Genomic DNA, 230,686 nt, shown 5'->3' with positions numbered 1-230,686 from the left:
CACGCGATAGCACGGGACATACGCCGCGCCGCCGGGCAGTTTCATGCGGTGCTGGGCGACGAAGGCCTGGAGCAGGCGGTCGAGGGGTTCCATGATGGCGGGGTCGCCGTGGATCTCATACGGCCCGTGTTCCTCGATCAGGCGAATGCCCTTGTCCTTGACGTTGCCTGCCACGATGCCCGAGAACGCCCGGCGCAGGTTGGCGGCCAGTTCGTGGGGCGGCAAGTCGCGGCTCAGGCCCAGGCTGGCCATGTTGGCGTGGGTCGGGTCGAACGGGCGCTGGAAGCCTTCGTCGATCTTCAGCAACCAATTGAAGTGGAACGCGTCGTTGCGCTCGCGGCGGAACTGCTTGACCTCCTTGAGGCCCTGGGTCATCTGCCGCGCCACTTCGGCCGGGTCATCGATGATGATCTGGTAATGCTTCTGCGCCGCTTCGCCCAGGGTCGCGCCGACAAAGGCGTGCAACTGGTCGAGGTACGGCGCCGCGCTTTTCGGCCCGGTGAGGATCACCGGGAAGGGCAGGTCCTGGTTGGACGGGTGCATCAGGATGCCCAGCAGGTAGAGGAACTCTTCCGCGGTGCCGGCACCGCCCGGGAAAATGATGATGCCGTGGCCGACGCGCACGAAGGCCTCCAGGCGCTTCTCGATGTCCGGCAGGATCACCAGCTCATTGACGATCGGGTTCGGCGCCTCGGCGGCGATGATGCCCGGTTCGGTCAGGCCCAGGTAGCGACCACCGTGGATGCGCTGCTTGGCGTGGGCAATGGTGGCGCCTTTCATCGGGCCCTTCATCACGCCCGGACCGCAGCCGGTGCAGATGTCCAGGCTGCGCAGGCCCAGCTCGTGGCCGACTTTCTTGGTGTACTTGTATTCTTCGGTGTTGATCGAGTGCCCGCCCCAGCACACGACAATCTTCGGCTCCACGCCAGGGCGCAAGGTGCGGGCGTTGCGCAGCAGGTGGAAGACGTAGTCGCTGATGCCCTGGGACGAGCTGAGGTCGATGCGCTGGCTGTCCAGTTCGTTTTCGGTGTAGACGATGTCGCGCAGGGCGCTGAACAGCATTTCCCGGGTGCTGGCGATCATTTCACCGTCGACGAAGGCATCGGCCGGTGCGTTCAGCAGCTCCAGGCGCACGCCACGGTCCTGCTGGTGAATACGGATCTCGAAGTCCTTGTAGGCTTCGAGGATGGTCTTGGCGTTGTCGACATGGGCGCCGGTATTGAGGATAGCCAGGGCGCACTGGCGGAAGAGGGTGTAGATACTGCCGGAACCGGCTTCACTCAGTTGCTGGACTTCGCGCTGGGACAAGGTCTCCAGGCTGCCCTTTGGGCTTACCGAGGCATTGATTACATGTCTTTGAGTCATTCAGCGTTCCTTGAAAACGATGCCGTGCACACAGAGGCGGCATCTTGAAAAATACGTCCACGGGCAAAGATCGCACGATCCTTGCGGTATCGCCATGGGCTTTGATCCGGATCCTTCGGATCGGTTGCCGCACACAATGCGCCCCAGCATAGCTAAATCGACCGGGCAGGCGATAATGCGCGACTCTTTTCATGCCATACAAGGAAATTGCCCCGCGATGTTCGAGATCAAACCGTGGGACGCCGGGATCTACCGGCAGCAGACCCGACGCAGCACCTTCATCCTGGCCGTGACGTTCCTGGCGCTGGCGATGTTGCTCTCCAGCCTGGCCGTGATGTTCTTCGGTACGCCCGGAGGCGACAACCTGCGCTTCAATCTGGGGGGCGTGATTGTCGCGGTGCTGGCGATGGTCGCATTGCTGCGCGGGTACTTCTGGTCGCAGCCGTGGATGGCTGCGGCGGTGTACGGCTGGCAGCTCAAGCGCAGCCTGATGAGTGTTACCAATGTCATGCACCAGGTGAAGGCCGGCGTGCAGGCCGAGGACCCGGCGGCGATGAAACTGCTGCGGTTCTATCACCTGGGTCTGGCCCAGATGCATCAGCTGGACGCCAACTCCAGCGACCAGGGCTCGTTGGCCCGCGAAGCCGATGACCACCTGGCGAAGATGCAGGCGCTGGGCCTGGAGGGCGAACAACCTCGCCTGGATCCGGCCTGGATCGAAGCGGTTAAACGCGTGCCGGGCGGGCGTTGATCGGCCCGGAGGCAGGCACTGGGTCGAGGGGATCCGCCCGTCGGTTGGTCGCCAGGAAAATCAAACCGGCGTGACCGAGCGTCATTCTCATGTCCTGTCATGGACAGGAGAAACGACATGCCAGGTAAAAGCGTTTATTCAACGTGGGCAGTGCTGTGCGCAGCAGCGGTCGGCTTGACCGGCTGCGCGGGCGGTAACACCGACTCGCCAGTGAGCGCGCCGGGAGTGGCGAAAACGCCGACCACCGCGGCGCTGGAAGTGGGGGCGGGGCTGATGCAGGACAAACCTGCGCTGCGGGCGCTCGACACCTACCTCGACGGCTTCCACTTCTACAACGGCCGGATGTCCGGGCAAATGGAGGCGCATCACTACTGCTCGGCGCTGAACGAGGAAGTGTTCCAGTGTGCGATCTTCGATGGCAATACGTCCGGTGCCAAGTTGATGGGGGTGGAATACATCATCAGCAAGCGTTTGTTCGAAGGGTTGCCGGCCGCTGAAAAGCAGCTCTGGCATGGCCACGTGCATGAGGTGAAGTCCGGGCAGTTGATCGCGCCCGGGATTCCCCAGGTGGCCGAAACCCGCCTGATGGAAAACCTGATCGGCACCTACGGAAAGACCTGGCATACCTGGCACACCGAGTCGGGTCAGGCCCTGCCTTATGGCGTGCCGCAATTGATGATGGGGTTCACCGCCGATGGCCAGATCGACCCGCAACTTGTGCGTGAGCGGGACAGTCGGATGAACGTGGACAGCGACGCCAGGAAAGCGGCACGCGCCGGTATAAAGACCCCGGCGATAGATAAGGGCGCGGATGCCTGGCAAAGAGGGCAGGTATTTCAAATCAAGGGGCCGGCGGGTGTACCCGCGCATGAATAACAGGGGCGCTATGACGGTTTGTCATAAGGATAGTTGTTTGGCATTGTTAAACGCGGTGGCGGTGTTGTTCTGTTTGAAGTTGACGATAAAACCGCGCAGAGCGCTCAAGTGTTTGATTCCCCGGCACCAGGGCGCAGCCAGGCTGCGCCCCAGCGGATCTTCAGGGGTTACGACTTCCTGCCACCGCCGCCTTGGCCGCGTTCGTTGCCTTTGCTGCCGGCGCCAGAGCCTTTCTGACGGTCGTTGGTGTTGTTGCCGCCCGACGCCTGTCCGCCTTTCTTACCGGCTTCAGATGCTTTATCACGATCATTTGCGAAGTTGCCTGGGTTTTTGTTTCCGCTGTTAGCCATTTCGAGAATCCTCAGTGTGGTTTAAAGCGAGCAACGTGCCTCGCATTAAATGTGAAAGGCCAGCGGCGGAGTAAGTTTAAAAAAAGCGTTGTGCTGGCGACGAGTGGTCGTACTTTTTTAATTAAGGTGTTATTTTTCCGCTTCGTTTCGTTGTTGTTGGAGATTGAGGGTTTTTATCAGTAACGACGGCACTATCATGTTGAATGATGCCGCGCGCTTAATCTTCGCCGCCGCTGACTTTCCAATGCCTGGCGTCCGCCGGGAACACCACCTGCTCGACCCGATGGGCGATGCCGAAAGCCAGGGAGTTCTCTGCCGGGATGACCCGCTCCTCGTTGCACAGGCACTTGAAGATATCCAGCTGAGTGGCGGCCCCGGCGGTTTCCTTGACGTAGATTTCCACGTACCGCGCCACGTCGTTGTCCAGGCTGGACAGGTATTCGCGCAAGCGCGAGTGATCCACCGATTTCTGCCCGAAATACCAGTTCATGGGATGGATCAGAAAGCGTGAATGGGGCGTGGTGGTGCGGTCGCTGGCGGCCAGGTACATGACGATGCCCATCGACTCGATATTGCCGGCGTTCACCGCACGCACCGGCACCGGCAAGGACTTGATGAAGGTGTACAAGGTAAACCCGAAGTTGGTGCTGCCGCCCACCGTGGACAGATTGAGCATCAGCGAGTCCGCGCCTTTCTCGATGGCTTCCAGGCAATTGTCGCGGAAGCGCTCGGTGGTCCCCTGATCGATCTGGCAATGAAAATGGACAATGTGTTCGGACATCGGAGACTCCTGTCGATTTCACGCGTGTGGTGTTGCGCGAGCGCACAGTGTTGGGAGTTCAGCCTCGGCCGGATGTTCCTGATGGACGAGCCGTCGTTCGTGACCGTCAGTACCCGAACTTCGCCTCGCAGGCTTGCGTGGCTTGCGCCACCCGCTTCAGAAACATCGTCAGCCCGGCTTCTTCTATGCTCAGGCCCTTACGCACCCGAGGCTTGGGCAGTTCCTTCAGTGTGCCGAGCAGGAAACCTTCCAGCACCGCAGGGTGAATGTAGCATTTGCGACAGACGCTGGGCGTGTTGCCCAGTTGCCGGGCGACCTGCTTGACCATTTCGGCAACGTGTTTTTTCGCTTCGGTCTCGGTTTCCCAATGCAAGGCCCGCAGCCCGGCCAGGGCCGCCGCGCTGCCGGCCCAGGTGCGGTAGTCCTTGGCGGTGAAATCGGCACCAGTGAGCGATTTGAGGTAAGCATTGATATCCGATGAGCTGACGGTGTGGCGCTCGCCGTCTTCATCGAGGTACTGGAAAAGGTTTTGCCCGGGGATTTCCTGGCAGCGCTTGATGATCCGCGCCAGGCGCCGGTCTTTCACGGTGATCTGATGCTCGACGCCGCTCTTGCCTCGGAACTGGAAAGCGATGGCGCTGCCGTTGACCTCGACATGCTTGTTGCGCAGGGTGGTCAGGCCGTAGGAGCGGTTTTCGCGGGCGTACTGGGGATTACCGACCCGGATCAAGGTCACGTCCAGCAAGGTGATCACCGTCGCCAGGACTTTGTCGCGGCTGAAGCCGGGCTGGGCCAGGATTTCCTCCAGGCGCTTGCGCAGGCGGGGCAGGGCACGCCCGAACTCCAGCATCCGCGAATATTTGTCTGCGTCGCGCACTTCACGCCAGCGCGGATGGTAGCGGTACTGCTTGCGACCACGGGCATCGAGGCCGGTGGCCTGGAGGTGTCCGCGCGGGTCGGTGCAGATCCACACATCGGTGTAGGCCGGCGGCACCACGAGGGCATTGATGCGCTGGATCTCGGCCGCGTCGGTAATGCGTTGGCCCGCGGGGTCGAAATAACAGAATTTGCCCCGCAACTTTTTGCGGGTGATGCCGGGCGCCGTGTCGTCGACGTAATGCAGGTCGGGCGGCAGGGCATCCGGGGACAGGGTGTCGGGCATGAAAAAATCCTTGGCAGCAAATCCGGTGGCCTATGGAGGATGGACCGCGGGCCCGAGCGGTCGTGCCAAGTTTCTGAAGCTGCCGGTCACCCTGGTGGGAGCGAGCTTGCTCGCGAAAGCGGAGGGGCGGCTGGAATCGAGGTTGAATGTGCCGCCGTCTTCGCCAGCAGGCGGGCTCCCATGGTAGATCGGCGACCTAAGCCAGCACCGCCACGGCCTTGATCTGCGCCCAGAGCGCCTGCCCCGGATGCAACTTCAACTGATCACGGGAATAACGCGTGATACGCGCCAGCAGCGGCGTCCCACCCGCCTCCACGCGAATCAGCACATGAGCGGCATTATCAGCGGCCAACTCACTGACCACCGTGACCGGCAGACGATTGAGGATGCTGGTCTGGGCATCGTTCGCCAAACTGAGGCTGACGTCCCGCGCCTGAACCTTGAACCGCAACGGTTGCCCCAGCCCCAGCGGTGTGTGGGTTACGCGGATGTTCAACTGGCTGTCGGGCAGGTTCAGCGTCAGCAATTGATAAGCCGGGTCATAGCCGCTGACCCTGCCCTGGATCATCACGCCGGCGTCATCGCCCAGGGCCAGCGGCAGGTCGAGGCGGGCCAGGGTTTCGCCGATCGGTCCGCTGGCCAGGGCGCGACCGGCCTCGAGCAGGACGATATGGTCGGCCAGGCGCGCCACTTCGTCCTGGGAGTGGCTGACGTAGAGCACCGGAATGTCCAGTTCATCGTGCAGCCGTTGCAGGTACGGCAGGATCTCGTTCTTGCGGCGGGTGTCGAGGGACGCCAGCGGCTCATCCATCAGCAACAGTTGCGGGCTGGTCAGCAGCGCGCGGGCAATGCCGACCCGCTGGCGTTCACCGCCGGACAGGTTGTGTGGCTGGCGATCGAGCAAGTGACCGATGCCCAGCAGCTCGGTTGCCTGTTCCATCACCACGCGGCGCTGGCCGGGGGCGATGCGCTTGAGGCCGAACGCCAGGTTGTGCCGCACCGACAGGTGGGGGAACAGGCTGGCTTCCTGGAACACGTAGCCCAGGGCTCGTCGATGAGGCGGCACGAACACCCGGCGTGTGGCGTCTTGCCAGACTTCGCCGTTGACCTCGATGAACCCCTGCGTCGGTCGCTCCAAACCGGCGATGCAGCGCAGGCAAGTGGTCTTGCCGGAGCCGGATTGGCCATACAGCGCAGTCACGCCACGGCCTGGCAGTTGCACATCCAGGTCGAGGGAAAAGTCCCCGCGATCGAGCTGAAAACGCGCGTGGATCATCGATCAGCTCCAACCGGCACGGCTGCGGCGGCTGGAGTACAGCGCCAGCAGCACCACGAATGAAAACACCAGCATGGCCGCGGCCAGCCAGTGGGCCTGGGCATATTCCAGGGCCTCGACATGGTCGTAGATCTGCACCGAGACCACTCGGGTCTTCTCGGGAATGTTGCCGCCGATCATCAGCACCACGCCGAACTCGCCGACGGTGTGGGCGAAGCCGAGGATCGCGGCGGTCACGAACCCGGGTCGGGCCAGCGGCAGGATGACGCTGAAAAACGTGTCCCAGGGCCCGGCCCGCAGCGTGGCGGCGACTTCCAGGGGGCGACTGCCGATGGCGGCAAAGGCGTTTTGCAACGGCTGCACCACAAACGGCATGGAATAGATCACCGAGCCGATGACCAGCCCGGTGAAACTGAAGGTGAGGGTGCCCAGCCCGAGGGCCTGGGTGAACTGGCCGATCCAGCCGTTGGGCCCCAGCGCCAGCAGCAGGTAGAAGCCGATTACCGTGGGCGGCAGCACCAACGGCAGTGCCACCACCGCACCCACCGGCCCGCGCAGCCAGGACTGTGTCCGTGACAACCACAGGGCAATGGGTGTACCGACGAGCAACAGGATCACCGTGGTCAACGACGCCAGTTTCAGGGTCAACCAGATGGCGGCGAAGTCGGCGGTGGTCAGTGGCATTTAGCGTTGGTAACCGTAGGCTTGGATGATGGCGGCGGCTTTCGGACCCTTGAGGTAATCCACCAGCGCGGCGGCGGCGGGGTTATCCCGGCCCTTGCTGAGGATTACGGCGTCCTGTTTGATCGGGTCGTGCAACTCGGCTGGGACGATCCACGCCGAACCGCCGGTCACCTTGCCATCCTTGTAGATCTGCGACAAGGCCACGAAGCCGAGTTCGGCGTTGCCGGTGGAGACGAACTGATAGGCCTGGGTAATGTTCTGGCCTTCGACGATCTTGCCCTTGACCTGGGCGGTCAGCCCCAGCTTGTCCAGCACCTGGGTGGCAGCCAGCCCGTAGGGCGCGGCTTTCGGGTTGGCGATCGACAGGTGTTGGAACGCGTTGTCCTTGAGCACCTGGCCCTTGGCGTCGACGTAGCCGTCCTTGGCCGACCACAGCGCCAGGGTGCCAATGGCGTAGGTGAAGCGCGAGCCCTTGACGGTATCGCCTTCGCTTTCGAGTTTGGCCGGGGTGGTGTCGTCGGCGGCAAGAAAGACTTCGAACGGCGCACCGTTCTTGATCTGCGTGTAGAACTGGCCGGTTGCGCCATAGGCCGCCACCAGTTTGTGGCCGGTGTCTTTTTCGAAGTCGGCGGCCATGGCCTGGATCGGCGCGGTGAAGTTGGCGGCGACCGCCACTTGTACTTCATCGGCCTGGACGGTGCCGACGGCCAGGAAGGTGCTCAGCAACAACGGCAGTAAAGGGGTGGGACGCATTGAAGACTCCAAGGGGTGGGGTGAGTTCGCTGTATACGGAAATATATAGCGAATGCCCGACAAACGGAATGCGACTTTTTGCGACAGGTTCGTAAGCAGCGGCGCAGCTTTCGCGAGCAAGCTCGCTCCCACAGGGAGGGTGTTGGATTCAACCGGTCCCTTGTGGGAGCGAGCTCGCTCGCGAAGCAGCTCTACCCGGCGACGCTCAACCCAAGACGCGACCCGGGCCGTGGAGCCGCGCCAGCGTCTCGTCGGCCAGTCGCCGGGTCAGTTCGCCCGCCGGTAACTCGCGGCCCAGGGGAAACGCCTGGCCGGCCCAGAGGTTGCTGAAATCGGCCTCATCCTTGGCGCGCAGCGGCATCAGTGCGCCACCGGCGAGGGGGAAGGCCGGGGCCAGCGGGCTCATCGGGCCCACTTCGCGCATCACCCGATTGACGATGCCCCGAGCCGGGCGGCCGGTGAACAGGTTGGTCACGGCGGTCTGGCTTTCCTTGGCGGTACGCAACGCGCGGTGATGGGACGGGCTGACCTTGGCCTCCGGCGTGAACAGGTAGGCGCTGCCCAGTTGCACCGCCGAGGCGCCCAGGGCAAACGCCGCGACGATCCCGCGCGCATCGCCAATGCCACCGGTGGCGATCACCGGCACCTTGACCGCGTCCACCACCTGCGGCAGCAAGGCGAACAGGCCAACCTGGGTGTTGAGGTCATCGCTGAGGAACATGCCGCGATGGCCGCCGGCCTCGTAGCCCATGGCGATGATCGCGTCGCAACCTTGCTGTTCCAGCCAGACCGCCTCTTCGACGGTGGTGGCCGAAGAGAGGATTTTCGCGCCGGTGGCTTTGACCCGCGCCAACAGGGATTTTTCCGGCAGGCCGAAGTGAAAGCTGACCACCTTGGGCCGCATCTGCTCCAGCACGCGGCAGGCCGCGTCGTCGAATGGCGTGCGGTTGGACACCGGCGTCGGCGCGTCGAAATCGGCGCCCAGTTCCTGGTAGTAGGGCTTGAGCCGCTGCTTCCAGGCCTCGGCGCGTTGTGCGTCGAACGCCGGCGGCTGGTGGCAGAAGAAGTTCACGTTGAACGGTTTGTCGGTCTGTTCGCCGATGCTCGTCAGCGCCTGGCGCAGTTGCTCGACGTCGAGCATCGCCGCCGGCATCGAGCCCAGGCCGCCGGCATTGCAAGTGGCGACCACCATGGCCGGCCCGGTAACCCCGGCCAGTGGCCCTTGGATGATCGGCAGCTCGATACCGAGCAGGTCAAGGATGCGAGTGTCTGGCCACTGGCTCATGGTGCGGGTCTCCGACGGCAGAAGGAAACAGCGGTTTTAACAGGTGTGAGCGGGCCAGGGCCAGTCGAGTTTTTCAATCCGGCCCTGGCGCTTGATCCCGATGGCGAGCGGGTTACCATGCAGGTTCACTTTCAAGGAGCCCGAGGCATGGACGTAAAACTCAAGACTGTCGAACCCTTCAGCGTCGCCGGCCTGCAGGTGCGCACCCGCAACGCCGACGAGCAGCAGCCCGACACCGCCAGGATCGGCCCGATGTGGCAGCGGTTCTTCACCGAAGGCTTGTTCGACGCGATCCCGGCCAGGCAGTCGGAGTCGTTCGTCTACGGCGTGTATTCCAACTATGAGTCCGACGCCACTGGCCACTTCGATGTGACGGCGGGCGTGCAGGTCGATGCGACGAGCGCCGGCTACCCCGCCGTGGACATCGAGGGCGGGGATTACCTGGTGTTCTCGGCCAAGGGGCCGATGCCCGATTGCGTGATCCAGACCTGGGGCCTGATCTGGGCGTATTTCGCCGACAACCCGCAAGCGGTACGCCGTTTCACCACCGATTTCGAGGTCTACAGCGGTCCTGAATCGGTGGCGATCTACATCGGTGTTCAATCCCCCGACGAGCGTTCGCGCGCCAGCAACTGACGCTTGCGCTCCACGCCCCAGCGATAGCCCGACAGGTTGCCGTCGCTGCGCACCACCCGGTGGCAAGGGATCGCCACCGCCAGGCTGTTGGCACCGCAGGCCTGGGCCACCGCCCGCACGGCCTTGGGCAGGCCGATGCGCTGGGCGATCTCGGCGTAGCTGGCGGTGCTGCCGGGTGGAATGTCCCGCAGGGCTTGCCAGACACGCTCCTGGAACGCCGTGCCGCGCAGGTCCAGGGGCAGGTCCAGGCCCAGCGCCGGCGCTTCGACGAAGCCCACGACCTGGGCGATCAACTGCTCGAACGCCCGGTCGGCGCCGATGAGGTTGGCGCGGCGGAATTTGTCTTGCAGGTCCCGCACCAGGGCATCCGGGTCATCGCCCAGGAGGATCGCGCACACGCCACGCTCGCTCTGTGCCACCAGGATCGCGCCAAGGGAGCATTGGCCGACGGCAAAGCGAATGTCGGTGTTCTGGCCGGCGGCGCGGTAGTCGGTGGGTTTCATGCCGAGGAGTTTGTCGGCCGCCTCATAGAAGCGGCTGTTGGAATTGAACCCGGCGTCGTACAGCGCGTCGGTGACGCTGCTGCCGTCGGCCAGGCGTTCACGCAGCTTGCGTGAGCGGTGAGCGGCGGCATACGCCTTGGGCGTCAGGCCGGTGACCGCCTTGAAGACTCGATGAAAATGAAATGGGCTCAGGCCCGCGTGCTGCGCCAGTTCGCTCAGGCTCGGCAGCGTCTCGGCCGTCTCGATCTGCCGGCACGCGCCGGCGATGCGCGCGGCGTGCTGGGCGGCGACCTGGGTCTGGTCCCGAGCGGTGCGCTTGCTCGGACGGTAGCCCGCGGCCTCGGCCTGTTGCGCGGTGTCGAAGAACTCGACGTTGCGCGGGTTGGGCCGGCGCGACAGGCTGCTGGGGTGGCAATAGATCCCGGTGGTCTTCACGCCATAGACGAATTGCCCATCGGCGCGAGGGTCGCGGGCGAGCACGGCGGCCCAGCGTGGATCCTGTTCGGCGGCGAGGTGTTTCGAAGTGCTGTTCATGGTCGTTCTGTCCATTGGCCCGTTTTGCCTACAGTAGCGAGCCTGCGAGGCGACGACACTCCGGGTCTTGCGGTCGAATTCTGCACCCTCAACCGGCGGTGCGGAAGGTCAGGTTGATCCGCTGGGCGCCCAGGGCCGGGTGCAGGCCTTCCTTGAGCGCCAGCACGCCGTGATAGCGCAACCGGTCGACGCCGCCCCAGACCACGATGTCGCCATGGAGCAGGGCGATGCGCTGGCACTTGTCGCCACGCTCGAACCCGCCGAACTGAAACACCGCCGGCAAGCCCAGGGAGACCGAGACGATGGGTGCATCGAGGGCTCGTTCGTCCTTGTCCTGGTGCAAGGACATCCGCGCGCCGGGTACGTAGCGGTTGATCAGGCAGGCGTCCGGCTCGAAGCCTTCGAACCGGGCGTGGCGGGCGGCCGCTTGGGCCAGCTCGCGGAACACCCCCGGCATCTCGGGCCAGGGCTGGCCGCTCTGCGGGTCGTGGGCGGTGTAGCGATAGCCCCTGCGGTCGGTGGTCCAACCCAAGGCACCGCAACTGGTCAAGGCCACCGACATGGTAAAGCCACCGGGAGTGACCATCTGCCGGAAGGGCGCAGCCTGCAATACCTTTTCCAGTGCGGGCAGCAGACGCTCCAGCCATGGCAGGGCGAACCCGCGCAACACGAACGATTGCTGGCCGATCGGCTCGATCCGCCCGGACGTGGTGGGAGCCTGGTCCGCGAACAGGTCCAGGGTGACCGGCGTGTCGTTACTGCGCATCATGAAAGATGATTCCCAAGGTGTGGCGGCGGCCGCTGTGCACGCGGCTGACGCCATGGCGCATGTTCACCCGATAATACCCGCGAACGCCCTGGACCGGTCGCTGGTGCACGGCAAACACCAGTGCATCGCCCTGTTTCAGATCGACGACCTGGGGCCGTGACTGCTGGCGCGGGCGCTGTTCGGTCAGGACGAACTCGCCGCCGGTGAAGTCGCGACCCGGCTCCGACAGCAGGATCGCCACTTGCAACGGGAACACGTGCTCGCCGTACAGATCCTGGTGCAGGCAGTTGTAGTCCTGGGGGTCGTATTGCAATAACAGCGGTGTAGGGCGCTGCTGCCCGGCGGCATGGCAGCGCTGGATGAAGTCGCCGTGGGTGGTGGGGTAGCGCACTGTCAGGCCCATGTGTTCATTCCAGCGGTTCGCCAGCGGCACCAGCAGCGGGTACAACGATTCGCGCAGTGGCTGGACGATGTCGGGCAGCGGGTAACGGAAATACTGGTATTCGCCGCGGCCGAACCCGTGACGGGCCATGATCACCCGGGAGCGGAACAGCGCGGGCTGCGCGTACAAGTCGCTGAGTTGTCGGCATTGCGTTACGGATAACAGATTGCGCACGACAGCGCTGCCGTCCTGATCGAGGCTGTCTGTCAGGGCTGGCCAGTCGATTGCGGCGAGGGAGTGGGCGAGCGAAGGGGGGAGAGGGTGCATGATGACCAACCTGAACGCGTAGGATGGGCCAGTTTGCCGAGCGTTCCATCGCCTGCCACCCCGGATCTTGCGTTGACAATCCTCGCCACACCTCTCTCCCGGACCACTAACTGCACAGGTGCCTACAACGCCTTGCTGACCTTGACGTCGGTGATCACATCGTCGGTCTTGCCGTGCAGCGCCTGCAGAGCGGCCAGGGCTTCTTCTTGGGTGCCGGTTTCCAGTTGCGCGAATTCGAAACGACGTTCGTCGTTGAGCTTGTACTTGATGACGTATTTGGTCGTCTGGGCCACGGTTTTGCCTGTCATGAAGGTGGGGGATGCTTCAGCTCAGCTTGGAGCTGGAGCGCCGGATGATCTTGATCTTGTGGGTCAGGGTCGGCTTGCGCGTGACGCTGATGGCCCGGCGGCTGACGGTGTCGATGGTAATGTTCCAGAAACCGGTGCTCGGGGCGGTAATCCGCGCCGGGAAGGTATCGAACGCACCGCCGTGGTAGGTGTGCCGGCCGCCGTTCTTGAAGCTGCGGAAGTTGGCGTCGTTCATCAGCCGGATGTTGCACATTTGGGAGCATTCGATGACGACGATGTCGTCTTCGTTCAGGTGCTCGCGCTGGTGGATGAATTTCATGGGCGCCTCCAGAAGGGCTTTTTCTACAAAATCAAACGATAGCAAGGACAATGGTGTGCAGTTTATCAGCCTCAAGGGGTAATATCCGGCCCGCGTCCCAGGCTTTGGTCATTTATTGCAGGAAGCGCAAAAAAAGACGGTGGGCGCTGGAGAAAAACAGCGTTTGCACTGTCCGACGATCTTTATCGGAGGAAACATATGAAGCGCAGCGTGTGGGTGTTGGCATTGGCCTTGGGTGGATGTGCGTCCGTATCGGACATCAACCAGACGCCGCCCACCATGAGCGTCATCTCCGGCAAGAAACCCCATGAATACGCCAAGTGCGTTGCCGACCACCTGGCCAACAGCCGTGGCCCGTTGCAGATGGAACCGCACAAGAACGGCATGCGCCTGATCGTTCCTGGCAAGCTGTCGTCCCTGCCGGCCGCGGTGTTCGACATCGACGAGCGTTCCAGCGGCAGCAGCATCAAGTTGCACGAAAGCATGTCCAACGTGCCGGTGCGTCCTGGTGATGTGCAGGACGCGGCCAACGCCTGTATTTCCGGCTGAGTTACTTACACACCACCACGACACTGCGGCTGGTGTAGTTACCGACGTCGACCCCCAGGGTCTTTTCGCTTTCCTTTGCCTGTGGTGTGCCATCGGTGCCGACGATGCGGTAACCGGTGCCCGCGCACGACGCATCGGCTTTTTCATAGCATGTGGCCCAGGAATTGGCTTCGCCCGAGCAGTCGATGCTAAGGCCTTGCTCGCCGTTGGCCAGGTAGGTTTTTTCCGCCGAGGCACAGCCCGCCAGGGCCAGGACTGTAAACAGCGCCAGAAGTGTTTTCATCGGGATCGTCATCGAGAGGGAAAGGGCAGTCGCGAGGTTATAGCGAATGGCCATTTCGGTACAGCTAAACCAGCCTCGTTCGATGCCCGGTAGGCATCTACTTGAGGCTGGGCTGCTTATTTCTTGCGGCGAGGGCGGGCCGGGGCGCTCTCACGCTCTTTGGCCGCAGGAGCAGGGCGCTCGTCCTGGAACACTGCGGCCACTTCCACGGCCATCGTCTTGGTCGGCAAGGGGCCGGCGACCTGTTCACCGTGGTAGTTGATAATCCACCACTGGCCGTCCTTGCCCTGGCTGACCGAATAACCGTTTGCGTTTCTTGTTGCCGACATCTAGCTGCCTCATTGGCGGGATCAAGGTCGCCATGATACGTCAAATGCTCGCAAACAGGGCTCATGAGCGTAGAGTGGAGCCCCGCAGCCATCGAAATGAAAGACGATTGAACTATCCGCCGTTTTTTATTTCTCTATGATGGCATCGGTTGGCCAGCGTGGGCATTGTAAGGTTCCCGCCGCCTGATTAGACTGCGCCGAAACTCGTACACACCGCCTTTTCAAGGACTTATATGATCAAGAAATGCTTGTTCCCAGCAGCCGGTTACGGTACTCGCTTCCTGCCAGCGACTAAAGCCATGCCTAAAGAAATGCTGCCGGTGGTGAACAAGCCACTGATCCAGTACGGCGTCGAAGAGGCCCTCGATGCGGGCCTGACGGAAATCTCCATCGTGACTGGCCGTGGCAAGCGCGCGCTGGAAGACCATTTCGACATCAGCTACGAGCTGGAAAACCAGATCAAGGGCACCGACAAGGAAAAGTACCTGGTCGGTATCCGCAAACTGCTGGACGAGTGCTCGTTCTCCTACACCCGCCAGACCGAAATGAAAGGCCTGGGCCACGCGATCCTGACCGGTCGCCCGCTGATCGGTGACGAACCGTTCGCCGTGGTCCTGGCGGACGACTTGTGCGTCAACCTCGAAGGCGACGGCGTGCTGACCCAGATGGTCAAGCTGTACAAGCAGTTCCGCTGCTCCATCGTTGCAATCCAGGAAGTCGACCCGCAGGAAACCAACAAGTACGGCGTCATCGCCGGCGAAATGATCCGCGACGACATCTACCGCGTACACAGCATGGTTGAAAAACCAAAGCCAGAAGACGCCCCGTCGAACCTGGCGATCATCGGCCGCTACATCCTGACCCCGGACATCTTCGACCTGATCGAACAGACCGAGCCAGGCAAGGGCGGCGAAATCCAGATCACCGACGCCCTGATGAAGCAGGCCCAGAACGGCTGCGTCATGGCCTACAAGTTCAAGGGCAAGCGTTTCGACTGCGGCGGCGCCGAAGGCTACATCGACGCGACCAACTTCTGCTTCGAGAACTTCTACAAGACGGGCAAGGCTTACTGATCGCCTGCGCCACGCCTTGAAAAAACGCCCCGACTGGTTCGGGGCGTTTTTTTTTTGCCTGGTGAAAGGCGCTCCCCATACAAAATGTGGCGAGGGGATTTATCCCCGTTGGGCTGCGAAGCAGCCCCAGGCTGTCAACGCAATCTACCGGTTCATCTGGTTCAGGGCCGCTTCGCGCCCCAACGGGGATAAATCCCCTCGCCACAATTGATTCGGGATTGCTACCTGAGCGGTGGGCCTCGTCTGCTCGGGCTGGCATTTTTTATTTTCCATCCCCATAACTATCGAAACGCAACGCTGGCCAGTAACAGCAGGTATGCTGATGGCCTGCCGAAGGAGATAGAAAATGGCCTACGATTTTGACTTGTACGTGATTGGCGCCGGTTCCGGTGGGGTGCGGGCCGCGCGGTTCGCCGCCGGTTTTGGCGCCAAGGTGGCCGTGGCGGAAAGCCGTTACCTGGGCGGGACCTGTGTGAACGTCGGCTGTGTGCCGAAGAAGCTGCTGGTCTACGGCGCACACTTTGCCGAGGACTTCGAACAGGCTTCGGCCTATGGCTGGACCGCCGGCGAGGCAAGCTTCGATTGGGCCACGTTGATCGCCAACAAGAACCGCGAAATCAGCCGTCTGAACGGCATCTACCGCAATTTGCTGGTCAACAGCGGCGTGGTGCTGCACGAAGGCCATGCACGGCTGACCGGGCCCAATGAAGTCGAGATCAATGGCCAGCGCTACACCGCCAGGCACATCCTGATTGCCACGGGCGGCTGGCCGATGATCCCGGACATTCCGGGGCGCGAGCATGCCATCAGTTCCAACGAGGCCTTCTTCCTCAAGGAACTGCCCAAGCGGGTCATCGTGGTCGGCGGTGGCTACATTGCGGTGGAGTTCGCCGGGATTTTCCATGGCATGGGCGCGCAAGCGTCGCTGCTCTATCGCGGCGAGCTGTTCTTGCGCGGCTTTGACGGCGCGGTGCGCAAGCACCTGGCCGAAGAGCTGACGCGCCGCGGCCTGGACCTGCAGTTCAACGCCGACATCGAGCGCATCGACAAGCTGGATGACGGCAGCCTCAAGGTCACGCTCAAGGACGGTCGTACCTTGCTCACCGATTGCGTGTTCTACGCCACCGGTCGACGTCCGATGCTCGACAACCTCGGCCTGGAAAACACCGGCGTGACCCTGGACGACAAAGGCTTTGTGCAGGTGAACGAACAGTACGAAACCGCCGAGCCTTCGATTCTGGCCATTGGCGATGTGATCGGTCGCGTCCAGCTCACGCCGGTCGCCCTGGCCGAGGGCATGGCCGTGGCGCGGCGGCTGTTCAAGCCTGAGCAGTATCGCCGGGTGGACTACCGGATGATCCCCACGGCCGTGTTCAGCCTGCCGAACATCGGCACGGTGGGCCTGACCGAGGAACAGGCCCGAGAGGCAGGCCACCCGGTGCAGATTTTCGAAAGCCGTTTCCGGCCGATGAAGCTGACCCTGACCGACTGCCAGGAACGCACCCTGATGAAACTGGTGGTCGATGCCCACACTGACAAGGTGCTGGGTTGCCACATGGTCGGCCCGGATGCCGGTGAGATCGTCCAAGGCCTGGCCATCGCGCTCAAGGCCGGCGCCACCAAGCGTGATTTTGACGAGACCATTGGCGTGCACCCCACGGCCGCCGAAGAGTTCGTCACCCTGCGTACGCCCACCGCCTGATGCGCCAACAAGGCTGCGATCCTTCGTGCAAGCACGTCGGATCGCAGCCTTCGTCTTCGCCCACAGATTTCTTCTATCTATAGCGTTTCCTGATAGCCAAAACCAATCATTCGCATGAGCTTTGCCAATGAGCCAGGCCGGGAATGAGTGGGTAAGATTCTCTCCATCAACTTTTCAACCCTGACGGAGAAACATCGATGCCTATCATCAACAGCCAAGTTAAACCGTTCAAAGCTACCGCCTTCAAAAACGGCGCATTCGTTGAAGTCTCGGACGCTGACCTGAAAGGCAAGTGGTCTGTCGTATTTTTCTACCCAGCCGACTTCACCTTCGTTTGCCCAACCGAACTGGAAGACCTGGCCGACAACTACGCCGAGTTCCAGAAACTGGGCGTCGAGATCTACAGCGTGTCCACCGACACTCACTTTGCCCACGCAGCCTGGCACAACACCTCGCCAGCCATCGGCAAGATCCAGTACACCATGATCGGCGACCCGACCCTGGCCATCTCCCGCAACTTCGACGTGCTGATCGAAGAAGCTGGCCTGGCTGACCGCGGTACCTTCGTGATCAACCCTGAAGGCCAGATCAAGATCGTTGAAATCAACGACGGCGGCGTAGGCCGTGACGCTTCCGAGCTGCTGCGCAAGATCAAGGCTGCCCAGTACGTTGCCGCTCACCCAGGCGAAGTCTGCCCAGCCAAGTGGAAAGAAGGCGAGGCCACCCTGGCTCCGTCCCTGGACCTGGTCGGCAAGATCTAAGTCCATGCATCATCCGAGGGCGAATCAGCTCTTGATCTAAGTAAGCCGCTTCGCCCCCAAAAACGCCCGGGCGAGATTCGCTCGGGCGTTGTTTTTTCTGAATTCAAAACATGGAAATCGCCCGTATGTTGGACGCCAATCTTAAAGCTCAGTTGAAGTCATACCTGGAACGGGTCACCCAGCCGATCGAGATCGTCGCATCCCTCGACGACGGTGCGAAATCCCAGGAAATGCTCGCCTTACTCAAAGACGTTACCAGTCTTTCCGACAAGATTACCTTGCTCGACAACGGCACCGATGCGCGCAAGCCATCGTTCTCGTTGAATCGCCCGGGAGCCGAGATCAGCCTGCGCTTTGCCGGCATCCCCATGGGCCATGAATTCACTTCACTGGTACTGGCCTTGCTGCAAGTCGGCGGCCACCCGTCGAAGGCCAGTGCTGAAGTCATCGAACAGATTCGCGCACTCAAGGGCGAATTCAACTTCGAGACGTATTTCTCGCTGTCGTGCCAGAACTGCCCGGACGTGGTCCAGGCGCTGAACCTGATGGCGGTGCTGAACCCGAATATCCGCCACGTGGCCATCGACGGTGCGCTGTTCCAGGCTGAGGTTGATGAGCGTCAGATCATGGCCGTGCCGAGCGTGTACCTCAACGGCGTGAACTTCGGCCAGGGCCGCATGGGCCTGGAAGAAATCCTGGCCAAGATCGACACCAGCGGCATCGAACGCCAGGCTGAGAAAATCAGCGCCAAGGACGCTTTCGATGTATTGGTGGTCGGCGGTGGGCCGGCTGGCGCTTCGGCGGCGATCTACGCGGCTCGCAAAGGCATCCGCACGGGTGTGGCGGCCGAGCGCTTCGGCGGCCAGGTGCTCGACACCATGGCGATCGAGAATTTCATCTCGGTCCAGGAAACCGAAGGGCCGAAACTGGCGGTCGCCCTGGAGGAGCACGTCAAGCAATACGACGTGGACATCATGAACCTGCAACGCGCCGAGGCGCTGGTGCCGGGGCAGGACGGCGCGCTGCACGAAGTCAGGTTCGCCAGTGGCGCGAGCCTCAAGGCCAAGACGGTGATCCTGGCGACCGGTGCCCGCTGGCGCGAAATGAACGTGCCGGGCGAGCAGCAGTACCGCAACAAGGGCGTGGCGTACTGCCCGCATTGCGACGGTCCGCTGTTCAAGGGCAAGCGCGTGGCGGTGATCGGCGGCGGTAACTCCGGTGTCGAAGCGGCCATCGACCTGGCCGGTATCGTCGCCCACGTCACCTTGCTGGAGTTCGATGTGCAATTGCGGGCCGACGCGGTGTTGCAGCGTAAACTGCACAGCCTGCCGAACGTGACCGTGATCACCAACGCCCAGACCACTGAAGTGACGGGCGACGGCCAGAAGGTCAACGGCCTGCGCTACAAAGATCGTCCAAGTGGTGACGTGTGGGACGTGGCGCTGGAAGGGATCTTCGTGCAGATCGGCCTGTTGCCTAACACCGACTGGCTCAAAGGCACTGTGGAGCTGTCCCCGCGTGGCGAGATCATCGTCGATGCCCGAGGGGAAACCTCGATCCCGGGCGTGTTCGCCGCCGGTGATGTGACCACCGTGCCGTACAAGCAGATCGTGATCGCGGTGGGCGAGGGCGCCAAGGCTTCGCTGAGTGCCTTCGACCACCTGATCCGTACCTCTGCGCCGGCGTAGGTTGTCGCTGGAAAAAACAAAACCCCATGGGCCTGGCCCATGGGGTTTTGTTTTGGATCATGCATCACCCAGTGGGAGCGGTGGTGAGGTTCACAGCGGCGCCGGCTGGATGATTTCGACCCAGTAGCCATCCGGGTCCTTGATGAACGCGAGGCTTTTCATGCGACCATCGCTCAGGCGCTTCTGGAAGTCGCAGCCCAGTGCTTCAAAACGCTCGCAAGCCGCGACGACGTCCGGCACCGAGATGCAGATATGGCCGAACCCGCGAGGGTCGGTGTTGCCATTGTGGTAGGCGAACGCCGGGTCGTTTTCGGTGCCATGGTTGTGGGTCAGTTCGAGGATGCCAGGGATCGACTTCATCCATTCGGTGCGCGCCGCGGCATCTGCCGGGATCTGTTTCTTGTCCACCAGGGCCAGGAAGTACAGGCTGAATTCGGCCTCCGGGAAGTCGCGTTTCTCCACCAGGGAAAAACCCAGCACACGGGTGTAGAAGTCCAGGGACCTGGTGATGTCCTTGACTCGCAGCATGGTGTGGTTGAAGACGAATTGGGCCGTGGCGGCGTCCGGTTGGGCGGTGACGCCAGGGAAAGTATCGAGTTCGTGCAGGCTCATGGGCCCTCCGGAAAATAAGTGGGGCAAACGCCGTCGCAGCAGGCCGCGACGGTTCCTGGGCTTGCGTAAAACGGCTTCCTTGCAGGCGTGCCCATGATACGCAAGGGGCGCGGCATCGCCAAACCGCGCGTGGCTATTGCCTGGTCCGGCGGCGGGCTTCAGACTTTACGCTTCGTCCTTGAGTGCCAACGCAATGATTCGACCGTTCCTTTCGCTGTTTGTCCTGCTCATTGCCACCGTTGCGGGCACCGGCGTCCAGGCGGACGAGCCGCAGGTGGCGTGGCCCCAGGGCTGGGTCGTCGAACCGCTGCCCGCCGCCACCGATGCTCCGGCAGCAGTGGGCACCCTGCGCCAGCGAGCCACTAAAAACGATTCGGCCGGCAATGCAGTGATGGTTATGGAACTGACCACGACCCCCGTCGAGCCTGATCATCAGGTCAACTTGCAAGGCGTGTTGCTGGAAATGCGCAAGTCCATCCAGAAGGATTTTTTCCAGGGCGGTTACCAAAGTGTCTGCAATAAGATCCATGCCGCCATGTTGGGTGGAGTAACAGCATTGGAAACCACTTGCACCATCACCCAGAACGGACGACACGTATTGTCCCAGGCTCTCGTTGCGGCACTAAATGGGGGCAAGGCTTATGTGCTGTCCTATGCGGGACAGGCACAGGTATTTGTTGAAAGCCAGGATGAAGTGCAGTCGGTACGAAACAGCCTGAAACTATAAGGCGTTCAGCGCAATGTGCCGGTGTTAAACAAAAGTGTGCTCCATAAAAAAGCCCTGAATGATTCAGGGCTTTTTTGCAGGCTGTTTGCTGTCAGCCACGCAACCAGGAATCGACAGTGGCCGCGCCATACTGTTCTTTCCAGGCTTTCAGGCCGCGGTGGTTGCCGCCCTTGGTCTCGATCAGTTCGCCCGTGTGCGGGTTCTGGTAGACCTTCACCACTCGCGCACGGCGGGTCTTGGTGGGTTTGTTCGATTGCAGGCTGGCCTTGGACGGGTTCGGGTCGAGGATCGCGACGATGTCGCGCAGGCTCTTGCCGTAGGTTTTCATCAGTCCCTGGAGCTTTTCTTCGAATTCGATTTCTTTCTTGAGCCCGGCGTCGTTCTTCAGTGATTCCAGCTGCTTGAGCTGTTCTTGAAGGGCCTTTTCGGCTGCACGAAATTCAGCGAGTCTGGACAAAATCGTTACTCCAATCAGAATGTTTGGCTGATATCAACCGCAAACAAAGCCACAAGCCAAGCGCTTGAAGCGACTCGGTGATAAATGACTCTCCTGCTATCTAGCACAGGTAAAAAAATTGTAGTAGTTAATCCCGAAAGTGTAAATCGTAACTTTTTCTCCATGTAACAATAGCGCCGGTATTTATGAATGAAACGCTGGCGTCAATGTCTCGACGGTGGGCAGTTAGCCTTATGCCGGGTGCTTCAAGTAGTCTTGATGGCTAATCAATTGCAAGTAGTTAAGGTTGTGGAAGTTGCCCGCGCGGACCGCGCAATGATTGCCTCGCCAGTTCGATGAACGCCAGGGTGGCCGGTGACGCCTGGCGACTGTCCAGGACCGCCAGGCCAATCTGGCGGGGGATCGGCGGTGCCAGGGGGCGAGCGACAAAACCCGGGTTTCCGCTCGCCGGCAGCGAGCCTTCGGACACCACGCTCAGCGCTTCGCCCCGTCGTACCACGTCCAGGGTGCTGAGCAATTGCGAGCAGCGAAAGCGCACGTTCGGCGTGAGCCGGGCGGCATTGAACAGCCGCATGACCAGTTCCGACGAGCCAGCCTCGGTGAGCACGAACGGGTCGTTGCACAAATCCTTGAGGCTCAGGCTGGCATGGGCGGCCAAGGGATGCTGCGTGGGCAGCAGCGCGACCATCTGGTCTTCCAGCAATTGAACGGTGTCGAAGCGGTCTTCGGGAAGCACCACGAAGCCGACGTCGATCCGCCGCTCGTCCAGCCATTGAATGACCTGGCGGTCCGGCCCTTCGTCGATGTGTACTTCGATCCCCGGATGCAAGGCACGGTAGCGCTGCAGGAGGGCGGGCAGCAGTTTCATGGACGACGTCGGCCCGAACGAGCCGATGCGCAACGTGCCACGGCGCATGCCCCGGGCATCGGCGGCTTCCTGGCGCAATGTGTTGGCCAACCCGAGCATGGCCCGTGCCCGCGCCAGTAACTGCTGGCCGATGTCGCTGAGCTCCACCTGGGCCTGGTGACGTCGGAGCAGTTCCACCCCCAACTCCTGCTCCAGCGCCTTGATGGCGTGGGATACCGCCGACTGGCTGATGCCCAGGCGGGTAGCCGCAGCGGTAAACCCCCTCAGCTCGGCGACCACGGAGAAGATTTCCAGTTGGGTGAGGGTCATGAGTGAATGCTCATTTTACGATGATCAGGCATGAGGCAAACAATACGGCATCCCAGCCCCGTCCGATACCGTGGTGAGGAAGCAAGCGCCCCTCGACACGGTTCGATTGACCTCCAGGTGAACCATGAACGCGTTGGAACAAACCGTCTCAACCCCCTCCGACCTGCCGGTCTACTTCAAGCTCGCCATGGTCACCATGATCTGGGGCGGCACGTTCGTGGCTGGCCGGATCCTCTCTGATGCATTGGCGCCGCTGTTCGCGGCCAGCTTGCGTTTCCTGCTCGCCAGCCTCGCGCTGCTGTCGTTTCTCGCCTTGGCGCGGATTCCCCTGGCCAGGCCCAGCTTCAAGCAAGGGCTGCAATTGGCCGCGCTGGGCTTTTTTGGCATCTTCTTCTACAACCTGTGTTTCTTCTACGGCTTGCAGTCCATCAGCGCATCGCGGGCCTCGTTGATCGTCGCCCTGAACCCGGCGGTGATCGGGTTGGCGTCCTGGGGCCTGTTCAAGGAACGCCTTGGGGCGCTGAAAGTCGCGGGCATCGTGCTGTGCATCGGTGGGGCGGGGCTGGTGATTGTGAGCCGTGACCCTGCCCTGTTACAGGGGGCGACGCAAAGCTGGCTGGGCGACGGGCTGATTTTTGGCTGTGTGCTGGGGTGGGGCATCTATTCGCTGTTTTCCAGGGACCTGAATGAGCGCCTGGGGCCGCTGCAAACCGTGACCTGGTCGATTCTGCTGGGCACGTTGATGCTGTGGCTGGCCTGCGCCATCGGCGGGGAGGTTCGCCTCGACACCCTGCGCGCGCTGGACCTGAAGCAGTGGTTGAGCCTGTTGTACCTGGGCGTGTTGGGCTCGGCCCTGGCCTACATTGCCTGGTACGACGGCATCCGGCGGATTGGTGCGACCCGTTCCGGGGTGTTCATCGCCCTCAATCCGCTGACGGCGGTGCTGCTCGGAGCACTGCTGCTGGACGAACGGTTCACCGCCATGATGAGCCTGGGCGGCGGGTTGATCCTGGGCGGCATTTTCCTGTGCAACAAACCTCTTGCGCGGTCGAGGAAAAAGGCGATTTGATACGGAAGGCGGACAAATCTGGTTACGCTGTGTAGAATCGATTTACGCATATAAGAATAACGTCTTCTGGCAGCAGAAGCCTCGCCCGCAAAAGCCTTGGGTCGACAATGAAGATACTTGGGTTTCAACTGATCTACGGCGATTTCCTCGCCCGCAGCGTTCGCGGCATTTCCTGCGCGCCACCGCGTGCCCTCGCATGACTGGCAACTAACGTTTGTTAATTGATAAGCATGATGAGGCGCCGACATGGCAGATCTATACGAAAACCCAATGGGCCTGATGGGCTTTGAGTTCATCGAGTTCGCATCACCGACCCCCAACACCCTGGAGCCGATCTTCGAGATCATGGGCTTCACCAAGGTGGCGACCCACCGGTCCAAGGACGTGCACCTGTATCGCCAGGGCGCGATCAACCTGATCCTCAACAATGAACCCCACAGCGTGGCGTCGTACTTCGCGGCCGAGCATGGCCCGTCGGTGTGCGGCATGGCGTTCCGGGTCAAGGATTCGCAGCAGGCGTACAAGCGGGCCCTGTCGCTCGGCGCCCAGCCGATCCACATCGAGACCGGCCCGATGGAGTTGAACCTGCCGGCGATCAAGGGCATTGGCGGTGCGCCGCTGTACCTGATCGACCGTTTCGGCGAAGGCAGCTCGATCTATGACATCGACTTCGTGTTCCTCGAAGGCGTCGACCGCAATCCGGTGGGCGCCGGCCTGAAGATCATCGACCACCTGACCCACAACGTGTATCGCGGGCGCATGGCTTATTGGGCCGGCTTCTACGAGAAGCTGTTCAACTTCCGCGAGATCCGCTACTTCGACATCAAGGGCGAGTACACCGGCCTGACCTCCAAGGCCATGACGGCCCCGGACGGCATGATCCGCATCCCGCTGAACGAAGAGTCGTCCAAGGGCGCTGGGCAGATCGAAGAGTTCCTGATGCAGTTCAACGGCGAAGGCATCCAGCACGTGGCATTCCTGACCGATGACCTGGTCAAGACCTGGGACCGGCTCAAGGCCATCGGCATGCGCTTCATGACTGCGCCGCCAGACACCTACTACGAGATGCTCGAAGGCCGCCTGCCCAACCACGGTGAGCCGGTCGAGGCGCTGCAATCGCGGGGCATCCTGCTGGACGGCGCGTCCGAGCAGGGCGACAAGCGCCTGTTGCTGCAGATCTTTTCGGAAACTCTGATGGGGCCGGTGTTCTTCGAATTCATCCAGCGCAAGGGCGATGATGGCTTCGGCGAGGGCAACTTCAAGGCGCTGTTCGAGTCCATCGAGCGTGACCAGGTGCGGCGTGGGGTGTTGGCCACGGAGTAATCGGCAAGCCACACGGTTGTGGGCGCGAGCTTGCTCGCGATGGCGGCCCGTCATTCAATGCCTGTTGACTGACACACCGCTATCGCGAGCAAGCTCGCTCCCATGAGGTCCTGCTTATACTTCAAGCTTTACGCCGATGATGTCGCGTCAGGTGCTTGAAGCCTTCGAACACCAGCACTGCCACGGCCATCCAGATCGAGAGGTAGGTCAGCCATTCGCCGGCCTTGATGCTCTCGCCCAGCAACAGCGCGACGCCCAGCAACAGTACCGGCTCTACGTAGCTCAACAGCCCGAACAGGCTGAACGGCAGCAGCCGGCTGGCAATGATGTAGGACACCAGCGCCGAGGCGCTGATCACCCCAAGCACCGGGATCAGCAGCGACAACCAGGGGTGTTGGTCGAACACGTTGAAGCCTTGCTCGCCGCTCTGCACGAACCAGAGCGCCACCGGCAGCATCAGCGTCATGTCCAGCCAGAGCCCACCCAGGTTGTCGGTCTTGATGCGTTTTCGCAGGATGAAGTAGATCGGATAGCCGATCACCACCAGCAAGGTCGCCCAGGAAAAACCACCGGCCTGGTACAGCTCGTTGAACACCCCGAGCGTGGCGAAGAACACGGCGATTTTCTGCAGGTACGACAGGCGTTCGCCATAGACGATGCGCCCGGTCAGGACCATCGACAGCGGCAGCAGGAAGTACCCCAGCGACACATCCAGGCTGTAGCCGTTGAGCGGCGCCCACATGAACAGCCACAACTGCGCCCCCATCAGGGCCGACGACGCGATCGCCCCGATCAACAGCCGTGGGGTGTCGACCAGGCGCCGCAGCAGCGCCGTGACCAGTTTCCATTCCCGTGCCACCAGCATGAACACGGTCATGCAGGGCATGGTCAGCAACATGCGCCAACCAAAAATCTCCACGCCGGTCAGTGGCGTGAGCAGCGAGGTGTAGTAGTACATGACGGCGAACAGCGCGGACGCCGAGACCGATAGAGCGATACCTTTGGACACGGAGGCCTCTTGTTAGCGGGGTGGCGGCGTGTGTGACGGACCCTTGTTGTGGCGAGGGAGCAAGCTCCCGCCCGGCCGCGCAGCGGTGGGGTCCGTTGCGCGGCCGAGCGGGAGCACGCTCCGCGCCGCAAGGGCTTGTTGCGTAGCAGGCCTATGACGTCAGCGGTACGCGCCCCGACACGAAATGCCCGACGTCGTTGAACCCCGGCGTCGAGGCATGCCCCGGCGTCACCAGCGAATCGATGAAGGCTTCGTCATCCGCCGTGATCCTGACCGCCTGCGCCTTGGCATAGGCGTCCCATTGCGCTTCGGTGCGAGGCCCGACGATGGCCGAGGTGACCGCGCGGTTGTTCAGCACCCAGGCGATGGCGAACTCGACGATGCCCACGCCTCGCCCCTGGGTGTACTGCTGGATCTGCTGGGCGATGCGCAGGGACTCGACCCGCCACTCGGTTTCCAGGATGCGTTTGTCCTGGCGACCGGCGCGGCTGTTGGCATCTGGCGCGGCGTCCGGCGCGTACTTGCCGCTGAGCACGCCACGGGCGAGGGGGCTGAAGGGCACCACGCCGAGGCCGTAGTTCTGGGCGGCGGTGATCTGCTCGGTTTCCGCCTGGCGGTTGACGATGTTGTACAGCGGTTGGCTGATCACCGGTCGGTCGATGCCCAGGCTGTCGGCAATCCGGATCACCTCGGCGATGCGCCAGCCGCGGTAGTTCGACAGGCCCCAATAGCGGATCTTGCCCTGGCGAATCAGGTCGCCGATGGCCGAGACGGTGACGTGCAGCGGGGTGTTGTGGTCTTCACGGTGCAGGTAGTAGATGTCCAGGTAGTCGGTGCCCAGGCGGTTCAGGCTGGCCTCGATGCCGTTGAACAGATGCTTGCGGCTCAGGCCGCTGCGATTGGGCACGCCGTCTGCCGGGCCGAAGCCGACCTTGGTGGCGAGCACCCACTCGTGGCGGTGGCGGGCGATCGCCTCGCCGACGATCTCTTCGGAGCGGCCGTTGGTGTAGACGTCCGCCGTGTCGATGAAGTTGATGCCCTGGTCCCAGGCCTTGTCGATGATCCGCAGCGAGTCTTCGGTGCTGGTCTGTTCGCCGAACATCATGGTGCCCAGGGTCAGCGTGGACACCTGCAACCCGGAATGGCCTAGCGTGCGGTAGCTCATGACAAAATCCTTCATCCATGGGAAAGGCCCAATCAAACCCCAGAACAGGCGCATGGATCAAACAGATTTATCGAACACCCCCCATCCACTGCGGGAGCGGGCTTACTCGCGAAGAGGGCGTGCCAGTTGACATAGCTGCCATTGATCCACCGCTTTCGCGATCAAGCCGGCTCCCACAGAGGCAATGCTCAGGCCCTGAGCGTACGCGTCATACGCAACGCCAGCAGGCTGCCGGCCACGATCACCCCGGCCAACACGTACAGCGCGGCATCGGTCGAGCCGGTGGCATCCTTGACCCAACCCACCAGGTAAGGGCTTAGGAAACCGGCCATCTGGCCCATGGAGTTGATCAGCGCCAGGCCGCCCGCCGCCGCGCCGGCGCTGAGCAGGGCGGTAGGCACCGGCCAGAACATCGGCAGGCCGGTAAGGGCGCCCATGGTGGCGATGGACAGGCCGAGGATGGCGATGGCCGGCGTGGTAGCGAAGTTGACGGCGATCAGCAGCCCGGCCGCGCCCATCAGCATCGGCACCACCAGGTGCCAGCGACGTTCCTTGCGCAGGTCCGCCGAGCGGCCCACCAGCAGCATGAACACCGCCGCCAGCAGATAGGGGATCGCGCTCAACCAGCCGATCACCAGGTTATCGCTGAAACCCAGGCTTTTGATGATCGACGGCAGCCAGAAGTTGATCGCATACACACCGCTCTGGATGCAGAAGTACACCAGGCCAAAGGCCCAGATCGCCGGGTTCTTGAACACGGCCAGCAAGGAGTCGCTGCTGGTGTTCGGTTTGTTCGCCAGGTCCTGGGCATGGTCGGCGGTGAGCACGGCGCGCTCCTGGTCGGTCAGCCACTTGGCGTTGGCGAAGGTGTCGCTGAGCAAAAAGAACGCCAGCGCACCGAGGATCACGGTCGGGATGCCTTGCAGCAGGAACATCCACTGCCAGCCGGCCAGGCCACCTTGGCCGGCGGCGAAGTGGTTGAGGATCCAGCCGGAAAACGGGCTGCCCAACAGGCCCGACACCGGAATGGCGGACATGAACAACGCCATGATCCGGCCGCGTCGGAAGGTCGGGAACCACTGCGAGAGGTACAGCACCACACCCGGAAAAAACCCGGCTTCGGCCGCGCCGGTGAACAGCCGCAAGGTGTAGAAGCCGGTGGGCGTGGTGACGAACAGCAGGCAGGTCGACAACGTGCCCCAGGTGGTCATCATCAGCGCGATCCAGCGCCGAGGGCCGAACTTACTCAGGGCCAGGTTGCTGGGTACGCCGCACAGGACGTAGCCGATGAAGAAGATCCCGGCACCGAGGCCGTAGACGGTTTCGCTGAACTTCAGCGCATCGAGCATCTGCAACTTGGCGAAGCCAACGTTGACCCGGTCGAGGTAGTTGAACAGGTAGCAGATGAAAATGAAGGGGATCAAGCGCAGGGTGATGCGCTTGTAGACGCTGTTTTTCTCGTCGTGGGTAGCCAGGAGGGCCGTTGCGCTCTGGGACATGGCGGGTCTCTCTTTATTATGATTTGTACGAGCCAAGGGGTAACGTTGACTGCCCTTGAGTCTCGGCCAGCCCGGGGGGCCGTGTCTTTGTGCCTGAGCACAGGGTTTGGAGCAGGACCCTGTGCGCCTGACCAATCGCCCTGGCGCCCTGCGCTGCAAACCTTCACCCACGCCGCTTGCGAGGAACACCGTCCCATGTTCGAACTGGATCATGACCTGGCGCAGGACATCGTCGACCGGGCGATGGCGATCCTGCCATACAACGTCAATGTCATGGACAACCAGGGCCTGATCCTCGGCAGCGGTGAGCCCGAGCGCGTCAATACTCGCCACGAGGGCGCGCAATGGGTCCTGGCCAATGGCCGGGTGGTGGAAATCGACGCGCACACGGCGAGGCACCTCAAGGGCGTGCAGCCAGGCATCAACCTGCCGCTGATGCTCGATCAGCGCCTGATCGGCGTGCTGGGGATCACCGGCGAGCCCGAGCAGTTGCGCACCTACGCCGAACTGGTACGCATGACCGCCGAGATGCTGGTGGGCCAGCGCAACCAGCAGGCCGAGCAGCAATGGCGCCGGCAACGGTGTGACGACTTGCTGGCTTTGCTGCTGGGGGACGCCGGGGATTCGCTGCGGTTGTTGGACGAAGCCCGCCAGATGGGCCTCAAGCCGCAACTGTCACGGGTGCCGTATCTGTTCGAGCTGGGCCCGGAGCATGGGCCAGGGCAGAGCGTCGAGACGTTGAGCGCCTGGTTGATGTCACGCTACCCGGACAGTTGGTGCCTGACCTCGTCCAAGTCCTCGTTGCTCTGGTGCCGGCCGGTCACCGCGTCGGTGGAAAACGAGCGGCTGCTGGGCAAGCTCGACGGGCTGGGCTGGTGCATCTTGCGGGTGGCGGTGGGTGGCCAGGCCGAAGGGCTGGCGGGGCTGCGTCGGTGCTACCGGCGGGTCGCGGACCTGCTGGCCTACGGTCGCGATGTGTTGCCGCAATCGCGGCTGCTGAGCCTTGCCCGTTATCGCCTGCCGGTGATGCTCTGGCGTCATCGCAGCGACGATGCCCTCGACGAATTGCTGGCACCGCTGCGCAAGGTGATCGCCAAGGACAACAACGGCCAGTTGCTCACGACCTTGCGCAGCTGGTGCGAACACGACGGCCAGAGCCAGGCTTGCGCCGAGGCCCTGGGGATCCACCGCAACAGCTTGCGCTACCGCATGGAACGCATCGCCGAGCTCAGTGGGGTCGATCCGTTGCGGCTGGATGGCATGTTGGCGTTGTACCTGGGGGTGCAGTTGTTGCCGCAGACCGAAAGCCCACCGCTGTAACCCTGTGCTCGCGAGGGTGGTTGTACTGGGGAAATTATGTCGCCTGTGCCGCCGTCTTCGCGGGCAAGCCCGCTCCCACAATTGATTTGTGGTGTACATGGATTCGGTATTCACGCTGATTAACTGTGGGAGCGGGCTTGCCCGCGAAGAGGCCCTCCCATCCAACAACCATCCCCCTACCAACCCCACCCTTTGTAAAATTGAACAATAATCCCCCCTGTCTTTTGTGCGGCAGACCGGCGTCACGGTTGCGGTCAGCTGGCAGCATGCTGGGCATCGGAACCGGAGAATAATATGAAAATAGTCATCGCCCCCGACTCGTTCAAGGACAGCCTCAGTGCCCAGGGCGTCGCCGACGCCATCGCCGCCGGGCTGGCTCAGGTCTGGCCGGCTGCACAGTTGATCAAGTGCCCGATGGCCGACGGCGGGGAAGGGACGGTGGCGTCGGTGCTGGCGGCCTGCAACGGACAATGGCGCCGCAGCCGGGTCCGGGGGCCGTTGGGCAGCGCGGTCGAGGCAAGCTGGGGCTGGTTGCCCGAGAGCCGCACCGCGATCATCGAAATGGCCGAGGCCAGCGGCCTGCAATTGGTCGCGCCGGGGCAGCGCGATGCCTGCTCCAGCAGCACCTATGGCACTGGCGAACTGATTCGCGCCGCCCTGGATGAAGGGGCCGGGCGGGTGATCCTGGCCATCGGCGGCAGTGCCACCAATGACGGCGGTGCCGGTGCGCTGCAAGCCCTGGGCGTGGCGTTGCTGGATGAACACGGCCAGGCGCTTGCGCCGGGCGGCCTGGCCCTGGCGAACCTGTCGCGCATCGACCTCAGCGGACTGGACCCGCGCCTGGCCCAAGTCGATTTCGAGATTGCCGCCGACGTCGACAACCCACTGTGCGGCCCCCAGGGGGCTTCCGCCATTTTCGGCCCGCAAAAAGGTGCGTCCGCCCAGCAAGTGCAGTGGCTAGACGCAGCCCTGGGACACTTCGCCGAACACTGTGCCCAGGCTCTGCACAAGGATGTGCGCGACGAACCGGGCAGCGGTGCCGCCGGCGGCCTCGGGTTCGCCGCCAAGGCGTTCCTCGGCGCGCGGTTTCGCACGGGCGTGGAGGTGGTCGCCCAACTGGTGGGGCTGGCCGCTGCGGTACAGGGCGCTGACTTGGTGATCACTGGCGAAGGCCGTTTCGACGCGCAGACCCTGCGCGGCAAGACGCCCTTCGGCGTGGCCCGCATCGCCCGCCAGCACGGCGTGCCGGTGCTGGTTATCGCCGGTACGTTGGGGGAGGGCTACCCGGCGCTGTATGAGCACGGTGTCGATGCCGCCTTCGCCCTGGCCAGCGGCCCGATGACGCTGCAAGAGGCCTGTGCCGATGCGGCGCGCTTGCTGGGCGAGCGGGCCCGGGATATTGCCCGGCTGTGGCAGGTCGCCAGCCGATAAGTGCTCCTGAAATATTTTTTTACATCCCCCTGTAAAAAGCCTACAGCCCAGCCGATAAAGGGGTTAAGCGTACCCATCAGCACCCCACCCTACACTGACTGGCATGGATGCTCGACCCCATTGCCCCGAGGTCTTTACATGTCCCTTCGTAGCCTGAACATCGCGCCCCGAGCCTTCCTTGGCTTCGCTTTCATTGCTCTGCTTGTCATTGGCCTGGGCTTATTCGCCGCCAATCGCATGTCGGTGATCCGCCAGGCCTCGGTGGACATGGAGCAAAACCAGGTGCCCAGCGTCGCGTACCTGGCCAACGTGCTGGAGAACGTGCTGCGCATGCGCATCCTGTCGTTCCGTATCCTGGTCAATCGCGAGCCGGCCAGCCTGGCAGAGGCCGAAACCCGCATCGGTGTGCTGGTGGAGAAACTGCACAAGGCCGACACCAGTTACGCGGCGTTGCCAGCCGAAGCCGAGGAAAAAGAGCTATACAAGACTTTTTCCGTGACCCTTGGCAACTACCTGCAAGCCCAGAAAGAGATGCTCGACCTGTCGCGACAGAACAAGGTCGATGAGCTGCGCGCCCTGATCAATAGCCGAATCAAGGAAGGCACCGACCTGATGGGCGAGCAGCTCAACAAGCTTATCGCGATCAACGTGTCCGGCTCTGTAGAGGCGTCGGCCGAGGCGGGCGCGCACTTTGACAACGCGCTGGCGGGCATCATCATCGTGTCGCTCGTCGCTGCGTTGGCCACCGTGCTGCTCGCGCTGGCGTTGACTCGCAGCATTGTGTTGCCGCTCAACCGAGCGCTGGAGGCGGCGCGAGTCATTGCCGGCGGGAACCTGGTGCAGGTGATCACGGACGACGGCAAGGACGAACCCGCTCGGTTGCTCAAGGCCCTGGCCGACATGCAAGCCAGCCTGCGCAAGACCATCGAGCAGATCGCCGGCTCCGCCACCCAGTTGGGCGCCGCCGCCGAAGAGTTGAGCGCGGTGACCCAGGAATCTTCCCGTGGCCTGCAACAGCAACACAATGAAATCGAACAGGCCGCCACGGCGGTCAACGAAATGACCACCGCAGTGGAAGAGGTCGCGCGTAATGCGGTGTCCACGTCCGAGGCGTCGAACCAATCGACCCAGGCGGCCCGGGAAGGTCGCTCGCGGGTGGTGGAAACCGTCGAGGCGATCCAGACCATGACCCACGACGTGCAAAGCACCGCGGCGATGATCGAAGGCCTGGCGGTGCAGGGGCGCGATATCGGCAAGGTCCTGGACGTGATCCGCGCCATCGCCGAACAGACCAACCTGCTGGCCCTCAACGCCGCCATCGAAGCCGCCCGCGCCGGGGAGGCTGGACGCGGTTTCGCGGTGGTGGCCGACGAGGTCCGGGCCTTGGCCCACCGCACTGCGCAATCAACCCAGGAAATCGAGAAAATGGTCGCCGGTATCCAGAACGGCACCGGTGAGGCCGTGCAGTCGATGCAGCAAAGCAACCAGCGCACCCAGAGCACCCTGGAAATGGCCCGCGCCGCCGGCGTGGCCCTGGAACAGATCACCCAATCGATCCACCAGATCAACGAGCGCAACCTGGTCATCGCCAGCGCTTCGGAGGAACAGGCCCAGGTGTCCCGCGAAGTGGACCGCAACCTGGTCAACATTCGCGACCTCGCCACCCAGTCGGCCAGCGGTGCGAAACAGACCAGCGACGCGTCCCACGAACTGTCGCGCCTGGCGGTGACGTTGAACGCGATGGTGGCGCGGTTTGTGATTTGAGATAGGGTTGAGGCTGGACACCGCGCAATCAGGAGATATGCATGCGCTTTTCAGCCTTGACCCAACGCATCACCGGCGATGGCGCCGCCGCCTGGCACATTCACGATCGGGCGCTGGCCATGCGCGAACAGGGCATGGACGTGCTGCTGTTGTCGGTGGGCGATCCGGATTTCGACACACCGCGCGCCATCGTCGATGCCGCGGTGGGCAGCCTGCGGGCCGGGGATACGCATTACTCGGACATCCGTGGCCTGTACACCTTGCGCAGCCGAATAGCCCGGCGTCATCAGCGGCGCTGCGGCCAGCCGGTCGACGCCGGGCATGTCACCGTGTTGCCCGGCGCGCAGTGCGCGGTGTATGCAGTCGCGCAGTGCCTGCTCGACCCGGGCGACGAGGTGATCGTCGCCGAGCCGATGTATGTCACCTACGAGGCGGTGTTCGGTGCCTGCGGGGCGACAGTGGTGCCGGTGCCGGTGCGCCCGGAGAACGGGTTCAGGGTCGAGCCGGCCGATGTGGCCGGCCTGATCACCGGGCGGACCCGGGCGATGCTGCTCAACAGCCCCAACAACCCATCAGGCGCCAGCCTGCCGCTCGCGACCTGGCGAGGACTGGCGCAGTTGTGCATTGAGCATGACCTGTGGCTGATCAGCGACGAGGTCTACAGCGACCTGTTGTACGAAGGTGAGCACATCAGCCCGGCCAGCCTGCCAGGCATGGCCGAACGCACGGCGACCATCAACAGCCTGTCCAAATCCCATGCCATGACCGGTTGGCGCATTGGCTGGGTCCTTGGGCCCGAGCCCCTGGCCGAACACTTGGCGAACCTGTCGTTGTGCATGCTCTTCGGCCTGCCGGATTTCGTGCAGCGGGCGGCCCAGGTGGCCCTCGAAGAAGATTTGCCTGAAGTGGCGCACATGCGCGAAGAGTATCGCCAGCGCCGCGACCTGGTGTGCGCCATGCTTGGCGACTGTCCGGGCCTCAAGCCGGTGCGACCCGATGGCGGCATGTTCGTCATGGTCGACATCCGCCAGACCGGTCTCGACGCCCAAGGCTTTGCCGAACACCTGCTGGACGGCTATGGCGTCTCGGTGCTCGCCGGCGAGGCTTTCGGCCCCAGCGCGGCGGGGCATATCCGCATCGGGCTGGTGGTCGACCAGCTGAAACTGGCCCAGGCCTGCGAGCGCATCGCGGCCTGTGCGGCGGGGCTGCTGCTAGCACGGCGGGCCTGAGACTCGCCGTGCGTCGCGACCGTTTTCGCGAGCAAGCTTGCTCCCACAGGTTTCCCAAGTGTCCGAGGGGCCCTTTGTGGGAGCGAGCTTGCTCGCGAAGGCGGCCGTCCATCCAGCCTCGCCATCCCAGGCAAGCCGCCCCCCGGCCGATCAGTGGCTGTCAGGACGCTTGCGCACCAGATTCATCACCCCGACAAAGAACACCGGGACAAACACCACCGCCAGGGTCGCGGTGATCATCCCGCCGATCACCCCGGTCCCGATGGCTTGTTGGCTCGCCGAGCTGGCGCCGGTGGCGATGGCCAGGGGCACGACGCCGAGGATGAAGGCCAGGGAGGTCATGATGATCGGTCGCAGGCGCAGGCGCGCCGCCTGGAGCGTGGCGTCGATCAGATCATGGCCCTGGTCGTACAGGCTCTTGGCGAACTCGATGATCAGGATCGCATTCTTCGCCGACAACCCGATGATGGTCACCAGCCCGACCTTGAAGAACACATCGTTGGGCAGGCCGCGCATCGACACCGCGAGCACCGCGCCGAGCACCCCCAGTGGCACCACCAGCAGCACCGACGTCGGGATCGACCAACTCTCGTACAGCGCCGCCAGGCACAGGAACACCACCAGCAACGACAGCCCGAGCAACAGCGGCGCCTGGCTGCCGGACAAGCGTTCCTGCAGGGACAGCCCGGTCCATTCCTGCCCCAGGCCGGCCGGCCCCTGGGCCACCAGCCGCTCGATCTCGGCCATGGCTTCGCCGGTGCTGTGGCCGGGCGCCGGTTCGCCGGAAATGCTGATGGCCGGGTAGCCGTTGTAGCGGGTCAATTGTGTCGGGCCCTGGGTCCATCTGGCCTGGACGAACGCTGACAGCGGCACCATCTTCCCGGCGTTGTTGCGCACATGGATCTTCAGCAGGTCGGCCACCTGGCCGCGCTGGTCGCCTTGTGCCTGGACCACCACCCGCTGCATCCGCCCCTGGTTGGGGAAGTCATTGACGTAGGCCGAGCCCACCGCCGTGGACAGCACGTTACCCACGTCGGCGAAGGAAACGCCCAGGGCATTGGCCTGCTTGCGGTCGACCTCCAGTTGGACCTGCGGCGCTTCGGCCAGGGCGCTTTCACGCACGTTCATCAACACCGGGCTTTTCTCGGCCGCGGCGAGCAATTCGTCGCGGGCCTGCATCAGCGTGGCGTGGCCGAGGCCGCCGCGATCCTGCAGGCGGAACTCGAAGCCACTGGAGGTGCCCAGGCCATCCACCGGTGGCGGCAGCACCGCAAAGGCCATGGCGTCCTTGATAGCGCCGAACGCCTGGTTGGCTCGGTCGGCAATCGAGCTGGCCGAATCGTCGCGTGCCCGCTGCGACCAGTCCTTCAGGGTGGTGAACGCCAGGGCCGCATTCTGCCCGCTGCCGGAAAAACTGAAACCGAGGATCACCGTGCTGTCGCTCACGCCCGGCTCGCCGGCGTTGTGAGCTTCGATCTGCTCCACCACCTGCACCGTGCGGTTCTTGCTCGCGCCGGGCGGCAACTGGATGTCGGTGATGGTGTAGCCCTGGTCCTCCACCGGCAGGAACGAGGAGGGCAGACGCGTGAACAGCAGGCCCATGCCCACCAGCAGCACCCCGTAGATCAGCAGGTAGCGGCCGGTGCGCTTGAGTGCGTAGGCGACCCAGCCCTGGTAGCGATCGCCCAATTGGTCGAAGCGGCGATTGAACCAGCCGAAGAAACCACCCTTGGCGTGATGCTCGCCCTGGTCGATGGGCTTGAGCAAGGTCGCGCACAGCGCCGGCGTGAGGCTCAGGGCCAGGAACGCCGAGAACAGGATCGAGGTCGCCATGGACAGCGAGAATTGCCGGTAGATCACGCCCACCGATCCGGGCATGAACGCCATGGGAATGAACACCGCCACCAGCACCAGGGTGATGCCGATGATCGCGCCGGTGATCTGCCGCATCGCCTTGCGCGTCGCTTCCTTGGGCGACAGCCCTTCGCTGGCCATGATCCGCTCGACGTTCTCCACCACGACGATGGCGTCGTCCACCAGAATGCCGATCGCCAGGACCATGCCGAACATGGTCAACACGTTGATGGAAAAACCCAGGGCGAGCATGGTCGCGAACGTGCCCATCAGCGCCACGGGCACCACCAGTGTCGGGATCAGGGTGTAGCGAATGTTCTGCAGGAACAGGAACATCACGGCGAACACCAGCAGCATGGCCTCGCCCAGGGTGTACACCACCTTGGTGATCGAGACCTTGACGAACGGCGAGGTGTCGTAGGGGATCTTGTACTCGACGCCCGCGGGGAAGTAACGCGACAGCTCATCCATCTTCGTGCGCACCAGCGTCGCGGTGTTGAGGGCATTGGCCCCCGGCGACAGTTGTACGCCAACGGCGGTGGAAGGCTTGCCATTGAGCCGCGTGGAAAACTGGTATTCCTGGCTGCCGACTTCCACCCGCGCCACGTCGCCAATGCGCACGGTGGAGCCGTCGGGGTTGGCCTTGAGTACGATGTCGGCGAACTCTTCGGGCGTCGACAACTGCCCCTTGACCAGTACCGTCGCGGTCATCTCCTGGGTGGTGCGTGCCGGCAGGTCGCCGATGCTGCCCGCCGACACTTGGGCGTTCTGCGCCACGATGGCGGCATTGACGTCGGCCGGCGTCAGGTTGAAGGCGAGCAGTTTCTGCGGGTCGATCCAGATCCGCATCGCCCGCTCGGCGCCGTACAGTTGCGCCTTGCCGACGCCGTCCAGGCGCTTGATCTCGTTCATCACGTTGCGCGCCAGGTAGTCGCTGAGCGCCACATCGTCGAGCTTGCCGTCGTTGGAGGTGAGCGTGATCAGCAGCAGGAAACCGGCCGACACCTTGTCCACCTGCAAGCCCTGCTGGGTGACGGCCTGGGGCAGGCGCGATTCCACGGTCTTGAGCCGGTTCTGCACATCGACCTGGGCCAGCTCCGGGTTGGTGCCCGGCTGGAACGTCGCGGTGATGGTGGCGCTGCCCAGGCTGCTCTGGGAACCGAAGTACAGCAGGTGATCGGCGCCGTTGAGCTCTTCCTCGATCAGGCTGACCACGCTCTGGTCCACGGTTTGCGCCGACGCACCGGGGTACACCGCGTAGATTTCGATTTGCGGCGGCGCGACGTCGGGGTACTGCGCCACCGGCAACTGCGGGATTGCCAGCACACCGGCCAGCAGAATGAACAACGCCACCACCCAGGCGAACACCGGGCGGTCGATAAAGAACTGCGGCATGGCAAACGTCCTGCTTACTGGCCAGGGACCTGGGCAAGTGGAAGAGGGGAGTCATCGACCCGGACTTTTTCACCGGGGCGCGCGTGTTGCAGGCCTTCGACGACAATGCGGTCGCCCGGCTTCAAGCCATGGGTGACGATCCAGCGGTCATCCTGCACGGCGCCCAGCGTCACCGGTTGCAGGCTGACGGTCTGCTGGGCATCGACCAGCAATACCTGGGCGATGCCGGCGCTGTCGCGCAGGATGGCCCGCTGCGGCACGCTGATGCCCTGGCGATCGACCGCCTGCTCCAGGCGCACGCGCACGAAGCTGCCCGGCAACAGGTCCAGGTCGGGGTTGGGGAATTCGCTGCGCAGGGTGATCTGGCCGGTGCCCGGGTCGACGCTGATGTCGGCGAACAACAGTTTGCCCGGCAGCGGGTACAGGCTGCCGTCGTCCTGGACCAGCGTAGCCTTGGCCTGGCCCGGCTCGACCTGCTGCAACTGGCCGGCGCGCAGGGCGCGGCGCAGTTCGTTGAGCTCGCGGGTCGATTGGGTGAGGTCGGCGTGGATCGGGTCCAACTGCTGGATGAGGGCCAGCGGCGTGGTTTCGTTCTGGCCGACCAGCGCACCCTCGGTTACCAGCGCCCGGCCGATGCGTCCGGCGATGGGCGCGGTGACCGTGGCATAACCGAGGTTCAACCGGGCCCGCTCCAGGGCGGCCTTACTGGCGGCGACATCGGCGGCGCTCTGGCGATCCGCGGCCCGGGCGTTGTCGTAGTCCTGGCCGCTGATGGCGTTGTCCTCGATCAGGCGCGCGTAGCGTTGCGCTTGCAGGCGTGCCTGGAAGGCGTTGGCCTCGGCCTTGCGCAACGCCGCTTCGGCGCTGTCCAGGTCGGCCTTGAACGGCGCCGGGTCGATGCGAAACAGCACATCGCCTTTTTTCACATCGCTGCCTTCGCGATACACCCGCTGCAACACCACGCCGGGCACCCGTGCGCGCACTTCGGCGGTGCGTGGCGCGGCAATGCGTCCGCTCAATTCGCTGCTGATGGACAGTGGCCGGGCTTCGATGGTTTCGACGGCCACGGTGGGCAGCGGCGCTTCGTCCGTGGGCGGCGCGGCGCTGTCGCAGGCGCTCAACGACAGCGCACCGAGCAGCAGACTCAGCGTGGCGAAAGAATTCTTTGGCATGGTGCATCCCCAATAATGAGCGGTGCCATGCTACGGCGGGCGAGCCTGGGCGTTGGTAAAGCTTTGTTGGGGGTGTGTGAAATTGTGTAAGGGTTTTGCGTCGGGTTGGGCGAGGGCGTATATCCTTGGCAACTTGAGATCATCGGTGTCTTGCCGGGCCTCATCGCGAGCAAGCTCGCTCCCACAATGATTATGCGAACCCCTGTGGGAGCTTGCTCGCGGTAGATAAAGGCCTGCCAGGCACCCCAGCACTTTCTGGAACACCCCATGCCCAACATCCTCCTGGTCGAAGACGACTGCGCGTTGTCCGAGCTGATCGCCAGTTACCTGGAACGCAACGGCTATCAAGTCAACGTGCTGGCCCGCGGCGACCACGTGCGGGAGCGGGCGCGGGTCAATCCGCCGGACCTGGTGATCCTCGACCTGATGCTGCCGGGCCTGGACGGCTTGCAGGTGTGTCGCCTGCTGCGGGCCGATTCGGCGACCTTGCCGATCCTGATGCTCACCGCCCGGGACGACAGTCACGACCAGGTCCTGGGCCTGGAAATGGGCGCCGACGACTACGTCACCAAACCGTGCGAGCCGCGGGTCTTGCTGGCGCGGGTGCGGACCTTGCTGCGGCGCAGCAGCCTCGCCGAACCGCAGACGGCCAACGACCGCATTCTGATGGGCAACCTGTGCATCGACCTGTCCGAACGCACCGTGACCTGGCGCGGCCAGCCGGTGGAGCTGTCCAGCGGCGAGTACAACCTGCTGGTGGTGCTGGCCCGGCATTCCGGCGAAGTGCTGAGCCGCGACCAGATCCTGCAACGCCTGCGCGGCATCGAGTTCAACGGCACCGACCGCTCGGTGGACGTGGCGATTTCCAAGCTGCGGCGTAAATTCGACGACAACGCCGGCGAAGCTCGCAAGATCAAGACCGTCTGGGGCAAAGGCTACCTGTTCAGCCGTTCCGAGTGGGAATGCTGAGCCGATGTGGAAACTGCTGATTCGCCTGTACCTGGTCACCATCGTCTCCTACAGCGCGGCCATCTACCTGATGCCGGAACTGGTGGTCCGCCTGTTCCATGAGCGCTTCGTGAGCTACAACCTCGACCATTCCCGAGGCTTGCAGACCCTGATGGTCAAACAGTTCCACGCCGTGCCCCGCGAGCAGTGGCCGGCGCTGGCGGCGCAGATGGACAAGGACTTCGAGCCGCTGCGCATCGAACTGGCGAGCCTCGATGACCCGGGCTTCAGCGACGCCGAGCGGGCGCAGCTCAGCCGTGGCGAAAACATCGTGCGCCTCGGTGACTGGGCCTGGCGCACCCTGGCGGTGGCACCGCTGGGTGAGCGCATGGCGGTCAAGATGATCGTTCCGCCGGATCCGACCGACGTCAACTGGCTGTACTGGAGCATCAACGTGCTGATCGGCGCGACCATGCTCGCGTGCCTGTTGCTCTGGCTGCGGCCGCACTGGCGTGACCTGGAGCGCCTCAGGCGCACCGCCGAGCGTTTCGGCAAGGGCCACTTGGGTGAGCGTACGCAGATTGCCTCCAGTTCGAACATCGGCAGCCTGGCCCATGTGTTCGACACTATGGCCGGTGACATCGAGAAGCTGCTCAACCAGCAGCGCGACCTGCTCAACGCGGTGTCCCACGAATTGCGCACGCCACTGACCCGGCTCGACTTCGGCCTGGCCCTGGCGCTGTCCGAGGATTTGCCGCCCGCCAGTCGCGAGCGCCTGCAAGGGTTGGTGGCGCACATTCGCGAGCTGGATGAACTGGTGCTCGAACTGCTGTCCTACAGCCGTCTGCAGAACCCCGAACGCTTGCCCGAGCGGGTCGAAGTGCCGCTGGACGAATTCATCGACAGCATCCTGGGCAGTGTCGACGAAGACCTGGCGGCCCCGGACGTGGTGATCGACGTGTTGCTGCACGGAGCGCTGGAGCGCTTCGAACTCGACCCGCGCCTTACCGCCAGGGCCTTGCAGAACCTGCTGCGCAATGCGATGCGTTACTGCGAGAAGCACATCCAGGTCGGTGTGTTGGTGGGCGACCAGGGTTGTGAGATCTGGGTCGACGATGACGGCATCGGCATCCCGGATGACGAGCGTGAGCGTGTGTTCGAGCCGTTCTACCGCCTGGACCGCAGCCGCGACCGCGCCACCGGCGGGTTCGGCCTAGGCCTGGCCATCAGCCGCCGTGCCTTGCAAGCCCAGGGCGGCACCTTGACCGTCGAGACTTCACCGCTGGGCGGGGCTCGGTTCAGGTTGTGGTTGCCCGCCCCATCGTCCTGATCCAGGTGGTTCCCTGGGCGAGGGAGCGTGCTCCTGTTGGGGTGCGCAGCGGCCCTTCAGCCTCAGCCGAACAACCCCGCCGCGATATTGATCGAAAACCCCAAGATTGCCGTGTTGAATACGAACCCGATCAGTGATTGCGCCAGTACGATCTTGCGCAACTGGCGGGTGGCGACACCCACGTCCGACGTCTGCACCGCGACCCCGATGGTGAAGGAGAAATACAGGAAATCCCAATAATTGGGCGTGGTCAGGCCTTCGGCAAAGCGCAGCGCCGGCTCGGTGCCCTCCCAGGTGTAATAGAGCCGCGCATAGTGGACGCTGAAGATCACGCCGATCAGCAACCATGAGCCGATCACCGTCATGGCCGTGAAGCCGTAGTGCAGCAGCTTGCCGGCGGCGTGCAGGTCGCGGCTGCCGGCCAGTTCGACGGTGATGGTGGCCAGGCTGGCCAAGGCGGCGATGCAGACCATCAGCAAGACCAGCCCGGCGTTTTCGTCTTCGATCTCGGCAATGCGCCTGACGTCGGGGGCCTTGGCGCGTACGGTCAGCCACAACATCAGCACCAGGTAGGTCCAGACCCCGGCATTCCAGCCGATCAGGACCTTGCTGATGAGGCTGTCCGCAGGCGCCAGGACGCCCACTGCCAAGCCGACGGCCATGGCGCTGGACAGACGCGGGTGGGTACGGGCGAGGAAGGGCATGGGGGCTCACTGTCCGGAAAAGAGACGCCTAGTATGCTCAGGCGACCCCAGGTAGCCAACCTGTAGGAGCGAGCCCCCATTTCTTTTTTGGCGGGGCAAGATTTAGATTGACCGCCGCTTGTCTGGCAGCAGAATGTCTTTCGTCGCAAATCTCCAAGAGTGATGGCTTTTTGATACCTGCTTGCGTCGCGATTGAGTACAATCGCGGCGTACAATCGGGCATGGAGGCAGTCCGGCTCTTTCGTTACGAGAACACTCCATGTTGATCGGTACGTATTCCCCCGCGCTCGTTTCCATTTCCCTGTTCGTTGCTGTCCTGGCTTCCTACACCGCACTCGACCTGACCGGGCGTATCGCCACCGCCCAGGGCCGCGCCGCGCAGCTGTGGATGGCCGGCGGCGCACTGGCCATGGGCGTGGGCGTCTGGTCCATGCACTTCATCGGCATGCTGGCGTTCTCCTTGCCGGTGCGGCTTGGCTACGACACTTCCATCACCGCGCTGTCGTTGCTGATCGCCATTTTGTCCTGCGGCTTTGCCTTGTGGCTGGTCAGCCAGCCGCGCCTGCCGGCGTGTCAACTGGCGTTCGGTGCGCTGGTCATGGGGGCCGGCATCAGTGCCATGCATTACACCGGCATGGCGGCGTTGCGGATGCAGCCGGGCATCGACTACGAGCCCACGCTGTTCGGCGCCTCGCTGGTGATTGCCGTCGGTGCTTCTGCGGCGGCCCTGTGGATCGCCTTCCGCCTGCGCCAGAACACCCCTCACGTGCGCCTGGCCCGGGCCGGCGCCGCGGTGATCATGGGCGTCGCCATTGTCGGCATGCACTACACCGGCATGGCCGGGGCGCAGTTTCGCGACGGCAGCTTTTGCGGCGCCCTGGACGGCCTGAGCGGCAAGGGCCTGGACAACGTGGTGCTGATCACCACCCTGGCGGTGCTGGCCATCGCCTTGCTGACCTCGATTCTCGATGCGCGCCTGGAGGCCCGCACCGCCGAACTGGCCCAATCCTTGACCGTGGCCAATCGCGAACTGACGCAACTGGCCCTGCACGACCCGCTCACCGGGTTGCCCAACCGGGTGTTGCTGGCCGACCGTATCGGCCAGGCCATGCACCGGGTGCAAGAGCAGGGCGGCTGCTTTGCCCTGATGTTCATCGACCTCGATGGCTTCAAGCCGGTCAACGATGCCTTCGGGCACCACATGGGCGATCTGTTGCTGCGCGACGTGGCCCTGCGCCTGCGCGAGGATCTGCGCAGCCAGGACACCCTGGCGCGGATCGGCGGCGATGAGTTCGTGCTGCTGGTGCAACTGGCCGAGCCGGACGACGCCTTGCGCCTGGCTGCCCGCCAGGTCGGGTTGGTGGGCCAGACGTTTCGGGTGGCCGAGCACGATTTGCAGATCTCCGCCAGCGTCGGCATTTCCGTGTACCCCGGCAACGGCAGCAGCGCCGAAGAACTGTTGATGAATGCCGACGCGGCGATGTACCACGCCAAGGGGGCGGGGAAGAACGGCTACAGCTTTTTCGACGCGTCGATGAACAGCAACGCCCGCAAGCAGTTGCAGTTGCTGCAGGATTTGCGCATTGCCGTCGAGCAGCGCCAGTTCAGCCTGCATTACCAACCCAAGTTCGACGCCGCCAACGGCCGTCCGGTGGGGGCCGAGGCGTTGTTGCGCTGGACCCATCCGACCCAGGGCCTGCTGATGCCCGCCACGTTCATCGACCTGGCGGAAAAGACCGGGCTGATCATCCCCATCGGCGAATGGGTGCTCAACGAAGCCTGCCGCCAGATGCGCGAATGGTACGTGCTCGGCTACACCGACTGGCGCATCGCGGTGAACCTCTCGGCCTTGCAGTTCTGCCACACCGGGTTGGTACAGAGCGTCGCCAAGGCCTTGGAAACCCATTGCCTGGCGGCCAACAGCCTGACCCTGGAAATCACTGAAACCACTGCCATGAGCGATGCGGATGCGAGCATGACGGTGCTGCAGCAGCTGTCCGACATGGGCGTGGACTTGTCCATCGATGACTTCGGCACCGGCTATTCGAGCCTGATGTACCTCAAGCGCCTGCCGGCCAATGAACTGAAGATCGACCGCGGCTTCGTGCGCGACCTGGAGCACGACAGCGATGACGCTGCCATCGTCTCCGCCATCGTCGCCCTTGGCCAGGCCCTGGGGCTGCGGATCGTTGCCGAAGGGGTCGAGACCGACCTGCAGCAAGACTTCCTGACCCGGTTGGGTTGCGATTCCCTGCAAGGTTACCTGCTGGGCCATCCACTCCCGGCCGAGCGCTTTTTGCACGACCTGCGCCAGGTCAAACGCGCCGCCATGGCCTGACACACGGTCGTCATCCTGTGGGAGCGGCTTGCTCGCGAAGGCGGCGTGTCAAACGACAATCATGTTGGCTGGCCCACCGCTTTCGCGGGCAAGCCCGTTCCCACAGTTGCCCGCTTGTACAATGGGCGCGCGGCAGGCACCTGTCTTCACAGTAAAAGGAATGATTCGCCGCCGTTGAAGTCCCAGTTCCAGTACCCCGAATAACTGGAGCTTTTCTATGCGCAAATCCCCCCTGATCGCCAGCCTGGTCCTGATCGCCGGTCTCGGAGCCCTCGGGCCCGTGGCGCAAGCGGCGCAAACCACCGGAGATGCGGTGGAGCACTCGCCCAACAATGGGCGCCGACTGGTGGAGGCCGACCGCACGCCCGCGGAATATCAGCGCGCGGATAAAGCTATCAAGAACTGGAAAGAGAAGGGCCTCGAAGCCCCTGACGAGGGTTCGCAATGGGTGCAGATCAATGACAAGTACGTGATGGTGGTGATCGCGTCTGGCCGGATCCTCAAGATCACCCCCGCCACGCGCTAGGCCATCAGAGCAATTCGCCTTTGTCCCACAGATGAACCAGCTCGCCGGGTGCCTGATCCTCGGGCACCTTGAGCACCATTTCATCGTCCTGGTCGTTGGTGCGGTAACGCACCTCGATCTGGAAGAAGCGCTGGTCGCCGCGCCCGGGTGCGGGCGAGGCCAGCGGCAGGCAGCCCTCCAGTACCGAACAGATGCGGCTGCGCTGGTCGATGTCGCATTGGGCGAATTCGATTTCCCGTGGCCGGGTCAGGGCATGGATGGCCGCCACGCCACCCTGGCGTGACAGCCGTACCACGGCGTTGTCGTCGAGCTCTGGAAGGGTTTTCATCAACGCTCCTGTGTCAGGTCGACGCCGACCTGGCGCCAGCCGTCTTGCACCGCTTGCACTTCCCGCGCACCGAAGCGCTGGCGGGCATGCTCGACGGTCAGGCGGGCGAAGTCGCTGAAGGACGCGTCGTTGGCCAGTTTTCTGTCGCACAAGGTGTCATACCAGATCCGGCCGGCTTTTTCCCAGGCAAATCCGCCCAGCGTGGTCGCCACCAGATAAAAGGCGCGGTTGGGGATGCCGGAGTTGATGTGCACGCCGCCGTTGTCCTCGCGGGTAATGACGAATTCACGCATGTGCGACGGTTGTGGGTCCTTGCCCAGCAGCGGGTCGTTGTAGGCGGTGCCGGGGTTGGACATGCTGCGCAGGCCATCGCCGTTGATCTTGTCGGTGAGCAGGTCGGCACCGATCAACCAGTCGGCCTGGTCGGCGGTCTGTTCCAGCACGTACTGCTTGACCAGCACGCCGAACACATCGGAGATGGACTCGTTCAGTGCACCGGACTGGTTGGCGTAGACCAGCCCGGCTTCGCTTTCGGTGACGCCGTGGGCCAGCTCGTGGGCGACCACGTCGAGGGAGCGGGTGAAGCGCTGGAAAATTTCCCCGTCACCGTCGCCGAACACCATTTGCGCGCCGTTCCAGAAGGCGTTTTCGTAGCCTTGTCCATAATGCACGCTGCCCACCAGGGCGAAGCCCTTGTTGTCGATGGAGTCGCGGCCGAGGATTTTCCAGAAAAAATCGTAGGTGGCGCCGAGGGCATCGTAGGCTTCGTCCACGGCCGGGTCGCCGCTGGCCGGCTGGCCTTCCAGGCGTACCGGCTGGCCGGGCAGTTCCATGGTGTTCTGTGCGTCGTGCACGCTGCGCTGCGGGTGGCCGGCCTTGCCCGGCCTGGGCAGTTTCGCCGCGGCGGGCGGCTGGTCCGGCGGGCCGGGGTTGTGCCGCAGGCTGCGCACGTGGGTCAGGGTGCCAAGGGCGCTGGAACGTTGCTGTTCGGAGCCGTGGGCAATGATGCGATTGAGGATGTACGGAGGAATAAAACCGTAGAGCGGGCGAGAGTCGAACATCAGAAAATCCTTATCTGAAATGCAGGGCGATACCCATGTGAACCGAAGTGGCTTGAGCGGTTCCCTACTGCTGACCCGCTCGATGCGCCACAGTTGCATATGGATACGGACACGGACCTGTGGCCAGGGGATAATCCCTGCGCCACAAAAACACAACACGGACAGACTCCATGAACGAAGAACTGCACATCACCGACCTGCAACAGGGCGACGGCAAAAGCGTAGTCAAAGGCGCGCTGATCACCACCCAATACCGCGGTACGCTCGAAGACGGCACTGAATTCGATTCGTCCTACAGCCGTGGCAAGCCGTTCCAGTGCGTGATCGGCACCGGTCGCGTCATCAAGGGCTGGGACGTGGGGCTGATGGGCATGAAGGTGGGCGGCAAGCGCAAGCTGTGGGTACCGGCCCACCTGGCCTACGGTGAGCGCTCCATGGGCGCGCACATCAAGCCCAACGCCAACCTCGTTTTCGAGATCGAGCTGCTGGAAGTGCTGACCCGGGACGATTGAGCGGCGCCGACTGCGGGCCGGCAACCTCCAGTTGAAAGTGTTGCTACTCTTTGCAGATGATGCATGGCTTTATTCGTCAGGGAGCGAAATATGGAAGCGGAACTGCATGACCTGGGAGTCTCCCAGGTGGCTGCGGCCATTGCCGAGCCGGCCCGGACCCGCATGTTGTGCGCGTTGATGGACGGCCACGCCCGGACCAGTACCGAGCTGGCCAGCATTGCCGACGTCAGTGCTTCCACCGCCAGTGCCCACTTGGCGAAGCTCAAGGACCTGGCCTTGGTGCGCGTGCATGTGCAGGGGCGTCATCGCTACTACAGCCTGGCAGACAAGCGCGTCGCCCAGGCCCTTGAAGCGTTGATGGTGATCGGCCAGAGCGCCGCGCCGACCTTTACCCCGCGCACCCCGGATCGCCTGCAGTTTGCCCGCACCTGCTACGACCACATGGCTGGCACCCTGGCGGTGCGGCTGCATGATCGCTTGCTTGAGGCCGGGTGGCTGGTGGCGGCAGGGCAGGGCTATGGGCTGAGCGAGTCGGGCGAGCAAATATTCGCGGAGCTGGGCATTGATGTCCAGGTGCTCGCCGCGCAACGACGTCGGTTCGCCTGCCCCTGCCTGGACTGGAGCATGCGCCGTCCGCACCTGGGCGGCGCCTTGGGGGCGGCGTTGTTGCAAGTGGCGATCAAGCGCAAATGGGTGCTCCAGGACCTGGACAGCCGGGCACTGGGGCTGACCGCCAGCGGGCGCAAGGAAATGGCCGCGCGGTTTGGCGTGGATGTCGAGCAAGCGGTTGCACCGGCCGATGCCGTCGCGAGCAGGCTCGCGCCCACCGTGGAACTGCGCTGAAGCAAGGCTTGGGCAAGTGGCGAGGGAGCTTGCTCCCTCGCCACAAGTGGATCAGACCTTGACGATCCAACCCGCTGGCGCTTCGACGTCACCGGTCTGCACGCCGGTCAGTTCTTTGTAGAGCTTCTGGGTGATCGGGCCGACTTCGGTTTCGCTGTGGAACACGTGCAGCTTGTCCTTGTAGTGGATGCCGCCGATCGGCGTGATCACCGCCGCGGTACCGCAAGCACCGGCTTCCTTGAAGTCCGACAGCTTGTCGATCAGCACGTCGCCTTCGATCACTTCCAGCCCCAGGCGCGATTTGGCCAGTTCGATCAGCGACAGGCGAGTGATGCCTGGCAGGACCGATGGGGAGTTGGGGGTGACGAATTTGCCGTCGTGGGTGATGCCGAAGAAGTTGGCCGAACCGACTTCCTCGATCTTGGTGTGGGTCAGCGGATCGAGGTAGATGCAGTCGGCGAAGCTGGCCTTCTTGGCCTGGGAACCCGGCATCAGGCTGGCGGCGTAGTTGCCACCGACCTTGGCCGCGCCGGTGCCTTGTGGGGCGGCGCGGTCGAAGGTGGAGATCAGGAAGTTGTGCGGGGTCAGGCCGCCCTTGAAGTAGGCGCCGACCGGGATGCAGAAGATCGAGAAGATGAACTCGGGCGCGGTGCGCACGCCGATGTTGTCACCCACGCCGATCACGAACGGGCGCAGGTACAGCGCGCCGCCGGTGCCGTAGGGCGGGATGAAGCGTTCGTTGGCGCGGACCACTTGCTTGCAGGCTTCGACGAACTGTTCGGTGTCGACGTGCGGCATCAGCAGGCGGGCGCAACTGCGCTGCATGCGGGCGGCGTTCTGGTCCGGGCGGAACAGGTTGATCGAGCCGTCCTTGCAGCGATAGGCCTTCAGGCCCTCGAAGCATTGCTGGCCGTAGTGCAGGGCGGTGGAGCCTTCGCTGATGTGCAGCACATTGTCGTCGGTCAGGGTGCCGGCGTCCCAGGCGCCATCGCGCCAGTGCGACAGGTAGCGCTTGTCGGTCTTGATGTAGTCAAAGCCCAGTTTGTCCCAATTGATGCTCTCGTTACCCATGACACCCTCTATTGCTTAACAACCGTCGAAACGGTTCAAGGCTTCTGACGTTTTTTGGATGGGGACAACAATACTTCATTCCGGTGTTGTTTCGCAGCCTGCTCGATGGGTGACAGGCAGATTTTCTGCCGACTCCCCGTGGCGAGGGAGCTTGCTCCCGCTCGGCTGCGAAGCAGTCGTCACCTGGCCAACGCGGTGTGACTGAACGACCCCGGTGCTCGGATTGGGGCTGCTTCGCAGCCCAGCGGGAGCAAGCTCCCTCGCCACGGGTGAACCGCATGTCTACACATGCAACGCATGCCCCAACGCCCGCAGCGCCGCTTCCTGAACCGCCTCACCCAGCGTCGGGTGTGCGTGGATGGTGCCGGCGATATCTTCCAGGCGCGCGCCCATTTCCAGCGACTGGCCGAACGCGGTGGCCAGTTCCGAGACGCCCACGCCGACGGCTTGCCAGCCGACGATCAGGTGATTGTCCCGTCGCGCCACGACCCGCACGAAACCGCTTTTCGATTCCAGCGTCATCGCCCGGCCGTTGGCGGCGAACGGGAAGCTGGACACGATGCAGTCCAGCCCGACCGCCTTGGCCTCGTCCGGTGTCTTGCCCACCACCACCAGCTCCGGGTCGGTGAAGCACACCGCGGCGATGGCCGCCGGATTGAATTCCCGCTGCCGACCGGCGATCAGTTCGGCGACCATTTCGCCCTGAGCCATGGCCCGGTGGGCGAGCATCGGTTCGCCGCTCAGGTCCCCGATGGCCCAGACATTGCGCATGCTGGTCTGGCAACGCTGGTCGATTTTTACCGCCGCGCCGTTCATCGCCAGATCCAGCGCTTCGAGGTTCCAGCCCTGGGTGTTGGGCCGGCGCCCCACGGCCACCAGGACCCGGTCGGTCTCAAGGTTCAGGCTGTCGCCAGCCGGGTCACGGACTTGCAATGTGCTGGCCTGTGCATCGAACCCTTCGACACTGTGCTTGAGGTACAGCTTCACACCCAGTTGCTTGAGCGCCTCGTGCACCGGCTGGGTCAGTTCGCCGTCGTAGGCCGGCAGGATCCGTTCCTGGGCTTCGACCACACTGACCTCGGCGCCGAGCTTGCGGTAGGCGATGCCCAGCTCCAGGCCGATGTAGCCGCCCCCGACCACCACCAGGTGCCTGGGCACCGAGGTCGGCGCGAGGGCTTCAGTGGAGGACACGATCGGCCCGCCCAGCGGCAACATCGGCAGGTTGACGCTGGTCGAACCGGTGGCCAGCAGCAGGTGTTCGCACTGGATGCGGGTGTCGCCGACTTCGACGGTCTTGCCGTCGACAACCTTGGCCCAGCCCTGGATGACCTGGACCTTGTGCTTCTTGAGCAGCGCTGCGACGCCGGTGGTCAGGCGATCGACGATGCCGTCTTTCCATTCGACGCTCTTGCCGATGTCCAGGCTCGGCGTCGACACCGTGATGCCCAAGGCCGAACCCTGGCTGTGGTGCCGCGTCTGGTGAAACTGCTCGGCCACATGGATGAGCGCCTTGGACGGGATGCAGCCGATGTTCAGGCAGGTTCCGCCCAGCGCCTGGCCTTCCACCAGGATGGTCGGGATGCCCAGTTGCCCGGCACGGATCGCCGCCACATAACCGCCAGGGCCGCCGCCGATGATCAGCAAGGTGGTGTTCAAAGTCTGTTGCATGCCAGCTCCCATGATTAATCGACGAACAAGGTGGCGGGTTGTTCGAGCAAGCCGCGCAGGGCCTGAATGAATTGCGCCGCGTCCATGCCATCGACCACTCGGTGATCGAAGGAACTGGAGAGGTTCATCATTTTGCGGACGACGATCTGGCCCTTGATGACCATGGGTCGCTCGACGATCTTGTTCACGCCGACGATGGCCACTTCCGGCAGGTTCAGCACCGGCGTGCTGACGATGCCGCCGAGGGCGCCCAGGCTGGTCAGGGTGATGGTCGAGCCGGACAGTTCATCGCGGCTGGCCTTGCCGTTGCGGGCGGCCGTGGCGAGGCGGCTGATCTCGGCCGCGCTGTCCCACAGGCTGCGGGCCTCGGCATGGCGCACCACCGGCACCATCAGGCCGACGTCGCTCTGGGTGGCCACGCCAACGTGCACCGCGCCAGAACGATGGATGACTTGGGCTTCGTCGTCGTAGCGCGCGTTCATCTGCGGGAAGTCCCGCAGGGCCATCACCAGAGCCCGTAACAGGAATGGCAGCAGGGTCAGCTTGCCGCGACTGGCACCGTGTTTTTCATTCAAGTGCACCCGCAGCTCTTCCAGGGCGGTGACGTCGACTTCCTCGACGTAGCTGAAATGGGCGGCGCGCTGGGTCGCTTCCTGCATGCGCTGGGCGATCTTGCGACGCATGCCGATCACCGGGATCTGCTGCTCGTCGTGGCGTTCGGCGTAGCCGGAACCGCCCTTGGCCGGGGTCGAAGGCCCTTGGGCCAGGTACGCTTCCAGGTCTTCGTGCAGCACCCGCCCGGCGGGGCCGCTGCCTTGGACCAGGCGTAACTGGATGCCCAAATCCAAGGCGTGCTTGCGCACCGCAGGGGATGCCAATGGACGCTCATTGGGTTCACGGGCCACCGGTGCCTGGGCGGCCGGACGCGGGGCGGCGGGCTTTTGTGTCGCCGGTTGCGCGGCTGCCACCGGCTCGGGGGGCGGCGCCGGCGCCGGTTTCGCGGCCTGCACCTCGGCGGCCGGCTGTGCCGATTCCTTGAGGTTGCCGGCGCCTTCCACTTCAATGCGGATCAGTTCGCTGCCCACCGCCATGACCTCGCCCGGCTCGCCGCCCAGGGCAATGACCCGGCCGTGTACCGGCGAGGGGATGTCCACCATGGCCTTGTCGGTCATGACATCGGCCAGCACCTGGTCCTCGACCACCAGGTCGCCGACCTTGACGTGCCACACCGACAGTTCCACTTCGGCGATGCCTTCGCCAATGTCCGGCATCTTGATAACGTGCGTGCCCATTCAGACCTCCATGACCCGTTTCAACGCCGCACCCACACGGGACGGCCCTGGGAAATACGCCCACTCCTGCGCATGCGGGTAGGGCGTATCCCAACCGGTGACGCGCTCGATGGGCGCTTCCAGGTAGTGGAAGCAATGTTCCTGGACCAGCGACACCAGCTCGGCGCCGAAGCCGCAGGTGCGGGTGGCTTCGTGGACGATCACGCAGCGGCCGGTCTTTTTCACCGACTTGACGATGGTTTCCAGGTCCAGCGGCCACAGGCTGCGCAGGTCGATGACCTCGGCGTCGACGCCGCTTTCCTCGGCGGCCACCTGGGACACGTACACGGTGGTGCCGTAGGTGAGGATGGTCACCTCATTGCCGGGGCGGGTGATGGCGGCCACGTCCAGCGGCACGGTGTAGTAACCGTCCGGGACTTGCGCGCTGGGGTGTTTCGACCACGGCGTTACCGGGCGGTCGTGGTGCCCGTCGAACGGGCCGTTATACAGGCGCTTGGGTTCGAGGAAGATCACCGGGTCATCGTTTTCAATGGAGGCGATCAGCAGGCCCTTGGCGTCGTAGGGGTTCGATGGCATCACCGTGCGCAACCCGCAGACCTGGGTGAACATCGCCTCGATGCTCTGGCTGTGGGTCTGTCCGCCGTAGATGCCACCGCCGCAAGGCATGCGCAGGGTCATCGGCGCGGTGAACTCGCCGGCCGAGCGATAGCGCAGGCGCGCCGCTTCGGAAATGATCTGGTCCGAGGCCGGGTAGACGTAGTCGGCGAACTGGATTTCAGCCACGGGCCGCAAGCCGTAGGCGCCCATGCCCACCGCCACGCCGACGATGCCGCTTTCGGAAATCGGCGCGTCGAACACCCGCGAGGTGCCGTACTTGTTCTGCAGGCCTTCGGTGCAGCGGAACACGCCGCCGAAGTAGCCCACGTCCTGGCCGAACACCACGACGTTGTCGTCGCGTTCGAGCATCACGTCCATGGCCGAGCGCAAAGCCTGGATCATGGTCATGGTGGTAGTGGTCATGGCGGTATCCAGCGCAATAGTGTTGTTGTGATCGTTCATGTCAGATCCCCAACTGCTGACGCTGGCGCTTCAAGTGCTCCGGCATCTCTTTGTAGACGTCTTCGAACATCGTCGCGGCGCTCGGCACCTGGCCGCCGGCGAGCGTGCCGTACTGCTCGGCTTCTTTCTGGGCGGCGATGATCTGCGCTTCCAGCTCGGCGCTGACGGCGGCGTGTTCCTCTTCCGACCAGACGCCCTCGCGGATCATGTGTTGCTTGAGGCGGGCAATCGGGTCGCCCAGCGGGAAGTGGCTCCAGTCGTCGGCGGGGCGGTACTTGGAAGGATCGTCGGAGGTGGAGTGCGGGCCGGCGCGGTAGGTGACCCATTCGATCAGCGCCGGGCCGAGGTTGCGACGGGCGCGTTCGGCGGCCCAGCGCGAGGCGGCGTAGACGGCCATGAAGTCGTTGCCATCGACCCGCAGCGAAGCGATGCCGCAACCGACGCCGCGTCCGGCGAAGGTCGTGGCTTCACCGCCGGCGATGGCCTGGAAGGTGGAGATCGCCCACTGGTTGTTGACCACGTTGAGGATCACCGGTGCGCGGTAGACGTGGGCGAAGGTGAGGGCGGTGTGGAAGTCCGATTCGGCGGTGGCGCCGTCACCGATCCAGGCCGAGGCGATCTTGGTGTCGCCCTTGATCGCCGAGGCCATGCCCCAGCCCACGCCTTGGATGAATTGCGTGGCCAGGTTACCGGAAATGGTGAAGAAACCAGCGTCCTTGACCGAGTACATGATCGGCAACTGCCGGCCCTTGAGCGGATCGCGCTCATTGGACAGCAGTTGGCAGATCAGGTCGACCAGCGGCACGTCGCGGGCCATCAGGATGCTTTGCTGACGATAGGTGGGGAAGCACATGTCGTCGATGTTCAACGCCAGGGCCTGGGCGCTGCCGATGGCTTCCTCGCCAAGGCTCTGCATGTAGAACGACATCTTTTTCTGACGCTGGGCGACCACCATGCGGTTGTCGTAGATCCGCGTCTTGAGCATGGCACGCATGCCTTTGCGCAGGATGTCGACGGGGATGTCCTTGGCCCATTCACCCAAGGCGTTGCCCTGGTCGTCGAGCACGCGGATCAGGCTGCGGGCCAGGTCGATGGTGTCGGCCGGCTCCACGTCGATGGGCGGTTTGCGCACCGTGCCGGCGTCGCTCAGATGCAGGTAGGAGAAGTCGGTCTTGCAGCCGGGACGGCCCGAGGGTTCGGGAACGTGCAGGCGTAGCGGTTCGTACGCTGGGTTCATGGCTTTCTACGCTCGATCTTGTGAATTTCTTGTAGTGGGCGCGCTAGCTGACGAATTCCCCGTGGTGCGGGGAAATTGTCCTACAACAATCATAGGCTCGACGAGGAAGAATATTTTTCTCTGTTGGCTTGCTGTTCAGATCATTTGCAGATAAAAAATCTGCACAACGATAAAAAACAGGATTATTTGTCTCATGCGTAAATTGGATCGCACCGACATCGGCATTCTGAACAGCCTTCAGGAGAACGCCCGCATCACCAACGCCGACCTCGCCCGCTCGGTGAACCTTTCGCCCACGCCGTGCTTCAACCGGGTGCGGGCCATGGAAGAGCTGGGGGTAATCCGCGAGCAGGTCACGTTGCTGGACGCCGACCTGCTGGGGCTGCACGTGAACGTGTTCATCCACGTCAGCCTGGAGAAACAGGTGGAAGAGGCGCTGCAGCACTTCGAGGAGGCGATCTCCGACCGGCCTGAGGTGATGGAGTGCTACCTGATGGCGGGCGACCCGGACTACCTGATACGCGTGCTGGTGCCGACGATCCAGTCGCTGGAGCGTTTCATGATGGACTTTTTGACCAAGGTCCCGGGCGTGGCGAACATCCGCTCCAGCTTCGCCCTCAAGCAGGTGCGCTACAAGACGGCGTTGCCGTTGCCGGCCAATGGGTTGACGTTGGGTAGCTGAAGATTGGGGCCGCTTCGCGCCCCAGCGGGAGCAAGCTCCCTCGCCACGGGGAAGGTAACTGGCGGGCCGGTACCGGATCGAACATCGTCCTGTGGCGAGGGAGCTTGCTCCCGCTGGGCTGCGCAGCAGCCCCATACTTCTACAACTGATTGATCGGAATCTTCAGGTACGTCACGCCATTGTCTTCGGCCGGCGGCAGATGCCCGGCCCGCACGTTCACCTGCACCGCAGGCAACAACAGCGTCGGCATGCCCAGCGTGCCGTCGCGCTGGGTACGCATGGCCACGAACGTGGCTTCGTCGATGCCGTCGTGAATGTGGATGTTGTGTTGGCGTTGTTCGCCCACGGTGCTCATGCACTGGGGTTCGCGGTGCTCTGGCGGGTAGTCGTGGCACACGTAGAGCCGCACGCCGGTGGGGAATGCCAGCAGCTTGCGGATCGACGCGTAGAGCTGGTGGGCGTCGCCGCCAGGAAAGTCGCAGCGAGCGGTGCCGACGTCGGGCATGAACAGCGTGTCCCCAACCAGGATCACGTCCCCATCGATCAGGTAGGCCATGTCCGCCGGGGTATGGCCGGGCACATGCAGGGCGGTGGCCTTGAGGTTGCCGATGGCGAAGGATTCGTCGGCGGCGAACAGGTGGTCGAACTGCGAGCCGTCCACGGCAAATTGCGGTTCAAGGTTGAACAGCGTCTTGAACACCCGCTGGACCCGGTCGATGGCGTGGCCGATGGCGATCCGGCCACCCAATACGCGGCGCAGATAGGGCGCGGCGGACAGGTGATCGGCATGGGCGTGGGTTTCCAGCAGCCATTGCACGGTCAAGCGGTGTTCGGCCACGAACGCGACGATACGGTCGGCCTGTGTCGTCGCGCTGCGCCCCGAAGCCGGATCGTAGTCGAGTACCGGATCGACCACTGCGCATTGCCCGCCGTCGTGCTCATACACGACATAGGTGTAGGTCTTGGATGCGGGGTCGAGAAAGCCTTGGATCTGCGCGGGCATGACAGCGAACCTGTAGGGGAAGAAGCGGTTGCAACCCGTAAGGTTTACAACATATGGTCCGCAGCTTAGTGAGGGCCACGGCGTCCTGCAAATGCGATCGCACCTGCCAACAGGTGCGCGCGGCGTGAGAGAGACTTATGTTACTGGCGAGTTTTTTCGGCGTGGCCATGGGCCTGGTCCTGGGTTTGACGGGGGCGGGCGGTGGGATCCTCGCGGTTCCGGCGTTGGTGCTGGGGCTGGGCTTGACCATGACCCAAGCCGCGCCCGTGGCGTTGTTCGCCGTGGGCAGTGCGGCGGCGGTGGGCGCCATCGATGGCCTGCGCCATGGCCTGGTGCGTTATCGCGCGGCGTTGCTGATCGCGCTGCTGGGGGCGGTGTTTTCGCCGCTGGGCATCTTCCTGGCCCATCAGCTCTCGGAAAAGATTCTGATGATCCTGTTCAGCCTGCTGATGGTGCTGGTAGCGGCGCGCATGTTGCGCCGGGAAACCCCGCAGTCCGGGCCAAGCGACCACGGCGCGGCCAGTTGGGGCCAGAAGAATTGCATGCTCGACCGCCAGACCGGGCGCCTGGCCTGGACCCCGCGCTGCACCGCCACGCTGGCAACGCTCGGCGCGGTGACCGGCGTGGTGTCCGGCCTGCTGGGCGTGGGCGGCGGTTTCCTCATCGTGCCGGCGTTCAAGCAACTGACCGACGTGCAGATGCGCGGGATCGTCGCCACCTCGCTGATGGTCATCAGCCTGATTTCGCTGATCGGCGTGGTAGGGGCCTTTCATGCCGGGGTGCGTATCGACCAGGTCGGCGCGGTGTTCATCGTGGCCAGCATCGTTGGCATGGTGCTGGGCCGGCGCCTGGCGGCTCGCGTCCCGGCCCGGGTGCTGCAAGTGGGGTTTGCCGCGATCTGCCTGGGGGTGGCGGTGTACATGTGGGTTCGGGCGTAGCTGCATGTGCTTTTTTTGTGAGAACCCAGTCCAGGCGAGGAGGGGTTATAGCGGCCTGCACTGCATCGAAAACCCCAGCGCCACCGACTGCCCTTGCTCCAGCAAGCGCAACCCCGGCCGTCCTGGCAGGTGGTGGGCGTTGACCGGGTGGCTGACCGGTTCGATGCAAAAGAACCCCAGGTCCACCGGGCAGTAGAGCAGGAAGTAGTCGCTGCCGCTGGCCCGGCACTCCAGTTCATAGCCCAAGTCCGGTTGCTGGATCAGGCAGTGCCCGTTCCAACCTCCGAAGCCATTGTCGACCAGGGTGTCCGGCAGCGGGCGGGGTTGCTGGAAGTTCCAGTCGGCCGGCACGTCCGTGCGTTCGGTCGGCATTTTCGTGCTGTCGCACAACCACACTTCGCTGGCGCGGGTTTGCAGGCGTGTACCGGCCGTGCGCGGAAAGTACGGGTGCAGGCCCAACCCATGCCACGCCGCCTGTTCGGCCAGGTGAGTGACGTGCAAAGCGATTTGCAACTGGCCGCCGTCCAAGCGAATCCGCAGGCTGGCGCAGTAGGCGAACGGGGTGCGGCTGTCCAGTTGCAGCAACGCTTCCTGTTCGCTGTGTTCGGTCACTTGCCAGGGTTGCTGCCAGGCACTGCCATGGATCGGAAACGGGTCGTTGGCACTGTTGGCGTCCAGGGCCAGCCAGCCGGACGGGCAGTCGAAACCGCCTTGGGCGATACGGTTCGACCACGGGATCAGCGGGAAGCCGCCGAGCTTGCCGGGCAGGCCGTTGTCCACGGCATCGGGGGCACTCGGGCGTAGCAGCGGGGCGCCGTTGCCGAGCAAGGTCCAGTCCACGAGGCTGGCGCCCAAGTGCGGGGCCAGGGTGAGGTGGGTGAGTTGGTCTTTGAGGTGCAATAGGGGGGGCGTCATGATGATCTTGCCTACTGAGCAAAAATTCTGATGCGAACGCTGTTGTGGCGAGGGGATTTATCCCCGTAGGGCTGCGCAGCAGCCCCAAGACCTGCCGACTCGCTGTGTCAGGCAGATTGAGTCTGCTGTGATGGGGCTGCTGCGCAGCCCTACGGGGATGAATCCCCTCGCCACAAGGGGATTTTTTGTTGACTGTGATTACAACACCAAATGCGGCAACCAGAGTGAAATGGCGGGGACATAAGTCACCAGCATCAGCACCAGGAACAGCATGGCGTAGAACGGCAGCAGGGCCTTGACCGTGCTTTCGATGCTGACCTTGCCGATGGCGGAACCCACGAACAACACCGCACCCACCGGTGGCGTGATCAGGCCGATACCCAGGTTCACCAGCATGATCATGCCGAACTGCACCGGATCCACGCCGATACCCATGATCACCGGCATCAGGATCGGTGTCAGGATCAGGATCAGCGGCGCCATGTCCATCACGGTGCCCAGCAGCAGCAACATCACGTTGATGCACATCAGGATCACGTAGCGGTTGTCCGATAGCGTCAGGAATGCGGTGGTGATCTTCGCCGGAATTTCCATCAGCGTCATGATGTAGCCGAAACTGGCGGCGAAGCCGATCAGGATCATCACGATGGAGATGGTGCGTACCGTACGGTGCATCAGTTTCGGCAACTCACTCCACTTGTAGTCGCGATAGATGCACATGGTCACGAAGAAAGCCCACACCACGGCAATGGCGGCCGATTCGGTGGCCGTGAAAACACCCGAGAGGATGCCGCCAAGGATGATGAACAACGTCATCATGCCCCACATGGCTTCCTTGCAGATCTTCAACGCTTGTTTGAGCGGAATGACCTCGCCCTTGGGGTAGTTGCGCTTTCTCGCAAAGACCAGGCACAGCGCCATCAGGCAGAGGTTCATCATGATGCCGGGGACGATGCCGGCCATGAACAGCGAGCCGATGGAAACGGTGCCGCCAGCGGCGAGGGAGTACAGCACCGCGTTGTGGCTGGGAGGTGTCAGCAACGCTTGCACCGAACCACTGACGGTGACGGCGGTGGCGAACTCACGCGGATAGCCGCGGCGTTCCATTTCCGGAATCAGCACCGAACCGACCGAGGCGGTATCGGCTACGGAGGAGCCGGAGATCGCGCCAAAAAAACTTGAAGCCACCAGGTTGACCAATGACAGGCCACCGCGCACGAAGCCTACCAACACGCTGGCAAATGCCACCAGTCGGCGGGACATGCCGCCCTCGGCCATGATCGCGCCCGCCAGGACGAAGAAGGGAATAGCCAACAACGAGAACTTGTTCACGCCGCCGGTTATCTGAATCATCATGGCCTGGAACGGAATATCGATCCACCACGCCCCGATCAGGGCGGCGGCGCCCAGCGCATAGGCGACCGGCATGCCGATCATGATCAACAACAAAAAACTGCCCAGCAGAATCAGAGCGTCCATTAAGCGGCACCTTCGTTTTCTTCGACCAGGTCGAACTGCACGACCCGACGCTTGCTTTGATCACCCAGCAAGAGTTTTTCCAGGACAAAAATCAGTGTCAGGAAACCCCCGATCGGGATCGGCATGTAGGTGATGCCGACGCGCAAGGTGGGGATTGCGCTCATGAATTGATTCCAGGTGGTCATGCACAGCTTGGTGCCCCAGATAGTCATGAAAATGCACACCGCCGCCATCAGGAGCTGGGTGAAAACCGAAGCCAGGGTTTGCCAGTGCGGGGGCAGGCGGCTGGTGACCATGTCCACGGCCATGTGCGAGCCGGAGCGGTAGCTGGCGGCTGCACCGATGAACGTAAATACGATCATCAGCAAGATGGCGGTGGGCTCCGGCCAGCTTGAGCCGGTACCGAGTACGTAGCGGGCAAACACCCCCCACGGAATCATCAGCGCAACGGCGAGGACAGAAAGGCCGGCCACCCAGATGCACGTCATGTAAATCGTGTCGTTGATACGCAGCAGTAAATTCTTCATCGGGTTCCACCGTAACCGGGCGCGCCTTTTAACCACGGCACGCCCAGCCTTGTCATGAGTTCAGATCCAGAGGGGGTTACTGGACCGCTTCGATACGCTTGATCAGATCGGCATACGGCGCGCCGTATTTGGCCCGGATCGGTGCGGTGGCGTCGTAGAAAGGTTTCTTGTCGACGGTGATGAACTCGACGCCGGCGGCCTTGAGTTTTTCTTCACTGGCGGCGGACTTCTTGTCCCACAGCACGCGCTCTTCTGCCTGGGCTGCCTTGGCCGCCTTTTTCACCATGTCCTGCTGCTCTGGGGTGAGCTTGTTCCAGGTGATCTTCGACATCACGATCGGCTCGGGCAGGATCAGGTGGCCGGTGAGGCTGTAGAACTTGGCGTTCTGGTAGTGGTTGTGTTCAAGCATGGTCGGTGGGTTGTTTTCCGCGCCGTCGATCACGCCGGTCTGCAAGGCGCTGAAGATTTCGCCGGTGTCCATGGCGATGCCGTTGCCGCCCATGGCGTTGATGGTCTCGATGAACATCGGGTTGCCTTGCACGCGAATCTTCATGCCTTTGAGGTCTTCGAGCTTGCGTACTGGCTTCTTGGTGTAGAGGTTGCGCGTGCCGCCATCCATCCAGGCCAGGGCCACCAGGCCGAACTCGGAGTTGGTGATCCGGTCGAGGATCGCATCGCCCACTTCACCGTCGATGACAGCGCGCATGTGCGCCTGGTCACGGAAGATGAATGGCATGTTGAAGACGTTCACGTCCGGGACCACAGGGCCGACGATCCCCAGGCTGACGCGAGACATCTGGATCGCGCCGGCTTGCATCTGCTCGATGACTTCTTTCTCAGAGCCCAGGACGCCACCTGGGAAATACTTGAACTTCAGCTCGCCGTTGCTCTCTTTCTCCAGAGTTTTACCCATGGATTCCTCGGCGACCACGGTCGGGTAGCCCTTGGGGTGGATGTCGGCGATCTTGATATCGAGGGCGTGAGCCGCCTGCGCCAGAAAGGCCAGGGGCAATGCTGCGATCAGAAGCGTGCGTTTGAAATTCATGGTCAATCTCCAGTCTTGTTTTTTTTATGGGGCTCATCCAGTGAAGCGGCACTGCAGGTCAGCTCGCGGAGTGGTTCAACCCTCCGAAAGCCGGTTCAGCCAGGCCCTTGACGCCGGGGTTGAGGGCGAACACGCCCCCGGCCAGGGACTGTGGGTCGGTGTCGTCACCGGGGCGGATCGAGGTGACGAACAAGGTGTCCAGGCGACTGCCGCCAAAGGCGCACATCGTCGGTTTCTTCACCGGCACGGACAGCGAGCGGTCGAGCCGGCCGTCCGGAGTGAAGCGATGGATCAGGCCGGCATCGTTGGCGCAGATCCAGTAGCAACCGTCTGCATCCACTGCCGCGCCATCCGGGCGGCCGGGCAACGGTTGCATGTCGACGAACAGCCGTCGGTTCGAGGGGGTGCCGCTGTCGATGTCATAGTCGAAGGCCCAGATGCGCTGGACCAGGGGGTGTGAATCCGAGAGGTACATCGTGCGGCCGTCCGGGCTGAACCCCAGGCCGTTGGGCACGATGAAACCGCTCAACTGCGCCTCCACCGGGCTGCGCTGCCCACGCTCATAGCGGTACAGCCGGCCCTGTTCGGCGTTGGCGCCCATGTTCAGCACCATGCTGCCGGCCCAGAAGCGTCCCTGGCGATCGCAGCGACCGTCGTTCAGGCGCATGTCGGGGCGGCTGTGCTCGACGCTGGCGCACAGTTCGCTGTCCAGGCTGCCGTCGTCATGGGGATGCAGGCGGAAGAATCCGCTTTCCATGCCCGCGACCCAACCACCGTCCTGGTGCCGGGCGAGGCAGGCGAGCATTTCCGGGGCCTGCCAGCCCTTGAACTGGCCGGTCCCGGCGTTCCAGCACTGCAGGCCGCCGCTGGGAATATCGACCCAGTACAGGGCGTTTTCCTCGGCCACCCACACCGGGCTTTCCCCGACGGCGTTGCGTGCATCGACAATCAATTCGGCTTGCATGGTGCTTCCCTTGTGCATTCGTATCCCATGAAAACAGTCGGATCAGTCGTCGAACGGGCCGGCCGCGACGAAGGCCCCGCCCTGGTAGACCATGGCCGGGTCATCGGCGGCCGGCATGGGCTGTGCCTCGATCTTGGCGCGGAAGATTTCCGAACTGTCCTTGGGCTGGTAGCCCAGGTGCGCGGCGTGGCTGTTGTCCCACCACACGTCGCGGTTGGCCGACACGCCATAGACCACGGTGTGGCCGACGTCGGGGGTGTAGAGCGAGCATTCGATCAGTTGGGTCAGGTCGTCGAAGCTCAGCCAGGTGCTCATCATCCGGCGGTTCTGCGGTTCGCTGAACGATGAGCCGATGCGGATGCTCACGGTCTCGATGCCGTAGCGATCGAAGTAGAAACTGGCCATGTCCTCGCCGTAGGATTTGGACAGACCGTAGTAGCCGTCCGGGCGACGCGGGGAGAGGGCGTCGAGGGCTTCGTCCTGCTTGTAGAAGCCGATCACGTGGTTGGAGCTGGCGAAAATCACCCGCTTGACCCCGTGCTTGCGGGCCGCTTCATAAAGATGGAACACACCGCTGATGTTGGCCCCGAGGATTTCTTCGAATGGCCGTTCAACCGACACGCCGCCAAAGTGCAGGATCGCATCGACGCCTTCCACCAACTGGTGCACGGCCTGTTTGTCGGACAGGTCGCACAGCATCACCTCTTCACTTTCATCGATGGCCGGGGCCATGTTGGCAATGTCGGACAGGCGGATGTGGCGGGCGAATGGCTTGAGGCGTTCGCGCAGAACCTTGCCCAGGCCGCCGGCGGCCCCGGTCAACAGCAGGCGATTGAAAGGATGACGAATGTGTGTGGTAGTCATGGAGTTACCTGAGCGAACAGTGAGAGGTATCAGTTATAGGTTGCCGTTTTGACCGCTGGAAAAAGTCCTTGCCGTGGTAACGACCGAACCCATCTACGCCGCCATTTCCCTGTGGGAGCGAACTTGCCCGCGAAAGCGTTGGGTCAGCTTGCATCGATGTTGAATTTGACGATGCCTTCGCGAGCAAGCCCGCTCCCACATTGATCTTCAGCGGCCACAGGAATTTACGTACAGCACAAATCCCCTGTGGGAGCGGGCTTGCCCGCGAAAGCGTTGGGTCAGCTTGCATCGATGTTGAATTTGACGATGCCTTCGCGAGCAAGCTCGCTCCCACACTGATCTTCAGCGGCCACAGGAATTTACGTACAGCACAAATCCCCTGTGGGAGCGGGCTTGCCCGCGAAAGCGTTGGGTCAGCCCGCATCGATGTTGAATGTGACGATGCCTTCGCGAGCAAGCCCGCTCCCACACTGATCTTCAGCGGCCACAGGGATTTGCGTACAGCACAAATCCCCTGTGGGAGCGGGCTTGCCCGCGAAGACGGTGGCACCGTCACCACCTGAATCAGCAGACCCACCGCAACCGCCTTACAACAAGCTGATCGGGTAGCTGATGAAAATGCGGTTCTCATCGAACTCATTGGTGCTGAAATCCCGCCGCATCGTCGAGTTGCGCCATTTCACGTTGAGGCTTTTCAGCGCGCCGCTCTGCACGGTGTAGGCCAGTTCGGTTTCGCGGCCCCATTCCTTGCCATCGTCGACGGTGGCGGTGTGTACGTTGTCGCCGCTGATGTAGCGGTTCATCAGGGTCAGGCCCGGCACGCCGACGGCGGCGAAGTTGAAGTCGTGGCGCAGTTGCCAGGATTTTTCCTTGGCATTGTCATAACTGGAGTTGTAGCTGTCGTTGGCCAGGGTGCCGCCGCTGGTGCCGTTGACGCGCATCCACGCGTCATCGCCGCCGACTTTCTGCAGGCCGACGTAAAAGGTGTTGCCGCCGTACTTGGCCGAGAGCATGGCGAACGCGGTTTTGTTGTCCAGGTCACYGGCCTTGCGCAAGACCTCGTGGATAGGGAACTGCCCGGCTTGCTGCCATTCGTCGACATAGGGGTTGATGGCGCGCTCGACGAAGTAGCAAACGCTACGCCGCGGTGCTTCATGTTCCTGGCTGAAGGTCATTTTTTTGTACTCCGTGGTCGAAAATCCATCACCGGGTCAGAAACAGGCCACGCCAAAGCTGTTGGCTTGCAGCGACCGCCGCTCGGCGAGTTGCGCCATTTCACGTCGAGGCTTTTCAGCGTGCCGCCCTGCACGGTGTAGGCCAGTTCGGTTTCGCGGCCCCATTCCTTGCGATCGTCGACGGTGGCGGTGTGCATATTCTCGTCGCTGATGTAGCGGTTCATCAGGGTCAGGCCCGGCACGCCGACGGCGGCGAAGTTGACGTCGTGGCGCAGTCGCCAGGACTTCTCCTCGGCATTGTCATAACTGGAGTTGTAGCTGTCGTTGGCCAGGGTGCCGCCGCTGGTGCCGTTGACGCGCATCCACGCGTCATCGCCGCCGACTTTCTGCAGGCCGACGTAAAAGGTGTTGCCGCCGTACTTGGCCGAGAGCATGGCGAACGCGGTTTTGTTGTCCAGGTCACCGGCCAGTGCGCTGCCGTCTTCCTTGCCGATGAAGTAACCGAGGTTGGCGCCCAGGGTCCAGTCGCCGATGGGCTGGCTGTGGGTCAGGTTGAAATACTGCTGCTGGTAGATGTCGGACAGCTCGGCGTACCAAACCCCGACCTGGGTGCGCTTTTCATTGAAGGCGTATTCGCCGCCGCCGAAGTTGAAACGGTCGGAGGTGAAGGCGCCGCGGCCGTTCATCGACATGTCTTCCATGCTCGCGTCGTTGCGCGGGCTGTTGCCGCGGAACTGACCGCCGTAGAGGCTCAGGCCGTTGATCTCGGTGGAGGTCACCTGGCCGCCACGGAAGGTCTGCGGCAGGGAGCGGCCGTCGTCGGAACGCAGGATCGGCAGCACCGGCATCCATTCGCCGACCTTCAATTCGGTCTTCGACACCTTGGCTTTCAGTGCCACACCCAGGCGCCCGAAATCATTGGCCGGACGACCGTCGTCATGCACCGGTAGCAACTGCGTACCCGCCGTGCCGCGACCGCCGTCGAGCTTGACCGAGTACAGGCCCAGCACGTCCACGCCGAAACCGACCACGCCCTGGGTGAAACCGGACTTGGCGTCGAGGATGAAGTTCTGGGTCCATTCCTCGGCTTTGCCCTGGGCGTTGTTCGGGTTGGTGAAGTTGCGGTTGAAATAGGCGTTGCGCAGGGTCAGCGTGGCCTTGGCGTCGTCGACGAAACCTTCGGCATTGGCCATGGTGGGAAGGAATGCGGCCAGGCTGCTGCAACCGAGCAGAATCAGGGTGGGACGGGTAGTGCGGAGGGTACGGCGGGTCGAACGGTGGTCGGGGGAAAAACGGACACGTGTGCTCACTATGACGGCTCCCTACTTTTTTGTTGTTTTTATTTGTCATACGTCGTCGTACAACATGTGGAAGATTATTGGTCGGCGCTAAGCGTTGTCAACTGGCCATGATCGGAATTATCCAATGGCTGGTTTCTTCAAAATAGGCTGGGTCAATGGTTTCAGCACAGGGGTGTGCAGAGATGGGCCCTGGCGACGGCTCTATCGCGGAGCTTCGAAGATGGCGTGGTCATGCGATGACTGGTCTAAGACATTAGTCGAATAAACCCTTCAAGGGGCTCTGGCAGCCCCTTGTGGCGAGAGAGCTTGCTCCCGCTGGGCGGCGCAGTCGCCCCAACATGAGTTGACGCGGTGTACCTGAAACGCTGTGCCAGTCCGTTTTACGACTGCTGCGCAGCCGAGCGGGAGCAAGCTCTCTCGCCACAAAAGAGCGTCTGCGTTCGCTGGACTAGTCACTCACTGTAGGGCTGTCTTGAACTCAATTCTGAGTGCCTATAGAGAAACGTGCAGGTTCATGTTCGCTGACGAATTTTCCTGTTTGTCCTGTTGGTCCGCTCAGACTTTCTAAGCAGTTCTTGTTTGGCTGTTCGAAAAGCATCACTCTTAACTGCAAGTTTAGCTTTCGCAACTGCTGATGTGAGGTTTGAGTCCGTCATTTCTTGGCCTCTTGAACCTAGTACAATTCCACCGTTTCGGAAAACTTCCAGGTTTCTCTTAGTGGATTCAAGTCGCCTTAGATATTCGGGTTTAGCGTCTATGGCTGTGTCTGGATTGTTTCTTACAAATTGGTCCCACATTCGCGCACCTTGTACGCGTTCATCGTAAAAACGCTGTTGTCGTCGCTGAGCTGGAGTTGGATTTGGATTTCGGTAAAGAGGTTGTCTACCCAGCTTTTCGGGCTCTAGATTTGCCGCCACACTACGTGTCCTTGGGGCAACTGAAGGATTGAGAATATCAGTCGAGGCGGATAATGGCGCGATATTATGTCGAGAAACAGTTAAATCAAGTGCCGCGCTAGGCATAGATAGGTCCAAGGGGACTTGTTGTGCTGGTAGAAGTGCGGATCTAAGTCGTTGTATTACATGAAACGGGATGTTTCCTGAAGGATCATACCGATTAACCGGATCCCCACCACAATAAGCATACGCATTGATCCCCCCCTCCCCAAAGGGGCTCAACTCATCCGGACTGTTAAACCGCATCAACACCGGATTAAAAGCCCGATTCCCCTGTCCCAATAAATAATGCCCTGTGACCGAATCACTCCGCTCACCATTGAATCCCAACAAACAACTCAGCCCACTTTCCCCCGCACGATGTCCATAGGCGGTGTAAGCCATCCGCTGCAAATCCGCGTCTGTCAAAGCCACCAACGGCGAACGCTGTTGGTCCGTCGCCAACAGCGCCGTCTCGCTAACACCCATGACACTCAACCGCTGCGCCAGCGGCTGTGCCCCATGGCGCACAATCGTCAGCTGGGCCTCGCTGTCGATTTCGTTGACCAGTTCGTCGTTCTGATAGAAGCGTTTCACGCCTGGGCTTTGCAGCGGTGTCAGGCCGCTGAGGCGGTCCAGAGGGTCATAGTGGTAGCGGCACAGGACCTTCATTGATGACGGGGGCATGGCGCGATCTTCCTGGGGCAGGCGATGCTCTCAGGCTCGGAGATTTGCGGGGTGGCGTCTACTAGCAGAACTGTTAGGTTTTGCGGGATTTGGGTGGGGTTGGTGGCTTCTTCGCGAGCAGGCCAGGCACTGCCGGTCGCGACCCCGCGCAGGCAATGGGCGTGGATTTCAGCCATGCCGATAGGGAACGTGCCAGCGCGACGAGTGGTCGTATTTTTCATGCGAGCTGATCACACGGAGACCCGATGAACCAAGACGTCCCGAACACCGATACCAATCGTCGCCAATTGCTGCAGATCATCGCCGGCCTGTCGGACGGGGTGATGCTGGTCGAAGTCGACCAGACCATTGCCTGGGCCAATGACGCGGCACTGGCCATGCACGGGGTGAAGACCATCAGTGAGTTGGGCACTAATGCCGACGAGTACGCCCGGCGTTTCAATTTGCGCTACCGCAACAATCATCCGCTGACCGAGGACAATTACCCCATCGCCCGAGTGGCCCGTGGCGATGAGTTCAGCGACGTGTTGGTGGAAGTCACGCCCGAGGCTGACCCAGACCGTACCTGGGTGCACCGGATCCGCAGCATGGTGCTGACCGATCGCAGCGGTGAGCCGGAGTATCTGGTGCTGATCCTCAGCGATGCCACCGACTGGGCCAGCGCCGAGCAGCGTTTTGAAAGAACCTTCGGGGCCAATCCGGCACCGGCGGTGATCTGCCGTCTCAGCGACCTGCGCTACATCAAGGTCAACCAGGGCTTCCTGGAAATGACCGGCTACAGCCGCGAGCAGGTGATCGGGCGCTCGGTGTATGAGCTGGACGTGCTTGAAGCCGCCGAGCGGCGTGAGCTGGCCGTCGAGCGACTGGGGCAGGGCGCGACCATTCCGCAAATGGCGGCAGAGTTGAAATTGCCCGATGGCACCAGCAAGCAAGTGATCGTCGCCGGCCAGCCCCTGGACCTGCACGACGAAGATTGCATGTTGTTTTCGTTCATGGACATGGAGCCCCGGCGCAAGGCCGAAACCGCCCTGCGCCAGAGCGAGGAGCGCTTTGCCAAGTCGTTCCGCCTGTCGCCGGTGCCCACCTTGGTGTGCACGGCCGAGCAGTTGTTGCTGGAGGTCAACGAGGCTTTCGTCAACACCACCGGTTATGCCAGCGAAGAGTTGATGGGCAAGACCGTTGAAGAGATCGGCTTTCTCGACAAGGACGCCAGTGCGTCGTTGTTCGCCGTGCTGGAAAAAAGCGCGAGTGTCTCCGGTGTCGACGTCAAGGTGCACAAGAAGGGGGGAGAGCGCATCGACTGTGAAGTGGCGGCCGACACCGTGGTCATCCAGGACAAGCCGTGCTACTTGCTGGTGCTGATGAATATCACCGAACGCAAGCGCTCGGAGCTGGAACTGGTGGCGGCGATCGAGGAAGTGATGAAAGACGCTTCGTGGTTCAGCCGCACCCTGATCGAAAAACTGGCCAACGTGAAGAGCATCAACGCGCCATTGTCCTCGGCGTCGTTCACCGAGCTAACGGCCCGCGAGCGTGATGTGCTGGGGCTGATCTGCCAGGGGCTGGCGGACAAGGAAATCGCCGCACGCCTGAAACTGGCCCCCAATACCGTGCGCAATCACGTGGCGACGTTGTACTCCAAACTGGATGTCCATAGCCGCAGCGAGGCGATCGTCTGGGCGCGAGAGCGGGGTTTGTTCGCCAACGAATGGCGCAACAAGGCACATTGATGGCCAGTGCATATGCACTGGCTGCGTTGGTGCAAATTCGGGTTCTGCTGCGGATGCCGGCTCCCTAGGCTGGGAGAGTGCGGCAATGTTTGTGAAGCCGCGTCCCCTACGTAACAATCAAGGAATACCGCCTAAATGCGCAGTAAACGATACAGCCGTACCATCGACAGGATGTCTGCAAAAGTCCTCCACCCGAACTTTCCCACCGCGCTCTTGCGACCTTGATGCCGAGGTGCAACCCATGACCCAATTGGCCCCTTTGCGCGCCCGCCTCGAACAAAGCTTCTCGCCGCTCGCTTGCGAATGCAGCCTCAATGGCGACGGCACCCTCACGGTACGCCTCTATCACCGCGACAGTGGCGAGGTAGACCTCGTGGTCAGCGGCATGAGCCTGGACAGTGTTCGTTCCGAAGAAAGCCTGGCTAAGCTGATCGACGAGCTGCGCTATGAGCTGCAGAACACGCCGTTGCATCGAGACGACAAACTCTGACTGCACCCACCGTGGCGAGGGAGCAAGCGCCCTCGCCACGGTTTGCAGGTAATAGGCGGCTACAGCTACAACAACGTCGCCCGACAATCGAGCAGCAACCGCGCCCCGCCATATTCGCTCCTGCCCACGTCCAGCGTGAACCCGTGCAGGTTGACAATCGCCGCGACAATCGACAAACCCAGGCCAAAACCGCCGTGCTGGCTGCTGCCTTCGGCGCGGTAGAAGCGCCGGAACACCGCCTTGCGCTCGGCTTCAGGGATGCCGGGGCCGGAGTCGAGCACTTCGATGCGGGTACTGTCGCCCTGATCGACCCCACGCAGGATCACCGTGCCGCCCGCCGGGGTGAACTTGATCGAATTGCTCAGCAGGTTCGACACCGCCTCGAACAACAAGGCCCGGTCGCCGGTGAGCAGGGGCAGGGTGTCGGGGACCTCCAAGGTGAACGTCAACTCGCCTTCCTCGGCCAGTGGCAGGTAGAAGTCGTGCAACTCCTGCAACAATTGCAACGGATCGAGGCGCACGAAGCCTGAACGACGCTGTTGGTCTTCCAGTTCGGAAATCCGCAACAAGCCGCGAAACCGCGCCATCAGGGTGTCGGTCTCGGCGATCACCTGGTCCATCTGCAACGCTTCGGGCGAGCCGTCCGCGGCTTGCTGCTGGATGCGATACAACTGCGCCCGCAGGCGGGTCAGCGGTGTGCGCAGGTCGTGGGCGATGTTGTCGCACACGCCCTTGACCTCGTTCATCAAGCGTTCGATGCGATCGAGCATGGCGTTGACGATCGCCGCCAGCATGTCCAGTTCATCGCGCCGGCTCGACAGCGGCAGGCGATGCTTCAGGTCCCCGGCGACGATGGCCTCGGCGCTGGCTTGCAGCTTGCGGATGCGTTGCAGCGGCCGGCGCCGCAGCAGGTGCCAGCCGGCAATGCCCGGCAGGATGGTCAGCGAGACGCCCCAGAACAATGCATGCAGGATGATCCGCGTCACGGCGAACAGCGAACCGTTGTCCCGCGCCAGGATCAGCCAGCGCCCGTCCTGCACACGGGTCGCCACCGCATCGCAACTGTCGGAAGGAAGGCTGGGATCGTCGGAGTCGACGCAGCCGCCGAGCATGTGGATTTTGCCGTCCAGCGGCAGGTCGGCGGGGACGCGCATGATCGGCCCGCTCAAATGCCGCAGTTGCGGGTCGAACAGACCGTAGGCGTCGACGCCACGCTCGTCCAGCGTCAGGCTGGCCATCAGCGCGTCTTCCAGTTGATCGCCGTGGATCCGGGCGAACAGGTGCTGGCGCTGCATCAAGGAATGCTTGGCCAGGTTGTCGAGGTAGCCAAACACTTCGTAATACATCACGCCCATCAGGATCGCGCTCCACAGCACGAACAGCGCACTGTACAGCGCCAGCAGGCGACTGCTGGAGGAACGCCAGCCCTTAGCGGGGTTCAGCAATGACATAGCCGGAACCCCGCACCGTGCGAATCAGCGGTTCCAGGCCCGGCGGGTCGATTTTCTTGCGCAGGCGCCCGATGTGGACGTCGATCAGATTGGTGCCAGGGTCGAAGTGGTAGCCCCACACTTCCTCGAAAATCATCATGCGGGACAGGATCTGACCGCAGTTGCGCATCAGGAACTCCAGCAACTTGTATTCGGTGGGCAGCAGGCTGAGCAATTGCCCGTTGCGGCTGGCTTCGCGGCTGATCAGGTTCAGCTCCAGGTCCGCCACCCGCAGCACGGTTTCCGGTTCCCGGGCACCATTGTTGCGTCGCAGCAGCACCTCGACCCGGGCGGCCATCTCATCGGTGGCGAAGGGCTTGGTCAGGTAGTCGTCGCCACCGGCCCGCAGGCCGCGCACGCGTTCATCGACGTCGGAGAGGGCGCTGATCATCAGGATCGGCGTGGCCACGCCCATGGTGCGCAGGGTGGTGACGATCACCAGGCCGTCGAGCTCGGGCAACATGCGATCGAGGGTGATCAGGTCATAGTCGCCGCTCACCGCGCGTTCCAGGCCTTCGCGGCCATTGTCGACCCAGTCGACGTCCAGGCCGTTGCGGGTCAGTTCGGCAACGATTTCACGGGCGGTCACGGCGTCGTCTTCAATGGTCAGGATGCGATTCATGGGCGGTACCGTGTTGAGAAATTCGCGCTATTGCGCAGCATTCTGCCAAAGAAAACCTGTCGGCTTTCTGAAAAAAAGTTCATGAGCCCGGCGGCCGGATTCCCTGGCCTGGATCAACACTTGGTCACAAATAATCCCTAACATAAATTTCGCGCGCATTATCCTGATGCGTCCGTTGCCCTGTTTTGGCGCGTTGTCGCGAGCAGGGGACGGACATGAATCGTTGGATGATGTACCGCAAGGAGCCTAGTCCTCACTGAACCTTCAAGGAAGAGCTGCATGATGCAACCTCAAGACTTTCTACGCCGAAAATTTGATATCCAGCCATTGGCCCGGGCCGACATGACGGTGCGCCTGGACGGTCGGGCCGTCAACGCTGCCGAGGGCGAAACCGTCCTCAACGTCATCCAGTCCCTGGGCCAGCGTCAGGTGGCCCGCAACGACCACGACCAACTCAGCGGCGCCTATTGTGGCATGGGCGTGTGCCAGTGCTGCCTGGTCAAGATCGACGGGCGCCACAAGCGGCGCGCCTGCCAGACCCTGGTGCGCCCGGGCATGCAGATCGAAACCCGGGCCAACCGCATCACCGAATCGGAGGCGCCATGAGCCTGGGGCCAGTGATTGTCGGCGGTGGGCCGGCGGGTATGGCGGCGGCCATCGAGCTCGCCCGCCACGGGGTGCGCTGCACCTTGCTCGAAGAGGCGCCGCGCCTCGGTGGCGTGGTCTATCGTGGGCCGCTGCGCGAGGGTGTGCAGCTGGATTACCTGGGGGCACGCTACAGTGAAGCCCTGGAAAAACTCCATGGGGAATTCCAACGTTACGCGCAGCTGATCGAGGTGCACGTAAACAGCCGGGTCATCGGCGCCGAAGGCTTTCGAGCGCTGATGGTCCTCGATGCCGAGGAACGCCTGCGGGAAGTGGCCTATTCGCATCTGGTTCTGGCGGCCGGTTGCCATGAGCGCAGCGTGCCGTTCCCGGGCTGGACCCTGCCGGGGGTGATGCTGTTGGGTGGCCTGCAATTGCAGATCAAGAGCGGGGTGGTCAAGCCGCCGAGCCCGGTGGTCATCGCCGGGACGGGGCCGTTGCTGCCACTGGTGGCCTGCCAGTTGCACGCGGCGGGGGTGGCGGTGGCCGGGGTCTATGAGGCCTGTGCATTCGGCCGGATTGCCAAAGAAAGCCTGGCCTTGTTGAACAAGCCGCAACTGTTCCTCGATGGCCTGGGCATGCTGGCCTACCTCAAGCTCAAGCGCATTCCCATGCACTATGGCTGGGGCGTGGTGGAGGCCCATGGCGAAGGTGAGCTGGGCAGCGTGACCGTCGCGCCATATGCCGACAACTGGGCACCGGACCTGACGCGCGCCGAACAGGTGCCGGCCCAGACGCTGGCGGTCGGCTACGGGTTCATCCCGCGCACCCAACTGAGCCAGCAGATGGGCCTGGAGCACGGCTTCAGCGAAGACGGTTACCTGCGGGCGGTGGCCGACGCCTGGCAACAAAGCAGCGAGGCGCACATCCACCTGGCCGGCGACATGGGCGGGATTCGCGGCGGTGAAGCGGCCATGCTCAGCGCTCGCATCGCCGCGCTGTCGATCCTGTTGCAACGCAACGTGCTGGATTCGGCCACGGCCCTCAAGCACCGCGAACGCTACCAGGCGCAGCTCGATCGCATCATTCGCTTCCGCGCCGCCGTGGATCGCTACACCCAGCGGGGTGCCGGGCAGATTACCTTGCCGGCGGCCGACACGGTGATCTGCCGCTGTGAACACGCTACCCGCGCCGACATCGATCGCGCCCTGGAGCAGGGTGTGCAGGACATGGCCGGACTGAAGATGCGTACCCGCGTCAGCATGGGCGATTGCCAGGGGCGCATGTGCGTGGGCTATTGCAGCGACCGTCTGCGTCAAGCCACCGGGCGGGCCGATGTGGGTTGGCTGCGACCGCGATTCCCGATCGACCCGATTCCCTTTTCTGCGTTCAAGGACGTTGGCACGGAGAGCCACCATGACTAAGCAACCAGACCTCAAGGACTATGACGTGGTCATCGCCGGCGGCGGTGTGATCGGGGCCTCCTGTGCCTATCAACTGTCCAAGCGCAAGCACCTGAAGATCGCCCTGATCGACGCCAAGCGTCCCGGCAATGCCACCCGTGCCTCGGCGGGCGGCCTGTGGGCCATCGGCGAGTCGGTGGGCCTGGGCTGCGGGGTGATTTTCTTTCGGATGATGTCGGCCAACCGCAAGCGCCAGACCCAGGGCGCCGCGGTGGCGGTGGACGCCAGCACGCCGCACATCCTGCCGCAGTCGTTCTTCGATTTCGCCTTGCAATCCAACGCGCTGTACCCCCAGTTGCACCGCGAGCTGATGGAGAACCATGGCATGGACTTCAAGTTCGAGGAGACCGGGCTCAAGTTCGTGATCTATGACGACGAAGACCGCTCGTACGCCGAGCACATCGTCGCCTGTATCCCGCACCTGGCGGACCAGGTGCGCTGGCTCGACCAGGCGGCCCTGCGAGAGGCCGAACCGAGTGTCAGCCATGAAGCCCAGGGCGCTCTGGAGTTCCTGTGCGATCACCAGGTCAGCCCGTTCCGCCTGGCTGACGCCTACACCGAAGGCGCGCGGCAGAACGGTGTCGACCTGTTCTTCAATACCAATGTGATCGAGGTGCTGCGCAGCGGCACGCGGGTCATCGGGGTGAACACCGCCGAGGCGGGTACTTTCCACTGCCGAACCCTGATCAACGCGGCCGGTGCCTGGGCGGCGGACCTGAGCGAGCAGGCCACGGGCGTGCGCATTCCGGTCAAGCCGGTCAAGGGGCAGATCCTGCTGACCGAGCGCATGCCGAAGATCCTCAACGGCTGCCTGACCACCAGCGACTGTTATGTGGCGCAGAAGGACAACGGCGAAATCCTCATCGGCAGCACCACCGAAGACAAAGGCTTCGACGTGACCACCACTTACCCGGAAATCGAAGGGCTGGTGCAAGGCGCGATGCGCTGCATTCCGCAACTGGCCGACATCAACCTGAAGCGAACCTGGGCCGGCCTGCGCCCAGGCTCGCCCGATGAGCTGCCGATCCTGGGGCCGATGCGCGGGGTAGAGGGCTACCTCAACGCCTGCGGCCACTTCCGCACCGGCATTCTCACCTCGGCCATCACCGGCGTGCTGCTGGATAAACTGGTGAACCACGAACCGTTGCCGCTGGACATCACGCCGTTCCTGGCAGACCGCTTCGAGGTCGCCCCGGTCAAACAGGCGAAGGCAATGGAACCAGCGTGAAGCCCCCTGTGAGAGCGGGCTTGCCCGCGAAAGCGGTGTACCAGTGGGTGATGCTGCCGGCTGTGCCACCGTCTTCGCGACTAAGCTCGCTCCCACAAAAGCGTTGGGGGATGTCCAGCATTTGCGTGAAATCCACTATCTCCTGTGGGAGCGGGCTTGCCCGCGAAAGCGGTGTACCAGTGGGTGATGCTGCCGGCTGTGTCGCCGTCTTCGCGAGCAAGCTCGCTCCCACACAAGCGTTGGGGGATGTCCAGCATTTGCGTGAAATCCACTATCTCCTGTGAGAGCGGGCTTGCCCGCGAAAGCGGTGTACCAGTGGGCGATGCTGCTCGCTGTGCCACCGTCTTCGCGAGCAAGCTCGCTCCCACAAAAGCGTCGGGGGATGTCCAGCATTTGCGTGAAATCCACTATCTCCTGTGGGAGCGGGCTTGCCCGCGAAAGCGGTGTACCGGTGGGTGATGCTGCCGGCTGTGCCACCGTCTTCGCGACCAAGCTCGCTCCCACACAGGAGACGGCGGTGAACGCTTAATGTGCGACATACCAAGCATTCCCTGGGGGAGCGAGCTTGCTCGCGATGACCGCGGGTATGCTGGCGCCGATGCCTACTGCATCGGGGTGTCGATGAACACTTCCAGCCCTTCGGCATAGGCGGTATAGGCGCTGATCAATGGAAATGACCGGCCTTCCACCTGGTCCGGCACCACCAGGTTGGTGAAGCTCCAGGCCACTGCCAGCGTGATACCGGCCTGATCCAGCGTGCCATCAGTGGGCAGCGGCGCTCGCTGCAGTTCCTGTTCCAGCATCCCATAGGCAGCCGCGAGCTGGCCTTCCACTCGCTCTACCCAGGGCGCGTGCTGGATGTCTGTGGGCCGCAGGTTGCGTTCGTAGTAGATCTGCACCGATTTCTCACACGCCGCCAGCGCCAATCCGATCAGGCGCAGTGACCGCAACCGCTGCCCGGCATCGTCTGGCATCAGGCGCTTTCCTGGTGCTGCCAGGGTTTGCAGGTAATCGATGATCAACGTCGAATCCATCAGTACGCTGCCATCGTCCAGCACCAGGGTCGGCGCCTTGACCACCGGGTTGATGCGCTGGAACTGCTCGAAATGCCGGAACACCGAAACCGACTCATGCTCCAGGGCGATGCCCAGGCATTTGGCGGACAGGGCGGTGCGGCGTACATAGGGCGAGTCCAGCATGCCGATCAGTTTCATGGCTTCTCCTTCAGCGATTCATCGGTAGGTGATACGTCAATCCTCGAACCCGACCTGTTCATGGATCTCATCGACCTTGAGCTCCAGCCGGTAGGCCACGGCAATGAACAACGCCTGGCACAGGCACAGCGTGGCGCTCAACGAGCGGAAGGCGAACGAGCTGCCTTCGTTCACCAACAACACCGCGTTGGCCCGCTTGGCCAGGGGCGACAGGTTGCTGTCGGTGATGATCAGCGTCTTGGCCTGGTGGTGCTGGGCGATGCGCAGGCAGTGCTGGGTTTCCTTGCCGTAGGGCGTGAAGCTGATGGCGATGACCAGGTCGTTGGCCCGCACGCTGCGCATCTGCTCGCGGTAGCTGCCGCCCAGGCCGGACACCAGGTGAATACGCTTGTTGGTGTGTTGCAGGTTGTAGACCAGGTAGTCGGCCACCGCAAACGAACGGCGTACGCCCACCACATAGATGTTGTCGGCGTTGACCACCAGGTCCACGGCTTTTTCGAAGGCTTGGTCGTCGAGCTCCAGCCCCAGGCGTTCGATGCCCGACAGGGTCGCGTTGACGCATTCGCGGGCCAGGTCGCCGCCACTGGCTTTCTGCGACTTGTTGGCGATCATGCTGCGGATGCGTTGCTGGTAGTTCTGCACCGGCGTGGTCTTGTGGGTGTACGCCTCGCGAAACAGCGCCTGCATTTCGCTGAACCCACTGAAGCCAAAGCGCTGGGAGAAACGCACGATGGCCGAGGGGTGCACTTCGCATTCGCGGGCGATGTCGCTGATCCGGTCGACCATGATCCGGTCGCTCTGCTGGCTCATGTAGCTGGCAATGCGCTTGAGCTGGCGAGGCAGGCTTTCGTACTCCTCGGTAATCAGTTGCAGCAGACGCTCGGCATTGATCGGAGGGCTCGGGAGCGTGGCGTCGGACGCGCGCTCGGACGGTGCCGGCAGATCATCGGGGCGGGTCATAGAAAATCCTTCTGGCTTTGTTCTTATAGGGCGGCTGTCACACACGGCCCTCGACAATAGGTTGGCTGATCGCAGTCTACAGCGTAGGCGCTGGGAAAATCATGGGTAGGGCAACGTTGGCGCCGCTGCTGAAACGATGCACTGCGTCTGGTCCGCTTCGGCTATAGCGTATTGGAAAAAATATTCCACGTAAAAAATATATAGAATAATTATTGATTATTGCCCGCGGCTCGTTTTAGTCTGCACCCACCAAGAGCGTTGGCGCCGGTTTCGGCGGCATGCGCAGGCTGATAAAAATAACAGGAGCCAGCATGGGCCAGACTCGTTTTGCCAGTGGGCGTCAATTGGATGTGATCTGCCTGGGACGCCTGGGCGTGGACCTTTATGCGCAGCAAGTCGGCGCACGCCTGGAAGATGTCAGCAGTTTCGCCAAGTACCTGGGAGGCTCGTCGGCCAACATCGCGTTCGGCACGGCGCGCCTGGGGCTCAAGTCGGCGATGCTGAGCCGAGTGGGCGACGACCACATGGGTCGTTTCCTGGTGCAATCGCTGGCGCGCGAAGGCTGCGATGTCAGCGGCATCAAGGCCGATCCGCAACGCCTGACGGCAATGGTCCTGCTGGGGATCAAGGACCGTGAGACCTTCCCCCTGGTGTTCTACCGCGAAAACTGCGCCGACATGGCGCTGCGGGCCGAAGACATCGACGAGTCTTACATTGCCTCCAGCAAGGCCCTGCTGATCACCGGCACGCATTTCTCCACCGACGGCGTCTATAAGGCCAGCATCCAGGCCCTGGACTATGCGCAAAAGCACCAGGTCAAGCGCATCCTCGATATCGACTATCGGCCGGTGCTCTGGGGCCTGACAGGCAAGGCCGACGGGCAGACCCGTTTTGTCGCCGACCAGAACGTCAGCCGGCACGTGCAAGGCATCCTGCCGCGTTTCGACCTGATCGTCGGCACCGAGGAAGAGTTTCTGATCGCTGGCGGCAGCGAAGACTTGCTCACGGCCCTGCGCACCGTGCGTTCGCTGACGGCGGCGACCCTGGTGGTCAAGCTCGGCCCGCAGGGCTGCACGGTGATCCATGGGGCGATCCCGGCGCGGCTCGAAGACGGCGCGATTTACCCGGGCGTTCGAGTCGAAGTCCTGAATGTGCTGGGCGCCGGCGACGCCTTCATGTCGGGGTTTCTCGCCGGTTGGCTGGAGGACGCCAGTGACGAGCGTTGCTGCCAGTTGGCCAATGCCTGCGGCGGCCTGGTGGTGTCGCGCCATGCCTGCGCCCCGGCCATGCCGACCCGGGCGGAGCTCGACTACCTGTTCAGCAGCCCGGTGCCGATCACCCGGCCGGACCAGGACGCCGTGCTGCAACGCCTGCATCAGGTCAGCGTGCCGCGCAAAGCCTGGAAGCAACTGTTCATTTTCGCGTTCGACCACCGTGGACAGTTAGTGGAACTGGCGCAAAAGGGCGGCCGCGACCTGAGTAGCATCGGCCAGCTCAAGCAGTTGTTCATCCAGGCGGTGGAGCGGGTCGAAGCCGATTTGCAACGCCAGGGCGTCGAGGCCGATGTCGGCCTGCTGGCTGACCAGCGGTTTGGCCAGGATTCGCTCAATGCGGCCACCGGGCGCGGTTGGTGGGTCGCGCGGCCGGTGGAAGTCCAGGGTTCGCGCCCGCTGGCGTTCGAACATGGGCGTTCCATCGGCAGCAACCTGATCGCCTGGCCGCAGGAACAGATCATCAAGTGCCTGGTGCAATTCCACCCCGATGACGAGCCGCTGTTGCGCCTCGAACAGGAAGCGCAGTTGATGGGGTTGTACAAGGCCTCCCAGGTCAGCGGCCATGAATTGCTGCTGGAAGTCATTCCGCCCAAGGATCATCCGTCGCCGCACCCGGACGTGCTGTATCGCGCCCTCAAGCGCCTCTACAACCTGGGCATCTACCCGGCGTGGTGGAAGATCGAGGCCCAGAGCGAGCAGGAATGGGAACAGCTCGACGAGTTGATCCAGCAGCGCGACCCGTATTGCCGCGGCGTGGTTTTGCTGGGCCTCAACGCCCCGGCCACGGCGCTGGCCGATGGTTTTCGCCAGGCCAGCCAGAGCACCACCTGCCGAGGGTTCGCCGTAGGCCGCACGATCTTCCAGGAACCGAGCCGAGCGTGGATGGCTGGGGAAATCGACGATGACACGCTGATCCGGCAGGTGCAGGACCGGTTCGTGGAATTGATCGAGGCGTGGCGGGCGGCGCGGGCGTGACAGCGGCGCAAGAGCTTTTTTGTGGCGAGGGGATTTATCCCCGCTGGGCTGCGAAGCAGCCCCAAAACCCTACAACTCGGTGTGTCAGGCAGCCCACATTCAGCCGTTCGAGGGGCCGCTTCGCAGCCCAGCGGGGATAAATCCCCTCGCCACAGTTATGTATTCACAAATGGCTTTCGACATTCAGTTTGAAAACAATAAAAAGGTGCAGCCATGCCCGCTATTCGAATTGGCATCAACCCGATTTCCTGGAGCAACGACGACCTGCCTTCCCTGGGCGGTGAGACGCCGTTGAGCACCGCGCTGAGCGAAGGCAAATCCATCGGCTACGAAGGCTTCGAGCTCAACGGCAAGTTTCCCAAGGACGCCAAGGGCGTTGGCGATGTATTGCGGCCCTATGACCTGGCCCTGGTTTCCGGCTGGTATTCCGGTCGCCTGGCCCAGCGTTCGGCAGCCGAGGAAATCGACGCCATTGCCAGCCATGTCGAGTTGCTGGCGCACAACGGCGCCACGGTGCTGGTGTACGGCGAAGTGGCCGATTCGATCCAGGGCCAGCGGATTCCCCTGGTCGAACGGCCGCGTTTTCACACCGACGACGCCTGGCAACGCTACGCCGACAAACTCACCGAGCTGGCGCGCTTCACCCTGTCCAGGGGCGTGCGCCTGGGCTATCACCACCACATGGGCGCCTACGTCGAGTCGCCCTCGGACATCGACAAGCTGATGGCCCTGACCGGCAGCGAGGTGGGCCTGTTGTTCGATTCCGGCCACTGCTACATGGGCGGCGGCGAACCCTTGCAGGTGCTGCGCAAACACATCGAGCGTATTTGCCACGTGCATTTCAAGGACGTGCGCAAGCCGGTGGTGCAGTTGGCGCGCAACCATCTCTGGAGCTTTCCCGACTGCATCATCAACGGCACCTTCACCGTGCCGGGCGATGGCGACATCGATTTTGCCGCGTTGCTGGACGTGTTGCTGGCTGCCCGTTACGAGGGTTGGCTGGTGGTGGAAGCCGAGCAGGATCCCGCCGTCGCGCCGAGTTACGCCTACGCCAAAAAAGGCTACGAGACCCTGCGCGCCTTGTTGCAGGAAAGGAGTGTGTCATGAGCCTGTTGATCAAGAGCCACGCCAGCGGCCGGACCATGGTCGAGCTGCCCGCCGGCGAGCTGGAATACGTCGGCTTCGCCGCCTATCGCCTGAGCCTGGGCGAAACCCTCGCGGTGGCGGCCGATGACAAGGAACTGTGCCTGGTGCTGCTCAGCGGTCGCATCAGCCTCAAGGGCGAGGCGCCAGGGCAGGGCGCGTTCGACTGGGACAACCTGGGCGACCGCCAATCGGTGTTCGAGGACAAGTCACCCTACGCCGCGTACCTGCCGCCCGGCAGCCAGGCTCAGGTCACCGCCCTGAGTGACGTGCAACTCGCCGTGTGTGCGGCGCCGGGGGCAGCCGGGGATCGCTACGCTCCACGGCTGATCCGCCCCGACAGCATGAAGCGCAGCGTGCGCGGCAAGGGTGCCAACACCCGCTACGTCTGCGACATCCTGCCGGACAGCGAGCCGGCCCATTCGCTGCTGGTGGTGGAAGTGCGCACGCCATCGGGACACTCGTCGAGCTACCCGCCCCACAAGCACGACACCGACGACCTGCCGCACCAGAGCTTCCTGGAGGAAACCTATTACCACCAGGTCAATCCGGCCCAGGGTTTCGTGTTCCAGCGGGTCTACACCGACGACCGCAGCATCGACCAGGCCATGGCCGTGGAGAACAGCGACCTGGTGGTGGTGCCCAAGGGCTATCACCCGGTCAGCGTGCCCTACGGGTATGAGTCGTACTACCTGAACGTCATGGCCGGGCCCAAGCGCGTCTGGCAGTTTCACAACGACCCGCAGCACAGTTGGCTGCTGGACCTCTGAATTGCACCATCCCCACGGAGAACAGGAACAATGAGCGACGCCCCGGTAGTAGGCCATTACCTCAACGGACAGGTGCAGGAACGCGACGCCACGCGGTTCAGCCCGGTCTTCAACCCGGCCACCGGTGCGGTCCAGGCACGGGTCGCGCTGGCCGAACCCGCCACTGTCGAGGCTGCGGTCGCCTCGGCACTGGCGGCGTTCCCGGCCTGGTCCGAACAGTCATCGCTGCGCCGTTCGCGGGTGATGTTCAAGTTCAAGGAACTGCTCGACCGCCACCATGACGAGTTGGCCGCGATCATCAGCCGGGAACACGGCAAGGTGCTGTCCGACGCCCACGGCGAAGTCACCCGGGGCATCGAGATCGTCGAGTACGCCTGTGGTGCGCCCAACCTGCTCAAGACCGATTTCAGCGACAACATCGGCGGCGGCATCGATAACTGGAACCTGCGCCAGCCCCTGGGCGTTTGCGCTGGCATCACGCCGTTCAACTTCCCGGTGATGGTGCCCTTGTGGATGATCCCGCTGGCGCTGGTGGCCGGTAACTGCTTCATCCTCAAACCCTCGGAACGCGACCCATCCGCCAGCCTGCTGATGGCCCGGTTGTTGACACAAGCCGGCTTGCCGGACGGCGTGTTCAACGTCGTCCAGGGCGACAAGGTGGCGGTGGATGCGCTGTTGCAGCACCCGGACATCGAGGCGGTTTCCTTCGTCGGCTCCACGCCCATCGCCGAATACATCCACCAGCAGGGCACGGCGAACGGCAAGCGCGTGCAGGCCCTGGGCGGTGCGAAGAACCACATGATCGTCATGCCCGACGCTGACCTCGACCAGGCGGCCGATGCACTGATTGGCGCCGCCTACGGCTCGGCCGGCGAGCGCTGCATGGCCATTTCCATTGCCGTGGCGGTGGGTGACGTGGGCGATGAACTGATTGCCCGCCTGCTGCCGCGCATCGATCAACTGAAGGTCGGCAACGGCCAGCAACCGGGCACCGACATGGGGCCGCTGGTCACCGCCGAACACAAGGCCAAGGTGGAGGGGTTCATCGATTCGGGCGTGGCCGAAGGCGCGCGCCTGATCGTCGACGGGCGAGGCTTCAAGGTGCCCGGCGCCGAGCAGGGGTTCTTTGTCGGGGCGACGTTGTTCGACCAGGTCACCCCCGAGATGAGCATCTATCGGCAGGAGATCTTTGGCCCGGTGCTGGGCATCGTGCGCGTGCCGGATTTCGCCACGGCGGTCGCCCTGATCAACGCCCACGAGTTCGGCAATGGCGTGTCCTGCTTCACCCGTGACGGCGGCATCGCCCGGGCGTTTGCCCGCAGCATCAAGGTTGGCATGGTCGGCATCAACGTGCCGATCCCGGTGCCCATGGCCTGGCATTCGTTTGGCGGCTGGAAGCGCTCGCTGTTCGGCGACCACCACGCCTATGGCGAAGAAGGGCTGCGCTTCTACAGCCGCTACAAGAGCGTGATGCAACGCTGGCCCGACAGCATCGCCAAGGGCCCGGAGTTCAGCATGCCGACTGCCCAATAACCTGCTCGTACGAATGCCGGAGGGATAACAACAATGAACAAACCCCTGCGTTTTGCCCTGAACCGAATGGTCGCCCCGCGCCTGTCGCTGCCGGCCTTCATCGACCTGGCGCTGGCGTTGAAGACCGATGCCATCGAGATCCGCAACGACCTCAAGGGCGTCGAGATCGAAGACGGCATGCCGCCGGCCCAGGTGCGTGCGCTGTGCGAGGCACGCGGCATCAAGGTGTTGTCGATCAATGCCCTGTACCCCTTCGATGTGTGGAACGACGAACGCCGTGCCCAAGCCGTACGGCTGGCCGACTACGCCCGCGAATGCGGTGCCGAGGGGCTGGTGATGTGCCCGCTCAACGATCGCGCCGATCCGCGCAGCGAAGCGCAACGCGCGGCCGGCCTGCGCACCGCGTTGGGTGAACTGGCGCCGATCCTGCGGGCCTTCGGCATCTACGGTTTCATTGAGCCGCTGGGTTTCGAAGAATGTTCGTTGCGGCGCAAGGGCACGGCGGTGGCGGCGATCGAGGCGGTGGGCGGACTGGATGTGTTCCGCCTGGTGCACGACACCTTCCACCATCACCTGGCGGGCGAGCAGGCGTTCTTTCCCGAACTGACCGGCCTGGTGCACATCTCCGGCGTCGAGGACGCCCAGGCCCCGCTGGCGACGATCCGCGACGGCCATCGGGTGCTGGTGGGTGAGGCCGACATTCTCGGCAACGCCGCGCAGATCCAGGCGTTGCGGGCCGGTGGCTATGACGGCTACCTGTCCTTCGAGCCCTTCGCCGAGAGCATCCATGAATTGGCCGACATCCGCCAGGCGCTGGGGGCGAGCATGAGCCATTTGCAAAACCCGCAGGCCTGACACGATTGTTGGCCTGACGCAGAGCCAAATGTGGGAGCGGGCTTGCTCGCGAAGGCAATGGCACATTCAACTTCGAGTTCGCCTGGTACACCGCTTTCGCGAGCAAGCTCGCTCCCACAAGGTTCTGCGCCAGCCGCCAGATTTTTGCATTCCAGGATAGGTGCAAGCATGACCACAACACGACTGACCATGGCCCAGGCCCTGGTGAAATTCCTCGATAACCAGTACGTCGAGGTCGATGGTGTCCAGAGCAAATTCGTTGCCGGGGTGTTTACCATTTTCGGCCACGGCAATGTGCTGGGGCTGGGCCAGGCGCTGGAGCAGGACGCCGGCGACCTGGTGGTGCACCAGGGCCGCAACGAGCAGGGCATGGCCCATGCCGCCATCGGGTTTGCCAAGCAGCACCTGCGGCGCAGGATCTACGCCTGCACCTCGTCGGTCGGCCCCGGCGCGGCGAACATGCTGACCGCTGCCGCCACGGCCACGGCCAATCGCATTCCATTGCTGCTGTTGCCCGGTGACGTCTATGCCAGCCGCCAGCCGGACCCGGTGCTGCAACAGATCGAGCAGTTCCACGACCTGAGCATCAGCACCAACGATGCGTTCAAGGCCGTGAGCAAATATTGGGACCGCATCAACCGCCCCGAGCAACTGATGAGCGCCGCGATCCAGGCCATGCGCGTGCTCACCGACCCGGCCGAGACCGGCGCGGTGACCCTGGCGCTGCCCCAGGACGTGCAAGCCGAGGCCTACGATTACCCAGACTACTTCCTGCAAAAGCGCGTGCACCGGATCGACCGTCGCCCGGCCACCGAGGCGATGCTCGACGACGCCCTGGCGCTGATCAAGGGCAAGCGTCGGCCGCTGATCATCTGCGGCGGTGGCGTGCGCTATTCCGGGGCCAATGCCGCCTTGCAGGCGTTTGCCGAACGCTTCCAGATTCCGTTCGCCGAAACCCAGGCCGGCAAGAGCGCGGTGGTCTCCAGCCATCCGCTGAACGTCGGAGGCGTGGGCGAAACCGGTTGCCTGGCGGCGAACCTGCTGGCCGCGGAGGCGGACCTGATCATCGGCATCGGCACGCGCTACAGCGATTTCACCACCGGCTCCAAATGGCTGTTCCGCCAGCCGGGCGTGCGATTCCTTAACCTCAACGTCAGCCCGTGCGATGCGGTGAAGCTCGACGGCGTGCAACTGCTGGCCGACGCGCGCGTGGGCCTGGAGGCGTTGGCCGGCGTGCTCGGCGACTACCGCGCCGAATGGGGCGGCCAAGTCGCCGACGCCAAGGCCCGGTTGGACGCCGAGGTGGATCGGGTCTACCAGGCCGATTACCAGGCCGAGGATTTCGTCCCGGAAGTGCGCGATCACCTGGACCCGGCGGTGTTTCGCGAATTCATCGAACTCACCGGCTCCTGCCTGACCCAGAGTCGCGTGCTGGGCACCCTCAACGAAAGCCTCGCCGATGACGCGATCATCGTCGCCGCCGCCGGCAGCTTGCCCGGTGACTTGCAGCGCAGTTGGCGCAGCAAGGGGGTGAACACCTATCACCTCGAATACGGTTATTCGTGCATGGGCTATGAGGTGAATGCGGCGCTGGGGGTGAAACTCGCCGAGCCGGATAAAGAGGTGTACGCGCTGGTGGGCGATGGCTCCTACATGATGCTGCATTCGGAGCTGGCCACCTCGATCCAGGAGCGGCGCAAGATCAACGTGGTGTTGCTGGACAACATGACCTTCGGTTGCATCAACAACCTGCAGATGGGCAACGGCATGGACAGCTTCGCCACCGAGTTCCGTTTCCGTAACCCGGACACCGGCAAGCTCGATGGCGGTTTCGTCCCGGTGGACTTCGCCATGAGCGCTGCGGCCTACGGCTGCAAGACCTACAAGGTCCGCACCCTCGACGAACTGCACGCGGCCCTGGCCGATGCACGGTTGCAGACCGTGTCCACCCTGATCGACATCAAGGTCCTGCCCAAGACCATGATCCACAGCTACCTGTCCTGGTGGCGGGTCGGCGTGGCGCAAGTGTCCACCAGCGCCCGCACCGACGCCGCCGCCAAAGCCCTCAATGAACGATTGGCCGAAGCTCGCCAATATTAACTGCCTCAACCGAATAAGGAGTTCCACATGTCTTTGAAACTGGGCGTCATTGGCACTGGGGCCATTGGCCAGGACCATATCCGGCGGTGCAGCCAGACGTTGCTCAATAGCCAGGTGGTGGCGGTGACCGACATCAACCTTGCCCAGGCGGCGAAGGTGGTGGCGGATTTGAACCTGACCGCCGAGGTCTACCCGGACGGGCACGCCCTGATCAAGGCGCCGGATGTCGAGGCGATCCTGGTCACTTCCTGGGGCCCGAGCCATGAGGAATACGTGCTGGCGGCGATTGCGGCCGGCAAGCCGGTGTTTTGCGAAAAGCCCCTGGCGGTCACCGCCCAAGGGTGCCGCCGGATCGTCGACGCGGAGGTGGCCCACGGCACACGCCTGGTACAGGTCGGCTTCATGCGGCCGTACGACGAAGGCTACCGGGCCCTCAAGGCGGTGATCGACAACGGTCAGATCGGCGAACCGCTGATGCTCCACTGTGCCCACCGCAACCCCAGGGTCGGCGAGAACTACAAGACCGACATGGCAATCACCGACACGCTGATTCACGAGTTGGATGTGCTGCGCTGGCTGTTGGCCGATGACTACGTTTCGGTGCAAGTGGTGTTCCCGCGCAAGACCAGCAAGGCCCTGGCCCACCTGCGTGACCCGCAGATCGTGCTGCTGGAAACCGTCAAGGGCACCCGCATCGACGTGGAAGTGTTCGTCAACTGCCAGTACGGCTACGACATCCAGTGCGAAGTGGTGGGGGAGACGGGCATCGCCAAGCTGCCGGAACCGTCCCAGGTGCAACTGCGCAGCGAGGCCAAGTTGTCCAACGCGATCCTGATGGACTGGAAGGACCGCTTCATCGCCGCTTACGACGTCGAACTGCAAGCCTTCATCGACGGCGTGCGCGCCGGCCAGGTGGGCGGGCCATCGGCCTGGGACGGCTTCGCGGCGGCGGTGGCGGCCGATGCCTGCATCCAGGCGCAGCAGAGCGGCCAGATCGTTCCCATCGAATTGCCTGAGCGCCCGCGTTTCTACGGCTAACCCCAATCCTTGTGGGAGCGGGCTTGCTCGCGAAGACGGCGGCACATTCAACATTGATGTCGACTGACACTACGCCTTCGCGAGCAAGCCCGCTCCCACAGGGTCGATGTTTATCCAATGACTTTCAAGGGGGGTTCATGCGAATCGGACTGGTCGGCTACGGCAAGGGAGGGCGGTTTTTTCATGCGCCGTTCATCAGCAGTTTGCCGGGGGCGACGTTTGTCGGCGTGGTCACGCGCTCGGCCGAGCGGCGCGCGCAACTGGCAGGCGACTACCCGAACGCCCGCGCGTTTGACACGCTTGAGCAATTGGTGGCTGCGGGGGTCGACGCGGTGGTGGTGTCCACGCCGTTGGACAGTCGTCCGGCGGTGGTGATGCAAGCCATCGAGCACGGCGTGGCGGTGGTCAGCGACAAGCCATTTGCCCGTGACGCGGCCGAGGCCGAGGCGCTGGTAGTGGCGGCCGAGCGGGGCAAGGTGCCGTTGAGCGTGTACCAGAACCGTCGCTGGGATTCGGACTTCCTGACCTTGCGCAAATTGCTGGCCTCCGGTGCCCTGGGCCAGGTCATGCGCTTCGAGTCCAGTGTCGAGCGTTACTCGCCTTCGTCGGTGGGTAAAGGCAGCGGCGGCGGATTCTTGCGCGACCTCGGCAGCCATCTGGTGGACCAGGCACTGCAACTGTTCGGGCCGGTGGCGCGAGTCTACGCCGAGCTGGATTACCGAACGCCCGGCCAGGTTTTCGACAATGGCTTCTTTATGTCCCTGACCCATGTCGGTGGGGTCGTTTCACACCTGAGCGGCCATTGCCTGCAAAACGCCCCGCGCCCACGCTTTCGGGTCAGCGGCACCCACGGCTGCTACACCGTCGACGGCCTGGATGGCCAGGAGGCCCAGGCGCTGGCCGGATTAAGCCCGGCCAGCGCGGGCGAACGCTGGGGCGCCGAGGAACATCGGCGCTGGGGCTGGTTCGAGCACGGCAACGAGCGGGAGCGGGTGACTTCGGAGCGCGGTTGCTGGATGACGTTCTACCAGCGCCTGCAAAGTGCCCTGCAAGGGGGCGGGCCGTTACCGGTGCAGGCCCGCGATGCCCTGGCGACCACGCGCATTCTGGACGCTGCGCGACAGAGTGCCGAACAGGGGCAGGTGGTGGTGATGTCCCCGCCCGTAGGCCATGGAATAAAAAACGAATAAAATTCTAAAACAAGTTGATATGGAAAATATTTTCCAATAAAGTCATTTCCAGGTTGCCGACATCCGGTTCCCATCCGAGCAAGCAAGTCTTAAACGGGTAGGGGACTTCACAAAAACAAGAAGCACAGCCAGGTACCGTCGATGAAAACCTTCAGCCGCTCTGCGTTTCACTTGCCAAGCCTGTCCTCTGTCGTATCCCTCTTCGGGTCCCTGTGCATCCAGCGCAAGGGCGCCGTGGTCTGTTGCATCCCCGGCGCGCCCATCGTGCGTTTGCCGCGTTCCTGATCCGCTACGCCTTATCCATAAAATCAACAAAAAAGTGGAGAAAGACCGTTCATGAAGACCAAGACCCGTATCGCCTCGCTGGCCCTGTCATTGATGCTCACCAGCGGCGCAGCCCTGGCGGACCTGAAGATCGGCGTCAGCATGTCCCAGTTCGATGACACCTGGCTGACCTACCTGCGTGAATCCATGGACAAGAAAGCCAAGTCCCTGCCGGACGGCGTCAGCCTGCAGTTCGAAGACGCGCGCAGTGACGTGGTCAAGCAGCTGAGCCAGGTGGAAAGCTTCATCAGCCAGAAGGTCGACGCCATCATCGTCAACCCGGTGGACACCGCCGCGACCCAGCGCATCACCAAGGCCGCCGTGGCCGCCGGCATTCCGCTGGTCTACGTCAACCGGCGCCCCGACGATCTGAAGCTGCCGGCGGGCGTGGTCACCGTCGCTTCGGATGACCTGGAGGCAGGGCGGATGCAGATGCAGTACCTGGCGGAAAAAATGGGCGGCAAGGGCAACATCGTGATCCTGCTCGGTGACCTCGCCAACAACTCCACCACCAACCGCACCAAGGGCGTCAAGGAAGTGCTGGCCAAGTACCCCGGCATCAAGATCGAGCAGGAGCAGACGGGCACCTGGCTGCGGGACAAGGGCATGACGCTGGTCAATGACTGGCTGACCCAGGGCCGCGAATTCCAGGCGGTGGTCGCCAACAACGACGAAATGGCCATTGGCGCCGCCATGGCCCTCAAGGGTGCGGGCAAGGAGAAGGGCAGCGTACTGATCGCCGGGGTCGACGGCACGCCGGACGGCCTGAACGCCGTGAAGAAAGGCGAGATGGCTGTCTCGGTGTTCCAGGACGCCAAAGGGCAGGCCGACGGCTCGATCGACACGGCGGTGAAGATGGTCAAGAAGCAGCCGGTTGAACCCGCCGTGTGGGTGCCTTATCGCCTGATCACCCCGGAAAACGTCGACCAGTTCAAGTGAGGCCTGCCGTCCCCGCGGTTCCACCACAATAATAAGCAGGCAGGGTCGCGTCATCGACCTTGCCGAGGGAGTACCTGATCATGTTCGCTTCAGCGACTGCTTCGAGCACCCCGGCGATGAGTGTCCAGCCGGGCGTAATACCTGACGAACCGTATCTGCTGGAAGTCGTCAATGTCAGCAAAGGCTTTCCCGGCGTGGTGGCCCTGTCCGATGTGCAACTGCGGGTACGTCCAGGCTCCGTGTTGGCCCTGATGGGCGAGAACGGCGCCGGCAAATCCACCCTGATGAAAATCATCGCCGGCATTTACCAGCCCGACGCGGGTGAACTGCGCCTGCGGGGCAGGCCGGTGACGTTCGACACACCCCTGGCGGCCTTGCAGGCCGGGATCGCGATGATCCACCAGGAACTCAACCTGATGCCGCACATGAGCATCGCCGAGAACATCTGGATCGGCCGCGAGCAACTCAACGGCCTGCACATGATCGACCATGGCGAGATGCATCGCTGCACCGCCCGGTTGCTGGAGCGCCTGCGTATCAACCTCGACCCCGAGGAACAAGTGGGCAACCTGAGCATCGCCGAGCGACAGATGGTCGAGATCGCCAAGGCCGTGTCCTATGACTCGGACGTTCTGATCATGGACGAGCCGACGTCGGCCATCACCGAAACGGAAGTGGCCCACCTGTTCTCGATCATTGCCGACCTCAAGGCCGAGGGTAAGGGCATCATCTACATCACCCATAAAATGAATGAAGTGTTCGCCATCGCCGATGAAGTGGCGGTGTTTCGCGACGGCGCCTACATCGGCCTGCAACGGGCCGACAGCATGGACGGCGACAGCCTGATCTCGATGATGGTCGGGCGTGAGCTGAGCCAGTTGTTCCCGGTGCGGGAAAAACCCATCGGCGAGCGTGTACTGTCGGTGCGCGACCTGAGCCTGGACGGTATTTTCAAGGGCGTGTCCTTCGACCTGCACGCCGGCGAGATCCTCGGCATCGCCGGGTTGATGGGGTCGGGCAGGACCAACGTGGCCGAGGCGATTTTCGGCATCACGCCGGCGACGGGCGGTGAAATCCTGCTGGACGACCAGCCGGTGCGCATCAGCGACCCGCACATGGCCATCGAGAAAGGCTTCGCCCTGTTGACCGAGGATCGCAAGCTCAGTGGCCTGTTCCCGTGCCTGTCGGTGCTGGAAAACATGGAGATGGCCGTGCTGCCCCATTACGTCGGCAACGGTTTCATCCAGCAGAAGGCCCTGCGCGCCCTGTGCGAAGACATGTGCAAGAAGCTGCGGGTCAAGACGCCGTCGCTGGAACAGTGCATCGACACCTTGTCCGGTGGCAACCAGCAAAAGGCGCTCTTGGCCCGCTGGCTGATGACCAACCCACGCATCCTGATTCTCGACGAACCGACCCGTGGCATCGACGTCGGCGCCAAGGCAGAGATCTACCGGCTTATCGCCTACCTGGCCAGCGAAGGCATGGCGGTGATCATGATTTCGTCCGAGCTGCCGGAAGTGCTGGGCATGAGCGACCGGGTCATGGTGATGCACGAAGGCGATCTGATGGGCACCCTCGACCGCAGCGAGGCGAGTCAGGAACGGGTCATGCAACTGGCGTCGGGCCTGTCCTGATGCAGCCCGTTCAAAACACAAAGTCGAGCGCAATTGTGGCGAGGGAGCTTGCTCCCGCTGGGCCGCGAAGCGGTCCCGTTTTCAGGGGGCTACACCCAAAAGCAATACCCCCTCGCCAAAGAACAAAAAAAGGTGAATGGCTATGAACGCAATACTGGAAAACAAACCCGCCGCCGCACCGGCCAGGACGCGCCGACGCCTGCCGACGGAACTGAGCATCTTCCTGGTGCTGATCGGCATCGGCCTGGTGTTCGAGCTGTTCGGCTGGATCATGCGTGACCAGAGCTTTTTGATGAACTCCCAGCGACTGGTGCTGATGATCCTGCAGGTGTCGATCATCGGCCTGCTGGCCATCGGTGTGACCCAGGTGATCATCACCACCGGTATCGACCTGTCGTCCGGCTCGGTGCTGGCGCTGTCGGCAATGATTGCCGCCAGCCTGGCCCAGACGTCGGACTTCGCCCGGGCGGTGTTCCCCTCGCTGACCGACCTGCCGGCGTGGATCCCGGTGGTGGCCGGGCTCGGTGTCGGGCTGTTGGCCGGGGCAATCAACGGCAGCATCATCGCCATCACCGGCATCCCGCCGTTCATTGCCACCCTCGGCATGATGGTCTCGGCCCGTGGCCTGGCGCGCTACTACACCGAAGGCCAGCCGGTGAGCATGTTGTCGGACTCCTACACGGCCATCGGCCATGGCGCGATGCCGGTGATCATTTTCCTGGTGGTGGCGGTGATCTTCCACATCGCCCTGCGTTACACCAAGTACGGCAAGTACACCTACGCCATCGGCGGCAACATGCAGGCGGCGCGCACCTCGGGCATCAACGTCAAGCGCCACCTGGTGATCGTCTACAGCATCGCCGGGCTGCTGGCAGGGTTGGCCGGGGTGGTGGCCTCGGCGCGGGCGGCGACCGGGCAGGCGGGCATGGGCATGTCCTATGAGCTGGACGCGATCGCGGCGGCAGTGATCGGTGGCACCAGCCTGGCGGGCGGAGTAGGGCGCATCACCGGGACGGTGATCGGGGCGCTGATTCTCGGGGTGATGGCCAGTGGGTTCACCTTTGTCGGTGTCGACGCCTACATCCAGGACATCATCAAGGGGCTGATCATTGTGGTGGCCGTGGTCATCGACCAGTACCGCAACAAACGCAAGCTCAAGCGTTAAACAGCCTTGTAATGCGACAAAGCGCCACGCCTGACCCGCGTGGCGTTGCCATTTGTCTTCTTAATACAGCCATTGCAGCGAATTTCTTGTTATAAACGCACTCCGATGACCGCCGAAAGCGTGTCAGAGAACATTTCTAGGGGTTGTCGGACATTTTCCCTATGTTTTCGGTTGCTGGGGCCTCCACTCGGCCTTAGACTGCCGCCCCTCGTAAATTGAGTGCCGGGTGGCGCTTGGAATAGACGGCGCCTTCCTGACGAGCGTGGCAGCTGCGCTGCGGGACGCTCCATAATTCGCCTTAATGCACGTTTTTTTATAGAGATATCAATGACAAAGGAAAAGTTGCTGGCCATGCCGGCGGATGACTACATGAACGCCGAGCAACTGGCTTTCTTCACCAAGCTGTTGCAGAACATGAAAGTCGAAACCCACGAGCGCATCGAACAGAACCGAATCGCCATTGAGAGCCTGGACACCCCGGCTGACCCGGCCGACGCTGCTTCCGTAGAAGAAGAGCGCACCTGGCTGGTCAACGCCATTGACCGTGACCAGCGCATGCTGCCGCAACTGGAGCAGGCCCTGGACCGCATCAACGATGACAGCTTCGGCTGGTGCGACGACAGCGGCGAGCCTATCGGCCTCAAGCGCCTGCTGATCAGCCCGACCACCAAGTATTGCATCGAAGCCCAGGAACGCCACGAGCAGATCGACAAGCACCAGCGCCAGGCCTGATCCCGCCTCTTGAAAGATCGCAACCGCGCACCGCAGGTTGCGATCTTCGCTCAATATCTCACCCTCCCTGCCGTTGACCTGATGCAAGAACCGCGACTAATGGACCATGGATAATGGCCCCATAGTGGCGTTTAATGCGCTCATAACAACGATAAGCGTGGGTGACGAACATGGCGACAGAAGGATCTCTGGCGGGTGCGGTGCCGGCCTCGGTACCGGTGACGAAAGGCCTGGCACGCTGGCTGACGCCGACCTTGCAGAGCCTTGCCCTGACCTTGCTGTTGTGTGGCATGACCCTGGGCGGCTGGTCGCTGTACCTGGGCCTGCCGTTGGTGATGCTCATCGTCTGGTTGCCGCGCCTGCGCTCGCGGGTGGCCACGGTCCAGGCGCCGGCGACCGACCGGCTGTCCGAGCTGACTCGCGACTTGTCCTACACCACCAGTCATAACGCGCTGTCGGCCGCCGGTGTCGCCTATTCGGTCAAGCAACTGGCCGGCAAGGTCCAGTCGCAACTCGATGCGGCGGCGCGGATCGTCAGCAACGCCGAATCGATGATTGCCACCGAACAGGCGACTTCACACCTCAGCCAGCAAGCCCTGGGCGCCGCCAGCGAGGCCCATCGCAGCAGCGTGGCCGGGCGCAGCGAGCTGGTGGAGTCCATCAGTCGCATGCACCAGCTCAGCCAGCGGGCCAACGACAGTCGCGAGTTGATCGAAGCCTTGAGCGTGCGCAGCGATGAAATCCAGCGGGTCAGCCTGGTGATCCAGTCGATTGCCAGCCAGACCAACCTGCTGGCGCTGAACGCGGCCATCGAAGCGGCACGGGCCGGTGAGCACGGCCGCGGATTTGCGGTGGTGGCTGATGAAGTCCGCGGCTTGGCCGGACGTACCGCGGCGGCGACCGGCGAGGTTGGGGTGATGGTCGCGGACATCCAGCAGCGCACGGCCCAGGTGGTGGAGCAGATCCGTCAACTGGCCGATGACCTGGACAGCGGCGTGCAGCAGGTCGAGCACACCGGCCAGCACCTGGAGAACATTGCCCGGCTCGCCGAAGGCGTGGAAACCCAGGTCGGCGCCATTGCCCAGGGCACCGACGCCAACCGCGAGCAGCTCGACAGCCTGTTCCATGCCATCGAGCAAATGCGCGGCGACCTGTCCATCAGCGACCAGCAGACCCAGCGCCTGGCCGAGGCAGCGGTGCAGATGGAAGGCCAGGCCGAATCCATCAGCGAACGCCTGGCCGAGGTGGGCCTCGATGACTATCACCAGCGCGTCTATGACCTGGCACGGGAAGGGGCGAGCCAGATTGCCGCGCAGTTCGAGGCCGATATCGACCAGGGCCGCGTCAGTCTGGATGACCTGTTCGACCGCAACTACCAGGCCATACCCAATACCCAGCCCGCCAAGTTCCAGACCCGCTTCGACCGCTACACCGACCAAGTGCTGCCGCCGATCCAGGAACCGTTGCTCGCCCGGCACGAAGGCCTGGTCTTCGCGATCGCCTGCACCCAGCAAGGCTATGTGCCGACCCACAACAAGGTGTTCAGCCAGCCGTTGACCGGCGATCCCCAGGTGGACACCCTGAACAACCGCACCAAGCGCAAGTTCTCCGACCGCACCGGCATCCGCTGCGGCAGTCACCAGCAACCGGTGCTGTTGCAGACCTACACCCGCGACACGGGCGAACTGATGCACGACCTCTCCGTACCGATCATGGTCAAGGGCCGTCATTGGGGTGGGTTGCGGTTGGGTTACAAGCCTGAGAAGGCGCGTTGACGTTCACTCTATTGAATAAACGCAAAACCCCGTGGCGAGGGGATTTATCCCCGTTGGGCTGCGAGGCAGCCCCAAAAAGGCTGGTTGCAGCCGACCTGATACGCCGCAATGTGTGACCTAGGGGCTGCTACGCAGCCCAACGGGGATAAATCCCCTCGCCACAGGGGGCTCAACCGATGGCCTCTAGGTTATTTACCGTCGTGCAAACGCACGTTCAGTTGGTCCACCAGGACCGCCTCTTCGCCGTCGGCCAGCAGCCATTCACGCAGCAGGGCTTTCTGCTGATCCGACCAGAAGTCGGCCTCCACCAGCTTGATCTCCGGTGCCAGCGGGTGGGCCACGATGAAATCGTCGATGGCTTTACCGTCCGAGGGCAGGCCGAGTTGGTCGAACAGGGTACTGAGCTCGTGGGAAGGCTGTTCCATGGGGTTCTCCTTTGGCGGGCGCCGTCATGACGCCTGGGTTGCTTCTTTCTATCAGAGACAAGCGAGCGCCAGGAGTTCGATCGACATCAGGCCTTCAAGCACTCTGTTCGAGACGCCTGGCCAGGTAGCAGGCCTCGTTATGGTCGGTGCGGAAACCTCTTACACGCCCAGTTGATATTTCTTCAATGTGAAAGAAACACTTTCCGGCCAGGACAACTCGATAACGCGGTTGAATCAACGAAATGGGCAGGTAATCGACACCGTCGAAGGTATCGGCTGTGTCGACGACACAAGGGACGATAGGGGGCCGGAGCGGGATGAAAGTAGCCATGCGAATTCCTTTTCTATGGTTTACCGACGAATTGTCGAGTGCTGCGAGTAGTCTCCACGCCTTCGGCTGCTCTAGAATCGGCAGTGTCGTGTAGACGGCTGCGCCTATCTAAAGCAATTTTTTTTGGGCTCGATGTCAGAAAAATGCTTTTCTAAGTGAGAAATTTCCCTAAAGTTAGTCGTCCCACTTTTCCGATGCTCAGCGTGGCGTTTTCCTTCAGCCTCTGACGCCCCCTCGGGAAAGACGGCGAGCGCGGCAACCTTTAGTCTGCTCTCGGCCGGGGATGGGGTGCGCCGTTCATTTCGAATTTCAAAGACAGGTCCATTGCGACACTACAGTCGGCACGGGTTCTCGTGGTCCGTCCTTTTAGCGGGCGGGCCGTTTTCAAAGATGGGGATGTTTCCTTGGCAGTAAGTAATCTGGACATGCATGCGTTGTTTGTACTCGGTGACCTGCGGGCAAAACTGGTCAAACTGTTCCAGTCGCGTTTCGTCTACATCACCGAGCAGACCCCGGAAGGGATCTATGTCGCCGAAATCGACACCGAGTCGGCCCTGGTGGTCGATGACAAGCCCAGGCTCGAACTCAAGGTCGGTGATCATTTTCGCGCGGCGGTGTTGCCCAGTCGTGAGGGCGGCAAGTTTGAAATCCGCTTTCGCGAAATCAAGTTGACGGTCTATGGCCTGGGTGACTATGCCTTCGTCACGACGCCCGCGGGCCATGCGATCCTGTTCAAGGAAGGCCATAGCGTGGTGACGGTGTTCGCCGCCAATGAACAATTGCAGGAAGGCCTGACCAAGACCCTGAAAGCCGTCACCGCCAAGGCCGCCAAATGGCGCAAGGGCGAGCTCGTGACCTTCAAGGCCAGCGAGTGATACGGCTTCACCGCTGAAAATGCCTCGAAAACCGTGTGCGCGGTGGCCATTGTGCCTGGCTCGCTTGCAGTTTCTCAGGGGGCCGCTGGAACCTCGGCTACAGTCAATTGACTGAACTATTCAGAGGCTTGCGTTCGCTGACGCAGGGCCGTTCGGTTATGTCTGTATCTGGCACGAGGTGCAAAGCATGAAACGAGTTCGACAGTGGCTGGCTGCCTGGGCCACCTTGGCTGTGTTGGGGGCGCCGTTTCCGGCGTCGGCGGCTTCGGCACCGATCCACTTCGCCGACCTGAACTGGGAAAGCGGCAGCCTGATCACCGATATCCTGCGGATCATCGTCGAAAAAGGCTACGACCTGCCGACCGACACCTTGCCGGGCACCACCATCACCCTGGAAACCGCCCTGGCCAACAACGACATCCAGGTCATCGGTGAAGAGTGGGCTGGCCGCAGTCCGGTGTGGGTCAAGGCCGAGGCCGAGGGCAAGGTGGTCGCCCTGGGCGATACGGTCAAGGGCGCGACCGAGGGTTGGTGGGTGCCCGAGTACGTCATCAAGGGCGACCCGGCCAAAGGCATCAAGCCCGTGGCGCCGGATTTGCGCAGTGTCCAGGACCTGGCGCGCTACAAGCACGTGTTCAAGGACCCGGAGAGCCCGGACAAGGGCCGTTTCCTCAACAGCCCCATCGGCTGGACGTCCGAGGTGGTCAACAAGCAGAAGCTCAAGGCCTACGGCTTGACGGACAGCTATGTGAATTTCCGCAGTGGCTCGGGGGCGGCGCTGGACGCTGAAATCACCTCGTCGATCCGCCGGGGCAAGCCGATCCTGTTTTATTACTGGTCACCCACGCCCTTGCTTGGAAAGTTCAAGCTGGTGCAGTTGCAGGAGCCGCCGTTCGATGCCGAGGCCTGGAAAACCCTCACCGATGCCGATAATCCCAATCCGAAGCCGACCCGATCCCTGGCCTCGAAACTGTCGATTGGCGTCTCCACGCCGTTCCAGCAGCAACACCCGGACATCGCCGAGTTCTTCGCCAAGGTCGATTTGCCCATCGATCCATTGAACAAGGCCCTGGCCGACATGAGCGAGAAACGCACACCGCCGCGCGAGGCCGCCGAAGCGTTCCTCAAGGCGCATCCGCAGGTCTGGCAGGCCTGGCTGCCCAAGGAGGTGGCGGACAAAGTCGCGGCCAGTCTCTAAAGAATGGCCAGCCGTTAGAACTCTTGATCCTGGGCAATGCGTCTTTCGCCGCAAACGGGCAGTCTGCGCCCGTCCGGCGAATTGCCAAATTCGAGCTAGGATGATTGTTCAACCTTTTTCAGGAGGCTGGCGAATGACGCTTTTCTTGGCTCGGTCGCTGGTCGCAGTGTTTGCGACCATCAGCTTGATTCACTTGTATTGGGCCCTGGGTGGGCGTTGGGCGGTTTTGGCGGTGGTGCCCCAGGTGCCGGCCAAGCACGGCGAAGCGCTGCGACCGGCGTTCGATCCGTCGGGCTGGTTGACGTTGCTGGTGGCCTTGGCGCTGCTGTTGATCGCGGTTCTGGTGAGCCTGCGGGGCGGGCTGTTGGCACCGCCGGTCACGCACCGGGCGCTGCAATGGCTGATCAGCGCGATCGCCTTGCTGATGTTCGCCCGCGCCATCGGCGAGTCGGAGCTGGTGGGCTTCTTCAAGGAGTTCAAGGAGTCGACGTTTGCCAGGCTTGATACCTGGATCTATTCGCCGTTGTGCGTGGTGCTCGGGGCCGGGTTGCTGGCGGTGGCGTGGGTCTGAGGACAAGGCTGTTGTGGCGAGGGAGCTTGCTCCCGTTGGAGGGCGACTGAAGGCATCACCGTGGCGAGGGGATTTATCCCCGTTGGGGCGCGAAGCGGCCCTTATAACGGCTGAACGTGGTCAATCGGATGTACACAGGTGGCAGGCTTTGGGGTTGCTCCGCAACCCAGCGGGGATAAATCCCCTCGCCACAAAGGCGTTCGCTCGAAATACCCGTTAGCCCTCACGGCGACTGCTCACCTCCGCCGGCACATCATCCCCCGCCATGCGCTTGCGAAACAGCGCCGCCCGGGCCAGCAGCAGGGTGGTCACCGGCACGGTGATCGACAGCAGGATCGGGATCAGCCAGGCGTGCAGCACCGGTCCGGACTTGAGCCCCGAAAAGTACAGGATCGAGGCCAACGCCACGCACCAGGCCCCCAGGGTGGACGCCAGGGCCGGCGGATGCATGCGCTGGAAATAATCCTTCAGCCGCACCAGGCCGATGGCGCCGGCCAGGGCGAACAGGCTGCCGAGCACCAGCAGGATCGCCACCGGGATTTCGATCCACATCGATAACTCCACGTTCATTCGATCACCTCGCCACGCAGCAGGAACTTGGCCAGGGCAAACGAGCCGACAAAGCCGAACAGGGCGATCAGCAGCGCCGCCTCGAAATAGGTGTCACTGGCGTAGCGGATGCCCAGCACCAGCATCATCAGCATCGCCACGATGTACAGGTAGTCCAGGGCCAGGACCCGGTCCTGCGCCGACGGCCCCTTGAACAGCCGCAGCAGGGTCAGCACCATCGCCAGGGAAAACAGGAACAGGCTCAGGAGAATCGCGTTGGACAGCAACGGGCTCATTCGAAAATCTCCATCAATGGGCGCTCGTAGGTGGCCTTGAAGTGCGCGATGAAGGCCGCCTCGTCGTCTAGGTCGAACACATGCAGCAGCAGGATGCTGCGGTCCAAGGCCAGTTCCGACCAGACCGTGCCTGGCACCACCGTAGTGATCATCGACAGCGCGGCCAGGCCGTTGGCATCGTTCAGGTCCAGCGGCACCTTGACGAAGCGCGAGCGCGGCGGACGGCGACCGGCGTTCAGCACGCCCCAGGCCACCGCGAGGTTGGACACCAGCACGTCACGGCCCACCAGCAGGAACAGCCGCAGCATCACCCACGGTCGGCGGATGCGGATCGGCCGCGGGCGCAACGGGCGCATCATCAGCGGGGCCAGGAAGCCCAGCGCGGCCCCCAGCAACAAGTGGCCGGGGCTCAGGGACAGGTTCATCACCAGCCACAACAACCAGAGTGCCAGGGACAGCCACGGGGCAGGGAACAGGCGCTTCATGGCTGCACCTCCAGCGTCGCGGCGCGCGCCTCGGGGCTGGGGATGGCACGGGTGGCCAGCACTGACATCACGTAATGTTCCGGGTTGTTCAGCGCCTGGGCGGCGGACTGGGTATAGCGCAGCAGCGGCTCGGCCTTGAAGGTCAGGGCGATGCCCAGGCCCAGCAGCACGATGATCGGCAGGCATTCGAAGGGCCGCAGCAACGGCGACGGTCGTTCCTGTGGCGTCCAGAAGCGTTGCACGCCCAGGCGCGAGAACGCGATCAGCGAGGCCAGCCCGGACAGGATCAGCAGTGCCAGCAGGCCCCACGCCTGGTTCGACACAGGCGTCTCGGCGCTGGCCCCCAGCCCTTGGGGATTGAGCAGCGCGCTCAGCAGGCCCAGCTTGCCGATGAAGCCGGACAGCGGCGGCATGCCGATGATCAACAGTGCACAGAAAATGAAGCTCAGGCCGAGGAACGCCATGGTCCAGGGGATCACTTGCCCGACCACGGCTTTCTGCTCGTCATCGAGGTTGATGCCCTTGGGCGGCTGCAAGGATTCCAGCGGGCGCGGCAAGCTGTCGAAATCGTCTTCCAAGGCCAGTTCATTGGCCGAGCGCGAGCGTTCGATCAGTTCGGCCAGCAGGAACAACGCGCAGAGCGCCAGGGTCGAGCTCACCAGGTAAAACAGCGCCGCGGCCACCAGGTTCGGTTGGGCGAAACCGATGGCCGCCAACAGGATCCCGGCCGAAACCAGGATGCTCAGGCTGGCCATGCGCTCCAGTCGCTGGGCCGCCAGGATGGCGATGGCCGCGCAGACGATGGTCGCCATGCCGCCGTAGATCAGCCAGTCGGCGCCGAAGTACGCCGAGGCGCCGGCCTGGCCGGAGAACAGCAGGGTCCAAAGGCGCAGGATGGTGTAGACGCCGACCTTGGTCATGATCGCGAACAGCGCGGCCACCGGCGCACTGGCCGCGCTGTAGGCCGGCACCAGCCAGAAGTTCAGCGGCCACATGCCGGCCTTGGCCAGGAACGCCACCGCGAGGATGCCGGCCCCGGCGTGCAGCAGGCCGCGGTCGGCTTCCGGCACCAAAGGCACCTTCAACGCCAGGTCGGCCATGTTCAGGGTGCCGGTGACACCGTAGATCAGCGCCGCGCCGATCAGGAACAGCGACGACGCCAGCAGGTTGATGGAGATGTAATGCAGGCCCGACGACACCCGCGCCCGTCCCGAGCCGTGGAGCATCAAGCCGTAGGACGCCGCCAGCAGCACTTCGAAGAACACGAACAGGTTGAACAGGTCGGCTGTGAGGAAGGCACCGTAGAGGCCCATCAGCTGAATCTGGAAAAGCGCGTGGAAACTGGCGCCGGCGCGGTCCCAACGCGCCGTGGCGAACAGCAGGGCACTGACGCCGATGATCCCGGTCAGCACCAGCATCAGCGCCGACAGGCGATCGACCACCAGGACGATGCCGAACGGTGCCTGCCAGTTGCCGGGCAGGTACACGCCAATGGAGGCGGGCAGGTCCTGGCCCTGGGTCCAGGCCAGCAACAACACGGCGATGCCCAGGCCGAGCAGGCTGGAAAACAGGTTGATCCGCGCCTTCAGCGGTCGGTGTTTCTCGCCGAGCATCAGCATCAACGCGGCCGTCAGCAGCGGCAACAGGATCGGGGCGGCGATCAGATGGGGCGTCAACGTCATTCCCGGGGCTCCCGGCCGTCCACATGGTCGGTGCCGGTCAGGCCCCGGGACGCCAGCAGCACCACCAGGAACAGCGCGGTCATGGCGAAGCTGATCACGATGGCGGTCAGCACCAGGGCCTGGGGCAGCGGGTCGGTGTAGTGCAACAGGTCCTGGGGGACGCCATCCTTGATGATCGGCTCCTTGCCGATGAACAGGCTGCCCATGCTGAAAATGAACAGGTTGACGCCATAGGACAGCAGGCACAGGCCCATGACCACCTGGAAGGTCCGGGGGCGCAGTACCAGCCAGACGCCGGAGGCGGCGAGCACGCCGATTGCGATTGCGATGACTTCTTCCATCAGGCAGTGGCTCCTTTGAGAGGGGCGGCTTTGGCCTGCAGGCCCGGTTTGTGCGCGCGCACCGATTGGTGGGCCAGGGCGGTGAGGATCAACAGGGTCGAGCCGACCACCACGGCGTATACGCCAATGTCGAAGAACAGGGCGCTGGCCAGGTGAATGTCACCCAGCAGCGGCAGGTTGAAGTGCCAGGTGTGCGTGGTCAGGAACGGGTAGCCGACGGCCATCGCCCCCAGGCCCGTGACGGTGGCGAACAGCAAGCCGGTGCCCATCCAGCGCAACGGCCGCAGGCTCATCTGGGCCTCGACCCACTGGGTGCCGGCCACCATGTACTGGAGAATGAACGCCACCGACATCACCAATCCGGCGACGAAACCGCCGCCCGGTTGGTTGTGGCCACGCATGAACAGATAGAACGAAACCACCAGGGCAATCGGCAGCAGCAGGCGCACCAGCACCGACGGCACCATCATGAAGCCCAATGCGGTGTCGCTGGCCTGGCGCGGGTTGACCAGGTCGGTGACCACGTCCGGCGCCAGCAGGCGTTGTTGCGCCGGCAACTGCATGCTTTCCTTCGGCGGGCGGAAACGTCGCAGCAAGGCGAACACCGCCAGCGCCACCGCCACCAGCACGGTGATTTCCCCCAGGGTGTCGAAGCCGCGGAAGTCCACCAGCATCACGTTCACCACGTTGCTGCCGCCGCCTTCGGGCAGGGCCCGGCTCAGGTAGAACGAGGAAATGTCGTTGGGCGTCTGGCGCGTCAGCATCGCGTAGGACAGCAACGCCATGCCGCCGCCCACCGCGATGGACAGCAACAAGTCCCGCAGGCGGCGAATGCGTGCGCGGCGTTCACTGTTGGGCAACGGCGAGGCGTCTTCGATCCGTCGCGGCAGCCAGCGCAGCCCGAGCAGGATCAACACCGTGGTCACCACTTCCACCACCAGTTGGGTCAGGGCCAGGTCGGGGGCGGAGAACCAGACGAAGGTCACGCAGGTCATCAGCCCGCAGACACTGACCATGGTCAGGGCCGCCAGCCGGTGGTACTTGGCTTGCCAGGCCGCGCCCACGGCACAGGCGATCGCCAGCACCCACAGGGTGACGAACACGATGGAGCCGGGGATCTTCGGCCGATCGCCCCAGACCAGCGAGCTGTGCAGCATCGGGATCAGCCCCGCCAGCAGCGCGGCCAGGACCAGCCAGAACAATTGGGCTTGCAGGCGACGGGTGCTGATCCGCCGCTCCAGGCGCCGGCCCTGGCGCATCATCAACACCAGGCAGCGCTCGAACAGGCGCTTGCCGCTGAGCCGGCCAATGAATGGCGGGTGCTTGATGTGCCCCAGCCTGAACTGATTGCGCAGCAGCAGGTACAGCACGATGCCGCCGGACATTGCCACCAGGCTCATGATCATCGGCGCATTGAGGCCGTGCCAGATCGCCAGGCTGTACTCGGGCAGCGTGCCGCCCACCACGGGCAATGCCGCCGCCGCCAACAGGGAACCGACCACCTGGGCCGGGAAAATCCCCACCAGCAGGCAGGTGAACACCAGCAGTTCCACCGGTGCGCGCATCCAGCGCGGCGGCTCGTGGGGGGTGTGGGGAAGGTCGGTGGCGGCGGGGCCGAAGAACACGTCCACGGTGAAACGCAGAGAATAGGCGACGCTGAAAGTCCCGGCGATGGTGGCGATGATCGGCAGCGCCAGTTCGACCCAGGCCGTGGCGGAAATGAACACCGTCTCGGCGAAGAACATTTCCTTGGACAGAAAGCCGTTGAGCAACGGGACCCCGGCCATTGCCGCGCTGGCGACCATGGCCAGCGTCGCGGTGAACGGGATCAACCGGACCAGGCCGCTGAGCTTGCGGATGTCGCGGGTGCCGCTTTCGTGGTCGATGATCCCGGCCGCCATGAACAGCGAGGCCTTGAACGTGGCGTGGTTGAGGATATGGAACACCGCCGCCACGGCCGCCAGCGGGCTGTTGAGGCCCAACAGCAGGGTGATCAGCCCGAGGTGGCTGATGGTGGAGTAGGCCAGCAGGCCCTTGAGGTCATTCTGGAACATCGCGCAATAGGCGCCCAGCAGCAACGTACAGGCACCGGCGCCGCCGACGATGTAGAACCATTCTTCACTGCCCGACAGCGACGGCCACAGGCGCGCCAGCAGAAACACCCCGGCCTTGACCATGGTGGCCGAGTGCAGATACGCCGACACCGGCGTGGGCGCGGCCATGGCGTGGGGAAGCCAGAAATGGAAGGGGAATTGTGCGCTTTTGCTCAAGGCGCCGATCAGGATCAGCGCCAGCAGGATGGGGTAGAGGGCATGGGCCCGAATCAGTTCGCCGGCGGCCAGGACCTTGTCCAGGTCATAGCTGCCGACGACATGGCCGAGTAGCATCACCCCGGCCAACAGACAGAGGCCGCCGGCCCCGGTCACCATCAAGGCCATGTAGGCGCCACGGCGGGCATCGGCGCGATGGTGCCAGTAGCCGATCAGCAGGAAGGAAAAGAGGCTGGTCAGTTCCCAGAAAAACACCATCTGGATCAGGTTGCCAGAGATCACCAGGCCGAGCATGGCGCCCATGAACGCCAGGAAAAAAGCGAAGAAGCGCGGCACCGGATCGTCCGGCGACATGTAGTAGCGCGCGTACAACGACACCAGCGTACCGATGCCCAGCACCAACAATGAAAACAGCCAGGCGAAGCCGTCCAGGCGCAGGACGAAGTCCAGGCCCAGGCTCGGCAGCCAGGAATAGGTCTCGCGGATCACACCGCCGTCGGCGATCTGCGGGTACAACAAGGCTACCTGCACGGTGCCGACGAGGGCCACGAGGCCTGCCAGCAGCGATTCAGCGTTACGGGCGTTATGCGGCAGCAGTGCCGCGACACAGCTGCCGATGAAGGGCAAAAGCAATAGAACTATCAGTGACATAGGCTTCTATTCGGCGGTAGGTTCTCAAGGATCATACGTGCCCTGACCCGGATCACCAACCGCGAGGGTGTCGCAGAATCCTACAAGATAGGTGGAGTTTTCCGACTTTGCCGGTTCAGAGGGCTGTCTCAGCCCTCGCGCTCCAGAACTTCATCCGCCTCGATCACGCCTTTGCCTCGGGTTTTCAACTCACTGACAATCACCGCCGCCACGATCAGGGCCGCGCCGAACAAGGCAATCGCCGGCAACCGCTCGCCCGCCAGGCGCCCGGCGATACCGGCCCAGACCGGCTCGCCGGCGTAGATCAGCGTGGCGCGGGTCGGCGAGACACTTTTCTGCGCCCAGTTCATCGCCACCTGGATCGCTGCGCTCGCTGCCCCCAGGCCGACGGCGCTGAACAGCAGCAGCCAGGAAAATTCCGGAAGCCTTTCCTGGGTGGGCACCACCATCAGGAACGCCAGCGCCGCCGTGCTTGCCAGTTGCACCACGGTCACCCGGCGCACATCGACCTGGCCGGCGTAGGCGCTGATCAGGATGATCTCGGCGGCAATCGCGATGGCGCTGATCAGCGTGGCGATTTCACCGGCGCTGAAATTCAACGAGGCCCCGGCCGGGCCCGATACCAGCATCAGCCCGGTGAACGCCAGCATGATGCCGATGCTGGGCATCAAGCCTGGCCGGCGGCCCAGCACCAGCCACTGCAACAGCGGTACGAAAGGCACGTAGAGCGCGGTGATGAACGCCGACTGGCTGCTGGGGATCGTCTGCAAGCCAACGGTTTGCAAGCCATAGCCGAGCATGATCGCCACACCGATGAAACCTCCGGCCTTGAGTTCGAACAGGGTCAGGTTTCGCAGGTGACGCCACGAGAACAGCGCCACGAATGCCGCCGCCGCGGCGAAGCGCAAGCCGACGAAAAACATCGGCCCGCTGACTGTCATGGCGTGCTGCACCAGCAGGAATGTCCCGCCCCAGATCATGGTGATCAGCACCAGCACGCATTCGGCCTTGTTGAATCGAGAGAAACGAGGGGAAGCTTGAGGGGAGTTCACCGATGCCATGACCTTGCACGCCACATGAGGCAGACGCACAATGCGTCCGAAGTTGGGCAGTATAATGCGCAGCCCCAGCATGTGAGCAATATAGTGCACAAAGAATCCGGCCAGCGGGCGTCCGTCCTGCAACACGTCAGCCAGAATGTCCGCCGCCTGCGGCATGCCGCGCAGCTCAGCCAGAGTGCATTGGCGGAGCGGTCCGGGGTCAGCCGGCGAATGCTGGTGGCGATCGAAGCCGGCGAGAAGAATGTCAGCCTGACCACCCTGGACCGCGTCGCCGAAGCCCTCGACGTGGCCTTCAGCGACCTGATCCAGGCCCCCGATGCCCGTGACCCCAGCCGCATCAATGAACTGGCCTGGGCCGGTACTTTCCCCGGCAGCAAGGCGGTGTTGCTGGCCAAGGCCACTGCCAGCCGCGAGGTCGAACTCTGGGAATGGCGCCTGGAGCCCGGAGAGCATTATCCTTCTGAACCCGACGCCGACGGTTGGAGCGAGCAGCTCTATGTGTTCGAGGGTTGCCTGACGCTGCTGCTGGGCGACGAAGCGCGGCAGATCGGTGCCGGTGAGTTTTTCATGTTCGCCAGCAACCAGCCCCACGCCTATCGCAATGAGGGGCCGGTGGCGGTGCGATTTGTACGCAACGTGGTGATTTGAAGCCTGGGGGGAGAGCGGTATGCAGACAGCGCCGGAGCAACAGGCGAAGGACATTGCCCGTGAAGCCGATGTGATCATTGTCGGCGGCGGCCTGAGCGGTGCCTTGCTGGCGGCGCAATTGCTGCGCCTGCCGGGCCGCCGTGAGGTCCTGGTGGTCGAGCCACGCAGCGAGCTGGGCCGAGGCGAGGCCTATAGCGCCGTGGAACTGGGGCATACCCTGAACGGTAACGCAGCGCGGATGAGCGTCGATCCCGACAACGCCGATGACCTGACCCAATGGCTCACCGCGTTCATCGAGGCCGGTGGCTGGCCCGAGTCGGATCAGCAGCACGTGCCGATCAGCGAACTGTTTCCACCGCGGGGAATCTTTGGCCTGTACGTGCAACAACGCCTGGACGAGGCCCGGGCGGTCGGCGCTCAGCACGGCTCCGTGGCCGAGCACGTGCGCGGGGAGGTGGTGGATCTGCAGCTTGTCGAGGGTGCGGTGTTGCTGACGCTGAATGACGGCCAGGTCCTGCGCGGGCGTTTCGCCGTGCTGGCCACCGGCATGTTCCCTGCGGCGCGAACGCCGCAGACCGAATCCAGCGGCTTGAACGCCGCAGCCCTGGACCCTTGGGACGTGGCCGCGATGCGCCAGCTCGATCCCCAGGCCACGGTGCTGATCATCGGCTCGGGGCTGACCATGGTCGATGCGGTGGTGTCGTTGGAACAGGCCGGGCACCGTGGGCCCATCGAAGTGTTTTCCCGCCATGGGCTGTTGCCGCATGTGCGCCGCCAACCGCCGGCGTGGGCGGACTTTCTTGCCGAAGACCACAGCCTGCGTTCGCCGCGCCAACTGATGCGCGCGTTGCGTCACCAGTGCCGCCAGGCCCAGGCCCAAGGCATCGATTGGCAGGCGCCGCTGGACACGGTACGCGCCCATATCGGGCGCTTGTGGAGCCAGGCCAGCGATGTACAGCGCCGACAGTTCGTGCGGCATATTCGTCCCTGGTGGGAGAGCCATCACCATCGTTCGCCGCCGTTGAGTGCGCAACTGGTGGCGCGTCTGCACGGGGAAGGGCGGTTGCGGATTCAGGCGGCGTCGTTCAAGGGGCTGGTCGAGTCGGCCGAGGGCACCGTCGCAATTCGCCTCCGTCGGCGCGGCGAAGCCGAGACAACCGTGGTGCAGGGCGCTGCGTTGATCAACTCCAGTGGCATCGAATACGACTGGCGCCGGGTGGCCCGGCCATTGCCGCAGCAACTGCTGGCCCGTGGCCTGATCCAGCCCGGCCCACTGGCCCTGGGCATCGCCGCAAGGCCCGACGGTGCGGTGCTCGACGCCCGGGGTGAGCCCGCCGACCGGCTGTTCGCCATGGGTCCGCCACTGCGGGGGATGTGGTGGGAAAGTACCGCCGTGACTGATGTGGCGAGTCAGGCGAAGGTGTTGGCAGGGCGATTGGTTGGGCTGCGAACCTTGACTTCAGATTAAATGCGTCCCTCCGTGGTGGGGGACGCAAATCGTTTCACCCGTGGCACAGCCTAGGCTATGTACGAAATAGCTTGAAACTTGGTTATGCGGCGTTAAAAACCGGCTCGGAATGCTCATTGACAACCAGTCAACTGCGCTTCCTCGCCGGTTTTTGCCTTGCCTAACCTGCGTTTCAAACTATTTCGTACACAGCCTAGGCGGCTTTACGTCCGAAAGCCCGCTGTAGAAAACCGCGTTTCACGCCAAAGCTCAACACTTCGCGATCAATCCCTCGCTGTACCGCCGCTTGCGCGTCTCTGATTCTTCCCAGAAAAGCGTTAGTCTCACCTTTTGACAAAGTTGAGTATTTTTCAGTAATCAAGCTTTTCCATTCCTTAATGCTGACGCTATTGAATTTCTCCCAACGCTCTGCGTCGAAAATATTTGCCAAATTGATAGTTTGCAGGTTGAAAACCGGGTTTTTTTGCTCGGAAAATGCAGCCTCATGATCGATCAAATAAACATTTTGATGAGCGTCCCATAACTGATTGCCCGAATTATCATCAAACTCATTGATCAGGAAATAGAAAAGCTTGGCGGACTCAGGCAGCGCTTTTTGTTCCTGAGTATTTGTTTTTATATTGATGACTCGTTGTTGAATCATCGATTTGGCTTTGTACTGGGTGGGTGGTACAAAATGAAAGCCCAGTCGTTCACTGACCTCATAAGCAAACGCCTCGCTTTGGGATTCTTTCGGCGATTGCATTTTCTTGATGAGAAACTGTATTCCTTCCACGTCCGAATCAGCCTGATAAATGCTATTGCTGCTCCTTGACTGAAACACGGTCGTAGACGTCATATCAACCGAGGGTATAAGAGAGTGTACCCATGCATTGATTACCGCAGCATCAGGAGCAGACTCGGCGCGTGCTCTTGAAAGAGCCTCGGGGTATCGGGCTTCGTTGACGAGCCCTCGAACTGCATCCGAAGCGAGCAAGGCGGCTGGAAATTTCACGCCGCCTTGCTGATCAATAAAGTTCACGGGTGAATTCGAGACAAAACAAAATAAATTCAAACCGTCCACGTTCCCCAGTGGATCTGGACTGATCCAACATTGCAACCAGGGTGCGTAATACCTGAGCCCATAATAATAAAGTCCCGTTGCATCCCGCTCTTTCCCCGAATAACGCACCGTCTTGTAGCTGGCCTCCACCTCACTGCGCCCGGCAAACCAGGCCGTACCGCCGAAGGGATGGTAGGTTTCCTGGCTGATCACTCCGGCCTCGCCATCCAGCTCCAGGCTGCTGGAACCCAGATGGTCGGTCAGGTTGTAGCGATATTGGTCGTTGCTTATGCCGGCGGGTGGTGAGGTTTCCCAGTGCAGTACCTGCATGGCGCTGCGTCCGGCTTGCACGCAGATCACTTGCAACACTTCGCCCGTACCCGTGTGAGTGCGAATTTCCAGGCCTGGCAAATAGCGAACTTCCGAAATCAGCGAACGGGCATTGGTTTGGCTGGAGCGGACCTTGCGTCGCCGCATGCCATCGCCACCGTAGCAGTACAGTTCGCGGTCATCGTCAGCGCTTTCCCGTTCGACGGGGCGCACCTCGTGCAGTTGATTGCGCAGATCCCAACTCATCGCTTGCCCCGGTTGCAGTGCCAGCAAGTTGCCGTTGCCATCGAACGCGGCGGCAATGTCTTCTTCGGTCGGCGGCCGGTCATCCAGGTCAGGCAGGCAACGGTTGCTGTAGCGAGCGGCCGTCAGTGTGCGGCTGTGGTGTTGCGGGCCGGTGTGGACCAGTTCCAGCAGGTTGCCACCTGCGTCGTAGCGGTAAGTTTGCTGGTAGTTGGCGACTGCGCGTGGATCCGCGAAGCGGTCGAATTGCGGTCCTCGGCTGACGCTCCCGGCTTCCCAGCCGGTTGCCCGGATCAACTGATAGAGGCTGTCGTGCTCATAACGGTTGGCCGGTTCCACCCGCTGGTTGGCGAAGTAGCGAATGGGCAAGGCAGCGTCTTCGATGCTCAGCACATTGCCCACCGGATCGTAGGCGTAGCGAAGATCCTGCAGCGGACCCTCGGCATTGCGCTCGGCGTGCAACCGCAGAAGGCGTCCGTCCTCGGCACGGTAACCGAGGGTGCTGACAACGCCGTTACCGGCCGTTTCCTGTTCGACCTGGCCATAGGCGTTGTAGGCGATATCACTGACCAGCGTCTGAAGCGATGCCTGGCCGCTCAGTTGCAGATGGCTCGCGAACAACAGGCCATCGACGGTGTAATCGAACAGTTGCCGATTGCCTTTGGCGTCCATCCGTTCCAGCACATCGCCCAGCGGACTGAACCGCGTCGCGCTGGTTGCCGCCTGCGCCGTCGGCTCCAGTAGCGTATCGCGCTCAGGCAGTGTGGGCGGCCAATCCGGCGTTTGCAGCGAGTGTAAAAACCGCTGGGTCTGTTCGAGCACGCCACCGGTCAGCGCGTACTCGTCCAATGTTTGGGTGCCCGCCGGATCATCATGCCGGATCATTTGCCCGCATTGATTGCGAGCAGCGAAATCGGCACTGGCATCAGCGTATTCATAACGCTCGGTGCAACGCGAGGCTTCGTCCTTGCCCTGTTCGTAAATGGCCAATGGCCGCAGCAGATCGTCGTATTCGATCCATTGCTCAGTCTCTCGGCTGTCCCAGGTTTGGACCCGTTGGTCGCCATCGCCGAACAGGCTGATCCGTTCACCGGCATCGACACTGATCGAGCCCAGCACCTTGGCGGACAGCGAGTGACGGTTGATCAGGTTGGGCGGCGTGGAGGCGTCTTCCTCCGTGAGCTGCCACAACCTCGGATCCCATTGTCCGGCCAGGCGACCCATCGCGTCATAGGCACTGCGGTTGACCCGCTCTTGGGCCTGCACGCCTTCGACGGATCGATAGTAATCCACCGTCCGCACGACAAGCCCGCGTGGGTCGGTGACCGTCAGTGTCGGCGTATGGGCATGAACGCGCCCGGCTGCCTGGCTGTTCATCATGCCCCCCCCGACGCCTTGTTCAACCGGGATTCTTCCAACGTGTCATTCTCATCCTCGGCAATGCCGTACCACCCCAGGTAACGTTGACGCCGCCAATAACCCATGGCGGTGATCGTCAGGGTCGGGCGCCCGAGAGGGTCGTAGAACTGCTGGTCGCAATGGCCGAACCGACGAAACGATTCATCGTTGACGTAGCGATAGCCATCGGCGAAGTACGGCCGGTAGGCGCGCACCGCCAGCCCTTTGTTGTTGTATTCGACCCGTTCACTGACCCGCCAGCGCTCGGCGGCCGGCGCGCTCACCGGCTGGTCGTCGTCAAGCACCAGGCCACCGTCCTCGTCAATCTGATAGGCCATGCCTGGCTCGACCTTCTGCTTGCTCTGCAGGCGGCGGCCAAAGCCATCCCAGCACTGCACGGCGATACGGATTTTGCGTCCGGGATTGTCCGGTGGGTGCGGGTAGCGGTCGGCTTGCAGGATGGCCACGTGGACCGGTTCACGGCGCTGCATCCAACTGAAGGCATCGCGAAAACAGACGCTGGCCGCGCCTTGCAGGGCGGCGTCGGGGGCGGCGATGGCTTCGGCGGGCAAACGGATGACCGGCTGGTACTCGTCTATCGGGTCGAACCCGACCTCGATGCCACGCTCAGTGCCATGGAAACTGCTGGCCAACAGTTCACCGAAGCCGTCAAAGCAAGCTTCCTGGGTGTTCTGGTTCGGATCGACGATGCGCCGGGGCAACAGGAACCGATAGTCAGCTTCGGCCACGCGTGTGCTGCATCCGTCAGCGGTGGTGACGCTGAGCGGCAGGCAATGATAGGGATCGAACACAACGTCCGTCGGCCCCTGGCTTTCAGTGGGGCGGACGCTGATCAATCGGTAGAACCCCTCCAGTGCGGCGTAGGTCATGAAACCCTTGCGCGTCGACCACAACATCCGGTCCGGTTCCGGCGGCAGTGCGGCGACCATGGGGCGGTAGCCGAGCCTGGGTAGTTTTTCCGCCAACTCATCGGGGCTGAGCACCGCCGCATAGGCCTGGAGCGCCGTCTCATCCAATTCGGCGGTTTCAAGGTAGTCGGCCAGTGCCTCGAAACTGGCCTGGCCAGCCGGCAGTGTCTGGCCGGCGTGTTGATAGCGCTGTTCGGCCAGTGCGCTCAGGACTCGCGGCCAGTCGTCCGAGGCCGGTGCATCGAGGCGCTCGAGCAGGCCTTCGTAACGGATGTCTTGCGGTGGCAACGCGGTCTTTGGCAGAACCAGGACGTTGCCACGGGACAGGTAGGGCAAGCTCCGGCGAACGGCTTGTGGATCGTCCAGATGAATGAACCGGGCCCGGTTTTCCTCCAGGTAGTGAAAGCGCTGCGCGTCGTCGTGGGCGGCCCGCCACCAGGTTTGCTCATGGGCTTCGCTGAACGGCGGTTCGTCATTGATATCCTTGCGCCGGGCATAGTGGACGGTCACGTCATGGATCAATCCCCCGTAGGAATCCCAGGCCAGGTTGATGTGGTGCTGACAGCGCGGGTCGTCGGGTTGGCGTTCGTAGGTGTAGGCGATCGACTCCAACTCCAGCGGCTGCATCCTGCAATAGGGCTGGTGCTCGTCGCGCAGTTGCAACAGGCGCACGGCGTATCGGGATTGCTGCACCGAATAGGGCCGGGCTTGCAGCGGGTCATCGTCGGGGCCGAATACCTCCACCCGTAGCGGACTGCCTGCCAATGCGTAGGCCATGTCGTGCAAGGTCTCGTCATTGGCGTCGCTGATGATTTCGTCCTTTGCGTCACTTTTGGCAGCCAGCAGCAGGGCGCTGCCCAAGGGCACCGCCGCGTTGTCCGAAGGGTCGTAATCGAGCCCCGGCAGGTCGGGCATGCGCCCGGTGTGAAACCAGCTCTTGCGCAGCACCGGCGCGGTAAAGCCGGCCTGGTGTTGTTCGTCACCGGTGGTTTCGCTGTCGGTTTGCATGACCAGGCCAAAGCCGCGGAACTCGCGTTCCTGGCCGTCGTAAAAGCCCTGTCGGTATTCAAAGCATTGGGTCAGTTGATTGCCGGTGATTTCATCCAACTGGATCTGCCGGACGGACACGGGCATCGGAAACGGCACATGGCTGGCGACCTCCAGGTTCGCGGCCAGCAAGGCCTTTTTCTCATCGAGCCATTCCTGGGCCGAGCTGCGGTAGATCACCTCGCCGGCCGCGCCCATATTGTTGTTCGTGCGGTGCAGCAGGTACGGCTTGGCCTGGACAAAATCGCATCGCCAATGTTGGGGCTTCATGTGCGGTACGGTCAGCACCAGGCTGGAACAGCCGAGGCCTTGCAAATCGGCGGCGCTGACTTGGCACAGTCGGTCATAACGCACGCCCGGTGGCCAGGGCAGGATCCGTGGGGTGGTCTCGAACCCCATGCCGGTGCGGTTCATGAAGATTTCAGCGTGTTCGTGGGTGAGATAGATCAGGTCGGCGGCGCCGGAACCGTCCAGATCGGCAAGCAGTACCCGCGAAGCGTCGAAAGATTTGTAGGCGTAGGGGAGGTTTGCGAGGTGAATGCCCGGGTCGAAGCGACCGTGGCCGCGATTGGGCCAGCAGACGATTTCGTTGTGGCGAATGCGCACCAGATGTTGCTGGCCTGTGCCCAGCACATCACTGAAGGCCACCAATTCGGTCTGCGTCTGGCTCAACAGGGGCAAGCGATCGTCGGGGGCCGTTTCGACGAAGTGCGTGACATCCTGGCCTGCTGCAAAGCCTTCCTCTCGACGGTTGGCATACAACCGCACGCTGCGTGGGCCGATCAAGGCCAGGTCGGACAAACCACCGCCCATCAGGTCGGCCAGTTGGCTTTGCGGATGGAAGAACTCCACGGGGAAGGCGCCGAAGGCGACGAACGTCGACCAGTGGCGATCCGGGGTGAGGGTGAAAAAGCCACTCACGCCGGGTTGTGCGATCACCCAATCCAGTCGGCCATCGCCGGTGAGGTCCATCAGTGACTGGCGCACCGGTTTGCGGGTGTCCATCACCGGTATGGCATCCAGGCGTTTCCAAGTGTCGTAGCTCACTTCATCAGCGGTGTGCGCCGTTTGCGCGCGCAGCGGCTCGCGATAGTACCAAGCCTTGTCGCTGCGATAGAGCACGCCGGGGATACCCTCGCCATACAGGTCAACCAACTGATATTGCTGGCCGTCGTTGAGGCCAGGCATGGCATCGAATGGCTGATACTCGGTGGCTTCGGTCGAAAATGCCGAATAGCTGAACGCCACCGGTGGGCGCGACTCGATTCGGCCCTGCTGGTCGTAGCCTTGCTGGTGCGCGGCGCACAGCAGGCTGTAGCCCAGGTCCGTGGTGTGGTACTCAAATAACAGCCGTTGCACCAGCAGCGGTGCGCTCCCCAGCTCGGCGAACTGGTGGAACATCAGCACTTGCCGGCACAGGCGCAGGTTGCCCAGCAGGAAGCCATAGCCGTAGGTGGCGAAAGGATCACTGCGCACGGGCCACTCGCCCGTCGGCTCGTACTCGGGAATGTCCGTCAGCCCGGTGTCGCGTTCGCCATAATCGAAGATCAGGTCGAAGTGCCAGCGAGCTTGCCGGAGTGCTGTCGGTGCCCAGTGATAAAGGTGAGCGTTCGCCTCGGCATTGCCATAGCGCACTCGGCTCAGGTAGCACTGCGCGCGAAAGTCGCGGGGCGTATCGGCGGGCATGCCAGCATGATCTTCGCCAGCGTATTCATAAAGGATATGTTCGCCATGGGCATTGAGGCTTTCCTCCAGCAGCCACTCGCCGACACGCAGCGCGTCTTCGAGGTCGGTGCTGCGTGAGGAGGCGTTGAAGCCGTACAAGTGCAGGCTGCCGTCGGCCCCGTGAATCAACCAGAATCCTGGGTGGTCTTCGGCTGAGCGCCAATGTTCAATCCGTTCGAAGGTGCCCTCGATGCGTGGGAAATAGCGCGCCACCTGATAGACCGTGCCCAGTTCCAGGCCTTGATAGGTGTCCACCGGTCGGCGGATGATCTGTGCGTCATCGTCGCGTTCCGGCATCCAGACGGTGCCGTCCGGGCCGAGCGTGACATCGTCATCGGTGTAGGCCGGGACCCCTTTGCTTGTGCGCCGTGCCACGCAGCCCAGCGACAGCACCCAGCCGATCCCGAACAAGCTGTTGCCCACGCTGCTGCCGTAACCGAGCTGCAGGGCCGGGGCGAAACCGCGCCCTGGAGAGATTGGCAGTGGCAAGTCGTAAAACGCCTTGCCGGTGGAGCCCACTTCGCCCCAGCCGCTGCCGATGCTCTGAATGGCACCGCCGCCCTTCGGCAGTGAAGGAGGGGTGATGCTCAAGCGGTCCGGTTGATCCATCGCCAGGCTCTGTGCGGGTGTGCAGAGCGCTAATGTTGCACGGATCAGGGGCTCTCCAGCCACTGTCAGAGTTGACAGTCTTCTAGCCATCAATGGAATAAGAAAATGGTGCGGGAGGTATATCCCCCCGCACGAGCGCCGTTTATCTACAGCCGGGGCTCAACCGCTCATTGTTCATCCACGTTGACCCAACGCTGCTCCCGCGCCGCGAGGCGAATCGCCGCGGCCAGGCGTTCCACCGCCCAGGCCTCTTCGAAGTCCGTGCCGTGGCCCGCTTCGCCGGCCAGGGCCATGAGCAGTTCCTGCACCTCCAGCGTTTTCAGTTCGTTGTAGCCCAACTGGTGCCCGGCGGCCGGGCTGAAGGCGGCGTAGCCGGGGAGGTCCGGGCCGGCCAGCAGGCGCTGGAACCCGGTTTCGCCGGCGCGGCACAGGCGCAGTTCATTGAGCCGTTCCTGATCGAACGCCAAGGTGCCGAGGGTGCCGCTGATCTCGAAGGCCAGGTGGTTCTTGTAGCCGTGCTTGAGCCAACTGCTGCTCACCGTGCCACAGGCGCCATTGGCGAAGCGCAGCAGCGCGTGCACATGGTCGTCCACCGCGATGGTGCGCTGTTCGCGATTGCCGGCGCTGGCGGGGCGCTGGGTGTGCACGGTCTGGCTGACGGCACACACCGCCTCGACATCGCCCAGCAGATGCCGGGCCATCGCCAGCAAATGGCTGCCCAGGTCCGCCAGGGCACCGCCGGCGTGGGCCGCTTCGCAGCGCCATGACCAGGGCGAGGCCGGGTTGGCCATGAAGTCTTCGCTGAACTCGCCCTGGAAACTGACGATCGAGCCCAGCTCTCCGCGCAGGATGATCTCCCGCGCCAACTGGATGATCGGGTTGTGCTGGTAGTTGTAGCCGACCCGGGTGACCACGCCCGCCGCCTTGGCCGCCTGGCGCATCTGGTCGGCCTGGTCGAGGGACACGGCCAGGGGCTTCTCGCAATACACGGGTTTGCCCACCGCCAGCGCCGCCATGGCCATGGGGAAGTGCAAATGGTTGGGGGTGGTGATAGCGACCAGATTGACCTTGGGGTCTGCGATCAACCGTTGCCAGTCACTGTGGGCCGTCTCGAAGCCCCAGCTCTGTGCGCATTGCCGGGCGCGCTGCGGGTCGGCGTCGGCCAGGGCCGCCAATGTCAGGGGGTGGGGAAGGTCAAAGACCGCCTTGGCCTGGTGGAACGCCAAGGCATGGGCACGGCCCATGAAGCCGGTGCCAATCAGACCGATGCCGATTTCGCGCATGAGAAGAGCCCTTTGAGTTGTTATTGTCAGAGGGCTCTTTATGGAATAAAAATTCCCTAATTGCAAATATTGGAATAAATATTCATTGATGCAATGGAAAATCTCTGTGGGAGCGGGCTTGCCCGCGAAGAGGCCCGGGCTATCCAGCATCTCCATCGACTGACACACCGCTTTCGCGGGCAAGCCCGCTCCCACAAGGGATGTACGGTGAACACACATCCTGTGCACGCCCAGGATCAACCTGTGGGAGCGGGCTTGCCCGCGAAGAGGCCCGTCTATCCAATATCTCCATCGACTGACACACCGCTTTCGCGGGCAAGCCCGTTCCCACATCTGGGATATGCGGGTATCAGGAAAGAAACCCGCCATCCACATTCAGCGCCACGCCCGTGGTGTAGCTCGACGCGTCGCTGGCCAGGTACAACACCGTGCCAGCCATTTCGCTCGGGTCGGCCACGCGCTTGAGCGGGATCTGGGCCAGGGCGGTCTTGAGGATGCTGTCGTTCTTGACCAGCGCCGAGGCGAACTTGGTGTCGGTCAGGCCCGGCAGCAGGGCGTTGCAGCGGATGCCGAACTGCGCGCATTCCTTGGCGAAGACCTTGGTCATGTTGATCACCGCCGCCTTGGTCACCGAATAGATGCCCTGGAAGATCCCCGGCGAGATGCCGTTGATCGACGCCACGTTGATGATGCTGCCGCCGCCGTTCTCGCGCATCAACTTGCCGGCTTCCACCGACATGAAGAAGTAGCCGCGGATGTTCACGTCCACGGTTTTCTGGAAGGCGCCCAGGTCCGTGTCCAGGACGTTGCAGAACTGCGGGTTGGTGGCGGCGTTGTTGACCAGGATGTCCAGGCGCCCGAACTGCTCGCGGATGCCCGCGAAGACCTGGCTGATCTGTTCCATTTCACCGATGTGGCAAGCGATGGCGGTGGCCTTGCCGCCCGCGGCGACGATGGCGTCGGCCACCTGCTGGCAGCCGTCGAGCTTGCGGCTGGACACGATCACGTGGGCGCCTTGCTGGGCCAGCAACTTGGCGATGGCCTCGCCGATGCCGCGACTGGCACCGGAAACGAAAGCGATTTTACCGTCGAGGTCGAACAACTGAGTCTTGGACATGCGGTTTCCCTTGTTATAGGTGCGCTCAGAGCGTGGATTTGCGGATGACCTGCAGGCTCATCTGCTCCAGCAGCTTGTTCATCTGAACGAACTGCGCGAAGCGTTTGTCCTGGGTCTGGCCGTGGTAGAAGCGGTAGTAGATCTGTTGGACGATACCGGCCAGGCGGAACAGGCCGTAGGTGTAGTAGAAATCGAAGTTGTCGATGCGAATGCCGGCGCGTTCGGCGTAGTAGTCGACGAACTCGCGGCGGGTCAGCATGCCGGGCGCGTGGCTGGGCTGGCGCCGCATCAGTTGCACCGGCGCCGGGTCGTCGGCCTCGATCCAGTAGGCGAGGCTGTTGCCCAGGTCCATCAGCGGATCACCCAGAGTGGTCAGTTCCCAGTCGAGCACGCCGATGATCTGCATCGGGTTCTCGGGGTCCAGGATGACGTTGTCGAAGCGGTAGTCGTTGTGCACGATGCTGGACGTCGGGTGGTCGGCGGGCATCTTGTCGTTGAGCCAGTCCTTGACGGCCTGCCATTGCGGCGCGTCGGGGGTCAGGGCTTTTTCGTAGCGCTCGCTCCAGCCACGGATCTGCCGGGCCACGTAGCCTTGGGGCTTGCCCAGGTCCGCCAGGCCGCAGGCGTTGTAGTCGACCCGGTGCAGTTCCACCAACCGGTCGATGAAACTCTTGCACAGCGCTTCGGTGCGGGCAGCGTCGAAACCCAGTTCCGGCGGCAGGTCGGAACGCAGGATGATGCCCTTGACCCGTTCCATCACATAGAACTCGGCACCGATCACCGACTCGTCGGTGCAGTGCACGTAGGCTTTCGGGCAGTACGGGAACCCCTCGCGCAACTGATTGAGGATGCGGAATTCACGGCCCATGTCGTGGGCGGACTTGGCCTTGTGGCCGAACGGCGGGCGCCGCAGGACGAACTCCTGTTCGGGGTACTCCAGCAGGTAGGTCAGGTTCGACGCGCCACCGGGGAACTGGCTGATCCGTGGCAAACCGGTGAGGCCCGGAATGTGGGCCTTGAGGTACGGGTCGATCAGACTGGCATCGAGTTCTTCACCGTCGCGCACGCGGGTGGACTGATCAGTAAACGCCATGCTTATCCCTTCTGCTTATTTTGGAGGCCATAGATCATTGGCTAATCTAATGGCGCGTGAGAGGCGTCACAAGCACGCCAGGGTCTTATAGGTTAGCGTGTTGCTGGATAATCAGCGGGCCTGATGCGTCCAGGTGAGCTATGGTTTCGGGGTCGCTTCAAGGAGTCGCCGCGATGGGATGCCCGCAGGTCTGCAGCACCGCCACCTTGCAATGCAGCTTCGGCGCCGCGCCAGCGGTGCTCAACGTATTGCCGATCAACCGAATGCTGACTGGCGGGATGCCGGCAGCGAACATCATGGATCACATTCCGTTGGTGAACGTCACCACGTTCGGCATGTGCATGAGCCTGGCCAACCCGACCGTCGCCGCCGCCACGGCCGCCGCCCTGGGCGTGCTCACCCCCATGCCCTGCATCCCCGCCACCGCCACCCCCTGGATCCCGGGCGGCCCACCGACCCTGTTGCTGGGCAACATGCCGGCCATCGATGCCAACAGCACCTTGATGTGCTCCTGGGCCGGGGTCATCAAGATTGTCGTGCCGGGGCAGGTGCAGATGTTGATTCCCTGACTGGCTGGGTGTGCAGCTATTGGTGGTCTCCTGCGCAGGTGCGAGCAAAAGCTGCGTACACCCCAAATCCCTTGTGGGAGCGGGCTTGCCCGCGAAAGCGGAGTGTCTGCCATGAATATGTTGAATGTACCGCCGTCTTCGCGGGCAAGCCCGCTCCCACAGGGGCAGTGGTGTCTGCAGAGGCGGTGTACACCCCCTGCAAAAGCAAGGAGTTCAAGCCTGCGCCGGGTCGTTCCAGCGCCGCAGCCACCAGCGCAGCCGGGAGATCGGTTTGCCTTCGGCGTCCAGCGGGCGGCCGTCTTCGGCGTAGGCGTGGGCCGGTTCCAGCAGTTGGCCATTGAGGTAACGGGCCTCGACCGCGGGGTTGCCGTTGGCGTGCAGGCGGCGGTAACGGCCGTCGCGTACGCCGTCGCGATAGAACTCGGCCTCGGCCAGTTGCCCGTCGGGGAAGTAGTTATTGGCTTCGCCGTGGAGCAAGCCGGCGCGGTAGGTGGCCTGGCGCTGCAAACCGCCTTCGGCCGCATAAAAACTCGCCACCCCCTGCAGCTTGCCGTTGACGAAGGGCAGCACCGCCGAAACCTTGCCGTTGGGGTGATACAACGTACTGGTGCCTTGTAGTTCACCGCGGTGGTAGTTGAGTTTCGCCTGGGGGCGGCGGGCTTCTTCGATGTGCAGTGGGCCGTCGAGCCGGCCCTCGATCAACTGGCCGTTCAGTTGACTGTCGCCACGTTCCACGTCGAGTGTTTTCGAGGCCATCGATGCGCTCCCCTCAGTTGACCTTCACCAGGCCGCCTTTGATGGTCAGCATGCCACCGCCGTCCACGGTCTGTTCGGCGGCGGCCTTGTTCACCAGGCTGATGCCGGCGTCGTTGGTCAGGGTGGTGCCGGCCTTGTTTTCCAGTGAAGTGCCGGCCTGGTTGCTCAGAGCCGTGCCGGCCTTCTGGCTGATGGACGTGCTGGCCTGGGCCGCCAGGTCGGCGCCGCTCTTGATCGCGAAGCTGCCGCCGCTTTGCAGGGTCAGGGTGCCGCTGACCTTGATCGTCAGGTTTCCGTCCACCGTGAGGTCGTAGTTGCCGGTGACCTTGTGCGCGTAGTTGCCGCCGGTGCTGTGGGTCTGGTCCGAACCCACGGTCACGCTGCGGGTGTCCTTGACGTCGAGGCTGTCGCTGCCGGTCTGGATCGTCACGCTGCGCTTGCCTTTCTCCAGGGTGACGGTCTCGTCGCCGTCCTTGACCGTGCGGGTGCGGGTGTTCTGCACCGTGAGGGTTTCATCGTGGCCGACGGTGGCGGTGGTGTCGTTGAGCACGTTGATGTTGAGGTCCTTCTGGGCCTGGAGGAACACTTCTTCGGCGTCTTTCTTGTCCTCGAAGCGCAACTCGTTGAAACCGCCGCCGCCCTTGGACGATTGGGTCTTGATCCCGGATTGGGTCTGGTTCGCCGGCAGCGCATAGGGCAAGGCGTTGTCGCCGTTATAGACGCAGCCGGTCACCAGCGGACGGTCCGGGTCGCCGTCGATGAACGTGACGATGACCTCCTGGCCGATCCGGGGTACGAACTGCATGCCGAACCCCTTGCCGCTCCAGGGCAGGACCACGCGTACCCAGCAGGAGGAGGTTTCATCGTTCTTGCCGGTGCGATCCCAGGGAAACTGCAACTTGATCCGCCCGTATTCATCGGTCCAGATTTCCTCGCCGGCCTTGCCCACCACCACCGCGGTCTGTGGGTGCATGCGCGGTTTTGGCGTCAGGCGGGCCGGTCGGTAGGCCGTGGCCTTGGGAATCGCCTCGAACCGATTGTGGTAGCTGTCGTGGCTGGCCTCGTGGCTGACCGAGGTCACCACCCAGTCGATGTTCAACGCCGGGTCTTCATGCCCGGCCAGGGTGAACCAGTACCCCGGCACCAGCCAGCGGCAGTCGCTTTCACCGACAAACCGCTGCGCCTGGCTGCGCAGGCCGTCGATTCGCTGCTTGGTCAGCGCATCGCCCTGGGCCTTGGCGGTGTAGCCGCCCGGATGCTCGTACATCGAACTCGGCCCGGCCACGGCTTCGGCCTGGCTGTAGAGCGATGTGGTGGGGGTGGTGAATTCGTAGTCGGTCGCCTGGTAGACCCCGGCCACCGCTTGCAGGGACACGTGCCCGGTCCGGACGCCATGCAGTTCGCGGTCGCCAATTTTCTGCCCGAGGTAGTTCACCGTCGGTCCGTTAGGGATCGGCGCGAAGGCGTCGTTGTTGTCGGCCAGTACCAGCGTGTGCGTGCCTTGCGCGTGGGTGAAAAACCAGAAGATCCCGTCCTCTTCCAGCAGGCGCGAGACAAAGGCCAGGTCGGTTTCGCCGTACTGCACGCAATACTCGCGGGGGCTGTAGCTGCCGGTGAGCTCGAGCTTGAAGTCGGTAAAGCCGTGGGCCTTGAAAATCGTCGTGACGATGTCCGATGTCGCGAGGTTCTGGAACACCCGATTGTTGCTGGCCAGCCCCAACCACCAGAGCCAGGGCCTGAGCAGCAGTTGATAGCGCTCGGCGGTGGCGTCGGCGGGCAACTGGCGGATTTCGGCCACCAGCAGGTCCAGCGGGCGCAGCAGCGCGTCCTTGTGCAGGGTCGTGGTGACGTGGCTACCGATGGCCGTGGTGAGGGTCAATGGGGCGCCGTCGTTGAGGCCGTTGAGGACGTGCGAACCCAGTGCGTTGAGACGCTCTTCGCCGGACAGCGAGTCCGGGTACAGCGCGGCCAGCGTCGCGGCAGTGAGGGAAAGGGTGGTGTTGCTGTCGGTGGAGCGGGGCATGCGCTCAGCCTCTGACATCGAACAGGATGGGGCGGTGATCGGGGCCGGACATATCGAACACGTGGGCGAGCCCCGTGATGTCGACCGGCGTGACAGCGACATCCACGGAGGCCAGCACCCAGTCGAGGATGCCGCCCTTGCTTTGGGTTTGTTGGCCGCCCCAGCACTCATAAGCCAGCCCGGCGGTGTCGAGTTCTCCCACCTTCTGGTAATCCAGGTTCAGATCGCCGGTCGCCACCCACTTGCCGCCCAAGGCCGTGCAGGACTTAAGCTGGCTTTTGGTCACACCGTTCTGTCCCGACTTGAAATGGGCAAGAAATACGTAGCCGGTGTAGCCCTTCACGCCGTGGGCTTCGACGGCAATCAGGTCCCTGTTCAAGGTGAAGAGGCTGCCCTGGCTGACCACCTGCAACCTCTCGAAGCTTTTGACCAGGACGATGTAGGCATTCGAATGACCGCCGGTGAAGGAATAGACGCTGTAGTTTTTGTAAATGGCAGCCAGGTTCGAACGGTAGTTATCGATCTGCGCCGAATGTATTTCACACAGGAAAACAATGTCCGCGTCCCAGTAATTGCTGGAGCAGCAGTTGTGGAGAAAGATATCCACCTGCGTCTGCTTTTCCAGCGTGGAGGACTTGCCGTTTTTTTCCACGTTGAAACTGCCAATTCTCATAAGGCCACCCCCCTGCGCTGCATCGGCGTTGCGTTTATTCCAGGGCCCACTGCGCCAACTTCCCCGTCACCTGCGTCATCAGCACATTCTCGATATCCCGCGCGCCGGCCGCGCTGCATTTGGCGAGCACGGCCTTGACGATCCCGGGGTCGAACTCGAACGGCTTGCCCGTCGCGGCCTTGTAGCGTGCACGCAGTTTTTCCAACTTCGCCAACACGATCCCCTCCAGCGTTGCCTCATCCAGCGGCCGGTACGCCACCACCGTCATGCGCGCCAGGAAGGCCGGACGAAACGCTTGCAACAACACCTTGCGCAAGGCTTCGTTGAAGGCATCGCTGCCCAGTTGCGCAGCCGGGGTGTCCAGCAGCAATTCGGCACCGACGTTGCTGGTGGCGAGCATCACGGTGTTCTTGAAGTCCACCACCAGGCCGGTGCCGTCCTCCATCAGCCCCTTGTCGAAGACGTTGTAGAACGCTTCGAGCACATCGGGGTGAGCCTTCTCGATTTCGTCCAGCAGCACCACCGAATAGGGTTTGCGCCGCACCGCTTCGGTGAGCACGCCACCGCTGCCGTAGCCGACGTAGCCGGGCGGGGCGCCTTTGAGCTGGCTGACGGTGTGGGCTTCCTGGTATTCCGAAAGGTTGATGCTGATCAGGTTGCGTTCGCCGCCGTACAAGGCATCGGCCAGGGCGTAGGCGGTTTCGGTCTTGCCCACGCCGGTGGGGCCCACCAGCAGGAACACCCCGACCGGTTTCTGCGGGTCGGTGAGGCCGGCGCGGTAGGCTTGCAGGCGTTGGGCGATGGTGTCGAGCGCCGGGCCCTGGCCCATCACCCGTTGCCCCATGCGCTGGCCCAGGGTGCGCACGGCGTGGGCCTCGTCGGCGAGCATCTTGCCCACCGGGATGCCGGTCCAGCCGGCGATCACGGCGGCGACGGTCTTGCTGTCCACCTGTTCGGGCACCAGGGGATCGTCCTGGCGAATGGCATCGAGGCCGGCTTCCAGGCGCAGCAGTTCGGCGGCCAGGTGATCGATGCGGTTATCGACTTCGGTGTCGGGTTTTTCAGCATCGGCCCGTTCGCTCAGGGCCAGCAGTTCGCGCCGGGTGTCGAGCAGCTCGCGCACTGCTTCGCGTTCTTCGCCCCAGCGGGTTTCCAGCTCGCGGATGGCCTGCACGTTGCTGGCCGATTCGCTTTCCAGCAGGGTGATGCGTTCGCGGTGATCCAGGCCGGTGGCTTGCTCGCGTCGCAGGCGCTCGACTTCATCCTTGAGGCTGTTCTGGCGGTGCCGCAGGCTTTCCAGCGGCGGCGGTACGTCGTGCTGGCCGAGGGCGACCCGGGCGCAGGCGGTGTCGAGCACGCTGATGGCCTTGTCCGGCAACTGGCGTCCTGAAATGTAGCGATGGGACAGCTTCACCGCTTCGTGGATGGCCGCGTCCAACACCTGCACGCCGTGGTGCTGCTCCAATTTAGTGGCGACGCCACGGAGCATTTCCACGGCGGTGAGTTCGTCTGGTTCTTCGACCTGCACCAGTTGGAAGCGGCGGGTCAGGGCCGGGTCTTTCTCGAAGTATTTCTTGTACTCCAGCCAGGTGGTGGCGGCCAGGGTGCGCAGTTCGCCCCGGGCCAGGGCCGGCTTGAGTAGGTTGGCGGCATCGCTGCCACCTTCGGCACCGCCGGCACCGATCAACGTGTGGGCTTCGTCGATGAACAGGATGATGGGTTTTTCGGCGCTGCGTACCGCGTCGATCACACCCTTGAGGCGTTGCTCGAATTCACCCTTGACGCCCGCGCCGGCCTGCAACAGGCCCAGGTCGAGCACCCGCAGCGTCACCTCTTGCAATGACGGCGGCACATCTGCGGCGGCGATGCGCAGGGCCAGGCCTTCCACCACGGCGGTCTTGCCGACGCCCGGGGCGCCCACCAGGATCGGGTTGTTCTGCCGACGCCTGAGCAGAATGTCGATGCATTGGCGGATCTCGCCGTCGCGTCCGACGATCGGGTCGATGCGACCTTCCCGGGCGTCGGCGGTCAGGTCCTGGGTGTACTGGTCGAGTACCGGGTCCTGCTTTTGCGGCGCCTCGCCAGGCTTGGCAGTGCGTACGCCGCCGGTATGTTCGCGGGAGCTTTCGGTCCACTCCAGCAGGTGGGTGCGCAGGGCGTCCCGGGGGATGCGCAGCAGCGATGAAGCACTGTTGAGCAGCAAGCCGCGGCGCTCGTCGCGATCGAGCAGGGCCAGCAACAACAGCCCGGAACGGATGCTGTCCAGGCCTAGCACGCTGGCCTGCACCACGGCATCCTCCAGCAGGCCGATGGTCTGCGCCGACAGGGCGGGGGTGCGAGTGCTGCCGGACTTGAACAGCTCCAGGGCCCGATTGGTTTCAGTCGCCACGGCGTCGCGTTCCAGGCCGAAGCGCGGCAGCAGGCAGGCGAAGTCACCCCCTTCGATGTCCAGCAGTTCCAGCAACAGGTGTTCGATCTCGACGTAATGATGGCCGCGTTGCAGGCAGCGTTGCGCGGCCCGTTCCAAGGCGCGGCGGTTGTCCGGGTTGAGGCGTCCGATCAGGCTGGCCAGTTCCATTTCAGGCGATCTCCGGCTGACGAAGGCGGGTTTCGATGCGTTGCACGGCCAGGCTCGGCTGGCGTTGCAGGCCGCCGTTCCAGCTCAAGCGCGGCGCCGTCGAGTGGCCGAGTTGCAACGGCCCGGCGCCACGGACCAGCAGCACCAGCGTGCAGTCCAGGTCCGGGCCGAAATACAAGGCATAGAGACTGGCGAGCAGCGGATGGACGTCGCCGTCAGGCAGCAGGCCGTTGGCCTGGACGGTGCTCAGTGGGCCCAGGGTCAGGCGCACGCCGGCATGCTCGTCCCAGACCCGGGTCCCGGCCACGGCCGTGCGGCCCAGGCACAGGTTGCGTCCCCCGGCCTGCAAGCGGCTGCGGCTGGCCGGCGGGATTTCCCGCCAGCCCCCGGCATAGCCGGTCAGTTCCACGGGCAGGCCGAATTGCTCACGGACAATGGCCGCGAAGCCGGCCAGGGAACGACGGCCGTCGGCGTACAGCGCGGTGCAGGCGAGCACGGCGCAATCGGGAGCGGCCTGGCGCTCTTGCAGGGCCTTGGGCAGCAGGCCGGTCAGCGCCCGCAACTGCGCCTGTACGGCCGAAGCCCCGGGGGCGGTGAAGCCCAAGGCAATGCGGTGCTTGCGCATCACCTTGTACAGCAGGCTGAGCAGACGATGCTGGAACAGGTCGAGAAATTCCGCTGGGGCGTGGTCCCGCGCCCGTGCCCGTTGTTGCAGCCATTCCTGGTAGGCGTAGGGCAGCGGACCGTCCGGGCCGCCGAGGCCGAAGATCGGTGTGGTCAGGGTCGGTGGTGAGCCGGTGTCCTGCTCCAGGCGCTCGACTTCGCTGGCGGCGAACACGGGCGTCAGCGGCCCGCGCAGGCGCAGCGCCTCGGCGTGCGGGGCAGTGCCGCTGCCGAGGGTTTCGGCCTGGGGATGCTCGCGTTCCAGCACCAATAGCGCCTGGAGCCATTCGAAGCGTTGCGGGTCGCGTCGCAGGCGTTGGCTCAGGTTCAGAGCGTCAGGGGCTTGCCGGCTTGGGGTTGCCATGTCTTCACCTCCTTGTCGGACTGGACCAGCACCGTGCGCACGAAGCGGTTGGCGGTGGCGTAGAGGGAAAAGAACTGCGCCAGCACCCCGGAGAACAGCACGGCGCTGCTGCCGACGAAATGCTGCGGGTCCAGTTGCAGGCGCACTTCCAGGCCGTTGCGCCAACCGCGCCAGGCGTCCTCGCCAACATGGGCGATGACCCGTTCGCAGCCCAGCCCCAACACGCCGTCGATCTGGCGCCGGGCGCTGGCCTCGTCGCGCAGGTTATGCAGTTCCAGGATCTCGCGCAGGGCATCGAGCGCCTGGGGGCCTTCCACCAGGGACAAATGGTTGAGGGTCAATTGCGACACCAGTCGCCAGCGCGACTCGCCGTCCAGTCGCGGCAGGCTTTGCGGGCTCGGTGGGTTGCGCAGGCGGGCCCAGGCCACCGGCCCCGGGCGCTCGAAGCCCAGCGGGGTGCCGGCGGGCAGGCTCTGGGCCAGGTGTCGGTTGGTGCAGAGCAGTTCGGCGGTGAGGCTGTAGTCGCGGGTCTCGGCCAGTGGGTCGAACCGGGTGTCCACCAGACTGACCATCAGGTCGGTGCCCAGCCGGTTCGGGCTCATGCCGCTGACCCGCCGTGCATGCCAGTAGCACGACGGGTCGTTGCCATGCTGGCTGCCGTAGTAGGCCGGCACCTTGCGCACGCCCTGGCTGGAACTGGCGCGCATGCCACGGATGCTGTGGATCTCGACGCTGTTTTCCCGATGACTGTCGGCCACCAGGCGGTATTCACTGCGAGTGCCGTCCGGGCGCAGCGGTTCCGAAGTTCTGGGGAACAGGTTGATCACCGGGGTGCAGCCCAGCGCGATGTCGCTGGCCTGGAGCGGCAGGCGGCTGGCCGGAGCGCGGTCGAACACGATGTAGAGGTACAGGGAGGCGTTGTCGCTGTTCGCGCCGGCCAGTGGCAGGTCGAAGAAACCGAATTTGTCGGGGAAGGCAAAGTACTCAGCCAGCAGACGCATACCCGGGTGCACGCCGTCCTCGTCCGGCAGCAAGGCCTGGTCGCTGCCGAAACCGACTATTTGCGGCAGGCCGGCCAGTGGCTCCGGCACGCTGCCGGGTGGCCCGGCGAGGACCTTGATGGCGTGGGCGCCCAACAGGTCATAGAGCCAGGCATTGATGATCGGCGAGGCGGCTAGGTGCACCCGCAGGTGCTCGATCCCCAGTGTCGACCACTGGCTTTCACCCAGGCAACGCAGGTTCAGGCGCAAGGCCGAACGGGCCTGGACCACCCCGGTCAGCGCTTGGGCCTCGTCGCTGCCCAGTAGCAGCGCCTCGCTGATTTCCAGCGGCCACAGATGCACGGCGGCGGTGGTGCGAAAGTGAATGCTCTGGCCCTTGTCAGTGGTGACGAACAACGGCGTGTCGCGGGGCAGGGGGTAGCCCTCGTCGAGGTTGCCCTTGCTCGGGTCGGGTTCGAACTGGACGATGGCACACGATGGCAACGGGCGCATGGCCAACGGGTAGAGCTGTTCGAGCAGGGCGTCGCTGAACTCGGCGTAATCGTCGTCCAGCCGACGTTGCAGGCGCGCCGCCAATAACGCGAAACCCTCCAGCAGGCGCTCGACGTGGGGGTCCGGGCATTCGCCAGGGGACAACTCCAGGCGCCGGGCGACCTTGGGGTAGCGTTCGGCGAACAGGCTCCCGGCGTGACGCAGCCAGGTCAGTTCGCGCTGATAATAGTCCAGCAGTTGCGGGTCAATCGAGTCGCTCATGGCGCACCTCAAGGCCGTCGTCGGCGGGCTCGATCACAAAGGCCACCGGCCAGGCGTGGGGGTCGCCGCGCAGTTCGCCCAGCAGCCGGATGCACAACTGTTGTGGCTGACCGGGCACCGGGCAGACCTGTACCTCGCCCAGGCGCAGGCGAGGTTCGAAGTGGCTGACCGCCTGGCGGATCTCCCGGGTCAGTTGGCGCCGATCATCGCTGCGTTGCTGTTGCAGCGCGGTCCAGTCGGCAATGCCGTAGTCGAGGATGCTCGGTGGCTCGGTCAGTGCCCGTGGCCCGCGCCGGGTGTTGAACAGCCGCGACAGTTCGGTGTGGACCGAGTCCTGCAACGCCTGGCGATCGAACGCCCGACCGGTGTCGTCCGCCGGGCTGGCCAGGCGTTCGAACAGCGGCGGACGAAACCCGAAGCCGGCCATGGCGCAGCCTCCTTACTTGGTCATTTTGTTGGCCGCCAGGTCCCAGGTCGTGCCCGCCGTACCTTCCTTGGTGCCGTCGTCTTTCTGGGCGGTGAGCTCCCATTTGATCTTGGTGAAGTTCAGCGACAGGGTTTCCACCGGCTTGCCGCCCGTGCCGCCGCTGACGCTGACGTTGGACAGCACGACGTTGGTGAGGGTGTAGACGATGAACGGCATGATCTTGCCGCTGCCCTCGGCGGCGTTGCGGCCGATGGTGATGACGGCCTGTGGGATCGGCTTGCCGGCGCAGCAATACTCGTTGAGCGAGGGCGTGGAGCTGTCGATGAACTTGGTCAGGGTGAACTCACCGATGTGCGGCCGGCCGGAGGTGCGCTCCGAGTTGCTGACGTCATTGGTGACCTGCATGGCCACGTTGTGGCTGTAGGACATGACCTCGATCTTGTCCGTGAAGCCCTCCAGCAGGCTGTCGCCCTTGATGTCGCCGCCGAGGTCGAGAATGATTGCATCCATGGTGTGGGACTCCAGAGAAGGGATATCGATTGATTAGGGCCAAGCACTGAACCTGTGGCGAGGGAGCTTGCTCCCGCTGGGCTAAGAAGTAGCCCCAAAAATCTTGGGAGCGCTCCGCACTCCAGCGGGAGCAAGCTCCCTCGCCACAGGTTTCTCTGTCACGGTCCTATGCGTCGTCAGGCCGCAACCGGTGGCGGCAGGGTCGCCACCAGGCGGATCGACGCGGTCAGTTCCTCGAGCTGGAAGTGCGGCCGCAGGAACACCGTGGCCTTGTAGGCGCCCGGCTTGCCGGCCACTTCCGTCACGTCCACCCGCGCCTCGCGCAACGGGTACTGCGCCTTGATCTCCTGCGGCGCGTTGTCGTTGATCAGGACGTAGTCGGCGATCCAGTTGTTGAGGTAGGTCTGCACGTTGTCGCGGGTCATGAAGCTGCCGACCTTGTCGCGCATGATTACCTTCAGATAGTGGGCGAAGCGCGAGGCCGCCAGCACGTACGGCAGCATCGCCGAGATGCGCGCGTTGGCGTTGGCTTCATTGGTGTTGTAGAGCTTGGCCTTGTTGGTGGTCTGGCCGCCGAAGAACACCGCCACGTCGCTGTTTTTCTTGTGGCACAGGGAAATGAAACCGAGGTCGTTGAGTTCTTTTTCGCGGCGGTCGGTGATCGCCACTTCGGTCGGGCACTTGAGCGAAAGGTCCCCGGAGCTGGTGCGGAAGGTATGGGCCGGCAGGCCTTCCACCGCGCCACCGCCCTCGGCGCCGCGGATCGCCGCGCACCAGCCGTACTTGGCGAAGGCCTCGGTGATGCGTTGCGACAGCGCCCAGGCGGCGTTGCCCCACAGGTACTTGCTGTGGTCGGTGCCGTTGACGTCCTCGACGTAGTTGATGCCTTCCACCGGCAGAGTGTCCGGCCCATAGGGCAGGCGCAACAGGAAGTGCGGCAGCACCAGGGACACATAGCGCGAGTCTTCGCTTTCGCGGAACGAGCGCCACTTGATCAGTTCCTGGCTCTCGAAAATCTTCGACAGGTCACGGGGAACCGCCAGTTCGGTGAAACTGGTCATGTCGAACAACCGGGGGCTGGCGGCGGCAATGAACGGCGCATGCGCCGCTGCCGCCACGTTCGAGAGTTTTTCCAGCAGGCCGATGTCCTGCGGGTGCCGGCCGAAGGTGTAGTCGCCCACCAGCAGGCTGAACGGGTGCCCGCCGAAGGTGCCGTATTCTTCTTCGTAGATCTTCTTGAACAGCGCGCTCTGGTCGAATTCGACGGCCTTCTCCAGGTCGTTCTGCAGCTCCTTCTGGGTCACGTTGAGCAGGCGCAACTTGAGCCGGGTGCTGGTTTCGGTGTTCTGCACCAACAGGTGCAGGCCGCGCCAGGAGGCTTCGAGTTTCTGCAGCTCGGGATGGTGCAGCACTTCGTTGAGCTGGGCGCTGATCAATTCGTCGATCTGGCTGATGCGGTCGTTGATCATCGCCACGGTGTCCTTGTCGATGGCCATGCCTTCGTCGAGAACCTGGGTGGCGAATTCGGCCAGCATGTCGCGGGCGTAGTCCTGCTGGCTGTCGTCGTGGGCCATGCGGCCCTCGGCGATGATCTTGTCCAGCAGGGACAGGGTCTGGGTCGTGCTCTCGCTGGTTTGAGCGCTGGATGAAGCAGGCATGGCTTTATCTCCCTTGAATGATGAGCGCGATCAGGCCTTTGGTTCGGCGGGGGCCGGGTCATCGTTGGCGGCTACGGCGGGCTGTTCCGGCGAGGCGTCCTGGGGCCGCGCCGACTTGATCTCCTGCAGGCCCTCGGTGTTGGCGATCACGTCGCGCAGCAGCTTGTCCAGGTCGTCGTTGCCATCGAGCTTGGTCAGCAGGTCGCGCAGGCGTTGGCGGGCTTCGAACAAGCGCCGCAGCGGGGTGACCTGCTCCACGACCTTGACCGGGTCGAAGTCGTCGATGTGGCGGAAGTTGAGTTCGATGTTGAGCTTGCTGTCGTCGCCACTGAGGGTGTTGTTCACCTGGAGCGTGGCACGTGGGGAGATGGAGGCGAGCACCTCGTTGAAATTGTCCCGGTCGATCTCCGTGAATCGCCGCTCATTGAGCTTGGGCAACGGGTCCAATGGCTTGCCCGAGAGGTCGGCCAGGATGCCGACCACCAGTGGCAATTCCTTTTTCTCGATGGCGTTGCCGATTTCCACGTCATAGGTGATCTGGACGCGGGGAGGGCGAACTCGGTCGAGCTTGTGCTGGGTACTTTCTGCCATGGTGGCCGTCTCCGATGCATGTGGGGCGCAATGCATCGGGAGGCCCGCTCATCGCAATCCCTTGCTGATCCACAGGTTGCAAATGAAGGGCAGAAAACCTGTCATTCCCTTGACGAACCTGGCGCATTCGACCGTGCTGGCCGAACTATCCAAGACGCTAGAACAGGTCTATAAAAATGCAAGCAAAAACAATTTTTGACCGCTGAGAAAAGGAAGATTCATTTTGCGTGTGTTTTTTTCCGGATTTTTTTTGAGCCTGGTGCTCACCGGTTGCTCGCTCTTTGCTCCCAGCGTCGACCTGGACAGCCTGACCCTGGACGTCGCTTCCGGGGCCAATGACAACACGCCGATCGCGGTGGATTTCATCGCCGTCGAAGACCCGGACCTGCTCAAGCAGTTGTCGGGGATCACCGCCCGCCAATGGTTTGCCGAACGCGAACAGTTCCAGCGCGATTATCGTCAACGCATGGCGGTCTGGGGACTGGAGCTGGTGCCGGGGCAATTCATCGACCATCAGCCCTTCCCCTTGGAGGGGCGGCGTGCCGCTGGACTTTTGGTCTTCGCCAGCTATAACACTCCCGGAGCCCACCGGCTTCGGCTGGACGACCAGCGCACGGCCTGGCTGAAGTTCGAAAGTCGTGAGATGACACTGGTCAATGACGGCCAGCCCGAGTGACCGCGGGCCGCCCTGGGAGCGGCGACATTGAGATGTCGAAGGGAGTCGTATGAGTCTGTTACCTGACGCGGTGTGCTGGCATGAGGGCATGCAATTGCTGCCCCAGCATTTTCAATTGCAAGGGCTGCGCGCCGAGGCCCTGGCCGCGCATTTCGCCGGTGCCTGCAACCCCTGGTTCTGGGGCGTCAGTCAACTGGACGTCGACCCCTCGGCCCTGAGCGCCGGCCAGGTGCGGCTGCTGCAACTGCAAGGCACCTTGCCGGACGGGTTGGCGGTCAACCTGCAGGCCGGGGTCGGGCCGACCCTGGAGCTGGACATCAACGAGGCGGTCAACAAGACCGACGACGCCACCGTGACCGTGTACCTGGCCGTCAGTCCGCTCTGGCGTGCCGGGCAACTGCTGCCGCTCAAGGGGCGCCTGCAATCGGTGGTCGGCGAGGCATTGCCAGACCTGACCAGCGGCGAGTTTCCCGAGTCGATCACGGTCTGGCGACCCAACCCCAGGCTGTGCACGCAGTTGAGCCGGGCCGACTCGATCTGCCTGCCGCTGCTGCGCATTCGCAAGGAGGGCGGCGGCTTCTGGCGCGTGCCCTACACGCCACCGACGCCGGTCCTGTTGCCGGAATCGCTGTTGGGCCGGCGCATCGTCGGGCTGTGTGCCCGGGCGCGGGAAAAATGCATGTTCCTCGCCGGCCGGTTGCGCCAGGCCCAGGCCGCCGGCAACCAGGACGACGCCCTGGAGATCCGTCGACAATTGACGGCGCTGTGGGCGCGGCTGCCGGAAGTCGAAGGGGCGCTGAACACCCGGGTGGCGACGCCGCAATCGCTTTACGGCGCGCTGCTGGGGTTGGCTGGCGCGTGGTCGGCCCTCGATCCGCTGGCGGGCGTGCCGGCTTTCGCGCCGCTGGATTTCCTCGAATTGCAGCGCGGCTACGAGCCGTTGCTCGACTGGCTGGAGACCACCCTGGAGTTGATCCGCGCCGGTTATCGCAGCCTGGCCTTCGAACGTAACGACCAGGTCTTCTCGATCCAGTTACCCGACGACCAACCGACCCAACGCCTGGTGATCGGCCTGCGCATGCCCAACGGCGCCAGCGAGCAGGCGGCGGGTGAATGGCTGCGTGGCGCGATCATCGCCTCCGCGCCCCATGTACCGCTGCTGAGTCGACAGCGCATGAGCGGGTTGCCCCACCAGGCCATGAGCCGCAATGAGCAGGTCGCCTACAGCGTCGGCGACGACACCCGTCTGTTTGTGGTGGCCGCCAGCGGGCAATGGTTCGACGGGCAATTGCCGCTGCACATCGTGGCGCCGGCGTCGGCCCAGGCCAGCAGCCCGTGGCAAGTGGTGTTGTTCGTGGCGCAAGCCGGTGAAAGTGCCTGATCGCAAAAGGGGAGTCGTATGCCAGACGGAAGTGGCGGGGCGGTTCGGGGTCTGCACGAGGCGCCGCTGAGCAGCGCTTTTCGCCAGGCCTGGCTGAAGTGGTCCCAGGAATGGCAGGACCTGCCCAAGGAAAGCGACCCCGCCGTCGTGGTCAGCCGCGTGGTGGAGTTTTCCGGGCGCTGCGCCCAGCGCCTGTGGCGAATGGCGTTCGCCACCGTTGGCGACGCCGCGAGCGAGCAGGTCAAGTCGGTGGTCTATGCCTTCGTCGCCCTGGTGGACGAAACCCTGCTGTTCACCCCGTGGCCAGGGCAACTGGCCTGGCAGCAGCATCCGCTCGAATCGCGAATGTATTCCAGTCGCCAGGCCGGCGAGCGCTTGCCCGCGGCGATCAAGAAACTGCTGGATGAGCAGATGCCCGGCACCCGCGACCTGGCCAATGTCTACCTGCAATGTTTGATCCTCGGTTTCCAGGGCCGCCTGCGGGGCGAGCCTGGCCAGGTCCTGCATGAAAAATGGCGGGTGGCGCTGTTCACCTTCGCCTGGCAGCACGAACCGGACTTTGTCGATGTCAGCGAACGCCTGGCGCTGTCGGCGGCGGCACCGCCGCTGCGGTTGCCGGCGCAGCAATCCCTGCCGGACGGGTTGCGTCTGGGGCTGGCGATCCTGGCGATGGTGGTGTTGCTGACGGGGTTGGGGCAGGTGTTCTGGCGCGACATCCGTGGGGCACTCGAACCGGTGCTGCAACTGAACGAATCGGTGGTCCAGGAGCAGGACTCATGAGCCCTTTGAGCATCGTCGCGCTGGTGGTGCTCGCCATTCTTCTGGTGCTGTTGGTGGTGGCGGCGCTCTGGTGGCTGCGCACCCAGGGCGGGGCGGCGATCCGCAGTTTCTATGGGGCCGTGCGCCACATGGAGCAAGAGCAAGGCGTGCGGGACCGCTACCAGATGCCCTGGCTGCTGATGCTCGGCAACGACACTGACGGGGCCCAGCTGTGCGCCCAATGGCGCCTGCAACCGACGGACAAGGCGGCGTGGTTTGGCCGCTGGTGGTCGGATGCCGAGGGCGCGGTGCTGGTGGTGCCCCAGGCGTTGTTCCTGCCCGAGGAAGGCATGAACCGGCAGCGGGGCAATTGGTGGCGCCTGTTGGGACTGCTCCTGCGCTTGCGCAGCAAGCGGCCACTGGATGCGGTGATCTGGACCGTGCCGTTCGACCGGCTCGGCGACATTGAGCACACCGCCGACTTTAGCCTTAAGGTCCGGCGCAGTTTCATCGACCTGCTGCAACGCTTCGGCCTGAGTCTGCCGGTGTACGTGGTGATTACCGGGATGCAAGAACTGCCCGGCTTCCAGGAATTGATCAGCGCACTGCCCGCCGAGGCACGGGAATCGACGCTGGGCTGGTCGTCACCCTACCTGCCGGAGGCGGCGTGGCAGTCGCAATGGAGCGATCAGGCGCTGGATCAGGTCAATGCCGCGTTGTCGCAATCGATCATCGAAATCGGGGCGCTGTCGGGCCAATTGAGCAGTGATCTCTATGGGCTGCCGGAGCGCTTCGAAGGTTTGCGCCGAGCCTTGCAGATCCTTCTGGAGCCGGTGTTCCAAGGCAATGCCCAAGGCGAGGCGCCGCGTTTTCGCGGTGTGTATTTCACCGCCAGCCAGGCGTCGGCCACTGGCGCCGACGCCGTGATCGCCAGTGACAGCGCCTTGCGTCAGACGGTGTTCGCCCGGCAGTTGTGGGCACGGCGGCTGGTGGCCGAGCGCGGCCTGGCGCAGCCGGTGCCCCGACTGTTGCGCTTGCGCCAGCGTTGGCATCGGTTGGCCGGTGCGGTGGCGCTGGTGGTTGGGTTGGCCTGGATGGGGGGCATGGTCTGGGTCTGGCAGGACTCGATCGAACAGGCCGAGGAGCTCTCGCAACTGATCCTCAGCACCCACAAGAACCATTGGGTGCTCGACCCGGACAAGCCCCGTCTGGAACCGACCCGACACAATGTGCAGAACTATTGGAGCATGCTGGAGAAGGCACCGCGCTGGCGCTTCGTCTCGGTGGTGTTCCCGACGTCGTGGTTTTCCTCGGTGGACACGCAATTGGAGGAGGGCTTGCGCCTGACGGCCCGGCACCATTGGATACTGCCGTTGCGCGACCTGCTGGCGGCGGACCTGGAGCAGCTCAAGGCGATCCGCAACACCGAGCGACGTGGCAACGTGCAAAGTGAAGACCCGGCGCAATGGCAGAGCTACGTGAAGGCCAAGGACCTGGTGGAGCGGGCGGTACGCCTGGAGCAGCACAACCAACTCTTCAACCAGGCGGTGAACAACCCCAAGGCGCCCCTGGATGAACTGGTGCAACTGAGTGACAACGCGTTGTCGCTGAACCTCAACACCGGCACCTTGAGCCGCGCACGCTTCTACAACCGGGTGCTGTTTGACGCCCACAACGATGATTTGAAGGGGCTGGACCTGAACGCCGCGCGACCGGTGGTCTCGGACAATTTCACCGGCCTGATGCAGCGCTGGCTCGATCATTACTTCCTGGCGGACAACTTCGTGCGCCAGGCCGGCTACCTCAAGCTGCACCTGCAACGGCTGGAGGCCGGTGGCGGCAACTCCTTGAGCGAGCTCGAAGACCTGATGGCGCTGATCGACGATTTGCAAACACTGGTGAGCCTGACCAATGCGGCCTGGGGGCGCGGCAAGGGTCAGGACCTGGTGCCCGGTTACACACAACTGATGGACAAGGTCGGCCACAGCACGCTGCTTGGTCCCGACATCGAGCAGGACCTGGAGAGCCAGGCGGCGAAGCTGCAGCAGAGTTTTCGCGACCAGTGGATTGTCCAGGCCGGTTCCCGGGACAACTTGCTGGTGCAACAGGGCAGTGGGCTGTTGGTGTTGCAGGATCACGTCACGGCGCTGAACGGCGCGGTCCAAGCCTTGTTCAAACGTGATTTCGTCGCGTTGGCGTTGCAGAAGGCCCCGTCGGACAGCGACACCGATCCAACAGGGCAGGGCAGCGGCAGCGATGACTTCAGCGTGGCCCTGAATTACTTCGCCAGCTACAAGAGCTACACCAACGAGGAACTGTCGCGCATCCCGCCGGTTTACCGGGAGGCGCTGATCCAGGCGGCTGAAGGCGCCGCGGCCCGGGCGATGTGGCTGAGCCTGGATGAGAGCGACGAACAGTTGCCGGGCATGCCCTTCAACGTGCAAACCACCCAGGCAGTGGCCTTGCAAAAAGCCTTCATGGACGTGCACCGCAGCGATCTGGCGACGCGCTTGCAGCGCTTGCTCAATCGCCGCGCCCTGGCGCAGATCAGGAGCGCCCAGCAGGAGATCGAAGCCCAGCCGCTGTTCAGCCAGCGGGCGGATGTCCAGCGCTGGAACGGGTCGAAGAACTTTGGCCTGCAACTGTATGGCGCCACCGATCCCCAGGACCTGAAGCTGAACCTCAACCAGCAGTTCGCCGCCATGTTGCAGATCGCCGAGCAGCGTATGCCGGCGCTGGAATGGCTGATCGTCCAGCAGGACAACCTGTCGGCCCTGGAACATGACCAGGTGGCGCGGTTCATGGCCCTCAATGACGAGTTGCTCAAGTACAAGAGCCAGAACCCGGCAAGTTCGGCGGCGCAGTTCGAACAGTTGGTGAGCCGCGACTTCATCGAGATGGACACGGCCTCCTGCGCGCAGATCCTGCAGACCTCCAACCTGTCCGGCGGGCGCGGCGACGTGGCCCAGCGTGCGGTCGCGCTGCAACAGAGTGCCCTGCAACGCTGCCTGTACCTACAGCAGAACCAGGCGGCGACCGCCTGGAATGACCTGGCCGACTACTTCAATCAGTACCTGGCCGGGCGCTTTCCGTTTTCCCAGGATGTGCGCGCCAGCGACGCTGACCCGGCGCGGGTGCAGCGGCTGCTGGAGTTGATCGACACCCGCTTGCCCCTGGCCCAGGCGGGGCTGACCCTGAGCCAGACCCCGGACCGCCTGGCCGCCGAAGATTTTCTCAAGGGCTTGAAACAGGCCGGTACCTGGCTCGGGCCGCTGTTCGTGCGGGACAAAAGTGGCCTTCTCGGCGTGGAGATGGACGTGCGCTGGCGCACCGATCGCGAGCAGGAACGTGGCGCCGACCAGGTGATCGCCTGGGATTTGAGCGCCGGCAACCAACAGATCAACTACCCGGGCGAGGCCCAGCAGAATCTGCGCTGGATGGTCGGGCAACCCGTCAGTCTGACGCTGCGCTGGGCGCGCAACGGCTACCAGCGTCCGGCCAACGACCCCCTGCAGCCGAACCTGGTGGTGCGCGACCTGGAGGCGGGTTGGCAGTACCAGGGGCCGTGGTCATTGCTGCGCCTGATGCGTTCGCTGGTGTCGGCCCAGCGCCAACCCAACGTCGACTACACCGATTTCCCGTTGACCTTGCAGTTGCCGGTGATCGCCCGCAATCCGACGCAGGCCCCGCAGCCTCAGGGCCTGGCCCAGGATCGCGTCGCCCGGCAAACCCTGATGTTCGTGCGCGTGTCGTTGATGAGCCAGGGCTCGAAGCTGCCGCTGTCGATGCCGCCGCTGCCGACCCGGGCGCCCCGTTCGCCGTTCATGGCGACCTCGTCGACGTCGACCATCGCCACCCGTGAGGAGACCCCATGAGCTTGCCGATCAGCCCATTGCCCGAATTGGTCACGCAACTGCTGGAACCGCTCGACGCCCAGGCGCCCTGTGGCCAGGATTTGCGCTACGAACCGGTGTACGACCGATTGCGCGAGTTGCGTCGCGAGGACGACACCAGTCTGCCTGCTGGTGTCTGGGAGTCGCCGATCAAGCGCGCCCAATGGCCGGAGCTGGAACGGCTCGCCACCCTGCTGCTGCTTGAGCGCAGCAAGGACCTGATGATCAGCGCCTGGCTGGGGGAGGCCTGGCTGCACCTGTCGGGCCTGGAGGGCTTGCCGGGCAGCTTGGCGCTGGTGGCGGGCCTGTGCGAACGCTACCCGGAGCACTTGCACCCCCAGGCCGAGGACGGCGACTGCTCCTGGCGGGTGATGCCGTTGGAGTGGTTGGTGCGACGCTACAGTGAGGTGCTGCTGACCCGGGTGCCGTTGCTCGATGGCGATGACCCGACCTACGCCAATTTCTGCCTGCATGACTGGCAACGCCTGCAACGCCGGCTGGTGCTGGGCAATGACAGCAAGAGCGCCAAGGTCGCGGTCGAGACGGCGCGGACCGATCAAAAGAAACTCGACGAACTGATTCGCGGCACGCCGTTGTCGTTCTGGTTGCATCGCCAGGGCAGCCTGATGTTGAGCCTGCAACACCTGCAACGGCTCCAAGCCTGGAGCGATGCCTGCCTGGACCAACTGGCCCCGAGCTACAAACCCCTGCAGGATGTGATGCAGGCCTGGCTGGCCTTGGTAGAGGAGTTCATTGCGATGCACCCACAACAACCCAGCGTCGCGCCGGCACCCGCTGCGCCGAGGGCTGCGACGTCGGCCGAGCCGTCACAGGCGGTGCCGGCCCAGGTCTTCCAGGAACCGGCCAACCGCGAAGAAGCCTATCGCCAACTGCTGGTCATTGCCGGTTACCTGGCCCGCACCGAGCCCCACAGCCCGGTGCCCTATTTGATCCGGCGGGGCGTGGAGTGGGGCAACAAACCGTTGAGCGAGCTGCTGGGCGAGTTGATCAGCGCCGACGCCGAATCCCGACGGCTGTGGACGTTGCTGGGGGTGCTGTAAGCCCTGTCCTGTGGCGAGGGCGCGAGCGCCCCTGCCACGATCAGCTGTAGGACTCGGGCAGCGGGACCGGGGTCAACACCGGTTTGCCTGAAAAGAATGCGTCCAGGTTCTGGCCGACCAACTCGACCGTGCCACGGGTCGCTTCCGGTGACAGGCCGGCCACATGGGGAGTCAGGACCACATTGGGCAGGCTTTTCAGCGCATCCGGCACTTCGGGCTCGTGATCGAACACATCCAGGGCCGCCCCGGCAATCCGCCGGTGTTCAAGGGCGCTGATCAGTTCGGCGGTTGCAACCACGCTGGCCCGGGCGATGTTCACCAGAAAACCGTTCGGGCCCAGGGCATCGAGGGCCTGCTTGTTGATCAACTGGCGCGTATCCAGGCCGCCGGGCGTGGCGACGACCAGGAAATCCGAAGCCCGTGCCAGTTCCGTCGGCGTGGCGCAGAAGGTATAGGGCACGTCGTTGCGCATCCGGCGATTGTGGTAGCTGACGCTCATGTCGAAGCCGAGGGCGGCCCGTTTGGCAATCGCCATGCCCACGGCGCCCAGCCCGAGCACGCCCAGTCGCTTGCCGGCCAGGGACGGGCGCATGACCTTGGACCACTCGCCCCGGCGCACGCTGGCGTCGGCCCGGGGGATGTCGCGCACCAACGCCAGCAGCAGTGCCATGGCATGGTCGGCCACCGAGGAGGCGTTGACCCCGGCGCCGTTGGTCACCACGATGCCGCGGCTGCGCGCTGCCTGCAGGTCGACCTGCTCGTAGCCGGCGCCGATCACGCAGATGATCTGCAGGTTGGGCAGGGCGGCCATTTCCTCCGCCGTCAAGCCCAGGGGACCACGGGTCAGCACCGCGTTGAACCGTTCGCCATGTTCGAAAATCGCGGCCTTGCGCTCGGCCGGCGTCGGCGCCAGTTCCAGGTGATAGCCCTGGCGCTCGAGGATCGGCAGGTATTCATTGACGGTTTCAACCAGTACCAGAACGGTGACGGGCATGCTGTGCTCCTTTGGGCTTTGGCGCGATCGGGCGGGCTCAATCAGCGTGGGAGCGAGCAGGCTCGCTCCCACAGGTTGCATTTTGTCCTGAGTGTAGGAGCTGGTGTAAAGCGGCGATAGCCTGGCCAGCGCGTGCCCCGGCATTTTTGTTGTGATGAGCAACCACTCCTCAGCTAAGCCTTTGCTTCTGCTCGCTAATCCCGGACAATCGCGCCCCTGTTTCGGCCAGGGCGCTGCCTGTCGGGGTTTTCCGACTCGTCTTGGCCGGGTGCATGTGACCGGAACGCGGAGATCCGACCGGATGAATGATCAGGCCAATAGCGTCGAAGAGCGCTTTGAAACGACAGCCCCAGCCACTCTCGATCAATGGAGTCGCCAGGACACGACCTGGATGCTCGGGCTGTTTGGCACCGCCATCGGTGCGGGCACGCTGTTTTTACCGATCAATGCGGGCCTCGGCGGTTTCTGGCCGCTGCTGATCCTGGCCCTGCTGGCATTCCCCATGACGTTCTATGCCCACCGTGGGTTGACCCGCTTCGTGCTGTCCGGTCGTGATGGCGCCGACATCACCGAGGTGGTGGAAGAGCATTTCGGCATCAAGGCCGGTGCGCTGATCACGCTGCTGTACTTCTTCGCGATTTTCCCGATCCTGCTGATCTACAGCGTGGCGCTGACCAATACCGTGGGCAGCTTCCTGGAGCATCAACTGCACATTCAGCCGCCTCCCCGGGCGGTACTCTCGCTGGTGCTGATCCTCGGCCTGCTGGCGGTGGTGCGTTGCGGCGAGCAGGTGATCGTCAAGGCGATGAGCCTGATGGTCTACCCGTTCATCGTGGCGCTGCTGTTCCTGGCGGTCTTCCTGGTCCCGCACTGGAATGGTGGCATCCTGAGTACCGCGTCGACGGTGCCTGAGCCTTCCGCGCTGCTGCACACCTTGTGGCTGGCGATCCCGGTGATGGTGTTTTCGTTCAACCATTCGCCGATCATCTCGGCGTTTGCGGTGGACCAGAAGCGCCGTTACGGCGCCAATGCCCAAGCGCGTAGCGCGCAGATCCTGTCGCGTGCCCATGTGTTGATGGTGGTGATGGTGCTGTTCTTCGTGTTCAGTTGCGTGTTGACCCTGTCCCCGGCGCAACTGGCCGAGGCCAAGGCGCAGAACCTGTCGATCCTGTCGTACCTGGCCAACCACTTCAGTAATCCGACCATTGCCTTTGCGGCGCCGTTGATTGCGTTCGTGGCCATCTCCAAGTCGTTCCTCGGGCACTACATCGGTGCGAGCGAAGGCCTCAAGGGGCTGATCGTCAAGAGCGGCCGTCGTCCCGCTCCCAAGACCCTGGACCGCCTCACGGCCGCGTTCATGCTGGTGGTGTGCTGGATCGTCGCCACGCTCAACCCGAGCATCCTGGGCATGATCGAGACCCTGGGCGGCCCGGTGATCGCGGCCATCCTGTTCCTGATGCCGATGTACGCCATCCGCAAAGTCCCGGCCATGGCCCGTTATCGTGGCCAGGCGTCGAATGTCTTTGTGGTGCTGGTGGGCCTGGTGGCGATCACCGCGCTGGTCTACTCCCTCGCCGCCTGACCCGCAACCCCTACCTTGTGGGAGCGAGCTTGCTCGCGAAAGCGTTGGATCAGGCACGAAGATGTTGGCTGAGCTGACGCCTTCGCGGGCAAGCCCGCTCCCACAGTGGTTTTGTGGTGTTGATGGGAGTCAGGTTCACCTCCATCCCTGTGGGAGCGGGCTTGCCCGCGAAGGCGATGGTTCGGCTGGCACCAATCTACAGGCATAAAAAAACGCCGCCCCTCACAAGAGGGGCGGCGTTTCAGTCGAGCGTCTAAGCCTTAGGCTTGAACGACCGGGATGTTGGCGTTTGCAGCCGCTTCACGGAACTCGGCGATCTGGTCGAAGCTCAGGTAGCGGTACACGTCCGCTGCCATGCTGTCGATCTTGCCGGCGTATTCCAGGTACTCCTCGACGGTCGGCAGGCGACCCAGGATCGAAGCCACGGACGCCAGCTCGGCCGAAGCCAGGTAGACGTTCGCGCCGTCGCCCAGACGGTTCGGGAAGTTACGGGTCGACGTCGACACCACGGTGGAGTTCGGCTCCACGCGTGCCTGGTTACCCATGCACAGCGAGCAACCTGGCATTTCCATCCGTGCACCGGCCTTGCCGTAGATGCCGTAGTAGCCTTCTTCGGTCAGCTGGTGAGCGTCCATCTTGGTCGGCGGCGACAACCACAGGCGGGTTGGCAGCTGGCCCTTGACCTGATCCAGCAGCTTGCCGGCGGCGCGGAAGTGACCGATGTTGGTCATGCACGAACCGATGAACACTTCGTCGATCTTCTCGCCAGCAACGCTGGAGAGCAGACGGGCGTCGTCCGGGTCGTTCGGCGCGCAGAGCACAGGCTCGCTGATGTCGGCCAGGTCGATTTCGATGACTTCGGCGTATTCGGCGTCGGCATCGGCTTCCATCAGCTCTGGGTTGGCGATCCAGGCTTCCATCGCTTGTGCACGACGCTCCAGGGTCCGGGCATCGCCGTAGCCTTCGCCGATCATCCAGCGCAGCAGGGTGATGTTGGACTGCAGGTACTCGGTGATCGACTCTTTCGACAGCTTGATGGTGCAACCGGCGGCGGAACGTTCGGCCGAGGCGTCGGACAGCTCGAAAGCCTGTTCCAGGGTCAGGTTTTCCAGGCCTTCGATTTCCAGGATGCGGCCGGAGAAGGCGTTTTTCTTGCCTTTCTTCTCGACTGTCAGCAGGCCTTTCTGGATGGCGAAGTAAGGAATGGCATGAACCAGGTCACGCAGGGTGATGCCAGGCTTCATCTTGCCTTTGAAGCGCACCAGGATCGATTCCGGCATGTCCAGCGGCATGACGCCGGTGGCTGCGGCAAACGCCACCAGGCCAGAACCGGCCGGGAACGAGATGCCCATCGGGAAGCGGGTGTGCGAGTCACCACCGGTGCCCACGGTGTCTGGCAGCAGCATGCGGTTCAGCCACGAGTGGATGATGCCGTCGCCCGGACGCAGGGAAACGCCGCCGCGGGTCATGATGAAGTCAGGCAGGGTATGGTGGGTGGTCACGTCGATCGGCTTCGGATACGCCGCGGTGTGGCAGAAGGACTGCATCACCAGGTCAGCGGAGAAGCCCAGGCAGGCCAGGTCTTTCAGCTCGTCACGGGTCATCGGACCGGTGGTGTCCTGGGAGCCCACGGTGGTCATCTTCGGTTCGCAGTAGGTGCCAGGACGCACACCGGCTACGCCGCAAGCCTTGCCGACCATCTTCTGCGCCAGGGTGAAGCCCTTGGTGCTTTCGGCAGGTGCTTCAGGCTTCTTGAACAGGTCGAACGGTGGCAGGCCCAGCTCGGCGCGCGCCTTCTCGGTCAGGCCACGGCCGATGATCAGCGGGATACGGCCGCCGGCACGCACTTCGTCGAGCAGGACCGGGGTCTTCATTTCGAACGTGGTGATGACTTCGTCGGTACCGTGCTTGCAGACCTTGCCGGCATGCGGGTACAGGTCGATCACGTCGCCCATGTTCATGTTCGACACGTCGAATTCGATCGGCAGGGCGCCGGCGTCTTCCATGGTGTTGTAGAAGATCGGGGCGATCTTGCTGCCGAAGCAGAAACCACCGGCACGCTTGTTCGGTACGTACGGGATGTCGTCGCCGAAGAACCACAGCACCGAGTTGGTGGCGGATTTACGCGAGGAACCGGTGCCGACCACGTCGCCGACGTAGGCGATCGGGAAGCCCTGGCCGCGCATTTCTTCGATCTGCTTCATCGGGCCGGTCTTGCCTTGCTCGTCCGGAACGATGCCGTCACGGGCCATTTTCAGCATGGCCAGGGCGTGCAGCGGGATATCAGGGCGCGACCAGGCGTCCGGGGCAGGGGACAGGTCGTCGGTGTTGGTTTCGCCAGGAACCTTGAACACGCGCAGGCTGATCTTGTCGGCCAGCACCGGGCGCTTCTTGAACCACTCGCCTTCGGCCCAGGATTGCAGCACGGCCTTGGCGTGAACGTTGCCGTTCTTGGCTTTTTCAGCCACGTCGTGGAAGGCGTCGAACATCAGCAGGGTGTGCTTGAGTTCTTCGGCGGCCACTGGCGCCAGTTCGGCGTCGTCCAGCAGCTCGACCAGGGTCACGATGTTGTAGCCGCCCTGCATGGTGCCGAGCAGCTCGACGGCACGCTTCTTGTCCAGCAGGGGGGATTGGGCCTGGCCCTTGGCCAGTGCGGAGAGGAAACCGGCCTTGACGTAGGCGGCTTCGTCGACTCCAGGCGGAACGCGATTGGTGATCAGGTCAACGAGGAAAGCTTCTTCGCCCGCCGGAGGATTTTTCAGCAGCTCGATCAGGCCTGCGGTTTGTTCGGCGTTAAGCGGCTGGGGAACGATACCCAGTGCGGCGCGCTCTTCGATATGTTTGCGGTAGGCTTCAAGCACAGTTATTACCCTCATCAGTGGTCCCAAATGGGTGTCCGGGACGCTCATCCAGAAACCCGCGGTACTCATGCGCGTCGGGGGCTTTTTGGGCCACCACGCCAGAGTTTCCGGGGTTCCTCACAGAAGCTGCTTTCAAAGTTTTACGCCTGCAGAACGGGGAGCTGATGAGGGTTGGCGTTGGGCTTTCCCCGCTGGAAAGACCCTCCGCCAACACCGCTCTGAAGGAACGACTGTGCTCGTGACGCTTTGAAAACAGCTTCTAACGGACATTGGCGCCTTAAAAGGCTGGCTGATTCTACGGCAAAAAAAAATTAAAGGTAAGTTCGAGCGGGAAGTTTGAGGGGTGATCAATCTTAGACAAAGGGCTAACATGCCGGCCTGTCCTGCTTTTGCGTGTGTTTTTCCTTATGCCCAACCAGCTCATCAAGACCCCTTGTGTCGGCCTTTGCTCCACTGTCTACGGTGACCTGGTGTGCCGGGGCTGCAAGCGGTTCCACCATGAAGTGATCCACTGGAACGGCTACAACGAGGACGAGAAGCGCGCGGTGTGGATGCGCCTGGAGCAGTTGCTGGTGCAGGTGATGGTGGCCAAGCTGGAGGTGTTCGACCCCGGCCTGCTGCGCCGGCAGCTCGAAGATCGAAAGATCCGCTTCGTGCCGCACCAGTCGGAGTATTGCTGGGCCTATCAGTTGATCGCCCGCGGCGCGCGGGTCATCAATAATCTGGAAGCCTACGGCATGGTATTGCTGCCGGAGTTCCGCGATTGGGAGCTGCCGGACCTGCGGGACGCCATCGATCGAGAGTTTTTCCTTTTGTCCGAAGCCCATTACCAGCGCTACATTGCGCCAGGGTTTCTCAAGGATGCGTTTGGCGGTTGAGACAGTGATGTGCCGCCTGGGAACTGCAGAAACACCTGTGGCGAGGGGATTTATCCCCGTTGGGCTGCGAAGCAGCCCTAGTGTGGTCGATACGATCGACCTGACATGCTCGGTTGCCTGATTTGGGGCCGCTTCGCGGCCCAGCGGGGATAAATCCCCTCGCCACAAGATCGGTTCGCTTCAATCCTTGACCGCCAGCTCTACCAGATGGTCCTCCACCTCCTGCGGCTTGAGCACCAGCACGTCGCTTTCCAGCGTATCGAGCACCGCTTCGGCGGTGTTGCCAATCAGGGCCCCGGACAGCCCGGAGCGGGCCACGGTGCCGATCACCGTCACCGCCGCCTGCAGCTTGTAGGCCATGAACGGGATCAATACGTCCGCCGGGCCTTCGGCGACGTGCAGGTGCTGGTCGTCGATGTCGAATTCTGCCTGGAACGCCCGGCATTGTTCGCGATAACGGGCCTCGATGGTTTCCTTGAGCTGGAAGGTCGGGTCGGCCGCCGAGAGCATTGGCGAGGGGTGGGCACTGATGACGTGCAGGTGCCCCTTGGCCAGGCCGGCGATGTCGTAGCCGTGGTCGATGATGGTGGTGTGCAGGTGGCGGTGCTCGCCGTCGGCATTGCCCACGTCAACGGCGGCCAGGATCACCTTGTCCTTCCATGAACCGGCGGTTTTCACCAGCAGCACCGGGGTCGGGCAATGGCGCAACAGTTTCCAGTCGGCGGGGGTGAGCAGGGCTTTCTTCAGCGGGCTGTCGGGGAAGTGCTGCTTGATCACCAGGCCGCAACCTTCGGCCTGTTGCACGTCGATGATGGTTTCATGAAGGCTTTCGTTCCAGGCCTGTTCGGTCGTCACGCTGTAGCCGTCCGCCGCCAACCCGGCTTTGAGCACACTCAGCAGGCCGGCATGGTCATGCCGCTTGTCGCAGACCAACAGATGCAGGTGGGCCTGGGTCACGCCGGCGATCAACTTGGCGCGCTTGAGCGCCAGGCTTTCCGCATGTTCGGGTTCGATGACCACCAGGATGCTGCGAATGGCTTGCATGATCGGCGTCTCCTGCAATGAAAAGGCATGGCGTTGCTCAACTATAGTTGCTGTGGGTCAACCGTCGACTTGATGCATATCAACAGTCGTGGCTGGTGGTCTTGAGGCGGGCCGGTATAATCGGCGCCCTTCGCTCGATTACCTTTGTCCGTGAGCCCCATGATCCTTCCCGAAATCCACGAGTTCCTTGGCTGCCGTACACCCGACGGTTGGGTCCAGGCGGCATTGGCCGACCAGGAAACCTTGCTGATCGACCACAAGAACTGCGAGTTCAAGGCCGCCAGTACCGCCCTGAGCCTGATCGCCAAGTACCATTCCCACGTCGACCTGATCAACCTGATGTCGCGCCTGGCCCGGGAAGAGCTGGTGCATCACGAGCAGGTCATGCGCCTGATGAAAAAACGCAAGATCGGTTTGCGCCAACTCTCGGCCGGGCGCTACGCCTCGGGGCTGCGCAAGGTGGTGCGCAGCCATGAACCGGTCAAGCTGGTGGACACCCTGGTGGTGGGCGCTTTCATCGAAGCGCGCAGTTGCGAGCGTTTCGAGGCGTTGGTGCCGCATCTGGACGAAGAGCTGGGCAAGTTCTATTTCGGCCTGTTGAAAAGCGAGGCCCGGCATTTCCAGGGGTATCTGAAACTGGCCTACCAGTACGGGGACGCGAAGGACATTGCCCAGGTGATCGACAAGGTCCGCGAGGCCGAGCGGGAGCTGATCGAATCGCCGGATGTGGAGTTTCGTTTCCACAGTGGTGTGCCTGCGGCATAGGGCTGTTTGCCTTGACGCCATCGCGAGCAAGCTCGCTCCCACAGGGATTTGTGAACTTCCCAAGTCCAATGTGGGAGCGAGCTTGCTCGCGAAGGGGCCTTATGCAGCACTGCATTTCTAAGTGACCAGCCCCAGGCGCTCATGCCACCGAGCAATGGACTCCTCGGGATAAACCTCGAACAGCTGGTCATCCGGATGCGCCTCGACTTCCACCCACGGCGCCCTGGAACCCAGCATCAGGTGGGTGTGCTCCGGCGGTACCGGCAGCGGTGTGTCGATGGCCGAGGCAAAGGGATGAATCAGCTCCGGCCATTCGGGGCTGAACAGCCATAGCCCCGAACCGCACAAGGAACAGAAATGTCGTTCGGCACTGCTGCGGTGGGCGCGTTCATCGCCTTCGTCCTTGAGCCGCGCGTGGTAGACCGAGATGTGCTTGCGCCCGCGCACTTTCAAGGTCCGCGCATCGCCACCCAGGTTGATCGCAAAACCACCACCGCCCTGGGTCTTGCGGCAGATTGAGCAGTAACAGCGCTGATAAGGGTAGGGGTGAGCACTGTCGAGGGTGAACGACACCGCGCCGCAGTGGCAGGATCCTTCTAGCTGCATGGGGAGCCTCCAGTGGGATTGGAAATGACTCAGTACAGCCTAGACAATCTGTGTCATGGCAAGTTGAGTTGAGGCTGGCCATGAGACCGCCTTCGCGAGCAAGCCCGCTCCCACAGGGGATCTGTGTCGGGTCTTCTGCCCGCTCTCGGTCAGTGTGGGAGCGGGCTTGCTCGCGAAGACGTCGGTGCAGCCAACATTATTTCGGCATTCGCCACAGGTACCACGCCGCCACCGTCCGATAAGGGCTCCAGGCCTGGCCGATGTCCAGCATCTGCCGGCGACTGGGTTGTTGTTCCAGTCTTTTCAGCCGTCGGTAGCCCTCTCGAACCCCAAAGTCATCGACCGGTAGGATATCGGGGCGCTCCAGGCTGTAAATCAACAGCATCTCCACGGTCCAGCGCCCCACGCCGCGCAGGGTGATCAGGCGTTCGACCAGCGCTTCGTTGTCCATGGCCAGCGCGGTGGGGTAATCCGGCACGATTCCGTCCAGCGTCGCCTGGGCGATGCCGTGAATGGTGGCGATCTTGCTGGCGGAAAAGCCGCAGCCGCGCATCTGCGCGACGTCGGTGGCCAGCAATTGCTCGGGTGTTGGGAAGGCCTGGCCCGGGAACAACGCCAGCAAGCGGCCGTGAATCGCATCGCCGGCCTTGGCATGCAGTTGCTGATAGGCAATCGCCCGCACCAGCGCTTCGTAGGGATCGCGGGTTGGCCTGGGCTGCAACAGGCAGGGGCCGGTCGCTTCGACGTGTCGTTGCCAGTCTTCGTCGAGCTGGGCCAGGAAGACGCTGGCGTCATGGTAGGGAACGGGCATCGGCAGCTCTTGTGAAGTCGATCAAAACGCCAGGGGCAATGAAACCTGCGTTGCGGCGTGTTCCAGCCGCAATAGAAAGGCTTTGCGCGGCTGTCCACCACCATAGCCGGTCAACGCGCCGTCCGCACCGATCACCCGATGGCAAGGGACGACGATGGCCAGGCGGTTCTGCCCGTTGGCCAGGCCCACGGCCCGGCTGGCACCGGGGCTGCCCAACACCGCGGCGATGCTGCCATAGCTGCGGGTTTCGCCATAAGGGATCTTGAGCAGTTCGGCCCATACCCGGGCGGCGAAGGCGCTGCCGGGCATGTGCAACGGGACGGTGAACGCCGTGAGCTTGCCGGCGAAGTAGTCCGCCAGTTCGCCTTCGATCTGCTGCAAGTGGGCGTTGTGCCCCGGTGCGAGCGTGTAGCCGTAGCGCTGCTGCAGCTCTTCCAGTTCCTTGGTCAGGGCAGGGCGGTCGAGGAACTCCAGCAGCACCAGGCCGCGCCGTTCGGCCATGGCCAGCATCGGTCCCAACGGCGTGGTCAGGCGCGTGAACAGCAAGGGTTCGCTGAGGGCGGCGCGTCCTGGGGTGATGTGGAAGGATTTCACGAAGGCATCGCGAAAGCCGCTCAAGGATTCGTAGCCGGAATCGAACGCCGCGTGGTCGATGGACGCCCCGGCCTTGATCCCGCCCAGGGCGATCCCCAGGCGGCGGGTACGCAGGTAGGCGTGGAAGGTCATGCCGAAATGCTGCTTGAACCAGCGCCGCAGTTTCAGCGGCTCGATGCCTTGCTCCAGCAGCAGGGCGTCGGTCCAGCGCAGGTCTGGTTCGGCGTCCACGGCCTTGAGCAGGGCCTGGATCCAGTCCGGCGCGATGGCCGCGGCGTCCAGCGGCTTGCAGCGCAGGCAGGCGCGGTAGCCAGCGGACAGGGCTTCGTCGGCGTGGGCGAAGAACTCCACGTTTTCCGGCTTCGGCTTGCGCGCCGTGCAACTGGGGCGACAGAAAATGCCAGTGGTCTTGACCGCCGTGAAGAACACCCCCTCGTAGGCGGTGTCTCGTTCGAGCATGGCGCGGACCATTTCGGCGTGGGGCGGGAGCAGCGAGTCATGTAGGTTCATGGGGTTGAGCATAGAACCGTGCCCGCTACGACTCCACCGCAAAATCGACAGTGAATTCTTTGTGCCGGATCAAGGCAGTTTTCTTCAATACACCCCGCCATGGGCCTTTTACCCTGATCGCCACCTCACAGACATGAAGAAGGTATGCGATGACTCTGATTCTATCCATGGCGGCGTTTGCCCTGGTGGCCTCCATCACGCCGGGACCGGTGAATATCGTGGCCCTCAGCTCCGGCGCCCGATATGGCTTTCGAGCCACCTTGCGCCATGTGGGCGGCGCGACCCTGGGGTTTGTCCTGCTGCTGGTGTTGATGGGGCTGGGGTTGCATGAAGTGCTGCAACGCTGGCCGGCACTGACCCGGGTGGTGCAACTGGGTGGCGTCGGGTTTCTATTGTTCATGGCCTGGAAACTGGCGATGGACGACGGGCAGCTGGCTGGGGCGGATGAGGGTCGGGCGCCTTCAATGTTCTACGGCGCGCTGATGCAATGGCTCAACCCCAAGGCCTGGCTGGCCTGCGTCGCGGGGATGGGAGCGTTCGTGGCTGACGGCGAGGCGCGGCTGGTGTGGCAGTTCGCGGCGATCTACCTGGTGATCTGCTACGTCTCGGTGGGCTGCTGGGCCTATGCCGGGAGCTTTCTGCGCACCTGGCTGGGCAATCCGGCGACCCTGCGCCTGTTCAACCGGGCGATGGCGGTGTTATTGGTGGCCAGTGCGGTGTATTTATTGTTGCCTTGAGCACAAGTGTTTTCGAGGCGGGATGCTGTTGTGGCGAGGGAGCAAGCTCCCTCGTCACAGAGGTCCACCTGTTTTTGGTCCAAACAAGGTGGTGGGGCAGCATCAACCGCGATACTGGCCCGGCGTGGCTGCCAGGTGCTGCTTGAAGGCCCGTTGGAAATGCGCCTGGTCGGCAAACCCGCTGTCCAGCGCCACATCGGCGATCAGCCGGCCTTCGCGCAACTGGCGGCGGGCGAACTGGATCCGCCGATTGACCAGGAACGCGTGAGGCGTCATCCCGTAATGGCGCTTGAACGCCCGGCTCAGGTAGGACGGCGAGAGCTGAGCGGCGGCGCAGATGTCTTCCAGCTTCAGGGCTTCGGTGCAGTGGTCATGAATGAATTGCGCCGCCCGCATCAAGCCCGGATGGCTGCCCCGGTCCGGGCGACCGGCCGGGTTGAGGCGCTGTTGCAGGTCCGTGAAGAACGCTTCGGCGGCGGCGTGCTTGTGATGGGCGGCGAGCCGTTCATCCACCAGTTGCCCATACAGGCGCTGCAACGCCTCAAACAACTCGACGTCGCGACTGTGGGTGGTGGCGAAGCCTTGGAACTCCAGGCCCTGGTCAAAGCCGATACGCCGTTGCAGGTCCCGCAGCCAGTGGCTGTCCACGTACAACATGAGGTATGACCAAGGCTGGTCGTCGATCGGGTTGCAGGCATGAACGGCGCCGGGGTTCATCAACACCACCGTGCCGCTTGCCACCTGCAAGTGCGAGTGCTCGTGAATGTAAGTGCTGCGTCCGGCAGTGATCGCGCCGATGGAGAAATGGTCGTGGGCGTGGCGCGAATAGCAGACCTTGCGCCCGTCGGCGATGGCTCGGGCCTCGATGAAGGGCAGGGCCGCGTCGCGCCAGAAGCGGGGGGCGGCGTCAGGGGTGGCGTGCTTCATCGGTCGATGTGCTCCGGTTGAACCTGAGTCGCAGTGTATAAGCGCTGGCAGGCAAATGCCCACTCGATTCGACCTCGCACGGCATCAACGGTGGAAGCACCGTGGGTCTGGTCTAGACTTCGAGGAGTTCCGTCAATGGAGTTCCCGATGCTTGAGCCAGGCAAACCTGACAACGAAGCTGTTCGTGTGAAGAATCTACAGTCGCTCAAACTGCTTGATACAGCGCCCGAGGAGCGCTTCGATCGCCTGACCCGGCTTGCTCGGCGGCTGTTCGATGTGCCCATTGCGCTGGTGTCGCTGGTGGATGCCAACCGGCAGTGGTTCAAGTCCAACGCCGGCCTGGACGCCACGGAAACGCCGCGGTCGGTGTCGTTCTGTGGCCATGCGATCCTGCAGGACCACATCATGGAAATCAGCGACGCGGAGCTGGACGAGCGGTTTCGCGACAATCCCTTGGTCACGGGCCTGCCGGGTATCCGTTTCTACGCTGGGCACCCGCTGGGGCTGGAAGATGGCAGCAAACTGGGGACGTTGTGCCTGATCGACACCCGCCCGCGCACACTCAACGAAGAAGAGCGTGAACTGCTGCGTGACCTGGCGAGCATGGCCGAGCAGGAAATGATCGCCGTGCAGATGGCGAGCATGGATGAACTGACGCTGCTGTCCAATCGGCGCGGGTTCATGACCCTGGCCCAACATGCCTTGGGCGTGTGTGAGCGCTTGTCCCGACCGGCGACGCTGCTGTTTTTCGACCTCAATGACTTCAAACCCATCAATGATCGATTCGGCCACGCCGAGGGCGACGCCGCGTTGAAGACCTTCGCCGACGTGTTGCGCATTGCGTTTCGCGAAAGTGATGTGGTCGGCCGCCTGGGCGGCGATGAGTTCGTGGCCTTGCTCACCGGCTCGTCCCATGTCGAGACTACCGCGATCATGGCGCGCCTCAGGGAAATCCTCGATGAACGCAATGCGATGTTGCGGCGGGGCTATGACATTCGCTTCAGCGTTGGCCAGATCGAATACGACCCGCAGCGCCACCACAGCATCGAGGGCCTGATGGCTGATGCGGACGCTGCCATGTATACCCAGAAGCAGGCGAATCGGCGCTAGGCTCTGTCTGAAAAGCTTTGATACTCGTTCATGCTGCATTGGGGCTGCAATGAAAAACGCCGCGGGGCCTTTGCAGGCGCCGCGGCGTTTTCATGGGCGGTGAAGATTACTCTTCGATGTTGCCCATGGCGGTGGTGTTGAAGCCGCCGTCCACGTACATGATTTCACCGCTGATGCCCGACGCCAGGTCGGAGCACAGGAAGGCGCCGGCGTTGCCGACTTCTTCGATGGTGACGTTGCGACGCAGCGGGGTTTGCGCTTCGTTGGCGGCCAGCATCTTGCGGAAGTTCTTGATGCCGGAGGCAGCGAGGGTGCGGATCGGACCGGCCGAGACGCAGTTGACGCGGGTGCCGTCCGGGCCCAGGGAACCGGCCAGGTAACGCACGCCGGCTTCCAGGGAGGCCTTGGCCATGCCCATGACGTTGTAGTTCGGCATGGTGCGCTCGGCGCCCAGGTACGACAGGGTCAGCAGGCTGCCGTTGCGGCCTTTCATCATTTCGCGACCGGCCTTGGCCAGGGCCACGAAGCTGTAGGCGCTGATGTCGTGGGCAATGCGGAAGCCTTCGCGGGTGGTGGCTTCGGTGAAGTCGCCGTCCAGTTGGTCGCCCGGTGCGAAGCCGACGGAGTGCACGATGCAGTCCAGGCCGTCCCATTTCTGGCTCAGTTGCTCGAAGACCTTGGCGATTTCTTCATCGCTGGCCACGTCGCACGGGAAGCACAGCTCAGGGCTCGAACCCCAGCCTTGCGCGAACTCTTCGACACGACCCTTGAGTTTGTCGTTCTGATAAGTGAAGGCAAGCTCAGCGCCCTCGCGATGCATGGCGGCGGCGATGCCGGATGCGATGGACAGCTTGCTGGCGACACCGACGATCAGTACGCGCTTACCGGCGAGAAAACCCATGTGTTGCTCCTCTTTCAGGTTATTCGGCAGTTGTTGGGGCCAGGAAGGCGGCCTCCAGCAACTGCTGTGTATAGGGGTGTTGCGGCGCAGCGAATAGGCTGCGGGCATCACCGTGTTCGACCACTTGGCCATGCTTGACCACCATCAGTTGGTGGCTCAGCGCTTTGACGACAGCCAGATCATGGCTGATAAACAGGTACGTCAGGTTGTACTTGGTTTGCAACGACCGCAACAGCTCCACCACCTGGCGTTGCACGGTACGGTCCAGGGCCGACGTGGGTTCATCCAGCAGGATCAACGCCGGCTTGAGCACCAGGGCCCGGGCAATGGCGATACGCTGCCGCTGCCCTCCGGAAAATTCATGGGGGTAGCGGTGCCGGGTGTCCGGATCCAGGCCTACCTCCTTCAATGCCGCGATTATCGCTTGTTCCTGCTCGGCTTCGGTGCCGATCCGGTGGATCCGCAGGCCTTCACCGACAATCTGGCTGACACACATCCGCGGGCTCAGGCTGCCGAACGGGTCCTGAAACACCACTTGCATCTCCCGGCGCAGCGGTCTTACCTGCTGCTGCGACAGGCTGTCGAGCTGTTTGCCTTCGAACCGGATCCCGCCCTGGCTGGCGATCAACCGCAAGATCGCCAACCCCAGGGTGGACTTGCCCGAACCGCTCTCGCCGACGATGCCCAGGGTCTGCCCCTGGGGCAGGCTGAAGCGGATACCGTCCACGGCCTTGATGTAGTCTACCGTGCGCTTGAACAGGCCTTTCTTGACCGGGAACCAGACTTTCAGGTCCTCGACCTCCAACAGCGGCGGTCCGACAACGTTGTTCGCCGGGGTGCCGCTGGGTTCGGCACCCAGCAGTTCCCGAGTGTACGGATGCTGCGGCGCGCGGAACAATTCTTCGCACGATGCCTGTTCGACGATGCAACCGCGCTGCATGACACATACGCGATGCGCAATTCTTCGCACCAGGTTCAAATCGTGGCTGATCAGCAGCAACGACATGCCCAATCGTGCCTGCAGATCCTTGAGCAGATCGAGGATTTTCAGCTGGACGGTGACGTCCAGGGCCGTGGTCGGTTCGTCGGCGATCAGCAGTTCCGGCTCGTTGGCCAGGGCCATGGCGATCATCACCCGTTGGCGCTGGCCGCCGGACAATTCATGGGGCAGGGCCTTGAGTCGCTTGTGCGGCTCGGGGATGCCGACCAGCTCCAGCAGCTCCAGGGTGCGCCGGGTCGCGACCTTGCCGCTCAGGCCCTTGTGAATGCCGAGCACTTCATTGATCTGTTTTTCAATGCAGTGCAGCGGGTTCAGCGAGGTCATCGGTTCCTGGAAGATCATCGCGATGCGATTACCGCGCAGGTGGCGGAGGGTCTTTTCCTTCAGGCCCAGCAGGTCCTGCCCGGCGTAGCGGATCGTCCCGGCGGGGTGGTGAGCCAGCGGGTAGGGCAGCAACCGCAGGATCGAGTGGGCCGTCACCGACTTGCCCGAGCCGCTTTCACCCACCAGCGCCAGGGTTTCACCGCGGTGGATGTCGAAGCTGACGCCTTCGACCACGCGCTGGCGGCGTTCGCCGACAATGAACTCCACCGCCAGGTCGCGGACTTCGATCAGGTTGTCAGTGTTCATGTCATTTCCTCGGATCGAAGGCATCGCGCGCGGATTCGCCGATGAACACCAGCAAGCTCAACATCAGGGCCAGCACGGCGAACGCGCTGATCCCAAGCCAGGGGGCCTGGAGGTTGGATTTACCCTGGGCCACCAGTTCGCCCAGGGACGGCGAGCCAGCGGGCAAGCCGAAACCGAGGAAATCCAGGGCGGTGAGGGTGCCAATGGCGCCGGTGAGGATGAACGGCATGAACGTCATGGTCGAAACCATGGCATTGGGCAGGATGTGGCGGAACATGATCGCGCCGTTCTGCATGCCCAATGCCCGTGCGGCACGCACGTATTCCAGGTTGCGCCCGCGCAGGAACTCGGCGCGCACCACGTCCACCAGGCTCATCCAGGAAAACAGCAGCATGATCCCCAGCAGCCACCAGAAATTCGGCTGCACGAAGCTGGCCAGGATGATCAACAGGTACAGCACCGGCAGCCCGGACCAGATTTCCAGGAAGCGCTGGCCAGCCAGGTCGACCCAGCCGCCGTAGAAGCCCTGCAGGGCGCCGGCGATCACGCCGATGATCGAACTGAGCACGGTCAGGGTCAGGGCGAACAACACCGAGATACGAAAGCCGTAGATGACCCGGGCCAGCACGTCGCGGCCCTGATCGTCGGTGCCCAGCCAGTTCATGGCCGAGGGCGGTGCCGGTGCCGGGACCTTCAGGTCGTAGTTGATGCTCTGGTAGCTGAACGGAATCGGTGCCCACAGCACCCAGGCGTTCTTGGCGGCCAGCAGTTCGCGGATATACGGGCTCTTGTAGTTGGCTTCCAGCGGAAACTCGCCGCCGAAGGTGGTTTCCGGGTAGCGCTTGAGGGCCGGGAAGTACCAGCCGTCGTCGTAATGCACCACCAGCGGCTTGTCGTTGGCGATCAGCTCGGCGCCCAGGCTAAGTATGAACAGCGCCAGGAACAGCCACAGCGACCACCAGCCACGCTTGTTGGCCTTGAACAGTTCGAAACGGCGGCGATTGAGCGGGGAAAGGTTCATCTCAATGCTCCCGACTTTCGAAGTCGATGCGCGGATCGACAAAAGAATAGGTCAGGTCGCCGATCAGTTTCACCACCAGCCCCAGCAGGGTAAAGATGAACAGGGTGCCGAAGACCACCGGGTAGTCGCGGTTGATGGCCGCCTCGAAGCTCATCAGGCCGAGGCCGTCGAGGGAGAAGATCACTTCCACCAGCAAGGATCCGGTGAAGAAGATCCCGATGAAGGCCGAAGGAAAGCCGGCGATCACCAGCAGCATGGCATTGCGGAACACGTGGCCGTAGAGCACCCGGCGGCGGGTCAGGCCCTTGGCCTTGGCGGTGACGACGTATTGCTTGTTGATTTCGTCGAGGAAGCTGTTCTTGGTCAGCAGGGTCATGGTGGCGAAGTTGCCGATCACCAGGGCGGTCACCGGCAGGGCAAGGTGCCAGAAGTAGTCGAGGATCTTGCCGCCCAGGGTCAGTGTCTCGAAATTGTTCGAGGTCAACCCGCGCAACGGGAACCAGTCGAAGTAACTGCCGCCGGCAAACACCACGATCAGCAGGATGGCGAACAGGAACGAGGGGATCGCGTAGCCGACGATGATCGCCGAGCTGGTCCAGACGTCGAAATGGCTACCGTGCCGCGTGGCCTTGGCGATCCCCAGCGGGATCGACACCAGGTACATGATCAGCGTGCTCCACAGCCCGAGGGAAATGGACACCGGCATCTTTTCCTTGATCAGGTCGATGACCTTGGCATCGCGGAAGAAACTGTCGCCGAAGTCCAGCTGGGCGTAGTTCTTGATCATGATCCACAGGCGCTCGGGAGCCGACTTGTCGAATCCGTACATCCGCTCGATTTCCTTGACCAGGCTGGGGTCCAGGCCCTGGGCGCCGCGATAGCTGGACCCGGCCACCGACACCTCGGCGCCGCCGCCGGCGATGCGACTGGTGGCGCCTTCGAACCCTTCGAGCTTGGCGATCATCTGCTCGACCGGCCCGCCAGGCGCGGCCTGGATGATGACGAAGTTGATCAAGAGGATGCCGAACAGCGTCGGGATGATCAGCAGCAGCCGCCTGAATGTATAAGCCAGCATCGGGTTACTCCACGCTCGCAGGAGCAGCGTTGTTCTGTTGTTCCATCACTTGTTTTTCTACTTCCACGGCAGGCTTGGTGTCGGGCTTGACCCACCAGGTGGTGGTGCCGATGTCATAGGTCGGTGTCACTTTCGGGTGGCCGATGTGGTTCCAGTAGGCCACGCGCCAGGTCTTGATGTGCCAGTTGGGGATCACGTAGTAGCCCCATTGCAGCACCCGGTCCAGCGCCCGGGCATGGGCCACCAGGCTCTTGCGCGAGTCGGCGTTGATCAACTGTTCCACCAATTGGTCGACCGCCGGGTCCTTGAGGCCCATGGTATTGCGGCTGCCAGGCCTGTCGGCGGCGGCCGACATCCAGAATTCGCGCTGTTCGTTACCCGGCGAGCTCGATTGCGGGAAACTGCCCACCACCAGGTCGAAGTCCCGGGAGCGCACGCGGTTGATGTACTGGGACACGTCCACCCGGCGGATTACCAGGTCGATGCCCAGGTCGCTCAGGTTGCGCTTGAACGGCAGCAGCACCCGTTCGAACTCGGTCTGGGCGAGCAGGAACTCCAGCACCACCGGTTTGCCCTGGGCATCGACCATCTTGTCGTCGACGATACGCCAGCCGGCTTCCTGCAACAGTTGGTAGGCGTTGCGCTGCTGGTCGCGGATCATGCCGCTGCCGTCACACATCGAAGGTTGGAACGCTTCGGTGAAGACCTGTTCGGGAATCTTGCCGCGCAGGGGTTCGAGGATCTTCAGTTCGTCTTCATCGGGCAGGCCGGTGGCGGCCATTTCCGAGTTTTCGAAATAACTGCGGGTGCGGGCATAGGCGCCGTTGAACAGCTGCTTGTTGGTCCATTCGAAATCCAGCAACAGGCTCAGGGCCTTGCGCACCCGCACATCCTGGAACACCGGCCGGCGCAGGTTGAAGACAAAACCCTGCATGCCGGTGGGGTTGCCGTTGGGAATCTGTTCCTTGATCAGGCGCCCCTCGGTGACGGCCGGGATGTTGTAGGCGTTGGCCCAGTTCTTGGCGGTCATCTCCAGCCAGAAGTCGAACTGCCCGGCCTTCAGGGCCTCGACCGCCACGGTGTTGTCGCGGTAATAGTCGGTGGTCAGCACGTCGAAGTTATAGAAACCGCGGTTGACCGCCAGGTCCTTGCCCCAGTAGTCCTTCACTCGCTCATAGCGGATCGAGCGCCCGGCCTTCACTTCGGTGACCTTGTAGGGGCCGCTGCCGAGGGGAATCTCCAGGTTGCCTTTGTTGAAATCGCGATCGGCCCACCAATGTTTCGGCAATACCGGCAGTTGGCCGAGGATCAACGGCAATTCACGGTTATTGGTGTGCTTGAACTTGAACAGGACCTTGAGCGGGTCTTCGGCGATGGCTTCGGCGACGTCGTTGTAGTAGCCGCGAAACATCGGGGCGCCGTCCTTGGTCAGGGTCTGGAAGCTGAACACCACGTCTTCGGCGCGCACCGGGTGGCCGTCGTTGAACCGGGCCTCGGGGCGCAGGTAGAAGCGGACCCAGGCGTTGTCCGGGGCCCGTTCGATTTTCTCGGCGATCAAGCCGTATTCGGTGAAGGGTTCATCCAGGCCCTGTTTGGCCAGGGTGTCGTAGATCAGGCCGATGTCGTCGGCCGGCACACCCTTGCTGATGAACGGGTTGAGGCTGTCGAAGCCACCGAAGCCGCCCTGGCGGAATATCCCGCCCTTGGGGGCGTCGGGGTTGACGTAGTCGAAATGCTTGAAGTCGGCCGGGTATTTCGGCGGTTCGTTGTACAGGGTCAAGGCGTGCTGCGGCGCGGCGCAGGCCAGCCCGGCGAACAGCAGGCCGCCTGCATGCAGGAGCAGGGCACGTATAGGCTTCATTGATCTTTCTCCGAAGACTTCAGCCACCAGGCGCTCAGGCCCAGAGTGTAGGGCGGCGTGGTGACGAAGGCGAACCGGTTGCGGTACGCCAGGCGATGATAGTTGAGATACCAGTTGGGAATGCAGTAGTGCTGCCAGAGCAGCACGCGGTCCAGGGCCTTGCCGGCGGCGACCTGTTCGTCCCGGGTCTGGGCGGCCAGCAGCTTTTCCAGCAGATGGTCGACCACCGGGTCGGCGATCCCGGCGTAGTTCTTGCTGCCCTTGACCCCGACCTGGCTGGAATGGAAGTACTGCCATTGTTCCAGGCCCGGGCTCAGGGTCTGGTTCAGGGTCAGCAGGATCATGTCGAAGTCGAACTGGTCGAGGCGCTGCTTGTACTGGGCGCGGTCCACGGTGCGCAACCGGGCCTGGATGCCGATACTGGCGAGGTTCTCGACGTAAGGTTGCAGGATGCGCTCCAGGTTCGGGTTCACCAGCAGGATCTCGAAGCTCAGCGGGCGGCTGTCGGCGTCCAGCAGTCGCTGGCCGTTGAGCGTCCAGCCGGCTTCTTTCAAGAGCCCCAGCGCCTTGCGCAGGGTTTCCCGGGGAATGCCGCGACCGTCGGTCTGGGGCAGGCTGAAAGGTTCGGTGAACAGGCGCGGCGGCAGTTGTTCGCGGTAGGGCTTGAGCAGCAGCCATTCATGGCCCACAGGGAGGCCGCTGGCGGAAAATTCGCTGTTGGGGTAGTAACTGAGGGTGCGCTTGTAGGCGCTGCTGAACAACGTGCGGTTGGTCCACTCGAAATCGAACATCAGCCCCAGCGCTTCACGCACCTTGACCTGCGCAAACGTGGCGCGCCGGGTGTTCATGAACAGGCCCTGGGTCTGGGTCGGGATCTGGTGGGGGATCTGCGCCTTGATCACTTCGCCGCGCCTGACTGCCGGGAACTCGTAGCCGTTGGCCCAGTTCTTGGCCTGGTGCTCGATGTAGATGTCGAACTCACCCGCCTTGAAGGCTTCGAAGGCGACATCGCTGTCGCGGTAGAACTCCACCTCCATGCGGTCGACGTTGTACTTGCCACGATTGACCGGCAGGTCCTTGCCCCAGTAATCCTTGACCCGCTCGAACACCAGTTGGCGGCCCGGTTGCACCTTGGTGATGCGGTATGGCCCGCTGCCCAGGGGCGGCTCGAAGGTCGTTGCCTTGAAGTCGCGGCCTTTCCAGTAATGTTGGGGCAGCACGGGCAGTTCGCCCAGGCGCAGGATCAACAGGGGGTTGCCGGCGCGCTTGAAGACAAAGCGGATCTTGAGTGGGTTGAGGATATCGACCCGTAGCACTTCCTGCAGGTTGGTGCGGTATTGCGGGTGACCGTCCTTGAGCAAGGTGCGGTAGGAGAAGGCCACGTCGTAGGCGGTGATCGGCACGCCGTCATGGAACCGCGCTTCGGGTCGCAGGTTGAACACCACCCAGCTGCGGTCTTCGCTGTACTCCACCGACTGGGCGATCAGACCGTAGCTGGACGTCGGCTCATCGCCGGACGGCGCGTACTGGCCGGTGCCGACCATCAACGGTTCGTTCAGCTCGTTGATGCCGTATTGCAGGAAATTAGGCGTGGAAACCGGACTGCTGCCCTTGAAGGTATACGGGTTGAGTGTATCGAAAGTGCCGAATGCCATGACCCGCAAGGTACCGCCCTTGGGCGCTTGCGGATTGACCCAGTCGAAGTGGGTGAATCTGGCCGGGTACTTGAGCGTGCCGAACTGCGCATAGCCATGGCTTTCGCTGATGGTGGCGCTGGCGCAGGGACTCAAGGCCAGGCTGATCAGGAGCAAGAGGAGGGGACGTATCAAGTCTGAGATCCGATCCAGGCGGCTTGGGCGTTATGGCAGGTACAGTAACAGCTTGTATCGGCAGGAAAAAGGCGGGGGCTCAAAGCTTCAGGGTTTGCTTGAGCTGTGGCGAGGGGCCTTGCTCCCGCTGGGGTGCGAAGCGACCCCGAACCTGGCACCTCGGTGTGAGAGATGATTGAGTCGCTGCTTTTGGGGTTGCTGCGCAACCCAGCGGGAGCAAGCTCCCTCGCCACAAAGCTGCCCCGGCTACATGACTGTCAGTGCGGGGAGTAGACCGTCAGCATCTGCCCGGGCTTGAGCGCCTTGCCCATCCGCGGGTTCCAGCGCTTGAGATGTTGCATCTCGACGTTGAAGCGTTTGGCCACCACGTACAGCGAGTCACCTTGCTTGACCTTGTACTGGGTCTGCTTCTTCTGGTCCTTGCTGTTGGCGGCCACCACGGTGTTGATGCGCTTGCCGTTGGCCTTGGGAGCCTTGGTGTCCTGCATCACCAGGGTCTGGCCAACCTTGAGTTTGTTGCCGCTCAGCTTGTTCCAGCGTTGCAGGTCCTTGGTCTGGACATTGTTGGCCTTGGCGATCTGGGCCAGGTTGTCGCCGCGCTTGACCCGGTAGCTGCGCCGGGCGCCTTCGACTTCGCTGTCGTCGGCGGTTTCGAAGACCGGTTTGAGCGAGCGCGGGCTGATCAACTCCTCCGGGCGCATGGTCGACAGGCTGGCGGTCAGCAACTGGGCCTTGGAGGTGGGTACGAGCAAATGTTGCGGGCCGTCGATCGTGGTGCGCTGCTTGAAGGCCGGGTTGAGCTGGAACAGCTCGTCCTCGTCGATATTGGCCACCGCCGCGACCTTGGACAGGTCCATGCGCTGGTTGATCTCGACGACCTGGAAGTAGGGTTCGTTGGCGATCGGGTTGAGGTTCACGCCATAGGCATCGGGGGCGAGCACCACCTGGGACAATGCCAGCAGCTTGGGCACATAGGCCTGGGTCTCGGCGGGCAGTGGCAGGTTCCAGTAGTCGGTGGGCAGGCCGAGCTTCTCGTTGCGCTCGATGGCGCGGCTGACCGTGCCTTCGCCGGCGTTGTAGGCCGCCAGGGCAAGCAGCCAGTCGCCGTTGAACATGTCGTGCAGCCGCGTCAGGTAGTCCATGGCGGCCGTGGTGGACGCGGTGATGTCGCGGCGTCCGTCATAGAAACGGGTCTGGCGCAGGTTGAAATAACGCCCCGTGGACGGGATGAATTGCCATAGCCCCACCGCGTTGGCCCGGGAGTAGGCCATGGGGTTGTAGGCGCTTTCGATCACTGGCAGCAGGGCCAGCTCCAGCGGCATGTTGCGTTCTTCGAGGCGTTCGACGATGTAGTGGATGTAGAGGCTGCCGCGTTCACCGGCCCCTTCGAGGAACGACGGGTTGCTGGCGAACCAGAGTCGCTGCTGCTCGATACGGGGATTGACGCCGGCCGTTTCCTGCAACTGGAAGCCCTGGCGCATGCGCTCCCAGACATCCTGGGGCACCTGGGGACTGGGTTTTTCGCTGAGCCACAACGGCTTCTGCTTGGCCCGGGCAGCGAGGTTCGGCGTGTGGGCCGCGTCGGTTTGCGGCACCTGGCTCGTGCTCTGGCAGCCCGCCAGCGTGGCGGACACAGCCACCGCGATGGCCTGGGCCAAGCGGGTCAATGTGTCTGACTGGGCGGACCTGCGTATAGATGACGACATTGGCTGGAAGTAAGTTCCGGGCGAAAATGTCGGGCGATTCTAGAAAGCGCACCCCAGCAGGTCAACCATTCAGAATTTTTGTATCAATCGGTAGCGCCCTTAGAACGTATCTTTCCAAGCCCTCAAGGCCGCAAAAACCTCACTCGGCGTCTGGTTTCGCTGGCCGCTCCGTTCGTCTGCTTTTTGTTTAACGGATGTTTCAGTGGTGCGCAGGAACGGATTGGTGAGTTTTTCCAGGGCCAGGGTCGAGGGCAGGGTGGTGACGCCGTCGCTGCGTTGCTGGCTGACTTTGGCCAGGCGCGCGGCGATGTCAGGGTTGTCCGGCTCGACGGCCGCGGCGAATTTCAGGTTGCTGAGGGTGTACTCGTGGGTGCAGTAGACCAGGGTGTCTTCAGGCAGCGCGGCGAGGCGGCTAAGAGAGTGATGCATCTGCGCCGGGGTGCCTTCGAACAGGCGGCCGCAGCCGGCGGCGAACAAGGTGTCGCCACAGAACAGCAAGCCGTGGTGGTAGTAGGCGATATGCCCCAGGGTGTGGCCGGGCACGGCGAAGACCTCGAAGTCCCAGCCCAGCACGTGGACCGTATCGTGGTCGTTTAGCGCGGTGTCGCGCGCCGGGATGTTCTCGCCAGCCGGGCCGTGGACGGTGGCGCCCGTCGCCTTTTTCAGCGCCTGCACTCCGCCGACGTGATCATGGTGATGATGGGTGATCAGGATGTCGCCCAGTACCCAGCCGGGGTGCGCATCGAGCCAGGCTTGGACCGGTGCGGCATCGCCCGGGTCGACCACCGCGCAACGCCGGGTCGAGTGATCCTGTAACAACCAGATGTAGTTATCGGTGAACGCGGGCAGGGCACTGATCTGTATCATCGCGGAATTCGCCAAGCTGAAAACAAAGGCGCATCTTAGAACTTCCTGACGCGTTGGAGAATGCAATGACTGATGAAGCGTTCGCCCAGGCCGATCCCGACTGGCTGGCGTTGATCAGCGCCGCCCGTGAATGGCTGTCCGGTCCTGTCGGGCAATTTTTGCTGGATGAAGAACGACGCATGCTCGAAGACGAGCTGGGCCGGTTCTTTGGTGGCTACCTGGTGCACTACGGGCCTTCGGCGCAGACGCCGCCGTCGGCGCCGCAGGTCCAGCGCAACGTGCGCCTGGGCGCGCCCTTGCCCGGGGTGGAAATTGTCTGCGAGGAACAGGCCTGGCCGCTCAGCGAACACGCCGCCGATGTGGTGGTCATGCAGCATGGCCTGGACTTCTGCCTGTCGCCCCATGGCTTGTTGCGTGAAGCAGCGAGCAGCGTGCGCCCCGGCGGGCACCTGCTGATCATCGGCATCAACCCCTGGAGCAGTTGGGGCCTGCGCCGCGTCTTCGCCCAGGACGCCTTGCGCCAGGCCCGTTGCATCTCGGCCTCGCGGGTGGGCGACTGGCTCAACCTGCTCGGTTTCGCGCTGGAGAAACGCCGCTTCGGGTGCTATCGTCCGCCGCTTGCGTCGCCCAAGTGGCAGGCCCGCCTGGCCGGCTGGGAGCGCAAGGCCGGTGACTGGCAACTGTCCGGCGGCGGTTTCTACCTGCTGGTGGCGCGCAAGATCGCCGTAGGGCTGCGCCCGGTACGCCAGGTGCGCCGCGAGCCGATGGGCAAGCTGATTCCCTTGCCCATGGCCAAGGTCAATCGTCGCCACATCGAGCCGTAAACCTTTTTCTGATGATCGGCCGACATTTCGGTCACGGGCGTCGTTGGCTTCGACCAGCGGGCCTTTGCATTTTTTTCCTGGATAGATTGGCATGAGCGATAGCGTAGAACTCTTTACTGACGGCGCCTGCAAGGGCAACCCTGGCCCAGGCGGCTGGGGCGCGTTGCTGGTGTGCAAGGGCGTGGAGAAGGAGCTCTGGGGCGGCGAAGCCAATACCACCAACAATCGCATGGAACTGATGGGCGCCATTCGTGGCCTGGAAGAGCTCAAGCGGCCGTGCGACGTGCTGCTGGTGACCGACTCGCAGTACGTGATGAAGGGAATCAACGAATGGATGGCCAACTGGAAGAAGCGTGGCTGGAAGACGGCCGCGAAGGAACCGGTGAAGAACGCCGACCTGTGGAAACAGCTGGATGAGCAGGTCAACCGCCACAACGTCACCTGGAAATGGGTGCGCGGCCACATCGGTCACGCGGGTAACGAGCGGGCCGACCAGTTGGCCAACCGCGGAGTGGATGAAGTGCGGGGCTACAAGCAGGGCTGACACCGCGGCTGTGCTGCCCAGACCACGCCAGCCTTCACGGGCCGGCGTGGCTCAACTTCTGGCGGTCAACGGCATCAGAACCCCGTGGTGTTGATGGACACGTCGGGTTTTGGATGCCAGGGATTGAAGGGCTCCCCAGCGGGGCCCTGTTCCGAGAGCGTGATCCGGCGGCCAATGTCATAACCCAGCGCTCGGTGACCGTTGACCTGCGTTCTGGGGTAATTGATGTCCTGGGTCGCCACTTGCGGAAAGCGATCACATTCGCCAAGCCATTGGTGTTTGCACGCAGACAATCCCTGCTGGTAGAGCCAGACCGCTTCGCAGGAAAAGTCATTGTCGCCATCGCAGTTCGACAACCGGCGACTCCAGTCCGGGTTTGGCGGCATGGACGCTTCCTGGGTCGACAGTTTGACGTACAGAACCCGGATCCGGTTTTCGGGCGTGCACCCTTGGTCGGGGCAGATATCGAACCGAAAGAAGGGGTTGGATTTAACGAAGTTGAATCCAATATCCTTGCGGCTAAACGTTTCACAGGCATCGGCGTCGAGAAACTTGTCCGGGACGGTGGCCGAGCCTTCTACCTTGTAGAACTTCAGTCCTTCCTCCTTGCCCAGATGGCACCGCAAGCGCTGCAAGGCGTCGAACACGGCCATCCGCTGGTCGCCCTGGCTGGTGGCTTCGTGTTCTGCGTCAACCGTGATGATGTTCTTGACCCGTCTTTTCACCAGGGCGTAGAGCCCGAGGTTTTCCGAGTGCCCACCGTCACTGAGGTAAACCGAGTCTCGAGTTTCGTCATATCGCCGGTTGGTGGCGAAGTAGAAAGGGAACGGCAGGGCTTTGTGCCAAGCGCGAGTGGCCGGCTCAACCCTGGGGTTTGCCACGTACCGGCCGAGCGACAGATTCAGGGCGTCGGCCAGCGCATCCACGGGGACATAGGCCAGGGGCTGGTCGGTCAGTTTAAGGTCGTCGACAGCGGCGCCCGACATCATGACGGCTTCGGAGAGCCTGGGCGCGCGGGCGGGGTAGCAAGGTACTCCGTAGGTTGCCCTCTTTGTGTCGTCCTGATAGTCGCAGTAGCCAAACGCGGTATTGCCGTAGGCCAGCGGTGAAAATTCATAAACGACGCTCGCCAGGTCGGAGTTGAAGCCCGCGAAGTCGGCGGTGCGCAGCCATTCGACGCTGCCTCCGTAGGCGGCGGTGGTGTTGACGATGAAAAACGGTATCTCACCGCGTTTTGCCGCGTCCGCCAATTCGCCGTAACTGGGCGGCGCGTCTTTTAAGGTTGAATGCCAGTCTGTCGGATAGGCCGCGAACGTCCGGTCGATCCCGTGCTGGTAGGCCGACTCCCAAGGGTTCAAGTTGACCTGCCACCTGAAGAGGCCGTTCGCGAGAATATTGAGGGGCACGGAAGGCACCCAGACCGCCCCGCGCCCGACCATTTCGCCGATGTAGCTGCTCTGGTTGATAAACGCGCCGTAATTCGAATCCTGCGTCCTGGTGATCAGGTAGCTGTTGTTTTCAAGGTAGGTCTGGAACCGTCTGGTTTTTTGATCGGCATGGTGGGGGCGCGCCATGGGTTCGATGTCCGGGCTATCCCGCACGGCCTTGTACACGTAATAGCTTTTGAACAACTCGTCAGGCGTGACAGTGTGTGCGGCGTAGTGCCTGGCGCCGAAGAGCTGGTGGGTGAGCCATAAGTTGGCATAACTGCCGCCTGATACCGAAGAGACAATGTCGATCTTGTCGAGCAGCCCCTGTTTTTGCAGGCCCGCGAGAACCCCGATGGAAAACGTCGCCGAGCGCATCCCGCCGCCAGACAGGGACAGGCCGAGTTCCGGACGATAGCCGGCGATTTCCTGCCCGGTACAGGGGGCGACGATGGCGTTGGCTGGCGTGTGAAGCTGTTGCCGATACGAGCGCAGGAGGCAATTCTCGGCCGCCCTCAGCGCCGCGCTTCTTTCTTCGTAGCGTGCCGGATCGGGTTGCTCGCCGTCGGTACGGCCGAGGTCGGGCTTATCGTCGATCGACGCGCAACCGGATAACAGGGCGAGGGTGAACGTTGCCCACTTCGTGGCGCCAGCGCCGAGTGTTTTTTCATGGGGTCGAGGGATGTGATACATGTCACGCTCCTTAGGGACCTGGCGTTGAGCGAAGGCCAGTGGCGTGAGGCTAGCACCTGGGTGGCTTAGTGCCACTGAGCCATCATTCATTTGCACCAGCCGGGTCGCGGAAATCCCTTGGCGAAGGGAGCGTGCTAACATCCGCGCTTTTGCAAGCCTGCCCGTTGAGAGCTGAACACTGATGGCCAACAGATCTGTTGTACTGGATACCGAAACCACCGGCATGCCGGTGACCGATGGTCACCGGATTATCGAAATCGGTTGTGTCGAGCTGATCGGCCGGCGCCTGACCGGTCGCCATTTCCACGTTTACCTGCAACCGGACCGCGAGAGTGACGAGGGCGCCATTGGCGTCCACGGCATCACCAACGAGTTCCTGGTGGGCAAGCCGCGGTTTGCCGAAGTGGCCGATGAGTTCTTCGAATTCATCAAGGGCGCGCAGTTGATCATCCACAACGCGGCGTTCGACGTTGGGTTCATCAACAACGAATTCGCGCTGATGGGCCAGCATGACCGCGCCGACATCAGCCAGCATTGCACCATCCTCGATACCCTGGTGATGGCCCGGGAGCGGCACCCGGGGCAGCGCAACAGCCTCGACGCCTTGTGCAAGCGCTACGACGTCGACAACTCCGGCCGTGAGCTGCACGGCGCCTTGCTCGACTCGGAAATTCTGGCCGACGTCTACCTGACCATGACCGGCGGGCAGACCAGCCTGTCCCTGGCGGGCAACGCCTCCGATGGCAACGGTTCGGGCGAGGGGTCGGGCAACCAGGCCACGGAAATCCGTCGCCTGCCGGCAGACCGCCGTCCCGCCCGGATCATTCGTGCCAGCGAAAGCGACCTGGCCGAACATGCCGCGCGTCTGGAAGCCATCGCCAAGTCGGCCGGTGCTCCGGCACTGTGGACGCAGTTGGCTGAGGCTTGAGGGCTTTGGCGCATAAATGCCTGTGGGTGCGAGCCCGCTCGCTCCCGCGGACCCACCTTGTTCATTCGCCACAATCGCCATGACCTTCTAACCTCAGGTTACGGGCAGGCTACGGATCCCGCTTGATGAGTGAAGATTTGAAAGACCAGGGCAATGGATGGCTATGCGCCGTTGGTTGTCTCAAGGAATGAGGACGTTTCCCAGTATGCAACCGGTCATGAATCCCAAGCACCCCGGGCTGTCGGTGCGCATTGTCGATGACGGTTTCGCTGCCTATATCTGGGGCAGTGACTTCAGCTTCGAGGTCAGTGACTACGGCACGGCGCAGGTCGGTCGCCCGGTGAGCCAGTGGCCGGTGACGCCGATCGTTCCCTATCGCAAGTGCTATGGCATCGATCCCGAGGAGTTCAGCAGTTTTCGCGATGCCCCGGACAGCGAGATCTTCATGGCGTACCTGGATGACCAGCCGGTGGGGCACCTGGTGGTCAGTACCAACTGGAACGGGTTCGCCCACATCGACGAGCTGGCGGTGCATGCCCCGGCCCGTCGCCATGGGGTGGCCAAGGCCTTGCTCGACGTCGCGCAGTTCTGGAGTCGCAAGAAAAAGCTGCCGGGCATCATGCTGGAAACCCAGAACAACAACCTGGGCGCGTGCCGGCTCTACGAGCGTTGCGGTTACGTACTGGGTGGGATCGATCACCTGCGCTACCGCGGCATCGACCGCCACACCGCCGAGGTGGCGCTGTTCTGGTATCGGCTGTTCGACGATCCGCTGGGCATGGCGATCAGTGGCCCAGCAGCGCCTCGGCTTGTTCCTTGACCCGTTCGAGCAGTGATTCAAGGGCGGGCGAGGGCTCGCGGCCTTTGAGGCTCAATGCATAAAGGTCAATCAGGATGGCGGGCGCCAGCGGGCAGCTGTCCAGGCCCGCGCTCTTGGCGCCCGACGCGGTAAAAGGGTCGACGATGGCCAGGCCTTCGCCGGCCTCGACCATGGCCCGCATCATCTGGTGGGTCTGGACGCGGATCTGGATCACCGGTGCCGGGCGCAACGCCGCCAACTTGTGCTCGAACGCCGGGCTCAACGGGTCGTGCCCTTCGAGCCCCACCAATGATTGTCCCGCCAGGTCCTGGAGCGAAATGTACTTCTGCCGCGGTTGCAGCCAGCCATGGGGAGCCAGCAACTGCAGTTTGCCCTGGGCGATCACCTGGCAATGGATGTCGGGATGTTCAGGGTTGTGCAGGCTGAGGCCCAGGTCGCTTTCGCGCAGGAGCAAGCTCTGGACGATGCCGCGGGTTGGCTGGCTGAGCAGGGTGCAAGGGGCATCCGCGAAGCGCCGGCGCAAGGCGGCGATGCTCTGGGGCAACAATTGCTGGGCCAAGGGCGGGGTGCAGATGATGCGCAGTGGCGGCGCCTGGTAGTGTTTCAGGCTGCTGGCCAGCCGCTGCACCGGTTCGAGGGTGTCGTACACCTGCGTGATGCCGTCGCGCAGTTCGAGGGTTTCCCGGGTGGCCTGCAAGCGTCCGCGCACACTGGCAAACAGCATGAACCCCAGTTGGGCCTCGGCATCACGCAGAATTGCCTCGACCTCTGCCACTGGCAGTTGCAGCCACTCGGCCGCTGTGCCGAGATGGCCGGTCTGCAGCAGCGCCTGGATCACTTCGATGTGGCGTAAACGCATGCAAGAAGTCCGTGTTCGGCGGATAAGCCATTGGGTGGCCGAATCCTAGGCTCTGTTTGAAAAGTCTTGAGACGAAGGTCAGGCAAGGCGAAAACCGGCGAGGAAGCGGAGGTTACTGGAGTAAGTGAGCATTCCGAGCCGGTTTTCAACGCAGCATGAACGAGTATCAAGGCTTTTCAGACAGAGCCTAACCCAAGTCCGGGCATGACTTCTGCTCATAACAACGGTTACGAGGCGATTTGCGTTTCAGGTTCGCGGATGAGCTCGATACCCGACTGCACCAGCAGGAAGCGGTCTTCGTCGAGTTTGTTGACGCGATCACCAATGGCCAGCTTATAAGTGGTGACAGGCTCCTTGCCGTATCCCTCGGGCGACGGGGTCGATTCCTGGAACTCATGCACCGAATAGACGCGGCCTTCGGCGTCTCGCGCATGGAATTGTCCGACAAGTACTGCTGCCATTGCTTAGAACCTCTGGAAATAGATCACTCGATTTGCGGTTCTGTAGACCTTGGTCTATCGCGGTAAGTTTTCCTACAAGAAAAAAATAGTCCAGCCGGCAGGATTTCGTCGCTCCACTGGTCCAAATGTAACGCCGATCATCTATAACTACAGATCCTTTGAGCCGACAGTCGAGAAGCCTCTCATGAGTAATGTCTACACCGTGGCCGTTTTGGTGGGCAGCCTGCGCAAGGCGTCGATCAACCGCAAGATCGCCCTGGCCCTGGCCGACCTGGCACCCGCCAACTTGAAGCTGGAGATCGTCGAGATTGGCGACTTGCCCCTCTACAACGAAGACATCGACGTGACGCCGGCACCGGCCGCCTACGCGGCATTCCGCCAGCGGGTGGGCGCGGCCGATGCCCTGTTGTTCGTCACCCCGGAGTACAACCGTTCGGTGCCGGCCCCTTTGAAAAATGCCATCGACGTGGGCTCGCGCCCTTACGGCCAGAGTTGCCTGAGCGGCAAGCCGGGCGCGGTGATCAGCGCTTCCCCAGGTGCCATCGGTGGCTTCGGCGCCAATCACCATTTGCGCCAGTCCCTGGTGTTCCTCGATGTGCCCTGCATGCAGCAACCGGAAGGCTACCTGAGCGGCGCCGGTACGGCGTTCGACGAGGCGGGCCAGTTGTCGGAGTCGCTGAAGCCGTTCCTGCAGAAATTTATCGCGGCCTATGGCCAGTGGGTCGAGCAGCATAAAAAGGCCTGAACCCCGGATAGCCCGGATGAGCCGTGGCGAGGGAGCTTGCTCCCGCTCGGTTGCGCAGCGACCGCCCCAGGGGCCTGCTGCGCAGTCCAGCGGGAGCAAGCTCCCTCGCCACGGGTTCATCGTGTTCTGCAATGCCGCTTTACTGAGTATTCGCGTTTACCTATATTCGCCCCTCTTCCCCCCTCAGCTATCCCTCTGCGCAAGGCTGTAACGCATGCTCATCGCGTCATTGATTTTCCTGCTGACCATTACGCTGGTGATCTGGCAACCCAAAGGCCTTGGCGTTGGCTGGAGCGCGACGCTCGGCGCGTTGTTGGCCCTGTTGAGCGGGGTGGTGCACCTGGCCGACATCCCGCTGGTGTGGCAGATCATCTGGAACGCCACCGGCACGTTCGTCGCGTTGATCATCATCAGCCTGTTGCTGGACGAGGCGGGGTTCTTCGCCTGGGCGGCCCTGCACGTGGCCCGATGGGGTCGGGGCAGCGGGCGCAAGCTGTTTGCCTACATGGTGTTGCTCGGGGCGCTGGTGTCGGCGCTGTTTGCCAACGACGGGGCGGCGTTGATCCTGACGCCGATCGTGATCTCGATGCTCCTGGCGCTGCGCTTTTCCCCGGCGGCGACCCTGGCGTTCGTGATGGGCGCCGGCTTCATCGCCGACACCGCGAGCCTGCCGCTGGTGGTGTCGAACCTGGTGAACATCGTCTCGGCAGACTTTTTCGGCATCGGCTTCAACCGCTATGCGGCGGTCATGGTGCCGGTGAACCTGGTGAGCGTGGCGGCCAGCCTGGGGATTCTGCTGTGGTTCTTCCGGCGCGACATTCCCGGCGATTATGACCCGCAACAACTGGACGATCCGGCCACGGCGATCCACGACAAGGCGACGTTCTATGCCGGTTGGGCGGTGCTGGTGATCCTGCTGGTGGGCTGCTTTGCCCTGGAGCCGCTGGGCATTCCGATCAGTGCGATCTCGGCGGTGTGCGCCGCGTTGCTGCTGGGCGTGGCGGCCCGCGGACACAAGATTTCCACCCGCAAGGCGATGAAGGAAGCGCCGTGGCAGATCGTGATCTTCTCCCTCGGCATGTACCTGGTGGTCTATGGCCTGCGCAACGCCGGGCTGACCGGCTATCTCGCCCATTGGCTCGACAGCTTTGCCGCGTACGGCGTATGGGGCGCGGCCATGGGCACCGGCGTGCTGACGGCGCTGCTGTCGTCGGTGATGAACAACCTGCCGACGGTGCTGATCGGTGCCTTGTCCATCGACGCCAGCCAGGCCACCGGGGCGGTGAAGGAGGCGATGATCTACGCCAACGTGATCGGCAGCGACCTGGGCCCGAAAATCACCCCGATCGGCAGCCTGGCCACCTTGCTCTGGTTGCATGTACTGGCACGCAAGGACATTCGCATCGGCTGGGGCTATTACTTCAAGGTCGGGATCGTGCTGACGGCACCGGTGTTGCTGGTGACGTTGGCGGCGCTGGCTGTGCGGTTGTCCTTCTAAAGCGAGGTGGCCGCCTTCGCGGGCAAGCCCGCTCCCACAGGGTTTTGTGGTTGCCAGCAAGATTGCAGACGCTGCGGTCATTGTGGGAGCGGGCTTGCCCGCGAAGGCGGCCATCCAGGCACAGCAACGTTCAGCCATTACCCGGCACAGCCGGCCAGAGATCCGCCACCAGGAACACTCGCTCGGCTTCTTCCCACTCGCCCGCGCTGTTTTCCCCCAGGCGCACCAGCAATTGCGCTGGCGCCATCGGGTCCAGGGCCTGTCGCCAGGCTTGCAGTTGTGCGCTGCTCCAGGTCTGTTCGGCCGGATAATGCGCCGGGGCCAGCCAGGCGGCGCGGGGCAGGGGTTGCCAGCGCCCTGGCGGACGTTGGGCAACGAATGCCGGCCAATCGCGCTGATGCAACCAACTGCCGCGCAGATGCCGGGGGTGGGCGCCCAAGGGTGGTTCGGCGTGGTTCGGCCAGGGGTAGAGCAGATAGCCGCCCAGCCAGAGTTCGGAGTGCAGCCGCTTGTCGCCTGAGGGTTCGATGCCCAGCGCCGCCAGAGCCTCACGGCTTTCCGGGCGCGCCGAGATCGGCAACTGGTGTTCGCGCAGGTGCGCCAGTTTACGGTCGAGCCGGTCATGGCTGCCCGGGCCCAGCCATTGCGCGGCGTCTTGCCCATCGCCCTGTTGAGGGCCCAGGTACAGCTTGATCGCCAGTTCCAGGTGATGAATGCCGTCGTCGTCGCGCAACAACAGGTCCAGTTCCCCCAGCGTATGGCCCTCGCGCCGGATCGGCAGGTTCGCGGCGATCAGTTCGATGCCCGGTGCGTGCTGTACGGCGAACTGCCACAACCTTTCGTAATACAGCCCCAGGCGTCGCGTCCGTCCCTGTGACAACCACTGCAGCAACGAATAGCTGTCGCGGTCCAGCTGCCTGAGCCAGTGTTCCAGTCGGTCGGGGTTTCGCACCCAATCGCTGCGGGTCAGCGGATGGCGCTGGGGCCAGGGCGTGTCGATGAGCATCGGTGGGGCCAGCAGCGCCCACGCCAGGTCGCGCACCTCGGGGTGGCGCAGGCGACGGGGCAGGTCCAGCAATTCAGGGAACAGGATCATTTTGCGAGCATAGCTGCTGCGGCGAAGGCTTAAAGAATTTTGTCTATGGAGCGCTTTCGCCCATAATCGTGATTTTCGCCCGCCGCAGACCCTCGCAGGAGCCTCATGGAGCAATTTCGCAATATCGGCATCATCGGTCGCCTGGGCAGTTCACAGGTGTTGGACACCGTTCGCCGTCTCAAACGTTTCCTCCTGGAGCGACACCTGCATGTGATCCTCGAAGACACCATCGCCGAAGTGTTGCCCGGCCACGGCTTGCAAACGTCGTCGCGCAAGATGCTCGGCGAGGTTTGTGACATGGTGATCGTGGTTGGCGGTGATGGCAGCCTGCTGGGGGCTGCGCGGGCCCTGGCGCGGCACAATATCCCGGTGCTGGGGATCAACCGCGGCAGCCTGGGCTTCCTGACCGATATCCGGCCGGACGAGCTGGAGATCAAGGTCGCCGAGGTGCTGGACGGCCACTACCTGGTGGAAAACCGTTTCCTGCTGCAAGCCGAGGTGCGCCGGCACGCCGAAGCCATCGGCCAGGGCGACGCCCTCAATGACGTGGTGCTGCACCCGGGCAAGTCCACGCGGATGATCGAATTCGAGCTGTACATCGACGGCCAGTTCGTCTGCAGCCAGAAGGCCGACGGCCTGATCGTCGCCACGCCCACCGGTTCCACGGCCTACGCGCTGTCCGCCGGCGGCCCGATCATGCACCCCAAGCTCGACGCTATTGTGATTGTGCCCATGTACCCCCATACCTTGTCTGGGCGACCCATCGTGGTCGATGGCAACAGTGAGCTGAAAATCGTCGTGTCCAAGGATATGCAGATCTACCCGCAAGTGTCCTGTGACGGCCAGAACCATTTCACCTGCGCGCCGGGTGACACCATCACCGTCAGCAAGAAAGCGCAGAAGCTGCGCCTGATCCACCCGCTGGATCACAATTACTATGAAGTCTGCCGGACCAAGCTCGGCTGGGGCAGTCGGCTCGGAGGTGGAGGCGACTGATGCTCGATCCTGCGCGCAGTTACGATCTGATCGGTGACGTGCACGGATGCGCCCTGACCCTGGAACACCTGCTGGACCGACTCGGTTATCACAAGCAGGGCGGGGTCTGGCGACATCCGTCGCGCATGGCCGTGTTCCTGGGCGATATCATCGACCGTGGCCCGCGGATCCGCGAAGCGCTGCACATCGTCCACGACATGGTCGAGGCCGGCCAGGCGCTGTGCATCATGGGCAACCACGAATTCAACGCCCTGGGTTGGAGCACCCCGGCATTGCCCGGCAGCGGCCAGCGCTACGTGCGCGAGCACACCCCGCGCCACGCTCGCCTGCTGCACGAGACCCTGACGCAATTCGAGCAGCACCCCGGCGACTGGCATGACTTCCTCAAGTGGTTCTATGAATTGCCGCTGTTTGTCGACGCGGGCCGGTTCCGGGTGGTGCACGCCTGTTGGGACGCCGGCCTGATCGAACCGTTGCGCGGCCTGTTCCCTGACGGCTGCGTCGACGAGCACTTCCTCCAGGCGTCGGCGCAACCGGGCAGCTTCGCCTGCACGGTGTTCGATCGCCTGCTGCGCGGCACCGACATGCGCCTGCCCCACGGGATGACCCTCACCGGTGGCGATGGCCTGACCCGGTCGTTCTTCCGCACCAAGTTCTGGGAAGACGATCCCAAGACCTACGGCGACATCGTGTTCCAGCCCGACGCCTTGCCCGAGCCGGTGGCGCGCAGGCCATTGTCGGCCGACGAAAAGAACAACCTGTTGCGCTATGGCATCGATGAACCCCTGTTGTTCGTCGGCCACTATTGGCGCAGCGGCAAGCCCGCCCCGATCCGTCCGAACCTGGCGTGCCTGGACTACAGCGCGGTGCTTTACGGCAAGTTGGCGGCCTACCGGCTCGACCAGGAAACCCGCCTGGACCCGCATAAGTTCGTCTGGGTCGATGTCGAGCGGCCCGAGGTGATGCCGTGAACCTGGTCGCGGTGTTGCGTTTGCCGTTGACAGCGGACCTGAGCGGTTTCGTCACGTTGCTGCAACGCCTGCAGGTGCCACACCGGGTCAGCGAGGAGGCGGGGGAGCAAGTGCTCTGGGTGCCGGACGAGATGGGCGAAGATGTGCGCACCCTGTATGGCCGTTTTCCGCAGGGTGATCCCCAGCAGACCCTGGAGCTGCCGGCCATCGGTCCTGCGCCGAAAAGGCCGGGCGTCGTCGAGCAACTGACGCGAAGCCCGATGACCGCCCTGGTGTTGCTGTTGAGCCTGGTGGTCGGCGTCGTGACCCTGTTGGGCGAGAATCTCCAGGCATTGCGTTGGCTGACCTTCCTCGAATTTCGCGTTGCCGGTGACTACATCCAGTTCACCCCCCTGGCCGACAGCCTGGCGGCGGGGCAGTGGTGGCGCCTGGTGACGCCGATGCTGATCCACTTCGGTTTCCTGCACATTGCCATGAATGGCCTGTGGTATTGGGATTTGGGGCGGCGGATCGAGGCGCGCCAGGGCGGCATCAATCTGTTGGGGCTGACGCTGCTGTTCAGCCTGGTGTCCAATTTCGTCCAGTACCTGGTCAGCGGCGCATCACTGTTCGGCGGTTTGTCCGGCGTGTTGTACGGCCTGCTGGGGCATTGCTGGATTTATCAATGGCTGGCGCCGAATCCGGCCTACCGCCTGCCCCGTGGCGTCATGGCGATGATGCTGGGGTGGCTGCTGCTGTGCATGTCCGGGCTGGTCTCGCTAATCGGTTTCGGAGAAATCGCCAACGGCGCCCACGTGGGCGGCCTGCTCATCGGTTGCTTCACGGGCTTGTTGGGCGGGCTGTTCGCTCGCCGTAAAATGGCCCGACCATGATCCTGTGGCGAGGGAGCTCGCTTGCCACGAATGACCAATAGCTCACTTATCTTTATTGTCACTAACGAACGCGCGGAGAACCCATGTCCTCGTTCAACGAAATGATCCAGAACATCACCCCCGACATCTATCGCAGCCTGAAGCTGGCGGTGGAGATCGGCAAATGGGCCGATGGCAACAAACTCACCGCCGAACAGCGCGAGTTGTCGTTGCAGGCGATGATCGCCTGGGAGATCCAGAACCTGCCCGAAGAAGAGCGCACCGGTTACATGGGACCGCAAGAATGCCAGTCCAAGGCGCACGAAGTGCCGAACATCCTGTTCAAGTCGGACGCCATCCATTGATCGAGATTGGCCGCGGTGCAATCAGCAAGATGTCGGCGCGCCTTGACGGGCCGAACGTTCACTATGCCTTGCGTCTGGGTGATCTCGAGGTGCCGGTCAATCCGTTGATCGGCAGCAGGGTGCGCCTGGAGTTCCTCGGTGCGATCCATTGCAGCCATTGCGGGCGCCGGACCAAGACCAGCTTCAGCCAGGGGTATTGCTACCCGTGCATGACCAAGCTGGCGCAGTGCGATGTGTGCATCATGAGCCCCGAGCGCTGCCATTTCGAGGCGGGCACCTGCCGCGAGCCGGCATGGGGCGAGCAGTTCTGCATGACCGATCACGTGGTGTACCTGGCGAACTCGTCCGGCGTGAAGGTCGGCATCACCCGTGCCACCCAACTGCCGACCCGCTGGTTGGACCAGGGCGCGAGCCAGGCGTTGCCTATCCTGCGGGTCGCCACCCGTCAGCAGTCGGGGTTTGTCGAAGACCTGTTCCGCAGCCAGGTGGCGGACAAGACCAATTGGCGCGCCTTGCTCAAGGGCGACGCCGTGGCGGTGGACCTGCCGCAGATCCGCGATGCGCTGTTTGAAAGCTGCGCCCCGGGATTGCAGGGGTTGCAGGAACGATTCGGCTTGCAGGCGATCCAGACCATAGCGGACGTCGAACCCCTCGAGATCCGTTATCCGGTGGAGCAATACCCGACCAAGATCGTCAGCTTCAACCTGGACAAGGACCCGATCGCCGAAGGCACGTTGCTGGGGATCAAGGGCCAGTACCTGATTTTCGACACTGGCGTGATCAACATTCGTAAATACACGGCCTACCAGCTGGCCGTGCATCAGTAGAAGGATTCGACCCATGCGCACCGAACAACCGAAGATGATTTACCTGAAGGACTATCAGGCGCCCGAGTACCTGATCGACGAGACGCACCTGACCTTCGAGTTGTTCGAGGACCACAGCCTGGTCCATGCGCAACTGGTGATGCGCCGCAACCCCGAGCGCGGTGCCGGCCTGCCGCCGCTGGTGCTCGATGGCCAGCACCTGGAGCTGATTTCGATCAAGCTCGACGACACTGACCTGGCTTCGGGTGACTATCAGTTGGACGACAGCCACCTGACCGTGCAGCCCAAGGCCCAGGCCTTTACCGTCGACACCACCGTCCGGATCCACCCGGAAACCAACACCGCCCTGGAAGGCCTGTACAAGTCCGGCGGCATGTTCTGCACCCAGTGCGAGGCCGAGGGCTTCCGCAAGATCACCTATTACCTCGACCGCCCGGACGTGATGAGCAAGTTCACCACCACCGTGGTGGCCGAGCAGCACAGCTACCCGGTGCTGCTGTCCAACGGCAACCCGATCGCCAGCGGTCCCGGCGAAGACGGTCGGCACTGGGCGACCTGGGAAGACCCGTTCAAGAAGCCGGCCTACCTGTTTGCCCTGGTGGCCGGTGACCTGTGGTGCGTCGAAGACACCTTCACCACGTCGAGCGAGCGCAGCGTGGCGCTGCGCATCTATGTCGAGCCGGAAAACATCGATAAATGCCAGCACGCCATGACCAGCCTGAAGAAGTCGATGCGCTGGGACGAGCAGGTGTATGGCCGTGAGTACGACCTGGACATCTTCATGATTGTCGCGGTCAACGACTTCAACATGGGGGCCATGGAAAACAAGGGCCTGAACATCTTCAACTCCAGCGCCGTGCTGGCCCGCGCCGAAACCGCCACCGACGCCGCGCACCAGCGGGTCGAGGCGATCGTCGCCCACGAATACTTCCACAACTGGTCGGGCAACCGCGTGACCTGCCGCGACTGGTTCCAGTTGTCGCTCAAGGAAGGCTTCACGGTGTTCCGCGACGGCGGTTTCTCCGCCGACATGAACTCCGCCACCGTCAAGCGCATCCAGGACGTGGCCTACCTGCGCACCCACCAGTTCGCCGAAGACGCCGGCCCCATGGCCCACCCGGTGCGTCCGGACAGCTTTATCGAGATTTCCAACTTCTACACCTTGACCGTGTACGAAAAGGGCTCGGAAGTGGTCGGCATGATCCACACGCTGCTGGGGGCGCAAGGGTTCCGCAAGGGCAGCGACCTTTACTTCGAGCGCCACGACGGCCAGGCCGTGACCTGTGATGATTTCATCAAGGCCATGGAGGACGCCAACGGCGTCGACCTGACCCAGTTCAAGCGCTGGTACAGCCAGGCCGGTACGCCACGGCTGGCGGTGACCGAGTCCTACGACGCGGCGGCTCGTACCTACAGCCTGACCTTCAGTCAAAGCTGCCCGCCAACCCCGGACAAGCAGGAAAAACTGCCGTTCGTGATTCCCGTCGAGCTGGGCCTGCTGGACCGCCAGGGCGCTGAGATACCCTTGCGCCTGGCCGGTGAAGCCGCCGCGAGCGGCACGTCGCGTGTCATCTCGGTGACCGAGGCCGAGCAGACCTTCACTTTTGTCGACATCGCCGAACAACCGCTGCCATCGCTGCTGCGCGGCTTCTCGGCACCGGTCAAGCTGAGCTTCCCGTACAACCGCGACCAGTTGATGTTCCTGATGCAGCACGACAGCGACGGTTTCAACCGCTGGGACGCCGGCCAGCAACTGTCGGTGCAGGTGTTGCAGGAGTTGATCGGCCAGCACCAGAAGGGGGCGAGCCTGGTGCTGGACCCGCGCCTGGTCACCGCATTGCGCACGGTGCTGTCGGACGAATCCCTGGACCAGGCCATGGTCGCGGAAATGCTTTCGCTGCCGAGCGAAGCCTACCTGACGGAAATCAGCGAAGTGGCGGACGTCGAGGCGATCCACGCCGCCCGCGAGTTCGCCCGCCAGCAGTTGGCCGAGAGCCTGTTCGAGGCCTTGTGGCTGCGCTACGAAGCCAACCGTGATCTGTCCAGGCGTACGCCGTACGTGGCCGAGGCCGAGCATTTCGCCCGGCGCGCCTTGCAGAACATTGCGCTGTCGTACCTGATGCTCACCGACAAGCCGCAGGTGTTGAGTGCCACGTTGGAGCAGTTCGACACCGCCGACAACATGACCGAACGCCTGACGGCGCTGGCGGTGCTGGTCAATTCGCCGTTCGAGGCCGAGAAGGCCCGCGCCCTGGAAGTGTTCGCGGAAAACTTCAAGGGCAACCCGCTGGTCATGGACCAATGGTTCAGCGTCCAGGCCGGCAGCCCGCTGCCCGGTGGCCTGGCGCGGGTCAAGGCGTTGATGGAACACCCGGCGTTCAATATCAAGAACCCGAACAAGGTGCGGGCGCTGATCGGCGCGTTTGCCGGGCAGAACCTGATCAACTTCCACGCCGCCGACGGCTCGGGCTATCGCTTCCTGGCCGACCTGGTCATCCAGCTCAACGGCTTCAACCCGCAGATCGCCTCGCGCCAGTTGGCGCCGCTGACCCGCTGGCGCAAATACGACAGCGCTCGCCAGGCGCTGATGAAGGCCGAACTGGAGCGCATCCTGGCCTCCGGCGGGCTGTCCAGCGATGTGTTCGAGGTGGTGAGCAAGAGCCTGGCGTAAATCACCCGTCGTGGCGAGGGAGCTTGCTCCCGCTGGCCTGCGAAGCAGGCCCGACCCTGACTCACGTCTCGCTGGAAACAGTGGATGAATCAGGGCAGGGAGTCCTTCGGCCTCCAGCGGGAGCAAGCTCCCTCGCCACATCCATCATCCTCGCGAATACCTTCTGATTCACCCTCGGCCGATCTCCCCATGGTTAACAAAAGATAACGTGGCGTCGATTGTCAGACCTTTCGAAAGCCCGATAGGATAGGTCAGCTTCCGAAGTGGCTCTAGATTGCAGGTTTGCGCCGCGATCAAGTTGCTTACGGCGCCCTGAAAGGTTGAATGACCAACAATAATAAATGGGGGAAAGGTCTATGAATGAGCCTGTCATGGCGGTGGGCCGCTGTCGCCCGCCGGTGCTGCGCAGAGTGGCGTTGCTGGCTTCGGCGCTCTCGCTGCTGGGCTCTGCCGTGTTGTCGGCGCCGGTGATGGCCGTTGCGGCGTCGACCACCGATGTCATCTATTCCGTCGAATCGGCCAAGGCCAGCAAGACCCTGATGCTCGATGTGGTACACGCCGGCCAGCGGCTGGTGGCGGTCGGCGACCGAGGCCACATTGTCTACTCGGACGACCAGGGCACTACCTGGACCCAGGCCAAGGTGCCGACCCGCCAGATGCTCACCGCGGTGTTTTTCGTCGACGACAAGCACGGCTGGGCCGTGGGCCACGACGCGCAGATCCTGGCCAGTGACGACGGTGGCAGCACCTGGACCAAGCAATTCGAAGAACTCAAGCGCGAAGCGCCGCTGCTGGACGTCTGGTTCAAGGACCCCAGCCATGGCTTCGCCGTCGGCGCCTATGGCGCGCTGTTCGAAACCACCGACGGCGGCAAGCACTGGGAAGACGCCAGCGACCGCCTCGACAACGAAGACCAGTTCCACCTCAACGCCATCACGGCCGTGAAAGACGCCGGCCTGTTCATCGTGGGCGAGGCCGGCAGCATGTTCCGCTCCAGCGATTGGGGCCAGACCTGGGAAAAGCTCGAAGGCCCCTATGAAGGCTCGCTGTTCGGCGTCATCGGCACCGCCCAGCCTTCCACGCTGCTGGCCTACGGCTTGCGCGGCAATCTTTATCGCTCCACCGACTTCGGCGGCACCTGGGAGCAGGTCGAACTCAAGGCCGCCCGCGGCGCCCTGGAGTTCGGCCTGTCGGGGGGCACGCTGCTGGCGGACGGCTCCATCGTGATCGTCGGCAACGGCGGCAGCGTGGTGCGCAGCACCGACGATGGCGTGAGCTTCAGCGTGTACAACCGTCCGGACCGGATTTCCGTGGCCGCGGTCACGGCGGCGGGCAACGGCAACCTGATCCTGGCGGGGCAAGGCGGCGTGCGCGCCACCACGGCCACCGGTGCTGAACTGAGCAAATGAGTCGAGCCTGCACGACGGGCACAAAAACAAGAAGGCGGACCCCATGAGCAGTCATCACCAAGACAAGGCGACGTTCCTCGAGCGCCTGATTTTCAATAACCGCCCGGCAGTGATCGTCATTTGCCTGCTGGTCAGCCTTTTCCTGTTCTGGCAGGCCACGCTGATCCGGCCGTCCACCAGCTTCGAGAAAATGATCCCGCTCAAGCATCCTTTCATCGAGAAGATGCTCGAACACCGCAATGACCTGGCGAACCTGGGCAATACCGTGCGGATCTCGGTGGAAGCCACCGACGGTGACATTTTCTCCAAGGAATACATGGAGACCCTGCGCCAGATCCACGACGAGGTGTTCTACATTTCCGGCGTTGACCGTTCCGGGCTCAAGTCGCTGTGGAGCCCGAGCGTGCGCTGGACCGAGGTGACGGAGGAGGGCTTCGCCGGTGGCGAGGTGATTCCGCAGAGCTACAACGGCTCGGCCGACAGCCTCGACCTGCTGCGCAACAACGTTCTCAAGTCCGGCCAGGTCGGGCGCCTGGTGGCCAACGATTTCAAGTCGAGCATCATCGACATCCCGTTGCTGGAGTCCTACCCGGACCCGCAGGACCAGGGCAAGTTGCTGGCGCTGGACTACCAGAAGTTCTCCCACGAGCTTGAAGACAAGATCCGCAACAAGTTCGAGGCGCAGAACCACAACGTGCAGATCCACATCGTCGGTTTCGCCAAGAAGGTCGGCGACCTGATCGATGGCCTGATCATGGTGGTGATGTTCTTCGGCGTCGCCTTCGTCATCACCCTGGTGCTGTTGTACTGGTTCACCCACTGCATGCGCAGCACCATTGCGGTACTGAGCACCACGCTGGTGGCGGTGGTCTGGCAACTGGGGTTGATGCACGCCGCCGGTTTCGGCCTCGATCCCTACTCGATGCTGGTGCCATTCCTGATCTTCGCCATCGGCATTTCCCACGGCGTACAGAAAATCAACGGCATCGCCTTGCAGTCCAGCGAGGCCGACAACGCCCTGACGGCGGCGCGACGCACGTTCCGCCAACTGTTCCTGCCGGGGATGATCGCGATCCTGGCGGACGCCGTCGGCTTCATTACCCTGCTGATCATCGACATCGGCGTGATCCGCGAACTGGCCATCGGGGCGTCCATCGGCGTGGCGGTGATCGTGTTCACCAACCTGATCCTGCTGCCCGTGGCGATTTCCTACGTCGGCATCAGCAAGCGTGCCATCGAGCGCAGCAAGAAGGACGCGACCCGCGAGCATCCGTTCTGGCGTGTGCTGTCGAACTTCGCCAGCGCCAAGGTCGCGCCGGTGTCCATTGCCCTGGCCCTGATCGCCTTCGGCGGCGGCCTGTGGTACAGCCAGAACCTGAAGATCGGCGACCTCGACCAGGGCGCGCCGGAACTGCGGCCGGACTCGCGCTACAACCAGGACAACAATTTCATCATCAGCAACTACTCCACCAGTTCCGACGTGCTGGTGGTGATGGTCAAGACCAAGGCCGAGGGCTGCTCGCGCTACGAAGCCATGGCGCCGATCGACGAGCTGATGTGGAAGATGCAGAACACCGAGGGCGTGCAGTCGGCGATTTCCCTGGTGACCGTGTCCAAGCAGATGATCAAGGGCATGAACGAGGGCAACCTGAAGTGGGAAACCCTGTCGCGCAACCCCGACGTGCTGAACAACTCCATCGCCCGGGCTGATGGTCTGTACAACAACAGCTGCTCCCTGGCGCCGGTGCTGGTGTTCCTCAACGACCACAAGGCCGAGACCCTGGATCGCGCCGTCACGGCGGTGCAGGAATTCGCCAAGGAAAACAACCGCGATGGCCTGGAGTTCATCCTCGCCGCCGGTAATGCCGGCATCGAAGCGGCCACCAACGAGGTGATCAAGGAGTCGGAGCTGACCATCCTGATCCTGGTGTACATCTGTGTGGCGACCATGTGCATGATCACCTTCCGCTCCTGGGCGGCGACCTTGTGCATCGTGCTGCCACTGGTACTGACCTCGGTGCTGGGCAACGCGCTGATGGCGTTCATGGGCATCGGTGTGAAGGTCGCGACCCTGCCGGTGGTGGCGTTGGGCGTGGGGATTGGCGTGGACTACGGCATCTACATCTACAGCCGCCTGGAAAGCTTCCTGCGGGCCGGGTTGCCGTTGCAGGAAGCGTACTACCAGACGCTCAAGTCCACCGGTAAAGCCGTCCTGTTCACCGGCCTGTGCCTGGCCATCGGCGTGTGCACCTGGATCTTCTCGGCCATCAAGTTCCAGGCCGACATGGGCCTGATGCTGACGTTCATGCTGTTGTGGAACATGTTCGGTGCGCTGTGGCTGCTGCCGGCACTGGCGCGATTCCTGATCAAGCCGGAAAAACTGGCGGGGCAGAAGGGCAATTCGTTGTTTGCCCATTGATGGATCAAGGCTGGCGCAGCCCCCTGTGGCGAGGGAGCTTGCTCCCGCTGGGCTGCGCAGCAGCCCCTGAACCTGCCCCCTCGATGTATCAGATTGATGGAGGCGGCTCTTTTGGGGCTGCTGCGCAGCCCAGCGGGAGCAAGCTCCCTCGCCACAGTTGTTTGCAGTGTTCGTCGATCACGGCGCCAACGGCAGAAACCGGCTCTGGGCCAGCGACTTGCTGATCTGCCCTCGATGTACATTCACCACCGCATAGGGGCTGGTGGCCTTGGCCAGCAGTGAGTGGTAGTGCTCCTTGCGTTGCTCCTTGGTCTTGAGGTGCGCAACGCTGAAGTTGTCCTTCGGTGTGTCGGCCGCTTCGTAATGAAAATGCGCGTACCAGATCGGGAAGCCGTCTCGGTCGTTGATGGCGTATTCCTGGAGGAAGTCCTTGCGGGCGCCTTGCAGGGCCGTGCGGTCGCCGAGCCGGGCCACCTGTATCAGGTTTTTCTCGAACAGGAACCGCAGGTTGCCGTCGGTGGGTGGCAGTTTCAGGCTCAGTTCGATACGCAGGTCGCTGCCCTTGGTGGTCAGTTGGTGGGCGGCGTCTGACAATTGTCGGCTCAGTTCCTCGTTGGCCGGGGTGCGCGAGGCGGGCGATGCACTGAACGCCCGGTCGAGTTCTTCGCCGAGCGTGCGGAAGTGACTTGCCTCATTGTTCAGGATTTCCTCTATTTCCTGAGGATGCCGACAGTGTGTCTTGTAGCTTTCGGCGCGGCTCATGCGCTTGTCCAATTCGTCGAGCAGTTCTCGTGCCTGGGTTCGGATGGCCTTGAACGATCGGGTCTGGGGCGCCGGGGTCGGGCGGCGTACATCGACCACATCCCAGACATCCTCGTGGCGCGAATAGGTGGCAAGTATTTGGTTGCTGCCCTTGGAGTGCATTTCGACAACTTCGATGGGTTGGCTCGTGCCGGCGGGTTTCAGGTCGCCGATCAAGACGCCATTGTGGCGGGTTCTGATCAACTTTTTCTGCGGCAGCCCGGCGCCGGTCCTGGGGCGCTTCGGTATACGCTTGCGCGGTTTTGGCTCGGGTTTGATTTCAGCGGCGAGTTTGCTGGAGACCTCCTGGTAAAGACCCTCGACCAGTTTGAGCAACCTGTCGAAATAGGATTCGTTGATGTCGTCCAGGTAAAGGGCCTTTGTCCCCTTCAACGTATCCAGGGTCTTGCCGTAGTGCTCGGTCAGGCTTTCCAGCACTTCGATTCTGTCTGACGGGGAGACGTCGTAGGTTTGCAGGTCATCGTGGGAACGGATGTGTTCCATCAGTGGTATGAGAATGCGCAGCAGGCGGTCGGGCAGGGCGGATTGGCGGTTTTTCACCGACAACATGGGGAGCGTGGTGAGTTGCCGGATTTTACTGCCAAAGGCGTTACTCTCATTGGCGGGACGGTTGCGGGTCAGCCGTTCGAACGCCCGTGCGCCCGAGGCGTCGAGGTTCAATAGCCGCTCGAGGTAGTCGTCCTTGAGTTCCAGCCAATGGATCGCCTGGTCATTGATGTTGCTCTTGGTGTCGAGGTATTTCATATAAGACTCGACGTCACGGATGACCATTTCCCTGATGTCGGTAGACTCTCTAAACTGAGGATGTGCTCGCTGGAGGGCCAGGAGCTCCTGTTCAGTGATCACGAACGCCTTGCGGGCATTGTTGATCACGTTTTCCATGAGCACATGCATGGAGCCGGACGGGAAACCGATGCCCAGGCTGGCGCGTTCGGCCGCGCTGTTCGCCAGCGTCAGGTACGCCTCGGTCTGTTCCTTGAGCAGGTCGTAGAAAATCTTGCGTTTCGCCGCCCGCTGGGCTTCGGTGTAGTTGCCACCTTCCTCGGTCCGGGTCATGACTTGCTGAGCCACGTCCAGGGCTTTTTGCCGATCGGCATCTTGCGCTTCCAACCGGTTGGATTCATCAGTCAACTGCTTGGCCCGCTCCAGGTTGACACGGCGCTGGGCGTCCACCCGCTTGGGGGGTGAACCGCCGAGCAGACGCAGGCGCAAATCCAGGTGCCAATGGCCCTGGTCATCGACTCGTAACGGCGGACCGTTCTTGTCGGCGTCGAGCGGAGCGAGGGGGTCGACGATGGTTGCACTGCCATCGTATTCAGGCGTGACCCGATAGAAGGCCCCTTCGACCTGGGCATGCCATTTGTTGTCGATCACGTACAGGCCCTTGAACGGGCCGTTTTCAATGGGGTCGGGCAAGGTCTTGGGGGAGGGCACCTGCAATTGTTGCAATCGCGCCTGTTGTTGCGGCGTCGGCTGGCCACTGGCCCTGGCGAAATTGAAATCCAGGCGCCGGCTGTTGGCCTCGGCGGGGGCGTCAGGTTCGGCCACGGTGCCCTCCACGAGGGTGGGCGCCGCCGGTTCGGGCCATTGCTCGGCGACGGCGCGCGGCGCGGGCGGGCGCATGGCCTCCTGTTGCACCGACTCGGGCAGCGCGGCACGCGGCACCGGCCCACGGCCGGCAGGCAACTGGCTTACCAGCAGGGCTAGGTTGACGAGCAGGTCGACCGCGGCAAACTCGCGGGCCACCGGGTCGGCGCTGATCAGCGCCGGCATGTCCTGCTGGGCGCTGGCCATCAGGTTCCAGAGCCAGACGGTGGTCATGGCCGGGCCGCGCAGCAAAGGGAACAGCAAGGTGTTGAACAACAGGCCGCCGCCTTCGAGCAACACCGCCCAGCGACTTTCGCGATTGGACACCGAATCCCGGTCGGCCTGGGTCACCAGGGCCTGGGCGTTGCAGCCGTAGAGGTACTGCATCAGCTCGCCCTTGTGCAGCGATTGCAGCAGTTCGCCGTGGGCGTCGTCGAGGGCGAGCGTGGCGGGAGCAGGCTTGTCCGGGACACTGAATTCGTCACCGTTGAAGAACCGCATGATGTGAGGCTCCAGGAACCCACCGTTGGCGTAGATCGGGCGTGCGGCGTCGGGCAGCCAGGTCAGGATGCTGTCCTGCAGGTCCCCGGAGGTGGCAATGGCCTGCATCAGCGCCTCGCGGGTCGGGAATTGCTGCAGCGAGGGCGCGTAGAGCGGCCGATACAACAGGTGCGGACCGTTGGCGATGTCCTGAGCCTCGATGATGAACATGTTGGCCACGCTGTCGGGCCGGGCCTTGGGTTGGCGCAACACCCGCAACTGGCGAATGACCACCGGGCGACCGTCGACCCGCTGGCTCGCCGCGTCGGGTTGGAGCACGGCTTCCAGCAGGCGCAGGCCCTGGACGGTCATGCCGTTCTCCCCGGCCAGTTTCTGTTTCAAGGCTTCAAGCATCAGTTGCGCCGGGAGCTGTTCGGCGAAGATCCGTTGCCGCGCCTGCGCCCGGGCAGCGTCGTCGAGCAGATGTTCGCGCAGATAGCGAGGATAGGTCGCGCCAATGTCGACCTGTTCGATCAGCGGGTTGATAAAGGCCGGCGTCAGCCAGGTCGGCAGCGCCTGGCCCAGGCGATGGCTGAGGGTGAAGGTGCCGCTGGGGCGACCGACCAGGTTGTGGATGGCCAGTTCGGTCAGGCTCATCTGCCGCTTTTCGCTGAGGCCGATGGTGCCGGGATAACCCGCTGAAACGCTGAACGTCAGCACCACGTCGTCGGGTTGGAGTGGGATCGCTGGCAGCGGGTTCGGACTGCGGTCGTTGGCCTTTCCCAGGTGTTCGAGCAAGGCGTTGGTGGTAAAGGCCTTGATGTCGTCGATGCCGCTGAGAAAGGTCTGGCCCTGGTGGCGTCGCTTGGCGCTGGCCAGCGCCAGGCTGTAGTGCTGGAGTGTCGTCTGGTCGACGATGGCGGCGTCTTTCAGCCAGTTGGGCAGCAGAGGGCCAAGGCGATCCTTCATGTCGGGTGACAGCCGCGGGGCGTCCAGCAGCGAGCGGGCCGGGTCGCTCAAGTCGCTGTAGAGATGCGTGAGCGCCTGTGTGTCGATCCCGGCGGGCAACTGCACCGCTTGCAGGTCGGCCAGTTGCTGCTCCAGCAGCATGGCCGCCTGGTGCTCGAAGACGTTGCCACTGATCTCGTGGCGTTGGCAGGTGATGGTGTCGACGGTGTATTGGCTGGCAATGCGTTTGCCCCAGTGGTGCTCTAAGGCCTCCAGGGAGGCAAAGGACTGCACTGCGCTGCCGGGGCTGCACAAGAGCCATTCGCGCATGCCCTGATGGACGCGGGTCAGGAGGATCTCGCTGGCGACCAGTGTCGTCTGGTTGCCACCCTGGGTGAGCTGGGTTTCCAGGTGGTAGGCATACACCGGCGCTTGTCGATTGAGGCACAAACGTTGCTCGTGGTCCGGCCACCGGACGATCTGGTCGAGGGTCTCGCGCGCCGCCTCCGTGAGCCCGGGTTGTTGCAGGCCACGAAGGCTCAGGGTGTTGCGCAGCACATCGCTGAGCCAGCACCAGCGGCTGGTGTGGCGGCTCGCGTTGGCTTGGTCGTCGCCGCTGATGTCAGCGCTCCAGTAACCGACCAGCGCATCTTCCAGGTCGATCGGTACGCTCCAGGGCAGTTCAAGGATCGCTCGCCGGATGACCTGCATGTCCAGGCGTCGATCGCCTGACCAGAGGCGCCGTGGCGGGTCGTCGGAAAGAAAGCAGTCAAGTGCTCCCTTCGAGGTGAAGTCCGGGAGTGTGCCGCTGGCCAGGTAATCGAGGACCACGCCCATCAAGGGTTGGAAGTGCCAGCCGCGTGTGGTGACGTCCGGCGTCGCCAGTTGGGTCTTTAAGAGGTCGATGTCCAGCCACGGATCGGCTTTCTTGAGGGCCTGTTCGAGCAGACGCCGGGCGACCTGTTCGAGGGTCGGGCGACTGGCGAATTGCAGGCTGACACATTGGGCCAGCGCAGGGATCGAATCAGCGGTGGAAGGAGTGCTCATGAGAAGTCCTTTTCACGAAACATGGCCGTCGGGATGACGGCGAGAAAAGTATCGACTTCCATGGCATGGGCAGGCGGTACATAAGTACCGCCTGTTGAGAACAATGTCGGTTAGCCAAGCGTTGCGCTTTCTGACCTGATCAAGTGGGATCGGCTCCCAGCACAACGTTCAATGCGCTGCGGGCGTCGTCCAGTTGCACCAGCGTGGCGTGGCGGGCGCCGAGGGCGTCGCGGTTCTCGATGGCGGTGAGGATCGCCCTGTGCCGCGGCATCGCCAGCTCGTGGAGGTTGGGCCGTTGGTTGGAATGCTTGAGCGCTTCGGCGATGGCCACCGACAACATGTTGCACAAGTTGGCGAGCAGGTCGTTGTGGGTGGCGTCGGCGATGCGGCTGTGGAAGTCCAAGTCCGGTTGCAGCAGGGCTTCGGGCGTCGGGGCGGCGTCCATGCGTTCATAGGCTTCGCGAATGGCCGCGATGTCGGCGTCGGTGGCGAACTGCGCGGCCAGGGCGGCGGCAGCGGGTTCGATGATGCTGCGCACGCTGGTCAGCAGGCCGAAGAACTCATTCTGCGGGCTGCTTTGCATCAACCAGTGCAACACGTCCGGGTCGAGCATGTGCCATTCGCGCCGGGCCTTGACCACCGTGCCCACCCGCGGGCGTGAATACACCAGGCCCTTGGCGACCAGCACCCGGGTGGCCTCGCGCAGCACCGGACGGCTCACGGCGTATTCCTCGCACAGCAAGGCTTCGGCCGGCAGTTTGTCGTCTGGCTTGAAGCGCCCGGAAACGATCTGCATGCCCAGTTCCTGGACGATGCGCGCGTGCATGCTTTTGCGGTCGGAAGGTTTGCGGTAATCCATGGACGCGAAGCGATCCTGTGCGGGAGGGGTGCTGCGCATGATAGCAGGCGCGGCGTAGGCGGGTCGCTAGTGCGAACTTGAATCCACTGAGGATTAGAACTGTGGGAGCGGGCTTGCTCGCGAAGGCGGCGTGTCAGTCGATATTGATGTTGACGGTGCCGCGGTCTTCGCGAGCAAGCCCGCTCCCACAAGGATTTCTGGCGGACGGGATTTCCGGACCGCCTCAAAATCACTGTGGGAGTAGTCAATGTTGGATCAATGAGAGTGCCGTGGCACTTCCGCCCCGCGGCAGCCGACCAGGAAGTCGAAGTCGCAGCCTTGGTCCGCTTGCAGCACATGGTCGATGTACAACTGGCGATAGCCACCCACCAGCAATTGTTGGGGCGGGGCGAGATCGGCCAGGCGGGCGGCGAGTTCGGCGTCGGGAATGTCCAGGTGCAGGCGACCGCTGGCGCAATCCAGTTCGATGAAATCACCTTCCTTCACCGCCGCCAGCGGGCCACCGGCGGCCGCTTCCGGCGCCACGTGCAACACCACGGTGCCGTAGGCGGTGCCACTCATGCGGGCATCGGAAATGCGCACCATGTCGGTAACGCCCTGGGCCAGCAGCTTGGCCGGCAAGCCCATGTTGCCCACCTCGGCCATGCCCGGATAACCCTTGGGCCCGCAGTTCTTCATCACCAGGATCGAGCTGGCGTCCACGTCCAGTTCCGGGTCGTTGATCCGCGCTTTGTATTCGTCGAAGTTTTCGAACACCACCGCCCGGCCGCGGTGTTGCATCAGCTCAGGCGTGGCGGCGGAAGGCTTGAGCACCGCCCCCAGTGGCGCCAGGTTGCCGCGTAGCACGCAGATGCCGCCGTCGGCGCGGATCGGGTTGTCCAGGGTGCGGATGACTTCGTCCTGGCCATAGATCGGCGCGTCCTTGGTGTTTTCGCCGAGGCTCTTGCCGTTGACCGTCAGGGCGTCGGGGTGGGGGATCAGGTTCGCTTCGCCGAGGCGGCGCAGCACGGCGGGCAGGCCGCCGGCGTAGTAGAACTCTTCCATCAGGAAGCGCCCGGACGGTTGCAGGTCGACGATGGTCGGCATGCCGCGACCGATGCGGGTCCAGTCGTCCAGCTCCAGTTGCACGCCGATGCGCCCAGCGATGGCCTTGAGGTGGATCACCGCGTTGGTGGAACCGCCGATGGCCGCGTTGACGCGGATGGCGTTTTCAAAGGCTTCCTTGGTCAGGATCTTCGACAGCCGCAGATCTTCGCGGACCATCTCCACGGCGCGCATGCCGGACATGTGGGCCAGCACGTAGCGGCGTGCGTCCACCGCCGGAATCGCAGCGTTGTGCGGCAGCGAGGTACCGAGGGCTTCGGCCATGCAGGCCATGGTCGAGGCCGTGCCCATGGTGTTGCAGGTGCCGGCCGAGCGGGACATGCCGCCCTCGGCCGCGAGGAAGTCATCGAGGGTGATGGTGCCGGCCTTGACCTGTTCGCTCAACTGCCAGACCACGGTGCCCGAACCGATGTCCTGGCCCTTGTGCTTGCCGTTGAGCATCGGTCCGCCGGTGACGACGATGGCGGGTACATCGCAACTGGCGGCGCCCATCAGCAGGGCGGGGGTGGTCTTGTCGCAACCGGTGAGCAGCACCACGCCGTCAATCGGGTTGCCGCGGATCGCCTCTTCCACGTCCATGCTCGCCAGGTTGCGGGTCAGCATGGCGGTGGGGCGCAGGTTCGATTCGCCGTTGGAGAACACCGGGAATTCCACCGGGAAGCCCCCGGCCTCGATCACGCCGCGTTTGACATGCTCGGCAATCTGCCGGAAGTGCGCGTTGCACGGTGTCAGCTCCGACCAGGTGTTGCAGATGCCGATGATCGGCTTGCCATGGAACTGATGGTCGGCGATGCCCTGATTTTTCATCCAGCTGCGGTACATGAAGCCGTTTTTGTCGGCGGTGCCAAACCATTGGGCCGAGCGCAGGGAGGGTTTCTTATCAGACATGATCGATTCTCTTATTGTATGACTATATTGTTCGAACTGAAGCGTAACATAAGCGCAATTTGCGCCGTTTGGAAGTGTTGTTGGGTAAATAGTATTACTATATAGTCCGGTTCAACGGAGGGATTGTCCTGGCGGTCGTGCGCGAGAGAAATCCCCCGAGTTCTATAACAACAACAATTGGAGAACGGTCCCATGAGCCAGGAACTGCGGCTTATTCGTCGCATCACGCTGAAACTGATTCCCTTCCTGATCCTGCTGTACCTGATCGCCTACGTGGACCGCTCCGCCGTAGGTTTTGCCAAGCTGCACATGGGCGCCGACCTGGGCATCGGCGACGCCGCCTACGGCCTGGGCGCGGGGCTGTTTTTCATCGGCTACTTCCTGCTGGAAATCCCGAGCAACCTGATGCTCGAACGCTTCGGCGCGCGCCGCTGGTTCGCCCGGATCATGATCACCTGGGGCGCCATCACCATTGGCATGGCGTTCGTGCAGGGGCCCAACAGCTTCTATGTGATGCGCTTCCTGCTCGGGGCCGCCGAAGCTGGCTTCTTCCCCGGCGTGCTGTACTACATCACCCAGTGGTTCCCGGTGCGCCATCGCGGCAAGATCCTGGGCCTGTTCATTCTTTCCCAACCCATTGCCATGATGATCACCGGCCCCGTGTCCGGCGGCTTGCTGGGCATGGACGGGGTCCTGGGCCTGCATGGCTGGCAGTGGTTGTTCATCGTCATCGGTCTGCCGGCGGTGCTGTTGACCTGGCCGGTGCTGCGCTACCTGCCCGACGGCCCGCAACAGGTCAAGTGGATGGACCAGGCGGAGAAGGACTGGCTGACCGGCGAGCTGAAGAAGGATTTGCAGGCATACGGCCAGACCCGTCACGGCAACCCGCTGCACGCCCTGAAGGACAAGCGGGTCTTGCTGCTGGCGCTGTTCTACCTGCCGGTGACCCTGAGCATCTACGGCTTGGGTCTGTGGCTGCCAACGCTGATCAAGCAGTTCGGTGGCAGTGACCTGGTGACCGGTTTCGTGTCGTCGGTGCCGTACATCTTCGGCATCCTCGGCTTGCTGATCATCCCGCGCAGCTCCGACCGCCTGAATGATCGCTACGGTCACCTGGCGGTGCTCTATGTCCTGGGTGCCATGGGCCTGTTCCTCAGTGCCTGGCTGTCGGTTCCGGTGTTGCAACTGGCGGCGTTGTGCCTGGTGGCGTTCGCGCTGTTTTCCTGCACGGCGGTGTTCTGGACATTGCCGGGGCGCTTCTTCGCCGGCGCCAGTGCGGCGGCGGGCATTGCGTTGATCAACTCGGTGGGCAACCTGGGCGGCTACATCGGGCCGTTCGTGATCGGTGCGCTGAAGGAGTACACCGGCAGCCTGGCGTCGGGGTTGTATTTCCTGTCGTGCGTGATGGTGTTCGGCCTGGTGCTGACGGGCGTGGTCTATCGCCTGCTCGAACGCAAGCACGTGCTGCCGGCGGACCAGTTCGCGGCCAGTGCCCGGGGGGCGACGCGTACTTGAGGTCACTGCGATCGCCTGTGGGAGCGCGTTTTTGTGGCGAGGGAGCTTGCTCCCGCTGGGGTGCGAAGCGCCCCCTAATATCAGGCATCGAGTTTATTCAGGCAAAACATAATCGCCTGTTTTGCGACTGCTACGCAGTCGAGCGGGAGCAAGCTCCCTCGCCACACAAGCTGGCAAGGGGGCTGACCGTTTCACTGCATATTCACGTTTTGTTTCACAGGAGAAAACCATGCGTTTAGTTCAGTTCGAATTGCCCAACGGCGAGCGCCGCGTCGGTGTGGTCGACGGCGACCAGGTGCGCGAAGTGCACAGTGCGACGAGCGTGCGCGAGCTGGCGCTGGCGGCCATCAAGGCGGGCGTGAAGCTTGAGCAACAGGTCAATGGCCTGGGCCTGGGGGCCGGTCACGACTACGCGCGGTTGCTCGCCGAGCTGCGCATCCTGCCGCCACTGGATCACCCGGACCCGGCGCACCTGCTGGTCAGCGGCACCGGCCTGACCCACCTGGGCAGCGCGTCGGCGCGGGACAAGATGCACCAGCAGGCCGGCGACGAAGCGGCCATGACCGACACCATGCGCATCTTCAAGTGGGGCGTGGAGGGCGGTAAGCCCGCGTCGGGACAGGCGGGCGTGCAACCGGAATGGTTCTACAAGGGCGACGGTAGCATCGTGGTCCGCCCGGGCCAGCCGTTCCCCTTGCCACCGTTCGCCGAGGATGCCGGCGAGGAGCCGGAAATCAGCGGCCTGTATGTCATCGGTTTCGACGGCAAGCCTTACCGGGTGGGCTTCGCGGTGGGCAACGAATTCTCCGACCACGTGATGGAACGCAAGAATTACCTGTACCTGGCCCATTCGAAATTGCGCAGTTGCAGTTTTGGTCCGGAACTTCGCCTTGGTGAATTGCCTCAACATCTGTCCGGGAGCAGTCGTATCCTGCGCAATGGCGAAGTGCTGTGGCAGAACGAGTTCCTCAGTGGCGAGGCGAACATGTGCCATAGCCTCGAAAACCTGGAGTTCCACCATTTCAAGTACAGTCAGTTCCTGCGTCCGGGGGACGTCCACGTTCATTTCTTCGGCACCGCGACCCTGTCGTTCGCCGATGGCATCCGCACCCAGCCGGGGGACGTGTTCGAGATCAGCCAGGCCGAATTCGGCGCGCCGCTGGTCAATGGCATCGCCCCGGTGGACGCGGTGTTCACCCCAGGCACTATCGGCACACTCTAAAAGGAGACTTGCATGAACCAGATCCTTGGCCACAACTACATCGGTGGCGCGCGCAGCGCGGCCGGCCAGACGCGTTTGCAGAGTTTCGATGCCAGCAGCGGCGAAGCCTTGCCGGGTGAGTTCGTCCAGGCCACGGCCGAAGAAGTCGATGCCGCCGCCAAGGCCGCGGCCGCTGCGTATCCGGCATACCGCAGCCTGAGCGCCGCGCGCCGCGCGGAATTTCTCGACGCCATCGCCGATGAGCTGGACGCCCTGGGCGATGAGTTCGTGGCCGTGGTCTGCCGTGAAACCGCCTTGCCCGCGGCCCGCATCCAGGGCGAACGCGGTCGCACCAGCGGCCAGATGCGCCTGTTCGCCAAGGTCCTGCGCCGGGGCGATTTCTATGGCGCGCGGATCGACCGCGCGTTGCCGGAGCGCACGCCGCTGCCGCGTCCGGACCTGCGTCAGTACCGCATCGGCCTCGGCCCGGTGGCGGTGTTCGGCGCGAGCAATTTCCCCCTGGCGTTTTCCACTGCCGGTGGCGACACCGCCGCTGCCCTGGCCGCCGGTTGCCCGGTGGTGTTCAAGGCCCACAGCGGGCACATGGCAACGGCCGAATGGGTGGCTGACGCGATCATCCGCGCGGCGGAAAAAACCGCCATGCCGGCGGGTGTGTTCAACATGATCTACGGCGGTGGCGTCGGTGAGTGGCTGGTCAAGCACCCGGCCATCCAGGCAGTGGGCTTCACCGGTTCTCTCAAGGGCGGACGCGCGCTGTGCGACATGGCGGCGGCGCGGCCCCAGCCGATCCCGGTGTTTGCCGAAATGTCGAGCATCAACCCGGTGATCGTCCTGCCCCAGGCCTTGGCAACCCGCGCCGACAGCGTGGCCCGTGACCTCACGGCCTCGGTGGTGATGGGCTGCGGTCAGTTCTGTACCAACCCGGGCCTGGTAATCGGCATCCGTTCAGCGCAATTCACCGCGTTCACCCAGCAAGTGGCGGCGCTGATCGGTGACCAGGCGCCGCAAACCATGCTCAACGCCGGGACCCTGCAAAGCTATGGCAAAGGCTTGCAGAAGTTGCTCGCCCACCCAGGCATCGAGCACTTGGCCGGGCGCGCGCAGCAGGGCAACCAGGCCCAGCCGCAGTTGTTCAAGGCCGACGCCAGCCTGCTGATCAACGGTGACGAGGCGTTGCAGGAAGAAGTGTTCGGCCCGACGACCGTGTTCGTTGAAGTGGCCGATCAGGCACAACTCACCGCAGCGCTCAATGGCCTGCACGGCCAACTGACCGCGACGATCATTGGCGAGCCGACGGACTTCGAACAGTTCGGCGAATTGACCCCATTGCTGGAGCAGAAGGTCGGGCGCATCTTGCTCAACGGTTATCCGACCGGGGTGGAAGTGTGCGATTCGATGGTCCACGGCGGGCCGTATCCGGCGACGTCCGATGCACGCGGCACTTCGGTGGGCACGCTGGCGATCGATCGTTTCCTGCGGCCGGTGTGCTTCCAGAATTACCCCGACAGCCTGCTGCCGGAACCGTTGAAGAACGCCAACCCGCTGGGCATCCTGCGGTTGGTGGACGGGGTGCCGGGGCGCGAGGCGCTCTGAGGATCGCGGTGGGGCCGTGGCTTTGATGTTGAATGGGCCGGCCTCTTCGCGGGCAAGCCCGCTCCCACAGGGGATCTTTTTGAATACAGCGTTTGTGTTCGCTGGAAATCCAACTGTGGGAGCGGGCTTGCCCGCGAAGAGGCCAGCCCTGCCAACGACGCTTCTGAAGTGATGGCCACGGCCCACTCGCCCATTGGGCTATCATGTCCACTTCCCCAATGAATGACTGATGCCCATGACTGCCGTAACTGACACTCTGCTCGATGCCCTTCACAAATGCGACATGCTGATCATCGACGGGCTGCATGCATTCGATTTCTCCCTCGACGAGCAGGACCAGTTGCACGTCGAGTGCATGAACGGCCGTACCCTCGAACATTGGCGCTTTACCCCGGCGCAGATGCAGGCCGCGACCTTCGACCCGGCCCGCAAGCACTGGATCATCACCAGCGATTCGGGTGACCACCACTTGGAATGCGTGGAAGCGACCAGCGGCCACGACGATGAGGACGACGAACATGAAGATGCGTAGTCTCTGGCCACTGTTGATGGCTGGCAGCGTGGGAGCCATGGGTGTGCAAGCCGCGACCGATGAGCATTACCCGCTGTTGGTGGGTTCCTACACCGCCGGCCAGAGTCAAGGCATCTATCGCCTGCAATTCGACAGCCGCACCGGTCAGCTCGATCCCAAGCCCTTGCAAGTGGTCAAGACCGACAACCCTTCCTGGCTGACCCTGTCGCCGGACATGACCCGGCTGTTCGCGGTCAACGAAAACGGACCGGGACAGAAAGACCCGGTGGGCAAGGTGAGTAGCTACGCCATCGATCCCAAGAGCCATGAGCTGAGCCTGATCAACCAGGTGCAATCCTTGGGCAATGAGCCGACCCATTCCAGCCTCAGCGGCGATGGCCGGCATCTGCTGGTGAGCAACTATTCGGTCGTGGAGGATCCGGGCGGCACCCTGGCGGTGCTGCCGGTCGGCGCCGATGGCAAGCTGGCGCCGGTGGTGCAGTTGAGCAGCCATCAGCCGAGTCGAGTCAACCCCGAGCGGCAGATGTCGGCCCACGTTCACTCGGCGGTGTCGTCACCTGACGGCAAGTATGTGTTCGCCAACGACCTGGGGGCGGACAAGGTGTTCATCTACCGCTACGACCCCAAGGCCAATCCTGAGTTGCCACTGACGCCAGCGGATCCGGCGTTTGTGCAGTTGCCACCCGGCAGCGGGCCACGGCACCTGTTGTTCAGCGGTGATGGCAAGCACGCCTGGCTGACCATGGAGATGACCGCGCAAGTGGCGGTGTTCGACTATCAGGACGGGCGCCTGGCCCAGCGACAACTGGTGGACCTGGCGGCCGGCAAGCCCCAGGCAGGTAAAGCAGCGGCGGGGCTGCATGCGTCCAGGGACGGCAAGTTCCTTTACGTCAGCAATCGCGGCACCACCAACGAGGTGCTGGTGTTCGCCATCGACCCGGCGGCGGGGACGCTCAAGGAGCTGCAACGCCGTTCCGTGGAAGGCGATCACCCTCGCGAGTTCAGCCTCGACCCGAGCGAGAAGTTCTTGCTGGTGGCCAACCAGAAGAGCAACCAGATAGTCGTGATCGAGCGTGATCCCAAGACCGGCCTGCTGGGTAAAACCGTGCAGAAACTGGCGATGGATGCCCCCAGCGACCTGAAGTTCATCTTGCGGCAATAGACCGCAGGCCCCGATTTTCGGGGCCTGCGTGGTTGTATCAACGGGACTGATATTCGCTAGTAGCGCAAAGCATTTCAAAGCGGGACGCCTCGGCGCGTAAGTTTGCTTCACGGCCCAACCGGGCAGACAAGCCAACTGAATCCGAGGACTACCGCCATGAACTTCAATCTCTTCTCCGTCATCGCCGCTTCCGCCATCTCGGCCACTGTCGCGCTGCCTGCCAGTGCCAGTGTCGAAATCAGCGAGAAAAGAAACCACACCCAGAGCTACACCCAGAAGTACTTGCAACAAAGCGCCAATTTCTACGCCGCGCTGGACCACAAGGCCCAACACTGAGCGACCCTGCTGCAACTGAAGCCTGCGATCTTTTCGTCTTTCAAAAAGAGAAAAGATCGCAGGCTTCGTCGTTTTCGGGGTTCGCCGGAAATCCTGCTGTAATATCACTTGGCCATGTGTTTAAATTTGACGCTGACAAATTGACTCCTTTGCCGATAAGGATCGACACCATGGCGATGCGTCTGGCAGTGATGCTGCTGTTCCTCTATTCCACCCCGATCGTCTCCGCAGCCCAGCCGGTTCCCGGCGAACTGGAAGTGGCGCGGGAGCGATTACTGAGTTTGTTGAGCGATTGACCTAGGATCGAACGCGACCGCTGTTGTGGCGAGGGAGCTTGCTCCCGCTGGGCTGCGCAGCAGACCTTTCTTTGCGATTGCTGCGCAATCGAGCGGGAGCAAGCTCCCTCGCCACAGGGGTGATGTGCGGGCTGTTAGTCACTTCGCCATGATTGCCACGAACAGCTCCGACTCCAGAAACCGTTGCAGCCATCGTTGCAGATGAGGGTAGGGCGCCTGGGCGAACCATTCGCGGTCGACGTGGGCGAACTGGCGTATGAAGGGCATCAAGGCCACGTCGGCCAGGCTCTGGTGAGGCGCGACCAGAAACGGCCGGGTTTCAAGCAACGCTTCTAACGTGCGTAGAAACCCCTCACCCTCGGTTCGATAGTGTTCCACCGGATGCTGCGGATGACGTTCGGGGTACTTGTAGCGATTCAGGTGCTGCTTGAACTCCTGATCGTTTTCCTCGATCAACGCCGCCGTCGCCGCTTGACCAACGGGATCGCCCAGCAACCGCCAGTCCTGCGGATCATGCTGGGCCAGGGCCCAGTTCATGATCTCCAGGCTTTCATCGATTACCCGGCCATCGGCCCACAGCACCGGCACCGTGCCTTTGCTGGAAAGCGCGAGCATCTCGGCCGGCTTGGCCTTCAGGCTGACTTCGACGATCTCCAGTTCCACCGCGGCGTAGCGCAGGGCCATGCGCGCCCGCATGGCGTAAGGGCAGCGCCGGAAGGAATAAAGCGTGGCGTGGCTCATTTCACCTCCACCGTGCTCAAGCCGTTGCCCTGGCGACGCACCTGGATCTGCACCGGGATCCGCTCGTGCATTTCCTGCACGTGGGAAATCACCGCCACCTTGCGGCCCTGGGCCTGCAAGCCGTCGAGCGCGTCCATCGCCAGTTGCAGGGACTCGGGGTCGAGGCTGCCGAAACCTTCGTCGATGAACAGCGACTCGATCCGCAACGTGCTGGATGCCATCGAGGCCAGGCCCAGCGCGAGGGCCAGGGACACCAGGAACGTCTCGCCACCCGACAGCGAATGCACCGAGCGCAGTTCGTCGCCCATTTCCGTGTCCATCACCAGCAACCCGAGCATGCTGCCGCCGCGCTTGAGCCGGTAGCGACGGACCAGTTGCCGGAGCTGGGCGTTGGCGTGGTGCACCAAAAGGTCAAGGTTGTAGGCCTGGGCGAGCTTGCGGAAACGGTCGCCGGTGGCCGAGCCGATCAGCGCATCCAGGCGCGCCCAGCGCTGATACTCGGCATAGGCCTGCTCGATCTGTTGCGCCAGGGCCTGGTTGGCGTTCTGTCGGCGCTGGTCTTCGGCCTGTTCGGCGCGCAGTTCGGCGCAGCGTTGTTCGCTGGCGGCGAATTGACCCTGCACCTCGGCAAGGGCGTTGGCCAACTGCTCGGGCAACAGGTTGCCATTGTGCTGGGCCTGATGATTGTGCAAACGCTGCTCGCGTTCGGTGAGCAGCACACGGGCCTGTTCGATGGCCTTTTCGCTGTTGAGCAAGCGCTGGCGTAGCTGGCTGACGCCTGCCTCGTCCAACGCCAGCAAGGCCTCCAGCGCCGCGTCGTCCAGCTCGGGATGGGAGGCGCGCCATTGGGCGATGCCGGCGACCAATGCCTGCTGCTCGGCTTCCAAGGCTTGCACCTGTTCCTGCCGGGCCTTGAGCTCGGCTGCCCGTTGCACCAAGGCGTTACGCAGTGCCTGTAGCTGTTGACCGGCGGAGGCCTCGGCGGTGCGCGCCTGCTCCAGGGCCTGGTCAAGTCGCTGCTGCCAGTGTTCGGCGCTGGCGTGTTCGCCCAGCAGTTGCGCGAGCCTCTGCTGGCAGGCCTGCTGCTGTTCGGCCAGGGCCTGGAACTGCTGTTGCGCCGACTCCAACTGCTGCACGCGGGTCTGCTGGCGGTCCTGTTCTTTTTCCAGGGTCTGCTGGCGATTGAGCTGTTCGGCGAGTTCGTCGCGCTGCTGCTCCAATTGCGCCAGGCGCTGGGCAATCTGCTGGTCGAGTTGCAGGAACGTCGCGGCGGGCTCGGTGCGCAAGGCCTGCAAGGTATCAGCCGGCAACAATGCGCTGAAATGGCCCAGCTCGTCGTCCAGGCGCTGGCGATCACGGGCCAGTTCCTGTTGCTGGTTGCTCAGGTGCTGGGCCGCCTGCTGGTTCGCCGTTTCGGCTTGGCGCAGCTGCTGCGCCAAGCGCGCGGCGTCTTGTTGCAAGGTCAGCAGGGCGGTTTGCCGTTGCTCGTCCTGTTGGATGAGTTGGTTCAACTGGCTGTCTTGCTGGGTCAGCCAGGCGTCGCGCCGGTCGGGATCCTGGGCCAGCAGTTGCGCCGACAGGGGATGGGCCTCCAGGCTCGGGGCCAGGCTTTGCTGCTGGCTGGCCAGGTGTTCGTGCTGTTGTTTGAGTTCCTTGAGCTGGGCGATGACGCCGCTGTACTGCGCGCGCAAGTCGATGACTTTTTCATTGAGTGCTTCGACGGCCTTGCGCGCGTTGGCTTGCTCGCTTTCATCGTGACGCCCGAGGCTTTCCAGCAGGGCCTCGGGTTGATGGTAGGGATGCTCGACGCTGCCGCAGACCGGGCACGGTTGATCGTCCTGCAACTGCGCGCGCAGTTGCTCGACGCTCTCGCTGCGGGCCAGGCGCTGCCGTTCCAGCAATTCGCGGGTCACGGTCAGGGCCTGCTCGGCCAGCGCCAGTTCGGCCTTGGCTTCGCCGCCTTCACGCACCAGGCGGTCACGGGTCTGCAACGCCTGTTGCTGGCGCTGTTCGAGGTCGGCGCCGCGCTTGTCCAGGTCTTGCTGGCTGGCCCACAGTCGCGCCAGTGCTTCGAATGCGCGCAGTTGCTTGCGGTTGTCCTGCAGCAGGTTGCCAAGCAACTGGATCTGTTCGGCGACCGCTTCCGGTTCAGCGCCGGCTTCCTTGTAGAGCACGTCGAGCGCCTGGCGCAGGGACGTCAGCGCCTGGGCCGCGTCGCTGGCGTTTTGTTCCAGCGTGGCGAGTTCGGCCTGGCCCTGGTTCAGGCGATTGCCGATCAGCATCAGTTGTTGGAGGCGATCGCGGTAGGCATTCCAGGCCTCGCTGAGGGGCGCCAGGTGGCTGCTCTGTTCGAGCTCGCCGCTGATGCGTTGCAGGCGTTCGGCCAACTGCTTTTGCTGGTCGAGCAGCGTATCGATGGTTTTCTGGCCTTCGGTGCAGGCCTGTTGCGCCTGCTCCTGGCGCTCGGCGGCTTGGCTTGCCTCTTTTGCGAGGTGGGCCAGGGTGTTTTGTTCTTCAAAGGCCTGGCGCAGCAACGGTGCCGTGTCGCTGCTTTGTTGCCGGGCCAGGACCAGGGCCTGCTGTGCATCCTCCAGGCCTTTGTCCAGCACCACCTGTTGGGCCTGCAAGTCGATTTGCTGCTGGCCGAGCTGCTGGACCTGCGCCGTCAGGGGCTCCAGCTGCCGAGCCAATTCCGCCTGGCGGATGAATTGATGGCGCTGGGGAGCCAGTTGCTCCAGGCGCGTCAGCTTCAGGCGTTCCTCTGCCAGGGCGTTCCCATCGGCCTGGGCCTGTTGCAATTGCTCGGCGGCGTGGGCGTGTTCATCCTGCAGTTGGCGCAGGTCCTTGAGCCAGGTGTGCTGCAACTCCAGTTGCTTGAGTTGGGCCTGCTGGGCTTTGAGCTGTTGCTGGGCGTCGTTGAAGCGCTGGTCCAGCTCGGCCCGGGCCTCGGGTGCCAGCGGGGTGACGCCGGTGGCCTGGTCTTGCAACTGCCGGTGAGTTTCCTTGGCCTGCTTGGCCTTGTCGAAGGCGCGACGTCCCAAGCGAGTGTACAGGGCGGTGTCGGTGAGTTTTTCCAGCAGCTCGCTGCGGTCGTTGTCATCGGCCTTGAGAAACGCGCTGAACTCGCTCTGGGCCAGCAACACGGCGCGGGTGAACTGCTCGAAGTTCAGGCCCAGGACGGCTTCGAGCCGCGTCTTGTACTCGCCTTTCTGGCTGGCCAGCAATTGATCGTTGTCCAGGTCCCGCAGGCTCTGGCGGCTGGCCTGCAACTTGCCGCCGGCCTTTTCCCGGGCGCGATTGGCTTCCCAGCGGGCGCGATAGCGGCGACCGTCGATGCCGCGAAAGTCCACCTCGGCATAGCCCTCGCCGGTGCCACGGCGCAACAGCGTGCGCGGGTCGCCCGTGGCAATCTCGCCGTCGGCGTCCGGCACCTTGGCATCGCGTGCGGTGTTGTTGAGGCGCGGCACCGCGCCGAACAGCGCCAGGCACAAAGCGTCGAGCAAGGTGCTCTTGCCGGCGCCCGTGGGGCCGGTGATGGCGAACAGGCCGGCGCTGGCCAGCGGTTCGGCGGTGAAATCGATTTCGAAAGGCCCGGCCAGGGAGGCCAGGTTCTTGAGGCGGATCGCGAGGATCTTCATGGCTGCTCGTCCTCCAACTGCACGTCTTGCAAGAGCACGGCGAAATCCTTGAGGGTCTGTTCGTCCACTTCGTTGCCATAGGTGTCCTGCCAGGCGCGGCTGAACAGTTCCTCGGGGCTCAGTTGATCCAGTTCGATCAACGCGGCGTCCTCGTCGGTGCGCCCGCTGTCGCCTTGGCCGGCGTATTCGGCGGCGATGCGCACCAGACGCACGGCCTTGCCTTGCAGCGCGGTTTCCACCTGATGGCGCAGGTCCGGTTGCGGCTCGTCGAGGCGCACCCGCACCTCCAGCCAGGGTTGACGCTGGACGTCGGCCAGCAGGTCGACGTCGGGCAGTTCCTTGAGTTGCACCAGGAGGTCGGCCAGCGGCGCCGGGCCCAGCCGTTGCAGATTGACGGCCCGGGGGATCAGCCGGGGCTCGACCTTGGCCAGGGTGTCGCCGTCCAGGGTGATGTCGAGTATCTGGTGCTGATAGCCGATCTCGGAGAATGACAGCGGGATCGGCGAACCGCTATAGCGAATGCGTTCTTCACCGTTGACCTTCTGCGGCTTGTGCAGGTGGCCAAGGGCAACGTAGCTGATGCTCGGGCCGAACAGGCTGGCGGGCAGCGCTTCGGCATTGCCGATGATCAGGCTGCGCTCGGAGTCCTCGGACACCGAGCCGCCGGCCATGTGCGCATGGCTGACGGCGATCAGTGCCTGGCCTTTCTTGCGCTTGCCATTGGCGGCGGCGATCAGCCACTCATGGACCTGGCCGATGCCTCGCAGGTAATCGTCGCCCAAGTGCGCGCCGGTGACTTCGGCGGGGCGCAGGAAGGGCAGGGCCAGGCACCACGCCTTGACCTTGCCCTTGGCGTCGGGCAGCGGCAGGAGCAGGCGTTCGACGTCCAACTGGCCGTCGTCCAGCCACAGCACCCGGCCCAAGGCATGGGTGCGCAGGCGCCGCATCAGGGGCGCGGGCAGTTCGATCCGCGAGCCGGAATCGTGGTTGCCGGCGATCATCACGATGGTCAGGTTGGGGTTTTGTTCGTGGGCGCTGACGATGAAGTCGTACAGGCGCTCCTGGGCTTTGACCGGCGGGTTGACGGTGTCGAAAATGTCGCCGGCGACCAGCAGGGCATCGGGCTTCTCGGCGGCCAGTTGGCGCAGCAGCCATTCAAGAAAACACGCGTGCTCGAAATCGCGCTCCTGGCCGTGCAGGTTTTGCCCCAGGTGCCAGTCGGAGGTGTGGAACAGACGCAAGGCAAACTCCAGAAAAACAGGTGATGGCCGCGGGTGAAGAGGGCGGCTGGAAAAGTGCAGAGTTTACTGGGAAGAACCGATCCTGTGGCGAGGGGATTTATCCCCGCTGGGCTGCAAAGCAGCCCCAGAACAGGCGACTCAATCTGTCTGGTACACCGAGGCGTAAGTATTTAGGGCCGCTTCGCAGCCCAGCGGGGATAAATCCCCTCGCCACAAGTGTCGGGGATTATTTGGGATAAAGCGGTGGCAAGCCGCTGTCGCCCAGCAGGTCCTGGGCGCGTTCTGCGGTGGGGATGGTGCGGATGGCGCGCCACAGGTCGTCGCCTTGCCAGTGTTGGCCAGTTTCGCTGTAGAGGGCGCCGTTGAGGCCGTCGAGGGCATCGGACAGCGGCACGAAGCGCGCGGCCATGTCGGCCAGGGTTTCCGGTTGCTGGCGGGCCCAGGCATCCAGGGCCTGGCGGGTGGCATGGGGGTCGTTGGCCAGGCAGGTGCGCTTGAGGTCGTCCAGCAACGTGCGCGGGCTGGGTCCGGCCTGGGCCGAGCGCAGGACCGCCGGCTGCGAGCGTGCCCGCCACCACAGGCCGAAACCGAGCAGGGTCGTGCAGGCCAGGATAAAAGTCCCCAGTTGCCAGTACCACAGCGTTTCGCTGTCGACGGTGGTCACCACCTGCGGGGCTCCCGGCGGGGTATCGACCATCAGACTCGGGTTGTTCGCCACCTGCAGGGTGCGCGCCGGGAGGCTGGTGCGATCCAGGTGGTCTTCCAGGGTGTTCCACCAGACCACTTCCACCGGCGGCAGCTCGATGGTGCCGCTGCGGTTGGGCACCAGCGCCTCGCGATCCTCGCGGCTGCCCACCAGGCCACGCTCGCTGCTGCGGCTGCTGAGCACCGGTTGGTCGGGGTAGCGTCGCAGGCCGTTGATCTCGGTGGCCGGCAGCGGTGGCAGTTGGGCGCTGGCCAGGCCTTCGGCTTCGAGGGTCAGGCTGCGGGTGAGGGAGTCGCCGACCTGGCTGTGGGTCGGCTCCGGGCTCCAGCTCTCGCTCAACGACAGGCTGCGGGCCGGCAGCCAGGGCACATCGGCCGGGTAGCTGGCCGGCTTGGGGTTGACGGTCAGCACCAGTTGCTCGGAGCTGACGTGCATCAACTGGCCGGGTTTCGGGCCCGTCGGCGCGGCGCCCTGGGCCACCGGTTCCACCAGGGTGGCGCTGAAGGTCTGGGCCGGAATCGTCAGTTCGCCACTGCGTTGCGGGTAGATGCCGTAGCGCAGCTCAATGACACCGTGGCGCACGTCGTTGATGACTTTTTCATAGGTGCGCGACTCGCCCAGTTGTTCGGTGCGGGCGTCGGGAATGTGCAGCGGCGTCAGGCTGCTGTCGTCGTACAGCGACACCGAATGGTAGATGCGCAGGGTCAGGATCGCCTGGGCCTGCACATACACCTTGTTCTGGTCGAGGCTGGCCTCGATGAACACCGGCGCAAGGGTGCCGGATGCGTTGCGGGTCTCGCTTTCGATCACTTGCAGGGTGATGGGCTGGCTGGTCACTTCGCCCAGTTGCAACGGGGGAATGATCACGGTGCCGCTTTCGCGCGGCAGCAGGGTCACGATCCAGCGGGTGGTGGCGCGGTTCTCTCCGTCGAGGGTGGTCAACTGGTTGACCTGCCGGGTGCCGCGCACCTCGAACAGCGCCTGGAGCGGGGCCAGGTCGGGCTTACCGAACAACGTGGCATCATTGGATTCCAGGGTCAGTTCCACCGTTTCGCCGGAGTTCAGCCGACTGCGGTCCACGCTGGCCGTCAGCTGTGCGGCCTGGGTTGGGCACACCCAGAACAGCAGGACGAGAAGGTAGGCGGTGAAGCGGGTCATGGGGTTTTTCCCTGGGCCTGATGGCTTTGTTGTTCGTACCAGAATTTACGCCTGAGCAGTTCGCCTGGATTGTCCGGGATCTGGCGCAGCCATTGCTCCAGCGCCTGGCGCTGTTCTTCTTCATTGCGCTGTCCGGCGGCGGGGCGCAACGGCGGTGTGGTGGTCTGCTCGTCGGGCAGTTCGCTGCCGGGCACGTCCTGGGCGCCCGAGGGCGGTGCCGGGTGCGCCTGGGGTTGCTCCTGCGGCGTCGCCGTTTCAGTCGAGGGCTGGCCCGGTTCCGAGGACTGGGCGGAAGACGTCGCGTCCGGCGCTTGCTCGGCAGGTCCCGGTTCTTCGTTTTGCGTCGGTTTCGGGGTTGGCTCTGGCGCCGCCTGCTCGTTCAACAGGCCCTGTACCAGGGTTTTGTTGGTCTGGGCGGGGCGCAGGTCCGGTTGCAACTCCAGCGCCTGCTCGTAGGCATCCACCGCGGCTTCCAGCTCGCCGCTTTTGGCCAGGGCATTACCCCGATTGTAGTGGGCGCGGGCGTCGGTGCCTTCAGCGAAGCGCCGGGCGGCTTCACTGTAATTGCCCGCTTCGTAGAGAGCGACGCCTTGCCATTGGCGGTCCTCGAAATGCGCGGCGGCCTCGGCTGGGCGTTTCTGCTTGAGCAAATGCTGGCCCTGTTGGTCGGGACGCAGCCACAAGTCCTCGAATTCGAAGGCCTGGCCGGTCTGCGGCAACACCAGCAGCAACGGCAGGCAGAACAGCCAGCCGCGCCGGCCCGCGCAGGCCGCCAGCAGCAACAGCGGCAAGAGCAGCCAGTAGCCCTGGTCGGCCCAGGCGTCCAGGCGCAGCATCTGGCCGTCCTCGCGCAGATGACGCGGGCCATCCAGCAGGCCCAGGCCGCGCAGGTCACTGTCGTCCAGGCGCGCCGGACGATAACGCCCGTCCAGTTCATTGGCGAAGGACTTGAGCCCCGCGCTGTCCAGGCGTGGCACCAGGATCGCGCCCTGGGCATCCTTGAGGTAGCTGCCATCCTCTTGGGCCACCGGCGCGCCTTCCCGGGTGCCGACGCCCAGCATCAGCCATTGCGTGGGCGAACCGTCCAAGACCTGGTGGATACCCTGGCGCTCCTGCTCGTTCAGCGACGAGGCGATCAGCAGGATCCGGCCGTGGCCGAGTTCGGCCTGGTTCAGCAGGGCCATCGCCTTGATCACCGCCAGGTCGGCGCGATGGCCGCCCTGGGGCATGATCGAGGGTTTGAGGGCCTCGAGCAGGTTAGCGCTGGTGGACAGGTCATCGGACAGAGGCACCAGCGTGTGGGCGCTGCCGGCGTAGACGATGATCGCGGTCTGGGCGTCGCTGCGGTTGTGCAGCAGGTCCAGCACCTTGCGTCGGGCCTGCTCCAGGCGCGTGGGCGGCACGTCGGTGGCGAGCATTTCCGGCGTCAGTTCCAGCACCACCACCAGCGGGTCGGCAGGCTTCTGGCTGGTCTGTTCGACCCGTGCCCAGCTTGGACCCAGCAACGCCAGTACCGTCAACAGCCAACCCAGGCCGAGGGCAATCCACGGCAGTCGGCTTTCGCGACCCTTGCCACCGCTGAGCAGCACCGAATGAAACGCGGCCGGCAGGATCATCTGCCAGCGGCCCACCCGACGCTGGCGGTGCCACAGTTGCCAGAGCAACCAGCCCAATAGCGGCAGCAGCAGGATAAAGACGGGGCGCAACCAGTGCGGCCAGAGCGCAGTCATCGACGCCTCCGCAAGCGCAGGCGCTTGAGCCGCTGGCGCCACTCGGCATGAGGGGTCGATTGGAACAGCGGCTGGTTGAACAGGCGTTGCAAGGGGTTGTCCGGCCAGCGCTCGCGGGCCACCAGCAGCATGCTCAACAGCAGTGCCACGGCCAGGGGCCAGTGATAGAGCGCCTGGGCCGGGCGGGCCTGGGTCGGTTGCTGGGTCACCGGTTCGAGCTGGTCGAGGGTGGTCTTGATCGCCAGCAACTGTTCGCCATCCTGGGCGCGGAAATAACGCCCGCCGGTGGCCTGGGCAATTTCCCGTAGCGTCGCCTCGTCGAGGTCCAGGCTCGGGTTGACGCCGAGGAATCCCGCCGTGCCGCTTTGCTCCGGGTCAGCGCCGATACCGATCGGGTAAATCTTCACTCCTTCGTCGGCCGCCAGCCGGGCGGCGGTCAGCGGGTCGATTTCCCCACCGTTGTTGGCGCCGTCGGTGACCAGGATCAGCACGCGGCTGTGGGCCGGACGCTGGCGCAGGCGCTTGAGGGCCAGGCCGATGGCATCGCCAATGGCGGTGTTCTTGCCGGCGATGCCAATGCGTGCTTCGTCGAGCCAGCGGCGCACGGTACGCCGGTCGAAGGTCAGGGGCGCTTGCAGATAGGCCTGGCTGCCGAACAGAATCAGTCCGACACGGTCACCTTCGCGGCTTTCGAGAAAATCCCCGAGCATGTGCTGGACCAGCGCGAGACGGCTGACCTCTTCGTCTTTCCACTGCATGTCAGGGAAGTCCATGGAGCCGGAAACGTCCACCGCCACCAGCAGGTCGCGGCCGCTGGCCGCGATGGGCAGCGGCTCGCCCAGCCATTGCGGACGGGCGGCGGCGATCAGCAACAGCAGCCAGAGCAGGATGAAAGGCGCTTGCTGGCGCCAGCTCGGCAGTTGCGTGCGGGCGCGACGCCCGACAAGGCCTTCGAGCTCCCCCAGGAAACTGACCTTGAGCGCCGGCTCGCCGCTGTCGGCCGCGGGCAGCAGCAGGCGCATCAGCCACGGCAGCGGCAACAGCGCGAAGATCCACGGCCAGGCGAACTCAAACATGTTTGCGAATCCAGATGTCGACTGCCTGGGTCAGGCCGGCAATGGCTTTGTCGTCCAGCTTGCATTCGGGTTTGTAGGCCCCTTCGACCAGGACCATCCAACGGGTCAGCCCGGCGGCCGGGCAGCGGTTATCCAGGAAGGCCAGCCATTGGCGGCCGTTCAGGGTGTGGCTCTGGCTGTAGGGGTAGTGGTTGCGACACAGGCGCTTGAGCAAGCCGTTGAGCTGCTGCAACCAGGCACCGGCCGGTGCGCCATCGTAGGGCTTGGGCAATAGCGCCAGTTCGGCCAGCGCGGCCAGGCGCACCGGGTCCAAGGGTTGCTCGGTGCGACTGATGGCGCGCTTGGCGGGTAGGAAACGGCGCAACTGCCACAGCCCAAGGCCCAACAGTGGCAGCAATATCAGCAGCAACCACCAGCCTGGCGCGGGTGGCCAGAAACCAATGGGGGGCGGCGCCATCAGTGGCTGCAACTGGTCCAGGCTGTTCATCGGCTGATCCCGGCCCGCTTGGGGTTCAGGTACTCGCGCAATTGCTCGACCATGTCGCCCTGGGTGCTCAGGGGCATCATCAGGATCCGCAGTTTCTGCGCCAGTAACTCCCAGCGCTCCTGGCGCGCCTCGGCCTGGGCGCGATAGGCCTGGCGCAGTTCGACATTCAGGGTGTCGAGCTCCAGTTGCGCACCGCGCTGGGCGAAGCGCAGCAAACCGGCGGCAGGCAGGGCGTGGTCCAGCGGGTCCGAGAGCGGCAGCAGCAACAGGTCGCAATGACGCGACAGCAGGCTCAGTTGCTGCTCGGCGCTGTCGGACAGCGCGCGTTCGTCGCAGATCACGATCGCCAGGCTGCCCGGGCGCAGCACTTCCCGGGCCCGACGCAGGGCAATGCCGAATGAATCGCGGTCCGGCTCGCCCTCGGGGTGCAACGACTGGTTGACCCGCACCAGGCGGTTGAGCAATTGCAACAGGCTTTGTTTACTGCGCCGGGGTTTGACCTCGTAGTGGGTGTTATTGCCGAACACCAGGCCGCCGACGCGGTCGTTGTGGCCCAGCGCGGCCCAGCCGATCAGGCTGGCGGCCTGGGCCGCGAGCACCGACTTGAACAGCAGGCCCGACCCAAAGAACAGGCGGTGGCTCTGCTCGATCATGATGAAGATCGGCCGCTCGCGCTCTTCGTGGAACAGCTTGGTATGAGGTTCCTGTGTGCGGGCGGTGACGCGCCAGTCGATGGTGCGCACATCGTCGCCGGCCTGGTAGACCCGCACCTGGTCGAAATCCACGCCGCGTCCGCGCAGCTTGGAGTGGTGCAGGCCGATCAACGGGCTGCGTTGGCCCGGGGTCGAGAACAACTGCACTTCGCGCACGCGATGACGCATCTCGATCAGCTCCGAAAGGCTGACGCGGATGCCCGGTGCGGGCGCCAGTGGGTTAGTCATGACGCCTGCTCAAGCGACAGCGACGACGTCGAGAATCCGCTGCACGACCCGGTCCTGGTCGATACCGGCGGCCTCGGCCTCGAACGACAGGATGATGCGATGGCGCAGCACGTCGAACAGCACGGCCTGGATGTCCTCGGGGCTGACAAAGTCGCGGCCGGCCAGCCAGGCGTGGGCGCGGGCGCAGCGATCCAGGGCGATGGAACCCCGTGGGCTGGCACCGTAGGCGATCCACTCGGCCATCTCCGGGTCGAACTTGGCCGGGTTGCGGGTGGCCATGATCAGTTGCACCAGGTATTCCTCCACGGCATCGGCCATGTACAGGCCGAGGATTTCCTTGCGCGCCGAGAAAATCGCCTGCTGGCTTACCCGCCGCTCGGGCTTGGCCTCACCATTGAGCGCCTCGCCCCGGGCCTGTTGCAGGATCCGGCGTTCCACCGTCGCATCCGGGAAACCGATCTTGACGTGCATCAGGAACCGGTCGAGTTGGGCCTCGGGCAACGGATAGGTGCCTTCCTGCTCGATGGGGTTCTGCGTGGCCATCACCAGGAACAGGGGTGACAGTTCATACGTACTGCGCCCAACGCTTACCTGGCGCTCGGCCATGGCTTCCAGCAAGGCGGACTGGACCTTGGCCGGGGCACGGTTGATCTCGTCCGCCAGCACCAGGTTGTGGAAGATCGGTCCTTGCTGGAAGACGAAACTGCCGGTTTCCGGGCGATAGATCTCCGTGCCGGTGATGTCGGCAGGCAGCAGGTCGGGGGTGAACTGGATGCGATGGAACTGCGCTTCGATCCCTTCGGCCAGCTCCTTGATCGCCTTGGTCTTCGCCAGCCCTGGCGCGCCTTCCACCAGCATGTGGCCGTCGGCAAGCAGGGCGATGAGCAGGCGCTCGATGAGTTTTTCCTGGCCGAGAATCTGCGTTGAAAGAAAGGTTCGCAGCGCCAAAAGCGCTTCACGATGTTCCATCGGTGACTGTTCCTGGAAAGGGTGGCCCCTGGCGTTCGGATAACGTCGGGGCTGGGGGCGTTACTTTAATGCATGGCGGGGGGTGGCGACTAACAGGATTTTGATCGGGTGTGCACAATTGTGATCGGCTTGGGAACATTGTGGGGTGGACTCGCTTGCGCTGAATACCGCCGGGACAAGCGCACTGACGCCGTGACGAGGGAGCTTGCTCCCGCTTGACCGGGCTGGCGCTCCGGTGCGAAGCACTCACAAAGTGAATGGGTGTTTATCTGGATGTAGGAGTGTTCTGTATTGGGCTACGTTGTCTTGCGCCGTTGCCTACGACTGCGCCAGAATCCGCCGGCTTGTGCGTCTGGGAGACCGGTTCTATCGTTTTCGGGTCGCTGATGAATCAGCGATCGGGTTTGGTAGCCCGGCCTCCTGACGCGCAGTCCATCGAATGCAAAGGGCTCTTCGCCCTCTGTTTTATGGTGGCCATGCGTAGGGCGTCTTCGGATGCGCCGGGTTGTCAGGTGACCGGTCTACCAACCTCCGTATGGCCATCACCCATTCGTTTGGTAGCGAGAGGAATGGCTCCAATTTCTCACCTGGAGCTTTATCTATGTTCAAAGCAACTCCAAACCCGCCGAACACCGAACCAACGTCACCGCGCCCAAAAACCAAATCCCAAAAACACGACAAAGTCACCGACCGCGTGCTCGACCATTATTTGAACCCGAAACCGGACAAACCCGAAGCGGGTCCTGCCCCCGACCAACTCTTCACCGTCAACAAAGACATCGACACCGAAAGCCTGCTCGCCAACCTCAGCGAAACCCTGGCCTCGGCCAACGTCATGGTCAATGACCTGGCCTTCGACCTGGAGGGTTCACGCCGGCACTTCCTCCTGGGCATCCAACAACTGATCGAACTGGGCAGCCTGTTGGCCAACCGTGCACTAGACAACATCGAAACCCGTCAGCCGACGTAAGTTGTAACAGCCCCAGGGACCGGGACACACCGCGGAACCTGTGGGAGCGGGCTTGCCCGCGAAGGCAATGGATCAGTTGATATTGCTGTTGGCTGACACACCGCTTTCCCGAGCAAGCTCGCTCCCACATGGGACCTGCGACATCTTCGGAATCCGAGGCTCACCCTGGAACCTGTGGGAGCGGGCTTGCCCGAAGGCAATGGATCAGTTGATATTGATGTTGACTGACACACCGCTTTCGCGAGCAAGCTCGCTCCCACATGGGACCTGTGGCACCTTCGGAATCCGAGGTTCACCCTGGAACCTGTGGGAGCGGGCTTGCCCGCGAAGGCGATGAATCAGTTGATATTGATGTTGACTGACACACCGCTTTCGCGAGCAAGCCCGCTCCCACGTGGGGCCTGTGGCATCTTCGGAATCCGAGGTTCACCCTGGAACCTGTGGGAGCGGGCTTGCCCGCGAAGGCAATGGATCAGTTGATATTGCTGTTGGCTGACACACCGCTTTCGCGAGCAAGCTCGCGATGACGGCTGGAGCTCAGCACCCTATTGCGCTAGTTCTGCATCCGAATCGCCTCCACTAGCAGCTTGACCGCCGGCCTGTCGACCAGCTCCCGCCACGGACCATCGTCCACGATTGCTCCTTCATGCATCACGATCACCCCAAGTTGCAGCCGTTGTAGGCTGTGTACGAAATAGTTTGAAATGCAGTATTGTCCACTTGGATGATCCCGTTTCTTAAAACGTTATAGGCATTATTTTGGAGGACGAATCTGCGATCTCTTATCTCTCCAGTTTTCAAGTAATAGGGCAGGTAAATAGATAAAGCAACGATGCACTATTAGAGGTGTTATGTAAAAAATAATGAGCATGGAGGATGAGAACAGTGAAAAGCTGAGGGCGTATGACCCATAGAAGCTGTATTTTTGGCTGTTGTTGGCTAGGTTGGTGGAGGTCAGATAGAACATGAATAAAATAAGCAATATATAAAGCACTGCAAGGGGAGGGATGAGCGCGTATTTTAATAGTGAATAATTTTCGTACTGTTTAGGGTCGATCCTCATTGTTTGATAAGTCTTGTAGAAGGCCAGTATGGCAAATACGGGGCCAATGCATGCAAGGTAGTTTGCGGTTACTTTTGAGCTGAAAGGGAATCGAGATGACCAAAAACCAACTTGCCCAAAGAGGTGGTTATCTATGAAGGCGGCAATGGCCAACTCTGTAGGGGTGATTGGGTAGGAAGGTAGCAGGAAGTTAATGAAGAAGATAGGGGTTGCGGCGAGGACAAACAACCAATACGGAGGTTGTATCTCTTGTGGTCGTTTCTTCATGATGCTCCTGATTTGATCGGCAGTTTATGGCATTGATGTAATCAAGATAGTGCCGAATTCAATATGGCTAAATTCGGCGCCAAGGAACTCCCGTTACTGGGGTTGGTGATCCCGAAATTCATTTAGGATTGCGTTGTTGATAATATCAACCTGGTTGGCATCGAGAATGGACGAGAGGGTGGCTGTTAATAGAGCTACCGCTACTATTCCAAGGGGATGCTGCAACTGCGGGATAAAATAGTGCTAGTACAGCAGCGAGTAACGCACCTGCTCCTGCCCATCCCAGCAATAGCGGTGAAGCGAGCACGATCAGTTTGAGCGTTATCAGGGTGATGAGCGTCGACACCAGCAGAGTGGTATGTGTCTTGTAGGCACTCCTGATCATGACCTGTATGGCATGCATGCAATCACCCCCGGTTGCCTTGTCTGTTTCATTGCGAACTCACCACCTAGCGTGTTTTCGTCGGTGATCAATGAATAGCAGCAGGGACGCTGGAAGGGCTATGGCGCCGCTTCCGATGTTGGCGTAGGCCGGGTCCGGGTTCTCGGTAGGAACAGCATCACCGCCACCAAAGCCCACTCATGATGGCCGTGATGCCGGTGACGAACCTCTAGCCTTTCCACGCTCCCGGATTCACCAGGTTCACCGGCCGCTCACCCGCCAATGCCGCCAGCAGATTCTCCACCGCACAACGCGCCATCGCTTCGCGTGTCTCATGGGTGGCCGAGCCCATGTGCGGGGTGGCGACCACGTTGTCCATCTGCAACAACGGCGAATCCGCACTCAAGGGCTCGCGCTCGAACACATCCAGCCCCGCAGCGCGGATCTGGCCGTTGCGCAGGGCGTCGATCAGTGCCGCTTCGTCCACGACTTTGCCCCGGGAGATGTTGATGAAGATGGATTCGGGGCGCATTTGCGCAAAGGCGTGTTCACCGATCAGCCCTTGGGTCTCTGCGGTCAGCGGGAGGGTCAGGCAGATGAAATCGGCTTGGCGCAGCAGGGTTTCCAACGAGCAGTAGCGGGCGTTGAAACGCTGCTCGATGGCGGGCTTGGGCGAGTGGCTGTGGTAGATAACCGGCATGCCAAAGCCGAAGTGGCCGCGTTGGGCCAAGGCTTCGCCGATGCGGCCCATGCCGATGATGCCCAGGGTCTTGCCGTGGACGTCGCTGCCGAAATGCTCGGGGCCGATGCTTTTTTGCCATTGGCCGGCGCGAATCAGGTTGGCCAGTTCCACCACGCGACGGGCCGTTGCCAGGATCAGCGCAAAGCCGGTGTCGGCGGTGGTCTCGGTCAGCACGTCGGGGGTGTTGCTCAGCAGGATCCGGCGTTCGGTCAGGTAGTCGATGTCGTAGTTGTCGACCCCTACCGAGACGCTGGCGATGGCTTGCAGATTTGGCGCCAGGTCCAGCAGCGCTGCATCCAGCTTCAGGCTCGCGCCCAACAGCCCGTGGGCGCCGGGCAGGGCATTGCGCAGTTGCGCCAGGCCCTGGGCGTCGAGGCGTTCGATGAGGGTGACATCGGCCTGCGCTTGCAAACGGGCCATCAATTGCGCCGACAGCGCCTTGTACAACACCACGTGCTTTTTCATGAGCGGATCTCGATTCAGGAATGGGCGGGCGCCGGGTGTGGCGCCACGGAGTTGGGGGTGGCGCGGTCGCTGGCGCCGGGCTTGAGGGCCAGGGTCAGCACCACCGACAGCAGCAATGCGCCGCTCATCAGCAGGAAGGACATACCCGGTGAGCCGGTGGAGCCGCTGAGGTAGCCCACCAGGTATGAGCCGCCGAAGGAGCCCAGCGCGCCCATGCTGTTGATCAGCGCCATGGCGCCGCCGGCGACGTTGGCCGGCAGGATTTCCGGAACGATGGCAAAGAACGGCCCGTAGGGCGCGTACATGCAGGCGCCGGCGATCACCAGCAGGCTGTAGGACCACCAGAAATGTTCAGGTCCCAATAGGTACGAGGCGTAGAACGCGATGGACGCCACCAGCAGCGGCGGCCAGACGAAACGCTTGCGCTTCTGGGCCTTGTCCGAGCCCCAGGACACAACGAGCATGGCGACGACGGCCGCCAGGTACGGCAGAGACGACAGCCAGCCGGCCTCGACCATGCTCATTTGCAGGCCGGCCTTGAGGATCGATGGCAGCCACAGCACGAACCCGTAGACCCCGATGCTCCAGCAGAAAAACTGCAACGCCAGGATGATCACCTTGGGTGAGCGGAAGGCCTCGGCGTAGTTCTTCACCGCCTTGATCCCGACCTGTTCGGCCGCCAGTGCGCTTTCCAGGTCCTGCTTTTGCTGGGGGCTGAGCCACTTGGCCTGGGACGGACGATCATCCGCCAGGCGCCACCAGACGAAGGCCCAGAGCACCGCCGGCAGGCCTTCGATGATGAACATCCAGCGCCAGTCGAATTGCTGCACCAGGTAGCCCGACACCACCGACATCCACAGCATGGTCACTGGGTTGCCGAGGATCAGGAAGGTATTGGCGCGCGAGCGCTCGGCGCGGGTGAACCAGTGGCACAGGTACACCAGCATGGCCGGCATGACGGCGGCTTCGACCACGCCCAGCATGAAGCGAATCACGATCAGCCAGTAGGCGTTGGAGACCACGCCGGTCAACGTCGCCAGCGACCCCCAGAGGATCAGGCTGACGAAGATCAGCTTCTTCACGCTGTGTTTCTGGGCGTAGATCGCCCCGGGCACCTGGAAGAAAAAGTAGCCGAGGAAAAACAGCGCGCCGAGCAGCGAGGACAGCCCCGGGGTGATCATCAGGTCCTTGGCCATGCCCGAGGCCGCCGCGAAGCCATAATTGGCTCGATCCAGGTAGGCCAGGCTGTAGGTGATGAACACGATGGGCATGATGTACCACCAGCGGCGGGTGGCGAGGTTGAGCGTTTGCATGTCGTTGACTCCTGAGCTTGTTGTTTTTGTTGCAGCAGGTGTGTTTGGGTGCTCTTGCGACCTCTATCGCGAGCAAGCTCGCTCCTACAGGTCTAGCGGCAACCCCTGTGGGAGCGAGCTTGCTCGCGATGGGCGTCATCAAATTCAGTCAGTAACTCATCGCGGGTCGGCAAGCCTTCCATGTCCCCCCGACTCTGTACCGCGCGGCTGCCAATCCAGTTGGCGCGCTGTACCGCCTCGGTGATCCCGCGGCTTTCCAGCAGGGCACTGATCAGGCCGACGGCGAACCCGTCCCCGGCGCCTACCGTGTCCACCACCCGGGCAACCGGCACGCCGGCGACGAAGCCCTGGTCCAGCCGCGTGCAGTAGTAGGCGCCTTGGGCGCCGAGCTTGATCACCACGGCCTCGGCGCCCTGGTCCAGGTAGAAGGCGGCGATGTCGGCCGGGTCGTCGAAGCCGGTCAGCAAGCGGCCTTCGCCGAGGCCCGGCAAGACCCAGTGGGCGAGGGCGGCGAGGCGGTTGACCTCGCGGATCATCAACGACTCGCTGGCCCACAGGCTGGGCCGCAGATTGGGGTCGAAGGACAGGCTGCGACCGGCCTCGCGCATGCAGTTCATCAATTCAAGGGACATCTCGCGGGCCGTGGCCGACAGCGCCGGCACAATCCCGGTGGCATGCAAGTGCCGGGCACCCAGCAGGGTGGGGGCGATGGCCTCGGGCGACAGGTGGCTGGCCGCCGAGCCACGACGGAAATACTCCACCTGCGGGTCGCTGCCATCGTCGGTGCGGGATTTGAACTGGAACCCGGTCGGGTGCGCAGGATCGACCGTCACATGGCGACAATCCAGGCCTTCACGCTCCAGCGTCTGCACGACGAAACGTCCCAGGGAATCGGCGCCGACCCGGCTCAGCCACGCCACGTTGAAGCCCAGCCGCGCCAGGCCGATGGCAACGTTGCTGTCGGCCCCGGCGATGCGCTTGCTGAAATGGTTGACGCAGGCCAGGTCGCCGCAATGGTCGGCCACCAGCATTGCCATGGTTTCGCCGAACGACAAGACATCGAACTCAGGCATGGGCAGGCTCCCGACGAGGTTGTCCGAGACCGGCCAGGGCGGCCACGTGTTCAGTGGTCAATTGCAGCAGCTCATCGCCTTGCAGCGGGTATTCGGCGGCGCGCATCACGCCGGCGGGCATGTGTTTGAACAGTTGCTCCCACAGGTGCAGATCCGCCAGCACCGGTGGCACCGCAATCAACTTGCCGTCGTCGCGCCGGGCCACCGCCTTGCAATGCACATACCGCACGTGGCGTCCGAGCTCGCGGACCGCCAGCGTTGCGGACTGGTCCTGCCATTGCCAGTTGCCGATGTCGAAGGTCATGCCGATGGGCAATCCCAGTGGTTCGAGGGCGGCGAAAAACCGTTGGAAGGGCTCGATCCGCCCGCCTTGCAACGTCTGGTCGTTTTCCACCAGCAATTGCACCGCGCTGGTGGCGAGCACCTGCGCCAGGGCGGTCAGATCATGGGTGCCGGTGAAATGCCCGAGCGAGACCTTCAACCATGTCGAGCCAAACGCCTCGGCCCGTTGCAAGGTCGGCGCCAGGTCAGGATTGGGCTGGGTGCGGTCAGCGAGCCACAACTCGAGGGGCGAGGAGAAAATACTCTGCAGGCCTTGGGCCCGGGCGTCGGCAGCCAGCTCGGCGGGTTGTTCGTGGGTCAGCAGTTCCTCGCGCCATTCGATGCGCGAGGCGCCGGCGGCAGCCAGTAGCGTGGTGAAACGACCTTGGCCTTGCTGGCGCACCAGGTCGGCGCCGTAGCTGGACAGGCTGATGGAAACGGGTGGCTTGTTCATTGTTTTACACCTCTGAAACCGGTTTCAGTTTTGATCAAAAAAAAGGTTCTGCTTGAGAGGCTCATCGCGAGCAAGCTCGCTCCCACAGGGGAGCAGTGCCATATCGACGATTCCTTGTGGGAGCGAGCTTGCTCGCGAAAGGCACTTTCACCGAACCACCCCCCGCGTCGACCCGCGCTCGATCAGCTGCGCTGCAAAATCCAGGGTTTGTATCGGCCCGTTGTCGCCGCGCAAGCGCTTGAGCAGGCACTCGAAGGCGCGGGCGCCAATTTCGGCAGTTGGCTGGGCCAGGGCTGTGATGCCGCTGCCCACCAGCGGGTACCAGTCCAGGTCATCGAGGGCGATCAGGCCCACGTCGTCGAACAGGTGACAGCCCAATTCCCGCAGCGCTTGGGTGGCGGCCAGGGCGGCGATGCCGTTGGCGCAGAACAGCGCCTTGGGACCCGGGCCAGGCTGGGCCAGGAAGGCCTGGATCCGGGCCTTCAACTGATCGCAGATTTCCACCACGACGCCGGCCAAGGCAGGGCGTTGCTCGATGCCCGACTTGAAACTGTCGACGCGCTCGATCCGCGAACTGGTGCCGTCGAACGGCTCGGTCACCATCAGCAGGTCGCGATAGCCGCGTTGTTCGAGATGGTCGAGCGCCATCGTCACCGCCGCCGGGTTGTCCAGCCCCACCAGGTCGCTTTCGAGCCGATCGACTTTGCGATCCACCAGCACCAGGGGCATTTCGCGGCGCAGTTCGAGCAACTCGTCACGGTGATGGCCCAGGGTGTTCACGATCAGCCCTTCGATGTTGTAGGCACGCAACAGGGCCAGGTGCTGACGTTCCTGTTCGTCATCGCGGTCGGTGTTGCACACCACCAGGCTGTAGCCGTGGCGACGGCAGGCGGTTTCCACGCCGTGCATCACGGCAATTGAATAGGGATTGCGGATATCGGCCACCAGCATGCCGATCAGGCGTGTGCGGCCGCGCTTGAGGCCGCGGGCCATCTGGTTGGGGCGATAGCCCAGCTCGTCGATCGCCTGCTCGATGCGCCGGGCGATGGCCTCGGAGAGCAGGGCGCGGTCCTCGCCGATAAAGCGCGAGACGCTGGCCTTGGAAACCCCGGCGCGTTCGGCGACGTCAAGCATGGTCACGCGGCTGCGCTGGGCGGCGGAAAAGGAATTCACGGTTGTAAACCTGCCTGTTGGAGTTATTAGCGGCTCTGAAACCGGTTTCAGGAAACCTCAGAACCCGATGGGTCGTCAAGGGCATTGTGCGAGGGGTGCGACCGGCGGTGTGGGCGTGATCCGGATTCGGGCTTGCCGAAAATTGTTGGAGGTGTCGTGTCGATCCCTGTGGGAGCGGGCTTGCTCGCGAAGGCGGTGGGTCAGTGAAGAAGGTGGTGACTGACCTGACGTCTTCGCGAGCGAGCTCGCTCCCACAATGGTTGGAGGCGTTGTGTCGATCCCCTGTGGGAGCGAGCTTGCTCGCGAAGGCGGCCTTACAAACGCTGAAATCAAACCAGCCTGACGTACGTCCCCACATCCCTGAGAATGTTCTGCAACGTCAGCTCCACCTCGGCCAAGTCCGCTTCATCGGTGTCATGGGTGATCTCCAGCACATCATCCCCATTCAACGCATCGGCATCTGCCGCGGCAATTTCAATCAGCAAGCGGGTCGGGCTGAGAGTGACCTTGACCCCGTCCAGGGTCGACGGTTCGCCATCCAGGGCGATCTCCAGGCTGTCTTCGTCGGGGTAGCGGGTCATCAGGAACATGTCGCCTTGAGTGCTGTGGCAGCAGAGCATGGCCATGTTGTCTTCTTCGTCGTCGCACGGGTTGGCGATCAGAAGGGCGGTGGTCATTTGCATGGTGATGGCTCCTGGCTCAATGAGCCCTGCGGGTGCAAAAGGAGGAGTTTGCCAGCCTCGATGATTTTCTGCAGGGTTACTGCCAACCGGCGCACAACCTGCATGGGATTTCATGCCCCGGGGTGCCGTTTGGCCCTCGGGCTGCTAGGGTTGTTCAGGACGTCTGTGCCAGACAGCTAGCCGATGACCGAATATGTCGCAGCGCTGCAAGCAGGCACCTGATCGCACTCGTTAAGCTGCGCAACGGATGTGCTCCTGCAAAGGCCGCCCCCAGGGTGTTTTTTGCAGGTGTTCATTACATGGAAATTACATGGAAAAGGAATGTGACCTGCGGGTCCCGTCCAGCTTCACCCACCTGTCATCCTGTTTCCTCTGCCCGAGAATCAGGAACGGGATGGCCGACGGCCCCGAAAGGGGCTGCACGCGACGCTTCCATCAATAACAAGCCCAAGCGGAGTACCACAGATGGCGTTCTTCACCGCAGCCAGCAAAGCCGACTTCCAGCACCAACTGCAAGCGGCACTGGCGCAGCACATCAGTGAACAGGCACTGCCACAAGTGGCGCTGTTCGCTGAACAATTCTTCGGCATCATTTCCCTCGATGAACTCACCCAACGCCGGTTGTCCGACCTCGCCGGCTGCACCCTGTCTGCCTGGCGCCTGCTTGAGCGCTTCGACCACGCGCAACCGCAGGTGCGTGTCTACAACCCCGACTACGAACGCCACGGCTGGCAGTCGACGCACACGGCAGTGGAAGTGCTGCACCACGACCTGCCATTCCTGGTGGATTCGGTGCGCACCGAACTGAACCGTCGCGGCTACAGCATCCATACCCTGCAAACCACCGTCCTGAGCGTGCGTCGCGGCAGCAAGGGCGAGTTGCTGGAAATCCTGCCCAAGGGCACCCAGGGCGACGGCATCCTGCAAGAGTCGTTGATGTACCTGGAAATCGACCGCTGCGCCAACGCCACCGAACTCAGTGTCCTGACCAAGGAACTCGAGCAAGTGCTGGGCGAAGTGCGCGTGGCGGTGGCCGATTTCGAACCGATGAAGGCCAAGGTCCAGGAAATCCTGGCGGGCCTGGACGACAGCGCCCACGTCATCGATGCCGACGAAAAGAGCGAGATCAAGAGCTTCCTGGAATGGCTGGTGGGCAACCACTTCACGTTCCTCGGCTATGAAGAGTTCGTGGTGCGTGAAGACGCCGATGGCGGCCACATCGAGTACAACCCCGAGTCCTTCCTGGGCCTGACCAAGCTGCTGCGCGCTGGCCTCACCGCCGATGACCTGCGCATCGAAGACTACGCCGTCAATTACCTGCGCGAACCAACCCTGCTGTCGTTCGCCAAGGCCGCGCACCCGAGCCGCGTGCACCGTCCGGCGTACCCGGACTACGTGTCGATCCGTGAAATCGACGCCAACGGCAAGGTCATCAAGGAATGCCGCTTCATGGGCCTGTACACCTCCTCGGTGTACGGCGAAAGTGTCCGGGTCATCCCGTACATCCGGCGCAAGGTCGAGGAAATCGAGCGTCGCTCGGGCTTCCAGGCCAAGGCGCACCTGGGCAAGGAACTGGCCCAGGTGGTCGAAGTGCTGCCCCGTGACGACCTGTTCCAGACCCCGGTCGACGAATTGTTCAGCACCGTGATGTCCATCGTGCAGATCCAGGAACGCAACAAGATCCGCGTGTTCCTGCGCAAAGACCCGTATGGGCGTTTCTGCTACTGCCTGGCCTACGTGCCACGGGACATCTATTCCACCGAAGTGCGGCAGAAGATCCAGCAGGTGCTGATGGACCGCCTGAAGGCCACGGACTGCGAGTTCTGGACGTTCTTCTCCGAATCCGTCCTGGCGCGCGTGCAACTGATCTTGCGAGTGGACCCGAAGAACCGGATCGACATCGACCCGCTGCTGCTGGAAAAAGAAGTGGTCCAGGCCTGCCGCAGCTGGAAGGACGACTACGCCAGCCTGGTGATCGAGAGCTTCGGCGAAGCCCAGGGCACCAATGTACTGGCCGACTTCCCCAAAGGCTTCCCGGCCGGCTACCGCGAGCGCTTCGCCGCGCACTCGGCCGTGGTCGACATGCAACACCTGCTGAGCCTGAATGAAAAGAACCCGCTGGTGATGAGCTTCTACCAGCCGCTGGGCCAGGTTTCCGGCCAGCGTGAGCTGCACTGCAAGCTGTATCACGCCGACACGCCGCTGGCGTTGTCCGACGTCCTGCCGATCCTGGAAAACCTCGGCCTGCGGGTGCTGGGTGAATTCCCGTACCGCCTGCGCCACACCAATGGCCGCGAGTTCTGGATCCATGATTTCGCGTTCACCGCCGCCGAAGGCCTGGACCTGGATATCCAGCAGCTCAACGACACGTTGCAGGATGCGTTCGTGCACATCGTGCGCGGTGATGCCGAAAACGACGCGTTCAACCGCCTGGTGCTGACCGCCGGCCTGCCATGGCGCGACGTGGCGCTGCTGCGTGCCTATGCCCGTTACCTGAAGCAGATCCGCCTGGGCTTCGATTTGGGCTACATCGCCAGCACCCTGAACAACCACACCGACATCGCCCGCGAGTTGACCCGGTTGTTCAAGACCCGCTTCTACCTGGCGCGCAAACTCAGCGCCGAGGACCTGGAAGACAAGCAGCTGCGCCTGGAACAGGCGATCCTCACGGCGCTGGACGACGTCCAGGTGCTCAACGAAGACCGCATCCTGCGTCGCTACCTGGACCTGATCAAGGCCACACTGCGGACCAACTTCTACCAGACCGACGCCAACGGCCAGAACAAGTCCTACTTCAGCTTCAAGTTCAACCCGCACCTGATCCCCGAACTGCCCAAGCCGGTGCCCAAGTTCGAGATCTTCGTCTACTCGCCGCGGGTCGAAGGCGTGCACCTGCGCTTCGGCAACGTTGCCCGTGGCGGTCTGCGCTGGTCCGATCGTGAAGAAGACTACCGCACCGAAGTGCTCGGCCTGGTGAAGGCCCAGCAAGTGAAGAACTCGGTGATCGTGCCGGTCGGCGCCAAGGGCGGGTTCCTGCCGCGTCGCCTGCCGCTGGGTGGCAGCCGCGACGAGATCGCGGCCGAGGGCATCGCCTGCTACCGCATTTTCATCTCGGGCCTGTTGGACATCACCGACAACCTCAAGGACGGCGCCCTGGTGCCGCCGGCCAACGTCGTGCGCCATGACGACGATGACCCGTACTTGGTGGTGGCGGCCGACAAGGGCACCGCGACCTTCTCCGACATCGCCAACGGCATCGCCATCGACTACGGCTTCTGGCTGGGCGATGCCTTTGCTTCCGGTGGCTCGGCCGGTTACGACCACAAGAAAATGGGTATCACCGCCAAGGGCGCGTGGGTTGGCGTGCAGCGCCACTTCCGCGAGCGCGGCATCAATGTCCAGCAAGACAGCATCACCGTGGTGGGCGTCGGCGACATGGCCGGCGACGTGTTCGGCAACGGCTTGCTGATGTCCGACAAGCTGCAACTGGTGGCCGCGTTCAACCACCTGCACATCTTCATCGACCCGAACCCGGAACCGGCCAGCAGCTTCGCCGAGCGCAAGCGCCTGTTCGACCTGCCGCGTTCGGCCTGGACCGACTACGACACCAGCATCATGTCCGAAGGCGGCGGTATCTTCTCGCGCAGCGCGAAGAGCATCGCCATCTCGCCACAGATGAAAGAGCGCTTCGACATCAGCGCCGACAAACTGACCCCGACCGAACTGCTGAACGCCTTGCTCAAGGCACCGGTGGACCTGTTGTGGAACGGCGGTATCGGCACCTACGTCAAGGCCAGCACCGAAAGCCACGCCGACGTCGGCGACAAGGCCAACGATGCGTTGCGCGTGAACGGCAACGAGCTGCGCTGCAAGGTCGTGGGCGAGGGCGGTAACCTGGGCATGACCCAACTGGGTCGCGTCGAGTTCGGCCTGCATGGCGGCGCCACCAACACCGACTTCATCGACAACGCCGGTGGTGTGGACTGCTCCGACCACGAAGTGAACATCAAGATCCTGCTCAACGAAGTGGTGCAGGCTGGCGACATGACCGACAAGCAACGCAACCAGTTGCTGGCGAGCATGACCGACGAAGTCGGCGGCCTGGTGTTGGGCAACAATTACAAGCAGACCCAGGCGCTGTCCCTGGCGGCCCGCCGTGCATTCGTGCGGATCGCCGAATACAAGCGCCTGATGAACGACCTGGAAGCGCGGGGCAAGCTGGACCGTGCCATCGAGTTCCTGCCTACCGAAGAGCAATTGGCCGAACGCGTTGCGGCAGGCCATGGCCTGACCCGTGCCGAACTGTCGGTGCTGATCTCCTACAGCAAGATCGACCTCAAGGAAGCGCTGCTCAACTCCCTGGTCCCGGATGACGACTACCTGACCCGTGACATGGAAACCGCGTTCCCGCCAACGCTGGTGAGCAAGTTCTCCGAGGCCATGCGCCGCCATCGCCTGAAGCGCGAGATCGTCAGCACCCAGATCGCCAACGACCTGGTCAACCACATGGGCATCACCTTCGTTCAACGGCTCAAGGAGTCCACGGGCATGAGCCCGGCGAACGTGGCGGGTGCCTACGTGATCGTGCGTGACATCTTCCATCTCCCGCACTGGTTCCGTCAGATCGAGGCCCTGGACCACCAGGTTTCCGCCGACGTGCAACTGGAGCTGATGGATGAGCTGATGCGCCTGGGCCGCCGCGCCACTCGCTGGTTCCTGCGCAGCCGCCGCAACGAGCAGAACGCCGCCCGCGACGTCGCTCACTTCGGTCCGCACCTGGCCGCGCTGGGCCTCAAGCTCGACGAACTGCTGGAAGGCCCGACCCGCGAAGGTTGGCAGACCCGCTACCAGGCCTACGTGGCCGCCGGTGTGCCGGAGTTGCTGGCGCGCATGGTTGCAGGCACCACCCACCTGTACACCTTGCTGCCGATCATCGAGGCGTCGGACGTCACCGGCCAGAACGCCGCGGACGTGGCCAAGGCCTACTTCGCCGTGGGCAGTGCCCTGGACGTCACCTGGTACCTGCAACAGATCAGCGCATTGCCGGTGGAAAACAACTGGCAGGCCCTGGCCCGCGAAGCGTTCCGCGATGATGTCGACTGGCAGCAACGGGCGATCACCATCTCGGTCCTGCAAGAGGGCGACGGTTCCCAGGACGTGGAAACCCGCCTGGCCCTGTGGCTGGAGCAGCACCAGGACATGGTCGAGCGCTGGCGCGCCATGCTGGTAGACATCCGTGCCGCCAGCGGCACCGACTACGCCATGTACGCAGTCGCCAACCGCGAACTGCTGGACCTGGCGCTGGCAGGTCAGACGGTCGTGACGGCCAACTGATCCGGCGTTGAAATGAAAAAACCCGCATCGAGAGATGCGGGTTTTTTTTTACCCCCGTTCGGACCGGAATCCACCAAACAGCACTGTGGGAGCAACTGTCTTACCTCTGCCACCCGTCACCGCCATTCAGTGCCGTCTCGAAGCATGGCATTCAGTCTGATTAGCAATATTCGCATGCAGGCGATGAGCGCGACTTTCGCGCTCTTGCCTCGCCCTCGAAGTGCTTCGTACCGGGCCTTGAAGTCGGCGTGATAGCGGATGACAACCCAGCACGACATATAAAGCGCACGTCTGACCCGCGCTCTTCCTCCGTAAATCTGACGTTTGCCGCTGTGATTGCCACTGTCGTCGTTGTAGGGGGCGATTCCCGCCAGGGACGCGATCTCTCTGCGATCAAGCTCACCGAGCTCAGGCAGGTAAACCAACAAACTAGCAGTCGCCACAGTGCCGATCCCTTTAACTGATGTGAGTCGGTCGGCTTTCTCCGCATCCAGCTTACGCATGCTTTGATTAATGGCTTTGCCAAACTGCTTGATTTGGATTTGCAGGTAGCGAATATGATCTTTGATCACCTCGATAACCGCCGGAAGCTGAGCCTGCTGTAGCCGGCGCTTGTTGTCATCTCGTTGCTGGACGAAGTGTTCGCGCAGCTGAATCAGCTCCCGCAGTGCTTCACGCTCAGGTGAAATGGGCTTTTCGTGAGACGCATGCAGAGCTTCGGCAAAATCGGCAAGAACAGCCGCATCGATGGGGTCGGTCTTGGCATTCTTGCCCATTGCTACGGCGAAGGCTCTAGCCCGACGAGGGTTGATCCTGAGCACATTGAAACCTGCCTCCTGCAGTGCTGCCATAACCTTTCGTTCATAGCCGCCCGTGGCTTCCAGTAACACCCGGCCAATCGTGTACGGGCTTAGCTGTTCGACCAGTTGTGCAAAACCCTCAGGCGTATTGGGGACCTCGTAGCCTTGGTTCTGTGGTCGAACCCAAACGACGAGATTTGATTTGGATATATCGATACCGACCCAGGAAATCATGGCAAAACCCTCTTACACTCAGAAATGAGAGTGCTCTGGCTTTGCCCACGCTTGTGATTCGAGTGCCGCTCGTCCAACTGTTCGGGCTTATGGGCCAGAGTAGAAAGGTAGATGGCAGCTTTGCTCCCACTCGTGCTTCAAGCACCGCGGACTCACAGCTTGCCATCTACCCCTCTCACCCCAGAGTTTATTCCCTTACTCAGACACAAGCGGGCTTGCCCGCGAAAGCGGAGGGTCAGTCAACCAAGATGTCGGATGTGCAGCCGTCTTCGCGGGCAAGCCCGCTCCCACAATGAATAGGCGTCGGACACGCCATCCGGACCCGCCGAAGAATCGGTGGGAGCGGCTCGCTAAAGCCGAGGATCAGCCGGCACAAGCCTGAGTGAACCGTCGTTTTCGCAACCAGGCCCGTGCCCACCGTGAAGGGTCTATTCGTCGCGATGTTTTGTGTTATGTTATCCGATTTCTTTTGACAGGGATTCTCATTCTCTGTCTTGTACGGATCCCCGACGAGTATTGCCATGAGCCTCTCTTCCCCTGTGACGAGCCTGTCCGGCGTCGCCGCGCCCGCCCTCGCCACGAGCCTCGCCAAAACCCATGTGCGCATGCTGGCCATCGATGCCCTGCGAGGGTTCGTGATGTTGCTGATGCTGGTCGACCATGTTCGCGAAACATTCCTGCTGCACCGGCAGGTCAGCGACCCGATCGATGCGTTGAGTGTCACCCCGGACCTGTTCTTCACCCGGCTGCTCAGCACGCTCTGTGCCCCGGTGTTCATCTTCCTCACCGGTTTGTCGGCCTGGCTCTACAGCCAGAAGCACACCGCCGGCGAAACCTCGGTGTTCCTGCTCAAGCGCGGGTTGTTCCTGGTCGTGCTGGAACTCACGTTCGTGTGTTTCGCCTGGACCGCCGAGTTTCCCCCCAAGACTTTGTGGCTGCAGGTGATCTGGTGCATCGGCATTTGCATGATCGCCCTGGCCGTGCTGTTGCACCTCAAGCGCAGTTGGCTGATCGTCATCGGCGTCGCCATTGTCGCCGGCCACAACCTGCTGGACGGCATCGTGCTGGGGCCTGACTCGCCATTCTTCGTGCCCTGGTCGATCCTGCACCAGCGGGCATTCATCGATCTCACCGAATTCACCCGCGCCCGCACCACTTACCCGGTGCTGCCCTGGATCGGCGTGATCCTGCTGGGCTGGGCCATCGGACCGTGGTTTGCCCGGCAGGTGGACCCCGCCGTGCGAGTGCGGCGGCTGTTGCAGGTGGGCATCGGCTTGCTGGTGGTATTCGTCGTCATCCGCTACCTGAACGTCTATGGCGACAAGCCCTGGGTGCAGACCGGCGATGCGCTGCGCACCGCCATGAGTTTCCTGAGTGCGACGAAGTACCCGCCATCGTTGATGTTCCTGCTACCGACACTGGGGGTTGGCCTGATCCTGTTGGCATTGTTCGAGAAGGCTCAGGCGCGGGGCACCATCGCCTTGCTGGCGGTCTACGGCGGCGCGCCGATGTTTTTCTATCTGTTGCATCTCTACGTGCTCAAGGCCCTTTACCTGCTGGCGGTTGCCCTCTGGGGCACCAACCAGGGGGCGTATTTCGGTTTCGACCATTTGCCCCTGGTGTGGGTGTGCAGCGTGCTGCTGGGGGTGGCGCTGTTCTTCCCGACCCGCTGGTTCGCCGAGCTGAAGCAACGGCGACGGGACATCGCGCTGCTCAAGTATTTCTGATCAGAGCCAATAAAACGCCGTCATCTGGCCGGCGTTTTTCGTCCGTAATGTAAAAAGATGCTTCGGTCTGGTTATTTCATTATGTAAACTCCCCCCGCTGCGACAATCGGGCACGGTCAAACCAGACCCGAACACAACCGTTTTGCAGTGTCCCTCACTCAGCTGAAGCCAAGACCTACAAGAAGTCAGCGCCGGAGAGACATAAATCTGAGGCCGACCTATTTGCTCGGTCCTGTAGGTCCATCCTCCAGTCCTATCGAACCTGTCACGCTGGCGCTGCCGGCTACGGGCGTGATCTATCCTTGATCAGGGCAGGAGGGCGGAATGGCGTTCCATCCTAGGGATACACACATGTTGAAGAAAACACACACGGCGCTACTGGGCCTGGCGATGGCGATGGGTCTTGCGACCACGCACGCCGCCGAGGCAAAAAAAGTGGACGTCCTGCTCATTGGTGGGGGCATCATGAGCTCGACACTCGGCGTCTGGCTCAATGAGCTGGAGCCGGGCTGGACCATGGAAATGGTCGAGCGCCTGGACGGTGTTGCCGAAGAAAGTTCCAACGGTTGGAACAACGCCGGTACCGGTCACTCGGCACTGGCCGAACTGAACTACACGCCGGAAGACAAGAACGGCAAGGTCGATATCTCCAAGGCTATCGAAATCAACGAAGCCTTCCAGATCTCCCGTCAGTTCTGGTCCTGGCAGGTCAAGAACGGCGTGCTGAAGAACCCACGTTCGTTCATCAACTCCACGCCGCACATGAGCTTCCTGTGGGGCGACGACAACATCGCGTTCCTGAAGAAGCGCTACGAAGCCCTCCAGGCCAGCCCGTTGTTCGCCGGCATGCAGTATTCCGAAGACCCAGCGCAGATCGGCAAGTGGGTGCCGCTGATGATGCAAGGGCGTGACCCGAGCCAGAAAGTCGCGGCGACCTGGAGTCCCCTGGGCACTGACGTGAACTTCGGCGAAATCACTCGCCAGTTCGCTGCCTACCTGCAGAGCAAACCGAACTTCTCGCTGAAACTGTCCAGCGAAGTGGAAGACATCACCCGCAACGAAGACGGCACCTGGCGCGTTTCGTACAAGAACCTGAAGGACGGTACCGAGACCGAGACCGACGCCAAGTTCGTGTTCATCGGCGCTGGCGGTGGTGCCCTGCACCTGCTGCAGAAGTCCGACATTCCGGAAGCGCGCGAGTACGCCGGTTTCCCGGTGGGCGGTTCGTTCCTGGTCACCGAAAACCCGACCGTTGCCCAACTGCACCTGGCCAAAGCCTATGGCAAGGCTTCGGTCGGCGCGCCACCGATGTCGGTACCGCACCTGGACACCCGCGTGCTGGATGGCAAGCGTGTGATCCTGTTTGGCCCGTTCGCCACCTTCTCGACCAAGTTCCTGAAGAACGGTTCGTACTTTGACCTGCTGACCAGCACCACCACCCACAACGTGTGGCCGATGACCAAGGTCGGTATCGAACAGTACCCACTGGTCGAGTACCTGGCCGGTCAACTGATGCTGTCGGACGAAGATCGTTTCAATGCGCTGAAGGAATACTTCCCAGAGGCCAAACAGGAAGACTGGCGCCTGTGGCAGGCCGGCCAGCGCGTGCAGATCATCAAGCGTGACGAAGAGAAGGGCGGCGTGCTGAAACTGGGCACCGAAGTGGTCGCGTCCCAGGACGGCAGCATCGCCGGCCTGCTGGGTGCTTCGCCAGGTGCTTCGACGGCTGCGCCGATCATGCTGACCGTGCTGGAGAAGGTCTTCAAGGACAAGGTCGCCAGCCCGGCCTGGCAGGAAAAACTGCACCAGATCGTGCCAAGCTATGGCACCAAGCTCAACGACAGCCCTGAGCGCGTTGCCCAGGAATGGGCCTACACCAGCGAAGTCCTGCAACTGGACACGCCGCCGGTGATCACCAAGCCAGGCACCCCGGCCCCGGCCCAGCCAGCGGCTGCCCGCGAAGCCAATCCAGCGGCTGACATGGCGCTGTAAGCCTGACGTTGTCTGGTGTAATGCAAAACGCGGCTTGTTGAGTGTTATGCGGTTGAGTTAGGGATTGTTGACCTTAACTCGTCAGGGAAAATCCGGAGTCCGAGAGGGGTCCGGATTTTTTTTATGCGCTGTTCAGTATCCAGTTCAAGTGCTGTTCCTGGTTTTCCTGGGTGGTGCTGATTATATCTTTCCAGATCAAGCGACCCTGTTGAAAGTCGCGCTGTAATTATGCAGAGGGCTGTCCTTCATGCTTTGGTCACTATCTCGATATATTGTGTCGGCTGTGTTGGATCCTCCGACGTCTTTTTTACCGACAAGGAAACGGTGACCACGTGGGAACTGCTGTATTTATCCTTTACAGCCTGGACAGCCGCCTCCGGTGAGTCTGCGGTAATCGTTCCGTATTGAGTGTTATGGGTACCGCGATCCGCATACGCTGAGTATCGATATTCAGTGCTCATTTTATTTTCCTCAAGAGCAGTTTGTGACCAGGGTGATCATGGTGTGCCCGGAGGATTGTTTCTACTGTCAAGGATTACAGTTGTTGATGTCTGATCGGAATAATGTTTTTGGACTTTATAGCGATTGGACTATTGCTCTGGAGTTTTAGAGGCAGACAGTCTGGCGTAACGCTGTTCACTTAAGAAAGTTGGCAAATTTGTGGCGAGGGGATGAGTCCGCTCGCCACTCATTTTTTTCATCTACTGGGTGCCGAACATCGCCGTCCAATAGATCCCCGCATCGCTTTTCGGGTCGGTGGCGTAACCGGCGCCCAGCTCGTGGAACTGCGGGTTCATCAGGTTGGCGCAGTGCCCTGGGCTGGCCAGCCAACCGTCCACCACCTTGAGGGCGGTGTCTTGCCCGGCGGCAATGTTCTCGCCGATCAACTGGCCCAGGTAACCGGCAAGTTCGGCACGGTCGCCGGGCATGCGGTTGTCACGGTCCTTGTGGTCGAAGAAGTTGTTGTTGGCCATGGCACGGGTGTGGGTCACGGCGGCCAGGGCCAGGGTCGCGTTCCAGGTCAGCGGGGTGGTGGCGGCAAAGGTCTCGGTGCCGCAGCGGCGCGGTTGGGCCCGAGCGCTGTTGATCAGCTTGAGCAGTTTCTGGCCTTCGGCCTGCCAGTCGCCGAGGCGAGCCGACAGCAGCGGGCGCGCCACCACGATGCGCCATTCACGGTCCATGCGACTGACGCCGATGTCGACGAACTGCGGGTCGAGGACCACCTGGCAGAAGCTTTCCTGGATGGCCTTCATCGCACTTTGCGCATCCCGCGGTCCGGACAGGCTGATGGCCTGGACGTTGACCATCGGGTAGGCCGTGCGCGCGAGCGCCTGCTGCAGATCGCCGATGCCATTGGCCGACAGGATCAGCCGGGAATCCATCGCCAGCGGTGGCAACTCCAGCGAAGCCTGCCCGGAGCAGCTTTGGGATTGGCTGCGGTAAAGGTTGATGGACTCGACCAGTTGCGTCTCTTCGGTGGCTGCGGCGCTGGCGGCGAACACCAGCCCCAGCGACAGCACGACAAGACGCATGACGGATGAAATGGCACGCATGTAAATCTCCCTTGAGCGGACGGCGCCTATGATGCGCAATTTTTGCCCCGCTGGGGCAACGGTATTCACGCTCTCTTGAAATTCCCTGAGCGGCACCGCTGGGCACCGTTCGGGACAATCCTCAAGTACTGGGATCAATTTTCAGGCAAATAAGTCCATCACCGGCGTTTGAAGGTGCAAATCCGTCGAACTTCAGCTCATCCAGTTGCCGCCGTCGACGTTGTACGTCTGGGCCACCACGTATTCGCTGTCCGCCGAGGCGAGAAAAACCGCCATGCCTGTCAGGTCTTGCGCGGTGCCCATGCGGCCGTAAGGCACCTGCTGGCCGACCTGGCGTTTCTTTTCCCCCAGGGGCAGGTTTTCATGGCGGGCGAACAGTGCGTCCACGCCGTCCCAATGCTCGCCCTCCACCACTCCGGGCGCGATGGCGTTGACGTTGATCCGGTGCTTGATCAGATCCAGCCCGGCGGACTGGGTCAGGCTGATCACCGCTGCCTTGGTGGCGCAATAGACACCCACGAGGGCTTCGCCACGGCGCCCGGCCTGGCTTGCCATGTTGATGATCCGGCCGCCGTGGCCCTGGCCGATCATCTGCCGGGCCGCGGCCTGGAGCGTGAACAGCGTGCCGGCGACATTGATCGAGAACAGCCGCTCATAGCTTTGCCGTGTGATCTGCACGATGGGCGCCAGGTCGAACAGCGCCGCGTTATTGACCAGGATGTCCAGCTTGCCCGCACGTGCCACCACCGCTGCAATGGCTGCGTCGATCGAAGCCTGGTCGGTCACGTCGAGCCTGACCGCGTAGGCGTCTTCGCCCAGCTCGGCGGCGGTGGCCCGGGCCCGATCCAGGTCGATATCGGCAATTGCCACGGTGGCACCTTCATTGATGTAGGCCTGGGCAAACGCTTTGCCGATGCCTCGGGCGGCGCCGGTGACCAGGGCACTTTTTCCTTTCAGTCGTTTCATGGGATGGTCCTGTGTTCGATGGCAAAAGGGTGGGGTGTCGCCATGGCGGCGGCAGGCCGATTACAGCAGC

The 230,686-nt window shown here is 63.1% G+C and carries 187 protein-coding genes and 4 pseudogenes (1 of these 191 cut by a window edge); 81 read left to right on the top strand and 110 right to left on the bottom strand.

Going from position 1 to position 230,686, the window contains the following annotated elements; genetic code table 11:
- A protein-coding gene (locus VM99_23565) for an LOG family protein (protein ID AKK00903.1) crosses the window boundary here: on the bottom strand, nt 1-1,365 show its 5' portion. 9 nt of this gene lie to the left of the window's left edge; 1,365 of the gene's 1,374 nt are visible here — the first part of the coding sequence; its start codon is at nt 1,363-1,365; its stop codon lies beyond the left edge, outside the window.
- 217 nt (nt 1,366-1,582) lie between these two features.
- Here VM99_23565 and VM99_23560 point away from each other — a divergent pair, with 217 nt between their 5' ends.
- Both VM99_23560 and VM99_23555 read left to right on the top strand, forming a co-directional pair.
- On the top strand, nt 1,583-2,116 hold the full coding sequence (locus tag VM99_23560) for a hypothetical protein (protein AKK00902.1): 534 nt from the start codon (nt 1,583-1,585) through the stop codon (nt 2,114-2,116).
- 117 nt (nt 2,117-2,233) lie between these two features.
- Nucleotides 2,234-2,992, top strand: coding sequence for a lipoprotein (locus tag VM99_23555; GenBank protein AKK00901.1), 759 nt, complete (start codon nt 2,234-2,236; stop codon nt 2,990-2,992).
- A gap of 167 nt (nt 2,993-3,159) precedes the next feature.
- Here the strand turns inward: VM99_23555 and VM99_23550 are convergent, their stop codons facing one another.
- The 7 genes from VM99_23550 to VM99_23520 all read right to left on the bottom strand — a co-directional run bounded on the left by VM99_23550 (nt 3,160) and on the right by VM99_23520 (nt 9,283).
- Complete coding sequence (locus VM99_23550) at nt 3,160-3,342, bottom strand: general stress protein (GenBank protein AKK00900.1); 183 nt, start codon at nt 3,340-3,342, stop codon at nt 3,160-3,162.
- Nucleotides 3,343-3,559: 217 nt separating this feature from the next.
- Nucleotides 3,560-4,123 carry a peptidase gene (locus tag VM99_23545; GenBank protein AKK00899.1) on the bottom strand — a complete coding sequence of 188 codons (564 nt, stop codon included), beginning with the start codon at nt 4,121-4,123 and terminating at the stop codon, nt 3,560-3,562.
- A 106-nt stretch (nt 4,124-4,229) separates the two neighbouring features.
- Nucleotides 4,230-5,285, bottom strand: a complete 1,056-nt coding sequence (locus tag VM99_23540) for a DNA topoisomerase (protein ID AKK00898.1) — start codon at nt 5,283-5,285, stop codon at nt 4,230-4,232.
- A 196-nt stretch (nt 5,286-5,481) separates the two neighbouring features.
- The gene (locus tag VM99_23535; protein AKK00897.1) at nt 5,482-6,561 is read right to left on the bottom strand and encodes a molybdenum ABC transporter ATP-binding protein; all 1,080 of its coding nucleotides are present in this window, start codon (nt 6,559-6,561) and stop codon (nt 5,482-5,484) included.
- A gap of 3 nt (nt 6,562-6,564) precedes the next feature.
- Nucleotides 6,565-7,245: a molybdenum ABC transporter permease gene (locus VM99_23530; GenBank protein AKK00896.1), complete on the bottom strand. Its 681-nt coding sequence runs from the start codon at nt 7,243-7,245 to the stop codon at nt 6,565-6,567.
- Nucleotides 7,246-7,998: a molybdate ABC transporter substrate-binding protein gene (locus VM99_23525; GenBank protein AKK00895.1), complete on the bottom strand. Its 753-nt coding sequence runs from the start codon at nt 7,996-7,998 to the stop codon at nt 7,246-7,248.
- Between the two features lie 205 nt (nt 7,999-8,203).
- On the bottom strand, nt 8,204-9,283 hold the full coding sequence (locus VM99_23520; GenBank protein ID AKK00894.1) for a 2-nitropropane dioxygenase: 1,080 nt from the start codon (nt 9,281-9,283) through the stop codon (nt 8,204-8,206).
- 147 nt (nt 9,284-9,430) lie between these two features.
- Here VM99_23520 and VM99_23515 point away from each other — a divergent pair, with 147 nt between their 5' ends.
- Nucleotides 9,431-9,919 (top strand): transcriptional regulator, encoded by a 489-nt coding sequence (locus tag VM99_23515; GenBank protein AKK00893.1) that lies wholly within the window; start codon nt 9,431-9,433, stop codon nt 9,917-9,919.
- Here VM99_23515 and VM99_23510 read toward each other — a convergent pair.
- The 5 genes from VM99_23510 to VM99_23490 all read right to left on the bottom strand — a co-directional run bounded on the left by VM99_23510 (nt 9,883) and on the right by VM99_23490 (nt 13,061).
- Complete coding sequence (locus tag VM99_23510; GenBank protein ID AKK00892.1) at nt 9,883-10,956, bottom strand: 6-O-methylguanine DNA methyltransferase; 1,074 nt, start codon at nt 10,954-10,956, stop codon at nt 9,883-9,885. The two genes, VM99_23515 and VM99_23510, sit on opposite strands and share 37 nt — an antisense overlap.
- A gap of 88 nt (nt 10,957-11,044) precedes the next feature.
- Nucleotides 11,045-11,725, bottom strand: coding sequence for an alpha-ketoglutarate-dependent dioxygenase (locus VM99_23505; GenBank protein ID AKK00891.1), 681 nt, complete (start codon nt 11,723-11,725; stop codon nt 11,045-11,047).
- A complete protein-coding gene (locus VM99_23500; protein ID AKK01842.1) occupies nt 11,712-12,434 on the bottom strand; it encodes a proline hydroxylase in 723 nt (240 codons plus the stop codon). Before VM99_23500 ends, VM99_23505 begins: the two co-directional genes overlap by 14 nt.
- Before the next feature lie 122 nt (nt 12,435-12,556).
- Complete coding sequence (locus VM99_23495) at nt 12,557-12,742, bottom strand: hypothetical protein (protein ID AKK00890.1); 186 nt, start codon at nt 12,740-12,742, stop codon at nt 12,557-12,559.
- A gap of 16 nt (nt 12,743-12,758) precedes the next feature.
- Nucleotides 12,759-13,061 (bottom strand): hypothetical protein, encoded by a 303-nt coding sequence (locus tag VM99_23490; GenBank protein ID AKK00889.1) that lies wholly within the window; start codon nt 13,059-13,061, stop codon nt 12,759-12,761.
- Nucleotides 13,062-13,259: 198 nt separating this feature from the next.
- Here VM99_23490 and VM99_23485 point away from each other — a divergent pair, with 198 nt between their 5' ends.
- Nucleotides 13,260-13,610, top strand: coding sequence for a lipoprotein (locus VM99_23485; protein ID AKK00888.1), 351 nt, complete (start codon nt 13,260-13,262; stop codon nt 13,608-13,610).
- A 1-nt stretch (nt 13,611) separates the two neighbouring features.
- Here VM99_23485 and VM99_23480 read toward each other — a convergent pair whose 3' ends face one another.
- Together VM99_23480 and VM99_23475 are read right to left on the bottom strand one after the other, a co-directional pair.
- Entirely contained in the window at nt 13,612-13,893 is a 282-nt protein-coding gene (locus VM99_23480) for a lipoprotein (protein AKK01841.1), read from the bottom strand.
- A 116-nt stretch (nt 13,894-14,009) separates the two neighbouring features.
- On the bottom strand, nt 14,010-14,222 hold the full coding sequence (locus tag VM99_23475; protein ID AKK00887.1) for a hypothetical protein: 213 nt from the start codon (nt 14,220-14,222) through the stop codon (nt 14,010-14,012).
- 233 nt (nt 14,223-14,455) lie between these two features.
- Here VM99_23475 and VM99_23470 point away from each other — a divergent pair, with 233 nt between their 5' ends.
- The 4 genes from VM99_23470 to VM99_23455 all read left to right on the top strand — a co-directional run bounded on the left by VM99_23470 (nt 14,456) and on the right by VM99_23455 (nt 19,446).
- The gene (locus VM99_23470; protein AKK00886.1) at nt 14,456-15,295 is read left to right on the top strand and encodes a UTP--glucose-1-phosphate uridylyltransferase; all 840 of its coding nucleotides are present in this window, start codon (nt 14,456-14,458) and stop codon (nt 15,293-15,295) included.
- Nucleotides 15,296-15,641: 346 nt separating this feature from the next.
- Complete coding sequence (locus VM99_23465) at nt 15,642-16,997, top strand: glutathione reductase (protein AKK00885.1); 1,356 nt, start codon at nt 15,642-15,644, stop codon at nt 16,995-16,997.
- A gap of 197 nt (nt 16,998-17,194) precedes the next feature.
- Nucleotides 17,195-17,758 carry an alkyl hydroperoxide reductase gene (locus VM99_23460; protein AKK00884.1) on the top strand — a complete coding sequence of 188 codons (564 nt, stop codon included), beginning with the start codon at nt 17,195-17,197 and terminating at the stop codon, nt 17,756-17,758.
- Between the two features lie 125 nt (nt 17,759-17,883).
- Nucleotides 17,884-19,446, top strand: a complete 1,563-nt coding sequence (locus VM99_23455; GenBank protein AKK00883.1) for an alkyl hydroperoxide reductase — start codon at nt 17,884-17,886, stop codon at nt 19,444-19,446.
- Nucleotides 19,447-19,536: 90 nt separating this feature from the next.
- On the opposite strand, the gene VM99_23450 is transcribed toward VM99_23455, so the two are convergent.
- Complete coding sequence (locus VM99_23450; GenBank protein AKK00882.1) at nt 19,537-20,058, bottom strand: lactoylglutathione lyase; 522 nt, start codon at nt 20,056-20,058, stop codon at nt 19,537-19,539.
- 193 nt (nt 20,059-20,251) lie between these two features.
- Between VM99_23450 and VM99_23445 the strand changes: the two genes are divergently transcribed.
- Entirely contained in the window at nt 20,252-20,785 is a 534-nt protein-coding gene (locus VM99_23445) for a hypothetical protein (protein ID AKK00881.1), read from the top strand.
- 91 nt (nt 20,786-20,876) lie between these two features.
- Here the strand turns inward: VM99_23445 and VM99_23440 are convergent, their stop codons facing one another.
- Both VM99_23440 and VM99_23435 read right to left on the bottom strand, forming a co-directional pair.
- Entirely contained in the window at nt 20,877-21,242 is a 366-nt protein-coding gene (locus tag VM99_23440; protein AKK00880.1) for a transcriptional regulator, read from the bottom strand.
- Nucleotides 21,243-21,522: 280 nt separating this feature from the next.
- Nucleotides 21,523-22,419, bottom strand: a complete 897-nt coding sequence (locus tag VM99_23435; protein AKK00879.1) for a LysR family transcriptional regulator — start codon at nt 22,417-22,419, stop codon at nt 21,523-21,525.
- 124 nt (nt 22,420-22,543) lie between these two features.
- On the opposite strand from VM99_23435, the gene VM99_23430 reads away from it, so the two are divergent.
- Both VM99_23430 and VM99_23425 read left to right on the top strand, forming a co-directional pair.
- Complete coding sequence (locus VM99_23430) at nt 22,544-23,488, top strand: multidrug transporter (protein ID AKK00878.1); 945 nt, start codon at nt 22,544-22,546, stop codon at nt 23,486-23,488.
- A 246-nt stretch (nt 23,489-23,734) separates the two neighbouring features.
- Nucleotides 23,735-24,811: a 4-hydroxyphenylpyruvate dioxygenase gene (locus VM99_23425; protein ID AKK00877.1), complete on the top strand. Its 1,077-nt coding sequence runs from the start codon at nt 23,735-23,737 to the stop codon at nt 24,809-24,811.
- 121 nt (nt 24,812-24,932) lie between these two features.
- Here VM99_23425 and VM99_23420 read toward each other — a convergent pair whose 3' ends face one another.
- From VM99_23420 to VM99_23410, 3 genes are all read right to left on the bottom strand, one after another.
- A complete protein-coding gene (locus VM99_23420) occupies nt 24,933-25,820 on the bottom strand; it encodes a chemotaxis protein (GenBank protein ID AKK00876.1) in 888 nt (295 codons plus the stop codon).
- 151 nt (nt 25,821-25,971) lie between these two features.
- Complete coding sequence (locus tag VM99_23415) at nt 25,972-26,985, bottom strand: NADP-dependent oxidoreductase (protein AKK00875.1); 1,014 nt, start codon at nt 26,983-26,985, stop codon at nt 25,972-25,974.
- A 188-nt stretch (nt 26,986-27,173) separates the two neighbouring features.
- Nucleotides 27,174-28,484 (bottom strand): MFS transporter permease, encoded by a 1,311-nt coding sequence (locus tag VM99_23410; protein ID AKK00874.1) that lies wholly within the window; start codon nt 28,482-28,484, stop codon nt 27,174-27,176.
- A 195-nt stretch (nt 28,485-28,679) separates the two neighbouring features.
- On the opposite strand from VM99_23410, the gene VM99_23405 reads away from it, so the two are divergent.
- The 4 genes from VM99_23405 to VM99_23390 all read left to right on the top strand — a co-directional run bounded on the left by VM99_23405 (nt 28,680) and on the right by VM99_23390 (nt 34,228).
- Nucleotides 28,680-29,804 (top strand): CdaR family transcriptional regulator, encoded by a 1,125-nt coding sequence (locus VM99_23405; GenBank protein AKK00873.1) that lies wholly within the window; start codon nt 28,680-28,682, stop codon nt 29,802-29,804.
- 294 nt (nt 29,805-30,098) lie between these two features.
- The gene (locus VM99_23400) at nt 30,099-31,235 is read left to right on the top strand and encodes a glycerate kinase (GenBank protein AKK00872.1); all 1,137 of its coding nucleotides are present in this window, start codon (nt 30,099-30,101) and stop codon (nt 31,233-31,235) included.
- A 138-nt stretch (nt 31,236-31,373) separates the two neighbouring features.
- Nucleotides 31,374-32,999, top strand: coding sequence for a chemotaxis protein (locus tag VM99_23395; GenBank protein AKK00871.1), 1,626 nt, complete (start codon nt 31,374-31,376; stop codon nt 32,997-32,999).
- A 41-nt stretch (nt 33,000-33,040) separates the two neighbouring features.
- Nucleotides 33,041-34,228: an aspartate aminotransferase gene (locus VM99_23390; GenBank protein AKK00870.1), complete on the top strand. Its 1,188-nt coding sequence runs from the start codon at nt 33,041-33,043 to the stop codon at nt 34,226-34,228.
- 150 nt (nt 34,229-34,378) lie between these two features.
- Here the strand turns inward: VM99_23390 and VM99_23385 are convergent, their stop codons facing one another.
- Nucleotides 34,379-37,477: an acriflavine resistance protein B gene (locus VM99_23385; GenBank protein ID AKK00869.1), complete on the bottom strand. Its 3,099-nt coding sequence runs from the start codon at nt 37,475-37,477 to the stop codon at nt 34,379-34,381.
- A 14-nt stretch (nt 37,478-37,491) separates the two neighbouring features.
- The gene (locus VM99_23380; protein AKK00868.1) at nt 37,492-38,649 is read right to left on the bottom strand and encodes an RND transporter; all 1,158 of its coding nucleotides are present in this window, start codon (nt 38,647-38,649) and stop codon (nt 37,492-37,494) included.
- A 267-nt stretch (nt 38,650-38,916) separates the two neighbouring features.
- Between VM99_23380 and VM99_23375 the strand changes: the two genes are divergently transcribed.
- Complete coding sequence (locus tag VM99_23375) at nt 38,917-39,618, top strand: transcriptional regulator (GenBank protein AKK00867.1); 702 nt, start codon at nt 38,917-38,919, stop codon at nt 39,616-39,618.
- 4 nt (nt 39,619-39,622) lie between these two features.
- Nucleotides 39,623-40,927: a histidine kinase gene (locus VM99_23370; GenBank protein ID AKK00866.1), complete on the top strand. Its 1,305-nt coding sequence runs from the start codon at nt 39,623-39,625 to the stop codon at nt 40,925-40,927.
- A gap of 62 nt (nt 40,928-40,989) precedes the next feature.
- Here VM99_23370 and VM99_23365 read toward each other — a convergent pair whose 3' ends face one another.
- Entirely contained in the window at nt 40,990-41,631 is a 642-nt protein-coding gene (locus VM99_23365; protein AKK00865.1) for a membrane protein, read from the bottom strand.
- Nucleotides 41,632-41,890: 259 nt separating this feature from the next.
- Here VM99_23365 and VM99_23360 point away from each other — a divergent pair, with 259 nt between their 5' ends.
- Nucleotides 41,891-43,969: a histidine kinase gene (locus VM99_23360; protein ID AKK00864.1), complete on the top strand. Its 2,079-nt coding sequence runs from the start codon at nt 41,891-41,893 to the stop codon at nt 43,967-43,969.
- A 217-nt stretch (nt 43,970-44,186) separates the two neighbouring features.
- A complete protein-coding gene (locus VM99_23355) occupies nt 44,187-44,495 on the top strand; it encodes a lipoprotein (GenBank protein ID AKK00863.1) in 309 nt (102 codons plus the stop codon).
- Nucleotides 44,496-44,499: 4 nt separating this feature from the next.
- Here the strand turns inward: VM99_23355 and VM99_23350 are convergent, their stop codons facing one another.
- Together VM99_23350 and VM99_23345 are read right to left on the bottom strand one after the other, a co-directional pair.
- Nucleotides 44,500-44,823: a hypothetical protein gene (locus VM99_23350; protein AKK00862.1), complete on the bottom strand. Its 324-nt coding sequence runs from the start codon at nt 44,821-44,823 to the stop codon at nt 44,500-44,502.
- The gene (locus VM99_23345; protein AKK00861.1) at nt 44,823-45,884 is read right to left on the bottom strand and encodes a peptidase M4; all 1,062 of its coding nucleotides are present in this window, start codon (nt 45,882-45,884) and stop codon (nt 44,823-44,825) included. Before VM99_23345 ends, VM99_23350 begins: the two co-directional genes overlap by 1 nt.
- Before the next feature lie 170 nt (nt 45,885-46,054).
- On the opposite strand from VM99_23345, the gene VM99_23340 reads away from it, so the two are divergent.
- Nucleotides 46,055-46,396: a peptidylprolyl isomerase gene (locus tag VM99_23340; GenBank protein ID AKK00860.1), complete on the top strand. Its 342-nt coding sequence runs from the start codon at nt 46,055-46,057 to the stop codon at nt 46,394-46,396.
- Between the two features lie 90 nt (nt 46,397-46,486).
- The gene (locus tag VM99_23335) at nt 46,487-47,239 is read left to right on the top strand and encodes an ArsR family transcriptional regulator (protein AKK00859.1); all 753 of its coding nucleotides are present in this window, start codon (nt 46,487-46,489) and stop codon (nt 47,237-47,239) included.
- Between the two features lie 51 nt (nt 47,240-47,290).
- On the opposite strand, the gene VM99_23330 is transcribed toward VM99_23335, so the two are convergent.
- The 5 genes from VM99_23330 to VM99_23310 all read right to left on the bottom strand — a co-directional run bounded on the left by VM99_23330 (nt 47,291) and on the right by VM99_23310 (nt 53,566).
- On the bottom strand, nt 47,291-48,310 hold the full coding sequence (locus tag VM99_23330; GenBank protein ID AKK00858.1) for a branched-chain amino acid aminotransferase: 1,020 nt from the start codon (nt 48,308-48,310) through the stop codon (nt 47,291-47,293).
- A gap of 282 nt (nt 48,311-48,592) precedes the next feature.
- The gene (locus VM99_23325; GenBank protein ID AKK00857.1) at nt 48,593-49,978 is read right to left on the bottom strand and encodes a dihydrolipoamide dehydrogenase; all 1,386 of its coding nucleotides are present in this window, start codon (nt 49,976-49,978) and stop codon (nt 48,593-48,595) included.
- A 14-nt stretch (nt 49,979-49,992) separates the two neighbouring features.
- Nucleotides 49,993-51,270, bottom strand: a complete 1,278-nt coding sequence (locus tag VM99_23320; GenBank protein ID AKK00856.1) for a branched-chain alpha-keto acid dehydrogenase subunit E2 — start codon at nt 51,268-51,270, stop codon at nt 49,993-49,995.
- Nucleotides 51,271-52,329, bottom strand: a complete 1,059-nt coding sequence (locus VM99_23315) for a 2-oxoisovalerate dehydrogenase (GenBank protein ID AKK00855.1) — start codon at nt 52,327-52,329, stop codon at nt 51,271-51,273.
- 1 nt (nt 52,330) lies between these two features.
- A complete protein-coding gene (locus VM99_23310) occupies nt 52,331-53,566 on the bottom strand; it encodes a 2-oxoisovalerate dehydrogenase (protein ID AKK00854.1) in 1,236 nt (411 codons plus the stop codon).
- Between the two features lie 193 nt (nt 53,567-53,759).
- Here VM99_23310 and VM99_23305 point away from each other — a divergent pair, with 193 nt between their 5' ends.
- Entirely contained in the window at nt 53,760-54,248 is a 489-nt protein-coding gene (locus VM99_23305; GenBank protein ID AKK00853.1) for an ArsR family transcriptional regulator, read from the top strand.
- Between the two features lie 139 nt (nt 54,249-54,387).
- Here VM99_23305 and VM99_23300 read toward each other — a convergent pair whose 3' ends face one another.
- Nucleotides 54,388-55,251, bottom strand: coding sequence for a beta-lactamase (locus VM99_23300; protein ID AKK00852.1), 864 nt, complete (start codon nt 55,249-55,251; stop codon nt 54,388-54,390).
- Between the two features lie 137 nt (nt 55,252-55,388).
- Between VM99_23300 and VM99_23295 the strand changes: the two genes are divergently transcribed.
- Complete coding sequence (locus VM99_23295) at nt 55,389-56,189, top strand: membrane protein (GenBank protein AKK00851.1); 801 nt, start codon at nt 55,389-55,391, stop codon at nt 56,187-56,189.
- 45 nt (nt 56,190-56,234) lie between these two features.
- Here the strand turns inward: VM99_23295 and VM99_23290 are convergent, their stop codons facing one another.
- The 8 genes and pseudogenes from VM99_23290 to VM99_23255 all read right to left on the bottom strand — a co-directional run bounded on the left by VM99_23290 (nt 56,235) and on the right by VM99_23255 (nt 64,468).
- Complete coding sequence (locus VM99_23290; GenBank protein ID AKK00850.1) at nt 56,235-57,104, bottom strand: aldose epimerase; 870 nt, start codon at nt 57,102-57,104, stop codon at nt 56,235-56,237.
- A 198-nt stretch (nt 57,105-57,302) separates the two neighbouring features.
- Nucleotides 57,303-58,583 (bottom strand): membrane protein, encoded by a 1,281-nt coding sequence (locus VM99_23285; protein AKK00849.1) that lies wholly within the window; start codon nt 58,581-58,583, stop codon nt 57,303-57,305.
- Nucleotides 58,583-59,110, bottom strand: coding sequence for a C4-dicarboxylate ABC transporter (locus VM99_23280; GenBank protein ID AKK00848.1), 528 nt, complete (start codon nt 59,108-59,110; stop codon nt 58,583-58,585). Before VM99_23280 ends, VM99_23285 begins: the two co-directional genes overlap by 1 nt.
- A gap of 76 nt (nt 59,111-59,186) precedes the next feature.
- Nucleotides 59,187-60,155 carry a C4-dicarboxylate ABC transporter gene (locus VM99_23275; protein ID AKK00847.1) on the bottom strand — a complete coding sequence of 323 codons (969 nt, stop codon included), beginning with the start codon at nt 60,153-60,155 and terminating at the stop codon, nt 59,187-59,189.
- A 58-nt stretch (nt 60,156-60,213) separates the two neighbouring features.
- Nucleotides 60,214-61,119, bottom strand: coding sequence for a gluconolactonase (locus VM99_23270; GenBank protein ID AKK00846.1), 906 nt, complete (start codon nt 61,117-61,119; stop codon nt 60,214-60,216).
- 42 nt (nt 61,120-61,161) lie between these two features.
- Nucleotides 61,162-61,983, bottom strand: coding sequence for an NAD-dependent dehydratase (locus VM99_23265; protein AKK00845.1), 822 nt, complete (start codon nt 61,981-61,983; stop codon nt 61,162-61,164).
- 587 nt (nt 61,984-62,570) lie between these two features.
- Nucleotides 62,571-63,029: pseudogene (locus VM99_23260) on the bottom strand (porin).
- 218 nt (nt 63,030-63,247) lie between these two features.
- A pseudogene (locus VM99_23255) lies at nt 63,248-64,468 on the bottom strand (porin).
- A 1,858-nt stretch (nt 64,469-66,326) separates the two neighbouring features.
- Here VM99_23255 and VM99_23250 point away from each other — a divergent pair.
- Together VM99_23250 and VM99_23245 are read left to right on the top strand one after the other, a co-directional pair.
- Nucleotides 66,327-67,811, top strand: a complete 1,485-nt coding sequence (locus tag VM99_23250) for a LuxR family transcriptional regulator (GenBank protein AKK00844.1) — start codon at nt 66,327-66,329, stop codon at nt 67,809-67,811.
- 241 nt (nt 67,812-68,052) lie between these two features.
- A complete protein-coding gene (locus VM99_23245) occupies nt 68,053-68,301 on the top strand; it encodes a hypothetical protein (protein ID AKK00843.1) in 249 nt (82 codons plus the stop codon).
- Nucleotides 68,302-68,366: 65 nt separating this feature from the next.
- On the opposite strand, the gene VM99_23240 is transcribed toward VM99_23245, so the two are convergent.
- The gene (locus VM99_23240) at nt 68,367-69,752 is read right to left on the bottom strand and encodes a histidine kinase (protein ID AKK00842.1); all 1,386 of its coding nucleotides are present in this window, start codon (nt 69,750-69,752) and stop codon (nt 68,367-68,369) included.
- Nucleotides 69,730-70,413: a transcriptional regulator gene (locus VM99_23235; protein AKK01840.1), complete on the bottom strand. Its 684-nt coding sequence runs from the start codon at nt 70,411-70,413 to the stop codon at nt 69,730-69,732. Before VM99_23235 ends, VM99_23240 begins: the two co-directional genes overlap by 23 nt.
- Nucleotides 70,414-70,695: 282 nt before the next feature.
- Between VM99_23235 and VM99_23230 the strand changes: the two genes are divergently transcribed.
- The 3 genes from VM99_23230 to VM99_23220 are packed head-to-tail and all read left to right on the top strand — an operon-like array spanning nt 70,696 to nt 73,689.
- Nucleotides 70,696-71,019, top strand: coding sequence for a (2Fe-2S)-binding protein (locus tag VM99_23230; protein ID AKK01839.1), 324 nt, complete (start codon nt 70,696-70,698; stop codon nt 71,017-71,019).
- Nucleotides 71,016-72,422, top strand: a complete 1,407-nt coding sequence (locus tag VM99_23225; GenBank protein ID AKK00841.1) for a (2Fe-2S)-binding protein — start codon at nt 71,016-71,018, stop codon at nt 72,420-72,422. Before VM99_23230 ends, VM99_23225 begins: the two co-directional genes overlap by 4 nt.
- Nucleotides 72,415-73,689, top strand: a complete 1,275-nt coding sequence (locus tag VM99_23220; GenBank protein ID AKK00840.1) for a hydrogen cyanide synthase — start codon at nt 72,415-72,417, stop codon at nt 73,687-73,689. Before VM99_23225 ends, VM99_23220 begins: the two co-directional genes overlap by 8 nt.
- A gap of 602 nt (nt 73,690-74,291) precedes the next feature.
- Here VM99_23220 and VM99_23215 read toward each other — a convergent pair.
- Together VM99_23215 and VM99_23210 are read right to left on the bottom strand one after the other, a co-directional pair.
- Nucleotides 74,292-74,903 (bottom strand): glutathione S-transferase, encoded by a 612-nt coding sequence (locus tag VM99_23215; protein ID AKK00839.1) that lies wholly within the window; start codon nt 74,901-74,903, stop codon nt 74,292-74,294.
- Nucleotides 74,904-74,939: 36 nt separating this feature from the next.
- Nucleotides 74,940-75,863, bottom strand: a complete 924-nt coding sequence (locus tag VM99_23210) for an RpiR family transcriptional regulator (GenBank protein AKK00838.1) — start codon at nt 75,861-75,863, stop codon at nt 74,940-74,942.
- Between the two features lie 311 nt (nt 75,864-76,174).
- Here VM99_23210 and VM99_23205 point away from each other — a divergent pair, with 311 nt between their 5' ends.
- The 13 genes from VM99_23205 to VM99_23145 all read left to right on the top strand — a co-directional run bounded on the left by VM99_23205 (nt 76,175) and on the right by VM99_23145 (nt 93,310).
- A complete protein-coding gene (locus tag VM99_23205; GenBank protein ID AKK00837.1) occupies nt 76,175-78,112 on the top strand; it encodes a 5-dehydro-2-deoxygluconokinase in 1,938 nt (645 codons plus the stop codon).
- A gap of 213 nt (nt 78,113-78,325) precedes the next feature.
- Complete coding sequence (locus tag VM99_23200; GenBank protein AKK00836.1) at nt 78,326-79,219, top strand: xylose isomerase; 894 nt, start codon at nt 78,326-78,328, stop codon at nt 79,217-79,219.
- On the top strand, nt 79,216-80,025 hold the full coding sequence (locus VM99_23195; GenBank protein AKK00835.1) for a 5-deoxyglucuronate isomerase: 810 nt from the start codon (nt 79,216-79,218) through the stop codon (nt 80,023-80,025). Before VM99_23200 ends, VM99_23195 begins: the two co-directional genes overlap by 4 nt.
- A gap of 30 nt (nt 80,026-80,055) precedes the next feature.
- Complete coding sequence (locus tag VM99_23190) at nt 80,056-81,558, top strand: methylmalonate-semialdehyde dehydrogenase (protein AKK00834.1); 1,503 nt, start codon at nt 80,056-80,058, stop codon at nt 81,556-81,558.
- Between the two features lie 33 nt (nt 81,559-81,591).
- Complete coding sequence (locus VM99_23185; GenBank protein ID AKK00833.1) at nt 81,592-82,413, top strand: xylose isomerase; 822 nt, start codon at nt 81,592-81,594, stop codon at nt 82,411-82,413.
- 168 nt (nt 82,414-82,581) lie between these two features.
- Entirely contained in the window at nt 82,582-84,513 is a 1,932-nt protein-coding gene (locus VM99_23180) for a 3D-(3,5/4)-trihydroxycyclohexane-1,2-dione hydrolase (GenBank protein ID AKK00832.1), read from the top strand.
- Nucleotides 84,514-84,540: 27 nt separating this feature from the next.
- Nucleotides 84,541-85,551, top strand: coding sequence for an inositol 2-dehydrogenase (locus tag VM99_23175; GenBank protein ID AKK00831.1), 1,011 nt, complete (start codon nt 84,541-84,543; stop codon nt 85,549-85,551).
- 137 nt (nt 85,552-85,688) lie between these two features.
- Nucleotides 85,689-86,741, top strand: coding sequence for an oxidoreductase (locus VM99_23170; GenBank protein ID AKK00830.1), 1,053 nt, complete (start codon nt 85,689-85,691; stop codon nt 86,739-86,741).
- Between the two features lie 336 nt (nt 86,742-87,077).
- Nucleotides 87,078-88,004: a rhizopine-binding protein gene (locus VM99_23165; protein AKK00829.1), complete on the top strand. Its 927-nt coding sequence runs from the start codon at nt 87,078-87,080 to the stop codon at nt 88,002-88,004.
- 80 nt (nt 88,005-88,084) lie between these two features.
- Complete coding sequence (locus VM99_23160; GenBank protein AKK00828.1) at nt 88,085-89,638, top strand: D-ribose transporter ATP-binding protein; 1,554 nt, start codon at nt 88,085-88,087, stop codon at nt 89,636-89,638.
- A gap of 142 nt (nt 89,639-89,780) precedes the next feature.
- Nucleotides 89,781-90,803 carry an ABC transporter gene (locus VM99_23155; protein AKK00827.1) on the top strand — a complete coding sequence of 341 codons (1,023 nt, stop codon included), beginning with the start codon at nt 89,781-89,783 and terminating at the stop codon, nt 90,801-90,803.
- 327 nt (nt 90,804-91,130) lie between these two features.
- Nucleotides 91,131-91,535, top strand: coding sequence for a conjugal transfer protein TraR (locus tag VM99_23150; GenBank protein AKK00826.1), 405 nt, complete (start codon nt 91,131-91,133; stop codon nt 91,533-91,535).
- Nucleotides 91,536-91,705: 170 nt separating this feature from the next.
- Nucleotides 91,706-93,310, top strand: a complete 1,605-nt coding sequence (locus VM99_23145; protein AKK00825.1) for a chemotaxis protein — start codon at nt 91,706-91,708, stop codon at nt 93,308-93,310.
- Nucleotides 93,311-93,498: 188 nt separating this feature from the next.
- On the opposite strand, the gene VM99_23140 is transcribed toward VM99_23145, so the two are convergent.
- Nucleotides 93,499-93,735 (bottom strand): hypothetical protein, encoded by a 237-nt coding sequence (locus VM99_23140; GenBank protein ID AKK00824.1) that lies wholly within the window; start codon nt 93,733-93,735, stop codon nt 93,499-93,501.
- Nucleotides 93,736-93,829: 94 nt separating this feature from the next.
- Complete coding sequence (locus VM99_23135; GenBank protein AKK01838.1) at nt 93,830-94,036, bottom strand: hypothetical protein; 207 nt, start codon at nt 94,034-94,036, stop codon at nt 93,830-93,832.
- Nucleotides 94,037-94,491: 455 nt separating this feature from the next.
- Between VM99_23135 and VM99_23130 the strand changes: the two genes are divergently transcribed.
- The 3 genes from VM99_23130 to VM99_23120 all read left to right on the top strand — a co-directional run bounded on the left by VM99_23130 (nt 94,492) and on the right by VM99_23120 (nt 96,710).
- On the top strand, nt 94,492-94,941 hold the full coding sequence (locus VM99_23130; GenBank protein AKK00823.1) for a hypothetical protein: 450 nt from the start codon (nt 94,492-94,494) through the stop codon (nt 94,939-94,941).
- 187 nt (nt 94,942-95,128) lie between these two features.
- A complete protein-coding gene (locus tag VM99_23125; protein ID AKK00822.1) occupies nt 95,129-96,139 on the top strand; it encodes an ABC transporter substrate-binding protein in 1,011 nt (336 codons plus the stop codon).
- Between the two features lie 133 nt (nt 96,140-96,272).
- Nucleotides 96,273-96,710 (top strand): hypothetical protein, encoded by a 438-nt coding sequence (locus VM99_23120; GenBank protein AKK00821.1) that lies wholly within the window; start codon nt 96,273-96,275, stop codon nt 96,708-96,710.
- 216 nt (nt 96,711-96,926) lie between these two features.
- On the opposite strand, the gene VM99_23115 is transcribed toward VM99_23120, so the two are convergent.
- From VM99_23115 to VM99_23085, 7 genes are all read right to left on the bottom strand, one after another.
- Complete coding sequence (locus VM99_23115; protein AKK00820.1) at nt 96,927-97,280, bottom strand: cation:proton antiporter; 354 nt, start codon at nt 97,278-97,280, stop codon at nt 96,927-96,929.
- Nucleotides 97,277-97,555, bottom strand: coding sequence for a cation:proton antiporter (locus VM99_23110; protein AKK00819.1), 279 nt, complete (start codon nt 97,553-97,555; stop codon nt 97,277-97,279). Before VM99_23110 ends, VM99_23115 begins: the two co-directional genes overlap by 4 nt.
- Complete coding sequence (locus VM99_23105; protein ID AKK00818.1) at nt 97,552-98,040, bottom strand: monovalent cation/H+ antiporter subunit E; 489 nt, start codon at nt 98,038-98,040, stop codon at nt 97,552-97,554. Before VM99_23105 ends, VM99_23110 begins: the two co-directional genes overlap by 4 nt.
- The gene (locus VM99_23100; protein AKK00817.1) at nt 98,037-99,722 is read right to left on the bottom strand and encodes a monovalent cation/H+ antiporter subunit D; all 1,686 of its coding nucleotides are present in this window, start codon (nt 99,720-99,722) and stop codon (nt 98,037-98,039) included. The genes VM99_23105 and VM99_23100 overlap by 4 nt, the downstream gene beginning before the upstream one ends.
- Nucleotides 99,719-100,063 (bottom strand): monovalent cation/H+ antiporter subunit C, encoded by a 345-nt coding sequence (locus VM99_23095; protein ID AKK00816.1) that lies wholly within the window; start codon nt 100,061-100,063, stop codon nt 99,719-99,721. Before VM99_23095 ends, VM99_23100 begins: the two co-directional genes overlap by 4 nt.
- Nucleotides 100,063-102,984, bottom strand: a complete 2,922-nt coding sequence (locus tag VM99_23090; protein AKK00815.1) for a monovalent cation/H+ antiporter subunit A — start codon at nt 102,982-102,984, stop codon at nt 100,063-100,065. Before VM99_23090 ends, VM99_23095 begins: the two co-directional genes overlap by 1 nt.
- Nucleotides 102,985-103,112: 128 nt before the next feature.
- Nucleotides 103,113-104,135: a membrane protein gene (locus VM99_23085; GenBank protein AKK00814.1), complete on the bottom strand. Its 1,023-nt coding sequence runs from the start codon at nt 104,133-104,135 to the stop codon at nt 103,113-103,115.
- On the opposite strand from VM99_23085, the gene VM99_23080 reads away from it, so the two are divergent.
- Both VM99_23080 and VM99_23075 read left to right on the top strand, forming a co-directional pair.
- Nucleotides 104,130-104,693, top strand: coding sequence for a Cro/Cl family transcriptional regulator (locus VM99_23080; GenBank protein AKK00813.1), 564 nt, complete (start codon nt 104,130-104,132; stop codon nt 104,691-104,693). The genes VM99_23085 and VM99_23080 overlap by 6 nt on opposite strands.
- Nucleotides 104,694-104,712: 19 nt before the next feature.
- A complete protein-coding gene (locus VM99_23075; protein AKK00812.1) occupies nt 104,713-106,161 on the top strand; it encodes a pyridine nucleotide-disulfide oxidoreductase in 1,449 nt (482 codons plus the stop codon).
- Nucleotides 106,162-107,167: 1,006 nt separating this feature from the next.
- On the opposite strand, the pseudogene VM99_23070 reads toward VM99_23075, so the two are convergent.
- From VM99_23070 to VM99_23050, 5 genes and pseudogenes are all read right to left on the bottom strand, one after another.
- A pseudogene (locus VM99_23070) lies at nt 107,168-109,153 on the bottom strand (toxin).
- Nucleotides 109,153-113,484 (bottom strand): toxin, encoded by a 4,332-nt coding sequence (locus VM99_23065; protein ID AKK00811.1) that lies wholly within the window; start codon nt 113,482-113,484, stop codon nt 109,153-109,155. Before VM99_23065 ends, VM99_23070 begins: the two are co-directional and overlap by 1 nt.
- Before the next feature lie 167 nt (nt 113,485-113,651).
- Nucleotides 113,652-114,767 (bottom strand): 1-carboxy-3-chloro-3,4-dihydroxycyclo hexa-1,5-diene dehydrogenase, encoded by a 1,116-nt coding sequence (locus tag VM99_23060; protein ID AKK00810.1) that lies wholly within the window; start codon nt 114,765-114,767, stop codon nt 113,652-113,654.
- Nucleotides 114,768-115,116: 349 nt separating this feature from the next.
- Nucleotides 115,117-115,884: a short-chain dehydrogenase gene (locus VM99_23055; protein ID AKK00809.1), complete on the bottom strand. Its 768-nt coding sequence runs from the start codon at nt 115,882-115,884 to the stop codon at nt 115,117-115,119.
- A 25-nt stretch (nt 115,885-115,909) separates the two neighbouring features.
- Nucleotides 115,910-116,977, bottom strand: coding sequence for an aminoglycoside phosphotransferase (locus tag VM99_23050; GenBank protein AKK00808.1), 1,068 nt, complete (start codon nt 116,975-116,977; stop codon nt 115,910-115,912).
- A 173-nt stretch (nt 116,978-117,150) separates the two neighbouring features.
- Here VM99_23050 and VM99_23045 point away from each other — a divergent pair, with 173 nt between their 5' ends.
- Complete coding sequence (locus VM99_23045) at nt 117,151-117,546, top strand: hypothetical protein (protein ID AKK00807.1); 396 nt, start codon at nt 117,151-117,153, stop codon at nt 117,544-117,546.
- 213 nt (nt 117,547-117,759) lie between these two features.
- Here VM99_23045 and VM99_23040 read toward each other — a convergent pair whose 3' ends face one another.
- The 10 genes from VM99_23040 to VM99_22995 form a co-directional block, all read right to left on the bottom strand.
- Nucleotides 117,760-118,302 (bottom strand): hypothetical protein, encoded by a 543-nt coding sequence (locus VM99_23040; GenBank protein AKK00806.1) that lies wholly within the window; start codon nt 118,300-118,302, stop codon nt 117,760-117,762.
- A gap of 13 nt (nt 118,303-118,315) precedes the next feature.
- A complete protein-coding gene (locus VM99_23035; GenBank protein ID AKK00805.1) occupies nt 118,316-120,325 on the bottom strand; it encodes a type IV secretion protein Rhs in 2,010 nt (669 codons plus the stop codon).
- Nucleotides 120,326-120,329: 4 nt separating this feature from the next.
- Nucleotides 120,330-120,998, bottom strand: a complete 669-nt coding sequence (locus VM99_23030) for a hypothetical protein (GenBank protein ID AKK00804.1) — start codon at nt 120,996-120,998, stop codon at nt 120,330-120,332.
- 34 nt (nt 120,999-121,032) lie between these two features.
- Nucleotides 121,033-123,576 (bottom strand): ATPase, encoded by a 2,544-nt coding sequence (locus tag VM99_23025; GenBank protein ID AKK00803.1) that lies wholly within the window; start codon nt 123,574-123,576, stop codon nt 121,033-121,035.
- 1 nt (nt 123,577) lies between these two features.
- Complete coding sequence (locus VM99_23020; GenBank protein AKK00802.1) at nt 123,578-124,603, bottom strand: type VI secretion protein; 1,026 nt, start codon at nt 124,601-124,603, stop codon at nt 123,578-123,580.
- The gene (locus tag VM99_23015; GenBank protein ID AKK00801.1) at nt 124,567-126,357 is read right to left on the bottom strand and encodes a type VI secretion system protein ImpG; all 1,791 of its coding nucleotides are present in this window, start codon (nt 126,355-126,357) and stop codon (nt 124,567-124,569) included. Before VM99_23015 ends, VM99_23020 begins: the two co-directional genes overlap by 37 nt.
- Nucleotides 126,341-126,784, bottom strand: a complete 444-nt coding sequence (locus VM99_23010; protein ID AKK00800.1) for a type VI secretion protein — start codon at nt 126,782-126,784, stop codon at nt 126,341-126,343. The genes VM99_23015 and VM99_23010 overlap by 17 nt, the downstream gene beginning before the upstream one ends.
- 12 nt (nt 126,785-126,796) lie before the next feature.
- Complete coding sequence (locus VM99_23005; GenBank protein AKK00799.1) at nt 126,797-127,294, bottom strand: type VI secretion effector protein (Hcp); 498 nt, start codon at nt 127,292-127,294, stop codon at nt 126,797-126,799.
- Nucleotides 127,295-127,470: 176 nt separating this feature from the next.
- Entirely contained in the window at nt 127,471-128,952 is a 1,482-nt protein-coding gene (locus VM99_23000; GenBank protein AKK00798.1) for an EvpB family type VI secretion protein, read from the bottom strand.
- 30 nt (nt 128,953-128,982) lie between these two features.
- The gene (locus VM99_22995; GenBank protein ID AKK00797.1) at nt 128,983-129,543 is read right to left on the bottom strand and encodes a type VI secretion protein; all 561 of its coding nucleotides are present in this window, start codon (nt 129,541-129,543) and stop codon (nt 128,983-128,985) included.
- Nucleotides 129,544-129,766: 223 nt separating this feature from the next.
- Here VM99_22995 and VM99_22990 point away from each other — a divergent pair, with 223 nt between their 5' ends.
- From VM99_22990 to VM99_22970, 5 genes are read left to right on the top strand one after another with little or no spacing between them, the layout of a single operon-like run.
- Nucleotides 129,767-130,219: a type VI secretion protein gene (locus tag VM99_22990; protein AKK00796.1), complete on the top strand. Its 453-nt coding sequence runs from the start codon at nt 129,767-129,769 to the stop codon at nt 130,217-130,219.
- Nucleotides 130,220-130,268: 49 nt separating this feature from the next.
- A complete protein-coding gene (locus tag VM99_22985; GenBank protein ID AKK00795.1) occupies nt 130,269-131,600 on the top strand; it encodes a type VI secretion protein in 1,332 nt (443 codons plus the stop codon).
- Between the two features lie 18 nt (nt 131,601-131,618).
- Nucleotides 131,619-132,380, top strand: a complete 762-nt coding sequence (locus VM99_22980; protein ID AKK00794.1) for a type VI secretion system protein ImpK — start codon at nt 131,619-131,621, stop codon at nt 132,378-132,380.
- A complete protein-coding gene (locus tag VM99_22975; protein ID AKK00793.1) occupies nt 132,377-136,234 on the top strand; it encodes a type VI secretion system protein ImpL in 3,858 nt (1,285 codons plus the stop codon). Before VM99_22980 ends, VM99_22975 begins: the two co-directional genes overlap by 4 nt.
- Complete coding sequence (locus tag VM99_22970) at nt 136,231-137,313, top strand: type VI secretion protein (protein AKK00792.1); 1,083 nt, start codon at nt 136,231-136,233, stop codon at nt 137,311-137,313. Before VM99_22975 ends, VM99_22970 begins: the two co-directional genes overlap by 4 nt.
- A 40-nt stretch (nt 137,314-137,353) precedes the next feature.
- On the opposite strand, the gene VM99_22965 is transcribed toward VM99_22970, so the two are convergent.
- Nucleotides 137,354-138,307, bottom strand: a complete 954-nt coding sequence (locus VM99_22965) for a 2-hydroxyacid dehydrogenase (protein ID AKK00791.1) — start codon at nt 138,305-138,307, stop codon at nt 137,354-137,356.
- Nucleotides 138,308-138,608: 301 nt separating this feature from the next.
- Here VM99_22965 and VM99_22960 point away from each other — a divergent pair, with 301 nt between their 5' ends.
- Nucleotides 138,609-139,889 (top strand): serine/threonine protein kinase, encoded by a 1,281-nt coding sequence (locus tag VM99_22960; GenBank protein AKK00790.1) that lies wholly within the window; start codon nt 138,609-138,611, stop codon nt 139,887-139,889.
- Between the two features lie 260 nt (nt 139,890-140,149).
- On the opposite strand, the gene VM99_22955 is transcribed toward VM99_22960, so the two are convergent.
- On the bottom strand, nt 140,150-142,750 hold the full coding sequence (locus tag VM99_22955) for a bifunctional aconitate hydratase 2/2-methylisocitrate dehydratase (protein AKK00789.1): 2,601 nt from the start codon (nt 142,748-142,750) through the stop codon (nt 140,150-140,152).
- A gap of 407 nt (nt 142,751-143,157) precedes the next feature.
- On the opposite strand from VM99_22955, the gene VM99_22950 reads away from it, so the two are divergent.
- Complete coding sequence (locus VM99_22950; protein AKK00788.1) at nt 143,158-143,628, top strand: Fe-S protein; 471 nt, start codon at nt 143,158-143,160, stop codon at nt 143,626-143,628.
- 180 nt (nt 143,629-143,808) lie between these two features.
- Here the strand turns inward: VM99_22950 and VM99_22945 are convergent, their stop codons facing one another.
- Nucleotides 143,809-144,672, bottom strand: a complete 864-nt coding sequence (locus tag VM99_22945) for a universal stress protein UspA (protein ID AKK00787.1) — start codon at nt 144,670-144,672, stop codon at nt 143,809-143,811.
- A gap of 159 nt (nt 144,673-144,831) precedes the next feature.
- Between VM99_22945 and VM99_22940 the strand changes: the two genes are divergently transcribed.
- Complete coding sequence (locus tag VM99_22940) at nt 144,832-145,437, top strand: tRNA hydroxylase (protein AKK00786.1); 606 nt, start codon at nt 144,832-144,834, stop codon at nt 145,435-145,437.
- 117 nt (nt 145,438-145,554) lie between these two features.
- Here the strand turns inward: VM99_22940 and VM99_22935 are convergent, their stop codons facing one another.
- The 3 genes from VM99_22935 to VM99_22925 form a co-directional block, all read right to left on the bottom strand.
- Entirely contained in the window at nt 145,555-146,043 is a 489-nt protein-coding gene (locus tag VM99_22935; protein AKK00785.1) for an alanine acetyltransferase, read from the bottom strand.
- A 196-nt stretch (nt 146,044-146,239) separates the two neighbouring features.
- Entirely contained in the window at nt 146,240-146,854 is a 615-nt protein-coding gene (locus VM99_22930; protein ID AKK00784.1) for a DNA-3-methyladenine glycosylase, read from the bottom strand.
- Between the two features lie 21 nt (nt 146,855-146,875).
- The gene (locus VM99_22925; GenBank protein AKK00783.1) at nt 146,876-147,958 is read right to left on the bottom strand and encodes an XRE family transcriptional regulator; all 1,083 of its coding nucleotides are present in this window, start codon (nt 147,956-147,958) and stop codon (nt 146,876-146,878) included.
- Between the two features lie 149 nt (nt 147,959-148,107).
- Between VM99_22925 and VM99_22920 the strand changes: the two genes are divergently transcribed.
- Nucleotides 148,108-148,695, top strand: coding sequence for a lysine transporter LysE (locus tag VM99_22920; GenBank protein AKK00782.1), 588 nt, complete (start codon nt 148,108-148,110; stop codon nt 148,693-148,695).
- 102 nt (nt 148,696-148,797) lie between these two features.
- On the opposite strand, the gene VM99_22915 is transcribed toward VM99_22920, so the two are convergent.
- On the bottom strand, nt 148,798-149,622 hold the full coding sequence (locus tag VM99_22915) for an AraC family transcriptional regulator (GenBank protein ID AKK00781.1): 825 nt from the start codon (nt 149,620-149,622) through the stop codon (nt 148,798-148,800).
- A 147-nt stretch (nt 149,623-149,769) separates the two neighbouring features.
- Between VM99_22915 and VM99_22910 the strand changes: the two genes are divergently transcribed.
- Nucleotides 149,770-150,732, top strand: a complete 963-nt coding sequence (locus VM99_22910; protein ID AKK01837.1) for a diguanylate cyclase — start codon at nt 149,770-149,772, stop codon at nt 150,730-150,732.
- Nucleotides 150,733-150,838: 106 nt separating this feature from the next.
- Here VM99_22910 and VM99_22905 read toward each other — a convergent pair whose 3' ends face one another.
- The 8 genes from VM99_22905 to VM99_22870 all read right to left on the bottom strand — a co-directional run bounded on the left by VM99_22905 (nt 150,839) and on the right by VM99_22870 (nt 161,622).
- Nucleotides 150,839-151,633, bottom strand: coding sequence for an enoyl-ACP reductase (locus VM99_22905; protein ID AKK00780.1), 795 nt, complete (start codon nt 151,631-151,633; stop codon nt 150,839-150,841).
- Nucleotides 151,634-151,652: 19 nt separating this feature from the next.
- The gene (locus VM99_22900; GenBank protein ID AKK00779.1) at nt 151,653-153,263 is read right to left on the bottom strand and encodes a microcin ABC transporter ATP-binding protein; all 1,611 of its coding nucleotides are present in this window, start codon (nt 153,261-153,263) and stop codon (nt 151,653-151,655) included.
- 1 nt (nt 153,264) lies between these two features.
- The gene (locus VM99_22895; protein ID AKK00778.1) at nt 153,265-154,284 is read right to left on the bottom strand and encodes an ABC transporter permease; all 1,020 of its coding nucleotides are present in this window, start codon (nt 154,282-154,284) and stop codon (nt 153,265-153,267) included.
- A 1-nt stretch (nt 154,285) separates the two neighbouring features.
- Entirely contained in the window at nt 154,286-155,359 is a 1,074-nt protein-coding gene (locus VM99_22890) for a microcin ABC transporter permease (GenBank protein AKK00777.1), read from the bottom strand.
- Nucleotides 155,360-155,363: 4 nt separating this feature from the next.
- Nucleotides 155,364-157,220 carry a hypothetical protein gene (locus tag VM99_22885; protein AKK00776.1) on the bottom strand — a complete coding sequence of 619 codons (1,857 nt, stop codon included), beginning with the start codon at nt 157,218-157,220 and terminating at the stop codon, nt 155,364-155,366.
- Entirely contained in the window at nt 157,217-159,049 is a 1,833-nt protein-coding gene (locus VM99_22880; GenBank protein ID AKK00775.1) for an ABC transporter substrate-binding protein, read from the bottom strand. Before VM99_22880 ends, VM99_22885 begins: the two co-directional genes overlap by 4 nt.
- A gap of 257 nt (nt 159,050-159,306) precedes the next feature.
- Nucleotides 159,307-160,755: a lytic transglycosylase gene (locus VM99_22875; GenBank protein ID AKK00774.1), complete on the bottom strand. Its 1,449-nt coding sequence runs from the start codon at nt 160,753-160,755 to the stop codon at nt 159,307-159,309.
- Nucleotides 160,756-160,854: 99 nt separating this feature from the next.
- Nucleotides 160,855-161,622, bottom strand: coding sequence for a hydroxyacylglutathione hydrolase (locus tag VM99_22870; protein AKK00773.1), 768 nt, complete (start codon nt 161,620-161,622; stop codon nt 160,855-160,857).
- Nucleotides 161,623-161,687: 65 nt separating this feature from the next.
- Between VM99_22870 and VM99_22865 the strand changes: the two genes are divergently transcribed.
- The gene (locus VM99_22865) at nt 161,688-162,446 is read left to right on the top strand and encodes an SAM-dependent methyltransferase (GenBank protein ID AKK00772.1); all 759 of its coding nucleotides are present in this window, start codon (nt 161,688-161,690) and stop codon (nt 162,444-162,446) included.
- 91 nt (nt 162,447-162,537) lie between these two features.
- Nucleotides 162,538-162,990 (top strand): ribonuclease H, encoded by a 453-nt coding sequence (gene rnhA, locus VM99_22860; GenBank protein ID AKK00771.1) that lies wholly within the window; start codon nt 162,538-162,540, stop codon nt 162,988-162,990.
- Nucleotides 162,991-163,064: 74 nt separating this feature from the next.
- Here the strand turns inward: rnhA and VM99_22855 are convergent, their stop codons facing one another.
- Nucleotides 163,065-165,110 (bottom strand): hypothetical protein, encoded by a 2,046-nt coding sequence (locus tag VM99_22855; protein AKK00770.1) that lies wholly within the window; start codon nt 165,108-165,110, stop codon nt 163,065-163,067.
- 181 nt (nt 165,111-165,291) lie between these two features.
- Between VM99_22855 and VM99_22850 the strand changes: the two genes are divergently transcribed.
- Together VM99_22850 and VM99_22845 are read left to right on the top strand one after the other, a co-directional pair.
- On the top strand, nt 165,292-166,038 hold the full coding sequence (locus VM99_22850; protein AKK00769.1) for a DNA polymerase III subunit epsilon: 747 nt from the start codon (nt 165,292-165,294) through the stop codon (nt 166,036-166,038).
- Between the two features lie 205 nt (nt 166,039-166,243).
- Complete coding sequence (locus tag VM99_22845) at nt 166,244-166,858, top strand: GNAT family acetyltransferase (protein ID AKK00768.1); 615 nt, start codon at nt 166,244-166,246, stop codon at nt 166,856-166,858.
- Here the strand turns inward: VM99_22845 and VM99_22840 are convergent.
- Both VM99_22840 and VM99_22835 read right to left on the bottom strand, forming a co-directional pair.
- Nucleotides 166,824-167,717, bottom strand: coding sequence for a LysR family transcriptional regulator (locus tag VM99_22840; protein ID AKK00767.1), 894 nt, complete (start codon nt 167,715-167,717; stop codon nt 166,824-166,826). The genes VM99_22845 and VM99_22840 overlap by 35 nt on opposite strands.
- A gap of 227 nt (nt 167,718-167,944) precedes the next feature.
- Nucleotides 167,945-168,178 carry a hypothetical protein gene (locus VM99_22835; GenBank protein ID AKK00766.1) on the bottom strand — a complete coding sequence of 78 codons (234 nt, stop codon included), beginning with the start codon at nt 168,176-168,178 and terminating at the stop codon, nt 167,945-167,947.
- A gap of 184 nt (nt 168,179-168,362) precedes the next feature.
- Between VM99_22835 and VM99_22830 the strand changes: the two genes are divergently transcribed.
- Both VM99_22830 and VM99_22825 read left to right on the top strand, forming a co-directional pair.
- Nucleotides 168,363-168,923: an ACP phosphodiesterase gene (locus VM99_22830; GenBank protein AKK00765.1), complete on the top strand. Its 561-nt coding sequence runs from the start codon at nt 168,363-168,365 to the stop codon at nt 168,921-168,923.
- Nucleotides 168,924-169,137: 214 nt separating this feature from the next.
- Complete coding sequence (locus tag VM99_22825) at nt 169,138-170,421, top strand: arsenical pump membrane protein (GenBank protein ID AKK00764.1); 1,284 nt, start codon at nt 169,138-169,140, stop codon at nt 170,419-170,421.
- A 130-nt stretch (nt 170,422-170,551) separates the two neighbouring features.
- Here the strand turns inward: VM99_22825 and VM99_22820 are convergent, their stop codons facing one another.
- Nucleotides 170,552-171,517: a cobalt chelatase gene (locus VM99_22820; GenBank protein AKK00763.1), complete on the bottom strand. Its 966-nt coding sequence runs from the start codon at nt 171,515-171,517 to the stop codon at nt 170,552-170,554.
- Between the two features lie 105 nt (nt 171,518-171,622).
- On the opposite strand from VM99_22820, the gene ppnK reads away from it, so the two are divergent.
- The 8 genes from ppnK (at nt 171,623) to VM99_22780 (ending at nt 182,026) form a co-directional block, all read left to right on the top strand.
- On the top strand, nt 171,623-172,513 hold the full coding sequence (gene ppnK, locus VM99_22815) for an inorganic polyphosphate kinase (GenBank protein ID AKK00762.1): 891 nt from the start codon (nt 171,623-171,625) through the stop codon (nt 172,511-172,513).
- Entirely contained in the window at nt 172,513-173,484 is a 972-nt protein-coding gene (locus VM99_22810; protein AKK00761.1) for a serine/threonine protein phosphatase, read from the top strand. The genes ppnK and VM99_22810 overlap by 1 nt, the downstream gene beginning before the upstream one ends.
- Nucleotides 173,481-174,356 (top strand): peptidase S54, encoded by an 876-nt coding sequence (locus tag VM99_22805; protein ID AKK00760.1) that lies wholly within the window; start codon nt 173,481-173,483, stop codon nt 174,354-174,356. Before VM99_22810 ends, VM99_22805 begins: the two co-directional genes overlap by 4 nt.
- 83 nt (nt 174,357-174,439) lie before the next feature.
- Nucleotides 174,440-174,700 (top strand): hypothetical protein, encoded by a 261-nt coding sequence (locus VM99_22800; protein ID AKK00759.1) that lies wholly within the window; start codon nt 174,440-174,442, stop codon nt 174,698-174,700.
- Nucleotides 174,697-175,527, top strand: a complete 831-nt coding sequence (locus tag VM99_22795; GenBank protein ID AKK00758.1) for a hypothetical protein — start codon at nt 174,697-174,699, stop codon at nt 175,525-175,527. The genes VM99_22800 and VM99_22795 overlap by 4 nt, the downstream gene beginning before the upstream one ends.
- A gap of 13 nt (nt 175,528-175,540) precedes the next feature.
- Nucleotides 175,541-178,198, top strand: coding sequence for an aminopeptidase N (pepN, locus tag VM99_22790; protein ID AKK00757.1), 2,658 nt, complete (start codon nt 175,541-175,543; stop codon nt 178,196-178,198).
- Between the two features lie 356 nt (nt 178,199-178,554).
- On the top strand, nt 178,555-179,607 hold the full coding sequence (locus VM99_22785; GenBank protein AKK00756.1) for a BNR/Asp-box repeat-containing protein: 1,053 nt from the start codon (nt 178,555-178,557) through the stop codon (nt 179,605-179,607).
- A gap of 43 nt (nt 179,608-179,650) precedes the next feature.
- Nucleotides 179,651-182,026, top strand: coding sequence for an RND transporter (locus VM99_22780; protein AKK00755.1), 2,376 nt, complete (start codon nt 179,651-179,653; stop codon nt 182,024-182,026).
- Nucleotides 182,027-182,203: 177 nt separating this feature from the next.
- Here the strand turns inward: VM99_22780 and VM99_22775 are convergent, their stop codons facing one another.
- From VM99_22775 to VM99_22765, 3 genes are all read right to left on the bottom strand, one after another.
- Complete coding sequence (locus VM99_22775; GenBank protein AKK00754.1) at nt 182,204-186,910, bottom strand: hypothetical protein; 4,707 nt, start codon at nt 186,908-186,910, stop codon at nt 182,204-182,206.
- A 139-nt stretch (nt 186,911-187,049) separates the two neighbouring features.
- Nucleotides 187,050-187,769 carry a GntR family transcriptional regulator gene (locus VM99_22770; GenBank protein ID AKK00753.1) on the bottom strand — a complete coding sequence of 240 codons (720 nt, stop codon included), beginning with the start codon at nt 187,767-187,769 and terminating at the stop codon, nt 187,050-187,052.
- Nucleotides 187,770-188,024: 255 nt separating this feature from the next.
- Nucleotides 188,025-189,761: a dihydroxy-acid dehydratase gene (locus VM99_22765; GenBank protein ID AKK00752.1), complete on the bottom strand. Its 1,737-nt coding sequence runs from the start codon at nt 189,759-189,761 to the stop codon at nt 188,025-188,027.
- A 192-nt stretch (nt 189,762-189,953) separates the two neighbouring features.
- Here VM99_22765 and VM99_22760 point away from each other — a divergent pair, with 192 nt between their 5' ends.
- The 6 genes from VM99_22760 to VM99_22735 all read left to right on the top strand — a co-directional run bounded on the left by VM99_22760 (nt 189,954) and on the right by VM99_22735 (nt 196,121).
- Complete coding sequence (locus VM99_22760; GenBank protein ID AKK00751.1) at nt 189,954-191,276, top strand: MFS transporter; 1,323 nt, start codon at nt 189,954-189,956, stop codon at nt 191,274-191,276.
- Nucleotides 191,277-191,505: 229 nt separating this feature from the next.
- Nucleotides 191,506-192,498 carry an FAH family protein gene (locus VM99_22755; protein AKK00750.1) on the top strand — a complete coding sequence of 331 codons (993 nt, stop codon included), beginning with the start codon at nt 191,506-191,508 and terminating at the stop codon, nt 192,496-192,498.
- Between the two features lie 12 nt (nt 192,499-192,510).
- Nucleotides 192,511-194,091: a ketoglutarate semialdehyde dehydrogenase gene (locus tag VM99_22750; protein AKK00749.1), complete on the top strand. Its 1,581-nt coding sequence runs from the start codon at nt 192,511-192,513 to the stop codon at nt 194,089-194,091.
- 235 nt (nt 194,092-194,326) lie between these two features.
- A complete protein-coding gene (locus tag VM99_22745; protein AKK01836.1) occupies nt 194,327-194,623 on the top strand; it encodes a hypothetical protein in 297 nt (98 codons plus the stop codon).
- Nucleotides 194,610-195,785: a 3-carboxymuconate cyclase gene (locus VM99_22740; protein ID AKK00748.1), complete on the top strand. Its 1,176-nt coding sequence runs from the start codon at nt 194,610-194,612 to the stop codon at nt 195,783-195,785. Before VM99_22745 ends, VM99_22740 begins: the two co-directional genes overlap by 14 nt.
- Before the next feature lie 156 nt (nt 195,786-195,941).
- Entirely contained in the window at nt 195,942-196,121 is a 180-nt protein-coding gene (locus tag VM99_22735) for a hypothetical protein (GenBank protein ID AKK00747.1), read from the top strand.
- A gap of 434 nt (nt 196,122-196,555) precedes the next feature.
- Here VM99_22735 and VM99_22730 read toward each other — a convergent pair whose 3' ends face one another.
- From VM99_22730 to VM99_22690, 9 genes are all read right to left on the bottom strand, one after another.
- Nucleotides 196,556-197,158, bottom strand: a complete 603-nt coding sequence (locus tag VM99_22730) for a glutathione S-transferase (protein AKK00746.1) — start codon at nt 197,156-197,158, stop codon at nt 196,556-196,558.
- The gene (locus VM99_22725) at nt 197,155-200,796 is read right to left on the bottom strand and encodes a chromosome segregation protein SMC (protein AKK00745.1); all 3,642 of its coding nucleotides are present in this window, start codon (nt 200,794-200,796) and stop codon (nt 197,155-197,157) included. Before VM99_22725 ends, VM99_22730 begins: the two co-directional genes overlap by 4 nt.
- Complete coding sequence (locus tag VM99_22720; GenBank protein ID AKK00744.1) at nt 200,793-202,037, bottom strand: exonuclease SbcD; 1,245 nt, start codon at nt 202,035-202,037, stop codon at nt 200,793-200,795. The genes VM99_22725 and VM99_22720 overlap by 4 nt, the downstream gene beginning before the upstream one ends.
- 226 nt (nt 202,038-202,263) lie before the next feature.
- Complete coding sequence (locus VM99_22715) at nt 202,264-203,901, bottom strand: protein BatD (protein AKK00743.1); 1,638 nt, start codon at nt 203,899-203,901, stop codon at nt 202,264-202,266.
- Nucleotides 203,898-205,631 carry a membrane protein gene (locus tag VM99_22710; GenBank protein ID AKK00742.1) on the bottom strand — a complete coding sequence of 578 codons (1,734 nt, stop codon included), beginning with the start codon at nt 205,629-205,631 and terminating at the stop codon, nt 203,898-203,900. The genes VM99_22715 and VM99_22710 overlap by 4 nt, the downstream gene beginning before the upstream one ends.
- Nucleotides 205,628-206,707, bottom strand: coding sequence for a BatB protein (locus tag VM99_22705; GenBank protein ID AKK00741.1), 1,080 nt, complete (start codon nt 206,705-206,707; stop codon nt 205,628-205,630). Before VM99_22705 ends, VM99_22710 begins: the two co-directional genes overlap by 4 nt.
- Nucleotides 206,700-207,194 carry a hypothetical protein gene (locus VM99_22700; GenBank protein ID AKK00740.1) on the bottom strand — a complete coding sequence of 165 codons (495 nt, stop codon included), beginning with the start codon at nt 207,192-207,194 and terminating at the stop codon, nt 206,700-206,702. The genes VM99_22705 and VM99_22700 overlap by 8 nt, the downstream gene beginning before the upstream one ends.
- Nucleotides 207,191-208,135, bottom strand: a complete 945-nt coding sequence (locus VM99_22695; GenBank protein ID AKK00739.1) for a transmembrane protein — start codon at nt 208,133-208,135, stop codon at nt 207,191-207,193. The genes VM99_22700 and VM99_22695 overlap by 4 nt, the downstream gene beginning before the upstream one ends.
- A gap of 9 nt (nt 208,136-208,144) precedes the next feature.
- Nucleotides 208,145-209,104, bottom strand: coding sequence for an ATPase AAA (locus VM99_22690; GenBank protein ID AKK00738.1), 960 nt, complete (start codon nt 209,102-209,104; stop codon nt 208,145-208,147).
- A 601-nt stretch (nt 209,105-209,705) separates the two neighbouring features.
- Here VM99_22690 and VM99_22685 point away from each other — a divergent pair.
- Nucleotides 209,706-210,074, top strand: coding sequence for a hypothetical protein (locus VM99_22685; protein AKK00737.1), 369 nt, complete (start codon nt 209,706-209,708; stop codon nt 210,072-210,074).
- Nucleotides 210,075-211,152: 1,078 nt separating this feature from the next.
- Here VM99_22685 and VM99_22680 read toward each other — a convergent pair.
- The 7 genes and pseudogenes from VM99_22680 to VM99_22650 all read right to left on the bottom strand — a co-directional run bounded on the left by VM99_22680 (nt 211,153) and on the right by VM99_22650 (nt 218,010).
- Nucleotides 211,153-211,404 (bottom strand): annotated as a pseudogene (locus VM99_22680) (hypothetical protein).
- A gap of 611 nt (nt 211,405-212,015) precedes the next feature.
- Nucleotides 212,016-212,993 (bottom strand): bifunctional glyoxylate/hydroxypyruvate reductase B, encoded by a 978-nt coding sequence (locus tag VM99_22675; GenBank protein ID AKK00736.1) that lies wholly within the window; start codon nt 212,991-212,993, stop codon nt 212,016-212,018.
- A gap of 14 nt (nt 212,994-213,007) precedes the next feature.
- Nucleotides 213,008-214,306 (bottom strand): MFS transporter, encoded by a 1,299-nt coding sequence (locus tag VM99_22670; protein ID AKK00735.1) that lies wholly within the window; start codon nt 214,304-214,306, stop codon nt 213,008-213,010.
- Between the two features lie 92 nt (nt 214,307-214,398).
- A complete protein-coding gene (locus tag VM99_22665) occupies nt 214,399-215,379 on the bottom strand; it encodes a 2-dehydro-3-deoxygluconokinase (protein AKK00734.1) in 981 nt (326 codons plus the stop codon).
- Nucleotides 215,372-216,154, bottom strand: a complete 783-nt coding sequence (locus VM99_22660) for an AP endonuclease (protein AKK00733.1) — start codon at nt 216,152-216,154, stop codon at nt 215,372-215,374. The genes VM99_22665 and VM99_22660 overlap by 8 nt, the downstream gene beginning before the upstream one ends.
- A gap of 147 nt (nt 216,155-216,301) precedes the next feature.
- Nucleotides 216,302-217,327, bottom strand: a complete 1,026-nt coding sequence (locus tag VM99_22655) for a transcriptional regulator (GenBank protein ID AKK00732.1) — start codon at nt 217,325-217,327, stop codon at nt 216,302-216,304.
- Nucleotides 217,328-217,656: 329 nt separating this feature from the next.
- Nucleotides 217,657-218,010 carry a hypothetical protein gene (locus VM99_22650; GenBank protein ID AKK00731.1) on the bottom strand — a complete coding sequence of 118 codons (354 nt, stop codon included), beginning with the start codon at nt 218,008-218,010 and terminating at the stop codon, nt 217,657-217,659.
- A gap of 465 nt (nt 218,011-218,475) precedes the next feature.
- Here VM99_22650 and VM99_22645 point away from each other — a divergent pair, with 465 nt between their 5' ends.
- Nucleotides 218,476-223,344 (top strand): NAD-glutamate dehydrogenase, encoded by a 4,869-nt coding sequence (locus VM99_22645; GenBank protein ID AKK00730.1) that lies wholly within the window; start codon nt 218,476-218,478, stop codon nt 223,342-223,344.
- Between the two features lie 116 nt (nt 223,345-223,460).
- On the opposite strand, the gene VM99_22640 is transcribed toward VM99_22645, so the two are convergent.
- Complete coding sequence (locus VM99_22640; protein ID AKK00729.1) at nt 223,461-224,378, bottom strand: transposase; 918 nt, start codon at nt 224,376-224,378, stop codon at nt 223,461-223,463.
- Between the two features lie 235 nt (nt 224,379-224,613).
- Nucleotides 224,614-224,901 carry a hypothetical protein gene (locus tag VM99_22635; GenBank protein AKK00728.1) on the bottom strand — a complete coding sequence of 96 codons (288 nt, stop codon included), beginning with the start codon at nt 224,899-224,901 and terminating at the stop codon, nt 224,614-224,616.
- Between VM99_22635 and VM99_22630 the strand changes: the two genes are divergently transcribed.
- Both VM99_22630 and VM99_22625 read left to right on the top strand, forming a co-directional pair.
- A complete protein-coding gene (locus VM99_22630) occupies nt 224,900-226,105 on the top strand; it encodes a membrane protein (GenBank protein AKK00727.1) in 1,206 nt (401 codons plus the stop codon). The two genes, VM99_22635 and VM99_22630, sit on opposite strands and share 2 nt — an antisense overlap.
- A gap of 351 nt (nt 226,106-226,456) precedes the next feature.
- Nucleotides 226,457-228,097, top strand: a complete 1,641-nt coding sequence (locus VM99_22625) for a malate:quinone oxidoreductase (GenBank protein AKK00726.1) — start codon at nt 226,457-226,459, stop codon at nt 228,095-228,097.
- Nucleotides 228,098-228,798: 701 nt separating this feature from the next.
- Here VM99_22625 and VM99_22620 read toward each other — a convergent pair.
- Together VM99_22620 and VM99_22615 are read right to left on the bottom strand one after the other, a co-directional pair.
- Nucleotides 228,799-229,650 (bottom strand): Allergen V5/Tpx-1 family protein, encoded by an 852-nt coding sequence (locus tag VM99_22620; GenBank protein ID AKK00725.1) that lies wholly within the window; start codon nt 229,648-229,650, stop codon nt 228,799-228,801.
- Nucleotides 229,651-229,842: 192 nt separating this feature from the next.
- A complete protein-coding gene (locus VM99_22615) occupies nt 229,843-230,616 on the bottom strand; it encodes a sorbitol dehydrogenase (GenBank protein AKK00724.1) in 774 nt (257 codons plus the stop codon).
- Between the last annotated feature and the right edge of the window lie 70 nt (nt 230,617-230,686).

Source organism: Pseudomonas chlororaphis (assembly GCA_001023535.1).
In the GTDB taxonomy this organism is placed as follows: Bacteria; Pseudomonadota; Gammaproteobacteria; order Pseudomonadales; family Pseudomonadaceae; genus Aquipseudomonas; species Aquipseudomonas chlororaphis_E.
The sequence above is the reverse complement of the archived record's forward strand: the minus strand, read 5'-3'. Positions and strand labels throughout refer to the sequence as shown.

Excerpts from the sequence above, each read along its gene's own strand:
- VM99_23560 (AKK00902.1), top strand. The coding sequence starts at position 1,583 with ATGTTCGAGATCAAACCGTGGGACGCCGGGATCTACCGGCAGCAGACC.
- VM99_23555 (AKK00901.1), top strand. The coding sequence starts at position 2,234 with ATGCCAGGTAAAAGCGTTTATTCAACGTGGGCAGTGCTGTGCGCAGCA.
- VM99_23550 (AKK00900.1), bottom strand. The coding sequence starts at position 3,342 with ATGGCTAACAGCGGAAACAAAAACCCAGGCAACTTCGCAAATGATCGT.
- VM99_23545 (AKK00899.1), bottom strand. The coding sequence starts at position 4,123 with ATGTCCGAACACATTGTCCATTTTCATTGCCAGATCGATCAGGGGACC.
- VM99_23540 (AKK00898.1), bottom strand. The coding sequence starts at position 5,285 with ATGCCCGACACCCTGTCCCCGGATGCCCTGCCGCCCGACCTGCATTAC.
- VM99_23535 (AKK00897.1), bottom strand. The coding sequence starts at position 6,561 with ATGATCCACGCGCGTTTTCAGCTCGATCGCGGGGACTTTTCCCTCGAC.
- VM99_23530 (AKK00896.1), bottom strand. The coding sequence starts at position 7,245 with ATGCCACTGACCACCGCCGACTTCGCCGCCATCTGGTTGACCCTGAAA.
- VM99_23525 (AKK00895.1), bottom strand. The coding sequence starts at position 7,998 with ATGCGTCCCACCCCTTTACTGCCGTTGTTGCTGAGCACCTTCCTGGCC.
- VM99_23520 (AKK00894.1), bottom strand. The coding sequence starts at position 9,283 with ATGAGCCAGTGGCCAGACACTCGCATCCTTGACCTGCTCGGTATCGAG.
- VM99_23515 (AKK00893.1), top strand. The coding sequence starts at position 9,431 with ATGGACGTAAAACTCAAGACTGTCGAACCCTTCAGCGTCGCCGGCCTG.
- VM99_23510 (AKK00892.1), bottom strand. The coding sequence starts at position 10,956 with ATGAACAGCACTTCGAAACACCTCGCCGCCGAACAGGATCCACGCTGG.
- VM99_23505 (AKK00891.1), bottom strand. The coding sequence starts at position 11,725 with ATGATGCGCAGTAACGACACGCCGGTCACCCTGGACCTGTTCGCGGAC.
- VM99_23500 (AKK01842.1), bottom strand. The coding sequence starts at position 12,434 with ATGCACCCTCTCCCCCCTTCGCTCGCCCACTCCCTCGCCGCAATCGAC.
- VM99_23495 (AKK00890.1), bottom strand. The coding sequence starts at position 12,742 with ATGACAGGCAAAACCGTGGCCCAGACGACCAAATACGTCATCAAGTAC.
- VM99_23490 (AKK00889.1), bottom strand. The coding sequence starts at position 13,061 with ATGAAATTCATCCACCAGCGCGAGCACCTGAACGAAGACGACATCGTC.
- VM99_23485 (AKK00888.1), top strand. The coding sequence starts at position 13,260 with ATGAAGCGCAGCGTGTGGGTGTTGGCATTGGCCTTGGGTGGATGTGCG.
- VM99_23480 (AKK01841.1), bottom strand. The coding sequence starts at position 13,893 with ATGAAAACACTTCTGGCGCTGTTTACAGTCCTGGCCCTGGCGGGCTGT.
- VM99_23475 (AKK00887.1), bottom strand. The coding sequence starts at position 14,222 with ATGTCGGCAACAAGAAACGCAAACGGTTATTCGGTCAGCCAGGGCAAG.
- VM99_23470 (AKK00886.1), top strand. The coding sequence starts at position 14,456 with ATGATCAAGAAATGCTTGTTCCCAGCAGCCGGTTACGGTACTCGCTTC.
- VM99_23465 (AKK00885.1), top strand. The coding sequence starts at position 15,642 with ATGGCCTACGATTTTGACTTGTACGTGATTGGCGCCGGTTCCGGTGGG.
- VM99_23460 (AKK00884.1), top strand. The coding sequence starts at position 17,195 with ATGCCTATCATCAACAGCCAAGTTAAACCGTTCAAAGCTACCGCCTTC.
- VM99_23455 (AKK00883.1), top strand. The coding sequence starts at position 17,884 with ATGTTGGACGCCAATCTTAAAGCTCAGTTGAAGTCATACCTGGAACGG.
- VM99_23450 (AKK00882.1), bottom strand. The coding sequence starts at position 20,058 with ATGAGCCTGCACGAACTCGATACTTTCCCTGGCGTCACCGCCCAACCG.
- VM99_23445 (AKK00881.1), top strand. The coding sequence starts at position 20,252 with ATGATTCGACCGTTCCTTTCGCTGTTTGTCCTGCTCATTGCCACCGTT.
- VM99_23435 (AKK00879.1), bottom strand. The coding sequence starts at position 22,419 with ATGACCCTCACCCAACTGGAAATCTTCTCCGTGGTCGCCGAGCTGAGG.
- VM99_23430 (AKK00878.1), top strand. The coding sequence starts at position 22,544 with ATGAACGCGTTGGAACAAACCGTCTCAACCCCCTCCGACCTGCCGGTC.
- VM99_23425 (AKK00877.1), top strand. The coding sequence starts at position 23,735 with ATGGCAGATCTATACGAAAACCCAATGGGCCTGATGGGCTTTGAGTTC.
- VM99_23415 (AKK00875.1), bottom strand. The coding sequence starts at position 26,985 with ATGAGCTACCGCACGCTAGGCCATTCCGGGTTGCAGGTGTCCACGCTG.
- VM99_23410 (AKK00874.1), bottom strand. The coding sequence starts at position 28,484 with ATGTCCCAGAGCGCAACGGCCCTCCTGGCTACCCACGACGAGAAAAAC.
- VM99_23405 (AKK00873.1), top strand. The coding sequence starts at position 28,680 with ATGTTCGAACTGGATCATGACCTGGCGCAGGACATCGTCGACCGGGCG.
- VM99_23400 (AKK00872.1), top strand. The coding sequence starts at position 30,099 with ATGAAAATAGTCATCGCCCCCGACTCGTTCAAGGACAGCCTCAGTGCC.
- VM99_23395 (AKK00871.1), top strand. The coding sequence starts at position 31,374 with ATGTCCCTTCGTAGCCTGAACATCGCGCCCCGAGCCTTCCTTGGCTTC.
- VM99_23390 (AKK00870.1), top strand. The coding sequence starts at position 33,041 with ATGCGCTTTTCAGCCTTGACCCAACGCATCACCGGCGATGGCGCCGCC.
- VM99_23385 (AKK00869.1), bottom strand. The coding sequence starts at position 37,477 with ATGCCGCAGTTCTTTATCGACCGCCCGGTGTTCGCCTGGGTGGTGGCG.
- VM99_23380 (AKK00868.1), bottom strand. The coding sequence starts at position 38,649 with ATGCCAAAGAATTCTTTCGCCACGCTGAGTCTGCTGCTCGGTGCGCTG.
- VM99_23375 (AKK00867.1), top strand. The coding sequence starts at position 38,917 with ATGCCCAACATCCTCCTGGTCGAAGACGACTGCGCGTTGTCCGAGCTG.
- VM99_23370 (AKK00866.1), top strand. The coding sequence starts at position 39,623 with ATGTGGAAACTGCTGATTCGCCTGTACCTGGTCACCATCGTCTCCTAC.
- VM99_23365 (AKK00865.1), bottom strand. The coding sequence starts at position 41,631 with ATGCCCTTCCTCGCCCGTACCCACCCGCGTCTGTCCAGCGCCATGGCC.
- VM99_23360 (AKK00864.1), top strand. The coding sequence starts at position 41,891 with ATGTTGATCGGTACGTATTCCCCCGCGCTCGTTTCCATTTCCCTGTTC.
- VM99_23355 (AKK00863.1), top strand. The coding sequence starts at position 44,187 with ATGCGCAAATCCCCCCTGATCGCCAGCCTGGTCCTGATCGCCGGTCTC.
- VM99_23350 (AKK00862.1), bottom strand. The coding sequence starts at position 44,823 with ATGAAAACCCTTCCAGAGCTCGACGACAACGCCGTGGTACGGCTGTCA.
- VM99_23345 (AKK00861.1), bottom strand. The coding sequence starts at position 45,884 with ATGTTCGACTCTCGCCCGCTCTACGGTTTTATTCCTCCGTACATCCTC.
- VM99_23340 (AKK00860.1), top strand. The coding sequence starts at position 46,055 with ATGAACGAAGAACTGCACATCACCGACCTGCAACAGGGCGACGGCAAA.
- VM99_23335 (AKK00859.1), top strand. The coding sequence starts at position 46,487 with ATGGAAGCGGAACTGCATGACCTGGGAGTCTCCCAGGTGGCTGCGGCC.
- VM99_23330 (AKK00858.1), bottom strand. The coding sequence starts at position 48,310 with ATGGGTAACGAGAGCATCAATTGGGACAAACTGGGCTTTGACTACATC.
- VM99_23325 (AKK00857.1), bottom strand. The coding sequence starts at position 49,978 with ATGCAACAGACTTTGAACACCACCTTGCTGATCATCGGCGGCGGCCCT.
- VM99_23320 (AKK00856.1), bottom strand. The coding sequence starts at position 51,270 with ATGGGCACGCACGTTATCAAGATGCCGGACATTGGCGAAGGCATCGCC.
- VM99_23315 (AKK00855.1), bottom strand. The coding sequence starts at position 52,329 with ATGAACGATCACAACAACACTATTGCGCTGGATACCGCCATGACCACT.
- VM99_23310 (AKK00854.1), bottom strand. The coding sequence starts at position 53,566 with ATGAACCCAGCGTACGAACCGCTACGCCTGCACGTTCCCGAACCCTCG.
- VM99_23305 (AKK00853.1), top strand. The coding sequence starts at position 53,760 with ATGCGTAAATTGGATCGCACCGACATCGGCATTCTGAACAGCCTTCAG.
- VM99_23300 (AKK00852.1), bottom strand. The coding sequence starts at position 55,251 with ATGCCCGCGCAGATCCAAGGCTTTCTCGACCCCGCATCCAAGACCTAC.
- VM99_23295 (AKK00851.1), top strand. The coding sequence starts at position 55,389 with ATGTTACTGGCGAGTTTTTTCGGCGTGGCCATGGGCCTGGTCCTGGGT.
- VM99_23290 (AKK00850.1), bottom strand. The coding sequence starts at position 57,104 with ATGACGCCCCCCCTATTGCACCTCAAAGACCAACTCACCCACCTCACC.
- VM99_23285 (AKK00849.1), bottom strand. The coding sequence starts at position 58,583 with ATGGACGCTCTGATTCTGCTGGGCAGTTTTTTGTTGTTGATCATGATC.
- VM99_23280 (AKK00848.1), bottom strand. The coding sequence starts at position 59,110 with ATGAAGAATTTACTGCTGCGTATCAACGACACGATTTACATGACGTGC.
- VM99_23275 (AKK00847.1), bottom strand. The coding sequence starts at position 60,155 with ATGAATTTCAAACGCACGCTTCTGATCGCAGCATTGCCCCTGGCCTTT.
- VM99_23270 (AKK00846.1), bottom strand. The coding sequence starts at position 61,119 with ATGCAAGCCGAATTGATTGTCGATGCACGCAACGCCGTCGGGGAAAGC.
- VM99_23265 (AKK00845.1), bottom strand. The coding sequence starts at position 61,983 with ATGACTACCACACACATTCGTCATCCTTTCAATCGCCTGCTGTTGACC.
- VM99_23250 (AKK00844.1), top strand. The coding sequence starts at position 66,327 with ATGAACCAAGACGTCCCGAACACCGATACCAATCGTCGCCAATTGCTG.
- VM99_23245 (AKK00843.1), top strand. The coding sequence starts at position 68,053 with ATGACCCAATTGGCCCCTTTGCGCGCCCGCCTCGAACAAAGCTTCTCG.
- VM99_23240 (AKK00842.1), bottom strand. The coding sequence starts at position 69,752 with ATGTCATTGCTGAACCCCGCTAAGGGCTGGCGTTCCTCCAGCAGTCGC.
- VM99_23235 (AKK01840.1), bottom strand. The coding sequence starts at position 70,413 with ATGAATCGCATCCTGACCATTGAAGACGACGCCGTGACCGCCCGTGAA.
- VM99_23230 (AKK01839.1), top strand. The coding sequence starts at position 70,696 with ATGCAACCTCAAGACTTTCTACGCCGAAAATTTGATATCCAGCCATTG.
- VM99_23225 (AKK00841.1), top strand. The coding sequence starts at position 71,016 with ATGAGCCTGGGGCCAGTGATTGTCGGCGGTGGGCCGGCGGGTATGGCG.
- VM99_23220 (AKK00840.1), top strand. The coding sequence starts at position 72,415 with ATGACTAAGCAACCAGACCTCAAGGACTATGACGTGGTCATCGCCGGC.
- VM99_23215 (AKK00839.1), bottom strand. The coding sequence starts at position 74,903 with ATGAAACTGATCGGCATGCTGGACTCGCCCTATGTACGCCGCACCGCC.
- VM99_23210 (AKK00838.1), bottom strand. The coding sequence starts at position 75,863 with ATGACCCGCCCCGATGATCTGCCGGCACCGTCCGAGCGCGCGTCCGAC.
- VM99_23205 (AKK00837.1), top strand. The coding sequence starts at position 76,175 with ATGGGCCAGACTCGTTTTGCCAGTGGGCGTCAATTGGATGTGATCTGC.
- VM99_23200 (AKK00836.1), top strand. The coding sequence starts at position 78,326 with ATGCCCGCTATTCGAATTGGCATCAACCCGATTTCCTGGAGCAACGAC.
- VM99_23195 (AKK00835.1), top strand. The coding sequence starts at position 79,216 with ATGAGCCTGTTGATCAAGAGCCACGCCAGCGGCCGGACCATGGTCGAG.
- VM99_23190 (AKK00834.1), top strand. The coding sequence starts at position 80,056 with ATGAGCGACGCCCCGGTAGTAGGCCATTACCTCAACGGACAGGTGCAG.
- VM99_23185 (AKK00833.1), top strand. The coding sequence starts at position 81,592 with ATGAACAAACCCCTGCGTTTTGCCCTGAACCGAATGGTCGCCCCGCGC.
- VM99_23180 (AKK00832.1), top strand. The coding sequence starts at position 82,582 with ATGACCACAACACGACTGACCATGGCCCAGGCCCTGGTGAAATTCCTC.
- VM99_23175 (AKK00831.1), top strand. The coding sequence starts at position 84,541 with ATGTCTTTGAAACTGGGCGTCATTGGCACTGGGGCCATTGGCCAGGAC.
- VM99_23170 (AKK00830.1), top strand. The coding sequence starts at position 85,689 with ATGCGAATCGGACTGGTCGGCTACGGCAAGGGAGGGCGGTTTTTTCAT.
- VM99_23165 (AKK00829.1), top strand. The coding sequence starts at position 87,078 with ATGAAGACCAAGACCCGTATCGCCTCGCTGGCCCTGTCATTGATGCTC.
- VM99_23160 (AKK00828.1), top strand. The coding sequence starts at position 88,085 with ATGTTCGCTTCAGCGACTGCTTCGAGCACCCCGGCGATGAGTGTCCAG.
- VM99_23155 (AKK00827.1), top strand. The coding sequence starts at position 89,781 with ATGAACGCAATACTGGAAAACAAACCCGCCGCCGCACCGGCCAGGACG.
- VM99_23150 (AKK00826.1), top strand. The coding sequence starts at position 91,131 with ATGACAAAGGAAAAGTTGCTGGCCATGCCGGCGGATGACTACATGAAC.
- VM99_23145 (AKK00825.1), top strand. The coding sequence starts at position 91,706 with ATGGCGACAGAAGGATCTCTGGCGGGTGCGGTGCCGGCCTCGGTACCG.
- VM99_23140 (AKK00824.1), bottom strand. The coding sequence starts at position 93,735 with ATGGAACAGCCTTCCCACGAGCTCAGTACCCTGTTCGACCAACTCGGC.
- VM99_23130 (AKK00823.1), top strand. The coding sequence starts at position 94,492 with ATGCATGCGTTGTTTGTACTCGGTGACCTGCGGGCAAAACTGGTCAAA.
- VM99_23125 (AKK00822.1), top strand. The coding sequence starts at position 95,129 with ATGAAACGAGTTCGACAGTGGCTGGCTGCCTGGGCCACCTTGGCTGTG.
- VM99_23120 (AKK00821.1), top strand. The coding sequence starts at position 96,273 with ATGACGCTTTTCTTGGCTCGGTCGCTGGTCGCAGTGTTTGCGACCATC.
- VM99_23115 (AKK00820.1), bottom strand. The coding sequence starts at position 97,280 with ATGAACGTGGAGTTATCGATGTGGATCGAAATCCCGGTGGCGATCCTG.
- VM99_23110 (AKK00819.1), bottom strand. The coding sequence starts at position 97,555 with ATGAGCCCGTTGCTGTCCAACGCGATTCTCCTGAGCCTGTTCCTGTTT.
- VM99_23105 (AKK00818.1), bottom strand. The coding sequence starts at position 98,040 with ATGAAGCGCCTGTTCCCTGCCCCGTGGCTGTCCCTGGCACTCTGGTTG.
- VM99_23100 (AKK00817.1), bottom strand. The coding sequence starts at position 99,722 with ATGACGTTGACGCCCCATCTGATCGCCGCCCCGATCCTGTTGCCGCTG.
- VM99_23095 (AKK00816.1), bottom strand. The coding sequence starts at position 100,063 with ATGGAAGAAGTCATCGCAATCGCAATCGGCGTGCTCGCCGCCTCCGGC.
- VM99_23090 (AKK00815.1), bottom strand. The coding sequence starts at position 102,984 with ATGTCACTGATAGTTCTATTGCTTTTGCCCTTCATCGGCAGCTGTGTC.
- VM99_23075 (AKK00812.1), top strand. The coding sequence starts at position 104,713 with ATGCAGACAGCGCCGGAGCAACAGGCGAAGGACATTGCCCGTGAAGCC.
- VM99_23065 (AKK00811.1), bottom strand. The coding sequence starts at position 113,484 with ATGGATCAACCGGACCGCTTGAGCATCACCCCTCCTTCACTGCCGAAG.
- VM99_23060 (AKK00810.1), bottom strand. The coding sequence starts at position 114,767 with ATGCGCGAAATCGGCATCGGTCTGATTGGCACCGGCTTCATGGGCCGT.
- VM99_23055 (AKK00809.1), bottom strand. The coding sequence starts at position 115,884 with ATGTCCAAGACTCAGTTGTTCGACCTCGACGGTAAAATCGCTTTCGTT.
- VM99_23050 (AKK00808.1), bottom strand. The coding sequence starts at position 116,977 with ATGGCGTTTACTGATCAGTCCACCCGCGTGCGCGACGGTGAAGAACTC.
- VM99_23045 (AKK00807.1), top strand. The coding sequence starts at position 117,151 with ATGGGATGCCCGCAGGTCTGCAGCACCGCCACCTTGCAATGCAGCTTC.
- VM99_23040 (AKK00806.1), bottom strand. The coding sequence starts at position 118,302 with ATGGCCTCGAAAACACTCGACGTGGAACGTGGCGACAGTCAACTGAAC.
- VM99_23035 (AKK00805.1), bottom strand. The coding sequence starts at position 120,325 with ATGCCCCGCTCCACCGACAGCAACACCACCCTTTCCCTCACTGCCGCG.
- VM99_23030 (AKK00804.1), bottom strand. The coding sequence starts at position 120,998 with ATGAGAATTGGCAGTTTCAACGTGGAAAAAAACGGCAAGTCCTCCACG.
- VM99_23025 (AKK00803.1), bottom strand. The coding sequence starts at position 123,576 with ATGGAACTGGCCAGCCTGATCGGACGCCTCAACCCGGACAACCGCCGC.
- VM99_23020 (AKK00802.1), bottom strand. The coding sequence starts at position 124,603 with ATGGCAACCCCAAGCCGGCAAGCCCCTGACGCTCTGAACCTGAGCCAA.
- VM99_23015 (AKK00801.1), bottom strand. The coding sequence starts at position 126,357 with ATGAGCGACTCGATTGACCCGCAACTGCTGGACTATTATCAGCGCGAA.
- VM99_23010 (AKK00800.1), bottom strand. The coding sequence starts at position 126,784 with ATGGCCGGCTTCGGGTTTCGTCCGCCGCTGTTCGAACGCCTGGCCAGC.
- VM99_23005 (AKK00799.1), bottom strand. The coding sequence starts at position 127,294 with ATGGATGCAATCATTCTCGACCTCGGCGGCGACATCAAGGGCGACAGC.
- VM99_23000 (AKK00798.1), bottom strand. The coding sequence starts at position 128,952 with ATGCCTGCTTCATCCAGCGCTCAAACCAGCGAGAGCACGACCCAGACC.
- VM99_22995 (AKK00797.1), bottom strand. The coding sequence starts at position 129,543 with ATGGCAGAAAGTACCCAGCACAAGCTCGACCGAGTTCGCCCTCCCCGC.
- VM99_22985 (AKK00795.1), top strand. The coding sequence starts at position 130,269 with ATGAGTCTGTTACCTGACGCGGTGTGCTGGCATGAGGGCATGCAATTG.
- VM99_22980 (AKK00794.1), top strand. The coding sequence starts at position 131,619 with ATGCCAGACGGAAGTGGCGGGGCGGTTCGGGGTCTGCACGAGGCGCCG.
- VM99_22975 (AKK00793.1), top strand. The coding sequence starts at position 132,377 with ATGAGCCCTTTGAGCATCGTCGCGCTGGTGGTGCTCGCCATTCTTCTG.
- VM99_22970 (AKK00792.1), top strand. The coding sequence starts at position 136,231 with ATGAGCTTGCCGATCAGCCCATTGCCCGAATTGGTCACGCAACTGCTG.
- VM99_22965 (AKK00791.1), bottom strand. The coding sequence starts at position 138,307 with ATGCCCGTCACCGTTCTGGTACTGGTTGAAACCGTCAATGAATACCTG.
- VM99_22960 (AKK00790.1), top strand. The coding sequence starts at position 138,609 with ATGAATGATCAGGCCAATAGCGTCGAAGAGCGCTTTGAAACGACAGCC.
- VM99_22950 (AKK00788.1), top strand. The coding sequence starts at position 143,158 with ATGCCCAACCAGCTCATCAAGACCCCTTGTGTCGGCCTTTGCTCCACT.
- VM99_22945 (AKK00787.1), bottom strand. The coding sequence starts at position 144,672 with ATGCAAGCCATTCGCAGCATCCTGGTGGTCATCGAACCCGAACATGCG.
- VM99_22940 (AKK00786.1), top strand. The coding sequence starts at position 144,832 with ATGATCCTTCCCGAAATCCACGAGTTCCTTGGCTGCCGTACACCCGAC.
- VM99_22935 (AKK00785.1), bottom strand. The coding sequence starts at position 146,043 with ATGCAGCTAGAAGGATCCTGCCACTGCGGCGCGGTGTCGTTCACCCTC.
- VM99_22930 (AKK00784.1), bottom strand. The coding sequence starts at position 146,854 with ATGCCCGTTCCCTACCATGACGCCAGCGTCTTCCTGGCCCAGCTCGAC.
- VM99_22925 (AKK00783.1), bottom strand. The coding sequence starts at position 147,958 with ATGAACCTACATGACTCGCTGCTCCCGCCCCACGCCGAAATGGTCCGC.
- VM99_22920 (AKK00782.1), top strand. The coding sequence starts at position 148,108 with ATGACTCTGATTCTATCCATGGCGGCGTTTGCCCTGGTGGCCTCCATC.
- VM99_22915 (AKK00781.1), bottom strand. The coding sequence starts at position 149,622 with ATGAAGCACGCCACCCCTGACGCCGCCCCCCGCTTCTGGCGCGACGCG.
- VM99_22910 (AKK01837.1), top strand. The coding sequence starts at position 149,770 with ATGCTTGAGCCAGGCAAACCTGACAACGAAGCTGTTCGTGTGAAGAAT.
- VM99_22905 (AKK00780.1), bottom strand. The coding sequence starts at position 151,633 with ATGGGTTTTCTCGCCGGTAAGCGCGTACTGATCGTCGGTGTCGCCAGC.
- VM99_22900 (AKK00779.1), bottom strand. The coding sequence starts at position 153,263 with ATGAACACTGACAACCTGATCGAAGTCCGCGACCTGGCGGTGGAGTTC.
- VM99_22895 (AKK00778.1), bottom strand. The coding sequence starts at position 154,284 with ATGAACCTTTCCCCGCTCAATCGCCGCCGTTTCGAACTGTTCAAGGCC.
- VM99_22890 (AKK00777.1), bottom strand. The coding sequence starts at position 155,359 with ATGCTGGCTTATACATTCAGGCGGCTGCTGCTGATCATCCCGACGCTG.
- VM99_22885 (AKK00776.1), bottom strand. The coding sequence starts at position 157,220 with ATGAAGCCTATACGTGCCCTGCTCCTGCATGCAGGCGGCCTGCTGTTC.
- VM99_22875 (AKK00774.1), bottom strand. The coding sequence starts at position 160,755 with ATGTCGTCATCTATACGCAGGTCCGCCCAGTCAGACACATTGACCCGC.
- VM99_22870 (AKK00773.1), bottom strand. The coding sequence starts at position 161,622 with ATGATACAGATCAGTGCCCTGCCCGCGTTCACCGATAACTACATCTGG.
- VM99_22865 (AKK00772.1), top strand. The coding sequence starts at position 161,688 with ATGACTGATGAAGCGTTCGCCCAGGCCGATCCCGACTGGCTGGCGTTG.
- rnhA (AKK00771.1), top strand. The coding sequence starts at position 162,538 with ATGAGCGATAGCGTAGAACTCTTTACTGACGGCGCCTGCAAGGGCAAC.
- VM99_22855 (AKK00770.1), bottom strand. The coding sequence starts at position 165,110 with ATGTATCACATCCCTCGACCCCATGAAAAAACACTCGGCGCTGGCGCC.
- VM99_22850 (AKK00769.1), top strand. The coding sequence starts at position 165,292 with ATGGCCAACAGATCTGTTGTACTGGATACCGAAACCACCGGCATGCCG.
- VM99_22845 (AKK00768.1), top strand. The coding sequence starts at position 166,244 with ATGCAACCGGTCATGAATCCCAAGCACCCCGGGCTGTCGGTGCGCATT.
- VM99_22840 (AKK00767.1), bottom strand. The coding sequence starts at position 167,717 with ATGCGTTTACGCCACATCGAAGTGATCCAGGCGCTGCTGCAGACCGGC.
- VM99_22835 (AKK00766.1), bottom strand. The coding sequence starts at position 168,178 with ATGGCAGCAGTACTTGTCGGACAATTCCATGCGCGAGACGCCGAAGGC.
- VM99_22830 (AKK00765.1), top strand. The coding sequence starts at position 168,363 with ATGAGTAATGTCTACACCGTGGCCGTTTTGGTGGGCAGCCTGCGCAAG.
- VM99_22825 (AKK00764.1), top strand. The coding sequence starts at position 169,138 with ATGCTCATCGCGTCATTGATTTTCCTGCTGACCATTACGCTGGTGATC.
- VM99_22820 (AKK00763.1), bottom strand. The coding sequence starts at position 171,517 with ATGATCCTGTTCCCTGAATTGCTGGACCTGCCCCGTCGCCTGCGCCAC.
- ppnK (AKK00762.1), top strand. The coding sequence starts at position 171,623 with ATGGAGCAATTTCGCAATATCGGCATCATCGGTCGCCTGGGCAGTTCA.
- VM99_22810 (AKK00761.1), top strand. The coding sequence starts at position 172,513 with ATGCTCGATCCTGCGCGCAGTTACGATCTGATCGGTGACGTGCACGGA.
- VM99_22800 (AKK00759.1), top strand. The coding sequence starts at position 174,440 with ATGTCCTCGTTCAACGAAATGATCCAGAACATCACCCCCGACATCTAT.
- pepN (AKK00757.1), top strand. The coding sequence starts at position 175,541 with ATGCGCACCGAACAACCGAAGATGATTTACCTGAAGGACTATCAGGCG.
- VM99_22785 (AKK00756.1), top strand. The coding sequence starts at position 178,555 with ATGAATGAGCCTGTCATGGCGGTGGGCCGCTGTCGCCCGCCGGTGCTG.
- VM99_22780 (AKK00755.1), top strand. The coding sequence starts at position 179,651 with ATGAGCAGTCATCACCAAGACAAGGCGACGTTCCTCGAGCGCCTGATT.
- VM99_22775 (AKK00754.1), bottom strand. The coding sequence starts at position 186,910 with ATGAGCACTCCTTCCACCGCTGATTCGATCCCTGCGCTGGCCCAATGT.
- VM99_22770 (AKK00753.1), bottom strand. The coding sequence starts at position 187,769 with ATGGATTACCGCAAACCTTCCGACCGCAAAAGCATGCACGCGCGCATC.
- VM99_22765 (AKK00752.1), bottom strand. The coding sequence starts at position 189,761 with ATGTCTGATAAGAAACCCTCCCTGCGCTCGGCCCAATGGTTTGGCACC.
- VM99_22760 (AKK00751.1), top strand. The coding sequence starts at position 189,954 with ATGAGCCAGGAACTGCGGCTTATTCGTCGCATCACGCTGAAACTGATT.
- VM99_22755 (AKK00750.1), top strand. The coding sequence starts at position 191,506 with ATGCGTTTAGTTCAGTTCGAATTGCCCAACGGCGAGCGCCGCGTCGGT.
- VM99_22750 (AKK00749.1), top strand. The coding sequence starts at position 192,511 with ATGAACCAGATCCTTGGCCACAACTACATCGGTGGCGCGCGCAGCGCG.
- VM99_22745 (AKK01836.1), top strand. The coding sequence starts at position 194,327 with ATGACTGCCGTAACTGACACTCTGCTCGATGCCCTTCACAAATGCGAC.
- VM99_22740 (AKK00748.1), top strand. The coding sequence starts at position 194,610 with ATGAAGATGCGTAGTCTCTGGCCACTGTTGATGGCTGGCAGCGTGGGA.
- VM99_22735 (AKK00747.1), top strand. The coding sequence starts at position 195,942 with ATGAACTTCAATCTCTTCTCCGTCATCGCCGCTTCCGCCATCTCGGCC.
- VM99_22730 (AKK00746.1), bottom strand. The coding sequence starts at position 197,158 with ATGAGCCACGCCACGCTTTATTCCTTCCGGCGCTGCCCTTACGCCATG.
- VM99_22725 (AKK00745.1), bottom strand. The coding sequence starts at position 200,796 with ATGAAGATCCTCGCGATCCGCCTCAAGAACCTGGCCTCCCTGGCCGGG.
- VM99_22715 (AKK00743.1), bottom strand. The coding sequence starts at position 203,901 with ATGACCCGCTTCACCGCCTACCTTCTCGTCCTGCTGTTCTGGGTGTGC.
- VM99_22710 (AKK00742.1), bottom strand. The coding sequence starts at position 205,631 with ATGACTGCGCTCTGGCCGCACTGGTTGCGCCCCGTCTTTATCCTGCTG.
- VM99_22705 (AKK00741.1), bottom strand. The coding sequence starts at position 206,707 with ATGTTTGAGTTCGCCTGGCCGTGGATCTTCGCGCTGTTGCCGCTGCCG.
- VM99_22700 (AKK00740.1), bottom strand. The coding sequence starts at position 207,194 with ATGAACAGCCTGGACCAGTTGCAGCCACTGATGGCGCCGCCCCCCATT.
- VM99_22695 (AKK00739.1), bottom strand. The coding sequence starts at position 208,135 with ATGACTAACCCACTGGCGCCCGCACCGGGCATCCGCGTCAGCCTTTCG.
- VM99_22690 (AKK00738.1), bottom strand. The coding sequence starts at position 209,104 with ATGGAACATCGTGAAGCGCTTTTGGCGCTGCGAACCTTTCTTTCAACG.
- VM99_22685 (AKK00737.1), top strand. The coding sequence starts at position 209,706 with ATGTTCAAAGCAACTCCAAACCCGCCGAACACCGAACCAACGTCACCG.
- VM99_22675 (AKK00736.1), bottom strand. The coding sequence starts at position 212,993 with ATGAAAAAGCACGTGGTGTTGTACAAGGCGCTGTCGGCGCAATTGATG.
- VM99_22670 (AKK00735.1), bottom strand. The coding sequence starts at position 214,306 with ATGCAAACGCTCAACCTCGCCACCCGCCGCTGGTGGTACATCATGCCC.
- VM99_22665 (AKK00734.1), bottom strand. The coding sequence starts at position 215,379 with ATGCCTGAGTTCGATGTCTTGTCGTTCGGCGAAACCATGGCAATGCTG.
- VM99_22660 (AKK00733.1), bottom strand. The coding sequence starts at position 216,154 with ATGAACAAGCCACCCGTTTCCATCAGCCTGTCCAGCTACGGCGCCGAC.
- VM99_22650 (AKK00731.1), bottom strand. The coding sequence starts at position 218,010 with ATGCAAATGACCACCGCCCTTCTGATCGCCAACCCGTGCGACGACGAA.
- VM99_22645 (AKK00730.1), top strand. The coding sequence starts at position 218,476 with ATGGCGTTCTTCACCGCAGCCAGCAAAGCCGACTTCCAGCACCAACTG.
- VM99_22640 (AKK00729.1), bottom strand. The coding sequence starts at position 224,378 with ATGATTTCCTGGGTCGGTATCGATATATCCAAATCAAATCTCGTCGTT.
- VM99_22630 (AKK00727.1), top strand. The coding sequence starts at position 224,900 with ATGAGCCTCTCTTCCCCTGTGACGAGCCTGTCCGGCGTCGCCGCGCCC.
- VM99_22635 (AKK00728.1), bottom strand. The coding sequence starts at position 224,901 with ATGGCAATACTCGTCGGGGATCCGTACAAGACAGAGAATGAGAATCCC.
- VM99_22625 (AKK00726.1), top strand. The coding sequence starts at position 226,457 with ATGTTGAAGAAAACACACACGGCGCTACTGGGCCTGGCGATGGCGATG.
- VM99_22620 (AKK00725.1), bottom strand. The coding sequence starts at position 229,650 with ATGCGTGCCATTTCATCCGTCATGCGTCTTGTCGTGCTGTCGCTGGGG.
- VM99_22615 (AKK00724.1), bottom strand. The coding sequence starts at position 230,616 with ATGAAACGACTGAAAGGAAAAAGTGCCCTGGTCACCGGCGCCGCCCGA.